This window comes from Marinomonas atlantica (genome assembly GCF_001639725.1).
Classification (GTDB): domain Bacteria; phylum Pseudomonadota; class Gammaproteobacteria; order Pseudomonadales; family Marinomonadaceae; genus Marinomonas; species Marinomonas atlantica.
Window position 1 is genome coordinate 115,344 of the sequence record NZ_LTAW01000006.1, and the last position, 195,745, is coordinate 311,088.

At 44.5% G+C, this 195,745-nt stretch carries 177 protein-coding genes, 1 tRNA gene and 3 pseudogenes (1 of these 181 running past the window's edge); 63 read left to right on the forward strand and 118 right to left on the reverse strand.

Translation table 11 applies throughout. The annotated features are described in order from the left end of the window. Together AYW75_RS12255 and AYW75_RS12260 are read left to right on the forward strand one after the other, a co-directional pair. Nucleotides 1-814: the 3' portion of a glucosaminidase domain-containing protein gene (locus AYW75_RS12255; RefSeq protein WP_067099832.1), read on the forward strand. The gene continues 92 nt to the left of window position 1, outside the view; only the last 814 of its 906 coding nucleotides appear in the window; its start codon lies beyond the left edge, outside the window; its stop codon occupies nucleotides 812-814. A 152-nt stretch (nucleotides 815-966) separates the two neighbouring features. Further along, entirely contained in the window at nucleotides 967-2,883 is a 1,917-nt protein-coding gene (locus AYW75_RS12260) for a beta-ketoacyl synthase (protein ID WP_067099834.1), read from the forward strand. A 22-nt stretch (nucleotides 2,884-2,905) separates the two neighbouring features. Here the strand turns inward: AYW75_RS12260 and AYW75_RS12265 are convergent, their stop codons facing one another. Continuing rightward, nucleotides 2,906-3,796: a LysR family transcriptional regulator gene (locus AYW75_RS12265; protein WP_067099835.1), complete on the reverse strand. Its 891-nt coding sequence runs from the start codon at nucleotides 3,794-3,796 to the stop codon at nucleotides 2,906-2,908. 145 nt (nucleotides 3,797-3,941) lie between these two features. On the opposite strand from AYW75_RS12265, the gene AYW75_RS12270 reads away from it, so the two are divergent. Both AYW75_RS12270 and AYW75_RS12275 read left to right on the forward strand, forming a co-directional pair. Then, nucleotides 3,942-4,484: a YceI family protein gene (locus tag AYW75_RS12270; protein ID WP_067099837.1), complete on the forward strand. Its 543-nt coding sequence runs from the start codon at nucleotides 3,942-3,944 to the stop codon at nucleotides 4,482-4,484. 12 nt (nucleotides 4,485-4,496) lie between these two features. Beyond that, nucleotides 4,497-5,345, forward strand: a complete 849-nt coding sequence (locus AYW75_RS12275) for a hypothetical protein (protein WP_067099839.1) — start codon at nucleotides 4,497-4,499, stop codon at nucleotides 5,343-5,345. A 25-nt stretch (nucleotides 5,346-5,370) separates the two neighbouring features. On the opposite strand, the gene AYW75_RS12280 is transcribed toward AYW75_RS12275, so the two are convergent. From AYW75_RS12280 to AYW75_RS12295, 4 genes are all read right to left on the reverse strand, one after another. Beyond that, nucleotides 5,371-5,751 carry a hypothetical protein gene (locus tag AYW75_RS12280; RefSeq protein WP_197478949.1) on the reverse strand — a complete coding sequence of 127 codons (381 nt, stop codon included), beginning with the start codon at nucleotides 5,749-5,751 and terminating at the stop codon, nucleotides 5,371-5,373. A 59-nt stretch (nucleotides 5,752-5,810) separates the two neighbouring features. Beyond that, the gene (locus AYW75_RS12285; RefSeq protein ID WP_231886205.1) at nucleotides 5,811-6,701 is read right to left on the reverse strand and encodes a sugar nucleotide-binding protein; all 891 of its coding nucleotides are present in this window, start codon (nucleotides 6,699-6,701) and stop codon (nucleotides 5,811-5,813) included. 4 nt (nucleotides 6,702-6,705) lie between these two features. Further along, nucleotides 6,706-7,476 (reverse strand): TatD family hydrolase, encoded by a 771-nt coding sequence (locus AYW75_RS12290; protein WP_067099842.1) that lies wholly within the window; start codon nucleotides 7,474-7,476, stop codon nucleotides 6,706-6,708. 112 nt (nucleotides 7,477-7,588) lie between these two features. Continuing rightward, nucleotides 7,589-9,142, reverse strand: coding sequence for a phosphoenolpyruvate carboxykinase (locus tag AYW75_RS12295; protein WP_067099844.1), 1,554 nt, complete (start codon nucleotides 9,140-9,142; stop codon nucleotides 7,589-7,591). A 498-nt stretch (nucleotides 9,143-9,640) separates the two neighbouring features. Here AYW75_RS12295 and gndA point away from each other — a divergent pair, with 498 nt between their 5' ends. Continuing rightward, the gene (gndA, locus tag AYW75_RS12300) at nucleotides 9,641-11,167 is read left to right on the forward strand and encodes an NADP-dependent phosphogluconate dehydrogenase (RefSeq protein ID WP_067099846.1); all 1,527 of its coding nucleotides are present in this window, start codon (nucleotides 9,641-9,643) and stop codon (nucleotides 11,165-11,167) included. Between the two features lie 97 nt (nucleotides 11,168-11,264). Here gndA and AYW75_RS12305 read toward each other — a convergent pair whose 3' ends face one another. Beyond that, nucleotides 11,265-11,993 (reverse strand): RNA methyltransferase, encoded by a 729-nt coding sequence (locus AYW75_RS12305; RefSeq protein WP_067099848.1) that lies wholly within the window; start codon nucleotides 11,991-11,993, stop codon nucleotides 11,265-11,267. Nucleotides 11,994-12,243: 250 nt separating this feature from the next. On the opposite strand from AYW75_RS12305, the gene AYW75_RS12310 reads away from it, so the two are divergent. Continuing rightward, complete coding sequence (locus tag AYW75_RS12310; protein WP_067099850.1) at nucleotides 12,244-13,035, forward strand: inositol monophosphatase family protein; 792 nt, start codon at nucleotides 12,244-12,246, stop codon at nucleotides 13,033-13,035. Nucleotides 13,036-13,100: 65 nt separating this feature from the next. On the opposite strand, the gene galU is transcribed toward AYW75_RS12310, so the two are convergent. The 5 genes from galU to betI all read right to left on the reverse strand — a co-directional run bounded on the left by galU (nucleotide 13,101) and on the right by betI (nucleotide 18,639). Continuing rightward, nucleotides 13,101-13,931 carry a UTP--glucose-1-phosphate uridylyltransferase GalU gene (galU, locus tag AYW75_RS12315; RefSeq protein ID WP_067099852.1) on the reverse strand — a complete coding sequence of 277 codons (831 nt, stop codon included), beginning with the start codon at nucleotides 13,929-13,931 and terminating at the stop codon, nucleotides 13,101-13,103. 974 nt (nucleotides 13,932-14,905) lie between these two features. Continuing rightward, nucleotides 14,906-16,087: a choline ABC transporter ATP-binding protein gene (choV, locus tag AYW75_RS12320; RefSeq protein WP_067099854.1), complete on the reverse strand. Its 1,182-nt coding sequence runs from the start codon at nucleotides 16,085-16,087 to the stop codon at nucleotides 14,906-14,908. A 3-nt stretch (nucleotides 16,088-16,090) separates the two neighbouring features. Continuing rightward, nucleotides 16,091-16,936, reverse strand: coding sequence for a choline ABC transporter permease subunit (gene choW / locus AYW75_RS12325; protein ID WP_067099856.1), 846 nt, complete (start codon nucleotides 16,934-16,936; stop codon nucleotides 16,091-16,093). 85 nt (nucleotides 16,937-17,021) lie between these two features. Then, on the reverse strand, nucleotides 17,022-17,951 hold the full coding sequence (locus AYW75_RS12330) for a choline ABC transporter substrate-binding protein (RefSeq protein ID WP_067099858.1): 930 nt from the start codon (nucleotides 17,949-17,951) through the stop codon (nucleotides 17,022-17,024). Nucleotides 17,952-18,054: 103 nt separating this feature from the next. Beyond that, the gene (gene betI / locus AYW75_RS12335; RefSeq protein WP_067099860.1) at nucleotides 18,055-18,639 is read right to left on the reverse strand and encodes a transcriptional regulator BetI; all 585 of its coding nucleotides are present in this window, start codon (nucleotides 18,637-18,639) and stop codon (nucleotides 18,055-18,057) included. A gap of 327 nt (nucleotides 18,640-18,966) precedes the next feature. Here betI and AYW75_RS12340 point away from each other — a divergent pair, with 327 nt between their 5' ends. The 5 genes from AYW75_RS12340 to AYW75_RS12360 are packed head-to-tail and all read left to right on the forward strand — an operon-like array spanning nucleotide 18,967 to nucleotide 23,168. Continuing rightward, entirely contained in the window at nucleotides 18,967-20,112 is a 1,146-nt protein-coding gene (locus AYW75_RS12340) for a MalY/PatB family protein (protein WP_067099862.1), read from the forward strand. Nucleotides 20,113-20,168: 56 nt separating this feature from the next. Then, complete coding sequence (locus AYW75_RS12345) at nucleotides 20,169-20,558, forward strand: hypothetical protein (protein ID WP_067099864.1); 390 nt, start codon at nucleotides 20,169-20,171, stop codon at nucleotides 20,556-20,558. Between the two features lie 46 nt (nucleotides 20,559-20,604). Then, complete coding sequence (locus tag AYW75_RS12350) at nucleotides 20,605-21,402, forward strand: sterol desaturase family protein (protein ID WP_067099866.1); 798 nt, start codon at nucleotides 20,605-20,607, stop codon at nucleotides 21,400-21,402. Between the two features lie 9 nt (nucleotides 21,403-21,411). Next, on the forward strand, nucleotides 21,412-22,071 hold the full coding sequence (locus tag AYW75_RS12355) for a YceH family protein (RefSeq protein ID WP_067099867.1): 660 nt from the start codon (nucleotides 21,412-21,414) through the stop codon (nucleotides 22,069-22,071). A 44-nt stretch (nucleotides 22,072-22,115) separates the two neighbouring features. Next, complete coding sequence (locus AYW75_RS12360; RefSeq protein WP_067099869.1) at nucleotides 22,116-23,168, forward strand: Gfo/Idh/MocA family protein; 1,053 nt, start codon at nucleotides 22,116-22,118, stop codon at nucleotides 23,166-23,168. Nucleotides 23,169-23,189: 21 nt separating this feature from the next. Here the strand turns inward: AYW75_RS12360 and AYW75_RS12365 are convergent, their stop codons facing one another. After that, the gene (locus tag AYW75_RS12365) at nucleotides 23,190-24,116 is read right to left on the reverse strand and encodes an AEC family transporter (RefSeq protein WP_067099871.1); all 927 of its coding nucleotides are present in this window, start codon (nucleotides 24,114-24,116) and stop codon (nucleotides 23,190-23,192) included. 122 nt (nucleotides 24,117-24,238) lie between these two features. Between AYW75_RS12365 and AYW75_RS12370 the strand changes: the two genes are divergently transcribed. Then, nucleotides 24,239-24,934, forward strand: coding sequence for a pirin family protein (locus AYW75_RS12370; protein ID WP_067099873.1), 696 nt, complete (start codon nucleotides 24,239-24,241; stop codon nucleotides 24,932-24,934). On the opposite strand, the gene AYW75_RS12375 is transcribed toward AYW75_RS12370, so the two are convergent. Beyond that, complete coding sequence (locus AYW75_RS12375; protein ID WP_067099875.1) at nucleotides 24,931-27,312, reverse strand: EAL domain-containing protein; 2,382 nt, start codon at nucleotides 27,310-27,312, stop codon at nucleotides 24,931-24,933. The two genes, AYW75_RS12370 and AYW75_RS12375, sit on opposite strands and share 4 nt — an antisense overlap. Before the next feature lie 265 nt (nucleotides 27,313-27,577). On the opposite strand from AYW75_RS12375, the gene AYW75_RS12380 reads away from it, so the two are divergent. Continuing rightward, on the forward strand, nucleotides 27,578-28,336 hold the full coding sequence (locus AYW75_RS12380) for an EAL domain-containing protein (RefSeq protein ID WP_067099876.1): 759 nt from the start codon (nucleotides 27,578-27,580) through the stop codon (nucleotides 28,334-28,336). Between the two features lie 61 nt (nucleotides 28,337-28,397). Here AYW75_RS12380 and trbK read toward each other — a convergent pair whose 3' ends face one another. Then, nucleotides 28,398-28,592: an entry exclusion lipoprotein TrbK gene (trbK, locus tag AYW75_RS12385; protein ID WP_067099878.1), complete on the reverse strand. Its 195-nt coding sequence runs from the start codon at nucleotides 28,590-28,592 to the stop codon at nucleotides 28,398-28,400. Between the two features lie 175 nt (nucleotides 28,593-28,767). Next, nucleotides 28,768-29,829 (reverse strand): methyltransferase, encoded by a 1,062-nt coding sequence (locus AYW75_RS12390; RefSeq protein WP_231886206.1) that lies wholly within the window; start codon nucleotides 29,827-29,829, stop codon nucleotides 28,768-28,770. A gap of 272 nt (nucleotides 29,830-30,101) precedes the next feature. Here AYW75_RS12390 and AYW75_RS12395 point away from each other — a divergent pair, with 272 nt between their 5' ends. Next, nucleotides 30,102-31,298, forward strand: a complete 1,197-nt coding sequence (locus tag AYW75_RS12395; RefSeq protein ID WP_067099881.1) for an amino acid aminotransferase — start codon at nucleotides 30,102-30,104, stop codon at nucleotides 31,296-31,298. A 53-nt stretch (nucleotides 31,299-31,351) separates the two neighbouring features. On the opposite strand, the gene AYW75_RS12400 is transcribed toward AYW75_RS12395, so the two are convergent. The 8 genes from AYW75_RS12400 to AYW75_RS12435 form a co-directional block, all read right to left on the reverse strand. After that, nucleotides 31,352-31,960, reverse strand: a complete 609-nt coding sequence (locus AYW75_RS12400) for a UPF0149 family protein (RefSeq protein ID WP_067099883.1) — start codon at nucleotides 31,958-31,960, stop codon at nucleotides 31,352-31,354. Between the two features lie 118 nt (nucleotides 31,961-32,078). After that, nucleotides 32,079-32,762, reverse strand: coding sequence for an OmpA family protein (locus AYW75_RS12405; RefSeq protein WP_067099885.1), 684 nt, complete (start codon nucleotides 32,760-32,762; stop codon nucleotides 32,079-32,081). A gap of 268 nt (nucleotides 32,763-33,030) precedes the next feature. Further along, nucleotides 33,031-34,929: a DNA topoisomerase IV subunit B gene (parE, locus tag AYW75_RS12410; protein WP_067099887.1), complete on the reverse strand. Its 1,899-nt coding sequence runs from the start codon at nucleotides 34,927-34,929 to the stop codon at nucleotides 33,031-33,033. Between the two features lie 102 nt (nucleotides 34,930-35,031). Beyond that, nucleotides 35,032-35,622, reverse strand: coding sequence for a YqiA/YcfP family alpha/beta fold hydrolase (locus tag AYW75_RS12415; RefSeq protein ID WP_067099889.1), 591 nt, complete (start codon nucleotides 35,620-35,622; stop codon nucleotides 35,032-35,034). A 9-nt stretch (nucleotides 35,623-35,631) separates the two neighbouring features. Then, the gene (locus AYW75_RS12420) at nucleotides 35,632-36,084 is read right to left on the reverse strand and encodes a DUF1249 domain-containing protein (protein WP_067099890.1); all 453 of its coding nucleotides are present in this window, start codon (nucleotides 36,082-36,084) and stop codon (nucleotides 35,632-35,634) included. 23 nt (nucleotides 36,085-36,107) lie between these two features. Beyond that, nucleotides 36,108-37,064 carry an acetyltransferase gene (locus AYW75_RS12425; RefSeq protein WP_197478950.1) on the reverse strand — a complete coding sequence of 319 codons (957 nt, stop codon included), beginning with the start codon at nucleotides 37,062-37,064 and terminating at the stop codon, nucleotides 36,108-36,110. 4 nt (nucleotides 37,065-37,068) lie between these two features. After that, nucleotides 37,069-37,695: an NUDIX domain-containing protein gene (locus AYW75_RS12430; protein ID WP_067099894.1), complete on the reverse strand. Its 627-nt coding sequence runs from the start codon at nucleotides 37,693-37,695 to the stop codon at nucleotides 37,069-37,071. Next, the gene (locus AYW75_RS12435; RefSeq protein WP_067099895.1) at nucleotides 37,692-38,489 is read right to left on the reverse strand and encodes an energy-coupling factor ABC transporter permease; all 798 of its coding nucleotides are present in this window, start codon (nucleotides 38,487-38,489) and stop codon (nucleotides 37,692-37,694) included. The genes AYW75_RS12430 and AYW75_RS12435 overlap by 4 nt, the downstream gene beginning before the upstream one ends. Nucleotides 38,490-38,548: 59 nt before the next feature. On the opposite strand from AYW75_RS12435, the gene AYW75_RS12440 reads away from it, so the two are divergent. From AYW75_RS12440 to pseF, 5 genes are read left to right on the forward strand one after another with little or no spacing between them, the layout of a single operon-like run. Then, nucleotides 38,549-39,115, forward strand: coding sequence for a DNA-3-methyladenine glycosylase I (locus AYW75_RS12440; RefSeq protein WP_067099897.1), 567 nt, complete (start codon nucleotides 38,549-38,551; stop codon nucleotides 39,113-39,115). An 8-nt stretch (nucleotides 39,116-39,123) separates the two neighbouring features. Beyond that, nucleotides 39,124-39,690, forward strand: coding sequence for an adenylyl-sulfate kinase (gene cysC / locus AYW75_RS12445; RefSeq protein WP_067099899.1), 567 nt, complete (start codon nucleotides 39,124-39,126; stop codon nucleotides 39,688-39,690). Next, complete coding sequence (pseB, locus tag AYW75_RS12450) at nucleotides 39,683-40,675, forward strand: UDP-N-acetylglucosamine 4,6-dehydratase (inverting) (protein ID WP_067031037.1); 993 nt, start codon at nucleotides 39,683-39,685, stop codon at nucleotides 40,673-40,675. The genes cysC and pseB overlap by 8 nt, the downstream gene beginning before the upstream one ends. Beyond that, entirely contained in the window at nucleotides 40,668-41,843 is a 1,176-nt protein-coding gene (pseC, locus tag AYW75_RS12455; RefSeq protein WP_331709527.1) for a UDP-4-amino-4,6-dideoxy-N-acetyl-beta-L-altrosamine transaminase, read from the forward strand. The genes pseB and pseC overlap by 8 nt, the downstream gene beginning before the upstream one ends. Next, nucleotides 41,840-42,520 (forward strand): pseudaminic acid cytidylyltransferase, encoded by a 681-nt coding sequence (pseF, locus tag AYW75_RS12460; RefSeq protein WP_067099901.1) that lies wholly within the window; start codon nucleotides 41,840-41,842, stop codon nucleotides 42,518-42,520. The genes pseC and pseF overlap by 4 nt, the downstream gene beginning before the upstream one ends. A 12-nt stretch (nucleotides 42,521-42,532) precedes the next feature. Here pseF and AYW75_RS12465 read toward each other — a convergent pair whose 3' ends face one another. Genes AYW75_RS12465 through AYW75_RS12475 form a run of 3 tightly spaced genes read right to left on the reverse strand, consistent with a single transcriptional unit; the run spans nucleotide 42,533 to nucleotide 45,756 of the window. After that, nucleotides 42,533-43,528 carry a GHMP family kinase ATP-binding protein gene (locus AYW75_RS12465; RefSeq protein ID WP_067099903.1) on the reverse strand — a complete coding sequence of 332 codons (996 nt, stop codon included), beginning with the start codon at nucleotides 43,526-43,528 and terminating at the stop codon, nucleotides 42,533-42,535. Beyond that, nucleotides 43,525-44,241: a sugar phosphate nucleotidyltransferase gene (locus AYW75_RS12470; protein ID WP_067099905.1), complete on the reverse strand. Its 717-nt coding sequence runs from the start codon at nucleotides 44,239-44,241 to the stop codon at nucleotides 43,525-43,527. The genes AYW75_RS12465 and AYW75_RS12470 overlap by 4 nt, the downstream gene beginning before the upstream one ends. Then, nucleotides 44,242-45,756 carry a B12-binding domain-containing radical SAM protein gene (locus AYW75_RS12475; RefSeq protein WP_197478951.1) on the reverse strand — a complete coding sequence of 505 codons (1,515 nt, stop codon included), beginning with the start codon at nucleotides 45,754-45,756 and terminating at the stop codon, nucleotides 44,242-44,244. 212 nt (nucleotides 45,757-45,968) lie between these two features. Between AYW75_RS12475 and AYW75_RS12480 the strand changes: the two genes are divergently transcribed. Genes AYW75_RS12480 through AYW75_RS12505 form a run of 6 tightly spaced genes read left to right on the forward strand, consistent with a single transcriptional unit; the run spans nucleotide 45,969 to nucleotide 52,789 of the window. Continuing rightward, nucleotides 45,969-47,615 carry a sulfotransferase domain-containing protein gene (locus AYW75_RS12480; protein ID WP_067099906.1) on the forward strand — a complete coding sequence of 549 codons (1,647 nt, stop codon included), beginning with the start codon at nucleotides 45,969-45,971 and terminating at the stop codon, nucleotides 47,613-47,615. Next, on the forward strand, nucleotides 47,612-48,526 hold the full coding sequence (locus AYW75_RS12485) for a CgeB family protein (protein WP_067099908.1): 915 nt from the start codon (nucleotides 47,612-47,614) through the stop codon (nucleotides 48,524-48,526). Before AYW75_RS12480 ends, AYW75_RS12485 begins: the two co-directional genes overlap by 4 nt. A 13-nt stretch (nucleotides 48,527-48,539) precedes the next feature. Next, nucleotides 48,540-49,436 carry a hypothetical protein gene (locus AYW75_RS12490; protein ID WP_067099909.1) on the forward strand — a complete coding sequence of 299 codons (897 nt, stop codon included), beginning with the start codon at nucleotides 48,540-48,542 and terminating at the stop codon, nucleotides 49,434-49,436. Continuing rightward, entirely contained in the window at nucleotides 49,424-50,338 is a 915-nt protein-coding gene (locus AYW75_RS12495; RefSeq protein WP_067099911.1) for a hypothetical protein, read from the forward strand. The genes AYW75_RS12490 and AYW75_RS12495 overlap by 13 nt, the downstream gene beginning before the upstream one ends. Further along, nucleotides 50,332-51,861: a sulfotransferase domain-containing protein gene (locus AYW75_RS12500; RefSeq protein WP_067099913.1), complete on the forward strand. Its 1,530-nt coding sequence runs from the start codon at nucleotides 50,332-50,334 to the stop codon at nucleotides 51,859-51,861. Before AYW75_RS12495 ends, AYW75_RS12500 begins: the two co-directional genes overlap by 7 nt. Nucleotides 51,862-51,883: 22 nt before the next feature. Next, on the forward strand, nucleotides 51,884-52,789 hold the full coding sequence (locus AYW75_RS12505; protein ID WP_067099915.1) for a hypothetical protein: 906 nt from the start codon (nucleotides 51,884-51,886) through the stop codon (nucleotides 52,787-52,789). Between the two features lie 68 nt (nucleotides 52,790-52,857). Here the strand turns inward: AYW75_RS12505 and AYW75_RS12510 are convergent, their stop codons facing one another. From AYW75_RS12510 to AYW75_RS12700, 38 genes are all read right to left on the reverse strand, one after another. Beyond that, nucleotides 52,858-53,529, reverse strand: a complete 672-nt coding sequence (locus tag AYW75_RS12510; protein WP_067099917.1) for a class I SAM-dependent methyltransferase — start codon at nucleotides 53,527-53,529, stop codon at nucleotides 52,858-52,860. 14 nt (nucleotides 53,530-53,543) lie between these two features. Then, nucleotides 53,544-53,942, reverse strand: coding sequence for a hypothetical protein (locus tag AYW75_RS12515; protein ID WP_067099918.1), 399 nt, complete (start codon nucleotides 53,940-53,942; stop codon nucleotides 53,544-53,546). 3 nt (nucleotides 53,943-53,945) lie between these two features. Next, on the reverse strand, nucleotides 53,946-54,902 hold the full coding sequence (locus tag AYW75_RS12520) for a radical SAM/SPASM domain-containing protein (protein WP_067099920.1): 957 nt from the start codon (nucleotides 54,900-54,902) through the stop codon (nucleotides 53,946-53,948). 19 nt (nucleotides 54,903-54,921) lie between these two features. Next, nucleotides 54,922-56,235 (reverse strand): glycosyltransferase family protein, encoded by a 1,314-nt coding sequence (locus tag AYW75_RS12525; RefSeq protein WP_067099922.1) that lies wholly within the window; start codon nucleotides 56,233-56,235, stop codon nucleotides 54,922-54,924. Then, nucleotides 56,219-57,175, reverse strand: coding sequence for a GDP-L-fucose synthase family protein (locus tag AYW75_RS12530; RefSeq protein WP_082856509.1), 957 nt, complete (start codon nucleotides 57,173-57,175; stop codon nucleotides 56,219-56,221). The genes AYW75_RS12525 and AYW75_RS12530 overlap by 17 nt, the downstream gene beginning before the upstream one ends. Next, nucleotides 57,175-58,113, reverse strand: a complete 939-nt coding sequence (locus AYW75_RS12535) for an NAD-dependent epimerase/dehydratase family protein (protein WP_067099924.1) — start codon at nucleotides 58,111-58,113, stop codon at nucleotides 57,175-57,177. The genes AYW75_RS12530 and AYW75_RS12535 overlap by 1 nt, the downstream gene beginning before the upstream one ends. A gap of 2 nt (nucleotides 58,114-58,115) precedes the next feature. Then, nucleotides 58,116-59,291 carry a DegT/DnrJ/EryC1/StrS family aminotransferase gene (locus AYW75_RS12540; RefSeq protein WP_067099926.1) on the reverse strand — a complete coding sequence of 392 codons (1,176 nt, stop codon included), beginning with the start codon at nucleotides 59,289-59,291 and terminating at the stop codon, nucleotides 58,116-58,118. Beyond that, nucleotides 59,291-60,355, reverse strand: a complete 1,065-nt coding sequence (locus AYW75_RS12545) for an alpha-ketoacid dehydrogenase subunit beta (RefSeq protein WP_067099928.1) — start codon at nucleotides 60,353-60,355, stop codon at nucleotides 59,291-59,293. Before AYW75_RS12545 ends, AYW75_RS12540 begins: the two co-directional genes overlap by 1 nt. After that, nucleotides 60,342-61,292, reverse strand: coding sequence for a thiamine pyrophosphate-dependent dehydrogenase E1 component subunit alpha (locus AYW75_RS12550; protein WP_067099930.1), 951 nt, complete (start codon nucleotides 61,290-61,292; stop codon nucleotides 60,342-60,344). The genes AYW75_RS12545 and AYW75_RS12550 overlap by 14 nt, the downstream gene beginning before the upstream one ends. 57 nt (nucleotides 61,293-61,349) lie before the next feature. Then, nucleotides 61,350-62,471, reverse strand: a complete 1,122-nt coding sequence (locus AYW75_RS12555) for an acyl-CoA reductase (RefSeq protein ID WP_067099932.1) — start codon at nucleotides 62,469-62,471, stop codon at nucleotides 61,350-61,352. After that, nucleotides 62,461-63,525: a LuxE/PaaK family acyltransferase gene (locus AYW75_RS12560; protein WP_067099933.1), complete on the reverse strand. Its 1,065-nt coding sequence runs from the start codon at nucleotides 63,523-63,525 to the stop codon at nucleotides 62,461-62,463. The genes AYW75_RS12555 and AYW75_RS12560 overlap by 11 nt, the downstream gene beginning before the upstream one ends. Next, entirely contained in the window at nucleotides 63,522-64,868 is a 1,347-nt protein-coding gene (locus tag AYW75_RS12565; protein WP_082856510.1) for an AMP-binding protein, read from the reverse strand. Before AYW75_RS12565 ends, AYW75_RS12560 begins: the two co-directional genes overlap by 4 nt. Before the next feature lie 9 nt (nucleotides 64,869-64,877). Continuing rightward, nucleotides 64,878-65,642 carry an SDR family NAD(P)-dependent oxidoreductase gene (locus AYW75_RS12570; RefSeq protein ID WP_067099935.1) on the reverse strand — a complete coding sequence of 255 codons (765 nt, stop codon included), beginning with the start codon at nucleotides 65,640-65,642 and terminating at the stop codon, nucleotides 64,878-64,880. Between the two features lie 22 nt (nucleotides 65,643-65,664). Beyond that, a complete protein-coding gene (locus AYW75_RS12575; protein WP_067099937.1) occupies nucleotides 65,665-65,904 on the reverse strand; it encodes an acyl carrier protein in 240 nt (79 codons plus the stop codon). 49 nt (nucleotides 65,905-65,953) lie between these two features. Beyond that, nucleotides 65,954-66,484, reverse strand: coding sequence for a GNAT family N-acetyltransferase (locus AYW75_RS12580; RefSeq protein WP_067099938.1), 531 nt, complete (start codon nucleotides 66,482-66,484; stop codon nucleotides 65,954-65,956). Nucleotides 66,485-66,501: 17 nt separating this feature from the next. Continuing rightward, nucleotides 66,502-67,497: a PseG/SpsG family protein gene (locus AYW75_RS12585; protein WP_067099940.1), complete on the reverse strand. Its 996-nt coding sequence runs from the start codon at nucleotides 67,495-67,497 to the stop codon at nucleotides 66,502-66,504. After that, nucleotides 67,479-68,501, reverse strand: a complete 1,023-nt coding sequence (pseI, locus tag AYW75_RS12590; protein ID WP_067099942.1) for a pseudaminic acid synthase — start codon at nucleotides 68,499-68,501, stop codon at nucleotides 67,479-67,481. The genes AYW75_RS12585 and pseI overlap by 19 nt, the downstream gene beginning before the upstream one ends. After that, nucleotides 68,498-70,561, reverse strand: coding sequence for a motility associated factor glycosyltransferase family protein (locus AYW75_RS12595; protein ID WP_067099944.1), 2,064 nt, complete (start codon nucleotides 70,559-70,561; stop codon nucleotides 68,498-68,500). The genes pseI and AYW75_RS12595 overlap by 4 nt, the downstream gene beginning before the upstream one ends. A 29-nt stretch (nucleotides 70,562-70,590) precedes the next feature. After that, nucleotides 70,591-70,896 carry a hypothetical protein gene (locus AYW75_RS12600; RefSeq protein ID WP_067099946.1) on the reverse strand — a complete coding sequence of 102 codons (306 nt, stop codon included), beginning with the start codon at nucleotides 70,894-70,896 and terminating at the stop codon, nucleotides 70,591-70,593. Beyond that, on the reverse strand, nucleotides 70,896-71,309 hold the full coding sequence (gene fliS, locus AYW75_RS12605; RefSeq protein WP_067099948.1) for a flagellar export chaperone FliS: 414 nt from the start codon (nucleotides 71,307-71,309) through the stop codon (nucleotides 70,896-70,898). The genes AYW75_RS12600 and fliS overlap by 1 nt, the downstream gene beginning before the upstream one ends. 9 nt (nucleotides 71,310-71,318) lie before the next feature. After that, nucleotides 71,319-72,719 carry a flagellar filament capping protein FliD gene (gene fliD / locus AYW75_RS12610; protein ID WP_067099950.1) on the reverse strand — a complete coding sequence of 467 codons (1,401 nt, stop codon included), beginning with the start codon at nucleotides 72,717-72,719 and terminating at the stop codon, nucleotides 71,319-71,321. Nucleotides 72,720-72,756: 37 nt separating this feature from the next. Then, on the reverse strand, nucleotides 72,757-73,200 hold the full coding sequence (locus tag AYW75_RS12615) for a flagellar protein FlaG (protein ID WP_067099952.1): 444 nt from the start codon (nucleotides 73,198-73,200) through the stop codon (nucleotides 72,757-72,759). A gap of 60 nt (nucleotides 73,201-73,260) precedes the next feature. Further along, nucleotides 73,261-74,076, reverse strand: coding sequence for a flagellin N-terminal helical domain-containing protein (locus tag AYW75_RS12620; protein WP_067099954.1), 816 nt, complete (start codon nucleotides 74,074-74,076; stop codon nucleotides 73,261-73,263). A gap of 482 nt (nucleotides 74,077-74,558) precedes the next feature. Continuing rightward, nucleotides 74,559-75,377, reverse strand: coding sequence for a flagellin N-terminal helical domain-containing protein (locus AYW75_RS12630; RefSeq protein WP_067099958.1), 819 nt, complete (start codon nucleotides 75,375-75,377; stop codon nucleotides 74,559-74,561). A 207-nt stretch (nucleotides 75,378-75,584) separates the two neighbouring features. Continuing rightward, nucleotides 75,585-77,108, reverse strand: coding sequence for an HD-GYP domain-containing protein (locus AYW75_RS12635; protein ID WP_067099960.1), 1,524 nt, complete (start codon nucleotides 77,106-77,108; stop codon nucleotides 75,585-75,587). A 16-nt stretch (nucleotides 77,109-77,124) separates the two neighbouring features. Further along, nucleotides 77,125-78,342, reverse strand: a complete 1,218-nt coding sequence (gene flgL / locus AYW75_RS12640) for a flagellar hook-associated protein FlgL (RefSeq protein ID WP_067099962.1) — start codon at nucleotides 78,340-78,342, stop codon at nucleotides 77,125-77,127. Nucleotides 78,343-78,349: 7 nt separating this feature from the next. Then, the gene (gene flgK, locus AYW75_RS12645; protein ID WP_067099964.1) at nucleotides 78,350-80,326 is read right to left on the reverse strand and encodes a flagellar hook-associated protein FlgK; all 1,977 of its coding nucleotides are present in this window, start codon (nucleotides 80,324-80,326) and stop codon (nucleotides 78,350-78,352) included. A gap of 133 nt (nucleotides 80,327-80,459) precedes the next feature. Beyond that, a complete protein-coding gene (gene flgJ / locus AYW75_RS12650; RefSeq protein ID WP_067099966.1) occupies nucleotides 80,460-81,419 on the reverse strand; it encodes a flagellar assembly peptidoglycan hydrolase FlgJ in 960 nt (319 codons plus the stop codon). Between the two features lie 10 nt (nucleotides 81,420-81,429). After that, nucleotides 81,430-82,518 (reverse strand): flagellar basal body P-ring protein FlgI, encoded by a 1,089-nt coding sequence (locus AYW75_RS12655; protein WP_067099967.1) that lies wholly within the window; start codon nucleotides 82,516-82,518, stop codon nucleotides 81,430-81,432. 19 nt (nucleotides 82,519-82,537) lie between these two features. Then, nucleotides 82,538-83,197 (reverse strand): flagellar basal body L-ring protein FlgH, encoded by a 660-nt coding sequence (gene flgH / locus AYW75_RS12660; RefSeq protein ID WP_067099969.1) that lies wholly within the window; start codon nucleotides 83,195-83,197, stop codon nucleotides 82,538-82,540. A gap of 12 nt (nucleotides 83,198-83,209) precedes the next feature. Continuing rightward, a complete protein-coding gene (flgG, locus tag AYW75_RS12665) occupies nucleotides 83,210-83,995 on the reverse strand; it encodes a flagellar basal-body rod protein FlgG (protein ID WP_067099971.1) in 786 nt (261 codons plus the stop codon). Between the two features lie 35 nt (nucleotides 83,996-84,030). Further along, nucleotides 84,031-84,771, reverse strand: coding sequence for a flagellar basal-body rod protein FlgF (gene flgF / locus AYW75_RS12670; RefSeq protein WP_067099972.1), 741 nt, complete (start codon nucleotides 84,769-84,771; stop codon nucleotides 84,031-84,033). A 138-nt stretch (nucleotides 84,772-84,909) separates the two neighbouring features. Further along, entirely contained in the window at nucleotides 84,910-86,604 is a 1,695-nt protein-coding gene (locus tag AYW75_RS12675) for a flagellar hook-basal body complex protein (protein ID WP_067099976.1), read from the reverse strand. A gap of 14 nt (nucleotides 86,605-86,618) precedes the next feature. Continuing rightward, nucleotides 86,619-87,320: a flagellar hook assembly protein FlgD gene (locus AYW75_RS12680; RefSeq protein ID WP_067099977.1), complete on the reverse strand. Its 702-nt coding sequence runs from the start codon at nucleotides 87,318-87,320 to the stop codon at nucleotides 86,619-86,621. Between the two features lie 11 nt (nucleotides 87,321-87,331). Further along, nucleotides 87,332-87,784, reverse strand: coding sequence for a flagellar basal body rod protein FlgC (gene flgC, locus AYW75_RS12685; RefSeq protein ID WP_067099979.1), 453 nt, complete (start codon nucleotides 87,782-87,784; stop codon nucleotides 87,332-87,334). 2 nt (nucleotides 87,785-87,786) lie between these two features. Further along, nucleotides 87,787-88,182, reverse strand: coding sequence for a flagellar basal body rod protein FlgB (gene flgB, locus AYW75_RS12690; RefSeq protein WP_067099981.1), 396 nt, complete (start codon nucleotides 88,180-88,182; stop codon nucleotides 87,787-87,789). A 189-nt stretch (nucleotides 88,183-88,371) separates the two neighbouring features. Further along, nucleotides 88,372-89,205 carry a CheR family methyltransferase gene (locus tag AYW75_RS12695; protein WP_067099982.1) on the reverse strand — a complete coding sequence of 278 codons (834 nt, stop codon included), beginning with the start codon at nucleotides 89,203-89,205 and terminating at the stop codon, nucleotides 88,372-88,374. Nucleotides 89,206-89,249: 44 nt separating this feature from the next. Then, on the reverse strand, nucleotides 89,250-90,182 hold the full coding sequence (locus AYW75_RS12700; RefSeq protein ID WP_067099984.1) for a chemotaxis protein CheV: 933 nt from the start codon (nucleotides 90,180-90,182) through the stop codon (nucleotides 89,250-89,252). 126 nt (nucleotides 90,183-90,308) lie between these two features. Between AYW75_RS12700 and flgA the strand changes: the two genes are divergently transcribed. The 4 genes from flgA to AYW75_RS12720 all read left to right on the forward strand — a co-directional run bounded on the left by flgA (nucleotide 90,309) and on the right by AYW75_RS12720 (nucleotide 92,087). Beyond that, entirely contained in the window at nucleotides 90,309-90,998 is a 690-nt protein-coding gene (gene flgA / locus AYW75_RS12705) for a flagellar basal body P-ring formation chaperone FlgA (protein WP_067099986.1), read from the forward strand. A gap of 111 nt (nucleotides 90,999-91,109) precedes the next feature. Beyond that, nucleotides 91,110-91,421, forward strand: a complete 312-nt coding sequence (flgM, locus tag AYW75_RS12710; protein ID WP_067099987.1) for a flagellar biosynthesis anti-sigma factor FlgM — start codon at nucleotides 91,110-91,112, stop codon at nucleotides 91,419-91,421. 18 nt (nucleotides 91,422-91,439) lie between these two features. Then, nucleotides 91,440-91,916, forward strand: coding sequence for a flagella synthesis protein FlgN (locus tag AYW75_RS12715; protein WP_067099989.1), 477 nt, complete (start codon nucleotides 91,440-91,442; stop codon nucleotides 91,914-91,916). Nucleotides 91,917-92,011: 95 nt separating this feature from the next. Further along, nucleotides 92,012-92,087: transfer RNA gene (locus tag AYW75_RS12720), tRNA-Arg, on the forward strand. Nucleotides 92,088-92,102: 15 nt separating this feature from the next. Here the strand turns inward: AYW75_RS12720 and AYW75_RS19025 are convergent. Further along, nucleotides 92,103-92,429 (reverse strand): annotated as a pseudogene (locus tag AYW75_RS19025) (methyl-accepting chemotaxis protein); the annotation flags it as partial. A 204-nt stretch (nucleotides 92,430-92,633) separates the two neighbouring features. After that, a pseudogene (locus AYW75_RS19030) lies at nucleotides 92,634-93,407 on the reverse strand (PAS domain-containing protein); the annotation flags it as partial. Between the two features lie 282 nt (nucleotides 93,408-93,689). On the opposite strand from AYW75_RS19030, the gene AYW75_RS12730 reads away from it, so the two are divergent. Further along, a complete protein-coding gene (locus tag AYW75_RS12730) occupies nucleotides 93,690-94,907 on the forward strand; it encodes a TIGR03862 family flavoprotein (RefSeq protein WP_067099990.1) in 1,218 nt (405 codons plus the stop codon). 13 nt (nucleotides 94,908-94,920) lie between these two features. Here the strand turns inward: AYW75_RS12730 and AYW75_RS12735 are convergent, their stop codons facing one another. From AYW75_RS12735 to AYW75_RS12810, 16 genes are all read right to left on the reverse strand, one after another. Continuing rightward, nucleotides 94,921-95,841 (reverse strand): LysR family transcriptional regulator, encoded by a 921-nt coding sequence (locus AYW75_RS12735; protein ID WP_067099992.1) that lies wholly within the window; start codon nucleotides 95,839-95,841, stop codon nucleotides 94,921-94,923. Continuing rightward, a complete protein-coding gene (locus AYW75_RS12740; protein WP_067099994.1) occupies nucleotides 95,832-96,848 on the reverse strand; it encodes an ABC transporter ATP-binding protein in 1,017 nt (338 codons plus the stop codon). The genes AYW75_RS12735 and AYW75_RS12740 overlap by 10 nt, the downstream gene beginning before the upstream one ends. Next, nucleotides 96,841-97,845 carry an ABC transporter ATP-binding protein gene (locus AYW75_RS12745; protein ID WP_067099996.1) on the reverse strand — a complete coding sequence of 335 codons (1,005 nt, stop codon included), beginning with the start codon at nucleotides 97,843-97,845 and terminating at the stop codon, nucleotides 96,841-96,843. The genes AYW75_RS12740 and AYW75_RS12745 overlap by 8 nt, the downstream gene beginning before the upstream one ends. Before the next feature lie 2 nt (nucleotides 97,846-97,847). Further along, on the reverse strand, nucleotides 97,848-98,792 hold the full coding sequence (locus tag AYW75_RS12750) for an ABC transporter permease (protein WP_067099998.1): 945 nt from the start codon (nucleotides 98,790-98,792) through the stop codon (nucleotides 97,848-97,850). Continuing rightward, nucleotides 98,792-99,769: an ABC transporter permease gene (locus AYW75_RS12755; protein ID WP_067100000.1), complete on the reverse strand. Its 978-nt coding sequence runs from the start codon at nucleotides 99,767-99,769 to the stop codon at nucleotides 98,792-98,794. The genes AYW75_RS12750 and AYW75_RS12755 overlap by 1 nt, the downstream gene beginning before the upstream one ends. A gap of 44 nt (nucleotides 99,770-99,813) precedes the next feature. Next, nucleotides 99,814-101,343, reverse strand: a complete 1,530-nt coding sequence (locus AYW75_RS12760; protein WP_067100002.1) for an ABC transporter substrate-binding protein — start codon at nucleotides 101,341-101,343, stop codon at nucleotides 99,814-99,816. Nucleotides 101,344-101,520: 177 nt separating this feature from the next. Continuing rightward, complete coding sequence (locus tag AYW75_RS12765) at nucleotides 101,521-102,522, reverse strand: peptide ABC transporter ATP-binding protein (RefSeq protein WP_067100003.1); 1,002 nt, start codon at nucleotides 102,520-102,522, stop codon at nucleotides 101,521-101,523. Next, nucleotides 102,519-103,487 carry a dipeptide ABC transporter ATP-binding protein gene (gene dppD, locus AYW75_RS12770; protein WP_067100005.1) on the reverse strand — a complete coding sequence of 323 codons (969 nt, stop codon included), beginning with the start codon at nucleotides 103,485-103,487 and terminating at the stop codon, nucleotides 102,519-102,521. Before dppD ends, AYW75_RS12765 begins: the two co-directional genes overlap by 4 nt. 8 nt (nucleotides 103,488-103,495) lie before the next feature. Next, nucleotides 103,496-104,386: a dipeptide ABC transporter permease DppC gene (dppC, locus tag AYW75_RS12775; protein ID WP_067100007.1), complete on the reverse strand. Its 891-nt coding sequence runs from the start codon at nucleotides 104,384-104,386 to the stop codon at nucleotides 103,496-103,498. A gap of 13 nt (nucleotides 104,387-104,399) precedes the next feature. After that, nucleotides 104,400-105,410, reverse strand: coding sequence for an ABC transporter permease subunit (locus AYW75_RS12780; protein ID WP_067100009.1), 1,011 nt, complete (start codon nucleotides 105,408-105,410; stop codon nucleotides 104,400-104,402). 124 nt (nucleotides 105,411-105,534) lie between these two features. Beyond that, a complete protein-coding gene (locus tag AYW75_RS12785) occupies nucleotides 105,535-107,133 on the reverse strand; it encodes an ABC transporter substrate-binding protein (protein WP_067100010.1) in 1,599 nt (532 codons plus the stop codon). 389 nt (nucleotides 107,134-107,522) lie between these two features. Next, nucleotides 107,523-108,173, reverse strand: coding sequence for a response regulator transcription factor (locus AYW75_RS12790; RefSeq protein WP_067100014.1), 651 nt, complete (start codon nucleotides 108,171-108,173; stop codon nucleotides 107,523-107,525). 2 nt (nucleotides 108,174-108,175) lie between these two features. Next, complete coding sequence (locus AYW75_RS12795) at nucleotides 108,176-109,519, reverse strand: cache domain-containing protein (protein ID WP_231886208.1); 1,344 nt, start codon at nucleotides 109,517-109,519, stop codon at nucleotides 108,176-108,178. 125 nt (nucleotides 109,520-109,644) lie between these two features. Then, nucleotides 109,645-110,934: a TRAP transporter large permease gene (locus AYW75_RS12800; RefSeq protein ID WP_067100016.1), complete on the reverse strand. Its 1,290-nt coding sequence runs from the start codon at nucleotides 110,932-110,934 to the stop codon at nucleotides 109,645-109,647. A 19-nt stretch (nucleotides 110,935-110,953) separates the two neighbouring features. Then, the gene (locus AYW75_RS12805) at nucleotides 110,954-111,493 is read right to left on the reverse strand and encodes a TRAP transporter small permease subunit (protein ID WP_067100018.1); all 540 of its coding nucleotides are present in this window, start codon (nucleotides 111,491-111,493) and stop codon (nucleotides 110,954-110,956) included. Nucleotides 111,494-111,599: 106 nt separating this feature from the next. Further along, entirely contained in the window at nucleotides 111,600-112,691 is a 1,092-nt protein-coding gene (locus AYW75_RS12810; protein WP_067100021.1) for a TRAP transporter substrate-binding protein, read from the reverse strand. 509 nt (nucleotides 112,692-113,200) lie between these two features. On the opposite strand from AYW75_RS12810, the gene AYW75_RS12815 reads away from it, so the two are divergent. After that, nucleotides 113,201-113,650 (forward strand): c-type cytochrome, encoded by a 450-nt coding sequence (locus AYW75_RS12815; protein ID WP_231886209.1) that lies wholly within the window; start codon nucleotides 113,201-113,203, stop codon nucleotides 113,648-113,650. Nucleotides 113,651-113,716: 66 nt separating this feature from the next. On the opposite strand, the gene rep is transcribed toward AYW75_RS12815, so the two are convergent. The 3 genes from rep to AYW75_RS12830 all read right to left on the reverse strand — a co-directional run bounded on the left by rep (nucleotide 113,717) and on the right by AYW75_RS12830 (nucleotide 118,353). Then, the gene (gene rep / locus AYW75_RS12820) at nucleotides 113,717-115,765 is read right to left on the reverse strand and encodes a DNA helicase Rep (protein WP_067100023.1); all 2,049 of its coding nucleotides are present in this window, start codon (nucleotides 115,763-115,765) and stop codon (nucleotides 113,717-113,719) included. An 84-nt stretch (nucleotides 115,766-115,849) separates the two neighbouring features. Continuing rightward, nucleotides 115,850-117,295, reverse strand: coding sequence for an ArnT family glycosyltransferase (locus AYW75_RS12825; RefSeq protein ID WP_231886210.1), 1,446 nt, complete (start codon nucleotides 117,293-117,295; stop codon nucleotides 115,850-115,852). Beyond that, nucleotides 117,292-118,353 carry a glycosyltransferase family 2 protein gene (locus AYW75_RS12830; RefSeq protein WP_082856513.1) on the reverse strand — a complete coding sequence of 354 codons (1,062 nt, stop codon included), beginning with the start codon at nucleotides 118,351-118,353 and terminating at the stop codon, nucleotides 117,292-117,294. The genes AYW75_RS12825 and AYW75_RS12830 overlap by 4 nt, the downstream gene beginning before the upstream one ends. Nucleotides 118,354-118,488: 135 nt before the next feature. Between AYW75_RS12830 and AYW75_RS12835 the strand changes: the two genes are divergently transcribed. Continuing rightward, nucleotides 118,489-119,184, forward strand: a complete 696-nt coding sequence (locus AYW75_RS12835; protein ID WP_067100025.1) for a response regulator transcription factor — start codon at nucleotides 118,489-118,491, stop codon at nucleotides 119,182-119,184. After that, nucleotides 119,165-120,436, forward strand: a complete 1,272-nt coding sequence (locus tag AYW75_RS12840; protein WP_067100027.1) for a sensor histidine kinase — start codon at nucleotides 119,165-119,167, stop codon at nucleotides 120,434-120,436. The genes AYW75_RS12835 and AYW75_RS12840 overlap by 20 nt, the downstream gene beginning before the upstream one ends. Nucleotides 120,437-120,477: 41 nt before the next feature. Here AYW75_RS12840 and AYW75_RS12845 read toward each other — a convergent pair whose 3' ends face one another. Then, nucleotides 120,478-121,392 carry a bile acid:sodium symporter family protein gene (locus AYW75_RS12845; protein WP_067100029.1) on the reverse strand — a complete coding sequence of 305 codons (915 nt, stop codon included), beginning with the start codon at nucleotides 121,390-121,392 and terminating at the stop codon, nucleotides 120,478-120,480. Nucleotides 121,393-121,699: 307 nt separating this feature from the next. On the opposite strand from AYW75_RS12845, the gene AYW75_RS12850 reads away from it, so the two are divergent. Genes AYW75_RS12850 through fecE form a run of 4 tightly spaced genes read left to right on the forward strand, consistent with a single transcriptional unit; the run spans nucleotide 121,700 to nucleotide 125,335 of the window. After that, on the forward strand, nucleotides 121,700-122,596 hold the full coding sequence (locus AYW75_RS12850) for a Fe(3+) dicitrate ABC transporter substrate-binding protein (protein WP_067100031.1): 897 nt from the start codon (nucleotides 121,700-121,702) through the stop codon (nucleotides 122,594-122,596). Between the two features lie 8 nt (nucleotides 122,597-122,604). After that, nucleotides 122,605-123,606, forward strand: a complete 1,002-nt coding sequence (locus AYW75_RS12855) for an iron chelate uptake ABC transporter family permease subunit (protein WP_067100033.1) — start codon at nucleotides 122,605-122,607, stop codon at nucleotides 123,604-123,606. After that, nucleotides 123,603-124,562 (forward strand): Fe(3+) dicitrate ABC transporter permease subunit FecD, encoded by a 960-nt coding sequence (gene fecD / locus AYW75_RS12860; protein WP_067100035.1) that lies wholly within the window; start codon nucleotides 123,603-123,605, stop codon nucleotides 124,560-124,562. The genes AYW75_RS12855 and fecD overlap by 4 nt, the downstream gene beginning before the upstream one ends. 2 nt (nucleotides 124,563-124,564) lie before the next feature. Next, nucleotides 124,565-125,335, forward strand: coding sequence for a Fe(3+) dicitrate ABC transporter ATP-binding protein FecE (gene fecE, locus AYW75_RS12865; RefSeq protein ID WP_067100036.1), 771 nt, complete (start codon nucleotides 124,565-124,567; stop codon nucleotides 125,333-125,335). Between the two features lie 69 nt (nucleotides 125,336-125,404). Here fecE and AYW75_RS12870 read toward each other — a convergent pair whose 3' ends face one another. Beyond that, nucleotides 125,405-126,922, reverse strand: coding sequence for a YifB family Mg chelatase-like AAA ATPase (locus tag AYW75_RS12870; protein WP_067100038.1), 1,518 nt, complete (start codon nucleotides 126,920-126,922; stop codon nucleotides 125,405-125,407). A 68-nt stretch (nucleotides 126,923-126,990) separates the two neighbouring features. Between AYW75_RS12870 and AYW75_RS12875 the strand changes: the two genes are divergently transcribed. Next, entirely contained in the window at nucleotides 126,991-127,206 is a 216-nt protein-coding gene (locus AYW75_RS12875; protein WP_067100039.1) for a TIGR02450 family Trp-rich protein, read from the forward strand. 12 nt (nucleotides 127,207-127,218) lie between these two features. On the opposite strand, the gene AYW75_RS12880 is transcribed toward AYW75_RS12875, so the two are convergent. Beyond that, nucleotides 127,219-127,464 carry an accessory factor UbiK family protein gene (locus tag AYW75_RS12880; protein ID WP_082856514.1) on the reverse strand — a complete coding sequence of 82 codons (246 nt, stop codon included), beginning with the start codon at nucleotides 127,462-127,464 and terminating at the stop codon, nucleotides 127,219-127,221. Nucleotides 127,465-127,922: 458 nt separating this feature from the next. Between AYW75_RS12880 and glnK the strand changes: the two genes are divergently transcribed. The 4 genes from glnK (at nucleotide 127,923) to radA (ending at nucleotide 132,712) form a co-directional block, all read left to right on the forward strand. Next, the gene (glnK, locus tag AYW75_RS12890) at nucleotides 127,923-128,261 is read left to right on the forward strand and encodes a P-II family nitrogen regulator (protein WP_067031261.1); all 339 of its coding nucleotides are present in this window, start codon (nucleotides 127,923-127,925) and stop codon (nucleotides 128,259-128,261) included. 39 nt (nucleotides 128,262-128,300) lie between these two features. Further along, nucleotides 128,301-129,563: an ammonium transporter gene (locus tag AYW75_RS12895; RefSeq protein ID WP_067100045.1), complete on the forward strand. Its 1,263-nt coding sequence runs from the start codon at nucleotides 128,301-128,303 to the stop codon at nucleotides 129,561-129,563. A gap of 139 nt (nucleotides 129,564-129,702) precedes the next feature. After that, the gene (locus AYW75_RS12900; protein WP_067100047.1) at nucleotides 129,703-131,247 is read left to right on the forward strand and encodes a carbon-nitrogen hydrolase family protein; all 1,545 of its coding nucleotides are present in this window, start codon (nucleotides 129,703-129,705) and stop codon (nucleotides 131,245-131,247) included. Between the two features lie 79 nt (nucleotides 131,248-131,326). After that, nucleotides 131,327-132,712, forward strand: coding sequence for a DNA repair protein RadA (gene radA / locus AYW75_RS12905; RefSeq protein ID WP_067100049.1), 1,386 nt, complete (start codon nucleotides 131,327-131,329; stop codon nucleotides 132,710-132,712). Here radA and AYW75_RS12910 read toward each other — a convergent pair. Both AYW75_RS12910 and AYW75_RS12915 read right to left on the reverse strand, forming a co-directional pair. After that, nucleotides 132,709-133,002 carry a DUF1289 domain-containing protein gene (locus tag AYW75_RS12910; protein ID WP_067100051.1) on the reverse strand — a complete coding sequence of 98 codons (294 nt, stop codon included), beginning with the start codon at nucleotides 133,000-133,002 and terminating at the stop codon, nucleotides 132,709-132,711. The two genes, radA and AYW75_RS12910, sit on opposite strands and share 4 nt — an antisense overlap. Before the next feature lie 18 nt (nucleotides 133,003-133,020). Then, entirely contained in the window at nucleotides 133,021-133,626 is a 606-nt protein-coding gene (locus tag AYW75_RS12915; protein WP_067100053.1) for an alpha/beta hydrolase, read from the reverse strand. Nucleotides 133,627-133,818: 192 nt separating this feature from the next. On the opposite strand from AYW75_RS12915, the gene AYW75_RS12920 reads away from it, so the two are divergent. The 4 genes from AYW75_RS12920 (at nucleotide 133,819) to AYW75_RS12935 (ending at nucleotide 140,282) form a co-directional block, all read left to right on the forward strand. Further along, the gene (locus tag AYW75_RS12920; protein ID WP_067100055.1) at nucleotides 133,819-134,868 is read left to right on the forward strand and encodes a GGDEF domain-containing protein; all 1,050 of its coding nucleotides are present in this window, start codon (nucleotides 133,819-133,821) and stop codon (nucleotides 134,866-134,868) included. 200 nt (nucleotides 134,869-135,068) lie between these two features. Next, nucleotides 135,069-136,175 carry an efflux RND transporter periplasmic adaptor subunit gene (locus AYW75_RS12925; RefSeq protein WP_067100056.1) on the forward strand — a complete coding sequence of 369 codons (1,107 nt, stop codon included), beginning with the start codon at nucleotides 135,069-135,071 and terminating at the stop codon, nucleotides 136,173-136,175. A gap of 1 nt (nucleotide 136,176) precedes the next feature. Beyond that, nucleotides 136,177-139,251 carry an efflux RND transporter permease subunit gene (locus tag AYW75_RS12930; RefSeq protein ID WP_067100058.1) on the forward strand — a complete coding sequence of 1,025 codons (3,075 nt, stop codon included), beginning with the start codon at nucleotides 136,177-136,179 and terminating at the stop codon, nucleotides 139,249-139,251. Between the two features lie 44 nt (nucleotides 139,252-139,295). Further along, nucleotides 139,296-140,282 carry a LysR family transcriptional regulator gene (locus AYW75_RS12935; RefSeq protein WP_231886211.1) on the forward strand — a complete coding sequence of 329 codons (987 nt, stop codon included), beginning with the start codon at nucleotides 139,296-139,298 and terminating at the stop codon, nucleotides 140,280-140,282. 62 nt (nucleotides 140,283-140,344) lie between these two features. Here the strand turns inward: AYW75_RS12935 and AYW75_RS12940 are convergent, their stop codons facing one another. After that, nucleotides 140,345-140,572 carry a DUF1653 domain-containing protein gene (locus AYW75_RS12940; RefSeq protein ID WP_067100065.1) on the reverse strand — a complete coding sequence of 76 codons (228 nt, stop codon included), beginning with the start codon at nucleotides 140,570-140,572 and terminating at the stop codon, nucleotides 140,345-140,347. Between the two features lie 134 nt (nucleotides 140,573-140,706). On the opposite strand from AYW75_RS12940, the gene AYW75_RS12945 reads away from it, so the two are divergent. The 4 genes from AYW75_RS12945 to astB are packed head-to-tail and all read left to right on the forward strand — an operon-like array spanning nucleotide 140,707 to nucleotide 145,684. Next, nucleotides 140,707-141,720 carry an arginine N-succinyltransferase gene (locus tag AYW75_RS12945; RefSeq protein WP_067100067.1) on the forward strand — a complete coding sequence of 338 codons (1,014 nt, stop codon included), beginning with the start codon at nucleotides 140,707-140,709 and terminating at the stop codon, nucleotides 141,718-141,720. Nucleotides 141,721-141,772: 52 nt separating this feature from the next. Then, nucleotides 141,773-142,816, forward strand: coding sequence for an arginine N-succinyltransferase (gene astA / locus AYW75_RS12950; RefSeq protein WP_067100069.1), 1,044 nt, complete (start codon nucleotides 141,773-141,775; stop codon nucleotides 142,814-142,816). Nucleotides 142,817-142,830: 14 nt separating this feature from the next. Then, nucleotides 142,831-144,303, forward strand: a complete 1,473-nt coding sequence (astD, locus tag AYW75_RS12955; protein ID WP_067100071.1) for a succinylglutamate-semialdehyde dehydrogenase — start codon at nucleotides 142,831-142,833, stop codon at nucleotides 144,301-144,303. Between the two features lie 31 nt (nucleotides 144,304-144,334). Further along, complete coding sequence (gene astB / locus AYW75_RS12960; protein WP_067100073.1) at nucleotides 144,335-145,684, forward strand: N-succinylarginine dihydrolase; 1,350 nt, start codon at nucleotides 144,335-144,337, stop codon at nucleotides 145,682-145,684. A gap of 90 nt (nucleotides 145,685-145,774) precedes the next feature. On the opposite strand, the gene AYW75_RS12965 is transcribed toward astB, so the two are convergent. The 6 genes from AYW75_RS12965 to cbiB form a co-directional block, all read right to left on the reverse strand. Beyond that, entirely contained in the window at nucleotides 145,775-146,107 is a 333-nt protein-coding gene (locus AYW75_RS12965) for a DUF1904 family protein (protein WP_067100075.1), read from the reverse strand. Between the two features lie 38 nt (nucleotides 146,108-146,145). Next, nucleotides 146,146-146,547, reverse strand: a complete 402-nt coding sequence (locus tag AYW75_RS12970; RefSeq protein ID WP_067100077.1) for a DUF2914 domain-containing protein — start codon at nucleotides 146,545-146,547, stop codon at nucleotides 146,146-146,148. A 183-nt stretch (nucleotides 146,548-146,730) separates the two neighbouring features. Continuing rightward, the gene (gpt, locus tag AYW75_RS12975; RefSeq protein ID WP_067031315.1) at nucleotides 146,731-147,228 is read right to left on the reverse strand and encodes a xanthine phosphoribosyltransferase; all 498 of its coding nucleotides are present in this window, start codon (nucleotides 147,226-147,228) and stop codon (nucleotides 146,731-146,733) included. A 143-nt stretch (nucleotides 147,229-147,371) separates the two neighbouring features. Continuing rightward, on the reverse strand, nucleotides 147,372-147,893 hold the full coding sequence (gene cobU, locus AYW75_RS12980) for a bifunctional adenosylcobinamide kinase/adenosylcobinamide-phosphate guanylyltransferase (RefSeq protein ID WP_067100079.1): 522 nt from the start codon (nucleotides 147,891-147,893) through the stop codon (nucleotides 147,372-147,374). Continuing rightward, nucleotides 147,890-148,930: an aminotransferase class I/II-fold pyridoxal phosphate-dependent enzyme gene (locus AYW75_RS12985; RefSeq protein WP_067100081.1), complete on the reverse strand. Its 1,041-nt coding sequence runs from the start codon at nucleotides 148,928-148,930 to the stop codon at nucleotides 147,890-147,892. Before AYW75_RS12985 ends, cobU begins: the two co-directional genes overlap by 4 nt. Nucleotides 148,931-148,934: 4 nt before the next feature. Continuing rightward, nucleotides 148,935-149,885: an adenosylcobinamide-phosphate synthase CbiB gene (gene cbiB / locus AYW75_RS12990; RefSeq protein ID WP_082856515.1), complete on the reverse strand. Its 951-nt coding sequence runs from the start codon at nucleotides 149,883-149,885 to the stop codon at nucleotides 148,935-148,937. A 101-nt stretch (nucleotides 149,886-149,986) separates the two neighbouring features. Here cbiB and AYW75_RS12995 point away from each other — a divergent pair, with 101 nt between their 5' ends. Continuing rightward, nucleotides 149,987-151,471, forward strand: a complete 1,485-nt coding sequence (locus AYW75_RS12995; RefSeq protein ID WP_067100083.1) for a cobyric acid synthase — start codon at nucleotides 149,987-149,989, stop codon at nucleotides 151,469-151,471. Between the two features lie 54 nt (nucleotides 151,472-151,525). Here AYW75_RS12995 and AYW75_RS13000 read toward each other — a convergent pair whose 3' ends face one another. Beyond that, nucleotides 151,526-152,908, reverse strand: coding sequence for an MATE family efflux transporter (locus tag AYW75_RS13000; protein ID WP_067100085.1), 1,383 nt, complete (start codon nucleotides 152,906-152,908; stop codon nucleotides 151,526-151,528). Between the two features lie 175 nt (nucleotides 152,909-153,083). On the opposite strand from AYW75_RS13000, the gene AYW75_RS13005 reads away from it, so the two are divergent. Continuing rightward, on the forward strand, nucleotides 153,084-153,995 hold the full coding sequence (locus AYW75_RS13005) for a lysine exporter LysO family protein (RefSeq protein ID WP_067100088.1): 912 nt from the start codon (nucleotides 153,084-153,086) through the stop codon (nucleotides 153,993-153,995). On the opposite strand, the gene AYW75_RS13010 is transcribed toward AYW75_RS13005, so the two are convergent. The 5 genes from AYW75_RS13010 to ppx all read right to left on the reverse strand — a co-directional run bounded on the left by AYW75_RS13010 (nucleotide 153,982) and on the right by ppx (nucleotide 158,742). Beyond that, nucleotides 153,982-154,296 (reverse strand): nucleotidyltransferase domain-containing protein, encoded by a 315-nt coding sequence (locus tag AYW75_RS13010; protein ID WP_067100090.1) that lies wholly within the window; start codon nucleotides 154,294-154,296, stop codon nucleotides 153,982-153,984. The genes AYW75_RS13005 and AYW75_RS13010 overlap by 14 nt on opposite strands. Then, entirely contained in the window at nucleotides 154,289-154,723 is a 435-nt protein-coding gene (locus AYW75_RS13015) for a nucleotidyltransferase substrate binding protein (RefSeq protein ID WP_067100091.1), read from the reverse strand. Before AYW75_RS13015 ends, AYW75_RS13010 begins: the two co-directional genes overlap by 8 nt. A gap of 138 nt (nucleotides 154,724-154,861) precedes the next feature. Then, on the reverse strand, nucleotides 154,862-155,119 hold the full coding sequence (locus AYW75_RS13020; RefSeq protein ID WP_067100093.1) for a YfcL family protein: 258 nt from the start codon (nucleotides 155,117-155,119) through the stop codon (nucleotides 154,862-154,864). A gap of 77 nt (nucleotides 155,120-155,196) precedes the next feature. Then, nucleotides 155,197-156,675, reverse strand: a complete 1,479-nt coding sequence (gene mqo, locus AYW75_RS13025; protein WP_067100100.1) for a malate dehydrogenase (quinone) — start codon at nucleotides 156,673-156,675, stop codon at nucleotides 155,197-155,199. Between the two features lie 546 nt (nucleotides 156,676-157,221). Continuing rightward, nucleotides 157,222-158,742, reverse strand: coding sequence for an exopolyphosphatase (ppx, locus tag AYW75_RS13030; RefSeq protein ID WP_067100102.1), 1,521 nt, complete (start codon nucleotides 158,740-158,742; stop codon nucleotides 157,222-157,224). 456 nt (nucleotides 158,743-159,198) lie between these two features. Here ppx and rho point away from each other — a divergent pair, with 456 nt between their 5' ends. Both rho and AYW75_RS13040 read left to right on the forward strand, forming a co-directional pair. After that, nucleotides 159,199-160,464: a transcription termination factor Rho gene (gene rho / locus AYW75_RS13035; protein WP_067100104.1), complete on the forward strand. Its 1,266-nt coding sequence runs from the start codon at nucleotides 159,199-159,201 to the stop codon at nucleotides 160,462-160,464. 174 nt (nucleotides 160,465-160,638) lie between these two features. Beyond that, a complete protein-coding gene (locus AYW75_RS13040) occupies nucleotides 160,639-161,355 on the forward strand; it encodes an NAD(P)H-flavin reductase (RefSeq protein WP_067100105.1) in 717 nt (238 codons plus the stop codon). A 71-nt stretch (nucleotides 161,356-161,426) separates the two neighbouring features. Here the strand turns inward: AYW75_RS13040 and AYW75_RS13045 are convergent, their stop codons facing one another. The 5 genes from AYW75_RS13045 to AYW75_RS13065 form a co-directional block, all read right to left on the reverse strand. Continuing rightward, nucleotides 161,427-162,968, reverse strand: a complete 1,542-nt coding sequence (locus tag AYW75_RS13045) for a M10 family metallopeptidase C-terminal domain-containing protein (protein WP_067100107.1) — start codon at nucleotides 162,966-162,968, stop codon at nucleotides 161,427-161,429. Nucleotides 162,969-163,114: 146 nt separating this feature from the next. Further along, the gene (ppk1, locus tag AYW75_RS13050) at nucleotides 163,115-165,367 is read right to left on the reverse strand and encodes a polyphosphate kinase 1 (RefSeq protein WP_197478953.1); all 2,253 of its coding nucleotides are present in this window, start codon (nucleotides 165,365-165,367) and stop codon (nucleotides 163,115-163,117) included. A gap of 153 nt (nucleotides 165,368-165,520) precedes the next feature. After that, a complete protein-coding gene (hemB, locus tag AYW75_RS13055; RefSeq protein ID WP_067100108.1) occupies nucleotides 165,521-166,510 on the reverse strand; it encodes a porphobilinogen synthase in 990 nt (329 codons plus the stop codon). A gap of 281 nt (nucleotides 166,511-166,791) precedes the next feature. Continuing rightward, nucleotides 166,792-168,408 carry a methyl-accepting chemotaxis protein gene (locus AYW75_RS13060; RefSeq protein ID WP_067100110.1) on the reverse strand — a complete coding sequence of 539 codons (1,617 nt, stop codon included), beginning with the start codon at nucleotides 168,406-168,408 and terminating at the stop codon, nucleotides 166,792-166,794. A gap of 228 nt (nucleotides 168,409-168,636) precedes the next feature. Beyond that, on the reverse strand, nucleotides 168,637-170,559 hold the full coding sequence (locus tag AYW75_RS13065) for an ATP-binding cassette domain-containing protein (protein ID WP_067100112.1): 1,923 nt from the start codon (nucleotides 170,557-170,559) through the stop codon (nucleotides 168,637-168,639). Nucleotides 170,560-170,729: 170 nt separating this feature from the next. Here AYW75_RS13065 and hslO point away from each other — a divergent pair, with 170 nt between their 5' ends. Next, a complete protein-coding gene (gene hslO, locus AYW75_RS13070; RefSeq protein ID WP_082856516.1) occupies nucleotides 170,730-171,599 on the forward strand; it encodes an Hsp33 family molecular chaperone HslO in 870 nt (289 codons plus the stop codon). Between the two features lie 53 nt (nucleotides 171,600-171,652). On the opposite strand, the gene AYW75_RS13075 is transcribed toward hslO, so the two are convergent. Then, nucleotides 171,653-173,671, reverse strand: coding sequence for a GGDEF domain-containing phosphodiesterase (locus AYW75_RS13075; RefSeq protein WP_067100114.1), 2,019 nt, complete (start codon nucleotides 173,669-173,671; stop codon nucleotides 171,653-171,655). Nucleotides 173,672-174,178: 507 nt separating this feature from the next. Here AYW75_RS13075 and AYW75_RS13080 point away from each other — a divergent pair. Both AYW75_RS13080 and AYW75_RS19035 read left to right on the forward strand, forming a co-directional pair. Further along, a complete protein-coding gene (locus tag AYW75_RS13080; RefSeq protein WP_067100116.1) occupies nucleotides 174,179-174,868 on the forward strand; it encodes an FKBP-type peptidyl-prolyl cis-trans isomerase in 690 nt (229 codons plus the stop codon). Nucleotides 174,869-175,112: 244 nt separating this feature from the next. After that, nucleotides 175,113-175,229 (forward strand): annotated as a pseudogene (locus AYW75_RS19035) (hypothetical protein); the annotation flags it as partial. Nucleotides 175,230-175,253: 24 nt separating this feature from the next. Here AYW75_RS19035 and AYW75_RS13085 read toward each other — a convergent pair. From AYW75_RS13085 to AYW75_RS13120, 8 genes are all read right to left on the reverse strand, one after another. Further along, entirely contained in the window at nucleotides 175,254-176,480 is a 1,227-nt protein-coding gene (locus tag AYW75_RS13085; protein ID WP_067100118.1) for an O-antigen ligase family protein, read from the reverse strand. Nucleotides 176,481-176,516: 36 nt separating this feature from the next. Continuing rightward, on the reverse strand, nucleotides 176,517-177,842 hold the full coding sequence (locus AYW75_RS13090; RefSeq protein WP_082856517.1) for an exopolysaccharide biosynthesis polyprenyl glycosylphosphotransferase: 1,326 nt from the start codon (nucleotides 177,840-177,842) through the stop codon (nucleotides 176,517-176,519). A gap of 52 nt (nucleotides 177,843-177,894) precedes the next feature. Next, complete coding sequence (locus tag AYW75_RS13095) at nucleotides 177,895-178,791, reverse strand: glycosyltransferase (protein WP_067100119.1); 897 nt, start codon at nucleotides 178,789-178,791, stop codon at nucleotides 177,895-177,897. Beyond that, on the reverse strand, nucleotides 178,788-179,675 hold the full coding sequence (rfbD, locus tag AYW75_RS13100) for a dTDP-4-dehydrorhamnose reductase (RefSeq protein WP_067100121.1): 888 nt from the start codon (nucleotides 179,673-179,675) through the stop codon (nucleotides 178,788-178,790). Before rfbD ends, AYW75_RS13095 begins: the two co-directional genes overlap by 4 nt. Before the next feature lie 3 nt (nucleotides 179,676-179,678). Next, nucleotides 179,679-180,218 (reverse strand): dTDP-4-dehydrorhamnose 3,5-epimerase, encoded by a 540-nt coding sequence (rfbC, locus tag AYW75_RS13105; protein ID WP_067100122.1) that lies wholly within the window; start codon nucleotides 180,216-180,218, stop codon nucleotides 179,679-179,681. A 23-nt stretch (nucleotides 180,219-180,241) separates the two neighbouring features. Continuing rightward, the gene (gene rfbA, locus AYW75_RS13110; RefSeq protein ID WP_067100124.1) at nucleotides 180,242-181,123 is read right to left on the reverse strand and encodes a glucose-1-phosphate thymidylyltransferase RfbA; all 882 of its coding nucleotides are present in this window, start codon (nucleotides 181,121-181,123) and stop codon (nucleotides 180,242-180,244) included. A gap of 10 nt (nucleotides 181,124-181,133) precedes the next feature. Continuing rightward, nucleotides 181,134-182,210 (reverse strand): dTDP-glucose 4,6-dehydratase, encoded by a 1,077-nt coding sequence (gene rfbB, locus AYW75_RS13115; RefSeq protein WP_067100125.1) that lies wholly within the window; start codon nucleotides 182,208-182,210, stop codon nucleotides 181,134-181,136. Between the two features lie 62 nt (nucleotides 182,211-182,272). After that, nucleotides 182,273-182,842, reverse strand: a complete 570-nt coding sequence (locus AYW75_RS13120) for a hypothetical protein (RefSeq protein WP_067100126.1) — start codon at nucleotides 182,840-182,842, stop codon at nucleotides 182,273-182,275. A 465-nt stretch (nucleotides 182,843-183,307) separates the two neighbouring features. Between AYW75_RS13120 and AYW75_RS13125 the strand changes: the two genes are divergently transcribed. From AYW75_RS13125 to AYW75_RS13135, 3 genes are read left to right on the forward strand one after another with little or no spacing between them, the layout of a single operon-like run. After that, a complete protein-coding gene (locus AYW75_RS13125) occupies nucleotides 183,308-185,002 on the forward strand; it encodes a type I secretion system permease/ATPase (RefSeq protein WP_231886212.1) in 1,695 nt (564 codons plus the stop codon). A 47-nt stretch (nucleotides 185,003-185,049) separates the two neighbouring features. Further along, nucleotides 185,050-186,489 carry an HlyD family type I secretion periplasmic adaptor subunit gene (locus tag AYW75_RS13130; RefSeq protein ID WP_082856519.1) on the forward strand — a complete coding sequence of 480 codons (1,440 nt, stop codon included), beginning with the start codon at nucleotides 185,050-185,052 and terminating at the stop codon, nucleotides 186,487-186,489. After that, entirely contained in the window at nucleotides 186,490-187,857 is a 1,368-nt protein-coding gene (locus tag AYW75_RS13135; RefSeq protein ID WP_067100128.1) for a TolC family protein, read from the forward strand. A gap of 71 nt (nucleotides 187,858-187,928) precedes the next feature. On the opposite strand, the gene AYW75_RS13140 is transcribed toward AYW75_RS13135, so the two are convergent. Continuing rightward, a complete protein-coding gene (locus AYW75_RS13140; RefSeq protein ID WP_067100130.1) occupies nucleotides 187,929-188,732 on the reverse strand; it encodes a SapC family protein in 804 nt (267 codons plus the stop codon). A gap of 180 nt (nucleotides 188,733-188,912) precedes the next feature. Here AYW75_RS13140 and AYW75_RS13145 point away from each other — a divergent pair, with 180 nt between their 5' ends. The 3 genes from AYW75_RS13145 to AYW75_RS13155 all read left to right on the forward strand — a co-directional run. Continuing rightward, nucleotides 188,913-190,025 (forward strand): acyltransferase family protein, encoded by a 1,113-nt coding sequence (locus AYW75_RS13145; RefSeq protein ID WP_067100131.1) that lies wholly within the window; start codon nucleotides 188,913-188,915, stop codon nucleotides 190,023-190,025. Nucleotides 190,026-190,164: 139 nt separating this feature from the next. Next, nucleotides 190,165-191,301 (forward strand): TIGR03032 family protein, encoded by a 1,137-nt coding sequence (locus tag AYW75_RS13150; protein ID WP_082856521.1) that lies wholly within the window; start codon nucleotides 190,165-190,167, stop codon nucleotides 191,299-191,301. 47 nt (nucleotides 191,302-191,348) lie between these two features. Then, on the forward strand, nucleotides 191,349-195,745 hold a 4,397-nt coding region (locus AYW75_RS13155), incomplete at its 3' end, for a DUF4347 domain-containing protein (protein ID WP_156490854.1).

A 195,745-nucleotide genomic window follows, 5' to 3' on the forward strand; every position in this document is an offset into this window, starting at 1 on the left:
AAAAGCTCAGATCACAGAAAAAGTCCAAACGAAAAAAGAAAAGGAAGAAGTTAAACCAAATAAAAGTGCTCGCGATGCTACTGTTACGAAGGAAGAGGAAGCGTATTTCCAAAGCCATCCAATTGATAGTAGCAAACCAAATTTTGCTGCAATGAGCGATATTCAAGAACGTAAAGCAGCATTCTTCGACTACCTGTTACCATTCGTTGAAGAAAAGAATACATTACTACTGGAAGACCGAGCGCGTATTCAAGCCATTCTTGCGAACGAAGAACCACCAACCCGTGAAGATAAAACTTGGCTCGCGGCTTTACGCAAGATCCATAAACTGAGCAAAGTCGGTGTTTATACACATCAAGACATTACGACTATGCTTCGCTATGTCGATGTCATTCCTGCTTCATTGGTGCTTGCACAAGCGGCTAATGAATCAGCATGGGGTACTTCCCGTTTTGCTGTTCAAGGTAACAATTATTTTGGCCAATGGTGCTTTACTCGCGGCTGTGGTTTAGTGCCTAACGCTCGTGGTGAAGACAAAGATCATGAAGTACGCAAATTCAGCGATGCACGAGAGTCCGTTTTTGCTTATATTGACAACTTGAACAGTAATTCTGCTTACAAAGAGCTACGCAGTATCCGCGCTCAACTTCGCGAGAACGGCAGCACTATTACCGGTCTCGCATTGGTTCATGGATTAGAGAAATACTCTCAACGTGGGCAAGATTACATCGATGAAATTGAAAGCCTAATTGACTATAACGAGTTATGGCGGTTTAACGTTCACACAGACTCTGCGACCTATAACAACGAGTAAATAAATCAAGAAAAGAGTGATTTACACTCTTTTTCTGCTTTGAACACAGTGTTTTACAAGAAATTTCATCTGCGCTAGGGTGGCGGTCAAACGCCCCCATCCTTTACAATAGCACTCGTTAATATCCAAAATTATAAATCGAGGACATTCCTTTGGCCCGTTTACCTGTTATTGTTGGCTTTGGCGGAATCAATTCGGCTGGACGTACATCTTTTCATCAAGCGTATCGCCGAATTATTTTTGATCTACTCCCCCAAACCATTCAGCAGGAGGTTCTTTTAGACCTCGCCACCATCACCAACATTGCTGAATATCAAAATGGGGCTTGGCTAACGCATGATGGTGAAGCACTTGATGCTGAAACTCTAATCGATACATTTGGTGAAGAGATTCTAGCACGCACTCTGATTCGTCGAATCCACCCTAGTTTATTTGATGTAGACAACGTAATCATCCATAAAAACTCTGCACTCTCGTCCGTTGTTGAAGGTGAGAAACTAAGCTTTAGTGTCAAAACACGCTCTCTACCAGACAATATCCCGGCTAACTGGCAAGTTAAAGAGCTCTCTAACACACACAGTGAAATCACGGTTGACGGCATCTTAGAGACCTTTATTAAGGACTCTAAGTCCTTATCCGTTAAAGCAGCTGGGCAATTACCCACAGGGTTTGACCCATCTAAGCTTTACCAAAGCCGAAATCACCCACGTGGTTTGCAGATGACCGTCTACGGTGCTTCCGATGCTATTTTGAGCAGCGGCTTGGACTGGGATAAAGTACGCAACTTAGTGGCTCCAGACCAGATCGCCGTGTACGCTGCCAATTCAATCGGCCAAATGGACGATTTAGGTTTTGGCGGGATGCTGAAATCTGCGCTTATGGGTAAGCGTACAACGTCTAAGCATTTGCCCTTAGGTTACGCGCAAATGCCGGCAGACTTTGTTAATGCTTACATTTTAGGCTCGGTTGGCAATGTCGGCACCTCAATCGGCGCCTGCGCAACGTATTTTTTCAACTTAGAGCGTGCCATTGAGCAAATCAAAGCTGGGAAAGTACGTATTGCTATGGTGGGTGGCAGTGATGCGCCAATCACTCCGGAAATCATCGAAGGTTTCCGTACTATGGGTGCTTTAGCAGAAGACACTGCCTTACTTGCTTTGGATCAACTAGAAAATCAGAAAGAACCTGATCATACACGTAGTTGTCGTCCATTTTCTCAAAACTGTGGCTTTACCATTGGCGAATCTAGCCAATGGACTCTGTTAATGGATGACGAGCTCGCTCTAGAAATTGGCGCAACAATACACGGTGCAATCCCAGCAGTATACGCCTATGCTGACGGCTATAAAAAATCCATTTCTGCACCGGGTGTCGGTAATTACCTCACCATGAGCAAAGCAATGGCTTACCTGAAAAACCTCATTGGCTCAGAAGGTCTTACTGACCGGACATTTATTCAGGCTCATGGTACCAGCACACCTCAAAACCGTGTTACTGAATCACATGTTCTTAGCAAAGCTGCTACTAGTTTTGGGGCAACAGAGATACCTGTGACAGCAATGAAAGCCTATCTAGGTCATTCACAAGGTACAGCTGGTGGCGACCAACTGCACCTTTCTTTAGGTGTTTGGCAACATGGTATTTTACCCGGTATCGTGACATCTAATGCCGTCGCTGACGATGTTTATACTGGCGGTTTAAAATTCCAATTGAAACATGAAGAATATGGGAAAGAGCACTTTGATGCTGCACTATTGAACTCTAAGGGGTTCGGCGGAAATAACGCCACAGCAGTCTTACTTGCACCCCACAAAGTGATGGAAATGCTGTCGAAGCGCTACTCTAGCGAGCAAATCGCCGCTTACCTAGAGAAAAATGCCGATGTCAAAGAGGCGGCCAATGTTTATAATGACGCCATGATCCGTGGTGAGGTTGAGCCTATATATCGCTTTGGCTTCAATGTCTTAGGTGGTGAAGAACTGGATATCACAGACACTCAAATCAATCTACCTGGCTATCATATGCCTGTGGACCTGACTATTGCCAATGAGTTTGATGATCTGGTGTAACGTAAAATCACTGCAATCTCCCTTACTCAGGGGATTGCAGTTTCTCGACTAGAAAATCAATCAGTAAGCGGACCTTTTTAGGTAATAACTTACGTTGTGCGAAGATTGCATAAAATTGGCCTGAGTAAGTCTCATAGTTTTGTAGCAGAGGCACAAGCTGCCCGCTTTTAATGTATTTTTCTACTAAGAAACCTGGTTGAATTATAATACCTGTTCCGGCCACTGCTAAGCGTGTAAGTGCCCCGCCATTGTTAGCCATAATAGAGCCATTGATCGGCAGGTCATACTCTTCATCATTACTCTTAAAATACCAGCGCCCTGGATTTGGTGCATTAGTGTACTGCAGACAATTATGGACTTTTAAATCTACTGGGTGCTCAGGCGTACCATTCAGTTTGAGATACTCTGGTGATGCACACACGTAACCACGCAATGCACATAAAGGACGTGCGATAAATTGATCACCACCCAAATCCCCTCCCCGCACTGCCAAATCAACCCCTGACTCTGTTAGATCAACTCGCTTATCACTAAAATCTATTTCGAGCGTTATCTCAGGATACAAAGCAGAAAAGTCACTGAGGATCGGCACCACATGCGTTAAACCAAAATCCATTGGAACACTCATTCGAAGGTGTCCTTTAGGTTTATGTGATAAATCCCCCAACTCCCCTTCCGCCTCTTCGATGGCTTCGAGTATGGCGACACAATGCTGATAATAAAGCTTACCCGCGTGGGTAACACTGATATTTCGAGTATTGCGGTGCAATAGCTTTGAGCCCAAATCTTCTTCAAGAGCATTAATATAACGAGTGACCATAGGGCGTGAAATATCGAGTGACTCACTTGCCAATTTAAAGCTTTCTGCCTCATACACTCGACAGTAGACTTTCATCGCTTGCAGCTTATCCAATTAACTTCCTCTTACTGCGAAAAGTTCCGACCTTATTATTCTGTTTTATGAAACAGTGAATTGTTTTTACGGGTAATTATGTATTCTTAGAACACGATTATACTAGTAGCCAACATTAATAACAGAGTCTTTTTTGGAGGCATCAATGAAAGCTTTACTAATAACGTCAGCAGCCGTACTAGTTTCTACTAGTGCATTTTCAGCTGATTACCAAGTCGATCCTGCACACTCTTTCGTCACCTTTGAAGTAGGGCATTTAGGCGTGAGCACCACAGTGGGTCGCTTTAATGAGTTCGAGGGCACATTCTCATTAGCGGATAACGGGGAATCAGGCAACTCAGAGTTCACCATTCAAGCAAACAGTGTTGATACCAACCATGAAGCTCGTGACAAGCACCTTCGCAGCCCTGATTTCTTGGATGTAAAACAGTTCCCAACCATCACTTTTAAAAGCACATCATTTGATGGTGAAGAACTTAAAGGTAATCTAACTCTTCACGGTGTCACAAAGCCGGTAACTTTTGAAGTTGAGAAAATTGGTGAAGGCGATGATCCTTGGGGTGGGTACCGCGCAGGCTTTGAAGCAAGCACTACCCTAAAACGCAGTGATTTTGGCGTATCGTACTTCATCCCTGGTGTAACGGACGAGACAGAATTAGACATCTTTATCGAAGGTATTCGCCAGTAATTAGGAGTTATTATGTACGAGGAGGCAGGTAACTCAAACCTACTTATGCTACTCAACACCGCGGTTTATCCATTTCTGGCTGCTGCGGCTATTACTGTACTTGGCAAATTCAGCAGACGCATTAGCCTTCTAGGCTTAGCTGCTGGCTTTCTCGTTGCATTAAGCCTGATTCATTCAGGCTTAAACCTCCCTCCGAGCAAAGCACTGGACTTCCTGACAATCAGTGTATTATTAGGCTTATTGATTAGCTACTTTCGCCAAGCGAAGATCGGCTTCAAGGCCCGAAACAGCATCACTTTTGTTGCCTTGTTTGTCAGTTTTTACTGTTTGCTAAACCCAGTATTAAAGCATCAAGGTCAGCCATTAAGCTTCGCTTGGGCCGCTATCAGCGCGCTGCTTGTGCTGTTTGTATTCGGACTGCAAAAGCACACGTCTGACACAAAACATTCTCACGCCGCCATGACGTCTCTTGCTATCATTGCAGGTACAACGGCGCCAGTTGTTTCGATTGGTGGTAGCCTATTGATTGGTCAGCTATTAGGGGGCTTTGCGGCGAGTGTAGTGGGCTTTGTACTGATTCAGAAGTTTATCGTTAAGCAGTCTAGCTTACCGGGATTACTGATTGGCTCATTCATTTTGTCCGGCTTATTAGCTCAAGCTCATATATTAGCTGACTTGCCACTGTGGACGATGCTGATTGCCTATTTTGCTTTATTAACCAACATAGCCAGCAACTTACTAATAAAAGAAGACGGCTCAGCATGGTCGACTGTTATCTCTATTATTCCGCAAACTGTGATCAGCGTCGCTATTGCTGGTCTGTCACTTTGGTCAATTTGGCCTGAAAGTAGCCTATATTAGGCTACTTTTATGATCTGTCACTCTACTAACCCTTGAAAATTGAACGATTGGATCGCCAAAAAGGCAGTATAAAAGCAGCGATTAAGCAGCTAATTAAACCAAACGACAGTAGATACCCCACACTCATATCAGAAAAACTTACAAATAATCCGACAAAGAAGATATTAGGTAGTACAACAAACAACCAACTACTGATTGTTAAGACTAACCTTTCAAAGCTAGAACGTAGATTCGTTTTTGCCAACAACCAAGCACTAAAGTAAGTATACACAAACAACGCAATACAAAAACCAAACATAGTTTCTGCTGACATGCCCTCCAAGCTACTACCTTCTACTGCATGTTTAATGTCTGCCGGTGCAGCTGAATACCATATTGCGCCAGCCAACAACTGTATAACATACACTAAAAAAATCGCCTTGAAGTTCACTTTAAACACACCCCGATCTTTCTTAACCTACTCCATCAAGCTGATGGAAAACGGTGAAGCTCTTTGATTAAAGCTCTTAGCACTGGGCGCCAAGAACGCTGTTTTATGCCATAGTGACCAAAAATCTTACGACACGACAATGACTGCCGTTTAATGTCCGTCGCCATTTCTAGAGCACTCGCTGTATCCCCCATGTTTTCAAGTACTGCTTGGGCCTTGTCATCAAACTGACTGGCTGTGGTCAAAACCGCTTCCACTAATCCCATCCAGCTGATCTCTTCAGAACAACAATAGTGATACACCCCTGTATTCAGAGCTCCGTAATGACGCTGCTTAACAATTGAAAGCAATACTCGCGCCACATCTGACACAGGTGTTGGACAGCCAATTGCCGTATCATGGAACTCAATAGAGGCGCCGGAGCGTACTAAATTAATCGTATTTGCAATAAAATCATCTTGAGCTCCGCTAAACAGCCATCCAGTCCGCAGAACGATGTGACGCTCTGATGCCAACACTTTCTGCTCTGCACTAATTAACCTTTTTGCGAAGCGACTGCGAGCATCTGGTTCATCTGTTTCTAAGTAAGAAGACTCTTTCTCTCCCAAAAATACCTGAACACCACTCAACATATAAAATAGCGGACAAGTTTCATTACTTAGCAATGCATCCAGCTGTCCTAAATACACGTCATAATCATTCTGTGATGCACTTCGAAGTGAGTGTGCATCAATGATGGCATCACAAAAGTTATCATCCAATACACTAGAAGAAGACAATCGATTGATCACTTCATGACAAGGTATTTCCAGCCAATCAAAGTCAAAATCATTATCGTAATAATTTCGAATCGCTCGGCCTAGCTCTGTATCACTACCAAGCAATACCACACGCATAGGCGCATTAATATTTTCAGGAGTTGTCAATTTGTTATACCTTATTCCAATTTGGCAAAACTCTTTGTAGGTTTGCACTGGTGAAGCGAGCAATATCCGCTACACTTTGCTGACGCAATTCAGCAACGACTCGTACGATATCAACCACTCGTAACGGTGTATTCACTTGCCCTTGATAACCACTTACGGGCATATCTGGAGAATCAGTCTCCAATACAAAATCTTCATCCGCTAAAGCCTGCAGGACTTTTCGAGCTTTTTGAGCCCTTGGATAAGTCACTGTGCCACCAATCCCAAGCACAAAGCCCAATTCTATAAATCTTTTGGCTTGCTCTAAGCTACCATTAAAAGCATGCACAATACCTCCTTGGCTAAAACGAGTCTGACGTAGCACTTTTAATAGATCGTCCTCGCTCTTTCGTGCGTGCAAAATAACAGGAAGATGGTGACTTTGGGCCATATTCAGCTGAGCTAACAATACCTCATACTGCAAATCATAGTCTGGCATTCTAGGCCACTTATCTAAACCAATCTCGCCAACAGCCACTACTTTATGGCTCGATAAGGCGGTTTCAAGCTGTTTTAAGTGCTCATGCTCAAATTTATCTAAAAAATAAGGGTGTAAGCCCAACGCCACGCTTATTTCAGAGTGTTGTTTTGCTAAATCCACGATACCAGCCCATGATCTAGCGGTGGTACTTGGCACTATAAAATGCTCGACCCCCGCTGATCGACTGTCTGCCAGTAGTGCAGACAAATCCTTAAAAACAGCAAAATCGAGATGGCAATGTGTATCAATTAACATGCACAGAGATTACATCAACACATCACAAGTCTCTAGCAGGAACAGCGGTAGGATTGTAAAAAAGCCGCGCAGATAGCGCGGCTTTTTCGTAAAGCTAAAGTAAGATGAGATTTTACAATTTTGGACCTGCGTTTATGATCTCTTCTGATACCGTCTCAAACTTCTTAAAGTTTTCAACGAACTGAGAGATAAGGCCTTTTGCATGCTCATCATAAGACGCTTTGTCTTCCCAAGTGTCGCGAGGGTTCAACAATACAGAATCTACACCTTCAACATGTGTTGGAATATCAACATTCAACTGATCTAGATGCTTTGTTTCCACATCGACTAAAGCACCTGACTGGATCGCAGCAATCACTGCACGCGTTGTAGGAATACTGAATCGCTTACCGCCTTTACCGTGAGCGCCACCAGTCCAACCTGTATTTACTAGGTATACTTTACTGCCGAATTGCTCAATACGTTTCATCAAAAGGTCTGCATAAACATCTGCTGAACGAGGGAAGAATGGCGCACCAAAGCACGTTGAAAACGTTGACTTGATACCACTACCTGCGCCCATTTCCGTTGAGCCTACTAACGCTGTGTAACCACTTAGGAAGTGGTACGCTGCCGCTTGCTTGCTTAGTACAGATACTGGAGGTAACACACCTGTTAAATCACATGTTAGGAAAATTACCGCATTTGGTTCACCTGCGCGGTTATGCTCAGAGCGCTTATCGACACTTGTCAGTGGGTAACCAGCACGGCCATTTTGGGTAAGTGAAGTATCTGAGTAATCAGCCTCACGAGACTCATTCATCACAACGTTTTCTAGAATCGTTCCAAACTTGATCGCTTTCCAGATAACGGGTTCATTTTTCTCTGAAAGGTCGATCGTTTTCGCGTAACAGCCGCCTTCAATATTGAAAACCGTACCTACACCCCAACCATGCTCATCATCACCAATAAGGAAACGTGATTCATCAGCAGACAATGTCGTTTTACCCGTACCAGACAGGCCGAAAAATAGTGTCACATCGCCATCAGAGCCAACGTTCGCCGCACAGTGCATTGGCAACACATCGTGAGCAGGCAATAGGTAGTTCTGAACCGAGAACATTGCTTTCTTCATTTCTCCGGCATAGCGCATGCCAGCGATTAGAACTTTACGCTCTTTAAAGTTAAGAATGACACAACCATCAGAATTCGTACCATCGCGCTCAGGCTGGCATTCAAACGTTGGTACGTTCAAGATTTGCCATTCGCCCTTATCAGATGGGTTGTATGATTCTGGGTTAATAAACAAGTTACGACCAAACAAATGCTGCCAAGCTGTTTCTGTACGCATTTGAACTGGAATGTAGTAATCATCACCCGCCCCTACATGAACATCAGATAGGTAGGATTTCTTAGCGTTTAAATACGCCTCAACACGATCCCATAAAGGTGCAAACTTTTCTTCAGGAAATGGGCGGTTAACGGCTCCCCAGTGGATCGTTTCTTTTGTTGTATCTTCTTCTACTATAAAGCGATCCATTGGAGAACGACCGGTACGAGCACCTGTCTCGACTACCAGCGCGCCGGTATCTGCCAGAACACCTTCACCATCTACAAGCGCATTTTCAACGAGCTGTGCAGTATTCAAATTACGCAGAATCATTTGGTCGTTAGTTCTGTTGTTCATCTTGCTAAAGTCCTCTGGAACAAAACGGTTACATTATGTTTTTTAAAATTATTATTTGGGGTTAAATCTATAGTAACAAATCAATCTAAAAAAAAATATTGATATAACAAAGTGTTATTTTATTTCAGAAAACCTTTAACGAATTACGCACAAGCAATTGATTAATAACAACTTAATAGAGAAAACTGTTGATTCCGAATATTGTACATACTGTAAAAAACCTATATTTATGAAAAAAAATTACAGTAGCGTTTTTTTATTACGCTTATTGATAGCGTATAACCACAAGCCCCATATTTTTATGCTTTTTTAGAAGTAACCACTATTTCGTCATTATTACTCGAAATTGCGCTTATTCTCGGCTAAAATGCCCGCCATAATTATTAACTTCCACAATAATTCAACTTTTAACCTGCCCATCAGTCGGCTGGATAGCCCCAGTTCATGGTAGGATTCTTTCTAACCTTCCCCGTTCGAAACAAAGGTAGACCTAAAGCTATGCAAAACGTGAATCAGAGCTGCGACATCGGATTCGTTGGCCTAGGAGTAATGGGCAAAAACTTAGCCCTAAATCTGGCTGACCACGGTTATCGCGTTGCGGGTTTTGATCTCGACACAGATAAAGTGAACGACGTTTTAAACACTGAAGCAAAAGAACGTCCGAACTCCATCGATGAAGCGAGAATCATTGGTTGTGACAACATTAAGCAAATGCTCGATATGCTAGTGAGTCCACGAGTCATCGTAGTGTTGGTTCCTGCGGGTGATCCTGTTGATGCAGTTTGCCAAAGTTTAATAGATGCAGGCCTAAGCCCTGAAGACATTGTTGTTGACTGTGGCAACAGCCAGTGGACAGACACCATTCGCCGAGAAAGTGATTACAAAGACAAATTCAAATTTTTTGGTACGGCCGTATCAGGTGGCGAAGTAGGTGCTCGATTTGGTCCTTCTTTAATGCCTGGCGGCGACGCGGACTCATGGAAATACCTACAACCAATGTGGGAAGCTGTTGCAGCCAAAGTTGATGAGAACGGTAAACCAATTGAATCACGCACACCAGGACAGCCAGTGAAAGAAGGCGAACCATGTACCGCTTATCTTGGGCCAAATGGTGCTGGCCACTTCGTAAAAATGGTTCACAACGGTATCGAATATGCCGATATGCAGCTTATTTGTGAAGCTTACCATTTGCTACGCTCACTTTTAGGCTATGAGCCTGCTGAAATCGGTAAACTGTTTGAGAAATGGAACCAAGGCATCCTTAATAGCTACCTTGTCGAAATATCTGCCGACATTTTGCAACAGTATGATGAGAAAACAGGCGCCCCACTTGTCGATATGATCCTAGACAGTGCCGGTCAAAAAGGCACAGGTCGCTGGACATCGATTAGCGCAACGCAAATGGGCGTTCCCGCCGGCATTATTAGCGAATCAGTGTATGCGCGAGCGTTAAGCACACTAACTGCTGAACGTGAAAAAGCAGCGGGCTTCTTAATCGCCGATGTCGAAACGTCTGAGATTGACGCTGAAGCGGTAGAAGAAGCGATTGAAAATGCTCTGTACTGCGCAAAAATTTGTGCTTACGCACAAGGCTTCCAAATCATGCGTGCAGCACAAACAGAGTACGACTGGACACTCAACTTCACCGGTATCGCTAAGATCTGGCGTGGTGGCTGCATCATTCGCGCATCCTTCCTTCAAAAGATTGCCGATGCATTTGAAAAGAATCACGACCTTGAAAACTTATTGCTAGATGGCTATTTCGCGGATGCGATGGCAGAAAAGCAAAAAGGATTACGTGATGCTGTTGTACTGGCTGCTCAATCCGGCATTCCGACACCTTCTTTCTATTCCGCTCTGGCGTATTTTGATGGCTATCGTTCAGAAGTACTCCCCGCTAACTTATTACAAGCTCAGCGCGACTACTTTGGCGCTCACACTTATGAGCGCATTGATGCCGCCCCTGGCGAGAAGTTTCATACTCATTGGCAGCAAGAAGGTCGTCCAGAGACCAAAGTTAAGTAAGCAAACATGTAACTCTCAAACAAAAAGCCCGCTTAGTTTCTACTAAGCGGGCTTTTTTCTGCTTTAACTCAGCCTTAAAAACTTATTTCGCATACGATTAATCGCTTTTAGTGCACTGCTTTTCAACCGCAGTCAACATTCCACGCAGCATACCCACTTCTTGCTGATCAAGCTGAGATCGTTGATATAAGCGTCGGAATCGTGTCATCACTTGTCTTGGGGCTTTAGGGTCTAAAAACTCGATATCTCCCAGCACTTTCTCCAAATGCGTAAGCATATAATCTAACTGTTCTGAAGTCGCTGCTGGCACGTCCCACTTGCTTTCAACGATCGGCCCGCCTTGTAAGCTCAGAGCTTTCATACGAAGTTCATAGGCTATCACCTGAACCGCTGCACCTAAATTAAGGGAGCTAAACTCTTCTACCGAAGGGATATGAACATGGTAGTGACAACGCTGAAGCTCTTCATTCGTCAGACCGCGGTCTTCTCGGCCAAAAACAAACGCTGTTTTTAACGTATCTCCGTAGACCAACTCCGCCGCTTGACGAGGATCCACCAACGTTACTGGGATATGACGTTCGCGAGCACTGGTACCAATGACTAACTGACAGTCTGCCAACGCTTCTTCTAAAGTGGCAACAACCTTGGCATTGTCCAAAATATCAGACGCGCCCGACGCCCGACTAAAGGCTTCATCATGGGGAAACAATTTAGGTTCCACTAAGACCAATTCGCTGAGCCCCATATTTTTCATTGCGCGTGCCGCGCCACCAATATTACCGGGGTGAGAAGTGTTCACGAGAACAATTTTAATGTTTTGCTGCATATCTAAGTTATACCAATGGTCAGTGGAGCAATAAGACTTTAATGGTATCAGAGAATTCACTACAACCCAGCATTTGAACAGAATTTAACCATTATTTAACTAGATTAGTACGAGTAATTGGGCTAGAATTCGCGCCCACAGAAACGCTGCACGAACAGTATTTAGCATCGTTCACGCTCTTTAAAACTTTAACCGCAACGAACTGTCCAAAAGACAGTTGCTGCCCTATTGATTCAATCATTGGTATCCCATGCAACCACGAATTAATGTCGCTCTTAAAGCGGCTCGCGCTGCCGCAGACTTCATCATCCACGCGCAAGAAAAGCTATTGTTCGATAAAGAGCAAGGCTCAAACGCAACAGAAGTGTACAGCAATGTCTGTACTGGCGCTGAAAAAACCATCATCCATCATTTAGCGAAAGCTTACCCTGAAGACACGATCAGCACACGCCTTCAAGGCACAGTGCAAGAAGGTAAAGAAGGTGAGTGGGTCATTGATGCAATTCAAGGTCAGCACTTGTTCACACGTAGTCTTTCAGGCTTTGCAATGACAGTTAGTTACCTAGTTGCGGGTAAAGTTGAGCATGCACTGCTAATCAATCCTTCTACGCGTGACGAGTTCTACGCGAGTAAAGGCCGTGGTGCTTACCTAAACAATTCTCGTATGCGTACAGGTGTTTCACGCTCCCTTGAAAACACAACGCTTGGTACTCAATTCCCTAGCACAGAAACTACTATTGCTTTTGCAGCAGGCCAATTCAAAGTACTTGAAGAAATAGCTGGCAAAGGTGCGCGAGTGGTTATGCAAGACTGCCCTGCATTAATGCTAGCAAACGTGGCTGCGGGTCGCTTAGACGCCGCTTGGGGACTGGACTTACGTGACTGGGAAGTACAAGCACCGCTATTTATCGCTAAAGAAGCAGGCTGTCTATTCTCAGGTTTTGACGGCTCTCCAAGCTATGAGTCTGGTCATGTATTGTGTGCCAACCCACGTCTGTTCAAATACCTACTACCAACTTTGAATAAACAGCTAGGTGCTTAATCGCCTTTAGACACTAAAAAGCCAGCTCAATGAGCTGGCTTTTTTATAAGTAAAATAAACACAGCTTATTTCGCCTTATAGATATTTTCGTAACAGTAATTAGTCGCTTCAACGAAGCCATCAACGCTACCACAGTCAAAACGTCGACCTTTGAACTTATACGCTAAAACGCAGCCTTCTTGAGCTTGGCGTAAAATCGCATCCGTGATTTGCACTTCTCCATTTGCCCCTGGTGGTGTTTCTCGGATTTTATCAAAGATATCCGGTGTTAAAATATAGCGACCAATAATCGCGAGATTCGATGGAGCCTCTTCTTTACTTGGTTTTTCAACCATGTCAGTCACGCGAAATAAGCCTTCACTCATCGATTCACCAGCGATCACACCGTACTTGTGCACCTCGTCTTCTGGCACTTCTTGAATAGCAACGATTGAACAACGGAACTGCTTATGCAGCTTAACCATTTGCGCCATCACGCCGTCGTATTCGCCACCAAAGCATAAGTCATCCGCCAATACGACACCAAAAGCCTCATCACCAACCAAAGACTCTCCAGTAAGAATCGCATGGCCTAGGCCTTTCATCTCATGCTGACGAATAAAAGAAAAGTTTACCGTATCGATTAAATGTCTTATGCCTGTTAAGTACTCTTCTTTTGCTGTCCCTGCAATTTGATGCTCAACTTCATAGCTAATATCAAAATGATCGGCAATTGCACGCTTACCACGACCTGTGACAAACGTAATGTTTTCCAACCCAGCTTCAACGGCTTCTTCTACACCATACTGCACGAGCGGCTTATTGACGACTGGTAGCATTTCTTTTGGCATCGATTTAGTTGCTGGTAGGAAACGCGTACCATAGCCCGCAACCGGAAACAAACATTTACGAATCATAATTATTCCTTATAAAACAGAAAGATGGGCTGCCGAAATCTAACCGCATGGCCAGCCTCATTAAAGTAACACCGTTCGAGTGACACTTTGAATAACCTTAATTAAATGCTTTAACTCATGACTATCTAACTCATACCATCACCAAAGAAAAAGCATTTTAAATTGTTGATTATGACAAAGAGAATTAGCTGACGACTCGAAAGCTCCTCTTTAATTTGTACACAATAAGTCTAAGCACAGACTGTGCCAGACTTTAACATCACCACAAAGCCATAATTGTTGAGCATACTCTCTTCTCTATCTAACCTATAAGCACCTCTATTGATAACAATGCCATAGTGCTAACTCTAAGTACCATAGAGAAACGGCTCTAATAATCCATCCTTAAGCAAAAACATACTCTAGATATATGCTACCAAACTCGTAAAAAGTATAAGTCGATCTCGAGCGACAAGCGCACCAAAATAGAGCAAAAATATTTTAATCTTATGGAACACCTAGTAATTTAGTAAGACGGAAGCCTATGCTGCCATCAAAAATCTATCACTACTTGACCTATAAGGAAGCAATAATCATACACTTTAAATCGACTTGGTTAACAGTGAAGCCATATAACGTTCATTAGCTTTACAACGGGTTGACTAAAATATGAAGTGAGATTGTTTCGGTAGAAATTGATGGGCAGTTTTTTGAAGGCAAAAATATTTCAAGTTAATAGAACGTGAAATTCAGTTAAAATATTTCACCTTAAATACCCACAAAGTGACACAAGCTAGATTGTTCGATGTACTAGTAAATATAGTTAACACCGAAATAACGTTGGACCTAATAAAGTATAAGTGGATCCATCAAAACAAAGAAATACCCCTTCCCCTACAGAATTTAGCTAAACAAAGCGTCACGTTTGCTTTATTAGGCTAGATACTCTTTGTCCTGATTTCACCAAAACCATTTTGATTTTATAGAGCTAATAACTAAGACGCTCGGCTGAAGTGTTTACCAAGCAGTGCATGATAGAACTGATGATCACCCAACACACCGACACACTGACCATTCTCTTGCAAGACGATCGGTTGCTTAGTCTGGTAGCGAATTTCTACCGCATCGCGCATGGAAATATCGACTGGCACAACAACGATCGTATTTTCAGGCATATTCTCTATGTCCATACTGTCATCCCATTTACTGAGTGCAATGTTCTGACCATGAGACAAGGCTTCTTTTAAAACGCCTGCTTGTATATTAAGAGAAAGATGCTCACTCACATGATACAAGTCATCTAGCTGCGCCACTTGATCCAGTGGGGTCATCAATGCATTACCGCGAAGAACATTGAGTGGATTCGTATGCGCTACGAACTTTTCTACGTATTCCGTAGCTGGGTTCAAAACAATCTGTTCAGGCACATCTTCTTGAATGATTCGAGCGGACTCCATAATGGCAATTTTAGAGCCGATTTTTAAAGCTTCATCCAAATCATGGCTTACAAAAATGATGGTTTTCTTTAAGCGCTTTTGCAGTTCAATCAATTCATCTTGCAATTGCGAGCGAATCAGAGGGTCCAAGGCAGAGAACGGCTCATCCATTAATAAAATGTCTGAATCCATAACAAACGCCCGAGCCAAGCCTACTCGCTGACGCATACCACCTGAGAGTTCATCTGGCTTCTTATCGCGCCAGTCATAAAGGCCTACCATCTTCAGCTGTTTATTGGCACGCTCTTCGCGTTCTTTTTTGCCCATGCCTTGCATCTCTAAACCAAATGCCACGTTTTCAAGCACGGTCATCCAAGGCATTAAAGCAAAGCTTTGGAATACCATTGAAACTCGGTTAGTACGCATATGACGCAGTGTGTTTTCATCACATTTCGCCATATCAATCATACGCTCACCGTCTTTCACTAAGCAGCGACCTCTGGCTACTTTATTCAAGCCGTTTACAGCACGTAGTAAGGTTGATTTACCTGAGCCGGAAAGCCCCATCAGAACACAAATTTCACCCTCTTCAACAGAAATCGTAGCATCTTGTACACCGATAACATCACCAGTCCGCGCTAAAATTTCAGCACGACTCATTCCTTTATCAAGCAGTCGTAATGATTCAAGCTTCTGATTACCAAAAACGATGTCTAAATTTTCAATTTGAACCATTGGCATAACTTAGCCCTCCGCTTTTGAAGATGGTGTTTTACAGATACGATCGAGCATGATGGCCACTAGTACAATCGCCACACCTGCTTCAAAGCCTTGAGAAATGTTTACTGTATTCAATGCACGTATAACCGGTTTACCAAGACCATCAGCGCCTACTAATGCAGCGATGACCACCATAGATAAAGACAGCATAATACATTGCGTGACACCGGCCATGATGCTTGGCATCGCCGCTGGTAATTCAACTTTGTACAACAGTTTTGCTTTCGTGCAGCCAAAGGCTAGACCGGCTTCGCGTAGTTCATTTGGCACTTTACTGATACCAAGGTAAGTCAGACGAATTGGCGCGGCAATGGCGAATATAATGGTTGATATCAGCCCTGGGACATAACCTAGACCAAATAGAATCAAGGTTGGAATCAAGTACACAAATGTTGGAATCGTCTGCATTAGATCCAAAATCGGACGCAGCACTGTGTACAACATTGGACGGTGAGCAGCCGCAATACCAATCGGTACACCGACTAATACACTGATTGTCGTGGCTGTAATGACCAAGACGAGCGTTTGCAACGTTTCTTGCCAGTAGCCAAGGTTCATAATCAACATAAATGACGCGGCAACGAATATCATGATGCCAAGACTACGATGTAACCACCAAACTAGGGCTAACACACAGGCCACGACAGCAAATGGGTTCATCCATTCTAGGCCATCCACCATGCTAAAAATCAGGGTTTCTAAAGTAACGGAAATAAAATCAAAAAAGAAAGAAGCGACATCAATCAACCAATTTACAAAGGTCTCCATGGTATCGCCGAGTGGAAGCTTGTGTTCTGTTAGCCAATTCATATGAGGGTCTCCAAACAACTTACATCTAGCAGTAGACGCCGCTCAACACGGCGTCTACTTGATCATTTAAACGAAAATTGCTTCGTTATAGACCCAGAGAGCTTTTTACAGCTGCGACGCCATCACCACCAGACGTTGTTTGCACACCGTCTAACCATGTATCTAATACGGCTGGATTCGCTTTTAGCCATTTTTGTGCGGCGATTTCAGGTTTATCACCATCATCCAGAATCGCACCCATTACCTCATTCTCCATTTGAAGAGAGAAATTAAGGTTAGTCAGTAACGTACCTACGTTTGGACACTCTTGAAGGTAGCCTTTACGTACGTTGGTGTGTACGTTAGCGCCGCCGTAGTTTGGTCCAAAGAAGTCATCGCCGCCTTCTAAATAAGCCATATCAAAGTTAGCGTTCATTGGATGTGGTTCCCAACCTAGGAAGACAATCCATTTATCACGGCGAGCATTACGACTCACCTGAGAAAGCATGCCAGCTTCACTCGACTCAACAAGCTGGAAGTCGCCCATGCCGAAAGCATTTTGGTCAATCATATCTTGGATTAGGCGGTTACCATCGTTGCCTGGCTCAATACCGTAAATACGGCCGCTGAACTCACGTGCGTGTTTCGCGATATCAGCAAAGCTTTTAACGCCACCATCATAAGCGGCTTGGCTCACTGCTAGCGTGTATTTCGCACCGGTTAAGTTTGGCCCTAAATCTTCAACCGTACCCGCTTTGAGGTACGGCGCGATATCCGCTTCCATCGTTGGCATCCAATTGCCTAGAAAAACATCGATATCGTCATTGGCAAGAGACGTGTACGTAACCGGTACAGATAGAAGTTGTGTCTTAGTTGAGTAACCTAAACCTTCTAATACTGTCGAAGTGATCGCAGTCGTGGCTGTGATATCTGTCCAACCTACATCTGAGAAACGAACGGTAGAACAGTCCGCAGCAGCAAATGTAGATGCACCCGCGATGCATACAGCAAGTGTAGTGTGTTTCAAATTCAACATAATCTATCTCCTATGGATACATTGTTAGAGTGCAGCAAAAGCCCCTCTAAATTTAAAAATTGGTTCACACGCTACCAAGTCCCCATCCTTGGAGGGTTACTCATTACGGCTGCTTCAAAACCAGTGAAATGTATTCATTGATTCTGTCAGCTGCATGCTGATTGTCTATGCCGCCGGCTAGAGAGCCGCGTAGCCACATACCATCAATCATCGCAGCCACCGTGAAGGCAATCTCTCGTGCACGCTCTTTTTCAAAGCGTTCACGAAATACAACCACCAAGCAACTCAGTAAGCGACGTGAATATACTTTCTGTAATCTATACAACGCTGGCTTGTGCATGGCCGATGCCCAAAATCCCATCCACGTTTTAACCACTTGCGGTCGTGTCTGAGATTGGCTAATACTGGCTCTTACAATCGCCATCGCCTTTTCGAAGATATCGCCATCACGAGTAAGGTATAACTCGCTGTGCAGCACTTCAAAAAACTCTTTAATTAGGCTACGCATCGTAGCTTCGAGCAAACCATCTTTCCCACCGAAATAGTGATTGATGATGGCTGGTGAAACACCTGCCTTTTTGCTGATTACGCTAACCGTCGCGCCAGGAAAACCATGTTTATCAATAGCTGTAATGGTTGCTTCAATAAGTTGCGGTTTTCTAATTTCTGGCATTCCAACTTTTGGCATTTGAATCCCTTTTTGTTAAACAACCATTTAATAAAAACTATAGTAGTCACTTTGCTCAGGAATGGTCAACCCTTAATAGCTCTAAATAGTTCATGTTGCGCTTGCACAATAGCTGCTAAGTCTTGAATCACAAGGCATTGCGCCCGAAAAAAAAATTTAACTTTTTTCCTTGACCCTTATCAAGGTCAGCGCAATGCTTGAAATTCAACAGTACAATTTATCCAAAAACGTCATAAACAACCTATTTAGTGTTTCTACTTCTTTGAGTTATGGCACTATGAAATTAAATACTAGATGAATAACCCATATACCACACAAGGAGTTTATATGAGTCAGGAGCCTCAGTTCGATGAAATTATCGACAGAAAGAATCATAACAGTGACAAATGGACTAAATATTCTTCTGACGTTATTCCTATGTGGATCGCTGACATGGATTTCGATGCACCTAGCTGCGTAAAGGATGCATTAGCTAAGCGAGTTCAAGAAGGAGTCTTTGGCTATACCTATGCCCCAAAATCACTCAGCCAAGCCATTCTAGATCACTGTGTAAAACACTATGATTGGCAACCATCAGCTGCACACTTAATACATTTACCTGGACTCGTATGTGCACTGCATTTGTGCGTTAGAGCGCTAACCGAGGAAGGTGACCGGATCATTGTGCCTAGCCCAGTGTATTATCACCTCACCAAAGCACCAGAAATGTCTGAACGATCGCTAGACAAAATACCTTTTGTACTCAAAGGAAATCGCTGGTCTGTCGACTTGGGGAGTTTGGAAGAATCATGCAAAAAAGCAGACGCAAAGATGCTGCTTTTATGTAATCCTCATAATCCTGGCGCCACGGTTTACACAAAGGATGAGCTGATTGCGATTCATTCAATCGCTCAACGCCATGATTTATTAGTAGTTTCTGACGAAATCCATTGTGATTTAATCTTATCGGATGCGAAGCACATCCCGTTTGCTAGCTTGAACGAAGACGCAGCACAACGCAGTGTAATCTTAATGGCTCCATCAAAAACGTTTAACATCGCAGGGCTTTGCTATGCCTTCGCCGTTATTGCCAACCCAACTCTGCGACAGCGCTTCAAAAAAGCGCGTGAAGCGCTGATTCCTGCACCAAACTTGTTAGCCTTGGTTGCAGCCGAAGCCGCCTATAAGGACGGCCAAACTTGGCACGAAGCCTTATTAAGCTATTTAAAAGGTAATCGCGACTATCTGCAAGAAAGGATTCAAGGCAGCCGAATCAAAATGGCAGATCATGACGCGACCTATTTAGCATGGCTTGACGTACGCGAATATGACCTTGAAGACCCACATAATTTCTTTTTAAAAGCGGGTGTTGGTATTTCTGATGGATCAGGGTTTGGCGCACCGGGCTTTATTCGCCTAAACTTTGGTTGTTCAAGATCACAATTAGAACAAGCCATGAACCGTATTTTGATTGCTTTAGAATCTGTGTCGTAACCTCTATAAATCAGTCGTCAACGTACGCCATGACCTTTATCATGTAGGAGGTTCGTATGTTGACGACCTTAAAGGAACGCGCATTAGAAAGTCTTAGTCAAACACCATCACTTGAAGTAAGCACGCATTTAGACACACTAAGTGAATTAATTTTTGCCATTGCACCGACTGCAACAATACTCTCAGAGAAAGGTTTTGAAGTGTTTTATCTTTTGGAGGACTGGGCTTTTGCTCTGGTTCCCCACCAACATAATCTCAGCCTTTACCATGCTAGCGACTTAGACATATCCAGCTTTTGTGAACGCTTAAAGAACGTCCACCTTGGTGATCATTGCATCTTGTTTGATGATTTAGACAACGTAAACTTGAATGTTCTAGTGGAACTTTTAGCGTTGTTGAAGGTCGACATGGTAAGAAAACATCAACTAGATCAAGCACTCCATTAATAAAAGTAGTGTAGACTAGCCCTATCGACCGTGATGACGGATAGGCATGATTGATTACCAACTGCGTATATTGTTATTTCTACTGTTTGTCTCAGCACTCCTGAGCTGGCAGTATTTTGTGCCTCGTAAAGCCTTATCCCTATGGCGAATACGCTGGCGACACAACCTAGGGCTGCTGCTTGTAGACGCCCTGCTTGTTCGTTTGTTTCAACCACTGCTGCTAGTTGGCATTGCTTTTTTACCCGCTGCCGCTTTCGCCCCCCTTCAATACCTCCCTAGTAGCCTCTGTTTCATCGCATCGCTTGTTCTTTTAGACCTTTTAATTTATTGGCAACATCGTTTGTTCCATTATGTACCTTGGTTATGGTGTTTGCATCGAGTGCATCACAGCGACCCTGAGCTGGACACAACGTCCGCAGTTCGCTTTCATCCCTTAGAAATAGCGCTTTCGTTAGTCATTAAAGCACTCGCAGTTTGGCTGTTTGGTATTTCTGCCGCCGCCATATTAGTGTTTGATATTCTTTTAAACAGCTTGGCGATGTTCAACCATACCAATGTTCGTTTGGGTAACAGACTAGAGCCCTTGGTAAGAAGCCTTATTGTAACCCCTGACATGCACCGTATTCATCACTCTCGTATCCCTCAAGAAGCCAATAGTAATTTCGGCTTTTGTTTAAGTATTTGGGACCGTTTTTTTAAAAGTTATACCGCACATAGCCAATCTGGAGATCATCACCTCAACATTGGGTTACCTCAAACCGCACGCTACGCTCCAGCCACCTTTATAGAATTGCTTAAAATGCCCTTTTCCTTAAATATTAGAGAAAAGGACAATCCGCCATAGGAGATTGAAATGTCGTATTACACATTAAGCGCTAAGGAAGCCCGTATTATTGGTTGTCTGATCGAAAAATCCATTGTTACACCCGATCACTACCCCATGAGTATTAATGCGCTAACTAATGCCTGCAATCAAAAGTCCAGCCGAGATCCTGTGCTGGAATACACCGACTTTGAAGTACAAGACGGCATTGATGGTCTCGTCGAAAGAAGCTTAGTCACAGAAATCTTTCATCACGGCAGTCGTGTCCCAAAGTATCAACATCGATTCTGTAACACAGAATTTTCTGATTTACAGTTTGATGCCGGAGAAACAGCCATCATTTGCTTGCTGTTGCTACGCGGGCCACAAACACCTGGAGAACTTCGCTCTCGAAGTGGACGCTTACATACGTTCAAAGGTGTACCAGATGTAGAGCAAGCTTTAGTAAGCCTTAAAGAGAAAACTAGTGGTCCTTTTGTTGAGCTGTTACCTAGAGAGCCAGGCAAACGAGATGCTCGCTACCAAGAACTATTCTGCAGTCAAAGCAACATCACTGAAACTAATGCCACAGACTCTTTTGAAATGAACGCGCCACAAAGTGACTTACAAGATAGAATAGATGCGTTAGAACAAACTGTCGCCGATTTATCCGAACGACTCGCTGCGTTAGAAGCTCAGACTGAACTATAATGCACTATTACTTTTCACTCACTTATTCCACTTAGGAGCCTCCCATGAATGAAGTACGCTGGGGAATTATCGGAACCGGAGTCATTGCGCAGTCTTTTGCAGCAGACTTTGAGTACGCTAAAACAGGTACCCTGCGCGCCGTTGCTTCGCGCTCGAAAGAGGCCGCTGACGCATTTTCGGAGCGCTATAACATTGAGCTGTCCATGGTGGATTACTACTCTTTGATTAATAGTCATGAAGTCGATGTTATTTACATCGGTGTGCCTAATCACCTGCATTATGAGCTTACCAAAGCGTGTATCCTAGCAGGCAAACATGTTTTGTGCGAAAAGCCATTTGCTCTTAATCAAACACAAGCAGCTGAGCTGTTTGAGCTGGCTAAAAAGCATAATGTCTTTGTCATGGAAGCCATGTGGACACGTTTTAACCCGACCATTGATCAAGCACTTGAATGGGTTGAAGAAGGTGAAATTGGCCCACTACAAAGCATTCAAGCCAGCTTCTGTTTTGTTGGCTCTAAAGACCCTGAAAACCGACTGCTGAATCGTGAATTAGGCGGCGGTGCGTTATTGGATGTGGGTATTTACCCTATCTTTCTGGCGCAACTGTTCTTTGGTAAGCCTGATTTTATTCAGAATCAAGCATTGGTTGGAGACACAGATGTGGATGTGTTTGAGCAATTACTACTCGGCTGGGACTCAGGCCAGCTGGCTGCGCTCGAATCATCGATCATTAGCCAACAGCCAAATCGTGCAGTATTGTCTGGCAGCGATGGCTACATTGAGTTTGGCAACAACTGGTACGAAACTAAATCGCTCACTTTGGTAAAACATGACGGTGCAGAGCGCTCTGTAGAGTTCGACTTTCCAGGGATGGGATATCAATTCGAAGTGGAAGAGGTAAACCGCTGTATTGAAGAGGGATTAAACCAAAGCCCAAATCACAGCTGGCAGGACACTCTAGATTTACTTGCGAGCATGGACGAAATTCGTGAAGATATTGGCGTCTTTTACCCAAATGAGCCAGAGCCATGTGACTGTGACCATGATCACGACATCGAAGAGCATCATCATGAACATGGCCACCACAAACACTAATCGTCACTTTGTTTGTGAGCCTTAGCCCAACAAACGATGGGCTAAGGCTATGCTTAATGGCACTGTTACCAACGACATGGCCGTTTGCAGAGTAATAAAGGCAGCCATTCGGTCTGCATCCCCCCCCAATTGTTTTGCTAACGCATAAGCAGATGTCGCCGTTGGCACGATGCCAAATAACAATGCGACGTAGGCTGGCAAGCCACTGATTCCCAGCCACCAACACATCACCAATACCACCCCAGGAAAGATTAAGAAACGGCCTAATGCCGATAACCAAAACGTCATACCTACGGCTTTAATCGTAGTTAATCTTACCCCTGCCCCTACTGCTAGTAGAACTAATGGAAGTGTGGCCTGCGCCAACATTTGCGCCATATCTGATGCAACAGGAATCGGTGTCAGCCCTAAAGCATTTAAACCAAGCCCTAACACAATGGCCATAATGAGTGGGTTCTTAAGCAACTCCTTCGAGATAAGCTTAATCAATGACTGCTGACGTTGACCATGCATAGACACCATACTGACAACTAAAAACACATTTACGGATGGAATCAATACGGCCGCACCTAATGCAGCAAATACCAAACCTTCAGCGCCATACACTCTTTCTGCCAATGCTAACGTGATAAACGTATTGAATCGCACTGCCGCTTGCAGCATCGATGTCGCTGTTGGATTAGGTACCTGTAGTAGGCGGGCCAAGAGCATAATAATCGCTGCCGTCACCAGCAATGCACTGACCAACACTAGGCCGTAACGCCCCAGCATTGGGTTAGAAAAATCGATCACACTGGTTTTAGAAAACAATAAGGCAGGGAATAAACACCAATAAACTAATTTATCTACACCTTGCCAAAAACCATCAAATGGAAAACGTTGACGCTGCAGTAATACGCCCATCACCAACAGTAAGAAAACAGGCAAAATTGCCTCAAATAACGCCATCAGGACCTCTTAACATCTATTAAACTGATAAAATCTCTCTAAATATTGCATTTTAAATTTATTTTTTCGATAGATAGACTACTACTATATGCCCTCATGAGCTTCAAGATAAGGAGTCTATTATGATTACTGTGCGCCCAGCTAGTGAACGAGGCCAAGCCAATTTTGGTTGGCTGAACAGTTTCCACACTTTCTCTTTTGGTCACTATTATGATCCAAATCAAATGGGGTTTTCATCGTTGAGAGTCATTAACGACGATACAGTTGAACCTAACATGGGCTTTGAAAGGCATGGACACAAAGATATGGAAATCATCAGTTTAGTCACTCAAGGTACGATTGCTCACAAAGACAGTACCGGCAATATTCGGGAGCTACCTACTGGAGAGTTTCAGTTAATGTCTGCGGGATCAGGCATCTACCACAGTGAGTTTAACGCTTCGCGCACAGAAGATCTGAAATTTCTTCAAATTTGGATTCAACCCAATTCATTTGGAGGCAAGCCAAGCTATCAGCAAAAAGGCTTTGGTGAGTCAGAGGGCTTTACCGCCATTATCTCGCCAGATGGCGATCATGGTACCTTACAAATCAAGCAGGATATGTCACTGGTTCAATTGGTGCTGGAGACATCCGAAGAAGCCTATTGGCCAACCGTCAAAGGCCGTCGATACTATGTTCATGTTGTGGAAGGTCAAGCACGAATTAAGAATGATCTACTGTTGCGTCAAGGAGACGGCGCTAAAATAGAGCAATTGAATGATATTCACTTTTTAAAACACTCTAATCGATTTAAAGCCATTATATTTGATTTGCCTTAGTACTGAATAAAAGAAGGTTGCGTTAGTAGGTTTTCCACTTGCTCATCAGTGAGTGGTTTCGCAAATAGATAACCTTGCCCTAAGTCGCACCCAAATTCACGTAGAATCGCAGCCTGCTCGGTGGTTTCGATACCCTCTGCAACCACCTTAATTTTAAGTTTATGAGCCATGGTAATGATCGCTTCACATAGGTCCTTTTCCATACCTTCTTGAGCCATATCCTGTACAAATGAGCGGTCAATTTTAATGTAATCAATATCAAGGCGATTTAAATAAGCCAGCGCAGAGTAGCCTGTTCCAAAATCGTCTAGAGCAACATTGATACCCTCATCACGAAATGCCAACAGCTGCTCAGACACAGACTGAGTATGATGCATGAGCATATTTTCTGTAATTTCTAAACTCACAGCTTCACCAGGAACGCCGACTTGATGTAAATAGCCAAACCACTGGCTAATGTGATTATCTGGAGAGGTGATTTGAAACGGCGAAATATTCACACTGACCATCAAGGATGGTGAATATTGCGCTCGCCAAAGCGCTAGCTTTTTAACCGACTCTTTAAATACGAAATCACCAATCTCTGAAATTAATCCAGATTCTTCGGCAATCGGAATAAAATAGTCCGGAGGGATCAAGCCTCGTATTGGGTGCTGCCACCTTACAAGGGCCTCAAACTTAATGACCTCTTGGCTGTGTAAATCTAAGATAGGCTGATACATCACAAAGAGCTCATTACGAACCATCGCTTGTCGCATATCTGCAATGAGTGTCTGACGTTCAATGGCTTTTTCATACAAGTCTGACGTAAAAAAACGGCATCGATTACGTCCGGACTCTTTTGCAGCATACATTGCCTCATCGGCAAACTGCAGTAAAGACTCAGGCTTAGTACTGTCTTCGGGGGCCACCGTAATCCCAATACTCGCCGATATATAAACTTCATCTTCATAAAGTATGTACGGCATTGAAATTGCTTTCAGTATGACTTTTGCTAGAGTTTCTAGGTTATCTTTGGTGATGTAAGAAGGAATCAATATTGTAAATTCGTCACCGCCAATACGGGCAAGTTCACATCCTTCCAACATGCAAGACTTCAAGCGTTTGGAAACTTCCCTTAATAAGTGATCTCCCCATTGATGCCCATATAGATCGTTTACGTCTTTGAAGTGATCTAAGTCTAAATACATCAGTGCGAACGGCTCATTTTGTCGTTTAGCGACTTGAGACATCTGCTGTAAACGAGCCTTAAACGCACGCCGATTACCCAAATCCGTTAGAGGGTCCTGATTCGCCTGCTTAGCCACTTCTTCACGAGCTTCATAGCTCTCTTTAAGTGCTGCATCCAAACGCCTATTCGTCTTTGATACATACAACACAATAATCAACAAAACTAAAAAAATACTGATCGAGACCGAAGTCACTAAAATTATTTCACGCCAATTCTTCTTAGCCTCATAACGATACAGCACCGCATTTAAATCAACGGGGTCATTTAACTTATTCAGTCGTTCGTAAATATCTAAAACAGATGCCCAGCGTGCTTCATTAAGATGACCAATTTCAATGATATCAGGTTGTATAAGTTCGAAAACTTGTTGTGCTTCGAACTCTAAAAGCGCCCGACTGTAGTCGCTTGCATAAATGGTCATAATCCACTGAATGACAATATCAGGGTACTTGAGTGCGTATTGCCAACCCTTCAAACTGGCTTCTCGAAAAGCTCGAACGCGATCAGGCCGCAACGACACTTCCTCGTCTGAAGTAAATAGATTGTCACCCGAAAAATCGATACCTACGCTGCGCGGCGAAAATACGCGATAAGGTATGCTTTGTTTTGCCAGTAAATAGGGCACATGGATGCTACTTGCACTCATGATATCCACATTGTTATTGATAAGATCTTTGACGTCGTGGGTATGACGCATGAAATTTAAGTTATATAACTTAACGCCTTCCTGCTCCAGATACAGTAATAGTTCATTGGAAGCAGCATCTAGCATCACGCGTTTGTTCACCCAATCTTCAAAGCTTAGAATATGATCACTGGAAATAAAAATCATTGGCGAATGTTGAAAAATTACGGCCAGAATTTGAAATGGTCGCCCACGGCTTCGCTCGATGAGAATCGAGCTGTCACCAACACCATAGTCCGCCTTTCCTGTGGCCACTTCACTGTACACATTCGTAATCGCGTTACCTGGAATCACATCCACATCTAAGCCTGCATCGCGATAGTAGCCAAGTTGCTGAGCGGCGTAATAACCAGCAAATGCAAAACTGTGCTCTCGCTTTAATTGAAGACGCACATTTTCATTGACCGAAAAAACTAAGCCACTCATCAATGACAAAAGTAAAAACAAGACCGTTTTAATCAAAAGGACTCCAAAAGGCCACCAAATCTGGGTGACTCTCAGCATAGCGTTCTAAAAACACGCCAGTAAGATGACAGACTTACATTTCAATTCAAAAACCTAAGATTAGAACGAACTTCTAACACTCTCTACCCCTATTCCACATTTACTAACGTTAAACGTACAAATAGACACATGAGTTACAATCAATAAATAAAATTTGCTTCACATCACTTGTATTCAAAAACATAAAAGATATGCTTTAAGACTTAAAACATAGGGATAAAAAATGCAACCGATTGATTTTAAAGACTTAGGCTGCCAAGAATGCGCACAAGGCTGCGATTTAGGTTTTGATTTCAGCATGGCGTTGCAACCTATTGTTGATGTTGCAACTCGTACTATTTTCGCGCAAGAAGCACTCGCTCGAGGGTTTAATGGGGAAGGGGCAAGAGAAGTATTTAAACACGTAAATGATACTAATCTATATCGTTTTGATCAAAGCTGCCGAGTCAAAGCCATTCGCTTGGCGGCACAGCTTAACGTGGACTCCTATTTGAGCATCAACTTTTTACCCAATGCCATCTATCGTCCTGAGCTTTGTATTCGAACGACCTTGGCTGCGGCTGAAGCATACGCCTTTGATAAAACCAAAATTATTTTTGAGTTCACTGAAAATGAGCGCATTGTCGATCAAAAGCACCTAATTAACATTATCAGCCACTATGAGAAAATTGGTTTTCAAACAGCCATCGATGATTTTGGTTCAGGTTATAACGGCTTAGCCCAACTGGCGGATTTGAAGACACAAATAACCAAAATTGATATGGAATTAATTCGTGATATTGATAAAGATCCTGCTCGTGAAATCATCGTGCGAAACATGGTTAAGATGTTGACAGAGTTAGGCCAAAGAATCATCGCTGAAGGGATTGAAACAGACGCAGAGTACCGAGTTCTTCGTGATATGGGCATCACCTTATACCAAGGTTTTTACTTCGCCAAACCTGCTTTCGAGTCTTTAGCTGATGTGTACTGGCCGGACTAAAACGCCTGAATTCAATTAGCGAAACAGGCGCTTTTAAACACAATCATCGAAACAAGTTCTATCAGCTATTTAGTTTATAAATACCTTCACGCTGACATTCACCAGACAGTTGCCACATCATGTGCTCATCTGTCATTTGACGTAAGTTTTCTGTTTTACAATTCTCAACATTCGCTTCAAATGCATTTTCAGAATCAGGCGATAGAATCACTAAAAATGCAACCGCTAACACGCCTGCCATATATAAATACTTCATAGCTCCATTCCCTTCACATACAGCGTTTTTAAACAATAAAACTCTTTAGAAACAAGCAAACCGTAGCTAAATATTATTTAGCACTCACTTATTTATAATCCACTCTTTCTAGGTCGAAATCAATGAATGAAAACTGTTTTTGTTTAAAAAGGATGTAAGGAACCTTACTCAAAACTTAAAGTGATGCTCGTACTAAAAGGTTTCTTGGCGTCAATGCTTTATCACAAAATTTTTCGATCGTGACATGATAACCTGATTCTTGCAGTTTAAGTGCCCTATCTAAAACTAACCACAGTTCCAAAGGACGTCGAAAATATTGGCTCACAGCTTCCACTTTTTGCACGTGTTCACTGCGCAAATAGCCTAATGCTTCAAAACCATCAAAAGGTATCTCTGATACATACGTTTGTAGTGCTTTCTGCTCTGCAGCCCACAGCGAAAACACCTCAAATCCTTCAGTTAATAACGATTTAGAGCACGATGGAATTGTAAGGTAACAGTCATTTTCCGTTACCTTACGCTGCCAGCTATCAAACCCTAAACGATAGGCTAACTCTATTCTTTTCAACCGTTGTTCACGTCGCCCCGCGGTAGACACTTGTTTCACAGCCAATGTTAAATTCTCTTGGCTAAGCTGTATCCGCGCCTGCTGCCCTAGCTTTGATAAGGGCTGATACTGCGCATACTGAGTCAAGTGATAACAACATGGAGAAATCGCCAAGTAAGCGAGCCCCTCCTCAATCGCTTGCTCTATTAGTGTGGTATGCAAATCGCCGCAAGCATGGAGTGCAACAGCGCTCTTCGCGCTTTTAAGCGCTGCTTTTCCCTCTCCTTTTAATACGTCTACTTGAGTGAAATGCTGCGATAATTGACGCTGCTCTGCTTCTTTCTGGCCCGCTTCACAGAGCTCAGCCTGCCACTCTACACTGTGTATCGACACATCATGCTGATAAGCCAGCAACTTACCTAAATGCCCCTTTCCAGCACACCACTCCAAGACTGGAGAGAGTGGCTCAATACAGTTAGAAAAAGCGGCTATCTGCTCCCATTTTCGGCCTTTAATACCAGCGCTGAAATAGTTGGGCGGCAAAGATAAATCAACATAAGACAACGCCTCCCATTCAAATATAAAAGGTTCAAACCCTTTTATATGATCGTATAAAGCTTGTTCAACAGTGGACTCAGTTGGACAATTTCTCTGCTGACTTAGCCAACTACACAGATTTGGCTCAGCCATCTGCCAAGGCCAATTTATGGAGTGGAAACTGGATACATTCCATAAATGCCTATGTTGAAACAGCCATAAATCCAGCGATTGAAATAACTCGCGATAATGGGAAGGATGAGAAAGCAATTTTGAAGTGTTCAATATTTTGTACAGTTTACCAAGAGTTTGCATTTATTAGCACATAAGTGAATTGTATTTTAGCGTCAAACGGGCAGAATATGGCAATCATTTCAGTCCCTAATCACGTGAACTTTACGAAACCAGTAAGGAAAGCACTCATTATGTTCAAACACCTAAAAGCCGTACCTGGCGACCCATTATTGGCGCTGATCGTTGCGCATCAACAAGATACAAACCCTAAAAAAATTGATTTAGGTGTGGGCGTATACAAAGACGATTTTGGTCGAACCCCTATCTTGGAGTCTGTGAAGAAAGCAGAAGCACTAATGGTATCGAACGAAGAAACTAAGTCTTACCTAGGTGTTTACGGCGATGCGAACTTCGCTCCGCTTATTCAAACACTATTGCTTGGCAATGACAGCGACATCATTAAGCAAAAGCGTATTCAGTCCTCTCAAACACCTGGCGGTACTGGCGCTCTAAAAGTTGCAGCCGACTTTATTAGCGCAAACCTTAAAGGTGCTCGCCTATTTGTTAGCGACCCAACATGGGGTAATCATGTCTCGATCTTTAATTCTGCAGGTGTTGAGGTCATTGATTACCCTTACTACGATGCACAAACTAACGATGTACGCTTTGATGACATGATGGCGTTTTTGAACGCTGAAATGAAAGAAGGCGATGTGCTATTACTGCATGCTTGCTGTCATAACCCAACGGGGGTCGACCTTAAAATTGAGCACTGGCAGGCACTCACAGATTTCGTCAATACACGTCATGTATTACCACTGGTGGATGCGGCTTACCAAGGATTCGGTGACGGTTTAGATGAAGATATGGCAGGCTTGCGTCACATGGCTGAGCGCGTGCCAAATATGCTCATCGCAAACTCATTTTCTAAGAACTTCGGTATCTATCGCGACCGCTGTGGCGGTCTTAGCGTAATTGCCGAAAGCAGTGAAGAAGCCAGCAACGCTTTCTCTATTATTGGTCAAGCTATTCGCGCAAACTACTCAATGCCACCGGCACACGGTGCGACAGTCGTTTACACGATTATGAATAGCCCTGAATTGCATGCTCTTTGGGAGCAAGAAGTAACGCAAATGCGTAATCGCATTAATGGCTTACGTGGTCAGCTTGTTGAAAAACTGGCTGCATCAGGTGTCAGTAAAGACTTCAGCTTTATTGCCAAACAACGCGGCATGTTCTCTTACTCGGGCTTAACACTTGAGCAAGTGCGAAAACTGCGTTCAGACTACTCTATCTACATCGCCGATACTGGTCGTATGAGTGTAGCAGGCGTAAGTGATAGCAATATTGACTACTTATGCGAATCGATTGCTAGCGTCGTTGGCTAGGATATCTTCTAAATTGTCATAAAAAAGGGCCCCTAAACAGTGGCCCTTTTTAGTTAATGGAGAATACGCGATGAGCCATCACTGACTTGAGAAATTTGTATCTCAGGGTGGTTGTGTTGCGCTAACCTCATAATAGAAGGCTCTAAACTTTCACGCCAAAAAGTGACTTCGGCATCACTCATTGCATTCAACTTTTCCCAACCGCCTGGTGTACCGAACAAACGTACACTTGCAAGGACATCATCAAGAAAATCACGATCCCCAGAGTGATTAATACCTGTCAAACGAGCTCCTCTCATAAATCCAGCACACCAATCATCAATGATCACTGTCACATGACCTTGCTGATCATCATGCTCTAAATACACAGGACTTAAGGTGCTGTTAAATAAGCCATCAATAGCTTCTAAGTGCAGCAGCATAACGAGTCCGTAAAACTCGTCCTCTTCATCTTGCTCATTCCATTTAGGCTGATCTTCTTGTGATCCCCATATTGCTGGAAACCAATCCGCTGGCGCCAATAAATCTTTACTACAGCCAATAGCGGTTACAAAACCGTCCAGCTCAGATACGGTGATAATTGCACGCTCCGAGCCATAATTCTGCAGGTAGTAATCTAAGCGCTCGTACATTGCCTCAACCGGCAAGGAATCATCTTGCATGGTACGTCTCTATTTTTTGAGTTCAGGCACTAATTGTAATCGTTTTTAAAGGATTACGCAGGGGAAGCGTCTATGTCAGCCGCTAGAAATGCGGCTGACATAGGGAAATAAAGGTCAATTAGTTACCTTTTGGATAGATACTGATCTCAACACGACGATTACATTGACGGCCTTGGCTCGTCGAGTTATCACAGACTGGGGAACTTTCGCCCATTCCCATCGTCGATAAACGATTTGACGCAACATTCTGGCCCATTAAGTAACTACGTACTGAGTCCGCACGCTTTAAGGAAAGTGTCTTGTTGTACTCTTCACTGCCTGTGCTGTCAGTGTGACCAGTGATCATCAACACTGTATCAGGATATTCAACCAGTATGCGTGCTACACCATTTAGCGTTTTATAAATAGACGAATCTAGCATGGAAGAGTCTGAGCCAAAGCCGATACCATTTTCCATCACCAATACCAATTGGTCTTGACCCACACGACGAACCTGAACGCCTGAATTACGTAACTCTTCACGCAGCTCAGCTTCTTGACGATCAAAGTAGTTACCCACACCGGCACCTACTGCACCACCAGCAACCGCACCAGCCAGCGCACGGTTTCGTCTCTCTTTTGCATTGTCCCCAGATGCTAATCCGGCAATTACACCAGATACAGCACCAATGATTGCACCTTTAGATGTTGAATTCATTTCAGTCTCGCCAGTCGTTGCGTTTTCACGTTGTGTAGTCGTTTGACAACCACTCAACACGGCAGCGATTGATAAAATAGCGATTGAGCTTTTAAGCTTAAACATAATTGTTCCTATCTTGTTGTTGTGAACATCCACTGATAAATTAGAAAACTAACTTGCTAGTATAGATTTGGAAAAGTAGAACAAAAGCATTCTGAGTCAGTTTGACGGGTATTTTTTATATCCATTAGAATTCTTTACACATTACCGCATACTATTATTTTCGATTTTGTTGCCGTAGTTACGATTGTATGGAGACAAAGGCAAGTTATAGCGCTATACACTACAGTTTAAAAAACATAAAAAAACAGCGCCTGAGCGCTGTTTTATATTAATCCACTATGGCGAGATTGCCGTAAGTTTCTAGCCAAGATTTTCGGTCACTGGCTCGTTTCTTCGACAGTAACTTGTCTAATACTTCATCAGTAGACAGCGGATCTTCCATCGTAAGCTGAATTAAACGGCGAGTATCGGGTGCCATGGTCGTTTCACGTAACTGAGAAGGATTCATCTCACCCAAACCTTTGAATCGCTGTACATTAGGCGTACCACGCTTATTTTCAGCTTCAAGCTTATGAAGGATGATGTCTTTTTCTTCATCATCTAGAGCGTAGTGTACTTCTTTGCCCATATCGATACGATACAAAGGTGGCATCGCTACAAACACATGACCCTGTTTAACCAATGCAGAGAAATGCTTCACAAATAAGGCGCACAACAGTGTCGCAATATGCAAACCATCCGAGTCCGCATCGGCTAAGATGCAAACTTTACCGTAGCGTAGTCCAGACAAATCATCCTCTGCCGGGTCCACACCAAGCGCCACGGAGATATCATGAATTTCCTGAGACGCTAACACTTGGCTTGAATCCACTTCCCAAGAATTTAAGATCTTACCTCGTAACGGCATAATCGCCTGAAAATCTTTGTCACGAGCTTGTTTTGCAGAACCGCCTGCCGAGTCACCCTCTACTAAAAAAAGCTCACTAGTTCGACCATCTTGTCCGGCACAGTCGGCTAATTTACCAGGTAAAGCAGGCCCTTGCGTGACTTTTTTACGCACAACTTTCTTGCTCGCTCGCAGACGTTTCTGCGCGCTGGAAATTATCAGTTCAGCGATTTTCGTACCGTCTTCAACGTGTTTATTAAGCCACAAGCTAAAGGCATCTTTTACCGTGGCAGATATAAACGCAACGATTTGTCGAGAAGACAAGCGCTCTTTGGTTTGACCGGAGAATTGAGGCTCCTGTAATTTGGCTGACAGAACATAACTACAGCGGTCCCAGACATCTTCCGCCGTCAGCTTAACGCCACGGGGCAACAAGCTGTGAAAATCACAGAACTCACGAATCCCTTCTAACAGCCCTGTGCGTAGACCATTTACATGGGTACCGCCTTGCGCTGTAGGAATCAAGTTGACATAGCTCTCTGTGACTAGCTCCCCACCTTCTGGCAGCCATTGAACGGCCCAATCAACCCCTTGCGTAATTTCAGTTTGCCCGCCCATGAAGGGCTCTTCTGGTAATAGATCAAAGCCAGCGTTGGCTTGTAGCAAGTAGTCTTTTAAACCGTCTTCAAAAAACCACTCTTCGCGCTCTTCGCCGGCGCCACTTTGATCAATAAAAATGACATGTAAACCCGAGCACAACACGGCTTTGGCTTTTAAGAGGTGCTTAAGGCGAGACAACGAATATTTACCGCTGTCGAAATATTTTGGATCTGCGGAAAACTTGACGGTGGTACCAGAGTTTTTCTTGCCTACCGTGCCTACTTCAGCCAACTCAGAGACTTTATGCCCATCAGCAAAGCCAATATGATATTGCACGCCCGCACGCTTAACCCACACTTCAAGTGAGGTCGACAGTGCGTTTACAACGCTCACACCAACGCCGTGTAGCCCCCCTGAAAACTGGTAGTTATCGCCCGAAAACTTACCACCAGCATGAAGCTTTGTAAGGATTAATTCAACACCCGATACCCCTTCTTCAGGATGAATATCCACCGGCATACCACGGCCGTTGTCTTCGACGCTAACAGAGTTGTCTTTATGCAATGTCACGGTGATGCGGTCAGCATGACCAGCAATCGCTTCATCGACAGAGTTGTCGATGACTTCTTGAGCCAAGTGATTGGGACGTGTGGTTTCGGTATACATCCCTGGGCGCTTCTGTACAGGCTCTAGCCCGCTGAGAACTTCAATGGATCCAGCATTATATTCTTTTGCAGACATCGGTACTTCCAGTTTCGGGGCGGCAAGCCGCCAGATAAAGCAATATTGAAGAGAGTCTATAACGAGGGAGAAATGGAGGCAAATGCCTTAAAAAACCATCCGTTAAAATTCGTTCTGAAATCCCACAAAGCGCAAGATATCATCAATGAACCGTTCAAATCCGATAAAGCTGTGATTACCACCCGTTTCACAAGTAACTCGCTGCACATCGGCAAATCGCTCTAGTGCAGCTTTGTAGTTCAAGACTTCATCTTGCTCTTGCAACATGAGCCATACTTTTTGGGGATGATAATCTGAGCGAACAAGACGCTCCAACTCTTCAATATGATCCTCAGCTAACTCATAGGTCTCGTTGGTATAAGGGTTAATTTGCTCACCAAGATAATCGCGCAGCAATACGGGAGCCTCAACGGCAGGGTTGACGAGCACCGCATGAAGATCGTATTTAATACTCAAGTAGGTACTGTAAAACCCACCTAAAGAGCTTCCTACCAATGCCACCTGATGGCCCTTTCCATGCAGCTCTTCAATGATGTCTTCCAATAACTGGATCGCCTTTGCGGGCTGCCAAGGTAAGCGAGGGCAGAAGAAGTACTCCTCTAGCCCTAGGTACTGCATACGCGCTTTTAATTGTTGCGATTTAAACGATAACTCGGAACTATTAAAGCCATGTACGTAGAGTAAAGTAAGCATAAAAAAGTGTTAGGCAAACTGAAAATCTGGTAGTTCGTAGAAACGATGGCCGTGTTTAAGGCACAACTCTAGAAAATCCGCTAACTGCTGATTTAAACGAAATTTCTCATCTCGGTGATGCATATCATTGTTAGGATAAGGATAAGCGCCTTTGTAGTGTCGATGCCCATCGGTAATCTCTGCTATGCCAACATCGTGATACAAACGAATCGTCATCACGAGTTCACTGCTAAAAGGCAGTTTAATCGCGATTTCTGGAGCAAAGGTGAGTTTTAATTGGGCGGTATAACGGCTCTCCTCTACTAACTCAAGGGACAAACGGCTTTGCTGCCCAGCAGTATGAATAGTGAAGTGCCAAGCCGTATCGTCTTCATAGCCACGTACGAGCTTGCCTAAGCGACGGTAATTTAACTCGCCTAGCATTTGTAGCTGTACTAAATTTGGAACGTATGGTTGTGGCATGATGTTTTCTCGAATTAACCGTTTTAATAATTTTGTAGACCATTTCCCTTCTTAGTGGATCCATTTTCCTGAATTTCAACATTAGACCAGTGTAGTACATCCGTCGACATGGATCGATCTTTGTCAGTCCAATACTGGTTAAACCAATCGTAGAAGGCTTGTTTTTCTACCTGATCATTCATATTTTTGAACGAGTCAGGCAGTCTAACTGAACGAGCCTTTACCTGAACTGTCGAAACTTGACCACACAACAAATACCAAAATGAATTGCGATCGTCACCATAAACGATATTCAAGTCTGTGACTTCATGAAAGCACCCCGGCATTGTTTTCAATACCCGAAATATACCGCCTGCTTTTGGGCATAATAGGTGTTTATAAGGTGAGGCTTGCTGGCGATGTTTACGAGCACTGAACCTCGTCCCTTCAGCAAAGGTCATGATCGTACTTGGCTGCGACTTTAATGGCTGACAAGCCTCTTCTGTCGCACGGACATCGTGTAATGCTAAATCAGGGTGCTTTGCAATGTTTGCTTTGCTATACCGCTTTACTTGTGGAAAACCCATTATCTTGGTCGCCGAGCCAACGAGAGGCAACCACGCCAAGCTATCTTTCATAAAAATACGCGGCATTGGCATGCGCCCTTGGACCTGCATCAAAACAACAAATGCGTCCACCCAAGAACGATGATTGGCAATCACTAGATGCCAAGTATCGGGTCGTTTTATAAGCTGTTGGTCCAATTTCCAATGCATCCCTAGCATATACCGGAACCACCACTCACATCCTTTTACCCAAGCTCGATAACAGTTTTCACAGGCTACTTTAGATCGTTCTGATGGACCGTTTAGGAGTATTTGCAACAGCGCAATAAAATGAATGATCACACCCCAGAGGAGTATATTCAAACATAAGAATATAAATGACAGCAGCCCGATTAAGGGCCGTGTAAACGCCCACGGAAGTAATTTCGTTAACACGCGTCTAATTACCGGTTAACCAAGTTTGTTTTAGCTTGTGTCCATTAAGCGCAAACCATTGAAGCCCCATAATAGCACTCGCATTAACGATTTCTTGCTCCAGCAGAGGTAATACATCGTCTACATCGAACAAGTGCAACTTGATGTCTTCGTGCTCTTCGTCCAGCCCTTGCGTCGCATCAAGGTCAACCTTCGATGCATCTATTTCACCTGCGTACATACGCAAATGCTCAACAAGCCCCCCAGGAGAAGGCACAAAGCGCATCATATATTCCAATCGTTTGACTTCCACACCCGCCTCCTCAAAGGATTCACGGCGTACAACCTCTTCATCAGACTCACCCGGCTCAACCATCCCCGCAACAAGCTCCAGTAGCCACGGCGACTCATGCTCAGGCAAACAGGGGCGAAATTGCTCAATTAGCAATAACTTATCCAGTTTAGGGTCAAACAAAAGCACACAGATAGCATCGGCACGCACCATCATTTCTCGGGTCATTGTCTCGGACCATTCCCCATTGAATTTACGGTGACGCAACACGCGCTTGTGCATCTTAAAAAAGCCATCGTAGACAACTTCATCTTTCTCAATGTCCACATCACTTTGTTGATACGTAGGAATATATTTCATGGCTCTTTGTCCTTGTCATACCACTCTTTTGGTGGTCGATAACGGCTGTCATCTTGTTCTTCAGGCGCTTCTGTTTGATCTAAATCGAGCGCAGGTTCTATGTATTCATCTAATATCATGTCACGTTTAGACTCTTTGAAATAGCGAGCCTCATTAAACGTAGTCACCACATGGGGGTACAGTATGGTCGTGGCGGAAATAAACATACCATTCACAACGGCTTCGGGAAAAACAAAAATGGGTAAGTAACCTAAGTACTCTTCGGCGCTTAGTTTTAATTCAAATTCACCAAACAGCTTTAACGCTACAACCGCTACCAGTGATGATACCGTCGTACTAACAACACAGCCAAAGAACCCCGCCCCTAAGATAAACACAAATGGATTGGACGGTTTGAAACGCTCAATAAAACAATGCATCCACCACGTAAGCGCCACGGGGATGGTCACATTGAACATAAGGTTTACGCCGTAAACTGGCCATTGGTTCAGTGCCCAAAACAAGTCGACGCTTTGCGCCACAATACCCGCGACAATGGCTAACGGCCAACCGAAAAACAAGGTTATCGTCGTCATTCCAATAAAGTGGATGATCACGCCCACATTTAAATCAACGCTCATTTGCCACAGCAAAACTAAAGCAACGACAGCCCCTAAAAAACGGTTCTGCAACCTGCCATCATGCAGCAATGTTGACCATGGAACAGAGACAAACGCTCGCCCTACTATTAAGATGGCAAACAACCAACACACCCATTCAAAACCTTGGCTAAATAGCTGACTAGTGAAGTTCATTTGCACTCCCTCGTAATTGGTAATAAAGTCGTACCTAAATGGAAAAGGCGAATAAAATCATGGCTGAACAGCGTTGCGACTGGTGTCTGGGCTCTGCTGAATACGTAACCTATCATGATCAAGAATGGGGCAAACCTGTCTTTGATGATCAAACCTTATTTGAGTTCATTGTACTGGAAAGTGCGCAAGCGGGTTTAAGCTGGATCACGATTTTGCGAAAACGTGAAGGCTATCGGCAAGCATTTCACGACTTCGATACTATTAAAGTGGCAGCCATGAATGCCGATGACATAGAAAATCTGGTACAAGACCCAAGCATTGTCAGACACCGAGGCAAAATCGCAGCGACCATTTCTAACGCTCAGTGCTTTTTAAAGATCGCCGCCGAATATGGTTCGTTTTCAGACTATTACTGGTCCTTTGTGAATCATCAGCCAATAATTAATCAGCCAACTAATCTAGCCGACGTCCCTGCAGTGACGCCATTAGCAGAGCAGATCTCAAAAGATATGAAAAAACGCGGTTTTAAGTTTTTCGGTCCGACGATTTGCTACGCTTTTATGCAGGCCACAGGCATGGTCGATGACCATTTAATAGACTGTATTGCGAAACCTTCACTGAAATAGGATATTCAATGACTCATACTGGCGCTATATTTTGGTTTACAGGTCTGAGTGGCTCAGGCAAAACGACGCTTGCCACGGCCATCGCTAACCTATTGCAGGCCCAAAACTATAAAGTGTATTTGCTGGATGGTGATGTGTTACGCACAGGACTATGCAGTGATTTGCAATTTAGCGATGACGACCGCACCGAAAATATACGTCGCGCCGGAGAAGTCGCCAAACTTTTCATGAAGGAAGGCTATCTAGTCCTGTGTACGTTTATCTCTCCCTTTATTTCTGATCGAGATATTATCAGAGCTAATTGCCCACTTGATAAATTTCACGAAATCTACGTCAGCACTCCAATCGAAGAATGCGAGCGCAGGGATCCGAAGGGCTTATATGCCAAAGCAAGGCAAGGTATCATTCCCAACTTTACAGGCATAGATTCCCCTTACGAAAGTGCTGTCAAACCAGACTTTGAAATAGACACGACACGTCTTTCCATTGATGAGGCCTCTTTAAAATTCATTAATCATTTCGAATTGATCATCGCAGATCGGGATAGCCATAACTTGAGAAAAGACTATGTTTAATAATAAAAGTATTTTAATCACTGGTGGTACTGGATCGTTCGGCAAAAAGTATGTTGAAACATTGCTCAAACGTTACCAACCAGCCCGTCTGATTATTTTCTCTCGCGATGAGTTGAAACAATACGAGATGGCGCAGGAATTCGATGCCCCCTGCATGCGTTATTTTATCGGTGATGTACGTGATAAAGACCGCCTGACACAAGCGATGCGTGACGTAGATTATGTCATTCACGCGGCGGCTTTAAAGCAAGTTCCGGCCGCGGAATACAACCCAATGGAATGCATCAAAACCAATATCCATGGGGCTGAAAATGTTATCTCTGCGGCCATTGCCAATGACGTTAAAAAAGTGATTGCGCTGTCTACAGATAAAGCCGCCGCCCCAATTAATTTATATGGTGCTACCAAACTTGCGTCAGATAAGTTATTCGTTGCTGCGAACAATACCGTTGGTAAAGGTCCAACGCGCTTTTCTGTGGTGCGCTACGGCAATGTTGTTGGGTCACGCGGCTCTGTTGTCCCCCTCTTTCAAAAGAAATTAGCAGAAGGCGCAACCACTATTCCGATTACCCACCCTGATATGACACGCTTCTGGATTACCTTACAAATGGGTGTGGACTTTGTTTTGAAAAACTTTGAACGCATGCATGGTGGCGAGATTTTTGTGCCGAAAATCCCATCGGTTCGCGTTATAGATTTAGCAGAAGCTTACGCTCCAGGCATTCCAACGGAAGACATTGGTATCCGTCCAGGTGAAAAACTACATGAAGTCATGTGCCCAACGGATGATTCGTATCACACGTTTGAATACCATGATCATTTTGTCATCGCTCCCAGTATCAAGTTTTACCGAGACGATTTGAAATACGACGAAAACCGTTTAGGAGAAAGCGCCACGTTGGTTGAAGCAGGATTCGAATACCAATCCGGCAGTAACCCAGACTTTTTGTCGGTTGAGCAAATTTTAGAGTTTGAACGTGGCTAACTTTATTCCGTATGGGCGGCAGTCTATTTCAGTGGCTGATGTCGAGGCAGTGTGCGAAGCCTTAACGTCAGATTTTTTGACCCAAGGGCCGATCGTTGGGCAATTTGAACAAGCCGTTGCTCAGCTAAGCGGTTGCCAATTTGGCGTGGCCGCCAACAGCGCCACGTCAGCCCTGCATGTAGCGTGTCTTGCTCTTGGTGTAGGCTCAGAAGACATCGTCTGGACCACGCCCAATACATTTATAGCGAGCGCTAACTGCGCTGTTTATTGTGGTGCAAAGGTCGATTTTGTGGATATTGATCCGCAAACTTATAATCTTTGTACGGTTCAACTTGCTGAAAAACTGATGCGAGCAAAAACCGAAAATCGCTTACCAAAAGTGGTTATCCCTGTTCATTTTGCCGGCCACCCTTGTGATATGCGTGCCATTTATGAGCTCTCTAAGCACTATGGTTTTTCGGTAATTGAAGACGCGTCCCATGCAATTGGAGCTAAATACAAAGGCACGCCTGTCGGCAATCGTTATTCAGACATCTGCATCTTTAGTTTTCATCCAGTAAAAGTAATGACCTCTGCTGAAGGCGGTATGGCCGTCACCAACAACGAAGCGCTTGCTGACCACATGCGACTGTTAATCAATCAAGGGATAACGAAAAATAAGCGCGACTTCGACACGCGCGCTCCCGGTGATTGGTATTATGAGCAGCAGACTCTAGGCTTTAATTACCGCATGACAGAACTGCAAGCGGCTTTGGGATTATCGCAACTCAATCGTTTAGACAGCTTTATTAAACGTCGAAGAGAGTTAGTACAACGCTACTATCAACTGTTAAGCGGTTTGCCTATTCAATTACCCGGTGAAGCGGACTACGCTTTTTCAAGCTGGCACTTGTTCCCCATCGTATTAAATGAAGCCTTAACGGAACAGCGTCCCGCTATTTTTCAGTACTTACGCGAGCATAATATTGGGACTCAAGTTCATTATATACCCGTGCATATCCAGCCGTTTTATAAGCAAATGGGCTTCTCTTGGGGGCAGTTTCCAGTTGCAGAAGAGTACTACGCACGCACATTGAGCTTGCCATTATTTCCTGAGCTAAGCGATACCGATCAAGAATACGTTGTGCAAACACTCAAAGATGCAATCGATAAGGCGTTTATCTTATGAGTTTAGGGAACATCGCAGTGATTCCAGCACGCGGAGGCTCCCAAAGAATTCCGCGTAAGAACATCAAACAACTTAACGGTAAGCCTCTGATAGCTTACTCGATCGAAGCTGCTTTAAAAACGAAGCTGTTTGATCACATCATTGTGTCAACCGACGATGCTGAAATTGCTCAGGTAGCGCAAGAATGGGGAGCAGAAACACCGTTTACACGGCCCGATGAACTCGCCGACCATTTCACTGGCACCACGCCTGTCATGCAACATGCTTTGCGGTCGCTCATGGATCAAGGCGCTCAAATAGATAAAGCATGTTTGATCTATGCAACGTGTCCGCTGCTAACTGCCGAGGATATTCATCAAGGCTATCTCGCTCTCGAGAAAACGCCTTTAAGCTTTTCCGCGACAACCTTTGATTTTCCCGTTCAAAGGGCTTTGTGCGTACGAGAAGGTAAACTGCAACCCATGTACCCCGAGTACATTGGTAAACGTTCTCAAGATTTAGAAGAAGCCATCCACGATGCTGGGCAATTCTACTGGGGTAAACTAGAACAATGGCTTACTAACCCAGCGATGTTTTCTGAGTTAGCGACCCCCATCATGCTGCCGCGACACCGTGTACAGGATTTGGATACCGAAGAAGATTGGCTGCGCTTGCAGCAGCTGGTGTCTACGGTTTAGGTTGATCGTAAGTTAATATTCATAGTGCTCATAAGACACGATCTTACTTCCTTCGCTACCGATATTACAGCGTACATGAATGAGCTTCTGCAGCGCAGCGCGAATCGCCTCATGGCTTTCTGGCGGTGCAAAAAACATCATAAAACCACCGCCACCAGCACCTAACAGCTTACCACCCCATGCCCCTGCATTGATGCCAGCCTGATAAATGTCATCGATGGCAGGCGTTGAAATACCGTCAGCTAGCTCTCGTTTCAAATGCCATGCTTGATCAAGCATAGCGCCGATTTGAGCAAACTCAGGAGCGCTCGACTGCAGCACCGTGCGCGCTTCTAAAGCCATTTGTTGTAGCGTATGTAGCTGCTGGCGTTTTTTACTGACATTTTCGATTTGTTTCACGGCAATGGTTTCCGCGATGCGGGTGAACCCCGTAAAAAACAACAAAATATGATCATTCAGTTGGGAATGGTTGCCGGGGCGCATAATCAATTTGTTGATATCTACTCGGCCATTTTGTTGAAACTCGATAAAATTAGTGCCGCCGTGCGCCGCCCAAATTTGATCTTGAGAACCAACCTTCTCCTTAATTACCTCTTGCTCAATACGAATAGCTTCCATACCTAAATAATGAGCACTAGAAATTTTTCCCTCTAAGCCACGTAGAGCATTTACTAATCCCACGGTAAAAGCAGAGCTTGAACCAAGCCCTGAGCGCGCCGGCAAATCACTAAAATGGTGCACCTCAACGCCGTAATCGATTGGATGCTCCGTCATCACTGCTCTAACCGCAGGATGATCGATTTCAGAGACATCACTGACGTTCTCAATTTTTGAGTAAACGATACGATGTTTGTGTTCAAAAAATGGCGGAAGCTTACGCACACTTAAATAGCAGTATTTATCAATGGTAGTGCCAAGCACTGCACCACCATTTTCTAGATACCAAGCGGGGTAGTCAGTGCCGCCACCAAACAAAGATACGCGAAAAGGCGTTCGAGTAATGATCATAAAGCATCCTTAAACAAAGTCTGGGCCGCTTGATAGCTCTTTGGTGTACCAAAGTCCAAAAACGATTGGCCCATGCATACACAGGTTAACGGCTGCGGCAAAGATGCCATGAGAAAATCTTTTTCTAGTGATGTGATCTGGCTGTTTCTTAAACTCGCTAAGTTGTCACCAGAGAAATAATACCAGCCTGCGTTAATTTCTCCTGGACCCGCTTGCGAGTCTTTTTCCAAAAACTCAACCAGCTGATCCGTAGAGTCTTTAAGTATTCGACCGTAGCGTCCGGCGTCGACTACGGAAGTGGTTAATATGGCAGAATAAGTATCCGCTTGCGCGATAAACTCAGCAACTGAAAAGTCTACAAAGGTATCACCATTGCACACTAGCACTGACTCTCGCTGCGCCAGCATAGGATGCTTCAGCGCCTCAACCAAAGCGCCACCTGTGCCCAGTTGTTGCTGTTCCACTTGCCATGAAAACGACATTTCAATTAAACATGACTCCAACCAATCTATCACTTGGTTAGCTTTGTAACCTAGGCAAAAATGCATTTCCTCAATGCCCTGTCGCTGCGCCCAAGTAATCAGATGATACAAGTAAGGGTATTGTCCTATAGGCGCGAGGATTTTAGGTTTGTCCGCCACCACAGAACGTAAACGAGTCCCTAAGCCGCCAGCTAAAACAATGAGTGGCGGAATTTTAACCGACGCTACCACTCAACTCTTCTCCACAGCAGGAATCGTCATAGCCGCATCATCTATTAGTTTACGTGACAAACGCGTACTCGCCATTTTTTCAATATGCTGGCGCGTGTCCTTGCCGAACTTTTGCTCAACAAACGCTAGATAGGGTTCATGATCAAAGTAACGATGAAAGGCATCATCTCGAAACGCCAGCACTTCTCTGGCAGAGATGTAATTGGTCGGCAGTGGTAAACAGTCATAGCTGTGCTGGGAAAAACCAGACCAAGTTTCAGGTAACTGCCATCCATGCTGTTTAGCTTGAACATAGAGTTGCGAGCCAGGATAAGCCATGGCTGAATAGAAGTTAATGAACTCGCACTGTAACTCTAGCGCAAGATCTAACGTGGCTTGCATAGCCGCTTGATCATCATCAGGAAGACCAAAGATAAAGTTCCCCATGACATTAATATCAGCATTTTGAATCGATTTAACAATCGATCGAATATCATCCTGTGAAAAAGACTTTTCGGCGCCGTCGCGCACCACTTCGCTCCCTGATTCAATACCCAACGCTAACCAACGAATACCGGCTTTGCGCAACAGCGGCAAAGTCTCATCTTTAACAGTATCTACTCGCGCATAAGCCCAAATATTAAGCTCATTGGCAAAAGGTAATGCGGCTAATCCTTCACATATCGCCACATAATGACGCTTTTTCAAGACAAACATTTCATCGATGATTTTAAAGGTTTTGACCCCATAGGTCTCATAGAGGTGGCGCACTTCGGCAACGACATTTTCAGGTGAGCGAGTACGATAACGATTGCTATCAAATGGTGCATTAATACAGCAAAACACACATTTATACGGGCAACCTAAGGTTGTATAAATCGACGCATATGGCCGCCTCGATTCAAGTTCACCAAAGCATTGCCAGTTGTGAGCACGGTACTTTTCCATTGGCAACAGATGCCAAACATTGCCATGCAAATCCGCATCAAGATCTTCGGAAATAGGCGCCTTTGGATTAAATACCACACCGCCGTCAGACCGTCTTACTAGCCCACGCACGGCTTCCAATTCACATTCGCCTTGCAATGCTTGCCACAACTCATGGCTGGTCAATGTGCCTTCGCCCTGACACACATAATCAGCTTGAGTCTTGTCTAGCGTTTCGCTGGGTAACGCAGATACGTGTCCACCCACCAATAATACCGGTGTATCAGGAGACACCAACTTGATTTCGTCAATAAGCGCTGATGCACCGACCATGGTCTGCGTCGAAGCCGAAGGCTGATGACCAAAGGCAACCACGATCACTAAACCAGGAGAACTAGAGACAATGCTCTGAGCGGCACGCTCAGCCCCTAGCCCCTCAGCTTCGGTATCTAAAATCGACAAGGGTACTTGACGATCCTGTAGATAGCCGGAGATCAAACGCACCCACAATGGCGGCTCAATAGCAGTTAACTCATTCCCTAAGGATTGATAGATTTGGTCTCTACCACCTGGGTTGACGACTAAAACACCACCTCGTTTCATATGCATATCACTCTCTATCGTAGTTGCGTCAAATAAAGCCTAGCAAGGATATCGGCTACCATTCGATATTCTTTACCAACATAAAAAAATATCTTTTCTAAATCAATTATATAGAATTAAACTCTCGACGATGCTACACACATAGGTCGGTTTTGAATTAACTTTCTAAAACCTCGTACGATAACACTATATCGCTGTTTAGTTTTAAGGATTTCGACATGCAACACCCCCGTGCTAATACCGTCATCAGTCTTCAACGCACCGGTTTTTCCCTCATGCTGTCGATTTTGAATGAAATATTGAGACGCAAACAGCCAATCCGCTCTGACTCTGATAACCAGCAACACCTTATTCAAGCTCTGCCTTTTTTGAGCCACCAAACCAACCTAAAATACAAACAGTTTTTTGCTCAAAGGAGCTTGGCGGATAGGCTTCTATTCAATGGCGAGTTTCAATTACTCGTTGGCGGCCCAAAATGGGTTGACCCTAAATATCCTGATGATATTTTTGTGCGCAAGTATTTCGGTGTAAAGGATTTAGGCGACTTTTTAATGGTGGTTCGCTACCCTAAAATATTGTTCGACTATTATCCTATTATGCACTCTACCAAAGGTCCTGCGGACTGGCTCGCAAGTTACGGTATCGACGGGTGCAACTGGCTCACCTCGTATCGTAATCCAATGGATGTATTCAATTCAGCTGCACACTCTATTAATGCTTTAACTAGTGAATATATTCAATGCCATTTAAAACACGAAGACGAAACTTCAATTCGTGCCGAGATCGGCTTGAGCAAGCTATCAGATCCCAAAGTATGTAAAGGGCTGTTGAAATATCAGATTGATTATTGGCGTGACTACTTCCCGATTGCTAAGCACTTTCAGTATTACCGTTGGGAAGATCTCATTCTAAACCCCGCTAGTACTATTCAAGAGTTAGCGAATATGGTCGGAGTCACGTTGACAGAAGAGGAAGCTATCTCAATTTGGAAGCCGCGAGACCATCGCAATCTACTCAACCACCACTCACACAACTTCCGTATCAACAAAGGCATTGTGAATGACTGGAAAAATAGCGTAATCCCAGAGCACATTGAGCTATTCAAAGAGCTTGGCGGTGAAGATATTTTCAAACAACTCGGTTATGACTGGCCTAAATTCGACCAGCCTCTAAATGAGTATCAACGCTTGATTCAGCAATACTGGCATTCGGACGCTCCCTATCTTATAGAAGACAAAAACTTAGCTGGATTCGCCTTTAATAAATCCAATATTGATGCCAGTGATTACAGCTTCGAGTCTTTTGCGGAGATGGGCCGCGTTAGTATTGAGCGGAGTGACTTAAAGGATCAAGCTCTTCTTATGCAGTTCCATGAATATGCAGCAGACATTAATGAGCAGCTTGTACAGGTTATCGAGCAACTTGCTACGGCTTCCTCTGATCATGCCTGTGAGTCCATTCTGCGCAAAGAATACGGCGAGCAATCTACCACTAATTTCCTTAGCGTCCTGAGACACTCACCGCACGAATTAGAAGCGAATATCGAAGATTACTTAAACGCACACCCAGATAGACCATTCACTATTTGGGGAATGGGTAGCGATTTTAATCGCTGGATCAAACATTCAGACAAAGCAAAGTCTCTTATCGCTCGACACAACCTTTCTTTGGCAGACCGTGCTCGGGCAGGGGAAAGCCTATATGGAAAAGCAATCTTGTCTCCCGATGAAGCACTGTCACTCACTGAGAGTGCTGTGCTGCCTTTCGTATTTGGCTATGAGACCCGCCATGCCATTTTGCAACAATGCCAACGTTTTAACGTGCCATTTATTGATTTACATACTTGCCTTAAGGATCGCTCATGATTTACCTAGTATACGGACAACACTACCGCGATAAACGCATTCCCGAATGCTACTTTTTACTTCAGCACACCTTATTGCACGCTGGCGTTAGTGCCGCTCTCTCATCAGACATGGTTATGGGCGCCAAAAATATCATGGTCGAGGGGTTTACCGATGAAAACATCGAGACTTTGACACCTCTACTACAAGATACAAACACTGAGTTATATCTTATTGCCACTGAGTTTCTGACGGGGGACTCTTTTAATCAGTTTGAGCGCGACGAAAACAATAAAAGTCATTACGAAATCCCAGAATATTGGCAGAATCGTTATGATAACTTTTGCCGCGTTATTGAGTTCTGCTCCGGGATCATGCACCTCTCAGAACAGCAAGTCGGCGTGTATCAAGCTCAGTTTCCCGATATACCTGTTGCCTACTTGCCGCACAGCTATATTCCATCCATGGCTATGCCGTTTCCTTGCCCACCAGAAAAAGATATTGATGTCGTTTTTACTGGTGTACTCACGCGTTACCGATTAGAAATACTGGAACAGCTTGAAGCAGCTGGGCTGGTAGTCGAAAAATGCACGACCACGACACCCGCCTACATTCGAGAAGACTTAACACGGCGAGCCAAAGTCGCCTTAAATCTTAAGCAAAAGGCCAGCTGGTTGCATCCGTCGAATTCACGTATGCATTTTCATCTACTGAATCAATCTTGTATGGTTACTGAGGAAACTCCAATCAAGTGTGATTTATCATCCCTTATCATCGAGACTCCGCTACAAGACTTACTCACAACAGTACAAGAGTTAATTCAATCTGAGCGTTATATTACTATCGCTCAAGAACAACACACTGCTTTTAAACAGCAATGCCACGTAGATCAGAACGCCGGGGCTGTTCTAGCGTTCTTTAATTTCGCTTAAATAGGATGACATCATGACTAAAGATTTTTGTGTTACAGCAAACGGACCCGCTGCCACTCGTTGGTTTAGCTTCGTTTTAGCAAGCCACTCGGAGGTTTATGTCACCCACGGTAGCTATCCATTAGACTCCGTTATCGAGGGCTCATACGACGATGAAAAAGCCATGTTACAAGCTCCGATTAATTCTGACGCTGTCACCCGTGGGCGCTTAGCGGAGCGTTTTATTAAAACCACTCCATTAGATGAGCTTTACGATGAATTTCGTACACGCTTCCCGAACTATACAACTTATGGCTGCGTTCATAGTTTTGTGCTGCACGAACTTTTTAATAAGCCAGAGCTTTACAACTTGAACCTCACGTTACGCAACTTAATTCGCAACCCGATCAACTATATTGCCTCACATACTAAGCTAGTGGTCGACGCTCAATCCTTTTCCGAGGAATTACACGAGCACTACTCACGTTTTTATGAAAAACAGTTTTTAACTGACTACCCGCAGTTTTTGCAACATTTCCCGGAGTTTGATACAGATAATATTGAACTGATCGGGCATGTATTAAGCTGCTATACCATCAAACGCCAGCAAGCGGATTTAAATCAATTTGATGGCAAGGTAGACAATATCTTGATGGAAAAACTGGTCAGCGATGTTGACTACCTCCAAGATGCTTGCGAAAAAGTGACTGGGCTGTCTTACTCCGTCGAGCAACTTACCCCTTTCATTACCGGTGGTGCGTTAAACTCCCATCGCAAGAAAGGACCTTCCTCTGCCCAAACAACTTATGCCTCCTGGAGCCCACTACAAAAATCCATCTTCAATTACCTACTGGATGAAAAGGATTTGATGATCTATCAAGCCAATGGCTACGATCTTAGCTTTGTGGAACGAGAACCATGCAACGCATAAAACTCGTCTATGGTAATCATTGGAACTTTGGCATCAATGTAGGCGATACTTTCCTATTAATTAAGCAAGCCCTAGAAAGTCAAGGCTTGCTTGCGGATATTGAAAAAGAGCCCAGTCCCGATCATATGAACATCGTCATGGAGAACTTCAACGATGAATACGTTGAAAAAATGCGGCAGATCTCTGAACAAGGTGGCCGTTTTATCCTAATCGGCACCGAGTTTCTCACAGGTAACACCTTTAATAACTTTAAGTTTGAAGGAGATACCTCCTATTACTTTGACAACGATTACTGGGCCAACCGATATCGGTGCTTTCTGGCGGCGACTGAGTTTGCTCAAGCAGTTTGGCATTTTAGTGACATTGCGGTAGATGATTTTTCCGCCCAGTTAGCACTTCCCGTGCTCTACTTTCCTCATCACTACGTGCCAGGATTCAAGCAAGTTCAACACCGTTCTGACGAAGAGAAAGACATCGATTTTCTGTTCACGGGTGCCAAAACAGACTACCGCTTAGAGCTGCTTGAACAGCTATCTGGTAAAGGCTATAAGGTTGAAGTCGTACATGCCTTAACCGCGCCGTTTCATCGCAATGACTTGATTGCTCGCACAAAAATTGCTTTAAATCTAAAGCAATTTCAGCAGTGGCCCTACCCTTCTCAGTCTCGTTTCTTCTATCATATCATCAACAACTCCCTGATGATTACGGAACCGACTGAAGTCATCGCTGACATTCAAGAATATGTTCTTACTGGGACAGGTGACTTTATCCAGTACTGTGAAAACGAGTTGGCAAAAGGTCATTTTAACGCACGCGCGCAGGCCAATAGCACCCGCTTTGCAGCAGAGCGACCGATGAAAAACAGCATAGCAACGATTCTAACAGCGAGCGGCTTATGTTAAACCAACCTATTGTGCTATCCGGTCAGCCACGCTCCGGCTATGCCCTGACCAACAATATCATTCACAAAATCAAACTCTGTGCTGGACAGTTAAACGATGATAGTCAACGCCAAACAGCGCAGGCTATCACTCGCGACCCCTCCCTTCATCTGGTGGATGTGTACCGTAGTGCCTTGCTATCTACCGGATATGATCTAAACCAAGTAATCATCAATGGAGAGTTCCATAGTTTGTTTGGTGGGCCAAAATGGTTTGATGAAGACGGGCATTACTATGTGCGCAAATACATCGGTGTGGTCGGCAAAGGAGATTTACTGATCAACCACCGTATTCCATCGTTGATTGCACACTATTACGATACCCTGCACTCCCATGAATACCCACAAATCATGTTGTCTCTGGCCCCCGATGCCCATCATATTGCCTCCATTCGAAATCCACTGGATATGATGAACTCTGCCAATCACTCCATCAATGCCCTGAGCAGTGAATATATACAGCGCAACCCGAGTCTTGGCCAAGAAACGACCATTCGTGATCAAATTGCTCTATCCAAGTTTTCGGACCTACGCCTATGTGATGGCCTGATTCAACATCAAAAACGTTACTGGTCGGAATTTCTCTCAGTACAAGACCAGTTTTATCAAGTCATATGGGAGGACTTGATTCGATTTCCACTGGAAACCATACAGAAGCTGTGTGACGCCTTAGACATTCCTCTTAATCAAACTCAAATCCGTGCTATTTGGCATTCAATGGATCATAAGAACACCTTGCTGTACCACTTACATAACTTTCGGGAAAACAAGGGTATTGTGGGTGATTGGCAAAATAATCTGGTCAACGAGCATATCGACTTGTTCAAAGCAGCAGGATTCGATGAGACTCTAGCGGCACTTGGGTACCCACAACTGACCTATTTTAAGGAAAGTGAGTATAACGATCGACAGCAAGCCATTGCTGCCAATCTTCGTGCGGGCATGATTCCTAGTATTGAGGATGACACCCTAGCAACCTTTGCTTTTAATAAGTCGAATATTGATACCAGCCAGTACGACTTTTATAGAGGTAAATGGCAGGGAAATACCTGTATTGAGAGAGCCACCTTCACTGACTCGGCATTGTTTGAGCAGCTGGTATCACAGAGCGAGGAACGCATTGAGCTTGCCTACAAAAAATGTGCTCAGACTGACACATGGCAAACCGGCTTTTCCCAGAATTTTATCGAACAGCTACAATGCACCATTCACTCTGGTAAGCCAGTGGCACTTTGGGGCATTTCCTACGATTTTGAAAGACTTATCGATCAACTGCCGTCCGGTATGTTAGCCGCAGAGAATGTCGCCCTATTCGATCAACTGGAAGCAGGGTTGATGATTGGCAGCAAATCCATAGAGTCATCCAACAAGTTGCCACAGTTTGAAGGCCAGGTATTTGCTGTACCGACCCAACCGGGGGCAAAGGCGAGTATGCTGCGTTTTGCAGAACGCCAGCATTTTGATCATCGTTTGACTCTCAATTAATATTCTTTTGGACCAAAATATTATGACAACTACCGACATCGATACCCGAGCCCGTTTCAGCGTTGTCAGTTATGGCTATTCAGCAAGCCGCTGGATGGCGTTTACTCTGGCTAGCCAGCCGGAGGTGTTTGTCGCTCACGGTACCTACGCTTTAGACTCCATTATGGAAGGCGATGCCGAGGCAGAGCGCAATCAAGGGAAAGCCGGAGATCGACTCGACTCGCTGACTCGTGGCCGAACGGATTTGCAACTAAAAAACTACACCCTGACCGAACTCTATCGCCTGTACCAGCAGGATTATCCGCAAAAAAAGGCCTACGGTAACGTCCATACGTTTGTGCCGCGTGAGCTTTTCTATAAACCAGACTTTGATCACATGGCTCCCAAGGTTTTTCATTTAGTCAGAGAGCCATTTGCTTTTATCACTAGCCACACCAGTGGAGTGAAACAAGCGGAGGCCGTACCCGAGCTAAAAGCTCATTATCAACGTTTTTTTGACCTGTTTTGTGAGCGTTTCCCACATATTCGTGAATGCAATTGGTTTGATCCAATTTCACTCGAGCAAAAAGCGTTTCTAGTGAGCTGTTACACCTTGTTCAATCTTGCGCAAGATATCCGCCGCTATGGCAAGCAAATGACGACGGTAAGAATGGAAGAACTGACCAGCGACTCTAGGGCTCTAGCAGATGCATGTGAACGGATAACTGGCTTAAACTATGATCAAACGGCACTCGAAGCGTTTATCCATGCGGGCGCTCTGAATCTGCATCGTAAGCAGCGAGACACCGAACTTTGCGCTTACGATACATGGCAGACTTGGCAGCAAGAGGCTTTTCGGTGGGTACTAAGCCAAGAGCTTTATAACTATCTTGGTGATCTAGGATACCCTCTACCTGACTTAAAGTTTCGTTACTTGGTGTTTGACTAAGCGACGATACCCCTCAGCTATACGCGAGAATTTGAATAAGTTAATCTCTCGTATGTAGCTGAGACTTATTAAACAATATAATAGCTAATACCTACATCCAGTGATTTATGAATGTGCTCGAATTTATATTTTTTTCCATCTATTTTACCGTTTGATAAATCGTCTACTAAACCTGCTACCTCCCTTTCACCTTCAAAATCACAGATTGTATCGTGAAAGATTACCATACCACCTTTTCTAACTAGATGATGGTACATACGCCAGTCTGATTCAACAATATTTCGAGAGTGGTGACCATCGATAAAAATAGCATCGCACTGAACAACATTACGACATAAGTCTAAATAAACATCATGATCCGTAGAGGCACCTATATAAAAAAAGCTGTTTCCCTTTTCCCCATTTTGCTGTTCTTCAATATGACGATCCACTACATGAGATCTCATCTCAACGGTATGAACTTCTGAAAATAGTTGTTTCAAAATTCTGTGCGTGCCACCGACTTCGCCAAAACCAATCTCAACAATTTTTTTGTCAAGCTTTAACTCCAAAATTCGCTCAACTAGACCTAAAATTTCATCCCTAACTTGTTGAATAGGGTTTGTACTTGATTGATTAGAGTGATATGCAATACGTTCTTCTCGTGTTGAATTTGGGTCTACATAACCACCTTTTGCCCATGGGTGATTATACACCCACTCGTCTAAATCTTGTGCGATAGTTTCGATATCTTGTGCCATAAATCTAACCCCTATTAAATATTTTTTATTGCAATACTATTATCGTCACCTAGCATAGCTTTTATTTTTTCTTGGTAGTTTTTTACAAGCCAAACCTGCCAATCATCCCTTTCAGAAAAAATCTCCCATAATTCATCTTCAGTGGAATGATTTTTATATTGTTTAGCTGCTAAATACTCAGTAAATAGCAAACCACTAATTCTATCTTCCTCAGACCAATGGTTCACATAATCAATCCATTTAGCCTGATCCTCAGATTCCAAAGGTATTACTGGATACTTTTTTTCGGCTTTAATTGAAAACTTCGCACAAGCTTTTTCAATATTTTCATATTCACTATCAATAACATACCAAAATGACCGCTCGACTTTAAGCGTTCCATCAATTTCCGAAGGACAAATATTTTCGTTCATAGCTTACCAATACTCCACATTCCATTCGCTCATTTGAGGGTACTTATCAGCGTCTTTTTCGAATCGGTAACGATACTGTCTTAGAGCAATTCCTGTTTTTTCATAATATTGCTCGAAAACGACAGGGTTGTAATTCTCAGAATCACACATACACTTTCTATTCATACAAGGTAATGGACCTTCATTAAGCGCGAAGTCAACCTTATCAAGAACATTCCCAAGCTTTATTTTCTTCGGCATACCACAGGAATATACGTCACCATTTTTAATATCTATAAACACAGATTTAAAACCAGCATTGCATAAGCCAGGTTTTATTGCATTTATCCAAAATTCATATTCATGTCGAGAAAAGCTTAGGTCTTTCAGTATACTTTTCTGTTTATCTGTATAGGCGTAGGGGTATTCCTGCCCTTGAAAAGAGCCAATAAAACCATTAATGGCAATAGGGATATTTAAATCAGATAATGAATCATATATAGATGGCAAGATGTAAACCAATGGAGGGTAAGCCACTAAAACAATTGATACTGGCATTAATCCGTTCAAGTATCTAATAGTTCGCTCCCATTCCTCAACATTTTTAATCTCAGTGGGATGATATGATACGGTCAAAGCAACTTTTTCTAGGTTAAACCCTTCGAAAAATTTTTCATATTGTTTAATCGTAAACCCTAAATTCGTAATCAGATTAACGCCTTCAACATTTTCTTGATTAGATAACCACCTTGCATCTTCCACAAGATCCTTACTAACAAAAAACTCACCCGCGGGCCCTAATCTAACATTTATCTTTCTATCAAGTGTGACCAAGTTCTCGAGAATTTTTCTATGATTTTCTCTATACGGCCACTTATACCTTACATTGTCTGCACCAACATCAGCAGTACAATAAGGACAATGAAAATTACACTGTCTAAAGTAATTAGGAAATCGGACCATTAATGTTTCATTATTCATACATCACCTTATTTCCCCTTTATAAAAATTTTGAGCTAAGTAGCCGCTTAACCCATTCAATATATTCGTGACCATTTTCAATCAGACTAGTTTGTACTGTAGCTTCCTCGAATATAGAATCAATGCTGCTAAATAAATCATTGACAATTGAGAAGTATTTAATCTGTTGATAACCAGAAAAGACTAAACCCGTTTCTCTATTCGCCTGCTCCATCAGGAAACAACCACACTGCAAGGCCTCTCTCACTTTCCCTTTACACTGTTCTCGAAATGAGTAGGTTTGAGTGTTGACTACAATTTTCGTGCGTCTTAATAACGCGGCGTACTCCGCTGTGGGCAGTGGATTGCGATTTTCACCCGATACACCTCCGATATGATGAAAGCGGTCGCCATAGTGCTCTTTTAGTAAATCTATCCAATAACCTCTTTCGCCCACTCGACTGCCGAAAATAGCAATATCGATATCTTTCTCGATTGCCGGATCATAATAAAACAAACTGGGATCAAACCAAGTGGGGTGAAAGATCACTCGTTCAGGATTGGGATGGCGGTCATAGGGCGGCATTTGTTTATGCATTCGTTCGAGTCGTGTGCCATTAGAATTTTCAATGACAAGATCGGCGTAGCGTAGCACCTGACGCTCGTATTCGAGATAACCTGAGTCTGTGTTTTCCTCATCATAATCCCACCAGATGGTTAAAATCTTAAGATCTGGAAGTTGCTGCTTTAATCTTAGAAAGAATTCTGCCGACAGGTTCTCTTTTACATGGGTAGGCGTATGCACTAACAACTTCGGCTGAAACGCGAGCACACGCTGCTCCAGTTCTTGCGCCCAAACATCGAGCCGTACTGACATATAGTCATCACCATAGAGGCGGTGACACTCAATGTCAGGCAACAATACCGTTAGCTCCGACAAGATATTGGCTTCATAAGCACGGCTAGAAATGATCGTGTGCTGAGCATATTTAGGAATGTCTTTTGGCTCGATAATAGGCAGAGACTTTAGTGTTGTTCCCCATAAGTCTGAATTTTTATCGACGATGGCAACCACATTCAGTATTGCTAGCTGGGGCCAATACTGTGTGGTGTGAGCTCCGGCGCCGTACACCACGACTGGCGCATCTCCGATTCGGGCTTTCGCCTGCTCAACAGAAGCACTAATGAGCTCCAAGCTATCGGTTTCGTCCCAGCCAAAATCATAGGTTTGCGTCTCTCCTATCAAGCCAGACTGAACCATAGGCTCACGCACTTCAAGCTTGCCAGCGGAGTCGTCATAGCACTTTGATTCGAAGCGATGGATCGCAAAAAAGGTTTTAGGTTGCTGCAACATAATCAAGATAATACCGATAAGTCTGCTTTAGACCGTCATTAAAAGAAGTCTCTGGACGCCAGTTATAGGCAAAACAGCGCTCGCTATCTAGCGCTTTATGGGGCATGCCATCGGGCTTATTAGTATCCCAATTGAGTGCACCTTGGTAGCCAACGATGTTGGCAATGGTTTCGCCCAATTCGCGTATGGAGATAGATTGTCCGCCCGCCAAGTTGATAGCTTCAGTACCTTGGTAATGCTCGACAAAATGCAGCATGCCTTGAGCTGCGTCCTCGATATAGAGAAACTCACGCGTTGGCGAGCCCGTTCCCCATAGTGTCACTTCAGCTAAATCATTCTGTTTCGCTTGGTGGAAGCGATTGATCAGCGCCGGAATCACATGACCGCGCTCATCATCAAAATGATCACCTGGGCCATATAAACTGGTCGGTACTAAAGTGAAAAAGCCTTTTCCATGCTGCGACGCATAATATTGAGTCAGGCGCATGGCTGCTAATTTGGCCGTAGCATAGGCTTCGTTGGTTGGCTCAAATGGCCCCGTTAGCAAGCTGTCTTCTCGCAAAGGTTGCTCTGCTTCACGGGGATAATAACAGTTGGATGCTAAGTTCATTAGACGGGTAGCGCCGTGCTCTGCGGAAGCGCGGATCACATTACTAGCGATCATCAAATTGTCATAGAGAAAATCGACTGGCAGGGTTCGATTAGCTTCGATGCCGCCCACTTTTGCTGCCGCCAGTAACACCACATCTGGTTTGTGATCTGCGATAAATTCATGGGTACGTTTTTGATCGCGTAAATCCAGCTCAGCTTTGCTTGCCGTGATGGTTGTGACATCACGCTCAGACAAGGCGCGCACCAAGGCTTTTCCTACCAGCCCAGTATCACCGGCCACGTAAATACGTTTGCCGGTGAGGTCAAAATGCTTATCTTCAACCATCATTAGACATTCGAAAATTTTGCATTAGAGATCATACGGTAACCTTTGATCAGCTCCGCAATGCCCTGATCCAATGAGTGATCTGGCATGTATCCCGTCGCTTCAATCTTGTCGTTTGAAACAATGTAATCACGTTTATCAGGATCTTCACCAATAGGTGCTTCTAAGAATGTAAAACCAGGTACTTGCTGTTGAATGCGTCGGCACAGCTCCATTTTCGACAAGTTCGCATCCGATAGACCGACGTTGTAGGCTTCGCCGTGCATGGTGTCAAAATTCTCAAGACCATGTACAAAGGCTTTTGCCACATCGCGGATATGAATGTAGTTACGCTTAAAGTGCGACTCAAACAATACTAATGCACGGTCTTTCACTGCGCGGTAGACAAAGTCGTTAACCAATAAATCCAAACGCATACGTGCGGAAAAACCAAATACAGTTGCTAGACGAAAGCTAATCGCTGAGCCATGCTCTAATACTGCTTGTTCCGCTTCTACTTTGGATTTGCCATATAAACTAATTGGCCGTAGTGGTGATTCTTCAGTACAAAATTTACCTGATTCTCCAATGCCGTAGCCGCTATTGGTAATCGGCATTAGGATTCGCTGATCTTTACTGAGTAGTTTCGTCAACATCACCACGGCATCACGGTTTGTGGTCACAGTACCAATTTGATCACGGTCACATAACGGAGCACCGACCAGCGCCGCTAATGGCACGACCACATCGGCATCTTTCGCCAAACGCTTCATGGTAGCTTCATCTCGAGCATCACCGCGCTCAACATTAAAATTGGGGTGCGCAACCACTGCGTTTAAAGAGTCTTGGCCAAACATAAAGTTATCTAACACGGTCACTTTATGACCCAACTCCAGAAACTTAGGCACCATTGTGGTACCTAAGTAACCCGCGCCACCCGTGACTAAAATATGTTGTGACATGCTTATAACTCCTTCGCAGCGTTGTCGAGAACGTCTTTTAATAAATGTAATTCTTTACTCAGATCAAATGCGTGGTTGCCCACAAAAAAGCCGTAGTCGTGTGCGATATGGGCATTCACAACCGGAGTCGCTTCCGAATAATCGTAATACTTGATGACATCGTGTTTTAGGAAGCTACCACCCGTAATGATACGGAAGCCAATTTTCGCTTCGGTCAACGCCGCAAAAATCGCTTTACGGTCTAAATTCATTTCTGGATTCAGAATAATAGTAAAGCAGAAACAAGAGCTCTTGCCGTTCTCTGTTTGAATAATGAAGCGCTCATCATTGCCAAACAGCTCTTGAAACAAGGCCCAGTTCTTCCGTCGCTCTTCAGTGAACGCTGGAAGCTTCTTCAACTGCTCCAGACCCGCTGCGGCGTTTAACTCAGTTGGACGAACGTTGTAACCAGGCAAAATAAAGCGGTAAGCTTCAAACAAGTCTTCGCCTTTACGATCATATAACAGCGAATCTTCGGGCAAGTCACGTGTCCAGCCGTGGGCACGTAGGCAACGACAAAGCTGATACAGCTCTTCGTCGTCCGTTAGAATCATGCCGCCTTCCATCGTCGAAATATGATGGGAGAAGAAAAAACTAAAAGTGTTTAAGTCGCCATAAGTACCCGCTTTTTTACCGTGTAGCTCCGCATCCATGGATTCACAGTTATCTTCCATGAAGTACAGATTATGACGATCTGCTACATCACGCATCACATCTAACGCTGCTGGATTACCCAAGATGCTAACGCCCAAGATCATTTTTGTCCCAGGTGTAATCGCTGCTTCAATCAAAGCGGGATCCATATTCAAGCTTTCTAGCGCGATATCAACAAAACGAACTTTAAGCCCATACTGTTGTAGCGGATGATAAGTCGTTGCCCAACTTAGCGCAGGTACGAGAACTTCGTCACCACGCTGTAGCGGGTTATCTTTTTTGAAAAATAACGCAGCAATGGCAATTAAGTTAGCAGACGAGCCAGAGTTCACCATAATGCCGTATTGTTTGTTGTGATAGGCAGCAAACTTTTGTTCAAACTCGGCAACGCGAGGCCCCATGGTAAAGAAGCCTGAATCCATAACGGTTTGCAGGGCATCTAGCTCTTCCTGCCCCCAAGTCGGAGCCGCTAAATCGTATGACATTAAAAAGGTCCCTTAAATTGAGTTTGATAAGCCAATTGGCACTGATCATCAGCAGGTACCCAGTCTTGCTTACCTGAAGCAAGTTGGTAAGCCGTGATCGCTATCGTTTTTGGATTTGGGTAGAAGGCATCTTCTAGTGAAGGTGTTGTGGGGCAGGTGGTAGGAGCAAAGCCCATACGCTTAACGGCAGGTTTTACCGAGATATTTTCACTCTCAGCCACACGCGCCACGATTTCTGCCGAAAAGCCGCAGTTTAACCACGCGTTATCCACTACCAATAGCTTGCCTGTTTTAGCGACAGACGCCTCAATGGTGTCGAAGTCCAACGGTGAGATCGTAACCGGATCGATCACTTCCGCCTCAATGCCTTGTTCTGCTAGCAACTCAGCGGCACGCATAGCTTCCATCACCATATTGGAAACGCCGACAATGGTAATGTCATTACCTTCACGCAACACACGAGCTTTGCCAAACTCTACTGTATAAGGCTCCTCTGGCACATATGCTTCCGTACCGTACAGTAGACGATGCTCCATGATGAGCACTGGATTATTATCGCGAACTGCCTGCATCGTTAAGCCTTTGGCATCATAAGCGTTAGATGGTGCCACAACCTTCATGCCAGGAACATGAGCAAACATGGAGTGTAGACCTTGTGAATGTTGCGCGCCCTGCCCCCATGATTTACCAATCATGGTTCGGATCACTAATGGCACTTGTACGGTACCGCCATACATGTAATGGCTTTTCGCAGCAATGTTCACCAGCTGATTCATACACAGCATTAAGAAATCCATGCGGATGTGTACATGTATTGGACGTTGGCCTGCCATCGCGGCACCAATGGCTACCCCCGTCATCGCATCTTCTGACAATGGTGTGGTGAATACTCGCTCAGGGCCAAACTTTTCAACAAGGCCTTTTGTGGAGCCTTGAATGCCACGATGGTCATCAATGTCCAAGCCCATCATAAAGACACTACTGTCTGCATCCATGGCTTGCTCTGCGCCCTCGCGCAGTGCGTCAAAATACTTGAGTAAACGTGAGGTGTTAGGCGTAGACATAATTGTATAATTCCTCAGGTGCAGGGAATGGACTCTGTTCGGCAAACTCGACAGCAGCCTGAATTCTAGCTTCAACATCTTGATCAATCTGAGCTTTTTCTTTTGCATCAAGACTTTGACCAAGGGCCACATAAACGTCTTTAGCACGCCACTGCTCACCTTCTTCGAGACTACGATAGCCTTGATCGTAATCTTCACAAGGCCCTACATGTTCGTACCAACGATGGGTATGACACTCGATAAAGGCAGGGCCTGCCCCTGAACGCATGTCATCGATAACCTTACCTACATGCTCGTGAATAGCTAAAACATTGGGCTCTAAAAAGCGTGTAGCCGGAATACCATAGGTGGCAATACGTTCCGTTAACGTATCGGCGGCCCAACGTTTATAGAGCGGCTCATGAATAGCAAGTCGGTTATTTTCTACAACAAATAAAATCGGCAACTTGTGTAATGCGGCAAAGTTTATACTTTCGCTAAAGCAACCCTCTTCAGTTGAACCGTCCCCCATAAAAGCCACCACTACATCGTTGCGGCGCTGCTGCTTGATCGCGAGTGCGTGACCGACTGCAACAGGAATCCCAGTGCCTACTACAGCAGACATACCGATAACACCTTTACTGGCCTCAACTAAGTGCATAGAGCCAGCTCGGCCTTGTGCGCACCCTGTCTTTTTACCATAAAGCTCTGCCATCATGCTGTTTAAATCACCACCCTTGGCGAGATACACCCCATGACCGCGGTAAGTGCCTGCGGCGTAATCCGTCTCACGCAAGTGATCAATGACCGCTGCAGCAATGTATTCTTGACCTATCGCTAAATGAACAGGGCTTTTAATTTTATCCGAGGGATAGATTTCAGAGATGACTTCTTCCGCTCTACGAACCAGAGCAATGGAGGCATAAAGTCGTGCTTCCAATGATGAATACTCGGTCATGATTAACCTCTTTATCGTGTCATAACCAACGTAACGGCCTGACTTTATGTTTCTAAATTAAAGACGTACTTTTTTGCTTAAAATAGTCGTCAAATCAATACCATCCCACACTTTATCAAAGTTTAAAACACGACCCATTTGCGCGAATTGACGTACATTTGAGCGTGTCACCACAGTGACTTTTGCCGTTTGATCGAGCCCAAAGGCAGCGACGGATTGAATATGATCCGGCAGTTGTGTGGCTATCATTGCCAGATCACTAAATTGACTTTGGCCAACCACGCCCCTTAGGTGCTGCTCGCCTCCCAAAACAGTAGCAGAATCAATCACCTTGATATTATCATGAAACACCTCAGTGCCACCCAGCGCACAGAGGTATTGGCTGGCAACTAAGCGCTCATTCGCTGGGAAAACGTCCCCCAAACAGGCATCAACCGCTTGCCAAAAACGCTGTTGCAGTGCATCATCGGTTTGATACCAAAACACCCACTTAGGGGAGGCACACGCTTGTTGTTGGTAAGTACTTACATCTCGCGCAAAACCTTCGGCTAACTTAGGGATTTTGGCGTTGTCAGCTTCGGTTAAATGCAAAATACTCACAGAGTAACGATCGGGAAACACCCACTCTTGCGTTTGGGCTAGCAGCGGGATTTGTCGAATAGACTCAATACTTTGATCACTGCCCCAGAGCATTCGTAGCTGACACCAATGACTCAGCTTTAATGTCCAATCGGAACGCTTGTCATAGCTGATAAACGCTTGTTCAGAGAGCCCAGCTGTTTGGACATCCAATGATTCCAACAAGGTAAACAAAGCCTGCTGATCGTCGGTCAGCTGCTCGCTAACTCGCACCACTGTTTGATTCCCCATTAGGTAAGATAAGGCCCAGCTGTAGGCAAATAGACCCTCAACATTGGAAGGCGACACAATAAATACGCGTCCTACCGGTGCTAGTATTACTTTGTCATCTTTGGCGTATTCTTGCTGCCATTGACGTAGTTGCGACTCGCGCAACCAAAAGCCTAACGCTATTAAGGTAGCACTGTAATGCCCCGATAATAATGCTTCTGACAGTCGTACTAAAAACTGAACGCGTTTCTCACTAAAGGGCATTATCTGGGTACGAGACCACTGCAAATAGTCTGGACTTCCTGCCCAAAGCTGTATATTAGAAGACATCGCTACAACCTCGCACTTCGGTTTTTGGCAAACGCCCTAACACTTCAAAGTAACGTCCTTTGCGTCCGCAAGGGCAATCGTCTTCTCCCAATAGTCGCCCAAGGTCTTCCGTTAAGATAGAGTGGCCTGGATAGCTTTTCGGGATAAAGGACAGCACTTGTATTAAACCGCTTTTGCCGATTTTTTTTACTTCCAACGTCTCTTGATCACGAATAATCACGTCGGCATAACTTGGCGCATGTAGATGGCCTTGTTCGCACTCGACAAACACACTGCCGATCTGCTCGACCATACCGTAGAAATTATGAATCGCTACGTCCTTACCCAACACCTGTCGCACGGTTGTTTTAAACGTGTCATTGGAAACGGCTCGATCTTGAAGCTTCTTCCAACCTCCGGAATGAAACATCAATGCCTGTGACAGTTGATCTATACGACCAGACGCCTTTAATGGCTGAATAAAGTGTTGCCATACCATAAAGGTAAAACCAAAGATCAAAACGGGTTCGCTGGAATATTTAGCGATGAAATCATCAATCGCTTGCCAATTGGGTGTCATATCCGCATTCAGAGCATAGGTATGGTCACGCCCAAAGAAAGACAGACCTTGAACCCCTGCACCACGGGCTGAAAAGCCTTCTCGGTTTGAGGTTAAACCATCATGATCAATAATCAGCATTGGGCGACGCGCTTTACCAGTAAAAGACGACAATAACGAGACTAACACTTTGGACTGTAGTGCAGCCGTATCACGGTCGAGTACGATTTGCGATTTCACTTGGGAGGTGGTGCCCGATGAAGTGAGTGTTTTGAATACATCTTCAGGTTGAGTACTACTCAGACGTAACATTTTGAATAAGCGCGCGGCCACCAACGGCACCGCATCTAACGACTCAGCAACGCCCGCTTGTTGACCTTGGCCAGCGAGTAGGTTGGCGTAAGGCTGGCAACTAGCCTGATGATGCAGTGTCAGACGGTTCAATTCATCCAGCAACCAAGCCTGCTTATCCTCTTTGGCAAGGCCAAAGACCTCAAGGGATTTCCAATCACTCATCGCAACCCCGCTTCGTGTTTTAGTAAACGGTAATCCACCTTGCCATTATTGGTATGCGGAATGCTGTCGAGCAAAATTAGTTGATAAAACGCTGGATGCACACTGATCTCTTGTAGATAAGCGACGATTGTAGATTGATGCTGACAGTTAGCATAAGCGATCACTAATTTGTCTTCTTGCCCTAAACAAGCATTTTCGGTCACCCCGCGCTCTTTGAACGTTTCTTCTAGGTGCGCAAGACTGATGCGCTTACCCTGCATCTTAATAAAGCGGCTTTTACGCCCCGTGATATAGAAGTAACCATCGCCATCCCGTTTCGCTAAATCGCCGGTGTAAAGTGTTTGCACGCCCTGACCTAAGTTCAACTCTACCCGCGAACTAGCGTATCCCATCATGACATTCTCGCCCTGATAGACCAGCTCACCTTCTAGCTCTGGTTCAGTGATTTTACCGCCATTTTCATCAACCAAGGTCAGTTTTCCCCCTGGCACAGATATACCGATGGAGCCAATTTTCTCTAACAAATGCGCCGCAGGTAAATAGGAAATACGCGGAGCCGCTTCGGTTTGTCCGTACATGACATAAAAGCGCTGACCATTAGCTTGGCAATGCTCAGCAAAGGCTTTTAAGACATCGTTGCGCAGCTTACCACCAGCTTGGGTAAAGACCTTAAGCGCTGGCAGCGACATATTGAAAAAGCGTAAACGCTGCAAGGTTTCAAAATGAAAGGGCACACCGGACAAAGAAGTGACAGCCTGCTCTTTCATCAGTGTCCAAAAGGCTTTGTCTGTAATGCTTGTCTGAGTGATCACTAAGCTCGCCCCTACCCATAGGTAGGAATTCAGAATAGACAAACCAAACGAATAGGTTAACGGTAACAACGTGATGGAACGTGCGGTGTTATCAAGCTCTAAATATTCCACAATGGCGGCGGTGTTAGCATCTAAATTTTGCGCCGATAATCGCACCATTTTTGGTGAACCAGTACTGCCAGAGGTGGACAGTAACAGACGCAAATCGTCATGCGTTTTCTGCCCTACACTTAATGGCGTCAGCGCTGAGGCCTGATTGCTGTGTAACAGGAAATTGGGCTGATACTCCATGTAAAGCTCAAGCTGAGTGATATCGCTTAACAAGATCATGGGCGCTCTCGCCATCAGACACGCCAGATAATCGATGATGGAGGCGACACTATTCTCCATCACCAAGGCGACTAGCTGATGGGCAGCTAATTGACTCGCCATCTGCTCAGCTTGCTGAACCAATTGCCCATAAGACACGGTTTGCTCAGCATCAACTAGCGCAATACCCGTGTGCTGTTTGATTCGTTCGATAAGCTGCATCGTGAGTCCTTAGGGCAACTGCAAGCCGCCATCTACTGCGAGAGTCTGACCTGTCATAAAGCCCGCTTGATCGCTGAGTAAAAACGCCAATACCTTAGCAACATCTTCTGGCTGACCTAGGCGTTTCAGTACCGTCGATTGCGCAATCTCGTTACGTTTTTCATCATGAAGCTCGGCAATTAATGGTGTATCAATCACACCCGGTGCAACGGCATTCACGCGAATACCATATTGGCCTAGTTCTTTGGCGAGGGATCTAGCCATCCCCTCAATCGCCGCTTTTGCAGACGCATAAGCCACCTGCCCAACGCTGCCCTGTTGTGCAACCACCGAGGACAACAACGTGATACTCCCCTGCTGTTCACGCATCATCAGTTTTGAAGACCACTGACTGAGTAAAAAAGTCCCAGTGACATGCTCGTTCAGCATCTGCTGCAGCGCTGCGGTATTGGTGAAATGAAATGGCTGGGTAATCATAGAGCCTGCGCAATGGGCCAGTCCGTATAAACTCAACTCGTTGTCACGCAGATAGCCATTTAATGTTTTAAAAGCAACTTTTAAGGCCGCTTCATCGGTCACATCAAATGGTAACGCTAAACCACCAATCGACTCCGCTAGTGCTTTGCAGCTTGCCTCGCTACGACTGTTCACTACAACCAAGTAACCCAGCTCTGCTAGCTGTTGCGCCAGTGCCATACCAATGCCACTGGTGGCCCCTGTAATTAGAACGGCTTTGTTGGCTTGCTGTGATGGGTTATAGCTAGCTGGCTGCATTATCTGACCTTAGTTTGTATGTTTAAAATACAACATCGTGTTTTGTCAAAATCTCTTTGGCAATGCCTACCGAGCTCATCTCAATGATGTCATCCATATCCAGCATGACATCAAACTCTTTTTCTAACGCGGCAACCAATACCATATGCGCCACTGAGTCCCATTGAGGAATGGTGTTGTATTCCAGCCCGTCCACCACTTGGCTTGCCTCGATATTTAAACTACTCGCAAACGTTGCGACCAAGCGATCAGTATTTGTCATTTTAATCTATACCTATTGTTCTAACGGTTACGCCACGACACTCGATTGTTTACGAGAACCGCGACAACATCGGCAATAAACGCTCTCTTGCTTGCTCGAACTCGTGTTGCGTTTTGCTTAGAAACACCCAGTTTTCATTTTGCTCAACCACTCGATAACCCAAGCTTTCATTGAATCGCAATGCCGCTTGGTTATAGGGTGCAACTTGTGCATCAATACTTGAAATCGGTAACTGTTCAAAACACCATTCACTCAAACCTACTCCCACACAAATCGCGAGCATACTGCCACGGTATTTTTCATGGCCTATGTATAACCCAGTGCTTGCACTGTCTGGCTCATCTAACGATGTATTCGCATAACCAATCAATTGATCACGAAACCACAGCGCAAAATGGTAGCGATTGGTTTGTGTAGATAAACGCTCAAACCATGCCTGCTGTTGCTCGACAGAGATTTCGCTCTGATCAACCATCATTAAGCGAATATCCTCACGATTGCGCCACTGACGTAATTGCTCAATATCGTCATGCTCAATGGCTCGAAACTCAATTTGGTAGCGCTTAAATATCACTGTCATAGTGCTCCAGCAAGGTTTCATTCTTTTATCAAACGAGACGCCAACACGGCTTCAACCACACGTTGCGCGCCTTGTCCGTCAATACAGCGCTCAGCTAACTGAATGCATTCTGCTAAATCGCTCTGCCAAGTTCTTATCACATCATCTACCACTTGATCGATCAAAACCTGTCGTTCATTTGGTAAGCAATCAACAAAATTTGTCGCCGAGCACCAACCTAATAAAGCATGCTCATCAAGTGCATTTTTTTGGTTCTCTGCCACTTGAATAAAATGCGTTGGTACCCCCATACAAGCCAGCTCGAACAAGGTGCCGCCTGCTGCTGAAATGGCATAACGACTACGCGCCATCAGCTCAGACACTTGGTTTACACCAATCTGGCATTCCATATGATGTTGACGGCAATAATCCTGTATTTCTTTAGCATCCTGTACGCCTGAGCCTACCATAATCAGCAAAAAATCAGTAGGAAAGCCTTTTTTAAACAATGACTTAATAAAGGGTAATGTCAATTCAAGAGGGTCAGTACCACCAAAAGTGAGCAACAGTTTTTGCCGCCCTATTGGATTTACTATTCGACACTTAGAAAATTGTGGTCGCAGTAGAGCATATTGCCCTCCAGTTAAAGGAAACTGAACTGTTTCTGAGTATCGCAAAGAGAGAGGGTTTAGTAGCCAGCGACAGTTAAAATCACCACGATTATTATTGTCGTCCAGCACTAAAAGATTTGGGTTAAACTCAAAGAGTTCATTAATCGCTGACACATCGTAGCCATAGTGATCTACCACTAAAATATCTGCACGCGAAGCGAGATCAAGCCACTCTGATTCATGATCAAATAGGACGTCGCCAGCCTTTGCAAACGCTGAGCAAGAGGCATGAACCACGAACGTAACAACGGCGCCTTGCTGCCTAAATTCGTGAGCAAGCACGTCACTGCGTACACGATGCCCCATACCAATCTGTACAGAGGCATCGGCACGAATGATAACGTTTAATTGAGTAGATCCCATGATAAGGGCTGCCCTAACTGAACATTTGATGAGAGCGTCTTACCCAGTACATTATTCCAATGTTTTGGTGCCAGCCCTAACGAGGGGCGAATAATTTTAATATGTTCTGGCTGAAGGACTGTACCAGCAGAAAGATCTTGAGCAAGATAAATCGATCGTCGGTATTTTTTGGCTTTTTGTTCTGCATCTGAGCCACCGTACATAATAGAACCAATGGCCGTATAAGCTTGCTGACAAGCTTCCACCAGCGCCGCCATTTCACCGGGTTCCATAGAAAACTCTGCATCTACGCCGCCTGCTGAGCGATCTAACACAAAGTGCTTTTCAATGACTGTCGCTCCAAACGCAATCGAAGCAACAGACGCCCCAATACCACGGGTATGGTCTGACAACCCTACTCGACAATCAAAGCGCTCAGCTAGATCAGGAATCGTCGCTAAGTTGGAGTCTGCCATATCGGCAGGATAGGTACTGGTACATTTTAATAACACTAACTCAGCATCACTGATATGTCGAAAAGCAGAGACAGCGTCTTGAATTTCTTCAAGCGTTGCCATACCTGTCGACATTATGGTTGGTTTACCCGTCTCAGCAATCTTCTGAATGAGTGGAATATCCGTCAGTTCAAACGAAGCCACTTTATAAAGTGGAACATTCAGACTTTCCAGAAACTCAACCGCACTCGCATCAAAAGGTGAGCTAAAGGCTATCAGACCGAGTGAAGTTGCGTACTCAAATAGAGGCTTATGCCATTCCCATGGTGTGCAGGCTTTATCGTACAAATCATAAAGATTTTGCCCTTGCCACAAGCTATCCGCCTCACCAATCATAAACTCTTCGTTACGCACATTCAGCGTCATGGTATCTGCGGTATAGGTTTGCAGCTTTATCGCATCCACGCCTGCTTCCGCAGCCGCTTTAACCATAGCCTTAGCTGTATCAAAATCTTGGTCGTGATTGCCAGATAACTCGGCAATGATAAAGTTATACTTTAGAAAACTCATGCATTATATCTCGACATCAGGAAATCATCTCCTTCATCAAAAAAGCGTTTAAGGTCCGTAAAGCTCTTAAGTATTTCCTGCAAGAATTCACACCAAATATCGTACATTTCTGTAGCGTCGTGCAGCACGTCACTTGAAAACTTGTTTTGAAAAACAAACATAGATAAATACGAAGCAAAATAAGTATAAGAACCAATAACCAGTTCAAAAACTTCAGGAAACTGACCATTATAACAGTCACCAATCCTTCTATTATAACCCTCTAGCTTTTTCATAATATCAGAACGACTTTCTACATCACTCCAACCAGACATCATAAAACCAGCCAAGCCTTCTAGCTCATCTTTTACAAGTAAAAACTCTCTCTCAGCATCTTTAAATGAAGCTTCAATAAAATAAGATTCAAAAAGGTATTCCACAACAAAGGACTTATCAACCTTTCCTAAGTAAGGTATAAAATCATCTTCAAACAAAGGTAAAGCACCTTTAATATTTGCACCATCTGACATATTAAAACATGAAAACAATTTATCCCTATCGTATGATTCCTTAATACTCTCCTCTAAAAACAACCTTGAGTTATTAAATATATAGTCAGAATAAACAGTGCCACCAAAATTACCTTCATTTTCAGATAACTTTGCACCTTTATAATGTAATAACGTTGTTGATTTCCCGTCTTTATAATAACCACTATGAATAGAGTGATGTTTATCGCCAGATTTAAAACCGCAATCCACACCTAAAAGATAAATATTCCTGAATTTAAATGAGGTAAAGTAAGCAAGCGCGGTATTTGCAACAATAGGACCGGAGTTCATTAGAAGCGGGGGGGTTACACCAAGTTTATTAGCTAATTTCTGAATTAAAGTTGAAGACGCCTCACCTGGCTTTAACGCTACACCAACTTTATTAAATAATTTGTAAAAATCAGGGTGCATTAAATTCACTGTCAAAGCAGCAACATCTCTCAAGTAGCTTTCTGGCAGAGGCTCTAGCTTATCAACCGTTAAACGCATACGTTCAACATCCACGTGAAAGTCTGGTTTAATACCGAGTCTATGCAATGTATTGGTGGTGGTACCACAAGAGACAAGAATTACTGAGTCTTTATGCTGTTTAATAAATTCAATATTCTGATCCAAAGATGGACCGTTCGCCAATATAAAGATGGGGATGTCTACCATGTTTCTAGGTAACTTACCTGAATTACCCAAAAATAAGTTTTTAACATTGGGGCCTTCCAATGAATGAGTGATCCCCATCATCGCATCATCAAAAAAACCCCAACCAAATACTTGCTTTGCATAGTTATCAGAAAATATTTTCGCTGCTTTCTTCATCATTTTAAAAGGTCGCGAAAAATAAAAATAAGTAATTGGCGCTAAAAATAAACCATTAGTATAAATATATGAAAAGTACTGACTTATAAAGTCATTTTCATCAATTCCTACCGACATGTGTAAAACGCCATTTTCTTTCTCGATTTTTTCAAATATTTCTAACCATTCGACAGTAAAAAGCGAGTAGTAAAAAAAATCAAAATCTGGCTCATATATATATAATGTTCCAATTTTATAAGATTGATTAAGAAAATAAAGACTGTACCCAAAATCTAGACCAAACATCAGCATAGAAGGAACATACTCAGGTAAGTCCTCTTGTTTTTCATAAGCATCTTTCTGTAAAAATGCATCTAATCGACGCATATAATGCTCATGACGAGTTAGGCCTCTACCACCTTTTATATTAAGGCTCGTCCTATGAGGGGCTTGTGTATAATCCCTTACTTTTTCGATAGTAGAATCTAGAGGAGGCTTATCAAACAAGAATGTCTCATGTTCTTCATCAAAGATATTAAGACCGCCATCCTCATCTAAAAATATAGAATTCCTTTTAGGTACATAAGAAATTATTTGATCATAAATATCTGGATAGTACTTATTAAATGCTTGAATATTTTTTACATATCTATCAGAAAAAACATCATCTTTAAGCTTTAGCCTTTCAACACCATTATGGTATCGCTGCAGAATACTTTCAGATTTAGAAGAACACATTTACAACCACCCTTTATTAAACAGGAACACTACAGCTTATCTACATCTGAATAGCTTTTCGATATTTTACGTTTTTTATTCAATTGCGATTGGTTGTCTTTTATTTTAGCACGATAGCTAGAAACAAAGCCTTCCGATTTACGAATTAGAAAGTATAATTTCTGCAGTTGGCTTTGATTATCTTCAAGGAAGCGACGATTTAGATCATTACTAATAAGTTTAGTGACATCTTCATTAAGCAATACGATAGATTCTAGATCCTCAGTTTGTAGAGCGCCTTCAAGCTTAGATACTAGCTCGAGCAAATTTGGATCGGGCTGTTTTTCTTCGGACATCAGTAACTAACTTGCGCTGCAGCTTGCTTATCCACATCACTGATCTGATCCCAAGCACCTTTTATCTCTAGCATTAGCCCCATGACTTCATCAATTTTTGAAGCATCCATATTTACACTTGCTTCATGCACACGCTCAATCATGTAGATATACAAATCACTTAAGTTATCAACAAGCTCAGGGTTCGAGTCTCTATCTAGAGCATCTCTGAGAGCATTTATAATCTCAACAACACGCGTCAAAGTAATGGATTTGGCCTGTAAATCTTTACGCTCAATCATCCCTTTACCTAACGCAAGTCGCTCTAACGCTCCCTGCATTAATAACTGAATTACACGATGTGGATCAGCACCCGCTAAATCAGATTTTAGAGAATCTTTTTTATATGCATTAATACCTTTATTAGCGTACATAGTGACACCTTATCCGTTATTATTACTTAAGCTACTCAGCTGAGACATCAAGTAGTTACCATTGGAGTTCATACTTGCTAAAAGAGAATCCAATTGAGTAAATTGGTCGCGAAGCCTTTGTTCGTATTGTTCCATACGATATTCGTAATTTTCGAGTTGGCCTTCTGTGTCACTTACAGATTCGTTGGTTGAATCAACAATAGTGTTGATTAGGCCACCAGAACCAGTAAAGTTATCTAAATACTGATCCATTATGTTACCAAGGCCTGCATCTCCAGAGAACAAGGTGGCTACATCATCATAGCTGCCACTCATAGCATCTGAAAACTTAGTTGAATCAAGAGACAGATTACCTGTCTTATCATCCATTTCAATACCGATATCAAATATACTGCTTAAAGTGCCTGCTCCGGTAAATTCCGTCATTAAGTCTGAGTTCAGAGAGGATTCTATATTTCGAATCATGCTGCTACCGTTCAACGATTCACCAGCTTTTGTTTGCTTGTCAAACACACTTAATAATGAATTGTATGAACTTACGAAATTCTCCAACGTCTCCTGAACGGCATCTACGTCGAAACCTATTTCCGCTTTAGCTGTTTCAGGGTTACCGCCTGAGTCCAAGGCAGAAACTGCAAGTACTTCAATTTCCAAACCAGAAACAGCACTGTCAAACTTATTACTATCACTGCGTATAGTAATGCCATCAACATCTATAATCGCATCTTTCGCTTCATTACCTGCAGCAATAGAAAGCCCGCCAGCACCACCACCAGCTGCAACTGATGCCACACTGTCTAATGAAGCATCCCCACTTTGAACGACAAGATCATTACCAGCACCTGATACTTCAGATGTCAGAGATAAGTAAACGTTACCACTACCGTCATCTACTAGGTTTGCTGAGACACCAAAATTATCACTTGCATCATTGATCTGGTTACGAAGCTCTTCAAGAGTAGCGCCAGCTGCAACATTTATTGAAAAAGTTTCACTACCTGCTGTATAGGTCAACTCTCCGCCAGAAGCTGACACTTCATCACTGGCACTGGAAAATAGCCCCTGCGCTGAAACGCTTCGACTACCTTGGGACAACTGCTCTACCGATATATTGTATGAACCGTTTGAAGCATCGCTGTCCGCCGTTACTGAGACAATATCGCCTGATGAAGGCTGCTCCATCGTTGCAGTACGGCCATTAAATAAGCTGACATCATTTAAACTTGATACTGACTCTTGAAATTTCTCCATTGCAGAACGCACAGCACCGTACGAAGATACTTCAGATTTGTAATCGCTTATTTTGTCATTGTACGAGGCCACTCTAGAGTCGCGCTGCACACTAACCATATTTCTTACTAACGACTCTAGATCTAAACCAGAACCAACACCTAATGATGTAACAGACATATTACCTACCCCTCTCTACCAAATAGAAAGTAAGAGCTTACACTTCACTATTGATGAGATTGCCTTTCAAATCGTTTAGCTCACCAAAGATATCATCAAGTCTTTTAGACATTTCAAGAAACTCTTCGGATGGGATTTGTCGTACAATATCACCTGTATTTTGATCTATAACTTTGACGATGTTATTTTCTCCATCGTCAGTTTTCTCGAACGATATACCAACACTAAGTTGACGCATTTTGATGTTAACATCCTCAACGTCATTGTCGTCAACACTTAGAACTTGGCCTTTTTGCTGATCATTTAACTCACCGTTATTCTGATGCGATGCATTATTCATATTATTGCTTTCGGCAGTCGGCTCCACAACTTTAGCATTTTTCTGAAAAGCATCTAGTGACTCGCGCTCAGCAACCTGAGTCGTCTGACCTGTTTGGGGTTGAGTTAACGATAATTTTGAAAAATCAGAACTAATAGACATGGGTTTTCTCCCAAAATAAAAAAGCTGGAGTAATACTCCAGCTTTTTAGTATTACTAATATTAACCTAGTAAGGATAGCGCAGTTTGGGGACGTTGGTTAGCCTGAGCAAGAATTGATGAGCTTGCTTGCTGCAAAATTTGTGCGCTTGTTAACTTCGCAGTTTCTTGAGCAAAGTCTGTATCACGAATTCGCGAGCGAGCAGCAGATACGTTTTCAGAAATATTACTCAAGTTACTGATAGTTGAACTGAAACGGTTTTGGACTGCACCAAGCTCCGCACGAGTACTGTCAACAGTCTTAATCATACTACTCACATCAGAAATCAGCTGTTGAGCATTAGCAGCTGTCGATACTGATGGTGTACCCACACCTAGAGTCGACATATTCATCTGTGTAATATTAAAACTGATTGTTTGTTGAGCGTCCGCACCAACTTGGAATGAACCACCATAGTTACCATCTAGAAGTTTTTGTCCACCGAAAGTTGTGGTAGAAGAAATACGATCAATTTCAGATGCTAACTGTACGATCTCTTCTTGAAGAGCTACACGGTCTTGATCAGTGTTAGAACCGTTGGCAGACTGAACAGCTAATGTTCGCATACGCTGCAGCATGTTAGTTGTTTCGTCCATCGCACCTTCTGCTGTTTGAGCCAAAGAGATGCCATCGTTCGCATTACGTACTGCTTGGTTTAGCCCGTTTATTTGAGACGTAAGACGGTTTGATATTTGCAGACCAGCTGCGTCATCTGCCGCTGAGTTGATACGCATACCAGAAGACAAACGTTGATAAGCCGTATCAAGCTGACTACCAGTTTTCATCATCTGATTCTGAGCATTCAGAGAAGATGTATTAGTATTTACATATAAAGCCATAATAGCCTCCTAGTTTCGCCATTTAGGCCTGCCGCCAAGCAGAACCCTGTATCGGTGTAGGGTCGCCAAACCCACTAACACCTTAAACCTCTTGTAATCGTTAACGGCCCAATCAAAAATAGCTTTAGCTTTTTTTTGATTTTTTTTTCCGCTTTCGGCAAAAAACAGCCACCATTACGGCAAACCACTGATGTTATTATGTTTTTATTCTAAAATTTTTTTCTGAAATAGCACTGTAAATTCGATATTCAAAGCATTCGATCCAAACAAAACCATTTGGCACACCCTTTGCTTTAATCATTATGGAAACTCGCCAAGTTTCCATAAAAAAAGCCAAGTGCGCTAACACTTGGCTCAAAATCACTTCTAGGAGAAAGAAGCGAAACGTTTCGGATACCTTCGCCAAAACCTCTTACCTCCGGTATTCGAAATTTGCTTCGTATCACGAGCGGCCTGATCAGCCGCTCTTTTTTTAACTATTATTAACCCCCAAGTAGAGACAAGGCGGTTTGCGGACGCTGGTTAGCCTGAGCAAGAATAGTAGAGCTTGCTTGTTGTAAAATTTGTGCACTTGTTAGCTTCGCAGTCTCAACAGCAAAGTCTGTGTCACGAATTCGCGAGCGAGCAGCGGATACATTCTCAGAGATATTACTTAAGTTATTAATAGTTGAGCTAAAACGGTTCTGAACCGCACCCAGCTCCGCACGCGTACTATCAACTGTCTTAATCATACTGCTCACATCTGAAATCAACTGCTGAGCACCCGCTGCAGTCGATACAGATGGTGAGGCCACACCTAGAGTTGACATATTCATCTGAGCAATATTAAAACTAATGGTTTGGTCAGCATCAGCACCAACCTGAAATGAACCGCCGTAGTTACCATCTAGTAGTTTTTGACCACCAAAAGTAGTTGTAGAAGAAATACGGTCTACCTCAGTAGCAAGTTGTGCAATCTCTTGCTGAAGAGCCACGCGGTCTTCATCAGTGTTAGAGCCGTTCGCAGATTGAATTGCTAAAGTACGCATACGCTGAAGAATATTAGTTGTTTCATCCATCGCACCTTCAGCCGTCTGTGCTAGAGAGATACCATCATTTGCATTACGTACTGCTTGGTTAAGACCATTAATTTGAGATGTCAAACGGTTTGAGATTTGTAGACCAGCAGCATCATCTGCCGCAGAGTTGATACGCATACCAGAGGACAAGCGCTGGTAAGCCGTATCAAGCTGACTACCAGTCTTAGTCATTTGGTTTTGAGCATTAAGCGATGAGACGTTTGTATTTACGTATAAAGCCATAATGAAGTTCTCCTAAAAATGTAAAAAAATATCTGCAACCATTTGATTTAATTAATTATTTGGCTGCTTATTGCATATAATTGTTATCGTCAACTTTGAAAAAACCTTTAACTTTTTTTTTAATTTTTTTTCAGTTCAGACAATCGATTTGAATATGCTTTGTTGTGATTACATTTACGGTTAGAAAAGCAAAACCTTTAGAAAAAATTAGCTAATATGATCAATAAATCGCAAACCATAGGATGAGGGTGACACAATCTTAGCTATGCGAGTATTTCCACTCTTATCTAAGATCATATCTGCAGGGGAAATAAATGCTTTAGAAGACAAGCTGAACACCTGTCTTAAAAGAGAAGGCTGCAACCTAGTGTTAAGAGTTAAAACAAACGCTAAACGGCCATTACTCAACTCTACACAGGAACCTACAGGGACAACACCAAGACTCTCTACAAATATAGACAAGAGCTTTTTATCAAATGCCAAACCAGACTCTTTATTCATTTTACTTAGAGCTTCAGTAGGCGTAAGCGCTTTTTTATGAGACTGTTCAGATGTTAGCGAATCATAGGCATCAACTATTGCGCCAATTTTGCCATATATAGAAATTTCTTTATCTATTTTTCCTTGAGGATAACCTGAGCCATCTATACGCTCATGATGCTCCCATAACATCTGATACACCATTTTCGGTACATTCTCGCCAGCAGCCAAAATAACCTCTCCAAAATGCAAATGCTTACGGGTTAACTGGAATTCAGCATCCGTTAGTTTTCCTGGCTTCTTTGCTATGATCTCAGGCAATTTGAAACGCCCTAAATCAAAAACAAGCGCCCCCAGCGTGATCACATTCACATAACGTAGATCCAATTGCAGGCTTTTTGCCAAGTGACACGCTAATATTGCACACGCAACACTGTGTTGAGCAGTATATTCTTCCGTATTTTGAATATGACGAACCGCCAAAATTGAGTGGGGATTACGGTCGTAAGATTGACTTAGCTTGGTACAATATTCTTCAAGAGAATTTACTGCAAGAGGTGCCCCATTAAACACACTTTTTACCTGTTCGGTAACCAGCTCAACACCTTGCGACATTAAGCTCAACGCAGTCCGTATTTCTTTGGCGAAAGGAACTGGCTCAGTACTGAGTCGCTTACCAGATAAAACCGAAGACTCGGTAACCCTTTCTTTAGGTTTTTGTAAGGTTCCATTAGAAGCCAACGAAGAGTTATTGCCAACAGTGGTTTTTCCTTCCTTGTAACTCAATACGTAATCTCTAGTATTATCGTTAAGTATTTGACGGAAGTATTGGTAGAGGCTTCGTCCTTTAGTAGTCAGTTCTCGAGGTATTCTTGAAAAGTCTGCCCCTTTCAATCTGCGAACACTCACTACAGATTTACCAAGCACCAGTGAATTACATATCAATATTAGCTTATCTTCAGCCTCATACCGACGCTCATATTCACTTGTGGTAATGGGGCTCTCTTGAAAATTTGGGTCATAAGCAAGCAAACTACCGTCTAAGATCGATTCAAGCTCAGACAGCACCACTTGGCGAATAACAACACTGACAATATGGTGTTTTCTACCATGCTGCTTTATGAGGTTAGCAACACGAGACGTTTTTAAAACACGACTTCGTAACCCTAAAACATCAATAAGTTCAAAAACATTAAAATAACCAAAGTCGACATTCACGCCAAATAAGCTTAAAACATCAAACTTCGCCATTATATCCCCTTATCCATTAAAGCGAGTTAAACAGTGATAACGAACTGATACGCTGAAATAGCAACTGAGATACCTGTAAAGCCGACTCACTCAATTGCAGCTCAGTTGATGCTTTAAATACATCTAAGCCACCAACATTTTCTTGCGCTAATTGATTGAAAATTTTCTTTGACGCACTGTACTCAGTACGATTATCAATCGTGTTGATACGCGCCCCTACTGATGAGGAAGCAGTGGCGATATTAGTCTGTGTATTTTCAATACTAGTAAACGCATCCAATCGCGCTTCGTTTTTTTGTTGCGGCGTTAAACTAGGATCGCGCAAGGCATCGATAGCCGATTGAATTTGATTGATCACATTATCTCGCGCAGGCTGATCAAAACTGAAATTTGCAGTGCTACCTATAGGGCCTGTCAAAGTAAACTCCATACCATTAAACGTAACAGGCTCGCCTTGTTGAACTGTACCTGATGCTAAGACCGCACCCGAGCTATCTCTAAACTCAAATTGATCTGGAGCAATCGTAGCCAACTGAAAATCATTGGGTGAAGGTGTCACGCCTAATGAAGGATTTATAAATCGGCTATCCAAGAAAGAATCATAGGCACCTTGATCACTCACTCTTGATGAAAAATTCGCTGCCCCACCAGTAACAGAGAAAGTATTTCTAGTCCAAGCATCCTGAAAGACTTTCTTGCCCGAATCATTCGTTGCAATAGAAACACCATCTCCTATTTGGGCACTTTTCTGTGCTTCATTACCTGTATATTGATAAAATCCGTTAGAATCCTTTACAAAGGCCGGTGAATTAGCATTTGTGCCAGCAAAAATATATTTACCGTTTGAATCTTGAGAATTCATTAAATCAGCCACCGAGGCTAACAAATTCTCCATTTCACCTGCTAAGGTATCCAAATCAATTTGGGAGTTTGCACCATTTTGACTTTGAATCATCCGCCTATTAATTTCATCAAGCGTAGTATTCATGCTCTGTAAAGCAACTGACTCATACTCCAAGGCATTAGTAGCCAAGGTCATGTTCTCTTCATATTGCTCAAGTAACTTAGTATCCGCATCATATCGAAGTAATTGACCAGCCCCGTTCGGGTCATCACTGGGACGAACAATATCCGACTGCTCGGCAATTTTCTCCTGAACTTTTAAATAACGTTCATTTGCCTTCGACATGGAAAGTTCGGATTGGTTGAAAATTAAGTTTGTAGTGACTCGCATAATTTACCTACCTCAGCGCACTAATAAGCGTTGAAAATGTACTTTGAGCGGCTGTTAATACTTGAGCGGATGCGGTATAAGACTGCTGATATCGCAACAAATTTACGGCTTCTTCGTCCAAACTTACTGCAGACACTTGATCTCGTGCTGCGACCGATTGATTCATCACAATTTCACTCGAATTCACATTCGTTTCTAACGAGGCCGTTAAGCTACCTACTTCAGTGACCAAAGAAGAAAAGGCTGCAGAATAAGATCGCGTTCCACCAACCGTAGACTCATTCTGTAAATTGGCCAATATCAATCCATTGTAATTATCAGAATTGCCATTTGCATTAAATCCAATTAAAAAACTATCACCTGGTTTAGGTGGGCCATCTAGATTAATATCAAACCCTGCTCCCGCCGCTAGCCCAAGCTCCTCTAAAATATCAGTATAGTCTGTCAACGCTTGCGGGCCGGCTAAAATGTTAGCGGGTGAATTACCATCAAAGACAGTCACCTCTCCGTTTTCGTCAAATGACAAAGCCTGAGGTGAAAAATTATACAAGCCGCCACTTTGCGTAAAAGCCGAAGCGGATGGATCAGTACTTGTTATTGATGAAATACTAATGGATGCTTCTGATAAGTTTTGATCGCCTCGAGATACAGTAATCGGCGCGGCTAACGCTAGATCATCCCCAGTGCGAGCACTTAAACGTAATGATGAAGCGGCCTCTTTCGTCGGAATAAACTGAAATCTATCATCAGATGCATAATTTGCCGGTGTGTTGACTTGGATATCAATGCCGAACTCGGGTACGGTAACGTAGTCCCCCAATGCTGCACCAGAAATATCAATAGCATCCGACTCTCGAGAAATACGCCCTTCTGGATCATACGTCACAACTTTAAACTCAGTAGCTGAGTTCATCACCACCTCATAGGTATCTGTCGTGATTTCACTCGAAGCACCTGGCGTCACTCTAACGGCAATACTAGCTGATGAATCGTCATTATTTGGATTGTTGACGGTTTCAATAGGGGTTGTTGAAAATAAATTAATGCCGTAATCACCATTCGAGTCTAAGCCCAACTGGTTTTGCTGATTCATTGTGTCAGCCAACACCAATGCTTGCTGACCTAACATGCGTTCAGCCGTGTTAACAAACTCATTCCTAAACGCAATTAATCCTCCCATTGAACCACCAAGCTCATCAGTCGGTATACCAACTTCATAGCGACCAAAGCTTAGCTCAACTCCTACTTGGGCATCAGGATTTTTAGGGTCTGTTGTTAACCCTAATGAGTTGTTATTTCCTTGTAAAACCAAGGGCTGACCGGAGGACAGATTGACAGTCATCAGCTTGTTATCATCGTATTTCACTTTTACATCGAGAAAACCAGAGAGCTCTTTAACCAACTGCTCTTGCTGGTCACGCAATTCATTAGCTGAATTTTGTGTCGTTGTTTCTAGCTTGAATATTTGTTTATTTAAGGACCCAATTTGTTCAGTTATGTTGTTAATACTTTCGACATTAGTTGAAATTTCATCACCCGCTAATTCACGCTGATCTGAGACATAACCCGATAACTCATTATATTGAGCAACAAGCTCCCGAAAACTTGAAAAAGCATGCGCCCGTGCTGCACTGTCCGTTGGGTCACTATTAACATTTTGTAACGAGCTGAAAGCATTGTCTAAATAGTTGCTGATCGACACACTTTCTTCACCTACAACAGCATCAAAAGACGACATCATAGAACGATAGCTTTCGTAGTAACTATGATTAGAGGTATCGTTCCACACCTGCTGGTTGATGTAATGATTTACAATACGATCGGTATCTTGAATCAATACACCGCCGCCTGAACGACTCACCGTTGCAGTATTTTGGCGACTGTATCCTTCTGTATCCACGTTTGCGGTATTTTGACCCGTCGTCGAAATACGTGCTGTACTCGACTGCAAACCGGACAAACCAATGGAATATAGACTAGACATGCTAACAACCTCTCAGATACATAAACGCAAGTGCGTATACTTCTATATCGACAGTTGATGCAATTACTTTACCAGATTTGAATTTAATCTTAGAGGAATTGATAATTTTCGATAAACCAAACCCAAGTAACTGTTATAAAAGGGTTTTAAACCACTTACTCGATAAAATACTTGAAATTTTATCGGCATAATTCGGGTCAGTGGCATAGCCACCTTTTTGCAGGAAAGCGGCAAACATTGCCGCATCATCCCCAGCTTGCAGGGCATTTTGATAGCGTTCACTGGTTTGCAAAAAATTGGCATAATCATCAAAACTCTGCTCGAAAGAATCATAGGCGCGAAATGCTGCTCTTTCTTTCTGGGCAACACCATCACGAAACTCAAGCGTATTTACTGTTGCTCGATCGCCGGACCAACGCTGGTCAGCTTTAATACCAAATAAGTTATAGCTAGGGCTACCATCAAACTTTGCAATTGGGTGCTTACCCCAGCCCGTCTCTAACGCAGCTTGAGCCAATATAGCTTTTGGATCTACCCCTAACTTCTCCCCAGCTTTTTGCGCATGAGGCCAAAGTACCTGAACAAAATTATCAGGTGAATCAAACACCACCTCCTTGGCAGAAAGTGGTTCTGCAGAGGAGCCAGGAGCCTGAACGGCCACGGCAAAATCTTCGGCTGCTTTTTTGGCAACAGCCTGAATCCTCTCTGTATCCAGAGTTGATAAGTTGCGCAAAAAGTGAGTTTCTGAATCAGAGCTTTCAGGAAAATCAGGTGTGCTAGCACCAGACCCTTTTCCTTGCAGCTGCCGAATTAAAGACTCAGATAAACCAATACCTCCAGCACTTGCTAAAGACTGAGCCATCTGAGTATGCATCATCTCGGTATATTGCTTGGTCTGAGTGCTATCAAATAAGCCTCCGCCAATATTTTCATTAGCTTCACGCATATTCTTAAACATCATATTAATAAAGATCGATTCGAATTCTTGAGCAACTTTTTTCAGTGCCGCATCTGGGTCTTGTTGCGCTTGGTGCTTCAAACTTGCAAGAGAGTTAAAGTCTGCAAAAAAAGCATTATTATCAATTCGACTCATTAGAATCCCCTTAGATCACCACAAGATCAGCATTAAGTGCACCAGCCTGCTTTAGCCCTTCTAAAATAGCCATCACATCCCCTGGCGCAGCGCCCACTTGGTTAACGGCTCTCACAATATCATTTAAAGAAGCACCTTGAGTGAATACAAACATATGGCCACTCTCTTCATCGGTTTCAATCTCTTGACGGGGAGCAAGCTCTTGTCCAGCACCAGGCAAAATACCAGGCTGCCCTATTTCAGGGTTAGACTTAATTGTGACGGTAAGACTGCCATGGGTGACTGCCGCAGGCGAAACCGTGACATCTTGACCGATAATGATGGTGCCAGTACGCGAGTTGACGACGATTTTTGCCCGCTCACGACCAAGCTCTACTTCAAGGTTTTCTAGAATAGATAAAAAAGTGACTCGCTGAGAAGGATCTCGTGGCGCTGTAACACGGATAGAAGTGGCATCCAAGGACTGAGCTACACCTGGCCCCAAAAGACCATTAATTTTATCAGCAACTTGCTTGGCTGTTGTAAAATCAGGACGATTCAAATTGAACGTCAACGTATCGCCTCGATTAAAACTGTTAGCAACCGCTTTCTCTACACTGGCACCATTCGGTATACGTGCTACCGTTGGCGTCGCAATTGACTGACGGGATCCATCTGCTCCACCAGTACCAAGACCACCGACCACAAGGTTACCTTGAGCAATCGCATAAACTTGACCATCTGCACCCTTCAGTGCGGATAATAGTAGTGTTCCACCTCGCAATGAGCTGGCATTACCTAAAGAAGAAACCGTCACATCAATCGACTGGCCGGGCTTAGAAAATGGTGGCAGAGTTGCCGTCAATGAAACGGCGGCCACATTATCGGAGTCTGTGTCCGCCCCATCCGGAAGATTAATACCAAACTGATTTAGCATACTAATGAAGCTTTGATTGGTAAAATCAGTATCGTCGCCCGTACCATTCAAACCGATCACAAGACCATAACCAAACAATTGGTTTTCACGAACACCTGCCACACTGGCAATGTCTTTAAGGCGCTCGGCCATTGCCTCGCCCGTAAAGAGCATCAATAAAAGCGTTAAACAAAAGGTCTTCATGTTCTCGTTCTCTTTATGTTTAGAAAGGCCACCAACTTGTATTAACAGCCCTTGTTAACCAGCCCTGTTCACTACCGGACGCTAATTCACCAGTACCGGAGTATGCAATGCGGGCATCCGCCAACCGAGTTGATTGCACGGTGTTGTCAGAGCTTATATCTTCCTCTCGGACAAGACCAGATAAACGAATGTATTCTTGACCACGATTCAAGGTGATCCACTTCTCACCTCTTACCGCTAGTAATCCATTTGGGTAAACCTCATAAACTGTGACAGTAATACTACCGGATAAACTATTACTTTGATTGGCATTAGCATTGCCTGAGAAATCACTGTTCATGCCAGGTAAGCTTGTATCCAAACCGATTGGTAATCCTAAAATGGTAGGGTTCTGTATCGTCGCAGAAGATGATTTTGATACTGATGCAGCATTCGTTTTTGTAGAACTGGTGCTTTCAGACAAGCTGACCGTCAAAATATCCCCCACTTGACGTGCTTTTTTATCACCAAAAAACACATCCCCCATACCTGCTTGGTAAATCCCACCATCACTCGTTTGAGTATACTGAATTGTCGGCTGAATAACGGGAGCATAGTAAGGATCATCAGATACTGGCGCAGGTTCCACCGCTGCACACCCCACCAACACCAATGGAAATAACGCAAACAAGTAACGCATCGGATTAAACCCCTACAACTGTTGATTAACGAAGCTGAGCATACCATCTGCTGCTGAAATCACTTTCGAATTCATTTCGTAAGCACGCTGAGTAGTAATCATATTAACCAACTCTTCAATCGAGTTCACGTTAGAAGACTCAAGCATGCCTTGACTAATTGCTCCCAACCCATTCTCTCCTGGGACACCCACAATTGGCGCTCCACTTGCTGTGGTTTCACCATAGAGGTTACTACCTAAAAAAGTCAGGCCAGTTGGATTAATAAAGTTTGCTGTATTTAACGCACCAACCTCTTCTGTGTCGGTTTGTCCTGCTCGTAAAACAGATACAACCCCGTCTTCACCAATCGTAATCTCAACTACATCAGGATCAATAGTAATGCCAGGTTGAACTAACAAACCGCTTGAATCAACAATTTCACCATTACTGTTCAACTGAAATTGACCATCTCGCGTATAAGCCATAGTTCCATCAGGCTGTAAGACCTGAAAAAAGCCTGCACCTTGAATCGCCACGTCAAGCTGACGGTCTGTAATATTGTAATCGCCTTCCTCAAAGTTCTTTTGCGTTCCCGTCACACGTACACCGGCCCCCATCTGCAATCCTGATGGCAACTCTGTGTTTTGTGAAGATAACCCACCAGGCGCTCTCAATGTTTGATACATAAGGTTTTCAAATACCGCACGATCTTTTTTAAACGCCGTTGTCGATACGTTAGCTAGGTTGTTGGAAATCGTAGACAATTGTTTGTCCATCGCTGACAAACCCGTTTTGGCAACCCATAGCGCTGAATGCATTGTGTGCTCCTTATCTTTTTAGAATCGCTAGCTTATTAGCTACGCTCAAGAATTCGTGCCGATGCATTTTCATTCTCACGCACCGTATTCATAACCTTGATATTCATTTCAAAACGGCGAGACAACTCCATAATACTGGTCATTTCTTCAACGGCATTTACATTACTGCCCTCTAAAAAACCCGAAAGAACCTGAACATTATTACTTGCCAACAACGCTTCACCGTTTTTTGTGCGAACCAAACCATCTTCACCTTTAGTAAGTGACTCTGGATCCGCTGAAACCAACTTCAAGCGATTTAATGCCGTTATTTGAGTACCGTTACCGCCCTGAGGAATAATAGAAATTGTGCCATCTTCACTGATAGAAAGATCATCAAGTGGAGGTAAAAATATCGGTCCAGCTGCTCCCAAGACAGGCAAACCTGCCCCAGTTACTAATTGCCCTGAAACGGTAAGCTGTAGATCACCAGCTCGGGTATAAACCTCTTGTCCAGTCGCATCTAACGCTGCAATAAAACCATCCCCCTGTACAGCTACGTCCATTGCTCGGCCTGTCTGCTGCAAGACTCCCATATCGAAATTTGTTCCTGGGTTTTCAGTCATGGCATACACTCGTGAAGGATGAAAATCACCATTCACTTGCATAGAACGCGCTTGCTCAAAGTCAGAGCGAAAGCCGGTTGTAGAGACATTTGCTAAGTTGTTGGCATGAATGGCTTGAGCATTCATTACTTGGGTGCCACCACTCATTGCTAAATACAGTGCTCTATCCATACCCTACCCTCACTCTTCAAACTGCGCTTAAATTCGCTTATAGGGAATGTGTAACAAATTACGTGCCAAGTTCACAAAAGAAAGCAACAGACACAAAAAAGCCCAGCATAGGCTGGGCTTTCACATCATTAAAACCGATTAACGTAAGTTGATAATCGTCTGTGTCACTGTATTTTCGGTCTCTAACGTCTTAGAGTTCGCCTGATAGTTACGCTGCGCTTCAATCAAGGCAACCAACTCTTCAGTGATATCCACATTAGATTCTTCTAACGCACCACCTTGAACGCTACCAAAAGTACCAGTATTAGGCTTGCCGACATTTGCCGCCCCAGAGTCAGAACTTGCCACCCATGCCGTATCACCCGCTGGCGTTAAACCATCTACGTTATCAAAGTTCGCCAAGGCGATTTGACCAAGTACCGCAGTTTGCTGGTTAGTATAGCTGGCAATCAGGAAACCATCTTCATCAAAGCTAACTCCCTGCAGCTCACCCGCAGAGAAACCATCTTGGCTAAATACATCGGAACTTGATAGAGCATACTGAGTCGACTCACCCAAACTAATATCTAGCTCAGCAAAAGGATCGGTTGGATCCCAGCCTGTGATACTTAGCTGAGTTGGACTTGGTACAGAATACGGTGCATAACCTATGTACGAGCCGGTAATGTTACCCTGAGCATCAAACTGCACAACAGTATCCTCAGTTAAAAAGGGCTTATCTTGACCAGTAGCAGCATCAAAATAAGTGGATTCACCATCTACTGTTACTTTCATTTCCCAAGTATTATTTTCGCCTTGCTTGATGAAATAATAACCAATAGTGTGCTCCTCACCCAAGGCATCATAGACCGTATTAGTATTACCGTAGGTATAAGACGATGGGTCAGCAGGATCAAACGAAGGACGAACAAAATTGTCTGCATCAGTAAAATCTGCCACAGCCAAGACACCATTTGCCAAAGGCAAATTATCTCCTGAAGGAAAGGTACCATTAATAAGCTGAATATCCGTCGGCGCACCAGGCGGCACAATATCCCCACTTACGGGCTCAGTAGCACCCGTATAAATAGGGTCAAACGCCGTGCCAGATACTGACCCATCAGCATCATCAAAGGTAACAAAAGTATCACCTAACCAGTCAGCCCCTGTATCATCAACCAGCTCACCATCTACCGTCGCATAAACCTGATACGTATTCGGAGTCTCTGCTTTAGCATAAAAGTAGGTTGCCACATGCTGAACGCCACCTGAGTCGGTCACGTTCTGCGTTTGTGTAAAGGTATAAGTATCTGGATCACCAGGATCAAAAGTCGATGAAATATACGGTGGCACATCATCTAGTCGAGAGTCTAAGTTCGATTCGATCGTAAGCGCCGTACTCGCCTCAGGTGCAATACGCTCCGTTGGGACTACAAGATCTTCAAGACTACCACCAATAATACCATCAACAGCGTTATAGCCCTGCACATTGGCACCATCATTCGTCACCAAGTAGCCTTCTTCATTTAACTTGAAGTCGCCAGCACGCGTGTACGCTTGCGTACCACCCACATCCAAAACAAAGAAACCTGTTCCATCAACCGCTAAGTCTAGGTTGTTATCCGTATAAGAAATATTACCCGATGAAAACTCTTGTGCAATATTATTTACAGCCACACCACTACCAATAGTGTTGCTGCTACCAGCACCAATGACATTAGTGTTGTACAAGTCACCAAACTCTACACGTGATTTTTTAAAGCCTGTTGTATCAGAGTTGGCAATGTTGTTACCCGTAGTGCTGAGAAAGTCAGCGGACGCTTTGATACCTGAAAGTGCTGTATTAAAACCCATAATTAATTCCTCAGCTAACCAATAATTTCAAGCTCGGAGCTCAGTTTAAGACTGCCGACACCTTGAACATTAAGTGTAGTACCTTGCTCACCATTAATCGTAACGCTATTAATGCGAGCAGGTAATTCTGTATCTAACATTGTTACTTCGCCATCTGCATTGCGCGAAGTCACTTTAAAGCTGTATTCACCACTTGGCACGGCTTCACCAGCGTCGTTCGTACCATCCCAAGCAAACTCTTCCTTGAGCAAATCAATGCTCTTTACGGTCTGACCTGCTGAGTCAGTCACTTCCAGTGTATTTTTCAACGCATCATCCGGAAAGGATGTGCGCATCTGAACCGCACTACCCTCTGTAATAATAGCCGAACTTTGAGGTGCAAACACAGATTTCCCAACCAGTGTAGAAGCTGTTAACGCCTGGTTTGACATCAGTGCTTCCGTCATATTGGACATTTCCGATGCCATACTGGTCAAACGCTCTAACGAGCTAAACTCAGCCATCTGAGACACCATATCCCCAGTTTCTTGGGGCTGGGTTGGGTCTTGGTTTTTTAGCTGCTCGATGTACAGTTGTAAAAAAACATCTTGATTACCAATCCCTTCGGAACTTTCAGTGCTCGTCGCACTGGTAATACCGTTTTTTGCTTTTGCTTGCTCGGTGCCATATTGAGAAATAAGACCCGACAGAGCAGAATTCGCATTAATATCAGACATCATTCACCCCCTTAGGATTGACCTAAGGTCAACATTCTCTGCATCATGCTTTTAGCAGAGTTCATAATTTCAACGTTGGTTTGAAACGAGCGCGATGCAGACATCATATCGGCCATTTCTTCTACTGGATTTACATTTGGATAGAAGACATAACCCTCTTCGTTTGCCATCGGACTATTAGGCTCATAACGAGGCTGAAGAGGGGCATCTGACTCTACGATTCCAGACACTTGAACTCCCATACCAGAAGCACCTTCCATCACATCATCAGAGGCATTCCAACCGCGATTACGCATTTCTTGAGTCATCATTTGCTCAAACACTGGCTTGCGCGCACGATAGGTTTGATCAGCTGAGCTTGCCACACTGTCGGCATTGGCAATGTTCGATGCCACAGTATTCAACCTGACAGTTTGTGCACTCATGGCTGATCCGGAAATGGCAAAAATATTATTCAATGACATTATTATTGTCCTCCAGTCAGCGCTTTCTTCATGCCGCTGATTTTTCTATCCAAAAACATGAAACTTGTATCGAATTGCAATGAATTCTGAGCAAACTCAGATTGTTCTCGCTGCATGTCTACTGTATTGCCATCTAGTGATGGCTGACTTGGATTGCGATATAAGAGTTCATCAGTGCTAGACAAAGAGCTTTGACCCGCAATGTGCTGATCGTCGTTACCCGACAACGAAATACGGTTTCTTTCAGATGACAACATTGACTCAAACGACATATCACGTGCTTTGTAATGTGGCGTATCTGAGTTTGCAATATTGTTGGCCAGTACAGATGCACGTGCTGTACGAAACAGCAACATTTGATCGTGCCCAGCAAACGCATCTTTGAAAGAAATCGCCATATAAACTCCGCAAAAGACAACTCAAAATTCTTATTACTCAATTAGAAAGCAAATAAGATGCCAACAAAAAAACTCCATGCTTTTCATATAGATAACCTAGAAAAAAACAAAAAGTGGCAATAGGCGGCAAACAAAAAAACGGCAACTTAATATAAGTTGCCGTTTTCTAAAAGCAGATAAAATTGGAGATCACTTTGCGCGGTAAACAATACCGGGATGACACTGAACAATTTCAAACATAGAAGACAGGCCACTTAATGCTTCAGACCCACCAAGGAAAAGATATCCTCCTGGGTTTAGCGCTGCATGCATACGCTTTAAGATATCAAGCTTGGTGTCGGCAGTGAAATAAATAAGCACATTGCGGCAAAATATCACATCAAATTTACCCAACGAAGAGAAAGAGTCAATTAAGTTAAGATGACGAAAATCCACTCGTGAAGCAATGTTTGGCTTTACCTTCCACGTTGTATCACTCAATTTATCAAAATAACGCTTCTGGTTTTCAGGGCTCAAACCACGAGCAATTGCTAAACTATCGTATTCGGCTTGCTTAGCGTGCTTGAGAATATTGGTACAAATATCCGTCGCAACAATACGCTCGCCAGCCTTAAGCAAGCCAGGTTTGGACTGTTTAAGCTCTTCTAATATCATACTAATAGAATACGGCTCTTGGCCCGTTGAGGAAGCCGCAGACCAAATTTTTACCGGACGCTTGTCAAACTGAGGCAAAATAATGTCTTTTAGTATTTTGAAAGGGTGTGCGTCTCGAAACCATAACGTCTCGTTAGTAGTCATCGCATTGATCACTTCTTCTCGAAGTTTCGATGTTCGACCACCTCGCGATAAAGCATCAACAAGCTCTTCAATTTTAGAAAATTTTTCACGCTCCAACAGCTTACCTAAGCGGCTAGCCACTAAGTACTGTTTGTTATCACTTAGCGATATGCCACTCTCTTTCTCTAGGTATTTACGAAAACGATCGTATCCTTGAGGCGAGATAGTATTCGAACTACTCAGCATTCATGCTCCTTAATAGCAAGTCACCAAACTGCACGCTGCTTTATTTAAGCTTCTTCTTTCGCCGCAACGGTTTCAATGGCAATACGCGCAAGTTCATCGGGTTGGAACTTGGCCAAGAAACCATCTGCTCCGACCTTTTTAACCATTGCTTCGTTAAACACACCACTTAATGAGGTATGTAAAAGAATAAACAAATCTTGAAGACGGCTATCATTTCGAATCGCCGTTGTCAGTGTATAACCATCCATTTCCGGCATTTCAATATCCGAAATAACCATCGAAAAGTGCTCGGTTACATCGACACCATCTCCAACTAGGTTTTTCAAATAGTCAAAAGCCTCTTTACCATCACAAAGAACGGTAGTAGCAAAACCGACCTGCTCCATACAACGCTTAATTTGCTTACGTGCCACAGAAGAGTCGTCGACGATTAGAATATGATGTTCTTTAGCATTTTCTTGAACATCGTCGGTCACAATACCAGTTGAAATGTCTTGACGAGTCGGCGCTACTTCGGAAAGAATCTGCTCAACATCGATAATCTCAACCATTTCTTTATCAACCTGACAAACAGCCGTCAAATAGTTGTCGTTAGACAAACCTTTTGGTGGTGGCTGAATATCACTCCAATTCATGTTCACAATACGCTCAACACCACGGACCAAGAACCCTTGAATTCGACGATTGTATTCAGTAATGATTACAAAGCAGTTCTGGATGTTCTCAATTGGACTAGCACCTGTTGCTAGGCCTAAATCGAGAATTGGAATGGTGCCACCACGAATATGTGCAACACCTCTAACAACAGGACTGCTGTGCGGCATCGTTGTTAGTTTTGGACACTGCAATACTTCCTTCACTTTAAAGACGTTGATACCGTAAATCTGCTTGCCGTTCAATCGGAAAAGCAAAAGTTCTAGACGGTTTTCCCCGACGAGTTGGGTACGTTGGTTTACGCTCTCGAGAACTCCGGCCATAAAGCCTCCTAAAATATACGCTCAAATATGAAGGGAGAAACCCTATTGTTATGAAAAACCTTCATCAAATGATAGAGTGATTTTGTAATTTTTACTAACCCTTGTCGACATCCTTGGAGATTTACGATGGGTCGCGTCAAGCTTCTGACCATATTACTCTTTTTTCATGCTGCTTGGAGTAGTGCGTCACAAATAGACACTCAAATAGAACAATTCATCGCACAGGTTGAACACAAAAGGTTACAAAGCACCTATCCTAGTGCCCGAATCCACATTCAGGTTCAAAATAAAGTCGCATTAAATTACCTACCTGAATGTAACCATGACATTCATATTGAGAACCAACGGCCAGATGCAGTCAGCCGAACAACCTATTCAATCAGTTGTAAGACACCAACTTGGAAATCGTATGTGCCTGTCGAGCAAAGTATTTTCATAGAAGGCATCAAGGCAACATCACCTATTGCACGAGGTGAGCGTATCAATCAACAAAACACAGGCATCGGTGAAGTGGAACTGTCATCACTTCGCGGCCACCTTTATACTGGTACTAACCCACCCTACGGGTTAATAGCTTCACGAAATATACGCATCAATAACTTCATTACAGATCACGTTACAGAACAGCCAGATTTAATTAAAAAAGGCAGTAACGTGTTAATAACGGCTCAAAGCAACAGTATTGTTGTAAGAATGAATGGTGTGGCATTAGAAGATGGCATAAAAGGCCAACAAATACGCGTGAAAAATACCAGTTCTGGTCGAATTATATACGGAAAAGTTGTCAGTGACGCTGAGGTTTTAGTAAACTATTAGGTAATAGCGACTTGCTATCTTCGGTTGAAGAAAATAGTTCAAATAAGATCTAAAGTTTGAACGCAGTTGACCGATAACTGAGTTAGCGGACTAAATCTGGAGGTAAGCAACATGGCAATTAATATTTCTGGTGTAGGTACACAACCTTCCCTATCGACCAACAAAAATGAGCGTCTTCAAAAAGAAGAAGCTACTCACTCATCACAGACTTCAAATGTAAACAGCAATGAAGCTCTATCTGATGATACGGTTCAGTTAAGCAGCGTAGCGCAATCATTACAGGTCAAAGGCTCTGATGCCGAGGCAAATGTAGATATGGATAAAGTTGAACAAATCAAGCAAGCCATTGCCGCTGGTGAGTACAAAATCGATACAGAAAAATTAGCTAGCAATATGCTATCCATGGATGCTTTATTTAGCTAATAATGGGCTGAATTTTTTATGATCCCGCTTGCTCCCCTGCTTACTCAAATCAAAGAAAACCTCGAACAGCTGTCCGAGGTTTTATTGCGTGAACGTTCCGCACTAGCAACCGCTACGCCAGATGATATTCTTCAACTTGCTTCAGAAAAGAAAACTCTGCTCGACAACATCGACACAGCAAATGCAAAGCGTCGAAGTATGTTAATTAAATTTGGCATTATTGATAATAAAAACCCTTCCGATACACAGTTTCTGTCTTGGCTAGACGATCAACCTAACATGGGCGATATAAAAACCTTAGTAGAAGTATGCAATACGCTTCTAGACCAATGCAAACGTGAAAATAATACCAATGCCCGAATTTTAGCCACGCTACAAAAACGAAATAAAACCTTGTTCGAGATGCTTCAAGGCCATAATCGCAAAAACAAAGTCTACACCTCAAATGGCAATACACGCCCTGTCAGCAGTAAGCACACCATTGGTCGTGCGTAACACACTAACTCTGGATTAAAATCCCATAAAAAACAGCAAGCTAGATGACGCCTAGTGTTGGTATATGAGGATCAAATTGCTATAATCCGCAACATGTCCCCATAGGTAAACAGGATATACCTGCTGCCTCCTAAGCGGCTATTCCAGGTTCGAGTCCTGGTGGGGACACCATTATCTAGCTTTTCTCTATGGACGCATCGCTTCTACCATTTGTACAAACTGCTCGACACCATCTTTAACTTCTTCTAATCCTTGCGAAACATTGTTAATGCTTTCTTCTCCATGAGTAGCAATACCGGATACTGAGGCCAATGATGCATCAATACGTTTAATCAATTCATGGTTCAGCTCTACAACTCTTGATATCTCAGAAGTAGCGTCAGAACTATTACTGGCTAGCTGACGCACTTCATCAGCAACAACAGAAAAGCCTCTTCCAGCCTCACCAGCGCGAGCCGCTTAAATGGCCGCATTTAATGCCAATAAATTGGTTTGATCTGCAATAGACCGAATTGTGACAACAATATCTGAAATATTTTTAAATTGAGCCATTAATTCATTGCCCACATTAGTGGCTTCTGCGACTTGTTTTGCAATGCTTTGAGAAATTCCAACTGCCTCACTTAGCACCTGAACAGCATTGGTTGTAATTTGGCTGGTTTGCTCTGAAGTGGCTGCAGCCATATCGACCGCATTTAAAGTAAGGGATACACGTTCAGTAATGTCTGAAGAAAATTTAATGACTTGGACTACGTTACCGTGTTCATCAAGTATAGGATTGTAAGTGGCTTCTACCCAAACAACGTCACCAGTTTTATTAAATCTTTTAAATCGGCCAATTCTTGATTCGCCGTTCGATAGTGCTGTCCAGAAATTTGAGTTATTACGATAGAATTCCTCATCACAGAATATACGATGATGCTGACCTTGAATCTCATGCTTTGCATAGCCCATAACATCTAGAAAGTTTTGATTTGCATCGATAATTGTGCCATCAGGTTCAAACTTAATAACCGCTTGAGAACGATCTAATGCCTCAAGAATGGCTTCTTTATCATTCAACTCAATTTCTGTTTTGGTAACGTCATTACATATTTTAATGACTCCAGTAACTTGACCCGAATCATCTTTAACTGGGAAGTAGTTCGCTTCAAGGTATAAGGTTTTGCCATTCTTATGAATTCGCGGAAACTTGCCCGAAATAGTTTTACCAGAGGCTAAATCAGACCAGAAACGTTTGTACTCTTCAGAATTTACATAATTAAATGAACAAAATACTTTATGATGCTTTCCAACAATTTCCTCTAAGGAATAACCTACAGCCTCAAGAAAAATATCGTTAGCATTGAGAATATTGCCATTTGCGTCAAAATTAATAAAAGCAGTATTAGCTCGAATTGCTCTTAGCTCATTTCGGCATTCCCCCGACTCTTTATACTGCTCTAGGGCAACTTTCTCTGCCGTTTTTTTTCGATCTTTAGAAAAAAACATAAACTAACTCCCTAGGTCTTATTTTCCATTTTTTAGCAACTCAACTTTTTTATAACAGCGCATGAACAATAAAACTATCAGCCCACTTTAAATGCAAACTTGAGAAAATAGTGCACTTTTTGTGTACGTTATAATTAATTCATCAGCCGAATAAACTGTTATATGAAACAATAATAAAATCCTATCCCCGTCACTTAACTTATCTTATGCGACCCATAGGGTGGCAGTTTCAACGAAATTCGCTATTATGCCGCCTTTGATTTTTAAGATAGAGATCACTCAGTGAAGCAAGTCATCATCATTGGCGCAGGCCCAGCAGGTTTAATGGCTGCAGAAGTTATTCAAGCTGCAGGTCACCAAGTTCATATTTACGATGCTATGCCCAGTGCCTGCCGTAAATTTTTACTTGCCGGCATTGGTGGAATGAACATTACCCACTCTGAGCCTTTTGAAGACTTTATTACGCGCTACTATGAGAAATCACAGTGGCTTGAATCCTCTATAAACGCCTTTAATGCCGATACACTGCGCCAATGGATTCATGACCTAGGTATTGAAACATTTGTCGGTACTTCTGGACGCGTCTTTCCTGAAAAAATGAAAGCGGCCCCTCTCCTGCGCAATTGGCTAAAACGCCTAAAAGAGGCAGGAGTAGAATTTCATATGCGTCATAAGTTGATCGAACTAGATGGCCTTAATGCTACGTTTAATTATGAAGGGCTTGATAAGACCAAAAGTGCAGATGCGATTCTATTGGCCATGGGGGGAGCCAGTTGGCCAAAGCTTGGCTCAGATGGCAAGTGGGCGAGCGTATTATCTCGTCAAGGGGTAGATATTACGCCACTAGAAAGCACCAACTGTGGTTTTTACAGCCGTTGGAGCGAGCACTTACAAACAAATTTAGCGGGCGCTCCGCTGAAAGGTGTTAGCTTTACGATGGCATTGCCAAACGGCCAAACTATGACTCAAAAGGGTGAGTGCATCGTCACACGCGATGGTATGGAAGGTAGCTTAATCTATGCGTTTTCAAAGTATCTACGTGACGCTATCAATCTACGCGGCGAAGGTCATCTGAGTATCAACTTATTGCCAGATTTGACCCATGAACAGCTTGAACAAAAACTCAGTAATACCAAGCCCAAAGAGTCGCTAGCAAAATATCTGAAGCGAACAATTAAGCTCGACAGCATTAAATCGGCTCTGCTTTATGAAACCTACAGAAAAGAAGATTTCGATACCCCAGTGAAATTAGCGCGTTGCTTACAAGCTATTCCAGTTTCGTTTTATAAAACCAAACCCATTGATGAAGTTATATCTACTGCGGGTGGTGTCAGCCAAAATAGTGTTAACCAATATTTCATGATCAAACGTCTACCAGGCGTATTTTGCGCAGGCGAAATGCTGGATTGGGAAGCACCAACAGGTGGTTATCTACTGACAGCGTGCTTTGCGACAGGGCGACGTGCCGGCGAAGGCGTTTGTCGATTACTTGCTGAGTAGGCTCTAGCTTGCACTACAGCGATTGGTTGATTAACGATTGCCAAAATTGCGTCAGATTGGGGTTGTGGTTGGCACGTGCACGATACAAACGAATCTCTAATGGCACGTTCCAATTTACCGTACCAGCCAATGCCAGCGAACCGTAATTAAGAGAATCCGCCACCAAACGTTTTGGTAGCCAACCAATGCCGAAGCCCTCTTTGACCATCGCCTTAATACTGGCAGCATGAAGGTTACTTGCCAGTATCTGCAACTGCGGTACATCATGCTGTCGCTGAAGATGATGCTGAACAGCAGGCGCTAAAAACGTCATATCATCATAAGCAATGTAAGGAATTGGCTGTTTTCGCGTTCCTGGCAGTTCAAAAATGGGTTGGTTTTGCTTATCTGTCGCCACACACGGAACTAAAATCTCCCGGTCAATGGTGATGTATTCAAAGCGTTCTTCGTCCAATTCCTTTAAAAAACCAATCGCAGGATGCCAGAAACACAGCATCACATCACTCTCATTCGCCGTCATCGAGTTAATAAAATCAGCACCCGCCCACGCACTCGACTTCATATTCACATCAATACTGATCCCTAAGGATTCTCCCAACGGCTCTACAAATTCTCGGTAATAACCCAGAAATAACGATTGTGTTGTAACAAACCGTATTTGTGATTTTTCTTGTTCTTTGATTTCAAGACAGCGTGTTTTCGTATCTCTAAGCTGTCGAGTAATCAGTTCAGCACTTTGTAAAAAGATCTCGCCTGCTGGCGTTAATGACAAAGGCAAGGTGTTGCGATCCACCAATGTGACCTTCATTTCCTCTTCAAGCAACTTAATGCGACGACTAAAGGTAGGCTGGGTTACATTCTGCTCATCCGCGGCACGGGAAAAGTGACGCGTTCTTGCCAAGGCGATAAAGTCTTCAAGCCATCTTATTTCCATGCACGCCCCTCCTCTACCGCATGACACGCCACTTGGCTGCCATCCGTTTGTAATTGCATGAGAGGAATTTGTTCATAGCAGCGTTGGTTTACCAAAGGGCAGCGACCACAAAAGCTACAACCAGTCGGCTTTTCTAACGGTGTCGGCACTTCACCAGAAAGGTGAATCGGCTCTAAGGCTAAATTATCTAAACGCGGAATCGAAGACAACAGCGCTTGAGTATAAGGATGCTTGGGAGAACTAAACAGTTGTTGACGCGTCGCGACTTCACACACACGCCCTAAATACATGACCGCGACACGCGTTGCGAAATGCTCGACCACCGCTAAATCATGGGTGATAAACAAATACGTCAAGCCCAGCGCTTGCTGTTTATCCATCATAAGGTTTAACACTTGCGCTTGAACGGACACATCCAGCGCAGCCAAAGGCTCATCGGCAACAATCAGATCCGGCTCCACAGACAAAGCACGCGCGATGGAAATACGCTGTCGCTGTCCTCCAGAAAACTCATGTGGATAGCGATCTTCTGCGTCACTGCTTAGCCCTACCGATAGCAAAAGCTCTTCAATGAAAGCATCTACTTGTTGGCGATTCCAACCTGTATGGTGCAACACAATCGCTTCGCGAAGAATTTGATACACCGTCATCCTAGGATTTAGCGAGGCATACGGGTTTTGAAACACCATTTGAATTTTTTGCCGATACGGCATGCGCTGCCGATCACTGAGATCATCAATACGTTCGCCTAAATACGCAATCTGTCCATGATCAGGACGCTCTAAGCCCATTAGCAAACGCGCTAAGGTCGACTTTCCGCATCCTGTTTCACCGACAACACACAAGGTTTCTCCCCGTTCAATGGTCAAATCAACGCCATTAATGGCAAAAACTTGATCCGATTTAACCGTTTGCGTTCGAGCACTTAACCAACTCGCCCAGCGCCACCCATTGCGACTCCGAAACGCTTTTTCTACGCCTTGTATCGACATCAAAGGCTTAGTCATCAGCATCTTCCTCACTGAGAGGCTCAAACGCTTGTAGCATATCTTCAATCGCATAGCATGCAACCGTCGACACACCGCTAAAAATAAAATCAGGCGGTTGTATTCGACATTTATCCTCAGCGTACGGACAGCGAGGGTGAAAAGCACAGCCTCTAGGCTGATCATTCAGCGGCGGCATATTGCCTTGTATCTGGTTTAAACGCTGACCTGGCAAAGCCATTTGCGGTAAAGCATTGAGCAGCCCCTGCGTATAAGGATGCTGCGGATCATTAATAATTTCCAGCGTTGGCCCTTGCTCAACGATGCGACCTGCATACATCACTAAAGTGCGCTCAGCAATGCGTGACACCACACCAAAATCATGGGTAATTAAGATCAACGCAACGCCATTGTCCGCACAAATCTGTTTTAACAGCTGCAGGATTTCCGCTTGAATGGTCACGTCTAAAGCCGTAGTCGGTTCGTCCGCAATAATGATTTCAGGGGCAAGTAACAACGCAATCGCAATGATCACACGCTGCCGCATTCCTCCTGATAATTCATGGGGATACTGATCAAAACGCTGCGCAGGAGCCGCTATACGAACATGAGCGAGTTTTTCGATGGCCAATTTTTTCGCATCGTTGTAGTTTATCCGCGTGTGGCTACGAATCGCTTCCACCATTTGATCACCCACGCTTAACACAGGATTCAGGGTCACCATAGGGTCCTGAAAAATCATCGCAATTTTCTTGCCACGAATCTCTTGCCATTGCTTAGAGCTCAGTCTTGTCAGTTCTCGATCATCTAACTTAATACTGCCCTCAGCAATGAAACCAGGTTTCATGAGTAAGTTGACAATAGCGTAACCTAAGAGAGATTTTCCCGCCCCTGACTCTCCGACAATGGCCAACCGCTCACCACGCTCTAAACTCAAGCTGACATTGTGCAATGCAACTAAATCTTCATGACGCTGCTTGAATTTGACAGACAATCCATTTATCGATAACAAGCTCATCTCTAGCCCCTTGTGACTTGTGGGTTAAGATGATCTCGCAACCAGTCGCCTAATAAATTCATCACAAAAATCATTAGGATAAGCGTTACACTCGGAAACACTGAAATCCACCAAGCACCCGAGAATAAGTAATTGAAACCAGATGAAATCAGCGCGCCCAAAGACGGCTGGTTAGGTGGCATCCCCAAACCAAGAAAAGACAGCGCTGCTTCAGCCACAATCGCATTGGCAATCTGAATGGTTAAAATAACTAAGATCGGAGACACGGTATTCGGTAGAAGATGACGCAGCATAATGCGCGCTTTGCTTACCCCTAAAATACGCGCAGCATCGATGTATTCTTTTTCCTTTTCCGCAAACACACAGGCACGCACGGTACGAGCAAAGATCGGCCATTCCGCCACCCCTAACACGATAATTAGCATTAGCATCGCCAATTGCTGGTACGCGGCATGACCAAACAACGTTTGGAAAACGGCCAATACAACAATCGCCACCATCATAGTAGAAAAGGACAACTGAATATCCGCTACACGCATCAGAAAAGCGTCTAAGCGCCCACCTATATAGCCCGATAACAAGCCTATTCCCACACCTAGGAATACTTGAATCAACACCGCACATACACCAATGGTGAGCGATAAGCGCGTGCCATGTAAAATGACCGATAGCAAGTCTCTTCCTTGCGTGTCAGTACCCAGTAAAAAGCGCGTATCCCCGGTTTGCCAAGCAGGTGCCAATTCTGCATTTTCCAAGTTCATGAATTCAGTGCTGTTCACATCATAAGGTGCAAGCAGCGGTGCCAATAACGCCACTAAGCAATAGAACGCAAATATCAGTAAGGCAAACAGCGCCAACTTGTCTCCACGCATGGCAACTAAGACGTGACGCAGCCGAGTAACTCGTTCACTGCCGCCTTCAACAGGAGGCCGATGTAAGACATTCATCAGCTGTACCCCGGAATACGAACGCGAGGATTCACAAGACTGTATACAACATCAACCAAGGTATTGGTTACCACAAAGATCACACCTACAAAAATCAGGTACGTTGATATAAGCGGCACATCGACTCGTGTTACCGCATCCATAAACAAAAGCCCCATCCCCGGCCATTGAAAAATACTTTCTGTCAAAATGGTGTACGCCACTAAGGTCCCTAATTGAATGCCACCAACGGTGATCACGGGCAACATGGTATTTTTCAGTGCATGAATAAAATAGATACGTGGTGCGGAAATGCCCTTAGCCCACGCATAACGAATGTAATCACTTTGCAGAACATCCATCATTTCAGCGCGAATCAAACGAATAAAAATAGGTGTCAATACAAACGCTAACGACAAACTGGGTAATAGCAGATGCTGCAACCCATCACGATTGAACAGGCCAGATTGCCATAGACCAAACACCGACGTGGTTTCACCACGTCCAAAACTTGGCAGTAACCCCCACTCTATGGCAAAAAAGTACATCAGAAAAACCGCAACGATGAAAATCGGCACAGAAAGGCCTAACGTGCTGAACAGTAAAACCGCTCGCGATAGGATGTTTTTGGGATGAATGGCAGCAAATACGCCTAAAGGGATCGCTAACAAAACGACCAACACCAAGGCCGCAAAAGACAGCTCTAATGTCGCGGGTAAGCGGCTAGCAATAACATCAATGGTGGGTTCTTTATAATAATAGGAAGTCCCCAGATCCCCTTGAATCGCACGTCCTAGAAAACGCCCATACTGGATCAACATCGGATCGTTCAGTCCCAGCTCTTGTTGCAAGGCTTCGCGCTGCTCCAATGTGACGGACAGACCAACCATCTGACGCACAGGGTCGCCCATTTTGTCTTGGATCATAAAGCTGACAAAACTAATGATCAGCAAGACAAACATTGCCTGCAATAGTCGCCGCCCGATAAAACTTAACATCCGTAATTGCTCTCTTCTTATGACCCGCTGTTACGATACCGTCGCTAGGGCGCGCTCACGTGTAAATCGCCCCAATAAGGGAAATTTAAAAAGTTTACCACGCTCTCTAGATCCACATGCTGTTTTGACGCCCAAATAATCGGCTGCCAATACAGTGGAATCACCCAAGCCTTATCAACGGCTCGCATTTCAATACCACGAAGTAATGCAACGCGCTGCGCGACATCCATTTCTTGATTCGCCAACATGATGGCGTCATCAAGCTTACGATCACACACTCTTCCCGCGTTATAAGCCCCCATACCGGTGTCTGCATCACGACATGCGAGAACGAACTCATAAATATTGTTGGAATCAAAGGTATCCGATTGCCAGCCCAGCATCATAATGTCAGCAGCTTGTTGATCAAAAAACTGAAAATATTGCGCTTTAGGAAAGGTTTTCAAATCCACTTGAATGTTGATCTTGGCTAACATTGCTGAGGCCGCTAATGCCACTCGTTCATCGCTCATATATCGATTGTTAGGCGCCATCATGGTGACACGAAAGCCGTCTTGATAACCGGCTTCTTTCATTAATTCACGTGCCTGCTCTAAATCACTTTGAGGTACTAAATTATTCACATGTCCCCAGAATGCAGACGAACTCAACTGGCCAGCGGGCTCGCCATAGCCTCGAAGGATTTTTTCTACGATCAATGCTTGGTTAACCGCCAGATTCATCGCTCGACGTACGCGAATATCTTGAAACTCCTCCCGTCTCGCTTGATTCATCTGCAGCATCACAATACGTGTGCCGGTGAGTGCCAGTAACTTAACGTTTGGGGTACGCTGAACACGTGCGATATCAATGGGTGCCACCGGCGAAATGACATCGACGTCACCCGTTAATAACGCGGCCAGTCTGGTCGAATCCGAACGAATCGGTAGTAGCTCCAGCTGCTCAACATTCCCCACTGACTGTGTGTCCCAATAATCAGGATTTCGAATCAATGTTAGCCGTTGTCCCACAACACGGTCGTGGACAGTAAAGGGACCACTGCCAGAAACATTGGTTGAAGCAAACGTCTGCCCAAACTTCACGATCTCCGAGCGCCCTTCGTAAAACGTTTTATCGATAACAAACACGTAGGCCAAAATATTCAATAACAGGGGATAAGCATGGTTTGTGTGAATATCAACGGTATAATCGTCGATTTTGTCCACATTTCGCACAACATTAAATAAAGCTTTGAAGTCTATCGAACTTTTTAAGCGCTCAATTGTGAATAAAACATCTTCTGCTGTAAGGGGGTTACCGGTATGGAAACGCACGTCTTGACGTAAATGAAGACGCAACGTCCGCTCATCTTTTAGTTCCCAGGACACCGCTAGTCTAGGTTCGAAGGTACCATCTTGACGCCATCTAACAAGTGGATCAAATACCGCATGAGAATATTGAATACCCCCTTCTGAAAGTTGCTCATGAGGGTCTAAAGAGATGGGATCAGCATCCAATGCAACACGAAGATCCACAGCCAAGCACACCATTGAGCTTAGTCCTAAACATAATAGTATGAGTAAGCGTCGTAGCATTCGTGTTCCTATGGCATGGGTGGTCTGCTATTCGTGCGTATTAGAATAGCGCTCACCTCTTTATTGATCGTTAATTTTTGACCACTCGGTCATTGAAGCAGTATAGAAAAGAGTTGGCTCTGCGCCTAGTAAGGAATCAAACAATGACTTAATCAGCACTGCTTGATTCCTCATGCTTTACGCTGCACCAGAGAAATTTTCTAAACGCTCTTCCTCTACCGCATGACAAGCAATCAAATGCGCATCAGCATTATTGCGCAACGCAGGGGTTTCTTTGCGGCAGCGCTCGTTTGCGTATTGGCACCGACCATGAAAGGCACATCCGCTCGGTGGGTTCAATGGTGAGGGTAATTCCCCTTGCAGTTTGATGCGTTGACGACGTTTATCACTGGAAAGCTGCGGCGTACTGGACAACAGCGCTTGAGTATAAGGGTGCTTAGGATTAGTAAAGACGTCTTCACTTTTACCGTGTTCGACGACTTTACCAAGATACATCACCATCACTTCATCGGCGATGTGCTCGACGACTGAAAGATCATGAGAAATAAACACATAGCTCAAACCAAACTCTTGCTGTAGATCCATCATCAAATTCAGCACCTGCGCTTGCACCGATACATCCAAAGCCGAAACTGGTTCGTCTGCAACAATGATTTCAGGGTCCAGCATCAAACCACGAGCAATCGCAATACGCTGTCGCTGACCGCCAGAAAACATATGGGGATAGCGATCATAATGCTCGGTTTTCAAGCCCACTTTTGCCATCATAGCCAAGGCTTTTGCTTTGCGCTCGGCTTTATTTAGTTGAGTATTGATCACCAATGGCTCTTCTAGGATTGAACCAATTTTCTTACGTGGATTCAGCGAGCCATACGGGTTTTGAAAGATGATTTGAATTTTCTGACGCAGCTCTTTTTGCTGCTCTTTGGAAAGCGACAGCAGATCCTCGCCAAGAAAATTCAACTGACCTTCGGTCGGTGTTTCAATCATGGTCAACATTCGCCCTAGAGTGGACTTACCACAACCTGACTCCCCCACGACAGCTAGGGTTTTACCTCTGTCCAAAGTAAAGCTTACGCCATCTACCGCCTTAACTGTCGCCTCTGGCTTGAATAAACCTTGTTTGACGTGATAATGCTGCTTCAAGTTATGGGCATTTAACACTAATTCTTGGCTCATGCGGCAGGTCTCCCCATTGTGTCTAACGGTGTATGGCATTTCACTTGACGCTCCAGCGGACCTTGGTTGTCCGGCACCACATTTCGACAATGGTCTGTTGCGTAAGGACAACGAGGGCTTAACAAGCACCCTTTTGGTCGATCATATTGCCCTGGAACTACGCCAGGCAACGCCTCAAGGCGCGCTTTGCCAGCAGCCGACTCAGGTAGAGATGCCAACAAAGCCTGCGTATAAGGGTGCTTAGGTGTCGAAAACACCTCACTGGCTGGACCACTTTCTACAATCTGACCGGCATACATCACAATAACCCGGTGAGCCACTTCAGCGACCAATGCTAAGTCATGTGTAATCAGCACTAGTCCCATCTGTTTTTGCTTTTGTAAATCAATCAGCAAGTCAATAATTTGTGCTTGAATGGTCACGTCTAATGCCGTGGTCGGCTCATCGGCAATCAGCAATTTAGGGTTACAACCAATCGCAATCGCGATCATCACTCGCTGACTCATACCGCCCGATAACTGATGAGGATACGCACTGAGTCGAGACTCTGGCGCCGGAATCCCCACCAAATTGAGCAGCTCAATAGCACGCGTTTTAAGCTCTTTTTTAGTACCGCCTTGATGAGTTTTTAACGCTTCAATAATCTGGTAACCCACGGTGTAGCAAGGATTTAAACTGGTCATTGGGTCTTGGAAAATCATCGCGATATCCGAGCCGGTAATCTTGCGACGTTGCGTTTCTGGCATAGACAGTAAATCTTGTTCCATAAAGCTCAGCTCATCGGCCGACACTTTACCGGGATAATCAATTAACCCCATCAAAGACAATGAACTGACACTTTTACCAGAGCCGGATTCACCAACAATGCCCAGAACCTCACCTTCGTTCACGGTATAACTGATCTGATCCACTGCACGAAACTGACCAAACGTGACTGATAAATTTTCTAACTTAAGTAATGACATTTGGGCTCCTACTGCTTCAATTTCGGATCAAGGGCATCACGCAGGCCGTCACCCATAAGATTAAACGCCAGCACCGTTAACAAGATCATCAGACCAGGAAAGGTCACAACCCACCAAGCACGCTGTACGAATTGCAAAGCATCCGCCAACATACTGCCCCACTCCGGCGTCGGGGGTTGTGCACCTAAACCAAGGAAGCCTAAAGCGGCCATATCCAAAATAGCCGTCGAGAAGCCCAGTGTCGCTTGCACGATCAACGGCGCGACACAGTTGGGTAAAATACAAACAAACATTAGTCGTAATGGGCTCGCGCCAATGACTCTTGATGAGGTTACATAATCGCGCGACATTTCTGCCATGGTTGCCGCACGTGTGAGGCGAACATAATGCGGTAGTGAGACAATCGAAATGGCTAACGCCGCATTCACAATACTGGGGCCTAAGATGGCCACAATCGCGATGGCTAACAACAAACTTGGCATTGCCAACATAATGTCTACAACACGCATAATGATCGTATCGACAACGCCTTTGCAGTAGCCCGCCACCAAACCCATCAAGATGCCAATCATCAAAGACGCGGTCACAGCGACTAAACCAACCGAGAGCGACAAACGTGCGCCATGAATAATCCGAGACAGAATATCACGCCCAACATCGTCCGTACCGAGGAAGTACGCCCAATTACCACCGTCCATCCAAGCCGGTGGTAACAACAAAGCATCACGGGCTTGATCTGACGGAGAATGCGGCGCAACAATGTCCGCAAACAGCGCCATAAAACATACGATTAGAATGAATACTAGGCCTGTAACAGCGCCTTTATTGCCTTTAAAATAATGCCAAAACTCTTGCAGTGGTGTTCTTGGCACAGGTGCCTGTAACGTTTCAGTTGTCATAATTGCACCCTCCTTATCGGCTGTGTCGTATACGTGGATTAACAATACCGTAAGCAACATCGACCAATAGGTTGACCACGATTATGATGCTCGCGACGATCAAAATACCGCCTTGTACCACTGGGTAATCACGGCGTCCGATAGACTCGATTAGCCACTTCCCAATGCCCGGCCATGCAAATACGGTTTCTGTTAAGATCGCGCCTGATAACAAGATACCGACCTGTAAACCAATCACGGTAATCACGGGGATGAGCGCATTGCGTAACGCATGAATGATGATCACGCGCCAAGGGGCAATGCCTTTGGCACGCGCGGTGCGAATGTAATCCTCACTCAACACCTCTAGCATTGAAGAGCGTGTCATTCGAGCAATTACCGCCATGGGAATGGTGCCCAATACAATACTTGGCAGAATCAAGTGTGAAATAGCTGAAGACAAGGCTCCGACTTCGCCCGATAAAATAGAGTCAATCAACATAAAGCCGGTCACATCATCGATCCAATACACCACATCAATGCGTCCAGATACTGGTGTCCATCCTAAGTTCACCGAGAAGATCAACATCAACAACAGAGCCCACCAGAAAATCGGCATCGAATAACCGGTTAGGGAAAAAGTCATGACCGAGTGATCAAACAAAGTACCACGTTTTACGGCAGCGATGATGCCTGCCGGTAGACCGATAAAAATGGCAAACATAGCGGCACAAAACGCCAACTCAATGGTTGCCGGGAAGAGTGTCAAAAACTCACTAAGGACGGGTTCTTTGGTTACGAGTGAATTACCGAGGTCACCCTGTAGTACACCGCTTACGTAATTAAAGTACTGCACATAAAGTGGTTGATCAAAACCAAGTTGTGCACTGAGTTCAGCATGACGCTCTGCACTGACGCCGCGCTCACCAGCCATAACCTCAATCGGGTCACCGGGAATCAAACGAATCAGTGTAAACGTCAGCAAAGTGATCCCGATAAACGTCGGAATCACTAAACTTAATCGTCGAAAAATAAACTGGAACATAAGTGACTAGCTCTCTAGTTAGATATGAACGGCGCAGGCCTTTTAGGCCTGCCCGATCAACAGGACTTGCATTCGCTTCCACGCTATACAAACCCTGTTTTGAGCGCATCGCGCCTATAGATAATTACTTCTCAAGACTTACGTTGTAGAAGTAATGACCACCTAATGGGTCAATTTTGTAGCCTTTTACTTCGTTACGAATAGGCTCGTACACCACAGAATGGGCCACAGTTACCCAAGGTGCTTCGCGCTTAAATACCTGCTGCGCTTCTTCGTAATACTTAGTTCGCTCGGCTTTGTCAGACGTTTGCTTGGCATCCAACAAAAGATTATCAAATTCTTCGTCACACCATTGCGCACGGTTTGACCCACCTACCGCATCACATCCAAGCAACACATATAGGAAGTTATCTGGGTCACCGTTATCACCCGTCCAACCTAGCAACACTGTATCGTGCTCACCTTTCTTAGAACGGTTTAGATATTCACCCCATTCATACGAGACAATCTCAGCATCAACGCCAACTTTCTTCCAATCTTCTTGAATGATCTCTGCCATACGACGGGCGTTTGGATTATAAGGACGCTGCACAGGCATGGCCCAAATATTGGTTTTAAAGCCATCTTCATAGCCCGCTTCTTTTAACAACGCTTTGGCTTTTACCGGATCGTATGAGTAGTCTTTAACATTATCGTTGTAAGACCACATTGTTGGTGGGATTGGGTTTTTAGCCACTTTGCCTGCGCCTTGGAACACCGCATCAATAATGGCGTCTTTGTTGGTCGCAAGACTCAAGGCTTGACGAACTTTGGTGTCCGTAAACGGTGCTTTTTGCGTATTAAACGCTAGGTAACCTACGTTTAGACCTTCTTGATGCATCAGGTTGATGTCACTGTCTGCTTCCATTTGTTCAAGGTCAGCAGGATTCGGGTACGGCATCACATGACATTCACCGGCTTTCAGTTTGGCATAACGCACCGAGGCATCCGGGGTAATCGAGAACACAAGACGATCAATCTCGGCACGGCCTTTCCAGTAATCATCAAACGCGGTGTAACGAATCAAAGAGTCTTTTTGGTATTGAACCTTCTGGAATGGCCCCGTACCCACTGGGTTAATATCCAACTGCTCAGGCGTACCTTTGTCCATCAAATAGTCCGCTTGCTCGGCTGAGAAAACCGAAGCGAAGTCCATTGCTAAATTGGCAACAAACGGTGCTTCTGGCTGGTTCAACACAAACTTCACGGTGTAATCGTCGACTTTAACAATGTCTTTGATTAAGTCAGGCATTCCCATGCCATTAAAGTATTCGTATGAACCACCTGATACGCTGTGGTAAGGATGGTTTTTGTCCCACTGACGAGCAAAGGTAAAAATCACATCGTCCGCGTTAAAGTCGCGGCTTGGTTTAAAGTCTTTAGCGCTATGGAATTTCACGCCTTTACGCAAATGGAAAGTGTATTCAAGGCCATCCTCGGACACATCATAGCTTTCTGCTAAGCCAGGCTCAGTTTCTGTGGTTCCCAACTTGAATTCAACAAGACGATTAAACATATTTTTTGAACTGGCATCGAAGGTCGTGCCGGCTGTGTAAAATGATGGGTTGAAGCCTTCCGGACTACCTTCGGAACAATAAACCAGTGTTGAAGCAGCCTGAGCAGACGTCGATATCGCGCCCGCAGCCATCAAAGCAAGAGGTAAAGCGGCTAACCGTTTTTTCATCGTAACTCTCCATTTAGCGTAATTATTTTCACTCATTTTGAGCATGTCATCGGTGTAATCTGGACACACAAAGTGAAGCGTTTCTTTTGTGAAGATGTAGGTTGGGGAGACTGGCTATGCGGTTTAAAAGCGGCCCCGTTCAAAGGCTCTTTCGAACGAGGCGGCGACTCCTCTTCCTTGAGGCCCCCTACACGTTTAAGCAAACTCTGTAAAAAGTGCGCAAAAACAGCGTAACTGAAGAGTACTGAACGGTGTTTAATTGACCAATCGAAATAACGACATGCTCTATACACTATATGTATAGAGCTTACAGAAATGAAAAAAAGAACATAAAAATCATAAGGTTAATAAAATTAAAACGAAGTATTTTTTAATCGATGTGATAAAAGTTAAATCATACCTTTCTCTATAGCGTATTTTGTAAGGCCTGCTGTAGTTTGAATTTTTAATTTTGTCTTTAAATTATAACGGTGTGTTTCTACTGTTCGGACGCTGATGTTAAGTCGTCTAGCGACCTCTTTATTCGCATAGCCAGAAGCTAACTCCACTAGGACATCGGTTTCGCGCTTGGTCAACTCTTCGCTGGATTCAAGGGCTTCTGACTCCGGTGAGGTGAACAGTGATTTAGAAGCGCCTGCACTAAAGTAGGTTCCTCCCTGATGTACAGTATCAATCGCAGTAATCAGCTCAGTGACAGAAACATCTTTCAGAACATAACCACTTGCTCCGGAATGTACTAAAGGCAGAATATACTCACGATCGTTATGCATACTCAGCATTAAAACTTTTACATTTGGCTGCTCAGCATGAAAACGTTTGGCTGCTTCAAGCCCTCCTAGAACAGGCATTGATACGTCCATTAATACAACATCGGGCAATAGATCATGTGCCTTCGTCAAGGCTTCTTCACCGTTATTAGCCATACCGACTATTTGAATGTTTGACTCTAGCGCCAAGCGTGCCATCAAACCATCTAGCACGAGCAAATGGTCATCCACTAAAAGCACTTTGATGACAGGTTTATTCGTTGAAGTCGTCATGGTTATTTATCTACCGCTGCTAGATTTACTGGAATACTCGCCATTACTTTTGTGCCTTCCCCCATTATAGAATGAAGCTCAAATACACCTTCCACCAATTCCAAGCGCTCACGCATATTGATTAAGCCGATCCCATTCTGGCTTTCTTCTTGATTAAAACCATAACCATCATCGTAGCACTTAAATTGTAAATGCCCTTTTTTGATCGAGATTTTCAAGGACACATGAGTTGCCTTCGCATGCTTCTCAATGTTGCTTAAACACTCTTGAGTAATACGGTACAACGTGATTTCGACTTCTTCAGGCAGCTTGTCTAAATTGGGAGTTGCTTCGTATTCAGTGGAGATATTAGTTCGCTCTGAGAATTGTTCCAACAACCCTTTTAAGGCTGTCTGCAACCCTAAATCATCCAACAGTGTTGGACGTAAGTTATGCGAAATTAAGCGAACTTCTTGTATGGTTTGATCAATAACACGCTCTGCTTCGACCAAGTCTTGTTCGATGGTTTCCACTTGCACGCCTTTTTTCAGCTTATTGGTTACCAGTTCCACTCGAAACTTACTCGATACAAGCAACTGATTAATGCCATCATGCAATTCACGAGAAAACTGCCGGCGCTCACTAATTTGCATGCGAATGAAGCGTTTAATCAAAGATTTAAGACGCGCATCTGCTAAGCGATGTTCATGTAAATTAATAAATAATCCTAACAACACAACCAACAAAACAGTGAAACCTAAAATAAATAACACTGTGAATAAGCTATTGGTTATATTCTGATTAATCTTGCTTTGCGTGGTTTTTAGATCCTGGTATATATCATCAAAATACAGCCCAGTTCCCATCATCCAGTTCCAGCGTTCAATCAAAACAACATAACTCATTTTGTCTTCTTGCTGCATCAATGGCGGCTTTTCCCAGATGTAACGGTGAAAACCTCCACCAGAGTTGGCAGCTTCTAGTAGTCCTTGTATCAAGTAGTTACCTTCTCGATCTTGAAAATCAAGCAAGTTTTGGTCGACGAAATCTGGTTGGGTTGGATGGACGAGATTAACCCCCTCCTGCGTGTAAGCAAAAAAATAGCCATCCTCGCTGTAGTTTAATTGGGTCAGTATTTCTCGAACACGATACTGTGCTTCCATGTCACTTATATCTGGATTATTTAAGGTCGGACGCAGAGCAGACATAGCGATTTCCACATGGTCTTTAAGCGCTTGTTTGCGCGTTTCTACCATACGCTGCTCGTACACGGCCAACTCTTGGTGCGTTAAAGAACGCGCGTAGGTTAGCCCTAAGTAAGTAATAACCGCAGTAACGCCAAGTAAGGGCAGTACGGTTAACATCATAATCTTGCTTTTAAGATTCACAAGGAAGCCCATTTGTTATTATTTTTTGTGCTTTAGAGCAACATTTAATAAGGGAGAACACTGTTCTCCCTTATTATCTTTCTATGCCTTTTATTGCTTTGGGATTAACCCATACCATAAAACTCTGGCATGATTAGTATGCTTACTAATACTAAAACCTGGATCAGAATGAAAGGAATAACACCTCGATAGATATCCATCGTACGCACAGACGACGGCGCCACACCCTTTAGATAAAATAAACTAAAACCAAATGGTGGCGTCAAGAAAGAAGTCTGTAGATTCATGGCAATTAGAATAGCAAACCAAACCATGTTAATACCAAGCGCTTCAGCAACAGGCGCTAGAATTGGCACAATGATAAAGGCAATCTCAACAAAATCGATAAAAAAGCCAAGCACCATAATGGCCAGCATAGATAGAATTATGAAGCCCCATTTTTCACCTGGAAGACTTAACAAAACCTCCTCTACAATGTAATCACCGCCCGTATAACTAAAGGCCATAGAGAATGCTGTTGCACCCATCAAAATGGCAAATACCATAGCCGTGACTTTTACTGTTTCTAACGCACTGTCATAGACCATCTTCCAGCTGAACTGACGATAAATAAGTGCCAAAAAGACAGCACCAACACCACCCAAGGCTGACGATTCAGTCGGTGTCGCAATCCCTGAAAAGATCGACCCCAAAACAATCAACACCAAAGCCAATGGCGGTACAATGGCTTTCAGTGCATCACGAATCTGCTGTGAGCGCGTTCCTAGAGACTCATCATAGGGTATAGCGGGCGCCATCTCAGGTTTAAGCCAAGTCACAATAACAATAAAGATAATGTAGCAAGCAATTAAAATAAAACCGGGGCCCAGTGCTGCATGAAATAGATCACCCACGGGAATACCTAAGACATCCCCCAAAATAATTAAAATAATAGATGGCGGAATGATTTGTCCTAGCGTCCCTGAAGCACAAATGGTGCCGCATGCCAGTGACTTGCTGTATTTGTATTTCATCATAACAGGCAGCGAGATCAGTCCCATAGCAACCACGCTGGCCCCTACCACACCAGTTGAGGCCGCTAACAAAGCCCCTACTAGAATCGTCGAAATAGCTAAGCCACCTCGCACACTACCGAAGAGCTTCCCCATGGCTTCAAGTAATTGCTCTGCTAAACGCGTTTTTTGAAGCACAATGCCCATAAAAATAAACAGGGGCACAGCCATCATTACCGTATTTTCCATATAACTTTGTATACGAAACGGCATAAACGCAAACATATCCCAACCTTCTGCGAATACGCCGAAAATCAGAGCAACACCACCAAATGTAAAAGCGACAGGAAAGCCGAATAACAGCATGCCTAACGCCACAAAAAACATAATAATACCGATCATAATATAGCCTGCTTAAGTTCTAATGCTGAGGTGACTGCTCGTCAAAGCCTTTGTCTGACGTACCACGTATCGCGTTCACACACCTTAAGATCATGCCAACACCACTCACCGCCATAGAAAAGAAAGCAACGGGAATGACAGACTTAATAATCCAACGAGCAGGCAGGCCACCAGGGTCACCACTGGTTTCACCTAATTCATAAGCTTCTTTAGCAAAATCAATACCATACCAGCCAACCAGTAGCGTAAATGGCATAAGAAAGATGAGCGTTCCAATCAGGTCGATCCATGCTTTATTACGAATGGACAATCGCTCATAGAATAAATCTACTCGCACATGACCACCGGTTTGCAGACCAAATGGAATACCTAAAAGGAAAATAGCAGAGTACAGATGCCACTCAAGCTCCTGCATCCCAATGGAGACATCATTAAACGCATAGCGCATAAGAACGTCGTAGAAAACGTTAATCAGTAGCAAAATCAGGAGAAGTGCTGAAATTTTGCCCAGCAATAGAGAGTAACGCCCTAATGTCTTTTCAAGTTGAACCAAAAACATAGAAAGAGCCTCGGAATAGACACAAAATAGCGAAGAAAGAATGGACGCTGCTCTAAACTATTAGAGCAGCGTTGTTAGATATGACCTATTAATCGAAACAAACAGATTAGTCGGCAAGGTTATCCAAGCTGTCTAAATAGGCGCGATCAGAAATATTGGTCCAAACACGGACTTTTTCCATGTACTCAGCTTGAGAATCAAGAATCTCTTTCGCTAATGGATCTTCTGCTGCCTTTTCAGCCAATAAAGACTCATTGGCGTCATACATAGCTTTCATAACACTGCTAGGAAATGATTTAACTTCGATATTTGGAAACTCTTGCTTCATCTTCGCCCAGTTTTCAGCACTTTCATGGTACGACTGGATATACATGTCGTAAGACGACAGTTTCATAGATGTGCGCAAGATCGTACGTAGATCATCCGGCAACTTCTTCCAAGTTCGCTCATTGACTAGGAATTGCAGCTCGGTAGCTGGTTCATGCCACCCAGTGTAGTAGTAAGGTGCAATTTTGTGGAAACCCATGCGTAGATCAAGAGAAGGGCCAACCCATTCTAAAGCATCAATAGTGCGTCGCTCTAAGGCTGTAAACAATTCACCTGAAGGAATGTTGGTTGGTTTCGCCCCTAGCTTAGCCATGACTTCTCCCGCGAATCCGGGAATCCGCATTTTAAGGCCTTTCAAATCTTCCACGGAGTTGATCTCTTTCTGAAACCATCCCCCCATCTGATTACCCGTGTTACCACCTGGGAAAGAACGTAAGCCAAACTTGCTGTAAACCTTATCTGATAATGCCTGTCCACCGCCGTAATAGAACCAACCATATTGTTCTGGTGTCGTCATACCAAATGGCATAGTCGTGAAATACAGAGTATTAGGGACTTTACCTTTCCAGTAATAAGACGCTGAATGACCTAAATCGTATTGACCAGAACGCACCATATCAAATACACCAAACGGTGCTTTATGTTTGTTTGCAGAGTCAATTGTGATTTTAAGTCGACCGTCTGACATTTCTTCTGCCAGACGCGCCATCTCACGAGGTGCGTCACCAAATATTGGGAAGTTGGCGTTCCAAGTTTCCGCCATTTTTAAGCGATATACTTTGCCATCAGCTGCCATCGTGTACGATGCAGAAAGGCTTGTCATAGTGATTGCAGCGACTGCCACAACTTTCGATAGGTTTTGCAATTTCATTGTTATTTTCCTGCCTGTGGTTATTTTTATGGCACTGTGCTTAAGCACTTTTTTTATAGTGTCTGAAAAACAACCAACAGCTCTATTCGTATAAATACCTACCCTCTAAGTATTACTACTTAAAAACCAACAGTTGAGACATTCTAAGAAACATCTGAGCTGATAATTAAAAACAACAAAAAATCACTAAAACCCTGATTTAAAATGATTTATTTTAGGAGAAATAACTTAATCTGAAGAATTATCAGAATAAATAAGAGAGAATATTTAATCAGGAAATTTTATATTTACGACTCCTCAAAGCAGGGCACGGCTTCTAAATCATTTATAGATAGCACTACTCACCAAGCTACTGCAGCCCAATCTAATCAATAAACCCCACCATTTTTTGACCTAGAGCGGTGTTTGTCCAATTTTCGTGCTAATTTGGTTTCGACAAAAAACAGGGCTGGTTATACTGCGCCACTGAAACATCTCAACTGGCCTATTTTGGATCGAGGAAAATCATAGTGAGTTCGCTGATCAAAACTTTTAGTCGCAAACTGTTCACTCTAATGAGTATCGCTGGTGTTGCCGCGTTGATGAGTTCAACAGTGAACGCAATCGGACAAAGCCCTGAAGACATTGCGGCTCGCGTTGCACCTATTGGAAGCGTGTGTATCTCTGGCGAGGAGTGTGAAGTATCATCTGCTGCCGCTTTAGCTGCCAACGAAGGCCCTCGTTCAGGAGAAGCCGTTTACAACCAATTTTGTACTGCATGTCACTCTGTGGGCGTGGCGGGTGCACCGAAGTTTGGCAATGCTGGTGATTGGGCACCGCGTGTTGCAAAAGGCTTTGATTCAATGATGAGTAATGCCATCAATGGTATCAAAGCCATGCCACCTCGAGGTACGTGTACCACATGTACAGATGATGAGATCCAAGGTGCGATTGAGTACATGGTCGACAACAGCCAATAAGTCTGCGGTTTAATACGAAAAATGGAGGCCGTGGCCTCCATTTTTATGTGAGCGTATCAAATACTTCTATGAATTAAGCATGGCTTTCAGTGCTGACAACGAGGCTTTACCCTGCTCTTTCTTCTGGGCGGCACTTTCATCGCCTCGACCTTCCCAAACTAAATCTTCCTCTGGTAGCTCATCCAAGAAACGGCTAGGTAAACAATCTATTTCTTCACCATATTGACGACGTTTAGATGCCATGGTGATACACAAGCTACTTTTGGCGCGCGTAATTCCCACATACGCCAAACGACGCTCTTCTTCAATATCATCGTTTTCTATGCTATTGCGATGTGGCAGTAGCTCTTCTTCGCAACCTATCAAAAACACGTGTGGGTACTCCAAGCCTTTAGACGCATGCAGCGTCAGTAACTGAACTTTGTCTTCGTCCTCTTCCTCCTCTTGACGTTCCAGCATATCAATAAGCAGTAGCTTGGAAATGGCATGATCCAGACCGGCATCTTCGTCTTCTTCCCAAGCAGACTCCATCATGCGCTGAATCGATTCGATTAAGAAACGTACGTTTTCAATACGGCGCTCTGCGGCTTTCGGCGACCCCGCTTGTTCCTGCAACCAACCAAAGTAATCCATATCATGAATCATTTGCTCTATGACAGGGACTGGCGAGCCTTTATGCAAACTCTGACGTAAGCGTTGAATCCAAGAATCAAACTCCCTTAAGCTGCGCAATGGATTCCCTGTCACGGTTTCATCTAGCGCTTTATCACCCGCCGCCTCAAACAAGCTCACATGCAATTGATTGGCGAGATTTCCCACTTTCTCGAGCGTGGCAGGTCCGATTTCTCGGCGTGGCAAATTGATCACACGTAAAAACGCATTGTCATCGGCAGGGTTCACCAACAAACGCAGATAGCCCATTAAATCTTTAATCTCTGCACGAGAAAAAAACGACGTACCGCCGTTCATTTTATAAGGAATACGATACGCCTGCAGTTTGATTTCCAGAAGTCGGGCTTGATGATTGCCTCGATAGAGAATGGCAAAATCTTTGTAGGGAATATTGTGGCGTAAATGACGCGACTGTATCTCCGCGGCCACACGCTCAGACTCCGAGTCTTCATTGCGCGTTACCATCACCCGAATGGGATCTCCAATCCCCAGGTCGGACCAAAGAGCCTTGTCATACACGTGAGGATTATTGGCGATCAAGGTATTGGCCGCTTTCAAGATGGTTCGCGTAGAGCGGTAGTTCTGCTCCAGCTTAACCAGTTTCAAGTTCGGATAATCGATTGATAATTGCTCTAGATTTTCTGGACGAGCACCACGCCATGCATAGATCGACTGATCATCGTCCCCTACTAACGTAAAACAACGACGAAAACCCGCCAACTGACGAATCATTTCGTATTGGCTGGCGTTGGTATCTTGACACTCATCAACCAACAAATAGCGCACTTTTTTCTGCCATTTATCACGCAAAGGCTCGTCTGAAATCAGTAAACTGACTGGCAGTAAAATCAGATCATCAAAGTCCACCGCATTGTAAGCGCGAATGTAGCGTTGGTACTGACCATACACTTGTGCCGCCAATTGAAGCTCTTCAGTGTCGGCTTGGGTAAGGGCTTCTTGCGGTGGGATCAGATCATTCTTCCAATTGGAAATCGTATGCTGACAATAGTTTGCCGCATCCAATTGACCGTTGAACTCTTTATCGAGAATTTCTTTAACCAGTGCCAAGGCATCTTGCGCATCAAACAGCGTAAAACCTTCTTTAAGTCCTGCCTTTCGATACTCCTTGCGCAGAATATTCAGACCTAGGTTATGGAAGGTTGAAATACTGAGGCCTCGACTTTCCTCTTTACTCAACATACTCACAACTCGCTCTTTCATTTCGCGCGCGGCTTTATTGGTAAAAGTTACCGCCACGATGCTGTTGGCTTTGAAGCCACACGTCTGAATCAAATAGGCGATTTTGGTGGTGATTACGCTGGTTTTACCTGAGCCAGCCCCGGCTAGCACCAACAGTGGCCCATCAATTTGCTTAACTGCCTCGAGCTGGCGCTCATTTAAGGTTCGCATGCGTTGGCTGATTGAAGGAAGAGACTGACTCATGAGTGGACACCAGTAATTCGTAAATAGGTGGCTATTCTACACCAGTCAGTTCTTTCGCATCATACTATCTGTTAATCGATCCGGTTAATTCATATCAAAGTGACCCGCTAGGCTTGGATGACTCAAGCGAGAGCATTCGAATAATATTCGTCCCGAAGGTGAATCAAAGTCTTGATTGCAACTCAATTTTTGTTGATGAACAAAGTCGTTCAGCTCACCTTTTTTACCGATCAAATAAAAGTGTGATAGATCTGCTAGCACCTTACTATCGGTAAGAATCTTAGCCTGTCCATGACTGTAAAATTGTCCAGAGAAAGGTCTTTCTTTCAAATAGTAAACAGGGTCTTCATCGTTGATCTGATCAAACACAATCCGATCGCTACGCGTATCGGCTTTCCCCATGTTTAAAACCAACATCATAATCATCAACAACACAGGTAAAATCATAGCCACACCGGAAAACCACTTGGTATCACGCTTCTGAATAAATACTGCGATCAGTAGTGCCAAAGCGGGCACGCCGGGTAAAACATAAGCAGGTAAAATATTTCCGGCCATGGTGAACAGCAACAGTGGCGAGAGCAACCATAACAATAAAAAGCTTAACAACCCTTTTTGCTGATACTCAAAAGTGCTTATTTGAGCACGTCGGCGCCATGCCAACACAGGAAGCACAATGGACCAAGGGAATGCGGCTTGCAGCCAATACAACCAAATCATTCCGCGCGGACGGTCGTGCGCAGAGCCGTATAGGTCCCCTTGCCAACCACTGACGACAAAGCGTTTAAAATGCTCACCAATTAGGAAATAATCCAAGAATCCTGGGGTCGCAGCTTCTGCCATCAAATACCATGGCAAAGCGATCGCCAGCATCAATATACAGCCTGTTACAATAGGAAAGCGCTGCCAAAGTTCTTTCCAAGCACCGATCACACCATGTTGCCACATCAACCAAGGCATCACCGTCATACCCATTAAGACCAACACCAAAGGTCCCTTCGCCAGCAAACCACACGCGAGCCCGATAAAGCTAACATAGCCCCACCAACGACTGTTCGGACTGTCTTGCAACCACGCTAAATAAAAACCAATCATGGCAATCGTGAGCGATAAAGTCAGCGCCATGTCCGTCATCACAGCCCCTGCAGCAATGGCAAAAATACCACAAGTAGCCAACACGACGGCCGCAATAAGTGAATTAATGCCTAAGCGACGAGCAACCCAAGCGATCAACAAAATCGTTGCCACACCCGCCAACCAATGCGGGGCACGTACAGCAAACTCATTCAAACCAAACAGTTTAATGCCGTAGGCGCTCATCCATGTGAATAACGGCGGTTTTCCCCAGAATGGCACACCGTAATCAAATTGCGGAGTTAACCAGTTGCCAGTTTCAACCATGAGCCGCGCCATTTCACCATAACGTGCTTCTGTTGTGTCCATTAATGGATACGTCGCAAGGGAAATCAGGCGCAGCAATAATGCAAAGATCAGTAACAGCCACAAATGGTTTCGGCGTAGGCTCATCATGATACTTTCTCCATCAAGGAGACAGACGCGTCTTCTACAACCTTAGTCGCCGCAACAGGCTTTTGTTCATGTATGGACTGAATTAGATACAAAGGTCTTTGCTTTACCTCCACAAAGATGCGACCTACGTACTCTCCCAGCAAGCCGATCGATAAAAGCTGCACGCCAGCTAGACCAAGCATCACCACCATCATTGAGGGATAACCGCTGACCGGTTCGCCAAACATAAGTGTTTTAGCGATAATCCACAGACCAAAGCCAAACGACACCAGAGCACAGCCGCCGCCAACAAATGTCGCTAGGCGAAGAGGTCTGACGGAGAAAGAAGTCAGCCCGTCCATAGCCAATCCTAGTAGCTTAAAATAGTTCCATTTTGTTTCACCACAAAAGCGCGCATCACGCTCAAACATCAGCGTTGTTTGTGTAAACCCTGGCCAACTGAATAACCCTTTCATGTAACGATTACGTTCAGGCAAGGCGTTGATATGGCCCACAACCCGAGCGCTTAACAGTCGAAAATCTCCCACGTTTTCCGGAATGTCGAGCGCTGCTAATTGATTCAGCAGTTTATAAAACATCGCTGCAGAAAAACGCTTAAGCCAGCTTTCACCTTGTCGTGAACTGCGCTTCATATTCACGACATCAGCACCATTGCGCCACGCCTGTAACATATCAGGGATCAACTCTGGCGGGTCTTGCAGGTCAGCGTCGATTAAAATAACGGCTTGGCCTTTGGCCTGTTCTAATCCTGCGCACATAGCAAACTCTTTACCAAAGTTACGGCTTAAAGCGATGCAACGTACAGAGCTAGTGGTTGATGGAAAGCTTTGTGCCATCAGCAAGCTACTATCACGGCTGCCATCGTCCACATATAAAACTTCGCAGTGCTCAGGCAAAGCATCCAGCACCTTCGTTAAGCGGCGATGGAACTCGGGCAACACCTGTTGCTCATTATAAAACGGTACAATGACCGATAAAATTGGAGCAGAATGACGTATTGGGTGTGATGAGCGCTCACCTTCACTAACGTAATTCACCGTTTTTTCAATCACTGACATGGGCTTAGCCTGCTTTACTCTTTGATAATGCACACAGTGTATGAGGGGCGCTGTGAAGAACGTGTCATTGACGTTTTTTTCACGCTTTTTCAGCGATAATGATGTAATGGCATGAGCATAAATGAGGTTACTACTGTGCAACGAGTACTACTGATTGAAGACAATCGAGACATAGCAGGTATGCTGTTTGATTTCTTTGAATACAATAATATGGAACTCGATTACGCCGACAATGGCGAGCTGGGCCTAAAGCTTGCGTTAGAAAATACCTTTGACATTATTTTGCTCGACCTAATGCTTCCAAGGCTTGATGGCGTGACAATTTGCCAAAAACTGCGCAATGCAGGTATTAGTACCCCTATTTTGATGCTAACAGCGCTCGACAGTCGCGAAGATGAACTGCGCGGGCTCGATGTCGGCGCGGATGATTACCTAACCAAACCATTCGATTTAGATATTTTGTACGCGCGCGTGCAAGCATTAATCAGACGCCACTCAGGACATGTCTCGACCAGTGTTCTTCGCTATGGCGATATCAGTATCCATTTGAAAAGCGGTAAGGCTTATCGGCAAGAGAAGCTTCTTGCACTCACCCCTTCAACCTTTACCATTTTAAAAATGCTCGTGTCTCAAGCACCAAACTTAGTGACTAAAGAAGACATTGCCTATCAATTGTGGCAAGACGAAAAGCCCAATAATGATGTTTTGCGCAGTCACATTTATCAACTTCGTAGCCAGCTAGATAAGCCATTTGAAAGCAATATACTAAAAACACAGCCAAAAATTGGCTTCTATCTAGAGGTCAACTCTGATGACAGCACTGTTTCGTAACGCGAAAAGTATGACTTCACGTCTGGCACTTTTTTTTACCTCGGTTGCCATCATCATCGGGATTTTCTGTTTGATATTAATCAGCGCAGTATTGGCCTGGTCTGAAGATCGCGTGGGAGAGCGACGCATTATGGTTGATAAACGAGAAGCCATTCAGTTTTTCATTTCCCATCCCAGTGCAACCTCTATTCAACTAGACCCGCTCACCATTGCATACAGCGGTTTGCATACAGTGCCTGAGGCTATCCAAGCTTACCTTTCAGAACATACCTCTTTTCTCGGAGAAGTCGGATACGGCGAAGACTCAAGAATGCTGTACATGACAAATTACATTCAAAATGGCGAGGATAAACGCTTGGTATTAGTATCTCGCATCGACGAGATTGAGATTACTTATCAGGAATATATCAATGTGATGGCGATCGTTCTCGGCTTAGTAGCAGTACTCATTGTGTGTTTTACTGCTTTGTTAACGCGACTGTCTAAAAGCCTAATCACGCCAATCACTCAGCTCTGTTCTCAACTTGAACAACATCAGGGAGATACAAAACGGGTTTTCAAAGTAACCAAAGAATCGGCCCAAGAATTTCAAACACTGGCAGAGACATTGAATCAATATCGTTCAGATATCGATTCTCTGGTAAAACGAGAACAGGCCTTTGCACGCTACGCGAGCCATGAATTACGCACGCCGTTAACCATTATGAAAGGCTCAAGCAGTTTACTTGCGCGAGAAGCCAATAGCCCTTTTTCAAAACGTCAATTGGCACGTATTCAAAGTGCTACCGAGGACATGCTCACCATGGTTGATGCGCTGCTCAGCTTAGTGCGTTATGAGAAAAGTGCCCAAAACACGCCCTTGAACTCTGTTTCAGAAACCGACCTACAAACCATTATTGATAAGAACAAAGCTCAGGCCGAGGCCAAACAGCTCTGCCTAGAGTCGAACGTGACCGGATCGCCAGTCATTCAAGCCTCTCATGCGGTATTAGATATTGTCGTCGGCAACCTTATCCGCAACAGTATCGCCGCATCCAATACTGGCAGCATTCATATCTATATGACCGAACACTGCATCAAGGTATGCGACGAAGGTGAAGGCTTTAACCCTTTAAAAGAAAGTACTGGGCACGGCTTAGGGCTGTTGATCGTACAAGATCTTTGTCAACGCTATGGCTGGCAATTCTCGATTCAAAATCAGAGTAAGGTTGGCTGTGAAGCAACGGTCATGTTTAATACGCCTGAAAAATAAGCAGAATCCTCTGCCTACTTTTACAGGACATTGAAAACAGTTTATTTAGTCGCTTCTTTGATCGGCTTTTTGCTCCAGTAACTGGCCAATAACGACCCTGAAATATTATGCCATACACTGAATATAGAGCCTGGTAAGGCCGCCGCAGGTGTAAAGAATTTAACCGCCAACGCTGATGCCAAGCCTGAATTTTGTAAACCGACTTCAAAGGCGATGGTTCGACAAACTTTTTTATCGAACCCTAACCATGCAGTGACCCAATAACCCAAAATTAGACCGGTTACATTATGCAAGATCACCGCGACAGCAACCAATGCGCCCACTGAGGCAATTTTGCCAGCACTCAATGCCACTACAATGGCAATAATAAAGACGATGGCAAACATAGAAACATACTTGAGAGCGGGTTCAATTCGACATACTAAGCCATGGGCTAACGTATTAAGTAATACTCCGATAGCAACCGGTACCAACACAATTTTCACCAAACTAAGCAACATTGAACTGACTGGAACATCCACAGAGGTACCGATCATCCAAGCCACCAGTAAGGGCGTGAACACAACTCCCAGCAGTGTTGAAATAGCCGTCATGGAAATAGATAAAGCCGTATCTCCTTTTGCTAAATAACACATCACATTAGATGAGGTGCCACCCGCTACACTGCCCACCAGCAGCATGCCTACCGTTAATTCACTGTCAAAACCAAACAGTGTTGCGATCAGCAATGCCGTAATTGGCATCACCAAAAACTGTAATAGTACGCCCACTCCTATCGCTTTAATGTTTTTTCCTACGGCTTTGAAGTCTTTTGAGCTCAGTGTTAACCCCATTGCTAACATGATGACCATCAGCAACGGCAAAATATAACTTTTGAAATCGACAAACAATGTTGGCTGTAAGTACGCCATTACCGATAACAACAGCGCCCATAGTGGGAAAAGCTGAATAACCATGAATACACTCCTAGGTATTTTTTATTAGATTCATAACGTGCTGAGCCCACTTAACATAATTCCGTGATGCGATAAAAACGTCATTTCAGTAGAGAACCACAGAGCGCAGAATGTATAGAGACACTTTTGCAATGTCTATCCCTTCATAACCATTTATTCCCTCTTATATTTAAAAGTTTGCACCGATACACACACGCTTTTGAGATTTTTCCTGCTTAGCACGATCGAAACTGAAACAGGATTAGCTTTCAAATACACTTGATAAGCATTATCATTATTGAAAACATTTAATAAAGACTTATTTGCTATGCTTTTACCTGCTTTTAAACACCTAACCACCATGCTGTGTATGTTGATCTTAATGTCGTCTGCTTATGCTGTAACAGTACAAGACAGTAAAGGCACGTTCACTTTAGATCACACTCCCCAACGTATTGTTGTTCTAGAGTTTTCCTTTGCCGATGCGCTGGCGTCGGTCGGTGTCGCTCCTATTGGGATTGCCGACGATAAAGATAAAAGTCGCGTTTTACCTGCGGTTCAAGAGGTTATTGGTGACTGGCAGTCGGTTGGTACTCGATCTCAACCCAGCCTTGAAGTCATCGCTTCTTTAAAACCTGATCTCATCATCGCCGATATTTCCCGTCATGAATCTGTTTATTACGATTTACAAAAGATCGCGCCGACACTGATTTTACCCTCTCGTCGCGAAACCTATTCTGACAATTTAAAAGCGGCCAGCATTATTGCCAAAGTCGTGGGTAAAGAACAGGAGATGACGGATCGTTTGGTCCAACATCAGCAATATATGGACAGCATCGCGCAGCAGTTACCCGATCACGCCATATTACAATTTGGCGTTGCGCGAGCCGATGCACTGTTTCTTCATACGGATGATTCCTATACCGGTGGTGTCATTCAAGCATTAGGAATGCAAACCCCCATCTCTGAACGCGACGATTCTGCGTATCGTCAAACCAGCTTAGAACAGCTGGTCGCTTTAAACCCTGAATATTTAATTGTTGGACACTATGCCAACCCCAGTATTGTCGATAACTGGAGCAACGAGCCACTTTGGACCGTTCTAACGGCCGTTCAAAATAATCATGTCTATCGCGTTGACCCTAATATTTGGTCTCGCTGCCGTGGCATTTTAGCCGCCGAACACATAGCAAACGATCTACTTCAAATCTTCTCTGAGCAATAGTCCTAAACATGTCTCGCCTCTTTCGGTCAGTCAGCCTTGGTCTGTTTCTGTGTCTAGGATTGCTGCTAATCAGCTGGTGGAATCTATTTGCTTGGTCGGTTGTGCCCGTTAGTGGCGCAGATGTTTTGCATGCGTTCACAAGCTTTAATGACCAGACCATAGCCCATCGCATTGTGCTGGATTTACGTTTACCGCGTTTGCTTACCGCGTTGTTAGTGGGCGCTTGCTTGGCCTCTGCTGGGGCGATTATGCAGGGGCTCACACGTAATCCGCTGGCAGCGCCATCGGTATTAGGCGTTAACGCAGGTGCCGCGCTGGGCATGGCGCTGGTGTCGACACTGCCTTTTCTATATGGAGCACTCAGTACCTCTATTGCCGCCATGTTGGGTGGCGGCGTTGCTTGGCTGCTGGTGATGCTTCTAGGCAGTACCTGGCGTGTCGGTGCGAATGAACACGGTCGTTTGGTGTTAGCTGGCGTGGCTATTTCAGCCTTGTGCGCCGCGTTAACAAAAGCCGTTGTCATCATGGAAGAAGATCAAGCCGCAGGGGTAATGACTTGGTTAGCGGGCAGCCTAGCCGACGCGCGTTGGCAAACATGGCAAGCCTTTTGGCCTGTCGCTTTAATCAGTCTTATCGGCGCGCTACTGATCGCACCGTCGCTGAATGTATTACAACTCGGTGAAGATAATGCACGCAATCTAGGCATCAATTTGTTGCGCAGCAAATTGCTCGGCAGTCTGCTAGTACTTATGTTAGTCGGCGCTGCCATCAGCGCCGTCGGCAGTATCGGCTTTGTCGGATTGATTGTGCCTCATATTGCGCGATTAATGTTTGGCCAAGATTTTCGTTTGTGCCTACCTGTTGCCATGATCATCGGTGCGCTCTTAGTGACGTTGGCAGACACCTTAAGTCGTGCTGTTACTTATCCTATGGAAACCCCTGCGGGTGCCATTTTGGCATTGATCGGGGCGCCTTTCTTTATTTATCTGGTTCGAAAACGCACCTTATGACTGCGCAACGTTTTTTCCCATTCGCTCTGCTTATGTTGTTTGCTTTGAGCCTCGCCAACCTTCTGTTTGGTGCCGTTTCGCTCTCTCTTCATGATATTTGGCAAGGCTTGTTTGTTGGTTCTGAACAGCACTTCACAGTGTACGAGTACCGCTTACCGCGTATTTTTTTAGCAATTTTGGTCGGTGCAGGACTTGCGCTGTCCGGCGCATTAGTACAAGGCGTGATTCGCAATCCACTGGCTTCCCCCGATGTGCTTGGCGTCAGCCACGGCGCAGGTCTAGCGGCGGTCTTTTACATGACTTATTTCAGTGGCGCATCCACTGAATGGTTACCAGAAGTCGCTTTAGCGGGTGGCATCTGTGCTGCATTAGTGTTGTGGTATTTATGTGGTACTCACAGCAGCGCCATCAAACTGGCCATAACAGGTGTCGCGCTGGCCGCTTTTTGGGCCAGCTGTATCGACTTTTTGATGCTGACAAAGCCGCTAGAAATTAACAATGCCTTACTCTGGTTAACAGGCAGTTTGTGGGGACGCAGCTGGCCTCAGCTACAAGCCTTACTCCCTTGGTTTGTACTCGTGCCGTTCGCCCTAGGTCTGAGTAAGTATTTAAATGTGCTCGATCTGGGTGATGACAGCGCCAACAGTCTAGGCGTGTCGCCACAATCTGTGCGTTTGTTATCGTTGGCAATCGCCGTCGCATTAACCGCCGCTTGTGTCTCAGTATGCGGACCAATTGGCTTTTTAGGTTTAGTTGCTCCCCATTTAACGCGCAAACTCGTGGGCGGTCGTCACCAATCATTGTTACCTGCCTCTATGCTAACAGGCGCCTGCTTACTTTTAGCCGCAGACCTAGCGGCGCGTACGCTAGCTCCACCGATTGAATTACCGGCCGGCATCTTAACCGCCATTATTGGCGCTCCGTATTTCCTATGGCTATTGTTGAGGATGAAATAACGATGTCCCTAAGCGCTCACCAACTGAGTGTTGGCTATCATGGTCACACCATTGTGAAAAAGATGGACCTAACCCTACCCGATGGCCGTTTTATTGCTTTATTAGGTCCCAATGGCTGCGGCAAGTCGACCTTATTGAAGTGCTTTGCACGCATCTTACCGGCGATGTCTGGAGAAGCGCATTGGCAAGGACAAAACCTGCACCATTATCCATCTAAACAACTCGCTAAAGAACTCGCGTTGTTGCCACAAACACAACCGATCCCCGAAGGCATTAAAGTAAAAGATCTCGTGGCGTATGGCCGCAGTCCCTATACTGGTTTTTGGGGCAAACTCAGCACTCAGGATCATCAGATTGTTGAGCAAATGATGAAGCAAACAGGTACTTACGAGCTGCGTGACCAACTGGTCAGCGAATTATCCGGCGGCCAGCGTCAACGTGTATGGCTGGCAATGGTATTGGCGCAAGACACGCCCTACCTACTGCTAGATGAACCCACGACGTATATGGACATCAACCACCAAGTGGAATTGATGCATCAGCTGCAAGCGCTCAACAAACAAGGTAAAACCATCATTACGGTGCTGCACGATATCAACCAAGCAGCACGTTATTGCGATCATCTCGTTGTGATGAAAGCCGGTGAGCTGAAATACCAAGGTTCACCGGAGGACGTATTAACCTCAACAATGCTTAAAGAGGTTTTCTCCCTTAACGCGCAAATTCATCGCGATCCCGTTTCTGGCACCCCCATGTGTGTCGTGGAGGACTAATATTTCGCTTTTTAATCCTCATCTGACTCGCAGCGTAAGATGTAAATCCCGCGCTGCGGTTTATTCAACTCATCCGCCCCCGACGACGGTCGCGAGCATTTTTTCCATTTTGCGGTAACTTAAAGACTCCATAAGATGCTTTCGTGCAACATCAACACTCTCCAAATCCGCTAACGTCAAGGCGACTCGCAATACTCGATGATAAGCCCTTGCTGATAACTTTAAGCGCTCTAACGCTTGTTGCATAAACAGCTTATCCGATTCACTCAAGGCACAAATACGCTCCAGTTCACGACCACTTAATTGAGCATTTTGCACGCCTTGCCGCGCTCGTTGACGTGCAACGGCGGCTTCAACCCGTTGGCGTACCGCTGAGCTAGCCTCACCCATTTCACTTTGGTTCACCAAGACATCTGTTGGTAACGGCGGCACTTCGACGTGTAAATCAATGCGATCTAAAAAAGGGGCGGAGAGTTTACGCAGGTATTTCTGACTGGCACTGGATTGGTAATAGTCTTGTCCACCACTGTAAGCTTCATTGCTTGCATTCATTGCGGCCACAAGCTGAAAACGTGCGGGATAACTGACTTGGCCACGAGCACGGGATAAATGAATTTCACCATTTTCTAATGGCTCCCGCAGCACCTCTAGCACCTTACGGTCGAATTCCGGTAGCTCGTCTAAGAACAATACACCCCGATGACTTAACGAGGCTTCTCCCGGTTTCGGAATGGACCCACCGCCGACCAACGCCGCAGCTGAACTCGAATGGTGCGGACTGCGAAAAGGGCGCTCTGACCAATGCCAATCCGTGCCCATCTTACGACCTGAAACAGACTGTACCGCAGCGACTTCTAGCGCTTCGGGTTCAGTCATGCGTGGCATAATACCGGGTAAACGAGAGGCCAGCATGGTTTTCCCCGTACCCGGTGGCCCTACAAACAATAGATTGTGTCCACCCGCTGCAGCAATTTCTAGAGCTCTTCGAGCTTGATATTGACCTTTGACATCCACCATATCTCGATGTCCAATCACGCCTTCTGCTGATACTTCCTCAGTCTCACAGCGTTGTAGAGTAGCCTGCTTCATCAGTGCCGCGGTCACTTGCGTAAGATGATGAGCAAAAAAGACCTCATGATCGACTAATCCCGCTTCATTACGGTTATCCGCGGGCACAATCATTTTCCGTTGCGCCTCTTTAGCCGCCATCGCCGAGGGCAAGACACCGGGGATACCACGTAAATCACCAGATAGAGCCAGTTCTCCGACAAACTCAGTATCCCGTAGCTCTATTTCTCCGAGTTGTCCCGATGCCAATAAGATGCTGATAGCTATCGCCAAATCATAGCGACCACCCTCTTTAGGCAAATCGGCGGGTGCTAAATTGATAGTAATACGACGAAGAGGAAATTCGAACTTGCTGTTAATAATCGCGCTACGCACACGATCTTTGGCTTCTCGCACAGCGGCTTCCGGCAATCCGACGATATTTAACGATGGCAGACCATTGGAAATATGCGTTTCTACGGTCACAAGCGGGGCCGATACGCCCACGCGGGCACGGCTATAGATTGTTGCTAGGCTCATAATCACTCCTTGATATGCCCAGTACATCCAACTTCTAATCTCACACGTATCTATGTGAGGAGGTACTTATGACCAAAAAGTTGAACCCTAATAAATTGTTGCTCTCAAAATGGACATCCACTGTTCCAAAAAATAAAGAAAAGCATTTTATCGTTACCCGCCTCGATCGAGATGAAGACGAGGTGGTAATCGATATCATCCTTGAAGCAGTGTACACCAAGAATACTTACCAACTACCTTGGCAAGCATTGCTTGATGATCTCTGGCAACAAGGCTGGCACTAAATTTCTGACAGACTACTTGTCCTCAGATTGCTCTAACTCGGCGAGGCGAGCTTCCAGTTGCGCCAGTTTCTCACGGTACTTTTGTAACATTGCTGCTTGTACTTCAAACTCTTCACGACTGACTAAATCCATTTTAGTCAGTGTGCTTTTTGCGACTTGCTGAAGTTGAAGTTGAATCTCTTCAGTCGGAAGCTTACCCAATGTACCAGCCGCTTGTTCTAGACCAGAACCCAACTGTTTAATAAATTGATCAATCATGACGTCCTCTCTCATTTAGAGTGTTTTCAACATTATAAAATGCCAACCACCTTCCTGTCTTTACACATTTCCATGAATAGTTAGATCTGTCATTTGCGTTGTTAAAGTGCACTTAAAATAGTGATCGAACAGTTTCTGTTCGTCATTTTCATGAAAACGCCCAGCATTAGGGCGGTAAATTCTACTGATTTCCTCAATAAAACAACCAAATAGTTCTTTTAGCGCGCTAAAAAACTGTTTCCGACAGAACAGTGCACCATGATAACGCATGGTTATGTGCTTACTGTACCAACAACCAAACATTGAAAATGAGTAAGTATTTGCACGTTTCTGCTCTACCCCTTATCAGATAAGGGTTTGCGAGCTTTTCTTTACACAACTTTAAAGCTGGCACACATATTGAATATATCCAGTTACCTGCGATACGACATCAGACTTAATTTAAGGAGACTGTGGGTATGAAGCTTATCACTGCCATCATCAAGCCATTCAAACTGGATGATGTTCGCGAAGCACTTTCTGAAATCGGTGTACAAGGTATTACCGTGACAGAAGTTAAAGGCTTCGGACGTCAAAAAGGTCACACTGAACTATACCGCGGTGCGGAATACGTTGTGGACTTTCTTCCAAAAGTAAAAATTGAGCTAGCCATTGCTAAAGACATGGCCGACCAAGTAGTAGAAGCCATCTCCAATGCTGCCAACACTGGCAAAATCGGTGACGGTAAAATCTTCATCGTTAATCTTGAGCAAGCGGTTCGTATTCGTACCGGCGAGACTGGGGAAGACGCAGTGTAATCACTGCCAGAATCTTACAAGCCTTTAGGGGGGCGAAACATGCAAGATCAAATTTTTCACTTACAATATGCCATGGACACCTTTTATTTCTTGGTGTGTGGCGCACTGGTTATGTGGATGGCTGCCGGCTTCGCAATGTTGGAAGCAGGTCTCGTTCGATCCAAAAACACCACAGAAATCTTAACTAAGAACGTCGCACTATTTGCGATCTCTTGTATCATGTACTTGGTATGCGGTTACGCCATCATGTACGGCGGCACTTGGTTCTTATCAGGTATTCAAGACGTAGATGTAACGTCTACATTGACAGACTTCGCAGGCCGAGAAGGTGGCTTCGAAGGCGGTTCTATTTACTCCGGCGCATCTGACTTTTTCTTCCAAGTCGTATTCGTTGCAACAGCAATGTCTATTGTTTCTGGTGCGGTCGCTGAGCGCATGAAACTATGGGCTTTCTTAACGTTCGCAGTGGTTATGACAGGTGTCATCTACCCACTTGAAGGTTCTTGGACTTGGGGTGGCGCTGATGTATTCGGCATGTTCAACCTAGGTGATATGGGCTTCTCTGACTTTGCCGGCTCAGGCATTGTACACATGGCTGGTGCAGCCGCTGCACTAGCAGGTGTTCTAGTATTGGGTGCTCGTAAAGGCAAATACGGTCCAAACGGTGAAGTTCGTGCTATCCCAGGTGCCAATCTACCTCTAGCAACATTAGGTACTTTCATTCTTTGGATGGGTTGGTTCGGTTTCAACGGTGGTTCCGTACTGAAACTTGGCGATATTGCTAACGCTAACTCAGTTGCCATGGTATTCCTAAATACGAATGCTGCTGCAGCGGGTGGTGCAGTTGGTGCACTTATTCTAGCTCGTATTTTGTTCGGCAAGGCCGACCTTACAATGCTTTTAAACGGTGCGCTTGCAGGCCTAGTTGCGATTACAGCTGAGCCATCTACACCTTCCGCTTTGGGTGCAACATTGATCGGTGCTGTGGGTGGTCTGATTGTTGTGGTCTCAATCCTGATGCTAGATAAGCTGAAGATTGATGATCCAGTGGGTGCTATCTCTGTTCACGGCGTAGTCGGTCTTTGGGGTCTTCTAGCTGTGCCACTTACAAACGATGGCGCCTCATTCGGCGGCCAAATTGCTGGTGCACTGACGATCTTTGTATGGGTATTTGGTTCAAGCCTAGTCGTTTGGTTGGTAATCAAAGCCATCATGGGTGTACGTGTTACTGAAGAAGAAGAATACGAGGGTGTTGATATCTCTGAATGTGGTATGGAAGCTTACCCAGAGTTTAAAAAATAATTCCTAGCAATTATTACCTGTGTTTGAAAAACCCTCGCTTAGGCGGGGGTTTTTCATCTCTGGCATTTAACTATTCCTGCAATTTTGTTATCAAAGTCGTTATAGTCGTAGTATTGATAGAACCTATTTTGGAGACTGTATGCTAGAAGATCTACATTTGAAGATCCGCAACTTAACCTTGGAAGATTACCCTCAAGTAAAAGCACTCATGGATCGTGTCTACCATGATATTGGTGGTTCATGGCCAATGCATACTATTAGTAAGCTTATCAAGGACTTACCGGATGGTCAGATCTGTCTTGTTGACCACGATAAAATTGTGGGCATGGCTCTATCCGTAAAAGTAAATTATCAACGTTTTAGTAACCCACATACTTATGATGACCTAGTCGATCAGCGTGAACGCATTCATCATGATAATGAAGGCGATGCATTGTATGGCTTAGACGTTTTAATCGACCCAGACTACCGTGGTTACCGATTAGGCCGCCGCTTATACGAAGCGCGTAAAGAGCTGTGCCGTCAAGAAAACTTAATAGCCATTCTTGCCGGAGGACGTATTCCGAATTACTACCAACATTCGGATGAAATGACGCCAGCAGAATATTTAGAAGCCGTGGACAAACGCAAAATCTACGACCCTATTTTGACGTTCCAGCTTTCCAATGACTTCCAAGTCACACGTCTATTGACCAAATACCTTCCTGAAGACGAAAAGTCTCGCGGCTACGCCACCTTGCTTGAGTGGAAAAACATCTTCTACGAGCCAGAAAAAAATACTGTGCTGGAGTATCGTAAAACTCAAGTGCGTATCGGTGCAGTACAGTGGCAAATGCGTGAAGTCGAAAGTGTCGAAGAGCTACTTAAGCAAGTTGAGTATTTCATTGATGCCTTGTCGAGTTACAAAAGTGACTTTGCCCTCTTCCCGGAATTTTTCAACGCGCCATTAATGGGCTTGGCTCCAGACCAAACCAACCAAATGGAAGCCATTCGTTTCTTAGCGTCTTTCACAGAACGCTTTGTCAGCGAAATGTCTCAGTTAGCCATCAGTTATAATATCAACGTCATCACCGGCTCTATGCCGTTGGTGGAAGACGATATTATGTATAACATCAGTTACTTATGTCGTCGTGACGGTACCATTGAAGAACAACGCAAGATTCATATCACGCCGCATGAGCGTCGTGACTGGGTCATTGAAGGCGGTTACGAAGTCCGTACCTTTGACACGGATGCCGGCCGTATCGGTATCTTGATTTGTTACGATGTCGAATTCCCAGAGTTAGCACGTCACCTTGCTTCGCAAGATATGGACATTTTGTTTGTTCCGTTCTGGACAGATACCAAAAATGGCTATTTACGCGTACGCAGCTGTGCTCAAGCGCGCGCCATAGAAAACGAATGTTATGTTGTAATTTGTGGTAGCTGTGGCAACTTGCCACAAGTAGAAAACTTAGACGTACAGTACTCTCAAGCCGCGGTCTTCTCACCATCAGACTTCTCATTCCCGCACGATGCCGTGATGGCAGAGACAACACCGAACACAGAAATGCTGATGTTCTCAGATTTGGACTTAGACAAGCTAAAACTGGTTCGTAGCGAAGGCTCGGTGAATAACTTAAAAGACCGTCGTCTAGACCTATACAACATCGATTGGAAAACCAATACGCCTAGCACAGTATGATAATATGCTAGCTATTAAGTAAACTTTCAAACGGCCGCTGAAGCAATTCACGGCCGTTTTTACGGATAGGAAAACAAACATGGCCAAAGCGAAAACCGCATTTGTCTGCAATGAATGTGGTGCGGACTATTCTAAATGGCAAGGACAATGCCAAGCCTGTGGTGCCTGGAACAGCCTACAAGAATTCAAAGTCAGTGCCAGCAAAACCCCTGCCCGCATCGCTGCGGGTCAAGACTCAGGGCGCAAAGGCTACGCCGGTGCCACAACAGGCATCCAAGACCTATCCGAAGTTGACCTTGGCGATGTGCCGCGCTTTAGCTCTGGTGCTAGTGAATTTGACCGTGTACTGGGCGGCGGCTTAGTCCCCGGTGGTGTGGTCTTGATTGGTGGTCACCCTGGTGCAGGTAAAAGTACCCTGCTACTACAAACTATGTGTTGGTTAGCGCAACAACAAAGCGCCATGTACGTCACTGGTGAAGAATCCTTACAACAAGTGGCTATGCGCGCTCAGCGTTTAGGGTTGCCCACTAAAAACCTAAAAATGCTGTCTGAAACCAACGTCGAAGGCATTCTGTCCGTCGCTGATCAAGTGAAACCAAGAGTCATGGTAATTGACTCCATTCAAGTCATGCATCTAGACGGTATCGAATCGGCCCCAGGGAGTGTTTCTCAAGTTCGTGAAAGTGCGGCAGTTTTAACTCGTTTTGCAAAACAAACGCAAACCTGTGTTTTGCTGGTAGGCCACGTGACCAAAGACGGTACTTTAGCGGGCCCAAAAGTGCTGGAGCATATGGTGGACTGCTCAGTATTATTAGAAGGGACCGAAGATTCCCGCTTTCGTACGTTACGCGGTATGAAGAACCGTTTTGGTGCCGTCAATGAACTGGGCGTTTTCGCTATGTTAGAAAACGGCTTACGGGAAGTAAAAAACCCAAGTTCGATTTTCTTAAACCGCTCCAACCATCCGGCTGCTGGCAGCTTAGTGATGGTGGTTTGGGAAGGCACACGCCCCCTGCTGGTCGAATTGCAAGCCTTAGTAGATGACTCTGCATTAGGTAATCCTCGACGGGTAACCGTAGGTTTCGACCACAATCGCTTATCGATGCTGTTGGCGGTATTGCATAAACATGGCGGTTTAATGACGGCCGATCAAGATGTGTATTTAAACGTTGTTGGCGGTGTCAAAGTGCTGGAAACCTCGGCTGACCTAGCGGCAATCGCCGCTGTCGTGTCCAGCTTTCGAGATCAGGTACTACCACATGATTTGGTCGTGCTAGGCGAGGTCGGATTATCGGGAGAAATTCGTCCTGTTCCATCAGGACAAGAACGTATTAGCGAGGCGGCTAAACACGGTTTTAAACGGGCTATTGTGCCAAAATCAAACTGCCCTAAAAAGCCAATTGACGGCATGACGGTTATCGGTGTGGAACGTTTATCGGAAGCTTTAGAAGCGATTTTTGGTTAGTCCTGCGAGCTGACAGGGGTGGCGAAGAGGTCTTGTATGTCTTCGCCCTCCATGCCATAGGGCAAGTCTTTATCATTTATACTGTTTAAGCGCTCTTGCTTGGCCTTAATAATCCGCTGCCAACGACTGCGACATAACTGAATAACCTGCCGCTTTTGCACATCGTTGAATTCATGCCAATGAAAACGTTCTTCTCGACTGCGCAGGCACCCTTTACAGTACCCTTTAGAGCTACTTTGGCAGATTTCGCGACACGGGCTTTCGATATGAAATAACTCTATCTGCTCCATCCTCACTCCTCTGCTAAGTTACTCGGTTAATAAACGATAATCGTAGATCTCTTCCGGTGATAAGTAGTAAATCCGCTCGGCTGGCGCGGCGTCCAGCGTAAACCAGTAAAAACGTTCCGGCACACCCATTTCAAGGTAAAAGTTAACATAACTCGCATGTACAGGGTCGGATAAATCAATTTCATCGCCCCAATTCTGAGTATCGCGCCACGAATGTACGCCGACCCCTGCACCCGCACCAATGGTTCGTTGTACACCGCCCAAAAATAAATCGACCCCGCCGGACAACACATAACCTGTCTTCGCAATATGCGTATTTAAGCCTAAATGTCGAATAAATCTAGCAGCTTCCATCGTCGCTGCTTGATCCGTTGAGCCAGGTACATCAACCAAGACTAAATCCGTCACATTAGGATGTTCACTCAACGCAGACTTTAGCTGACTGGGTAAGGAACTGCTCAGTAACCCGGACAAATAAGCGACATCCTCCTCAACATAGATCGCCATAGCTTCTGTAGACGATGCGTTGATTCTGGTATTTGACGTTGGTGAAGAACTACACCCTGCTAACGTTAGCAGCACTAACCAAGCCCCATAGAAAGACCATTTATCCACTACTATCATGATCGCCTCATATTTTTAACGCTATAATTTTAAGATTACTGTTTGCTGTGTATCTGTTTCTGCATCTATCTTTACACAACCGCACATAAGTCATGCCATTCTATTCAATTCTGCCACAGTGGTTCTGTCAGCAAACTGCTAAGGTCTATACTCAGTTAAGTAAAGCTTAACCTCCCTTTAAAGAATGGATCTATGGCTGATTTTTTTATTATTACAAAGGCACTAAAAGACTTGTACAACAATAGTCAACGGCTTGTAGATAATGAGTCTTCGACGTTACAACTAATTAATGTTAACGGCTTAATCGCTCATTTATGCTTCATTATATTATTTATTCTGATCGACATTAAGTGGTTAGCGATATTCAATGTGGTCAGTGTGATGCTTTGGTGTGTGTCTATTTTCTGTACAATTAAAGGTCGCTACCGTTTCAGCATTTTATTGATTGCTTGTGAAATTTCTGCCCATGCTTTTGCTGCAACCACTACAATGGGACTAGCGTCTGGTTTCCAGCTATACCTTTGGCCAGCCGTATTGCTCATGTGTATCCTGCCTGCTAGATACCACAGAAGTGCTATGGCCTGTCTAACTTTGATCATTGCCCCTCTACTTTTACTTAATATCTTTGCTCCATTTGAAAAAGAAGCCTACCAAGACACTTACAGTTGGTTATATGTTTTTAATTTGATCAGCGCCAGCTTACCTTTTATATTTACCGCGATTGTAGTTCGGATGATTTTTGTTAGCCATTTACAAAGAATGGAATATCGTGCTTATAACGACGAACTAACGCAGCTCGTCAATCGTCGTCGAGGTTATGAAATACTCAACATTGCAGCCAGCAAAAATCAGTCTATCTATATTGCCCTAGGGGACATTGATTACTTTAAACGTATCAATGACTCTCTGGGTCATCTAAAAGGTGACGAAGTACTCCAAGGGGTTGCTCGACTTTTTAGTCAATACTCCGAGGGCAAGGGGACATGCTGCCGCTGGGGCGGTGAGGAATTCTTGTTTATATTCATTGATCAACCTTACCCTGATGTTCTCTCTACCATGGAACGGCTATGCCAAGATGTCCCATTAAAAATTCAAGTAGACGGGCTGGACTCTCCCATTACTTGTAGCTTCGGTCTGATTAAACTAGACAAACAAGAATGTCTAGAAGATGCACTATCGGAAGTCGATAAACTACTGTATCAAGCTAAAAATACTGGCCGTTCTAAGGTAGTTCATAAATAGCAACCAAAGACGATTACACAGTCAACAAATCCTTTCAATCGATTCAACATTACTCAGCAATTATAATCACATTCACTATCATAAACACTAAGATATTACCCAAAAGAATATCTAGCATAGCAATCTGTAAATTTATAACTAGGCTAGTTAGATATAAAATCGAGTTATTCTTATCTAATTTTGATTCTCATGGAGGGTTCATGGTTCGTCCATTCAAGGGTTTAAAGCCACTTATTTTTGCCATTACAGCAACGGCCGCACTTGCCGGTTGTTCATCAGAAGAAGCCACTGAAACGAAAGAAAAAATCATTCGTCCAGTCAAACTCTTTACCGTCGATGCAACGGATATCATCAGTATTCGTCATTTCCCAGCAGAACTGAAAGCCAGTGATGAAGCAAATTTAGCCTTTCGTGTCGGTGGGCAGGTCACCAAGCTAGATGTCAAAGAAGGTCAACGCGTCAAACGAGGACAGCTGTTAGCATCCTTAGACCCAACTGATTATGAGCTTCAAGTTGAACTATCTGAGGCCAACTACAAACTCGCCAAAGCGCAATTTGATCGTATTAAAACCATGCTCTCCAGTAACGCAACGACCAAAGCTCAATTTGACGAAGCAAAAGCCACGTTAGACCAAACAGCAAACGCGCTTGAGAGCGCTAAAAATCAGCTGAGCTACAGTGTATTAAAAGCACCTTATGACGGTGTCATCGCGTCCTTAAGCATAGATAACTACGAGTACGTTGGCGCCACTCAAACTATTCTTCATATCCAAAATATTGAGCAAATGGATGTGGAGTTCCAGATACCTGAAAGACTGGTGGCCAATATCCAAAAAGTTGCCTTGCAGTATCACCCTAAGGTCACTATAGATGCAGTGCCAAGCGAGGTCTTTGAAGGGGTTTACAAAGAACACCGTACAACGCCCGATGTCACGACTAAATCCTACGATGCAACGATTTCATTGATCGATACCGAGCACACTGGCATCAACTTATTACCTGGTATGACTGCCACCGTCGACTTAGACATCAGTAAAATAAGCGGCAAACCGACCCATATAACCGTGCCCATTGAGTCAGTGATGCGCCAACTTAAAGACAGCGGAGATAGTGAAAGTGTTGTTTGGATTTATGATGCCAAGCAAGGCACCGTCACACCACGCCCTGTTCAACTGGGCAATATGACCAATAACAGCATCGAAATTACTGATGGTTTAAAGCCTGGAGAACAAGTCGTTGCGGCTGGTGTACACGATCTGACACCTAACCTTGAAGTTCGCCCTTGGACACGTGAGGGAGGAATCTAAGTTGAATATTGCCGGTTATTTTATCGAACGAAAAGTTTCAAGTTGGCTAGTCACGCTGATTCTACTCATCGGCGGTGCCATGGCTTTCACGAATCTTGGGCAATTGGAAGATCCAGAATTCACCATTAAAGATGCCCTAGTGATTACTCAATATCCGGGCGCCAGCCCTGAACAGGTCGAAGAAGAGGTTACCTACCCGATCGAGCTCCAACTGCAGAATCTACCCTATGTAGACGAGATTCGGTCTACCTCAAAAGATGGCTATTCGAAAGTTCAAGTAACGATCAAGGACACCTACCGCGCCCAAGAGTTAAAGCAAATCTGGGACGAGTTGCGTAAGAAAATCCGTGACATGCAAGGGCAGTTTCCAGCTGGTGTTTCATCACCAATCGTAGTCGACGACTTCGGTGACGTATATGGCATCATGCTCGCTGTTCACGGTGAAGGTTACCCTTACAAAGACCTTGAGAACTACGTTGACTATGTTAAACGCGAACTCGTATTGGTCGATGGCGTTGCGAAAGTGGAAGTTGCTGCAGAACAGGCTGAGCAAGTGACCATTGAAATTTCTCGCTCTAAACTTGCAACCATGGGTGTCTCTCCTACTCAACTACAAAGTTTGTTAGCTAACCAGAATGTCGTCTCAAACGCAGGTAAGGTTCAGGTAGGTTCGGATTACATCCGTATTAGTCCGACAGGCGAATTTAATGATATTTCAGAGTTAGAGAATTTAACTATTGGCACCCCTGGTGACGGTAATTTAATTCGCTTAAGTGACGTGGCATCCGTCAAACGCGAATACCAAGATCCACAAACACATTTGGTGAATTTTAACGGTGCCAGCTCCCTTCTTTTAGGCATTTCGTTCGCCAATAACGTCAACGTAGTAGAAGTTGGCGAACGCATTGAGAACCGTTTAGCAGACATAGAGTACCAACAGCCTGTCGGCATTAATATGGATACGGTCTACTTCCAATCCAAAGAAGTTGCCAACTCCGTGACCAGCTTTTTATCCAACCTAGCAGCAGCGGTTGGCATAGTTATTTTAGTATTGCTGGTCTTTATGGGCGTTCGCTCAGGTATTTTGATCGGCTTGATTCTACTTTTAACAATCCTTGGCACCTTTATTGTCATGGATTACTTTAATATCAACTTACAACGCATCTCTCTCGGTGGGTTAATCATCTCATTAGGGATGCTGGTTGATAACGCCATTGTAGTAACCGAAGGCATCCTGATTGGTCTACACCGTGGTCAAAGTAAATTCGAAGCCGCCTCTAGCGTCGTAAAACAAACCAAATGGCCATTATTGGGTGCAACCGTCATTGCCGTCACCGCCTTTGCCCCCATTGGCTTGTCTCCGGATTCTGTGGGTGAATTTGTCGGCTCTTTATTCTTTGTACTGCTTATTTCCCTAATGCTCAGCTGGGTCACAGCGATTACATTAACGCCTTTCTTCTGTGATTTATTCTTTAAAGAAAGCAAACAAGGTAACGATGCCAAAGAAGAGCAAGACCCATACAAAGGTTTTCTATTTGTTTGGTATAAATGGTTACTTGATAAAGCCATGCATTTCCGTTGGATGACAGTCATCAGTTTAGTGGGCGCTTTGGTTGTGTCTGGTTGGGCTTTCCAGTTTGTAAAACAGGCATTCTTCCCACCGTCTACAACACCGATGTTCTATCTTGATATTAATATGCCAGAAGGCACACATATCAATGCCACATACGACAAAGTAAACGAAATCGAACAAGAGCTGTTGGGTGATGATCGTATCGAATTTGTGACCAGTACCACTGGTCAAGGTGCTCTGCGCTTTATGCTGACATATGAAGCGAAACAAACCGATACCAGCTATGCTCAGTTTATTGTTCGAACCAAAACTGGCGACGACATTCCATCCTTGATGGAAGAAATCTATCAGATGATGTCTGAGAAATATCCAGACGTGGAATTTAAGTTACAGCGACTGCAATTAGGGCCGTCGACCGGTGCTAAAATTGAAGCGCGCTTTAGCGGACCTGACCCTAAAGTGTTACGTCAACTGAGCCAGCAAGTGCAAGACATCTATCGTGCAGATGGCGGTTTAGAGAGCATTAAAGATGACTGGCGCCAGCCAGTAAAAGTCTTGCGCCCCATCTTTAACGATGCTCAAGCACGACGTTTAGGTATCAATAAGAGTGATTTGGACGAAGTCTTGCTGACTAACTTTACGGGCTCTGAAATCGGAACCTATCGCGATGGCACAGATTTATTGCCAATCATTCAGACCGTGCCTGAGAATGAGCGCGTGTCGATTGACCAGGTTCGTGATTTACAAATCTACAGCCCAGCCAGTGGTGCATACATTTCCGTTTCGAACTTAGTCGATGGTTTTGAAACCGTTTGGGAAGACCCGATCATTGAGCGCCGAGATCGTAAACGTACGATTACCGTTAAAGCAGACCCTCTAATTTTAGGTGATGAAACGGCAATGGCAGTGTTCAGCCGTATCCGTGAAAGTGTCGAAAATATTGCACTTCCACCCGGATATAGCATGGAATGGGGGGGAGAATATGAAAGTAGTACGGATGCTCAAGCAAACATCTTTACTTCGCTTCCCATGGGCTACCTATTCATGTTTATCATTACAATCTTATTGTTTAACTCTGTGCGCGTGCCATTAGTTATCTGGTTCTGCGTTCCGTTAGCACTTATCGGTGTGTCTTCTGGATTGCTGATAATGAATGCTGCATTTAGCTTCATGGCCCTGCTTGGCTTCCTAAGCCTGTCCGGCATGATCGTGAAAAACGGTATTGTTTTGGCCGACCAAATCAACTACGAGCTCGCACAAGGAACGGAAACCTACGAGGCGATATTCAAATCAGCGGTCAGTCGTGTACGCCCAGTGTGCATGGCAGCCATTACCACGATCCTTGGTATGGTACCGCTGTTATACGATGCATTTTTCGAAGGTATGGCAGTTGTTATCGCGTTTGGTCTAGGCTTTGCGACGATTCTTACTCTGATTGCTGTACCTGTCTTTTATGCCATTTTGCATCGTGTGAAGTATCGTAAAATGAGCGATTTTAACTGATAAATCGTGCACAAATACCTCGACCCAATAGGGGTCGAGGTAAAATGGATAGAACTATGCAAATAGATGATTTACTGAAACTCGACATCAAATTACTGGTGTCTTTTGAAATCATATTGGAAGAATGCAGCGTTTCTCGTGCAGCGGAACGTTTAGGGGTCACTCAACCGGCTCTGAGCAAATCATTACAACGCCTACGTGATCTCTTCAAGGACCCACTATTTACGCGCCAAGCTTACGGCTTGAGCCCTACGTCACGAGCGTATGAATTGCATGAGCAAATCACGCCGATTCTTGGCTCAATGTCGAACTTATTGCAACCAAGCCATTTCGACCAAAGCACATTAAAGCGCCGTTTTAGCATTAAAGCTGACGAGGAGCTATTGCTGACGTTTATCGAACCGCTACTGGCACTGTTGCATTATCAAGCCCCTAATATTCGTCTCACCAGCAGCAGCTGGAGTGACAATGGCTACGATGATCTTATCAATGGAGTAGATCTCGGTATTGTTAACGCCGAGTCGACGCCCAATAATATTCGCAGTAAAATGGTTGGCTGCATGGATGCTTGCGTGATTTTAAGTGAAGCGCATCCGCTTTACTTTCAAGACGAAATCACTCTTAAAGAGCTGCTTGCGCACAAAACAGTGGTCTTTAATATCCGTAATTTCCAGAGCGCAACCACCAGCGTTACTATCGAAAAGCTGGAGCAACTTGGCTATGTAATTGAACCAAAAATTGAGACCGACAGCATTGCAGTCACCATAGAAGCGGTGAAACGCGGTATGGCTCTGATTGGCACAACACAACTAGGAGAATTGTTCAGCAACATTTCTTCCTGTCGAGAAAATTATACGTCGATAAAAGTCCTACCTTTACCGGCTGATGCCGTGGAAGCTGATCCTTACAGCGGTCGTCACCCTGTGCAAATTTGTTGGCATGAGCGCTATGATAAAGACCCTGCTCACCGTTGGTTCCGTGAGCAAATCATCAATTTCATGCAATCTTCACCTTGGGTATTCAACGAATAATACCGGGCTATAAACGAAAACATCAAAAGGGCTGCTTTATGTGGCCCTTTTGATGTTTTTTTCTAAATTTGAGCTCGGATCCAATCAAATCTTGGGATCGTTTCACCTTCAATTTCAACACTCTCTAAAAACATACTCTTTGGTCGCGCCCACCAACCTCGATCTCCATATAGAGCTTGATATACCACGAGCTCCTCCTCCGTCTCACTGTGTCGCGCCACACGCTCTACCCAATACTCGGCTCCTTTGTAATGACGGTACACACCCGGTTTGATCGTTGTCTTTTTCATGATTTACCTAAATTCGACTCGAAATGTCTCAGTTTTTGAATGGTAGGTCGCAATTACGAAACTTCGTATCTGTTACCTTTGACCACCTTTAACGATAATAAATCCATTGTCCGCTTATACAAAAGGAGCGTCTAGTGTATTTAGTTCGACCAGCAGATTTTCCAGATTTACCCGCGCTAGAACGCTTAGCCCGCGATGCGGGTATAGGTATCACCAACTTCCCGGCCAATCGCGAACGGCTCAACGATAAAATAGCAGCGTCACGTCGCTCGTTTAATACTGACGTCGTTCAACCTGGTAGCGAGTTTTATTTGTTTGTTATGGAGCAACAAGACACTCATGAAATCGTAGGAACATGCTCCATCGATGCCATGGTTGGCGTAGACGCACCCTTCTACAGTTATCGTATTGATGAGGTTGTACACGCCTCACCACAATTACAGATCCATAATCGCGTTCCCGCGTTACATTTATGTCACGATTACAGCGGCACGACGCGCTTAAACTCTTTAGTACTAGATCGTAAACATCAAACCGATGAAAACTTTGCCTTACTTTCACGTGCGCGCTTACTGTTCATTGCTCATCATCCAGATCGTTTTACCCCCAAGCTTTTTGCCGAGATTCGCGGCGAAAGCGATCACAAGGGCTACTCGCCTTTTTGGGAAGCACTGGGGCGTCATTTTTTTAGTATGGACTTTAAAAAAGCCGATTATTTATCGGGCATTAGTAACAAACATTTTATTGCCGAGCTTATGCCCCGTTATCCGATCTATGTCCCTACGTTGCCCGAAGATGCGCAGGATTGTATTGGTGTCATCCATGAAGGATCTGAAAAAATCGCCAATATTCTTTTAGACGAAGGCTTTGCCTTTCGTGATTACGTCGACATATTCGATGCAGGGCCCAGCATTGAGGCCAGAGCACAAGATATTCGTACCATCGCCAATCAACACCATGGTAAAGCACTCTTCGATGCTCAATTAGAGCAGACTGAAGCCTACCTTATTGCCGCAGGCCATTTGGAAGATTTTCGTGTTGCCTGCGCACCAGGTCAAGCTCAAGTAGCGGGCTTGGTACTCCACAATGACCTACAAGAACGTCTAAGAATTCATTCCGGTAGTCTCATTCAGTGGTCTAAACTTTAAATAATAGAGGCGTAACAGCGCCCTGTAAGCAGTATTAAGAGGAACACCGCTTATGATGGTTATTCGAACAATTAAGCCCGACGATTTAGAAGAACTCTACCGTTTGGCCGCTCTCACAGGTGTTGGCTTCACATCTCTGGTCGCCGATGAAGACGTACTCAAACGTAAAATTGATCTATCCGTGCACTCTTTTGCGAAAGAAACCATTGAGGCGCCTACCGAAGAGTCGTACTTATTTGTATTGGAAGATACTGACACAGGCACCATCGTTGGCACATCCGGGTTGCTCGCTGCGGTAGGACTAGACGAACCTTTCTACAGTTACCACTTAGGCACCATTACGCACTCCTCTCGCGAGCTAGGCATTCATAACATGCACCCAACGTTAATTTTAAATAACGACTATACTGGCTTCAGTGAGGTATGTACCTTGTTCTTGCAAGACGACTACCGTCACTCGCGTAATGGACAACTATTGTCTAAATGCCGCTTTATGTTTCTCGCACAATTTCCAGAACGCTTCACGGAAAAAATCTTTGCAGAAATGCGTGGCGTATGCGACGAAAACGGCCGCTCTCCATTATGGGAAAGCTTGGGGCGCCAATTCTTTTCCATCGATTTTGAACGCGCGGATGAACTGACTGCACAAGGCAATAAACAATTTATCGCCGAGTTGATGCCCAACAACCCTGTTTACGTAAACCTGCTGCCACCTGATGCGCGTGAGGTACTTGGGCAAGTTCATACCAACACCGCACCCGCACGTCGGCTGCTAGAGCAGGAAGGTTTTCGTTTTGAAAACTACGTCGATATTTTCGACGGGGGCCCAACGCTAGAAGCACGTGTAGAAGACCTGCGGGCCGTACGTGATAGCCGCTTAGTCTTAGCCACCATTGGTCAGCCTAAAAATAGCGGCGAAGGCCTTCACTATTTAGTTTCCAATGCCAAGTTGGATAACTTTCGCTGCATTCTGATTCAACGCGCAACACCGCCAGGAAGCGGCTTAGTGCTTAGCCAAGAAGAAGCCGATGCGCTGCTCATCTCTCACAAAGAGCCGATTCGTTTAGTCGAATTGCTGCCCCATACACGCCATTGAACGAAGGAGTTTTTATGAAACAACAACTGTATATTAATCAAGCATGGCTTGAGGGAAGCGGCCCAATGTTTCAATCCATCGACCCTGCTGATGGCAGTATTGTATGGCACGGCAACAGCGCATCGTCTGAACAAGTTGATCAGGCCATTGAAAGTGCTCGCGAAGCGTTTCCTGCATGGGCGAATCGTCCACTAGAGGAACGTTTAGCTATTATTGATCGCTTCGCAGAACTGGTAAAAGAGCACACTGAAGACATTGCCACACTGATCAGTCGTGAAACGGGTAAGCCTATTTGGGAGACTCGTACAGAAGTTGCCGCCATGATTGGCAAAGTCGGCATATCCAAACAAGCTTACAATGAACGAACCGGCACAAAGTCGAATGATATGCCCGGTGCAAAAGCCGTATTACGCCATCGCCCACACGGCGTTGTCGCCGTATTCGGCCCCTATAATTTCCCAGCGCACTTACCCAATGGCCATATTGTACCGGCCTTAATTGCAGGCAATACGCTAGTCTTTAAGCCCAGTGAACTGGCCCCTGCCGTCTCTGATTTCGTGTTTCAACTTTGGCAAAAAGCGGGCATTCCTGCAGGCGTGTTAAACCTTGTCCAAGGTGAGCGTGACACCGGTGTTGCACTGGCAAATCACGATGGCATTGATGGTTTATTCTTTACGGGCAGCCCGGATGTAGGGCATGTTCTGCACAAACAATTCTCAGGCCACCCAGGGAAAATATTAGCCCTAGAAATGGGCGGCAATAACCCACTATTGGTGTCTGAAAAAACTCAAGATGTTCGTGCCGTTGTCTATGAAATTATACAATCCGCTTTCTTGTCGGCGGGCCAGCGTTGTACCTGCGCACGTCGTTTATTACTGCCAACAGGCTCCCATGGGGACGCTATTTTAAACGCACTAAAAGAGGCTACGCTGGCGCTTAACGTCGATCGTTTTGATGCAGATCCTCAACCATTTATGGGCCCTGTCGTATCTGCCAAAGCAGCAGATATTTTATTTGAAAACTACCTTAAGTTGACGACGTTGGGCGCTAAACCACTGGTACCTATGACACGTGGCGAGAGCCATACCGGCTTTGTCACACCAGGGATTATTGATGCCACTGAAATACTCGAACAACTACCTGACCTTGAATATTTTGGTCCACTATTGACGGTCATTCGTTACGACGATTTAGAACAAGCAATGACGATTGCCAACCATACCCGTTTTGGTCTGTCGGCTGGTATTTTGTCTGACGATCGCAGAGAATATGAGTGGTTTTTACAACATTCCCGTGCTGGCATTATTAATTGGAACCGTCAAACAACAGGTGCGTCCAGTGCCGCACCTTTTGGTGGCACTGGAGCAAGTGGTAATCACAGAGCAAGCGCTTACTACGCGGCAGACTATTGCGCCTACCCTGTCGCAAGCATTGAAGTGGACGCTTTGCAGGTGCCGGAAACTTTACCTAACGGTCTCACTCTGTAATCTTATTTTCCAGTCATTCTGAGGTGTCATAATGCATTCTGCTATTGAAGCAAATTTTGATGGTCTGGTCGGCCCAACCCATAATTACAGCGGTTTATCGTTCGGCAATGTCGCCTCACAAGTTAATACCGCAAAACCCTCCAATCCGAAAGCTGCGGCCAAGCAAGGCCTAGTAAAAATGAAAGCGTTGGCCGATATGGGGTTTGTACAAGGCGTACTCGCTCCCCACGAGCGTCCACACATTCCGACACTTCGCTCATTAGGTTTTAGTGGAACGGATCAACAAGTGTTAGCCGCTGCTGCAAAGAACGCACCTAAACTGTTAGCCGCTGTTAGCTCAGCCTCTTGTATGTGGACAGCCAATGCCGCCACGGTCTCACCCAGTGCCGATACAAAAGATGGCCGAGTACATTTCACCCCGGCTAACTTAGTGAACAAGTTTCACCGTTCAATCGAACACGTCACAACCGGTGAGATTTTAAAAGCAACGTTTCCTGATCAGCGTTACTTTGCTCACCATCCAGCCCTGCCAAGTGTCGAGCACTTCGGCGATGAGGGTGCAGCTAACCATACTCGTTTCTGCTCAAGCTATAACGAGGCGGGTGTCGAGTTATTTGTCTATGGTATGTCAGCGTTTAATACTGCCATGACAAGGCCACAGCAATTCCCTGCTCGGCATACGCTAGAAGCCTCTCAAGCGATCGCCCGGCGTCATGGGCTATCGGAGCAAAGGGCTGTCTTTGTGCAACAAAACCCAAAGGCTATTGATGCGGGGGTGTTCCACAACGATGTGATAGCAGTGGGTAATGGAAACGTTCATTTTTACCATGAACACGCGTTTCTAGACTCAGAGCAAATGAAAGCAGATTTACAGCTCGCTTGGGGCGATCGAACAGCTCCGTTTTATTTTGTGGAAGTACCTAATAGTGCGGTATCGGTAGCAGACTGCGTACAGTCGTATTTATTTAATAGCCAACTGCTCAGCCAACCAAACGGTGATATGACATTGGTGGTGCCGAGTGAATGCCAAGAGAACGAGAACGTTTGGGCTTATTTAACGAATTTGCTAACGCAAAATACGCCCATCAAAGCTGTGAAAGTATTCGATTTAAAACAGAGCATGAGTAATGGTGGTGGCCCCGCCTGCCTGCGTTTACGTGTTGCATTAAGCCAACAGGAGCTGGCCGCGGTAAACCCTGCCACGATCATGAATGATCAGCTGTTCGCAACGCTCAATACGTGGGTCGATCAGCATTACCGTGATCAGCTGATCGAAGCGGATCTGGCTGATCCAAATCTGTTATTGGAATCTCGCCAAGCACTGGACGAACTGACCCAGATCTTAAAACTCGGCAGTCTTTATGACTTTCAAAAAGCTTGACGTTCACAACGCCTATACTTGCGTCACAAAAAAGCCCGCTGGTTTCATTATGAAATCAGCGGGCTTTCGTTTAAAAGTAAGGCAAGTCGTTTAGAAATGCTCACCATTCTCGAAATAGTCACTGCCTTTAAGGTCTTGGAACAAGGTGGTAATGTCTTGTCCAGCCTCTATCAGAGGTCGCACTAGGTCATCAATGGCCTGTGCTACTTTGGCTTTCACTTCTGGGCCCCGGTCAAACCAAAGAATCTCAATAAACGGATAGGCAGGTGAGGCGCCACCAACGGCCAAATACAATGATGACTGATATTCTAGTGTGAAATGAAAATTAGGGGTGTCCGTTAAGTCAGCAAGTGTTTCGACCAACGTATCTGAAATAGACTCTAAATCTTCAAAAGGTAAACCGCGTACGCGAATGTGAGGCATTTAAATCAACCTATCGATATGAATGAATTTTCAGAATGTTACCACTCATCCACATAATCAAACGAGCGGGTTTCAAGGACAATGCCATCTTTCACAATATCAACGCTCCACGTGCCATCGAACCCTGGCATCAAACGCTTACTCGACCACACTCGCCAACGATCACCACCGATATCAAACGGGATTTCAGCTTGGACTTGACCATCAAGCTTCCAAACATGAACCACTTGGCTACCTTGCATATCACGTAAGTCAGTGTAGAAGTAGACCCGTTGAATTTCGCCATATTCTACTTTAACAACTTCCGCCAATTCATCAATCGGCTCTCTATCCAAAACTTCAGAAGCGAATTGCGCGCGCGCAACCGTGCCTTCTGCTAAAGCAAAGGAAGAGAAAAAAGTGAAACATAGCAGTAAGGCGCGGATAAACGTATGGTGCATAATGATTCCTACACTAACTTGGTAATAGAAACCCTTTATCGTTAGGGCAACGCTTCAAGCTCTATTAATTTAGCTCAAATTTCGCACAAACACGCATTTTTTTCTGTAGCAAATTGCAACGTATTGAACGGGGCAGCAAGTGTATACAAGCTTCCCCCTCTAACTCAAAGCAATTTACACAACTTAGCCTTTTTGACGATCGGCCAAAGGTGTCGAAAAGGTATACTCCATATCCCAAGGAAAACGAATCCACGTGTCTTGGCTAACTTCTGTCACAAACGTATCCACTAAAGGCTTACCCGCTGGCTTGGCATAGACCGTAGCAAAATGTGCTTTCGGCAATAATTTACGAATTTCACGGGCCGTTTTACCCGTATCCACAAGGTCATCGATCAGAATATAACCTTCACCGTCACCTTCAACACCTTTCAAAATTCGTAAATCACCCTGTACGTTGGCAGTGCCACCTTCATCATTTGAATCATAGCTGACCACACAGATGGTATCGATCAGGCGTATGTCCATTTCTCGACATAGAATGGCCGCAGGCACTAAACCGCCTCGGGTAATCGCAATGATCCCTTTCCAAGGGCCTTGCTCCAGTAAGCGCCAAGACAACGCTCGCGCATCACGATGCAGTTCGTGCCAAGAGACCGGAAAGTCTTTTGAATAAGGGTTCATTTTTTGCTCCTAAGCTTGTTATTCCAGTTACATCCCCTTTAAAGGAGACTCAACCACCACCAGACAGTTATAAGTCGCGCATTTTAGACCAAACGGTTAAAGTTTTTCCATAAAATTGTCAGTTATTAATCAGAGTACTCCAACTAATTGGCTTTCAATGTCATTGGCAACCCAGCCGTCACTAAAGTGACGTTATCGCACAGTTTGGCCAACTTTTGATTTAACACTCCTATTTCATCCCCATAACGACGCGCCAAAGCATTCATCGGCATAATGCCCAACCCTACTTCGGCACTGACTAAAATGATGGGTAAAGGATAACGAGCTAAGGTTGCTAAAAACTTATCTCGCTCTTTCGTCAGTTGCTCTTCATCTTCTGCACACAATAAATTTGTCAGCCAAAGCGAGCAACATTCCACAATGACGGCCGCATTAGGTTGCTGCTTAGCGATATGTTCAAGTGTTGCTGCAAGCTGGATCGGCTCTTCGACGGTTAACCAATGCTGAGGCCGATACTCGCGATGCTGAGCAACACGTTCCGCCATGCCTTCATCCCACACCTGAGAAGTAGCGACATAGACTATCTCGGAACCTTGCTCAGCAATCCAGCGTTCAGCAAACTGACTTTTGCCGCTGCGAACACCCCCTAAGACTAAGTGCTTCATCCCAACTCCTTTAATTGATGACCTTGCAATAATCTGACCAGCCCAGCATTTAAACGCTGCATTTCATGCCCTGCTGGTAATGACACTCTGACCCAACCTTGCCCCAATCGAATGTGGATGCCAACGCTATGAAGCGCCTGAAATGCTTTGTCTGCCTGAGCTTCGTCTAACATCCATGTGTAGAAAAGTGGCGTGTATTGAATCGCTTGTGAATCAAACAGGGTATTAAGCTTGGGGACAATGGTTGCCATAAAATGCTCATGACGCTCTGCTAGCGATTCAAGCGCTTCTGCTTGCCAAGCCTTATCATTGAGCGCTGTGGCGACTAAATGCACGGCTGGGGTCGCGACCGGCCATGGCCCAATAAGAGAGCGAGCCGCGGCTTTATATTGAGACTCGCCAAATAACAACCCCACGCGTGCTCCCGCAAGACCAAAAAACTTGCCCACTGAGCGCAAGACAAAACACCCTCTAGGCAACGGCTGATTCAACCAGCTGCGCTCAGGTGTGGCATCTAAAAAGGCCTCATCCAGCACTAGGCAACGCTGCGAGTTGATTAACAACGTTTGAAGTTTTTGGGACTCATCGTCGCTAAGATATTCCGCAGTCGGGTTATTCGGCTGTACCACCACCGCGATGTCCCAAGCCGTCGACAAAAGCTCACCGACCGTTTGGTACTCAAGCACGTCATAACCCCATTTACGCCAGCAATACGCATGTTCTTGATAACCAATTTTAGGCACCATTACGGTACTACCAGCACTCTTTTTCTGTAACAGTGGCGGTAAGATTTCAATAAACTGCTGTGTGCCAGCACCAATAGCAAGAGGAGCCTGACCAAAGTACTCAGTCGCCGCTTCTTCAAGTACAAATTGATCCGGTAACTTATGCCATAATTTGCTACTCAGCTCTGGAATCGGCCAAGGTTCACGATTACAGGCCGACGATAAATCCAACCAATGCTGCGCACCATGTTCTAAACGTTGCCACGCTTCTAAATCCCCGCCGTGTTTAGGCGGCATTAAATCCAAATTCATAAAATCACATCACTAAGACAATCAATAAGGCCCACAACATGACGCCTCTGTCGACCAAACGCACCGCTTGATCCAAATCGTTTACCACTGGCTCAGGCCCCTCGCCTAAAACCGGTCGTACTTGAACGACACCAAAATACACCGCCGAGCCACCCAACGATACTTGCAGCGCTCCAGCACCTGCAGCCATAACAGGGCCAGCATTCGGGCTTTTCCAGCCTCGACCTTGATGCCAAGCGCAATACAGTGCACGTTTTACATTACCTAGTGCAGCATAGGTCAGCACTACAAGTCGCGCTGGCACGGAATTTAACACGTCATCAACACGCGCCGCACACCAGCCAAAATGCAACAGCTGTGGTGTTTTATAACCCCACATGGCGTCTAAGGTATTGGATAAGCGATACAACAAAGCACCAAATGGACCAAGCAGCATAAACCAAAAAATCGGCGCAAAAATCGCATCACTGCCATTTTCTAGTACAGACTCCATACTCGCCTTGGCTATTTGCGTTTCATTCAGTTCAGAGGTATCTCGGCTTACAATTCGTCCAACAGCCGCACGCGCGGCAGGTAAATCTTGCTCGTGTAATGGCTTTGCGATCGCGATCGCATGTTCACGCAAACTTTGCCAACCGATCGTGAAATACAGCAATACCGTACCAGCGATCCACTCCAACCAATTAGGCAGCATCCATAAAAGTAACGTTAACACCATTAACCATGGCAGAACGGCAATACTCCACGCGATCAGGCCATGTAGGCGTTGTAGCAGTTTGCTGGCGCCAACAGGCAGCTGCCAGGCTAAGCGACAGCGATCAACCCATTGACCAAACCAAATCAGAGGATGCCAAGACTGGGGCTCACCCAGCCAGCGATCCAACAGTAATGCAGCGATCACTGCCAATGCTGTACTGGAAAACGTGTTTAATACAGCATCAAAAAGAAAATCCATCAGGTTATCCGCCACAGTATTCAATTAACTTTCATTCAGTAAAACCAACGCTTATGCGTTAAAATCCCTTCCATTGTAATCAATCAAGCGGACAAACCCACATGCGTTTTTTTAATCTTATGGTGCAGGGCACTACTTCAGATGCAGGAAAAAGCACCTTAGTCACCGCCCTATGCCGACTTATGAAAGAACGCGGCCTAAATGTGGCACCGTTTAAGCCTCAGAACATGGCTCTCAACAGCGCTGTTACCGCCGATGGCAAAGAAATTGGCCGCGCACAAGCCGTACAAGCTTACGCTGCGGGTCTTGAACCCGATGTGCACATGAATCCGATTTTGCTCAAACCCAATACCGATGTCGGCGCTCAGGTCATTGTGCAAGGTCATTCGGTGGGCAATATGAATGCGGTTGGCTATCATGAGTACAAAACCATCGCCATGAACGCAGCGCTGGACTCTTATCAACACTTAGCCAAGCAATACGACTGTGTCCTAATCGAAGGCGCAGGCAGCCCAGCCGAGATCAACCTACGCGCCCGCGATATTGCCAATATGGGCTTTGCTGAAAGCATCGATTGTCCAGTTATTATCATTGCTGATATCGACAAAGGCGGTGTCTTTGCTCATCTAGTCGGCACATTAGATTTGCTATCTCAGAGCGAACAAGACCGTGTCATTGGCTTTGTCATTAACCGCTTTCGAGGTGATATTGCCTTGCTGCAATCGGGCCTTGATTGGCTCGAAGAGCGCACGGGTAAACCCGTACTGGGTGTACTGCCTTATCTAATGGGTTTTCACTTAGAATCAGAAGACGCCGTTGCTAGCAGCCCAGTCAAAGCAACCGAAGACACTAAGCTGAAAGTCGTGATTCCGATTCTGCCACGCACCAGTAACCATACGGATTGGGACGCGCTACGCTTACACCCTAATGTTCAAGTCACGTTAGTGGGCAAAAACATGGCGATCCCCCCTGCGGATCTCGTCATTCTTCCAGGCAGTAAAAGTGTTCAAAGCGACCTCGATTTTTTACGGCAGCAAGGCTGGGAAGACTATCTTGCGCGACATTTACGCTACGGTGGAAAATTGCTGGGCATCTGCGGTGGCTTCCAAATGCTGGGCGACACCTTAGAAGACCCACTCGGCATGGAAAACGCCGAACCCAGAAATACCTCAGGACTCGGCTACGTGCCAATGCGCACCGAACTGAAAGAAGGCAAACAGCTAAAACAACGCACTGGCCATCTTGCATTCGCCAACAACGCTACGCTCAAAGGCTATGAGATTCATAGCGGTATTTCGGAATTCAACCAGCCGGTACAACACTTCGCTGACCTAGAAAATGGCGAAGAAGAAGGCTATCTATCAAAAGATAACCAAATAATTGGAACGTACTTACACGGACTGTTCGATGATAAAAATGCACTCAAAGCCCTACTCGACTGGGCTGGCGCGATAGACAGCCAAGACTTCGACTACGAAGCTTACCGCGAACAAGAAGTCGCGCGGCTAGCCAAAAGCTGCGATGAACACATCGATATAGACCAACTGATAGAAAACTGCCGAGCCTTTAAACTCGCTAGCACGTAGATTATATGTGTGTTTAGTCGCAGATTTTATCTGCGATCTCGGTGTCTAGAAGCGTTAAGCCACTTCCTCAGGATGCGGCAGTTTCTTATTGCGGAATTTCTTCAGCGTCAGGCGATAACGTGCGGTTAAAATAGTTGCCAAGATTAGCAGACCAAAACCCAGTCCTACATACAGTCCGCGGACATGTAGCGTCTCGGCCCACGGGCTATAATGAGATAACCAATAGCCCAATGGAATACTCAAACCGAACAGGGATATGGCCATGGCGATCATGCTTGAGCGGGTATCGCGGAAACCGCGCAACGCTCCTGTAAACACGGTTTGCACCATGTCGGGTAATTGATACGAAGATGAGATTAACAGAATGCCTGCCGCCATGGCCGCCACCACTTCGTTAGAGCTGAACAGTAAAGGAATCTGTTCATGTAACGCTTGGGTTAGCGTAAAGCAAATGGCCACATAACCCGCCCCCAATGACAAAATAATACGAATGCGGCGCTGCACTTCTTCAATGCCATCCGTTGCCATCGCTTTCGCGACCACAATTGCAGTAACAGCGCTCATGGCCATTAATGGAGTAAACAGAATCGTTGAGTAAGACATCACGATTTGCCCAGCCCCCAACGCCAAGTCACCAAACGCTGACGTCAGCCAAGTTAGAGATGAAAACAAACCGATTTCAAACGCAAAAGCAAAACCTGCGGGCATACCAACACCAAATAAGATGCCGAAGTGACGCACGTAATACCAATCAATGCGATTGAACAATGTATCAGGGTTTACTTTAAGATCGTAAAGCACAAATACGATCAGAGAGAGCCAAACCGAAGACGCCGAAGCAATCGCTGCACCACTGGCACCCATTTCAGGAAAGCCAAGTTTTCCGTATATCAATACATAGTTAAAAATGATATTCAAAATCAGGCTAAGCGTAGCCACTAACAATGGCACTCGTGGTTTGCCTGCTGCTTCAAATAAGTTTTTATAAGACGTCATCAAGGCCAGCGCCATAAACGTTGGTGAAAACAGGTACAGATATTGTGCCGCAACGCGCTGGGTTTCAGGCTCGCTGGCCATCATTTTAGCCGCCATTGGCAGCACGGTAATACTCATTAATGCGCCAATCAGTCCAAGAATGATCGACAGGCCAAACGCTTGAGACATATAGACATTGACCAGTAAACGCTGACGCCCATGCAAGTGACGCGTGATCAACGGTGTTAAGCCAAACGTCACGCCGATCATAAAGCAGGCTACGGGACTCCAGAGACTAGAGGCCAAGCCAACCGCCGCTAAATGCAGCGAATCATAGTGTCCTAGCATCATTGTATCCACAATACTGATGGACAATTCCAGCGTCATCGTCAGGATCATTGGAAAGAGCAAATGCAAAATTTCACTCAAGGACGGATAACGTTTAGCAAAGCGTTTAAACATGATGTTAGCTACTGTGAAAAGTATTCAAATTAAGGTGCGGCGAATTTATCACCAAGTGGTCAATTTTGCACGATAACACGATATAATTGCACCGACTGTGTGCTTTTCAGTCTCTGCATTAGCGCTTATCACCTTACTTATAAATTCTCATCAAAGCCTTTAGGATCAATGGATTATGACCATTTTATCAACACTTGGGCCACTTCTGGCTGCTCTTTTAGCCGGCTATTGGATAAATCTACGCCCAATCACACCTGAGCGTGTTGCAAAAGGCCTTTCTCAGCTCACCTACATCATCCTAGGTTTGATTGGTTACAGTATCGGTGCTTTGGATAATCTAGCCAGTAAAATTGTCATCGCTGGCTATCAAGCCATTGTTTTATTTATCGCTATTTCAGTGTTGCCTTTATTAGCATTGTGGATAAGCGGCCGAGTTTTCCACGCTGGGGCAAGTAAAGTCGAGCATGTGGATAATAATTCATCAACAAGACATGCGCTGGTCGATGCTGCCAAAACATTGGGCTGGGTTTTAGTTGGTGTACTCGCTGGCTGGAGTTTAAAAAGCTGGATTCCAAGCGTCGATGAGCTGGTGACTTGGTTACTCTATTTACTGCTATTTTTAGTTGGTTGCCAATTACGTCAAGGCAACTTCCGTCTGCGTAAACTGTTTCTAAATACTCAAGGAGTCGCGATTGCCTTGACCACCGTAGCAGCCACTTTGATTGCAGGTTCGATAGCAGGCTCTTTTTTAGGGTTAGAATGGAATAAAAGCTTAGCGGTTGTTTCTGGGTTTGGCTGGTACAGTTTGTCAGGCATTCTGATCAGTGGCTTAGGCGATCCCGTCCTAGGTACAACGGCTTTCTTACTCGACCTTGGACGTGAAATCGTCGCCTTGATGCTGATCCCGATGTTCGCACGACTCAACAGTCATTTATCTGTGGGCTATTCGGGCGCGACTGCCATGGATTTCACCCTACCACTACTCGGTAAAATACATGGCGCTGAAATCGTCCCCGTGTGTATTGCCAGCGGTTTTATTATGAGTGTGTTAGTGCCGATATTGATTCCTCTATTTATGGGGATGTAGCTGGATAAATGGGCTTCCCAATGCGTTGAATATGATCGATAAGTGCATCGTTTTCGATATGAGAAAATATTGAAAGGTCAATCTGATAGGGTAACAACAAGTCATCCAATTCAGTTTCTATACGATTAAATAAAGTCCAATCAATGTTACCTAAAATCGTCATATCAATATCGGAGGAAGCTCGAAAGTTACCTTTGACTCGCGAACCGTAGACTAAAACTTGGGTAACTTCAGGGAAACGCTCAAAAACGGAACGAAGCAATTCAACATCAGAGGGCGCTAAGCCAAATAGCTCAGACATTAAAACCTTCCAGTTCTTCGTCAGCTTTATCTTGGAAGGTCACAACAAACTCGGCAAACAAAAGCGCGTAGCTTGATCGTAAGTTTTCAATAATTTGATTCGCGGTTGCTTCGTTATAAGTATGCACTGTTCTATTGAGGTCTTGGAGCATTGCAAGCCAAGCATGACCATCAGAGATCAACTCACGCTTATACCCTTCTCGAATCGCATCACGAGAACCAGAAATAGTTTCAGCGCCTTGCCATACAAGGTAATCACGCAACACATTCCAAGCAAGCTCATAAGTAAACTCAAACGCTTGTATCGACCCCTGCTTTTCAATGTTACTGAGTTCACGTTCGGCCATAAGCTGAAGTGCTTCTTGTAATTGAGCATACGCTTTTTTGAAATACTCAAAGCGCTGTAACCAACGAATATCTTGGGTCATAGAAAACTCACACGAGAAAAAGGTATAAACAGAGTCTATCGAATAAACAAATTTCGTTCGAGCTTATGACAGCACGATTAATACAAATCGCAGATACAACCAGCTCTTACGGGCGTACTGTCTTAGCGACATCGGCTTTTACTGGATCTGCTGCCATAGGGATAGAATATTCGCTTGATCGTGCTCTGATACACTTTCCGCATTTAACGTGTCTTTCAACTCTTGCTCAAAGTAAGCATCAAATGCCGCTTCACCATCGCCTTCTACAGCACTGTGTAAGCCTAATAAGCCTAATAAATAGGCGCAGTAAAAAAGCTGGTCACCATCATTCGCTTGATGTTCAAGTTCACGAAGTTCATCACATAACGCATCAGAACGCTCTGCATAAGTTGTCATAATTTGCCTCTAGCTCAATATAAGAAAAGCCGAGCTCACTGACGTGAGATCGGCTTTATTTTTTTCTGTGGTTTAGACTACGGCTTTAACTTGAGCGTCTCAAGTGTGTGCGCACGAATGTCCAACAATAGGTCAGTGTTTTCCACTAAAGATTGTCCGTATGACGGCACCATTTCTTTCATTTTCGCTTGCCACTCAGGTGACTTAATACGCTCATAGAAACTACGTTCTAGAATGTTTATCATCGTATGAACCGTTGTTGAGGCGCCCGGCGAAGCTCCAAGCAAAGCAGCAATGGAACCGTCTTCGGATACAATTGCTTCGGTACCGAACTCCAGTTTACCAGCACCATCTGGACCTTTCTTAATGATCTGTACGCGCTGTCCAGCGTAAGCAAGCGACCAATCTTTGTCTTGCGCATCCGGGAAGAAGTCACGCAAAGAGTCGCAACGGTCTTTGTGCGTCTGACGAACTTCGCTGATCAGGTATTTGGTCAGATCCATATTGTTCTTACCAACACTTAGCATGTTGCAAAGGTTGTCTGCTCGAACACTTTTCACCAAGTCCAACACTGAGCCTTTTTTCAAAAACTTTGTTGTAAAGCCTGCAAAGGGACCAAATAAAATGGCTTTCTTACCATCGATAATACGAGTGTCCAAGTGAGGGACTGACATCGGCGGTGCTCCAATAGGCGCTGCGCCATACACCTTCGCGTAGTGCTGCTCCACCAATTCTGGTTTTTCACATACCAGCCACTGACCACTTACGGGGAACCCCCCATAACCTTTGCCTTCTTTAATGTCCGCTTTCTGAAGTAGCGGCAAAGCTCCACCACCGGCACCTAGAAACACAAATTTTGCATGGATGTCTCGACGTTGACCATTTTGGTCAATCGACACCTTCCAAGTTCCATCTGACTGCTGGGATAAATCTTCGACCTCTGCACTTAGCTCTAAGTTAAAGCCTTCTTGTTGTTCAAGGAACTTAGCCATATTACGCGCGATTGCACCAAAGTTCACATCTGAACCATGCTCAATACGTGTTGCTGCTAATGGCTCATCACCTTGACGGTTCTGCATGATCAACGGCATCCATTTGGTAATGGTTGCGCGATCTTCTGAGTACTGCATTTCACGAAATGCAGGGTGAGCACTCATGGCTTCATAGCGTGCTTTGAGTTTTTGAACGTTATCCGCTCCCCACACGAAACTTTTGTGCGGGACACGGTTAATGAATTCAGAGGGTTCTGGTAATAAGCCTTGCTCAACTAAATAAGACCAAAATTGTAAGCTCACTTCAAAAGCAGCATTAATATCAACCGCTTTGTCGATATTAACTGTGCCATCAGAATTTTCTGAAGTGTAATTCAGCTCGCAATAGGCCGCATGACCTGTGCCAGCATTATTCCAACCATCGGTACTTTCCTGTGCCACTTTGTCCAAACGCTCGACCATTGTAATAGAAAGTGAAGGGTCAAGCTGTTTTAGAATCATTCCAAGAGTAGTGCTCATGGCACCACCACCAACAAGTAGTACGTCTACCATGTTTGAGATCATATGAGTTCGCCGTATCATAGCCAGTTGTAGTTTGAGAGTAATTCAGGAAAAGGGCTCTTGACCATCAATAAGGGAAGGTGCGAATACGAATTAAAGCAGACACATTCGGACTTTCCCTCTGCAATCTGGGTAAAGATTATTGCGCTTCCTAATTACTCTCCTAAGAACGCTGTTCATTTGAAAAATACTTCAATAGAACCAAAACGATCAACCTTGCAAGGGTTTTGAGCAGGTATGTCGCAGATTATACGGATTTTGACGCTAATGTCTTGATACCTTGGTATTAGTTTAGTAATCCTTAGCATGAAAATTCACAACCATTCGTGAATAACCATGATAATTTAAGTCTATGTTTTTATTATCAATTAATGATAGATATAGAAAACTACGCATAACGAAAGAATGAAAAATTCGATAGCTTTATAAACTTACGAAATAACCGCTATCAGTAACGATCCCAACTAAAACCCTAAGCATATGCTCGATAAACAAAAAAGCCCTTTTTGAGAGCAATCAAAAAGGGCTACCTATCCTTACTATTGCAGACTATTTAAAGGTAAACACATACCCCGACACCGCTAAGTAGTCCGCTTCACTTTGTAGATTGGCAAATGTTAAAGGTCGGCCATCTAACCAACCAGGTAGAAATTCAGCATGCAGCGACTTATCTTGCGCTTTAAGGGTAAAGATCGGCATGTCACCTTCCTTACGATCAATATGAAGCAAGATAGCCAAGCGTAATAGAATCGCTAAACGATCTAAATCTTGTTGATCACTTTTAGTAAAACGGTAATCCAATGCTTGAGTGAACTTACGACGATGACGCAATACCAAAGAGGCTAAGGCTTTCTGCTCTTGTTGAGAGAAGCCCGGCATATCGGACTCACTAATAATGTACGCGCCATGCTTATGGTAACGACTGTGAGAGATGCCTAATCCGCATTCGTGCAGCAAGCTCGACCATCGTAAAATATCTTCACTGGATAAAGAGGCTAGCCCCCAATCATCTTTCACCTGTGCAAGCATAGACAAAGAGGTATGCGTCACGAGCTTAGATTGCTCCATATCAATATGGTACTGATTGAGCATGTAATTAACGGTACGTTCACGAATATCTGTATCCGCATAACGTCCCATAATGTCGTACAGAACACCTTCTCTCAATGCGCCAGCCGAAAAGTCCATTTGCTTAATGCCGAAGCATTCAAACACAGCTGTCAATATCGCAATCCCGGCTGCAATGGTGGTTTTGCGCTCAGGTTTCAAGCCAAGTAAATTAACATTGTCCGCATGGCCTGCTTCAAACAGAGCTTTCTGAATTTGTTTGAGTACCTTAAGGGTAATACCTTTTTTGCTCCAGCCATTTTCAACGGCAATGTTGTAAGCCGCTTTAATCGTGCCGGAAGAGCCAATGGCAACGTCCCAGTTTTCTTCTAAATAATCATCTTGGATACTTAACAACTCAAGGCGCGCTGCGGTAACCGCTTTTTGGAAGTTCGATTTGGTGATGGCGCCATCAGGGAAAAAGCGTTGGCGATAACTCACACAGCCCATGTGCAAACTTTCCGTTAAAATCGGCTCTTGCTGCTTACCGATAATGAACTCTGTTGACCCTCCACCAATATCGACCACAATACGCTTTTGGTCACCATGGTCCATGGTCCGCGCTACGCCCATATAAATCAGGCGGGCCTCTTCTCGTCCAGCAATAATCTCAACCGGATGACTGATCACATCCATGGCTTTGGAAATAAAGTCGTAACGGTTCTTCGCAGCACGTAAAGCGTTTGTGCCAACGATACGCACGGAACCCAGTGGCAAATCATCAATTACTTGTGCAAATTGTGCGATACAATCAATGCCTCGCTGCTGGGAGGCTTCGTCTAGCGTGTCGTCTTCCTGTAGACCAGCAGCCAGCTGCACTTTGTCGCCATACTGGCCTGTAATGCGCAGCTGCCCATGTGTCACCTGTGCAACAACCATGTGAAAACTGTTTGATCCCAGATCTATTGCTGCAATTTTTTCGAATGGAAAATCATGCGATTGTTGCACTAAAAGTGATTGCATCCATCAACGCCTTTTCGAGATTACAAAGAATGACCGAAGATTAACTCGTTTGCCCCTTGCTGTCATGGTCAAATTCCAAGGACTTTTTTGATCTTGGCGGGACCTTAAAGTATGACTTTTACCAAATTCGGTCAAAAAACTCACAAAAAAGACGTTATTAAGCCTTTTTTACTATGGACCTATGGAATTACTCGCACTATAGTAAAGCTGTCTTATGGATTGTGCGGTTATCTATAACCAATTGACCGACCTTAGACTCCAATCAAGTAATACACGCTGTTCGACCTCGCCCATCGCGATATGATTGAACTCAAGCCATGGTTATGCCCGTAGCCGGTATTCTGTGTCGAAAAGCATTTTTACATTAAAACTTCCGACATTGATTTATAGCTGTATTTTTACATCACTATGGTCCCGTCATTTATTCTCTTAATGAGCTAACAACTTTATTCGTTTATGAACCTTACCGAACTAAAAAAGAAATCAGTCCCTGAACTACTAGATATCGCCGCGGAAATGGGGTTAGACAACCTTGCCCGCTCCCGAAAACAAGATGTTATCTTCGCGATTCTGAAACGCCATGCGAAAAGTGGCGAAGATATCTACGGCGATGGCATCCTTGAGATTCTGCAAGACGGCTTTGGCTTCTTACGCTCTCCTGATAGCTCATACCTAGCGGGTCCCGACGACATCTATGTATCACCTAGTCAGATTCGTCGTTTCAACCTTCGCACAGGCGATACCGTCGCTGGCAAGATTCGTCCACCAAAAGATGGCGAGCGTTACTTTGCTCTGCTGAAAGTGAACGAAATCAACTTTGATAAGCCAGACAGTGTCCGCAACAAGATTTTGTTTGAAAACTTAACACCTCTATTCCCTGATGACCGCTTACTGATGGAAGCGGGCAACGGTTCGACCGAAGACGTTACGTCTCGTATCATCGATCTGGTTGCACCAATGGGTAAAGGTCAGCGCGCGCTCATCGTATCACCGCCAAAAGCGGGTAAAACATTTATGTTGCAGAACATCGCAAACGCGATCACACGCAACAACCCAGAGTGTCACATGATCGTACTGCTGATTGATGAACGCCCTGAGGAAGTAACCGAAATGTCGCGAACTGTTCGTGGTGAAGTGGTTGCCTCAACGTTTGACGAGCCACCAGCACGTCACGTTCAAGTGGCCGAAATGGTCATTGAAAAAGCCAAACGCCTTGTTGAACATAAAAAAGACGTAGTGATCCTACTGGATTCTATTACGCGTCTGGCGCGCGCTTACAACACAGTCGTTCCGTCTTCGGGTAAAGTCTTGACTGGTGGTGTTGATGCAAACGCACTAGAACGTCCTAAGCGTTTCTTTGGTGCTGCACGTAACATCGAAGAAGGTGGCAGCTTGACGATTATCGCAACGGCTTTGGTCGATACCGGCTCTAAAATGGACGAAGTTATTTTCGAAGAATTTAAAGGTACAGGTAACTCTGAATTGCATCTTGATCGTAAGATTGCTGAAAAACGCACCTTCCCTGCTATCAACATCCGTCGCTCTGGTACCCGTCGTGAAGACCTACTAACGACCGAAGATGAACTGCAACGTATGTGGATCTTGCGTAAGCTTCTCAACCCAATGGAAGATGTGTCAGCCACTGAGTTCCTAATCGATCGACTTAAAGTTACTAAGACAAACGATGACTTCTTCGAGTCAATGAAAGGTAAGAACAAGTAACAGTTGTAGACGATCACTCTGCAATAAAGCCACTTCCTCACTTTATATGTGAAAGTGGCTTTTTTTTATTTGGAAAGCATCGATATAATGGCGCGATACGCCACGCTATTTAAGCGATATATTAAAAATAGCTGCTTCAAGCAGCAGGCACGAGAACACAACGGAGTCATCTAGGTGAAAGACGTCAACGCTAAAGTTATTCGAGTCGATTCACTTAATAGCACAGTATTTAAAGTGGATTTGGAAGTCAGTGATACGGCATTCATTGCAGGGCAATATCTAATGATCGCCTTACCAAGCGGTGAAAAAGTACCCTACTCAATTGGCAGCGCGCCATTCGAGCTTCCTGTTCTAACGCTGTATATATTAGTGTCAGACGAAGCCTCTTTGGCTTCTAAAGTAATCGAACACATTCAGCAAAATGAATCCATCGACCTTATTCTTCCTGGCGGCGATGCTCATATTGAGCAAATCCCAAGCGACCTTACCGACCCACTACTTTTAATTGCAGGTGGAACAGGATTCGCTCAGATGAAAAGTATCTTTGATGATTTGCTTCATAAGGGCTATAAGAAACCAGTGCACTTCTACTGGGGGCTGCGAACTTCTGCTGACACATTTGTGATGGATTGGATCAACAACCATCAGTCGCCAGATAACTTCCATATTCACGTTATTGTCAATGAAGGCAGTAATGATTGGGATGGGCGAACCGGCTGGCTTTATGAAGCCGTTATAGAAGATCATTTAGAACTAACCAATAGTCATGCCTTCATTAGTGGTTCCGTTGGTATGGTTTACGGTACGCTGGATCAACTTGAAGCAAAAGGCATCCAAGAAGGCAATTGCCACTCAGATGTGTTTGCATACGCGCCACGACCTAAGGCGTAATAACTGATCAAGCCTTGATTTAGAAAGCATGTCTTTGACATGCTTTTTTTCTGTATAGAGAAGTGCAAGCATTAGGCAATGGATTCAAACGTATCTGAATATTGAATCAACTCAACCCCAACTAACGTTGCAGCGAAATTCGTTGCAACAATATGGTATCCATCACTATCCACAAACCGTTTTACATCATTAAACACTTCAGGGATAAATACCGTGTCGTTGCCAACACCTCCATCTACCCGATCATAACCACCCGCCCCAAGATAAATAGCATCATCTCCAGCGCCAGCAAAAATAATGTTATCAACTTCGTTATCCGTAATTATGTCATTCCCTATACCCGCTACAACATTTTCAATCACTACACCAAAGGCGATACCTAAATTGTTATGGTTCAAAAACGCACTTTCTTCAAGCGATACAATAAAATCTTGAATAAACGAAACTTGATCAGACGACCCAAGTTTTGCTTTAGCAGCAACTTCTACAGCTTCTTCATAAGGTGTTCTTTTTGAAATTGATGACAGGGTATAGTCATTTAAATTGACCACACTGGCATATCGGGCGTTGCTGACATCCAGAGTATCCACGCCACCGGCATCCCAAATCGTAAAGTAATGACCTGAGACACCGACAAATGAGCGATTATCTTCATTGTACACATAAACATTATCACTATTGTTCGTAGACATATCCGCGCCATACATAGCTTGTAATGCAGCCACATCAATAATTCCTAAACCCATTCGATAGGCATCAACGGTATAAGTAGAGTAACGAGATCCAGTGCTTTCTGCCTCTACTTCATAGCCACCTACAAGGGTGTAACTCATCGCACTGTAGTAGGTATTATCTACCTCTGAATTCAATACCACGCCATCAAAAGTGTGCTCTAAGCCCATCGCATGCCCCAGCTCATGAGCCATGGTATACACTCCATAACCTCCTTCACTGTAGTAATATTTATTACCACCAGCCTGGTTAAGAAAAATATCCCCACCAATCCCTGCACCTGGGAAATAGGCAAACGCTTCAGCAGAGGTATGAGAGATAGCCGCCACCTGGATATCAGAGTTTGATTCACTGAGCGATTTAACTGCATCTAAGCTCACAAACTGGTTTTGACTACTTACAATATCGTTAAAATAACTTTGCTCGAGCGCTGTCAATGCTCGCCAATCTCTTGATGTATTGAAGCTTCCAGTGTGGGTAGAGGGAACCGTCGAAGGGAAGTTATATGTCAGCGAACCGTTAGACCAAGCTTCTTCACTAAGAACGGCCGGTACATATTTGTTTGTATTTAATGCAATAGCAGAAACCGTGCTCAAGGTAATACTTTTTTCAGATAAGGTTTGCGTTACATTCGGTGAGTGAATGATGTTTGATATAGGTGCATCACCTGAGGCATCAAACCCCAGCGCCGCAAAAAATGCTTTGACCTGCTCAGTGCTCGCCCCCTTTCCGTATAACTCTGCAATCATAGAAAAGCTAATTCCATAAGCACCCGTTACATCATAAATTATTTTTGGCGAAGCAAGGTTCGCATATATAAAATCTCGTCCTTGAGTAAACGTAACGCCATAACTAGACAATAGATCCGTTACATTACTCATAACGCCCCCTATAAAGTTTGTTATTACAATATTAGATAAATAATAGGTGAACTTAAGGCAACTATGACAGTTGTAAATGAAAATTTTCACTACCAAGTGCTATAAAAATAGTCTTGGTAGTGAAATGAAATTAGAGGGAGATTAGGTTAACGTGCGTTATCCGCTAAATCATTCATCAAAGCACGTTGTGCCGTGCGGTACTCGCCTTTACGTGGCTTAGCCAGCTGGTAGGAGCCATCGCTTTGAAGCAGCCAGCTTTGCGTATTATCTTTCAAGTAATACTCCAGCTCTTTCTTCACACGACGCGATAACTTGTAGTCTTGGATCGGGAACGCGACTTCAACACGGTTATTCAAGTTACGATCCATGCCGTCGGCACTGGATAAATACACCATCGGCACACGATTATTATAGAAGTAGTAAACACGCGTATGCTCAAGGAAACGCCCGATAATACTGCGTACACGAATGTTAGACGATACGCCTTTAATGCCCGGACGTAGCGTACAAATCCCGCGTACGATCAAATCGATCTTCACACCCGCTTGAGAGGCTTTGTACAATGCCTGAACCAAACGCTGCTCTGTGAGTGAGTTCACCTTAATAATGATCCGTGCAGGTTCACCAGCGCGGGCATTGTCTGCTTCTTGAGCAATCATATCCAACAACCGATCGCGCAATGTAAACGGCGCGTGCAATAGCTTCTTCACTTTCAGCTCTTTGCTCATGCCTGTTAGTTGCTGGAAGACACGGTGAACATCATCGCCAATTTCTTTATCACATGTTAAGAAACTGTAATCAGTATACAAGCGTGCATTGCCTGCATGGTAGTTACCGGTACCAAGATGCACATAGCGGGTTAGGTCTGGCCCTTCACGACGCACAATCAAGATCATCTTGGCATGAGTTTTATGACGAACGACGCCGTATACAACGATCGCCCCAGCATCCTGCAGACGACTGGCTAAGGCTAAGTTCTCCGCTTCATCAAAACGCGCACGCAACTCGATAACAACCGTTACCTCTTTTCCATTACGGGCAGCTTCCACCAACGCGTTGGCAATCGGCGAGCGCGCTCCTGTGCGGTAAAGTGTTTGACGGATGGCAATCACATGTGGATCTTTGGCCGCTTCACTGAGCATATCGACAACCGGAGAAAAACTCTCAAACGGGTGCATCAACAGGTAGTCTCGTTGGCGTACCGCCTCAAAGATACCACCAGATTTTGCCAGTTTATTGGGTAAGCCCGGTGAAAATGGAGGGTACATCAAATCAGATCGATCCACTAACTCCAACACAGCCATCAATCGACTCAAGTTCACTGGGCCATCAATGCAATATAAATCTTGCTCGGCTAGGTCAAACTGCGCCAACAAAGTATCGACAATGTGCGCTGGGCAATTATCAGCGATTTCTAAACGTACTGAGCTACCGTAATGACGACTTTGTAATTCTGTACGCAAAGCACCAGCCAAATCCAAACCAATGTCGTCAGAATCTACTTCCAAATCGGCATTACGCGTTAAGCGAAACTGGAAACAGCCTTTTACCGTCATACCAGGAAACAACTGATCGGCATGGGCATGAATAATCGACGATAGGAAGACCATGTTATCGCCCCCCTCACAAACGTCGTCAGGTAATTTAACCAAGCGAGGTAAAGAGCTTGGAGCCGGCACAATAGCCAAACCATTCTCACGGCCAAACGCATCACGGCCCTCTAGCTCAACCACAAAGTTAAAGGTTTTGTTGGCCAAGCGAGGAAATGGGTGAGCTGGGTCAAGTCCTACCGGACTGATGATGGGCAATACATTGTCACGGAAATAGCGTTTTACCCAAGCCGCTTGCTTTTCGGTCCATATAGAACGACGAATAAAGCGAATATTTTCTTCTGCTAGCTTAGGAAAAATAATGTCGTTCAAAATGCGATACTGGCGACGCACTAACTTGTGTGCATGATCACTGATCAATTGCAACACTTTGCGTGGGTGCATACCATCAGGTCCGTTTTTCTCACGACCGTATTCGATCTGACTTTTTAGACCTGCCACACGAATTTCAAAGAACTCATCCATGTTTGAACTGAAGATACACAGGAACATCAAACGATTCAGTACTGGATGGTTCTCATCCATAGCTTGCTCTAGTACACGCGCATTGAACTGTAGATGACTAAGCTCACGGTTAAAGAACAGCTCTGGATCCGACAAATCAATGTCTTCCGGTAAGCGCTGCTCAATGGCTAAACGGCTTGGATCAATAGGCTGCTCAGGAATCGGCTCAAGCACCAATTCCTCAGCAATCTCTTCGATCGACTTGGCTTCGTTTTGTACAGCATCCTCGTTTGTTTTAGCTGAGGATTGAGCCACTTCATTTTCTTTTTCAGGCTGTTCAGACATTGCGTGTCAGCTCCAATAGCGTGCCATCATTATGTTCCATGTTGATCTAACTAAGCAGTAAGACCAACTTTAAAATTACACTAACGCAACCCTAGGGTCACGGCTTCCTCGATGAATAATCAACATCTAAACACGAAAAATAATGAAGCCGTTTTAGCCCTTTAATAAACGGGCAGCGTCTTTTGCAAAGTAAGTTAAAATACCATCCGCACCTGCACGCTTAAATGCCAACAAAGATTCCATCATTACTTGGTCTTTGTCGAGCCAACCATTTTCAAAAGCGGCCATCTGCATCGCGTACTCACCACTCACTTGGTACGCATAGGTCGGTACACCCAATTCTGACTTTACGCGACGTACAACGTCTAGATAAGGCATACCAGGTTTCACCATCACCATATCTGCCCCCTCCTCCAAATCCAGCAAGACTTCACGAATCGCTTCATCGGTATTAGCTGGGTCCATTTGATAGGTGAATTTATTGCCTTTCCCTAGATTGCCTGATGAACCTACTGCATCACGAAAAGGGCCATAGTAAGCAGACGCGTATTTCGCCGAGTACGCCATAATGCGAGTATTAATAAAGCCCTCTAACTCCAAGGTTTCACGAATCGCACCAATACGGCCATCCATCATGTCAGACGGCGCTACAACCTGAGCACCCGCTTGCGCATGAGACAATGCTTGCTTCACCAGTACATCGACCGTAATGTCATTCAACACGTAGCCGTCATCATCGATGATGCCGTCTTGTCCATGAGTGGTAAACGGATCCAACGCCACGTCGGTCATCACACCCAACTCAGGGAAGTTTTCTCGCAACATACGAATAGCGCGTTGAGCCAGTCCGTCTGGATTATAGGCTTCCTCAGCCATCAGCGACTTATTGCCACTTGCCAGCACCGGAAATAGCGCCACCATAGGAATGCCCAGCGCGACTAGCTCGGCCGCTTCTTCTTTCAGCAAGTCTAGCGTCACACGAGTCACACCCGGCATAGAGGGTACGGTTTCACGCGTATTCTGCCCTTCGATCACAAACATAGGGTAAATAAGATCATCTGCGCTTAGACGGTGCTCACGCATCAAACGGCGAGAAAAATCATCTTTACGCATACGGCGCATACGTGCAAACGGAAAGGTCATGTACCAACTCCTTACTATATGGGGTGTAAACTATAAATAAATTGTGACAATTACATTACAGAGAAGAAAATTGCCTAATAAAACAAGGGAAGCACGTTAGTAATGACTCTCCCCTTTAGCGAATACTGTCATTCTAGAATAAAACGAAAGAGGAGGTATTGATATCATTCAGCAAATTTATAGAAAAAGCATTGTGTTGCCAGATAAATAAAAAGACCACGAATGTTCTTTACATTAGTGGTCTTAAATAAACGTATAGCTTAAGGATCAATAATTTGGATTTAAACCTTAAACTGGCTAGTTAACTTATTAAGAGACTCAGCCAGTTGCGCGAGCTCTTGACTTGACTGACTGCTTTTATTGGCTGCTTCTGCAGTCGAATTAGCAAGACCGCTAATCGCAACCAACCCTTCGTCTACGGTGTTGGAGACAATCGCTTGTTCTTCTGCAGCCGATGCTATGGCCGTATTTTGCTCATTAATTTTTGTAACGGAGGATCGAATAGCTTCCAGCGCCTCACCAGCACGATGAGCAATATTCAATGTTTCTTTCGCTTGTTCATAACTGGTACGAATAGAGCTAACTGTACTGCCTGTGTCTTTTTGCACCGAGCCAATCATGCTTTCAATTTCTATTGTCGATTCATGAGTACGGTGAGCCAAACCACGTACTTCGTCTGCAACCACAGCAAAACCACGACCACTTTCTCCGGCACGCGCAGCCTCAATTGCGGCATTAAGCGCTAATAAATTAGTTTGCTCGGCAATATCACGAATCACATCCAGCACTTTGCCAATATTAGACACCTGTTGCTCTAATGACGTAACCCCTGACATGGTGCCATCAAGTTCAGTCAATAAACCATTAATTGTATCAATAGTATTTGATACTTCTTGGTTCCCTACCTCTGAGCGCTCATTCGCATTTTGCGATTCTTCTGACGTTGCTACAGCATTACGAGCCACTTCATCGACAGCAGATGACAACTGAGTCACGGATGAAACAGCTTGCTCTAGTTGAACATTTTGATCGTAAATTGCTTGAGTCGATAGTTCTGTAACACTGCTTAAGTCTTCAGAGGTTGAAGCGAGCTGACGAGCTGAGGCCTGAATATCATTTATGGTCTTCCTCAGATTAGATTGCATCACAGATATCGCTTGTATCATCTGCGCGGCTTCGTCTTTCCCTTGATCCGAAAACTCACGACTAAGGTCGCCGCTGGCCATAGCCTCTGCTGCTCCTATCGCAACTTGAAGAGGCTTAACAAGACTACGGGTAAATAGATAAGAAAACAGGGCAACCAACACCAATGCACAAGCAATTGCAGAATACATAATAACCATAGTGTCTGTTTCAGCTTGGTCTACCGCATTGTCACTGTCGGTAATACGTTGGGTTTGGAAGGCTACCAATGCTTCAATTGAACGAACCAGTTTACTACCAACAGACTTGGCCTGTTCCTGCAGTGGCAGACTGCCTTCCAAGTCGTCAGCGATCACAAAATCAATAATCCTAGATTGAATTGATTGATACTGCGCGAACTCATCGGCTATCTCTTGTAAAAGCTGCTCAGCCTCCTCAGCACGTGCCATGCCACGCATTTTTTCCAGTTCGGCTTTGAAATGTTCTCCTGCGGCAACAACACGAAGACGACCTTGACTAGATGTATCTGGTGACAAAATCGTTTTTACTACTTCGAAACGCAATTCATAAAGTGCAGCAGTCAAATTCTTTGAATACATTAACGCTGGCACTCGATGCTCTGTTACAACATCAAATTCATCGGAGAGATTAGACACTCGATTAATAGAAAAAAAGCCAATGGCTAATACAAGCAATCCAACAATTGCAAAAGCAAGCGTAGAGCGTGCCCCAATAGTTACTGAACGTATACCCATAGTCGTTATTACTCCTTAATAACAAACAATGATTAAATCAGCTATCAGAGGAAAACTGACAGGTAACTTACAAAAAAACCAATCAAACTAAAGGCGAATTAAAACGACACATCCATGTATATTCATCACATAAAAGATATAATATTTTCTTATATTGAGACATATTTGATAACTTTATGATTGCAAAGATTTAAATAGCAATATCTTTATCTCAATCACTCAATAAAATCAGGACAACTCCGCCTGTTCAAGCTCATCTTGAGCCTCAAACCACGCCTCTTCTGCATCTTCTAGCGTCTTCTTCCATTTCGCTTCATCGGCTAATAGACTTTGCAATTTGTCCTTATTGGCTATGTCATACAAGTCGTTGTCAGACATGGCTTCGCTGATGTTCGAAAGGTGTGTTTGGGCAGTTTGCATGGTTTTCTCATGCTTCTCGATCAACTTACGCAAAGGGCGAAGCTTTTCACGTTGCTCAGCGGCTTTGCGACGCTCTTCTTTACGGTCTACTTTTTCAACTTTTACGTCATTGCCGCCTGCAGCACGCTCCGCCTGATTCGCTTGCTGCTGTCTGGCTTGCAGCCATTGATGATACGCATGCAAGTCACCATCAAACGCTTCGATCTGATGATCGGCGACCAAGAAGAACTCATCAACGGTACTGTTTAACAAGTGACGATCATGGGATACTACAAGGATCGCACCCTCAAATTCTTGCAAAGCCTCCGTCAGTGCTTGACGCATCTCTAAGTCTAAATGGTTAGTTGGCTCATCAAGCACCAAAAGGTTCGGTTTGCGCCACGCAATCAAAGACAAAGCCAAGCGGGCTTTCTCACCGCCGGAAAAACCTTTCACTGCTCGTAGCGCATCGTCGCCATTAAAACCAAAGCCACCAAGATACTTACGTACATCCGCTTCCAGTGCCGTCGGAGTAATACGTTGAATGTGTAAAACCGGAGACGCTTCTAAGTCCAACGCGCTCAACTGATGTTGGGAGAAATAGCCTACCTTGGTATTTTCACCATAAACACGCTCACCTGATAACACATCCAACTCTTCTACTAAGGATTTAATCAGCGTCGATTTACCCGCGCCATTAGGACCTAATAGACCAATGCGCTGACCATCACGTACAGAGAAATTCGACTCGCCCAACTGCACTCTCGGCGTTCCATCTTCCAATACATAACCCAAGTCCGCTTGAATCAAACTGACCAATTGTGGCGAGGTTTTATCAGCCATCGGAATGGAAAATTGAAATTGAGAGTCAATGTGAGCAGGCCCGATACTTTCCATCTTTTCCAGCATTTTTAGACGACTTTGGGCTTGTTTTGCTTTCGTCGCTTTATAGCGGAAGCGATCTACATACTCTTGTAAATGGGCACGTTTACGTTGTTGTTGTTCAAACATGGATTGCTGTTGCGCTAAATGCTCGGCACGCTGACGTTCGTAATTACTGTAGTTACCTTTATACAGATTCAGCTTTTTTTGAAAGAGGTGAACAATATGACTACAAATACCATCAAGAAAATCACGGTCGTGGGAGATCAATAACAACGTACCAGCGTAGGAGCGTAGCCAGTTTTCGAGCCACATCACCGCATCCAAATCTAAGTGGTTGGTCGGTTCGTCCAAAAGCAAAATATCAGATGGACACATCAACGCCCGTGCAAGGTTTAAACGAATGCGCCAACCACCCGAGAAATCCGCCACTTTTTTACTCATGTCGGCCATTTTGAAACCTAGACCTTGGAGCAGCATTTCACCGCGCGCCTGTGCAGTATAACCCTGTACGTTTTCGTATTCGCTTAACCAGTGAGCATGGGCATGATCATCGCCACTGCTTTGCGCCACTTCAATTTTCGCTTCGATCACACGCAACTGATCGTCACCATCAAGACAGTATTCCAACGCTGTACGGTCAACGTCTTCCACTTCCTGCGCCATAAACGCAATACGACGCTGGCCAGGTAAAATGACCTCGCCAGTATCCGCATGTAACAAACCACGCACTAAGGCAAACAAAGACGATTTACCCGCGCCATTTGCCCCGATCAAACCCACCTTTTGACCTTCAAAAATGGTCATATCGGCCTGTTCAAGCAAAAACTGCGTACCGCGTTGCAAACTGACTTGGGAAAACTGGATCATGAATACGTCTCTGAGTGATTTAGCAAAGCACGCATTTTAGAGGATTATAAAAGACCAAGCGAGCCTCTTTGAGATTGCCCCTTTAAACCTCATTTAGCGCCCTCACATAAGGTGCAAAATAGGCCATTGCGTTTTAAAATGTATGCATACTTAATTTAACGGTGATTCTTGTGAACAACATCAATGAAATCCAACGCTTCTCCTTCGATAACACCAATGTTCGAGGCGAGCGCGTACTGCTAACCGATGCTTACCAAAACATCATTTCTCGTAAAAGTTACCCAAAGTCACTTGAAAAACTCCTAGGCGAGTTTGTTGCTGCCATTGCGCTATTGCGTGACATCGTCAAAATTGATGGCGTGCTGTCAATCCAATGTAAAGGCGAAGGTCAGTTAAAAACGTTAATGGCTGAGTGTGACGAACAACAAAACTTGCGTGCCATTGCCCAATGGGATGAAGAACAAGCGTTTCCAGAACAGGCATCACTGAAAGAACTGCTTGCGAACGGTTATCTTGTCATCACCATCGAGCCACGCCAAGGTAATCGTTACCAAGGCATCGTCGAAATCGTCGGTGATAGCTTGGCCCAGTGCTTAGAGCAATACTTCTTCCAATCAGAGCAACTACCCAGTCGTGTTTGGTTAGCCGCTGATGGTGCGCAAGCAGCCGGGCTTTTCTTACAACGCCTACCCGCAGAACAAGCAAAAGATGGCGATGAAGATGCATGGGAACGTTTCGTTCACTTAGCGACCACAGTAAAAGATGAAGAGTTGCTAACCTTAGACACAACAGAGCTTTTACACCGCCTGTACCACGAAGAAGAACTGCGCATGTACGATTCTAAAACCATGCAATTTGGTTGTTCATGCTCACGCCAACGTACGTTTGATGCCATTGCCTCTATGGGAGCGGAAGAAATTCGCCAAATCATTAGCGAAGAAGGCTCGATCAAAGCAGAGTGTCAGTTCTGTGCAGAAGTCTATGAGTTTCATAAAGAAGATTTAGACAGCGCATTAGGCGACCAAGCGCAAACACACTAATACGAAGTGAGTGAGCACCATTGCTTTTATGGTGCTCATAAACCTCAAGCCGTTTACACTTTGGTGGGCTTATGCGCAGCCAAGGCATTCTCTAAGCTAGTAGGCTTCGAAAATAAGAAACCTTGGAAGCAATGACAGCCCAACGTTCGTAAGTAGTCCAACTGCTCCAATGTCTCAACACCCTCTGCCACAAGCTTGTAATCCAAAGCTTGTGCGATATTAACCATTGACTCGACCACGACACGTGCTTTGGGGTCTTCTAAACGATTCACAAAGCTGCGATCTATTTTAATCTCATCAACAGATAAGCGCTGCAAATGCGCGAACGACGTATAGCCTGTGCCAAAGTCATCGAGCGACACTGAGCACCCTAACGCCCGTAACTGTTCCAATACTTCTACTTTCGCTTCATCCATGTGCACAAAAAAGGTTTCTGTCACCTCAAAACAAATACTAGAGGCAGACACACCTGCACTGCGCAAAGCGGCATCAATACGCTGTGCGAATTCGCTGTCGAGCAGCTCTTGCGCTGAGATGTTAATGGATAAAACAAAACCATCAGGCAATTTGTGTTGCTTAATCGCTGTCAGTGCTTTGCGCAGCACTAGCATATCGATCTCTTGAATCAGATTGGCCTTTTCAGCAACGGGAATATACACCTCTGGAGACAATTGTTTTAAGCTTTCGGAATTAGAGCGCAGTAAGGCTTCTGCACCGATTACTAGGTCGCGCCTGGCATCGTACAGCGGCATAAAGACCAAATAAAAGTCGTCTTCTGCAATGCAACGACGTATGGCCTGTTCCACCGATGCTTTGCGTTGCAGTGGTTCATCCAATTCCGACGTATAACGCTTAGCAAACACATTTCTATCTTTCGGCTGGTCCAGAACAAAGCGACCTTTTTCCAGTACGGCATCCAGTTTCTTGGGAATCGATGACTCCACCACCACACTCGCCATCACATCCAGTTTAAGATGGCCAACCCCCTCCATCTCAACACCTTCCTTGAAAATCCGTTCCAGTAGCTGCTCACGCGCTAATATCCCTGTAGGACAAAACAGAGCAAACTCTGTCTCGCTAAGACGAACCAAACTGACCGACTGAGACTGAAAAACAGACAGCAAGCGCTGTTTGGTTTTAATCAGCAGCTGATTAAAGACTTTTTCACCAAAATGACGCTCTAAAATGGCTGCATTATCAAATCGCAGAATATACAAAGCGCCGCCTGCTTCCGGCGCTAAACCACGCATATAGTCTCTTAAACCTTGCTCATTCAAAAGTTCTGTCGAATGATCATACAATGCCACGCGCCGCATTCGCTGTAAGGTTCCGTGACCTCGCCAAGAGAAGTGGAGCAGGCTTCCTACCCCCACCATTAGCCAAAAGGTAATCAACCAATTATTCAACGACAACGGGTCAACAAGATAACCATCTACTTTTAATTCAGACACCGTAAATTGATAGTCGCCTTCATACTTGAGAGGGCTATCATTCAATAAGATATGCACACTTTCAACTTGGCTAAAATCTTTTTTGGCGTCTTCAAAACTGATGTTGTAAGCATCCTGCCACCAACTGGCGACGTCAAAACGCTCTAGCGGGATATCAAACGTGCCGCTGCCAATCCGTGTTGAGTGAAACTTTAAATTTGAATCAGTCAATGCTTGATCGGCCGAATCTTTAAACATACTCACAATGTTGACTTGCAATCTTCCATCAAAACGCTCGGGGGCCGTCAGCATCTGTGCCGCAATTGCCATACGATCAATTTTATCAAAAGAGAATAGATTACCTTGGGCATCCTTGGGCAAATGCACCCGAACACCGCAAGTATAAGAAGGCTGAACTTCTGATAAACGACAGCGAACAAGCAACTGGCCATCATTATTTTCTGGCCGCAGCTCGGTAGTTTGAATAGCTTGTATGTTGATCCCTTCTAAATCAAACAAATCCACTTGATAATGGTTAAACGAGGTACGAGCCCATAAAAACACTAACGCACTGATAATACCGATCGAGATAAACAACTGACGGTAAATAGAAGGACTCTGAGACAATCCGTTTCGAGACATAATATCCTTACAGCATTATTAGTATTATGGACTCTTCATAGTAGCCACAAAAAGGCATTTCGACTTAACCTAATCCGACAAAAACCACCGCTTTTTGACTTAGATCTTTATTTAAAACGATACATTTTTAATAATGCACGCTAACTCATAAACAATAGTAATACTTACTGATTTGGAGCGATCACAGATTTCGCAAAAATCGTCAACCACGCGTAAAGGGTCTTGTTGCAGCCAAAAACGAGGCATACATTCATTTAACGCTTTGTGCTTCGCGTATCTCTTTGAGTATTAACTAGGTGTACAGGTGAAGGGGTCACTATAGTGAAGCGTTATACATAATTGGTGCAGGACAGCCTTATTATGTTAAAAATGAAAGCTCGGTTTGATTTGCTAAGCACAAAGCGTTTTTATCTACTATCTGACAAATTTTGCTCGCGTGCTTGAAATACACAGGTCGCACCCCAACCAAGTTCTTTATCAGAACCTTAACTAACGGAATATTTTCACATGAAAAAAACATTAGTCGCAGCACTGGTTGTCTCTTCAGTTTCACTCGCGAACGCTGCAGACGTCGAGCTTGATAGCAAAGAACAGAAACTGGGTTACTCAATCGGTACAATGTTTGGCAGCCGCATGGCAAATGACTTCGAAGGCATGGACTTAGAATCCTTCAAAGCAGGCTTTGAAGACTCTTTCAATGATGTTGAACCTCAAATGTCTATGGAAGATGTTCAAGCAACAATTCAGGCTTTCCAGCAACAACAAATGGAAAAAGCACAACGTGAACAGGCTAAAATGGCAGAAGCAGCACAATCGACTTCGCAGGCTTGGTTAGCTGAAAAAGCGGAACAAGACGGCGTGATGACGACAGACTCAGGTCTAATGTACAAAGTCATCGAACAAGGCGATGGTGCTAAACCAGCCGAAACAGATACTGTTAAAGTGAATTACGAAGGCAAATTGGTTGATGGCACTGTCTTCGATAGCTCTTATGAGCGTGGCGAGCCTATTTCTTTCCCACTAAATCAAGTGATTCCTGGCTGGACAGAAGGTGTACAACTGATGCCTGTTGGCTCTAAGTACACATTCTATATTCCTTCTGATTTAGCGTACGGCCCAGGCGGAACAGGCCCAATCCCGCCACATTCAGCACTTGAGTTTACAGTAGAACTGCTGGACATCGAAAGCGCTGAGTAAATCGAGACTTTACTCGCTTAAGCAAATTGAAACGCCCTCCAAACTAGGGCGTTTTTTTGTGTTAAGACCTTGCCCGTTATAGCAAAATTCGTCCATGCTTATACCTGTAATCCTCGGTAGCGGTAAACGGAACACACGTAGCCACGACAATAAATACAGGGCTGGGGCAACAACTCCACTGTGCCATTATCCAGCGCACAAAAATTGGCTCACCCCATGTTATTGAAGCTATGAAAACAGATATACACTTGATGGTGTTCGTGTTTGTCTCAGTAATCAGGCCATTGTTCACTTACGGGCATCAGGTAATGCCCCTGAGCTAAGAGTTTACACAGAAGACAACTCGCCTCAAGCAGCCTAACTTTTATGCCAAGAGCTTGTTAAGCTACTTCAACGATTTCTGCCAACGTAAGGCCGCCCAGAAAAAGATTATCGGAAAAACATACATCATCACACCGATATTGTGACTGAACATAGACTGGGTCAAAGCAAAATCCATATAGCACATAGGCACTAATGCCCCCGCAATGGCATAAGGCTTAATCTCCCAGTTATCGCGGTACTGTTTAACAGACGCCATAAAGAGTCTCAATGGTACTAGATAGACAATCATTAGACACATCAGCCCGACCAAGCCATGAAAGCCAAGTGCCGTAAGATATTCATTGTGTAAGTGATCAAACTTAGCTGCTTGTGGGTGAATCAATCCTTGATTCGCCAGTTCATTACGTATTTCACGACTGCCGTACTGCCCTTCTCCAAATACTGGCGACTCGGCCGCCAAATAGAACGATGAGCGCCACATGTCAAAGCGCAATCCAATCGAAGTATAACTGTCCCCTGACTGATATTTTTCAATATCAGTCAGTGCTGCGCCAAGCCGCTGCTGAATACCCGTTTGTGGAGTCGCAATAACACCGATTAAAAATACAATCGCACCAAATAAGCCAGTCAGCATCAACTTTTTATTAAACAGATCGCGACTTTGCCATAACAAGAATCCGCCAATCAATGGGGCCGCTACCCAGCCACCTCGCGACCCAGATAAAAAAGACGCTGCAACTCCCGAGAATACGGCGATCGCACTGATCAGCGCCCACGCCCACTGTTTTTTATGATAGAAATACATCAAAGCCGCACAGCTCATAAAGCCCAGCATCATAGCCGTATCGCCAAACATAATGGCATTTTCGCCGCCCTGCGCGCGCGGCAAGCCTAAATAGAAGCGATCATATATAGCAACACCTAAACTGGAAATAGCACCCATTGCAACGCCATAGAACAACATCGGTTGCTTTGGTGGCATCAGTTTCAGAAGCATAAACAGAACAGGAAGACATAATAAGAATCGTGAGGGACGATCTAATTCACGTGTATGCCAACCGTCTAAATAGACGAAATAACACATCGCTAGTGCATACCCAGAAAAGGCGATAACGAGCACATAATCTTTCTTAGCGAGTTTTAGCGCGGCTGCTTTCTGCTTTATAAGGACAAAAAAAGATATCAAAAACAACATCGCCGCAGGGACAGAGTAGCCACCTGCCACACTTAAGTTAAGCGCTAGAAGCACACCCGCTGAACACCAAGCCAACAAGCTTATCAATAACACATCTACATCCCACTTGAACAACAACTGAAGGTGCTACTAATGGCCTTTTCTGCCTAGCACCACAACCACAGTACGCAAAATCGTTTCGAGCTCTAACCACACACTCCAATGCTTAATGTAATACAGATCATACATAAGCTTTTGACGGGCATCTTCTAAATTAGATCCGTATGGATAGCACACTTGCGCCCATCCTGATATTCCAGGCCGCACAAGGTGACGCTCATGATAGTAAGGAATTTCCTTTTCATAATCTTCAACAAGGATATCCCACTCTGTCCGAGGTCCTACCAAGTGCATTTCGCCTCGCGCCACATTCCACAGCTGGGGCAGTTCATCTATCCGAAACTTACGCATCACATTGCCAAAAGGGAAAATACGAGGGTCTTCTTTTTGAGTATATGGGTCAAAATGCGCATTTTCATGCATACTACGAAACTTTAATGCAACAAAGTTTTTACCGCCTAACCCAACTCGACACTGCCGAAATAAAATACTACCCGGAGATTGTGTACGTATTTTAAGGATCGCATAAATAATAAGCGGCGAACATATCAGCCCTATACTCAAAACAGCTAAGCAATCAATCGTACGTTTAAATAGATAGTTTTTAAGATTGTAAGGGCGGACTTTCTCAAGGTAACTCAAATCCTCACCATCATAAGGGATATAACATTTGCGTAGAAATGCCTCCATAAATCGATGTAAAACGATTAAGCGAATCCCTTTTAAATCAAGATGTGTTAACTCTTTAATCAACTTATTTGTTGCTGGTGCTTCCAAATTAAGCAATAAGTAATCCGGAGACAGTTTCAAGATATGGTGTTCAATATCATCGCTTTCATTCAAGCTAAAATACGTCAACTCAATGCCTTGAAACTCCAACATCGCGTACTCTAACTCATTGAATTCATAATGCCGCCCTAACACAGCCACTTGAATTTTTGCTTGCGAGAACCCTCTTGAATAACGCTGAATCATCACTTTCGTGAACATCACTAAGAAAGGCGTGATCACAACCCAAGCGGATACGATCCAACGATCAAATTGTAAATTTGATAAATAGAAAAACAGCAACACCAACAAAAAGAACACGTTTAAAAACCATGTCTTGAACGTCACTTCTAGCTTCTTCGCAAACGCTCTTTCGTTGTAACGGCTGTAGCCGCCTTGAATACCAATGCATGTGGCAAAAAACACACCACTTAACGCAGCCATCCAATGGTATTCACTTTCCCAATCACCTGATCCAAACATGCTAAACAGTACAGACAGTAAAGCACCTGGTAATAACAAATCCACAAATGCATAAGAGAAAGGCACTCTACGATCTTGATATCGTTTCACTGAACTTTTTTTCATCAACAATCTAAGTACCTATTCAACATGACACAGCCAACTTCAATAATCTCAACTAATAGATACACAATAAAAACATGACGAGCAACGCAAAGCGATCTCTCGGTCTACGTCGACACTGTAGGGCATTACTCAACCGAAAACCAAATGATTGCAATTTAGGGGTAAGCTCTGGCGCAACTAATGCACAGATTTCTTCAATTTGCCCTCGGTAATATTTGCTCGCAACTTGCTTTAAGCGCTTTTTATACGCGGAAATCCCTTCATTCACCCCTACCTGATTAGCCGCATGCTGCCGATAATGCAGGGTACTTTGTTCATCAATGAACCAAGCAATACCTTGCTGACGACAGTAGGCATATATCAACCAATCATGTAATGCGACCTTATTCAAATGCTCACGCCGCTCACGTAAAAATCTCTGTAATGGCTGTGCCACGGATTGATCCAGTACATAAGTACAGCCAGGCCCTGCCGCTTCAAAAAAATGATCATAACGCCTCTGGGGATAAGACTTTTTGACCAATTGTCGCCGACCATCTGGCCAAAAAGCCATAACATTCGAAGAATACACCAGACATAAGCCATCACGAATACATTGACAAGCATGCTCTAATTTAGTGTCTAACCAAATATCATCTTGATCAGCAAGCGAAATAGCATCAAATTTAGAAAAGTCGACATCTGTGAGCAAACGAAAAAAATTTGCCCCAGCACCACCAAAGCGTTCGCCATAAGGCAAAAGGTGTACATTTTCATGGGTATTAGCTAAGTTCTGACACCACGCCAGCGTACCATCCTCAATACCGCTTTCGGAGCAGGCGTCTACGCTAATAAAAAGTGTGACCGACACATTTCGCTGTAACAAAATGCTATCTACTTGTTCAGCAATCCAACGAATACCTTGATAAGCTGCGAGCAACACAGCGACGTTAGGCAACGTTACCATCATTGGACTTCTTTCTTCAAAATCTCAAGCGTTTTATCCAGCGCACTTAGCCAATGACAACCCGATACACCTAAGTTAGTCAGTGTCGCCATATCCAATACGGAGTATTCAGGCCGCTTAGCCGACGTTGGGTACTGTGCAGAACTGATCGCTGTCAACTGAGGCGGAGTTTGAATTAAACCAAACTGCTCTGCTTTAGCAAAAATGGTACGAGCAAAACCGTGCCAACTAGTCGGCAAATCACCACAATAATGATGCATCCCCCATGCCAGCTCGCCGGTTTGTTGATATTGATCGCAAAGCTGCAAAATTGCCTGTGCTAAATCGCCTGCATAAGTCGGGCATCCATACTGGTCAGCCACAACGCTGAGTGAATCACGCTGATTCGCTAAGCGAACCATAGTTTTGACAAAGTTGTTGCCGTATTCGCTAAATACCCACGCCGTCCTCAATACAATGTACTGAGTACACACTTGCGCAAGACGCTTTTCTCCAGCTAACTTAGAGGCTCCGTAGACCCCTTGTGGCGCAGTTGGATCACTAGGCTTATATGGTTCAACGCTATCGCCATCAAAGACATAATCGGTAGACACATGAATCACCGGAATGCCAAGCTGTTGCGCAGCTTGCGCAAGATTCTCTACACCCAACTCATTGACAGCATACGCCTTATCAGGCTCATCTTCTGCTTTATCTACTGCCGTATAAGCAGCCGCATTCACAATAATATCTGGTTTGACTTCTGTGACCACAGATAACACCTGATCCGTCTGCGAGATGTCTAAATCATCCGAGCCGTAGCTTATCAAGTCATGTTTAGAGGCTAAGCAAACATCTTGCAAGCAACGCCCTAGCTGACCATTTTTCCCAGTTAGAAAAATACGCATCAATCAATTCCCAAGCTGTTCAAGAGTCAGTCCAAGCTCGTCCTTGGCGGATAAAATCGGTTCGATTCCGTTTGGCCATTCGATTCCGACACTGGCATCGTTCCATATTAAGCAGCCTTCATCACTCGGATCATAATAGTCCGTGCACTTGTACTCAAAGTCTGCAATGTCCGACAAAACAACAAAGCCATGGGCCAAACCCGGTGGCACCCAAAACTGACGTTTATTGTCTTCACTCAACAACACGCCAGCCCATTGTCCATAGGTAGGAGAATCAGGACGAATATCCACAGCTACATCAAATACTTCACCACGAACAACACGTACTAACTTGCCTTGTGGCTTACTTTTCTGAAAATGTAAACCACGTAAAACGTTCTTGCCTGAGCGGGAATGATTGTCTTGTACAAATGGCAAATCAATACCTGCCATTTCCTGATAACGTTCTGCTTGAAAGGTTTCAAGGAAAAAACCACGCTCGTCACCAAAGATCTTTGGCTCAATAATCACAACATCTGCGATGTTTGTTTTAATCACATTCATACTGTATTGGGTCCTAATAAAGCTTACTGATAACCATCAGCGACTTTAAGAAGATACTGTCCGTATCCTGTTTTCTTTAACGCATTACCCGCGCTCAGCAAGTGCGCTTGGCTAATCCAATTCTGTCGAAAAGCAATCTCCTCCAGACACGCAATTTTCAGCCCTTGGCGATGCTCAACCGTTTGCACAAACTGTCCAGCTTCCAGCAACGAATCATGCGTTCCTGTATCCAGCCAAGCAAAACCACGCCCCAACAAAGAAGTATGCAAATCTCCACGCTTTAAATACGCTAAATTAATGTCTGTGATTTCCAATTCACCACGCACAGAAGGCTGAATATTCTTGGCAATTTCAACCACATCATTATCGTAAAAATACAGTCCTGTGACAGCATAATTAGAACGCGGATTTTCCGGCTTTTCTTCTATACTAATGGCCTTACCATGCTCATCAAACTCCACCACACCAAAGCGTTCAGGGTCCATAACATGGTAGCCGAATACCGTAGCGCCCGATGTTTGTGCGGCAGACTGCTTTAATTTATCCGAGAAATGCTGACCAAAGAAGATATTGTCGCCCAATACCAACGCAACGTTATCGTCGCCAATAAACTCTTCGCCGATAATAAACGCTTGCGCTAACCCATCAGGAGAAGGCTGAACAGCATAGGTCAACTCAACACCAAAGTAGCGACCGTCACCTAATAGCTTTTTAAAGCTTGCTTGATCTTCAGGCGTCGTAATAATCAAAATTTCACGAATACCTGCCAGCATCAAAACCGACAACGGATAATAAATCATCGGTTTATCGTAAATCGGCATCAGCTGCTTTGACATACCTAACGTCAGGGGATGCAAACGAGTACCACTGCCGCCCGCTAAAATAATACCTTTACGCTTTGCCATGCTGTTCACCTTATTCACCTAAACGATCAAGCTTGTAATCGCCGTTTAGTACACGTTGCCACCAAGACTCGTTTGCTAAATACCACAGTACCGTTTTACGCATGCCCGAGGTAAAGGTTTCTTCGGGCTTCCAGCCTAAATCATCGGCAATTTTACTGGCATCAATAGCGTAGCGTACATCGTGCCCAGGACGGTCTTTCACATAGGTAATCAAGTCGCAATAAGCCGTTACACCATTAGGCTTGTTGGGCACTAACTCTTCTAATAAGTCACAGAGCGTATGGACCACTTCGATATTACGCTTTTCATTATGACCACCAATGTTATAGGTTTCTCCTACTTCACCTTCCGTAACCACCTTCACCAAAGCACGTGCATGATCTTCAACATAGAGCCAATCACGTATCTGAGAACCGTCACCATAGACAGGTAACGCTTTACCCGATAACGCATTCAAAATCATGTGTGGGATCAATTTTTCAGGGAAGTGGTAAGGGCCGTAATTATTAGAGCAATTTGTCACAATCGTAGGAAAACCGTAGGTACGTAACCACGCGCGAACAAGATGGTCTGAACTAGCTTTACTCGCCGAGTATGGCGAACTTGGCGCATAGGCAGTAGTTTCCGTGAACATAGGTAAATCACCGTCCACCTCATCAGGGTGTGGTAAATCGCCGTACACTTCATCGGTTGAAATATGATGAAAACGAAATATTTGCTGCTTGTCGGCACTTAAACCCGACCAGTAACGTCGAGCTGCTTCAAGCAGCATATAAGTACCAACAATATTGGTTTGTATAAAGTCACCTGGCCCATCAATAGAGCGATCAACATGGCTTTCAGCCGCCAAGTGCATCACAGCATCAGGTTGGTGCTGATTAAACACTTTATCTAATGCTACGCCATCACAAATATCCACCTGCTCAAACGCATAACGAGCCTCAGTTAGCTCAACTGGGATCGAATCTAAATTACCTGCATAAGTCAGTTTATCCAGATTGACTACTTCATGATCCGTATCTTGTAGTACATGGCGTACTACCGCACTGCCTATGAATCCAGCACCGCCAGTAATTAATATTTTCATACCATTCTCTTTAAACAATAAAGAACAAATAGCTCTTTATAATGTAACCCTTATCTTTTGCACTAATGCAAAAACCTAACACTTTCATCAGGTTGCACTATTGATTCCGTTTGCAACCAATTTGGCCACTCAAAAGGCCACTCAGATTCTTTCAATGCTTGTCTTTGCGCAATTAAAAAGTGCCCTGTTTCTAATGCTGACATGGAAAGTACATAAACATGCTCACTGCGCTCTGAAACAAGCTGAATACGAATTTTTTGTTCTGCCATACTAAGATTTGCAGTAGTGCACAACCATGTTTCTGGTACCCATTTAACAGCTGGATCAACATCAGAAGGCTCAGAATCCGCAGTCACCATATTAGTAACCACACTTTTAACCGGTTCATATTGGGGAACAATCACAGGTTCAGCGACCGACTCAGACATAGACTGGCGAATAAAATCCCCTGCTTGAGGAGAGCCTACACCCGAATCTATCAGCCACTTTATCAAGGCAGGTGTTAAGCGCTTCCATAATCGCTGCGATAGCCACAGACTGTGTGCGCAATCGCCTGATCTACAACGCATTTCCAAACGATCTTCAGTAGTTGAATAACTCATAGAAATAGTTTGAACTAGATGCTCTATCATGGTTAATACATCTTCTAAACCCCAACAGGGGTAACAATAAAAAATTTAGGAGCGTATGTCATAGGCTACTGATGGAAACAACATGGAAGAATACAACAGGCAGCTTTATCAAAAATTAAGGACTATTTTGAACTCATCATCACCCGTAAAAACACACATTTCATGTTTATAAATAGCTACAGCATTTTGCGCTAATCTAGCATAAAACATGGCATTTTGCAGATCGCACTTATTTTGAACTTGGTATTGTGAATAAAAATCACAAAGCAGCATAATAACGCCCCTCATTGTTCATTAAAGTGAGTAGAATCACATGCACTACGAGCAACTTTGTTAACCTACGCTAACTTACTGGGGTTGTAATTTGAGCAAGTGCACGCATTAACCCAGCTCCAGTAACATATTTCTTGTAACTTTAAATCCATTACGACATAGAAGACCGAAATTTTTATGAAGAACTCAAACATGGCAGATGATTTAGGGAGTGCGCTTAAAGCGAGTAAACGTGGTTTTATAGCCGCGGGCTTCTTTAGTTTATTCATCAACATCTTGATGCTTACTGCACCCTTCTACATGCTCCAAGTTTACGATCGAGTAGTCGCTTCTCGAAGCTTAGAAACTCTTCTGTTTTTAACCATCATCATGGTCTTTCTATTTGCTGTACTCGGGGTTTTGGAATGGGTTCGATCACGCATATTAGTCCGTGTGTCTAACCAGATCGACCAATTCCTAAGCCATCGCGTATATGGTGCTATGTTTAAAGCTGGCGTAAAAATGCCAAATCAGCGCACCGCTCAACCACTTAGCGATTTAACCAGTATTCGTCAATTTCTGACGGGGAATGGCTTATTTGCATTTTTTGACGCTCCATGGTTTCCAATCTACATAGGCATCCTGTTCCTATTCCACCCAGCTTTTGGTTGGTTCGCGCTGGGAGCAGGCGCCATTTTATTTGCTATCGCCATTCTTAACGAAAAATTCACCAAGAAAGCGTTAACCGAAGCCAATGGTGAAAACCTAAAAGCACAGAACTTAGCCTCAAGTAACCTTCGCAACTCTGAAGTCCTTCATGCTATGGGGATGTTGCCTGGCATCATGGGGCGCTGGAGCAAACAACATAAATCGTTCTTAAATAAACAAACAGAAGCCAGTGATAAAGCAGGGGTTTTCTCTAATTTATCAAAAGTACTGCGTATGATTTTTCAATCAGCGATTCTAGGTCTTGGTGCTTACTATGTTGTTATCAACGAAATGTCACCTGGCATGATGATCGCTGGCTCAATCTTGATGGGGCGAGCATTGGCACCGCTTGATTTATTGATTAACAGTTGGTCCGGTTTTAACAATGCTCGTACAGCACGTACCCGTTTAACTGAGCTGTTAAATGCTTTCCCACAAGAAGATCGCAACATGAGTCTTCCTAAACCGGAAGGTCAACTGGATGCCATCAACCTATTTGTTGGGCCACCAAACTCACGCACGCCTACATTAAAAGGCGTGAACTTCAAAGTTCAACCGGGCGACTTGGTTGGCATTATTGGCCCAAGTGCAGCAGGTAAATCGACCCTTGCAAAAGCGATCTTAGGCATCTGGCCAACCATGAACGGTACTCTGCGTATCGACAGTGCCGAGGTGCAACATTATAACCGTGATGAGATTGGTCCATACATTGGCTACCTACCGCAAGACATCGAACTGTTTGATGGCACGGTGAGTGAAAACATAGCCCGTTTCAGTAATTTAGATGCAAGCCAAGTGGTGTCTGCAGCGAAAAAGGCTGGCGTGCATGAAATGATCCTACAATTACCTGATGCTTACGATACTCGTATTGGTGTCGATTCAGGTGCCCTATCTGGTGGCCAACGTCAACGTATTGGATTAGCTCGCGCACTCTACGGTTCCCCGAAGGTAGTGGTATTAGATGAACCAAACTCAAACCTAGATGAACAAGGTGAAAGAGCCCTTGGCGAAACCATGCAAATACTAAAAGATGAACAGGTAACAACGTTTGTTATCAGTCACCGTACATCGATTCTAAAAAGCATCGATAAGCTTATGGTTCTTAAAGAAGGTCAAATGCAAATGTTTGGGCCTAAAGAAGAGGTGATGCAAAAACTGGCGCAACAAAAAGCCAGTGAGCAAACCGCGCTTCGAGCATAAGCAACGTATTAAACGACTATTTAGCCAAGATTCTGAGACAATTAGACATGACACAGCACACAGATAAAGACAGCGAGAATAAGCCTCAAGCGCTCGCCAAAATAGAAACTGTCAAAAAGCCAGCTTCCGAAGTAAACCGAGAAAAGCCAAGCCGCAACGAGCCAAGCCAGCCTGTAACTGACGACGTTCAAATCGATACTAACGATCGCCGCTACGTAAAATTTGGCCTGATTTTCTTGTTGATTACATTAGGCACATTCACGTTGTGGGGAACAACTGCCCCTCTTAACAGTGCCTTAATTGCGCCTGGTGAAGTGGTCGTAGACAGCTATCGTAAAACGATCCAACACTACGAAGGCGGCATTGTAGAGAAGATTTATGTACGCAATGGCGATTACGTAAAAACTGGAGCACCATTAATCAAACTGGAAAACACACAATTTCAAGCTCAGCTTGAAAGTAGCTACAAACGCCTGCAAATTGCTAAAGCTGAACTTGAGCGTCTAGAAGCAGAGCAGAATCTAAGTGATGACTTAACGTTCTCTCAAGCACTTCAAGATGCTGCCAAAGGCGATCAAGATGTCGCCAGTGCGTTAAAGCAGCAAGGTGCTTTGCTGAATGCTCGTATTTCAGCCTACCGACAAGAAGCGGACTCACTTGAAACACGCCTTGAACAAACAGATGAGCAAGTAAAAGGCTTAAATGCCCAAATTTCTGGTCTGGAGCAACAACTAGAGCTTTTAAATGAAGAAGAGCAAGCCTACACCACGCTATACAATGAAGGCTTAGGTGACAATAACCGCGCACGTGAACTGAACCGTTCTATTATCTCGACACAAAACGAGATCAATAAAATTAAATCAGATATCGCTCGCCTCAAAATTCAGAAAACCGAAACTCAATTTCAAATCGCCACACGCAAGCAAGACTTCTTAAAAGACGTAGGCGATCGAGTTAAACAGACGCAAGCCAGCTATTTCGACATCCAAGAGAAATACCAAGTTGCTCAAGACCGTGTAGAGCGCTCGATTATTCGTGCTCCAGAAGATGGCACTATTGTAGACATGAAAGTACATACTGTTGGCAGCGTGGCAAATTCAGGTCGCCCGTTAATGGACCTAGTACCGCTTGAAGACAACTTCGTGATCGAAAGTCGTGTAATGACCAATGACATCAACGACGTTCATATTGGCCAGTTTGCAGACATACGCTTTTCTGCCTTCAACTCTCGCGTCACCAAGGTTATTCAAGGCGAAGTAGTGAATGTTTCTGCTGACCGTTTACAACCAGAACAGCAAAATCAGCCGCCCTACTATTTAGCACGTTTAAAAATTACGGATAAAGGCCGTGAAGATATGAACGAAGACATGCGCTTAATACCCGGCATGCCTGCAGAAGTCATGATTCGCCGTGGTGAGCGCACACTGTTCAGCTACTTAATGAAACCTCTAACAGACAGCTTTGCTCGCAGTTTAACGGAGAAATAAATGCCGACACACTTTAAGCAACATCTGATTGCATTATTGATTGGCGCCAGCGTTTCCTCGGCCCTATGGGCAGAGGAAACGGTCGAACCAAACTCTACTATGGCTCCAACCTTTGGTTTCTCAGGCGCCTTACAACTTGCAAAACAGAACGATCCTGAATTGAAATATGCCTACCACAATTTCAAAGCAGAGCAAGAAGTCGATGATATTAGCCGCGCTAATTTACTTCCAAATGTAAGCTTTACATCGACTTATCGCTACTCTGATAACGATGACAGTGACACCAGAAGAGAACTTTCAAAAGAGCAACAAAAGGACTATTCCTTCCAACTAAATGCTCAGCAGAGTCTAATAAACGTAAGTGCTTGGAAGGCGTACAGTAGCTCTAAAGAAAGCGTACGTCAGTCAAGTTTCGCTTACACCCGTGCTGAACAAGAACTTATTTATCGTGTCAGCGAAGCTTATTTAAAAACCCTTCAAGCCGCTCAGCGCGTTTACATCACCCAAGAAAAGCTCGAATCATTACAGCTTAAGCTTGATCAAACTGAGCGGATGAACGAGTTAGGTGTAGGTGACCGACTCAATGCTTTAAGCGCACGCTCAAGTCGCGATGTAGCAAAAAGTGACCTCTTGCAAGCAAAAAGCAAATTAGACGATGCGCAAACTGGGTTGGAAAACATCACAGGACAGCCCATTGAGTTACCTGAAAACTGGGTGAAAAACAGCCATTTAGTACAGCCAAACCTCATTACTGGTGAGCAGCAAGAATGGCTTAAGCGAGTATCCGATAACGCACAGGTCTTAGCGGAACAATCGAACGTTCGAGCAAAAGAGCTAGAAGCCCAAGCCTCTTCTGCTCGGCACTTACCAACATTGAACTTTTCATTAAGCTACCTAGATCAATATTCAGATAACCCAACGGATGTAAACACACGCTATGTTGCTGCCTTAAATCTTGAGGTGCCGATCTACTCAGGAGGCAAAGCCTCTGCGCAAGCACGTCAAGCGGAAGCCAGCTATAATGCAGCACAGGTACGTTATAGAAAGACGCTTTCGGACAAGCAACAATCCATCAAACTGGCTTATTCCCAGCTTGGCTCTTTTCATGAGCGCTTAGAAGCCATTGAAGAGTCACGTAAATCCAGTCAAGCCTACTTAGATGCTGCAGAGCGTCAAGCCGACCTCAGTTTAGGCAGCCAAGTAGACGTACTAGAAGCGCGTACCAACCTATACGATGTGCGTTTAGAGTTCGCTAAAACACTCATGGATTACGTGCTAGCAGACCTCAATCTATTATTGGAAACAGGTCAGCTAAACGATACTACTGTCGCGCGTTTTGATAAAATTTTTGACGCCAACACACTGTAAAAAATCGTATTAAATACATAAAAAACGGCTTATTGAGCATTCAATAAGCCGTTTTTTAATATCTGTGATGATTAGAACGAAAAGACATCACTATCAGAATCGCCATCGAACAGCTTATCCAGATCAATTTCTTCTGGCGCAGCCTGTTGTTGCGTCTGTTGCTTGAATTGAACATAGCGAGTTTGTAAGTCTTTCAAGCGCGCCAGTGAGAACAACTGTGCATAGGCAATGGCAAGCGCCCCACTTTTTGCTAATTCACTTAACTCAGTTTCAGGCAACTCTTGTAGCGCTTTCTCGTTAATTCGATACAGCCCAGCTAACTTACGAACATCTTCATCATCAGGGCCATACTTCAATTCAATAGGCCACTCTTCAACTAGATTTTTTTCTACCAGTTGCGCTACTAATTGATCAGTTTGTTGCTGCTGTAGTAATCGCTGCTGCATAAACTCAATCAAAGGTTTCAAGCTATCACTTGGCTGTCCATCATCAGACAATACCACTTGATCCTCAGACTCAGCTGACTCATGGAAAAATTCCGAATCTACATCAACCGCCAACACATGACCGCCTTCCGTATTTTGCATCATATTAAACGGATAGCTTCGATACACCGCAGGCACATAAGGCACCATCCATTTGCTTTGAAAGTTCACAAACAAGTTTGTTTCACTTTCAAAAGACATCAAGACATTTAGACGGTAAGCACCACCCTCAATCGGAGCAAAAGCAAATGGGTAGTACGCCATAGCATGGCCCATTTCAGCAATAAGCAAAGGGGCAATAGCATCTGTCTTAGCTTGTGGATAGCCCGTTGGTGATACCCAACCAGCGTTAGCGTGTTTTTCTTTACTGAGCGCGTGCCAATTCGACATGTTGTGAAACTCCTTGGAAAGGCAAAAAAATATTTTCCTATTATGCCGTGAACACCGCGCTGCTACAAACCAAGCGCACCCCATAACACAACAACAAGCACTTGAAGTTTAAGATTTTTTCACTGTTCCGGAATTCCCTTTGATACACTCAGTTATTTATACCATTGCAAGGACTTGTGATTGAACTCATTACCTTTAGCATCACCAGCCATTTCACAAAAACTTTCCGTGGCTGCTGACAATACAGACAATAATTTACACCTCATACGTATTCTGTGTGCTTGGGGAGTGCTCTTCGCTCACAGCTATGTATTGACAGGAATGGCGCACGATATCACAGATCCATTTGAGCGCTTTTTGAATATTGGAATGGGGACTTTTTTCGTAGTCGTATTCTTCGCCATCAGCGGTTTTCTAATACAGCGTAGCCTACTACGTAGTAGCAGCCTTTCGTCTTACTTTCAAGCACGAGCACTGCGCTTATTGCCAGCCTTATTCATTACCTTGCTATTAACAGTATTTGCATTAGGGCCACTCACTAGCACTCTCTCAGTATCAGACTATTTTACTCAACCTCTGACTTGGCAATATTTCTATAACCTAAACTTACTCGACATACACACGCAATTCATACTACCCGCTGTGTTTACTCAAAACATTTATCCAAACACCGTTAATGGCTCCATTTGGACACTGCCATTTGAAACATGGATGTATGTAATGACAGTCGTATTTTACTGCTTACAGCAAATCATTCTTTCAAAATGGACCCATTTTAAACCTGTATTAAGTGGCTTATCGTTAGTCTGTGTGAGCCTGTTTATACTTGTCGCTGGTTACTACTTTCAGACCGAAAGCAAACAACAGCACTATGATATTTTATTATTTGTCAGTACCTTCTTTATAGGCGCAAATGCCTATAACTTCAGAACTAAGATTCAGCTTAATTGGTGGACCATGTGCTTACTGCTAGCAGGGATACCATGGTTAAAAGACAGCATATTGGCTGCCCTCTATTTGCCAATTACCATTTGCTACACCGTACTGGTACTGGCATACCTCCCCCAAGGTTGGATTAGAAAGTACAATGCACTCGGGGATTATTCATATGGTCTTTATATTTATGCATTTCCCGTTCAACAAAGCTTAGCACACTGGTTTGCAATGGATTTTCTAACCATGGTTATCGCCACTACCGCCATAACACTACCACTCGCAATCCTTTCGTGGCACTTTATTGAAGCGCCTGCATTAAAACTAAAAAAGAACCGTCGTGCATTAAAACCAACCTGATTGATGATATAGACAACCGCACTTTTTATAATCTTGGCCAATTGATCAAACAAACCTTGTGCTAAGTTATTGCATAGTAATGATAAAAAGTGGTCCAATCGTACAACTTTTTTATTATTAATACACATATCGAAATTATATGTCTGAAAAATCAATCAATGACTGGAACCAGTCAGATATGGAACGTCGTGGATTTGATGCTGAAGGAAAGCGCAAACAAGGCGTTTCCGGAGCGCCTGAGTTTATCCCTTCCCCCGGTTTTGCCAATTGGCTTCAAGAGAGCCAAGGTTCATTAATTGCTTCGACCTATCAATCAGGGCGAATACTGTTTTTGGGCACAACACCTACTGGGCAGTTTTACACGCTGGATCGTGCTGTCGGCACGGCTATGGGCTTAGCGGTTGATCAAGATAAGCTCTGGGTCGGTACGCGCGAGCAAATTTGGCGCTTTAGCAATACTGGTCCGCTAGAGTTTAAAGAAACGCAATTTAGCGCTAACTATATGCCGCGCACCTGTCATATGGTGGGCAACAGTAACACTCACGATGTACTGGCGGATGTGAGCTTTCGGGGCCAACACTACGACTTTCTTTATGCCAATACCCAATACAGCTGTATTGCTGCCATTGATCCACATTATTCCTTCAAGCCGATTTGGACGCCAGACTTTATCTCTGAATTGGTACCAGAAGACCGCTGTCATCTAAACGGCATTGGCGCACGAGATGGCGAGTTACGTTACGCCAGCTTCTGTGGCCGTACCGATGCTCCCTTGCTTTGGAAAGAGCACCAAACCGGTACTGGCTTTATTATGGATCTCGCCACCGAGAAAGTGGTGTGTAAAGGCTTATCAATGCCCCATTCACCGCGCTGGCACGATGGCAAGCTTTGGATCCTTAACTCGGGCGAAGGTGAGTTTGGCTATGTGGATTTTGATACTAAATCCTTTGTATCCGTTGCCAAATGCGCAGGCTTTGCCCGCGGTCTCACCTTCGTCGGAGACCTTGCTGTCGTTGGTTTATCCTGCCTGCGTCCGAAAAAGGGCATAATGCCCGGTATTAATCTGCAAGCCAATTTAGAAGCACGTAAAGTACTGCAACGCTGCGGCTTACAGCTTTTCAACTATAAAACCGGCAAGTTAGAGCATTGGCTCACCATCGAAGGCCCTGTGTCTGAGCTTTACGATGTGGTGTTTTTAGCCAATCAGCCTGCACCCTATAGCCCTGGCTTTAAAGAGCCTGAGCTGCATCAACGCATTATGAACCTGCCAAATTAGTCCCCACTTGGGCTAAATATTTTCAAATTATTATTTAGAGCAACATTATGAGCGTCCAAACCCCTGTAACCGAAGTGATCGTCGTTGACCCAAGTGTGTCAGACTATAAAACCCTGATTGCAGGGGTTAATCCAGATACCCCTGTGATTCTCTTGCCAGAATCAGGTGATGGCCTCACCAACCTTGCTGAAGCCTTAGCGGGTTACAGTAATTTATCCGCGGTTCACCTTGTTTCGCACGGGGGTAATGGCAAATTATTTCTAGGGGATAATCCGATTAATTCGGATAGCCTAACAAACAGCGCTGAGGCACTGGCCAGTATCGGCAATGTGTTTGACGAAGGCGCAGACCTAATGATTTACGGCTGTACTGTGGCAGGTAATGAAGCCGGCCAAGCCTTTGTTGACCAACTGGCGAGCAGACTTAATGTGGATGTGGCCGCATCAAACGACCGTACTGGTCCTACTGATCTAGGCGGCGACTGGGACCTAGAATACAACAATGGCGAAATTGAAAGCGTACTGCCTTTTACTGTGGCAGGAATGCAAGATATCGATCACTGTCTGGGGTGTACGTCTCAGGGTTCCTTACCTGGAGGGGAATATCCTTGCCTAAATGATGGAAGAGGTGATAGTGGCGGTAGCAACCCTCCTCCATCTAATAACACCCCGACAGGTATCGCATTAACCAGTAATACTGTAGGCCAAAGTGCTGGAGAAAACGGTACTGTAGGTGCTTTGTCTACAACAGACGCAGATGTCAGCGACTCCCACACTTACACTTTATCCTCTGGATCGGGCGATACAAATAACGCGCTATTCAATGTCAGTGGCAATACTCTTAGAACTAACGATGCAAGTGCGTTGTCAGCTGGCAATTACAGTATTCGTATCCAGACCAACGATAATAATGGCGGAACTTATCAAGAGAGCTTTACAATCAACGTCACCGATGACGTCGCGCCAACCGTGACTACAGGTAATATCAGCATTAGCGGCGGTTCTGGCACCAATGGTGACTTTATTATCGGCGATACTGTTACAGCCAAATGGGATAACACGGGGAATGGTGATAATAACAGCGATACTATTTCTTCTGTGTCAGTTAACTTTGCCGCATTTGGCGGTGGAAATGACATTGCAGCAACCAATAGTGACCATACTTGGACAGCAAGCTATACCATCCAGTCTGGAAACATAAATAGAGCGACAGCTGAAGTCGTCATAACGGCTACAGACGATCACAGCAACCAAAAAGCAACGACAAGTGCAAATGGGTCAATAGTCGATAACCAAGCCCCATCTGCGCCGTCCACACCAGATCTTTCTGCAGCATCGGATAAAGGTTCATCCTCTTCGGATAACAAAACCAGCGACGACACACCAACACTAGAGGGTACAGCAGAAGCCAACGCAACGGTGACACTATACGATTCTGATGGTACGACGCCGTTAGGCTCAACAACAGCCAATGGTAGCGGTAACTGGTCAATTACCTCATCCGAGTTAACCGATGGCAGCCATACACTGTCCGCAAAAGTAACAGACTCTGCGGGCAATATCTCAATTGCCTCATCAACATTAACCGTTACAGTAGACACAGAACTGCCCACCATCTCCAGCGTTTCTATCCCTGCCAGTAGTATGGCCATCGGGGATGCGGTGAGCGTTTCGATTACCGCCAGTGAGGCAGGTCTAACATTAGACTCAGGCTCGGTAAATGACGTAAACGTCACAGGGTTCACAGACAATGGAAGCGGTCACTATACGGCTACGTATACCGTCGTTGCAGGCCATACAGACCGAGCAGCTGGGGATGATATCCCTGTTAGTTTTGTATTGTCCGACTCTGCAGGTAATGCTTCTGCTACTTACACCACGGCCATTAGCCAAGCAGGCGATACCATTGACGCCAATGTACCGACAATCTCTGGCGCTATTTCACCATCGATTGCAACGGTCACAGATACACAAGTCGGCAGCAATAGCTTTACCCTAACGGTCAACTTTAATGAAGCGATGGATACCAATACAGATCCAACACTATCCTTCCCAACGACCAATGAAAATCCGTTAACGAATACATTAACCTTTGCATCCGGTGAATGGTCTGACAACGATACCTACGTTGCTACTTACAACGTGGCCGATGCCAATGAGGTCATTCGTCATATTGATGTGCAAACCTCAGGCGCAAAAGATGCAGCAGGCAATACCCTTGCCACCGTGACACAAAATGATATTTTCAGTGTTATTACAGCCCCTGCACCAACGATCACCAACATTGCCTCCACCACTGCGAACGGTACATACAAAGTCAGTGATACGGTCAATGTCACCGTGACCTTTGATAAAGCTGTCACATTCACAGCAAACACTGGCACGTTCCAAGCGACCTTGTCTAATGGTCAAACAGTTACTCTTAGTAGCAGTAGCAATACGACATTTAATGGCACTTACACCATTAGCGAAGGCAACACCGACAGCTCTGATTTAAACGTCAGTAGCCTTGCGTTAACCAATGATGCCACCCTAGAAGCGGAAAGTGATAACGTCCCAGCTGTCTTTACATTACCTAGTGGCAATAATCTAGCGGACAACAGTACTATTGTTGTTGATGCCAACACGCCTGTGAATTCCACTCCAGACCTTGCCGATGCATCGGATACGGGGTCAAGCAATACCGATAATCTGACGAATAATTCTACGGCAACTATTACAGGCAGTGGTACCGAAGCTGGTGCAAGCGTATCCGTTCGAGTGGCTAGCACTGAGGTGGGGACGACAACCGTTGATGGATCCGGCAACTGGACCTACACCTTTCAGACAGATGAGCTTAGCTCCGGTGCAAACACTGTTGATACCATTATTACGGACATTGCAGGCAACATAAGCACAGATTCTGCCGATCTCACGATTACGCTGGACACTTTGGCCCCAAGCGCTGTCAATGACACAACGGCGACCATCGGAGAAGACGACGGCAATACAACGCTTAGCGCACTAAACAGCAGTGGCAGCACCCTTCAGGCTAATGACACAGATACCAGTAGCACCGCACCCGTTACAGCTGTTGCAGGCAAATCCAGTAATGTCGGTCAGTCGGTTGCGGGCAGCAACGGGGGATTATTCAAGGTTAACGCTAATGGTAGCGTCAGCTTCGACCCGAATGATGAGTTTGAAAGTCTTGCTGCAAACACTACTAAGACCTCTAGTGTGACAGTCACCGTCCAAGATGACGCCGGCAATACCAGTGACTCCACATTAACTGTGACGGTCAACGGTGCTAATGACGCTCCCACCGCAGCAGACACCACCGAATCTGTTTCCTTCAATGGGAGCTATACTTTCACCGCTGCTGATTTTGGATTTAGCGATGTAGACAGTGACGATACGCTGGATCATATCACCATCAAAGCCCTACCAACGGAAGGTATATTAAAGCTTGAAGGCACTGAAATTAAGGCGACAGGGACCGATATACAAGCAAGCAATATTGGCAATCTGACATTTACCCCAGATAGCGGTGGCACAGGTGCCGATTACGCCAGCTTCACGTTTACTGTGAGTGATGGCACAAACGATTCGGTTACAGCGAATACCGTTACTCTGAATGTGGGTAACCCGCCTGCTCCTTCTACACCTACTCAATCCACAGAAGTAGACGGCGCCACGGTCACACAGTCCACACAAACCAATGCTCAAGGCCAAACCATCGAAACTGTCACTGTGGCTCCGGTATCAAGCAATCGCCAAGACAGTAATAGCAATACGCCCGATGCCGATGTGCCCTTGCACTTTGCCAACAACAATGCTGACCAAATTGTCACCACTCTGAGTTTGCCAACAGGCATAGGAGCCACGGCTCGCTCAAATGCCACAGCCAGCACTCAGAACCAGCGCGATACCCTGATATCGTTAATTGATGAAAGCGCTGCCGGTGAAGATGATTTAAACGACATGGAAAACTCAGGTAGCAACTTCCTTAATAACATAGGTAATGCTGACAACCTTTGGGTTAACCAAGTTACATTGACATCAGACAGCTCAACAGCTTCTGCAACGCCTATTCGCATCACAGGTTCCGATTCCAGCAATAACCAAGAAGCCTTGGTGATTGATACACGTGCCCTACCAACAGGAACCATCATTGATTTGGATGACATTGAGTTTGCTGTAATCGTCGGCAACAACGTCACCATTCGAGGGGGTGGTGGCGCTAACATCGTTTATGCGGGCGCAAACGCTCAAAACATCGTCCTAGGTGAAGACGATGACGAGCTGCATGGTGGCGCGGGGGATGACACCGTCGGCTCGAAAGGCGGCGATGACAAACTGTATGGTGACAGTGGCAACGATTTAGTGATTGGTGGTACAGGAAACGATACGCTTTACGGCGGCACAGGGAACGATGTCCTTCAGGGCGCACAAAGCTCTCAAGGTCA

What these genes read in the sequence shown, in the direction of transcription:
- AYW75_RS12270 (WP_067099837.1), top strand. Translation starts at nt 3,942, where the DNA reads ATGAAAGCTTTACTAATAACGTCAGCAGCCGTACTAGTTTCTACTAGT.
- AYW75_RS12275 (WP_067099839.1), top strand. Translation starts at nt 4,497, where the DNA reads ATGTACGAGGAGGCAGGTAACTCAAACCTACTTATGCTACTCAACACC.
- AYW75_RS12290 (WP_067099842.1), bottom strand. Translation starts at nt 7,476, where the DNA reads ATGTTAATTGATACACATTGCCATCTCGATTTTGCTGTTTTTAAGGAT.
- AYW75_RS12295 (WP_067099844.1), bottom strand. Translation starts at nt 9,142, where the DNA reads ATGAACAACAGAACTAACGACCAAATGATTCTGCGTAATTTGAATACT.
- gndA (WP_067099846.1), top strand. Translation starts at nt 9,641, where the DNA reads ATGCAAAACGTGAATCAGAGCTGCGACATCGGATTCGTTGGCCTAGGA.
- AYW75_RS12305 (WP_067099848.1), bottom strand. Translation starts at nt 11,993, where the DNA reads ATGCAGCAAAACATTAAAATTGTTCTCGTGAACACTTCTCACCCCGGT.
- AYW75_RS12310 (WP_067099850.1), top strand. Translation starts at nt 12,244, where the DNA reads ATGCAACCACGAATTAATGTCGCTCTTAAAGCGGCTCGCGCTGCCGCA.
- galU (WP_067099852.1), bottom strand. Translation starts at nt 13,931, where the DNA reads ATGATTCGTAAATGTTTGTTTCCGGTTGCGGGCTATGGTACGCGTTTC.
- choV (WP_067099854.1), bottom strand. Translation starts at nt 16,087, where the DNA reads ATGCCAATGGTTCAAATTGAAAATTTAGACATCGTTTTTGGTAATCAG.
- choW (WP_067099856.1), bottom strand. Translation starts at nt 16,936, where the DNA reads ATGAATTGGCTAACAGAACACAAGCTTCCACTCGGCGATACCATGGAG.
- AYW75_RS12330 (WP_067099858.1), bottom strand. Translation starts at nt 17,951, where the DNA reads ATGTTGAATTTGAAACACACTACACTTGCTGTATGCATCGCGGGTGCA.
- betI (WP_067099860.1), bottom strand. Translation starts at nt 18,639, where the DNA reads ATGCCAAAAGTTGGAATGCCAGAAATTAGAAAACCGCAACTTATTGAA.
- AYW75_RS12340 (WP_067099862.1), top strand. Translation starts at nt 18,967, where the DNA reads ATGAGTCAGGAGCCTCAGTTCGATGAAATTATCGACAGAAAGAATCAT.
- AYW75_RS12345 (WP_067099864.1), top strand. Translation starts at nt 20,169, where the DNA reads ATGTTGACGACCTTAAAGGAACGCGCATTAGAAAGTCTTAGTCAAACA.
- AYW75_RS12350 (WP_067099866.1), top strand. Translation starts at nt 20,605, where the DNA reads ATGATTGATTACCAACTGCGTATATTGTTATTTCTACTGTTTGTCTCA.
- AYW75_RS12355 (WP_067099867.1), top strand. Translation starts at nt 21,412, where the DNA reads ATGTCGTATTACACATTAAGCGCTAAGGAAGCCCGTATTATTGGTTGT.
- AYW75_RS12360 (WP_067099869.1), top strand. Translation starts at nt 22,116, where the DNA reads ATGAATGAAGTACGCTGGGGAATTATCGGAACCGGAGTCATTGCGCAG.
- AYW75_RS12365 (WP_067099871.1), bottom strand. Translation starts at nt 24,116, where the DNA reads ATGGCGTTATTTGAGGCAATTTTGCCTGTTTTCTTACTGTTGGTGATG.
- AYW75_RS12370 (WP_067099873.1), top strand. Translation starts at nt 24,239, where the DNA reads ATGATTACTGTGCGCCCAGCTAGTGAACGAGGCCAAGCCAATTTTGGT.
- AYW75_RS12380 (WP_067099876.1), top strand. Translation starts at nt 27,578, where the DNA reads ATGCAACCGATTGATTTTAAAGACTTAGGCTGCCAAGAATGCGCACAA.
- trbK (WP_067099878.1), bottom strand. Translation starts at nt 28,592, where the DNA reads ATGAAGTATTTATATATGGCAGGCGTGTTAGCGGTTGCATTTTTAGTG.
- AYW75_RS12390 (WP_231886206.1), bottom strand. Translation starts at nt 29,829, where the DNA reads ATGGCTGAGCCAAATCTGTGTAGTTGGCTAAGTCAGCAGAGAAATTGT.
- AYW75_RS12395 (WP_067099881.1), top strand. Translation starts at nt 30,102, where the DNA reads ATGTTCAAACACCTAAAAGCCGTACCTGGCGACCCATTATTGGCGCTG.
- AYW75_RS12400 (WP_067099883.1), bottom strand. Translation starts at nt 31,960, where the DNA reads ATGCAAGATGATTCCTTGCCGGTTGAGGCAATGTACGAGCGCTTAGAT.
- AYW75_RS12405 (WP_067099885.1), bottom strand. Translation starts at nt 32,762, where the DNA reads ATGTTTAAGCTTAAAAGCTCAATCGCTATTTTATCAATCGCTGCCGTG.
- parE (WP_067099887.1), bottom strand. Translation starts at nt 34,929, where the DNA reads ATGTCTGCAAAAGAATATAATGCTGGATCCATTGAAGTTCTCAGCGGG.
- AYW75_RS12415 (WP_067099889.1), bottom strand. Translation starts at nt 35,622, where the DNA reads ATGCTTACTTTACTCTACGTACATGGCTTTAATAGTTCCGAGTTATCG.
- AYW75_RS12420 (WP_067099890.1), bottom strand. Translation starts at nt 36,084, where the DNA reads ATGCCACAACCATACGTTCCAAATTTAGTACAGCTACAAATGCTAGGC.
- AYW75_RS12430 (WP_067099894.1), bottom strand. Translation starts at nt 37,695, where the DNA reads ATGAAATATATTCCTACGTATCAACAAAGTGATGTGGACATTGAGAAA.
- AYW75_RS12435 (WP_067099895.1), bottom strand. Translation starts at nt 38,489, where the DNA reads ATGAACTTCACTAGTCAGCTATTTAGCCAAGGTTTTGAATGGGTGTGT.
- AYW75_RS12440 (WP_067099897.1), top strand. Translation starts at nt 38,549, where the DNA reads ATGGCTGAACAGCGTTGCGACTGGTGTCTGGGCTCTGCTGAATACGTA.
- cysC (WP_067099899.1), top strand. Translation starts at nt 39,124, where the DNA reads ATGACTCATACTGGCGCTATATTTTGGTTTACAGGTCTGAGTGGCTCA.
- pseB (WP_067031037.1), top strand. Translation starts at nt 39,683, where the DNA reads ATGTTTAATAATAAAAGTATTTTAATCACTGGTGGTACTGGATCGTTC.
- pseF (WP_067099901.1), top strand. Translation starts at nt 41,840, where the DNA reads ATGAGTTTAGGGAACATCGCAGTGATTCCAGCACGCGGAGGCTCCCAA.
- AYW75_RS12465 (WP_067099903.1), bottom strand. Translation starts at nt 43,528, where the DNA reads ATGATCATTACTCGAACGCCTTTTCGCGTATCTTTGTTTGGTGGCGGC.
- AYW75_RS12475 (WP_197478951.1), bottom strand. Translation starts at nt 45,756, where the DNA reads ATGCATATGAAACGAGGTGGTGTTTTAGTCGTCAACCCAGGTGGTAGA.
- AYW75_RS12480 (WP_067099906.1), top strand. Translation starts at nt 45,969, where the DNA reads ATGCAACACCCCCGTGCTAATACCGTCATCAGTCTTCAACGCACCGGT.
- AYW75_RS12485 (WP_067099908.1), top strand. Translation starts at nt 47,612, where the DNA reads ATGATTTACCTAGTATACGGACAACACTACCGCGATAAACGCATTCCC.
- AYW75_RS12490 (WP_067099909.1), top strand. Translation starts at nt 48,540, where the DNA reads ATGACTAAAGATTTTTGTGTTACAGCAAACGGACCCGCTGCCACTCGT.
- AYW75_RS12495 (WP_067099911.1), top strand. Translation starts at nt 49,424, where the DNA reads ATGCAACGCATAAAACTCGTCTATGGTAATCATTGGAACTTTGGCATC.
- AYW75_RS12500 (WP_067099913.1), top strand. Translation starts at nt 50,332, where the DNA reads ATGTTAAACCAACCTATTGTGCTATCCGGTCAGCCACGCTCCGGCTAT.
- AYW75_RS12505 (WP_067099915.1), top strand. Translation starts at nt 51,884, where the DNA reads ATGACAACTACCGACATCGATACCCGAGCCCGTTTCAGCGTTGTCAGT.
- AYW75_RS12510 (WP_067099917.1), bottom strand. Translation starts at nt 53,529, where the DNA reads ATGGCACAAGATATCGAAACTATCGCACAAGATTTAGACGAGTGGGTG.
- AYW75_RS12515 (WP_067099918.1), bottom strand. Translation starts at nt 53,942, where the DNA reads ATGAACGAAAATATTTGTCCTTCGGAAATTGATGGAACGCTTAAAGTC.
- AYW75_RS12520 (WP_067099920.1), bottom strand. Translation starts at nt 54,902, where the DNA reads ATGAATAATGAAACATTAATGGTCCGATTTCCTAATTACTTTAGACAG.
- AYW75_RS12525 (WP_067099922.1), bottom strand. Translation starts at nt 56,235, where the DNA reads ATGTTGCAGCAACCTAAAACCTTTTTTGCGATCCATCGCTTCGAATCA.
- AYW75_RS12530 (WP_082856509.1), bottom strand. Translation starts at nt 57,175, where the DNA reads ATGATGGTTGAAGATAAGCATTTTGACCTCACCGGCAAACGTATTTAC.
- AYW75_RS12535 (WP_067099924.1), bottom strand. Translation starts at nt 58,113, where the DNA reads ATGTCACAACATATTTTAGTCACGGGTGGCGCGGGTTACTTAGGTACC.
- AYW75_RS12540 (WP_067099926.1), bottom strand. Translation starts at nt 59,291, where the DNA reads ATGTCATACGATTTAGCGGCTCCGACTTGGGGGCAGGAAGAGCTAGAT.
- AYW75_RS12545 (WP_067099928.1), bottom strand. Translation starts at nt 60,355, where the DNA reads ATGTCTACGCCTAACACCTCACGTTTACTCAAGTATTTTGACGCACTG.
- AYW75_RS12550 (WP_067099930.1), bottom strand. Translation starts at nt 61,292, where the DNA reads ATGACCGAGTATTCATCATTGGAAGCACGACTTTATGCCTCCATTGCT.
- AYW75_RS12555 (WP_067099932.1), bottom strand. Translation starts at nt 62,471, where the DNA reads ATGTCTTCTAATATACAGCTTTGGGCAGGAAGTCCAGACTATTTGCAG.
- AYW75_RS12560 (WP_067099933.1), bottom strand. Translation starts at nt 63,525, where the DNA reads ATGAGTGATTGGAAATCCCTTGAGGTCTTTGGCCTTGCCAAAGAGGAT.
- AYW75_RS12565 (WP_082856510.1), bottom strand. Translation starts at nt 64,868, where the DNA reads ATGCAGCTTATCGAACGAATCAAACAGCACACGGGTATTGCGCTAGTT.
- AYW75_RS12570 (WP_067099935.1), bottom strand. Translation starts at nt 65,642, where the DNA reads ATGCAGCCAGCTAGCTATAACCCATCACAGCAAGCCAACAAAGCCGTT.
- AYW75_RS12575 (WP_067099937.1), bottom strand. Translation starts at nt 65,904, where the DNA reads ATGACAAATACTGATCGCTTGGTCGCAACGTTTGCGAGTAGTTTAAAT.
- AYW75_RS12580 (WP_067099938.1), bottom strand. Translation starts at nt 66,484, where the DNA reads ATGACAGTGATATTTAAGCGCTACCAAATTGAGTTTCGAGCCATTGAG.
- AYW75_RS12585 (WP_067099940.1), bottom strand. Translation starts at nt 67,497, where the DNA reads ATGGGATCTACTCAATTAAACGTTATCATTCGTGCCGATGCCTCTGTA.
- pseI (WP_067099942.1), bottom strand. Translation starts at nt 68,501, where the DNA reads ATGAGTTTTCTAAAGTATAACTTTATCATTGCCGAGTTATCTGGCAAT.
- AYW75_RS12595 (WP_067099944.1), bottom strand. Translation starts at nt 70,561, where the DNA reads ATGTGTTCTTCTAAATCTGAAAGTATTCTGCAGCGATACCATAATGGT.
- AYW75_RS12600 (WP_067099946.1), bottom strand. Translation starts at nt 70,896, where the DNA reads ATGTCCGAAGAAAAACAGCCCGATCCAAATTTGCTCGAGCTAGTATCT.
- fliS (WP_067099948.1), bottom strand. Translation starts at nt 71,309, where the DNA reads ATGTACGCTAATAAAGGTATTAATGCATATAAAAAAGATTCTCTAAAA.
- fliD (WP_067099950.1), bottom strand. Translation starts at nt 72,719, where the DNA reads ATGTCTGTTACATCATTAGGTGTTGGTTCTGGTTTAGATCTAGAGTCG.
- AYW75_RS12615 (WP_067099952.1), bottom strand. Translation starts at nt 73,200, where the DNA reads ATGTCTATTAGTTCTGATTTTTCAAAATTATCGTTAACTCAACCCCAA.
- AYW75_RS12620 (WP_067099954.1), bottom strand. Translation starts at nt 74,076, where the DNA reads ATGGCTTTATATGTAAATACTAATACATCTTCTCTGAATGCTCAGAAT.
- AYW75_RS12630 (WP_067099958.1), bottom strand. Translation starts at nt 75,377, where the DNA reads ATGGCTTTATACGTAAATACAAACGTCTCATCGCTTAATGCTCAAAAC.
- AYW75_RS12635 (WP_067099960.1), bottom strand. Translation starts at nt 77,108, where the DNA reads ATGGCGAAGTTTGATGTTTTAAGCTTATTTGGCGTGAATGTCGACTTT.
- flgL (WP_067099962.1), bottom strand. Translation starts at nt 78,342, where the DNA reads ATGCGAGTCACTACAAACTTAATTTTCAACCAATCCGAACTTTCCATG.
- flgK (WP_067099964.1), bottom strand. Translation starts at nt 80,326, where the DNA reads ATGTCTAGTCTATATTCCATTGGTTTGTCCGGTTTGCAGTCGAGTACA.
- flgJ (WP_067099966.1), bottom strand. Translation starts at nt 81,419, where the DNA reads ATGAGTCGAATTGATAATAATGCTTTTTTTGCAGACTTTAACTCTCTT.
- AYW75_RS12655 (WP_067099967.1), bottom strand. Translation starts at nt 82,518, where the DNA reads ATGAAGACCTTTTGTTTAACGCTTTTATTGATGCTCTTTACGGGCGAG.
- flgH (WP_067099969.1), bottom strand. Translation starts at nt 83,197, where the DNA reads ATGCGTTACTTGTTTGCGTTATTTCCATTGGTGTTGGTGGGGTGTGCA.
- flgG (WP_067099971.1), bottom strand. Translation starts at nt 83,995, where the DNA reads ATGCATTCAGCGCTATGGGTTGCCAAAACGGGTTTGTCAGCGATGGAC.
- flgF (WP_067099972.1), bottom strand. Translation starts at nt 84,771, where the DNA reads ATGGATAGAGCACTGTATTTAGCAATGAGTGGTGGCACCCAAGTAATG.
- AYW75_RS12675 (WP_067099976.1), bottom strand. Translation starts at nt 86,604, where the DNA reads ATGGGTTTTAATACAGCACTTTCAGGTATCAAAGCGTCCGCTGACTTT.
- AYW75_RS12680 (WP_067099977.1), bottom strand. Translation starts at nt 87,320, where the DNA reads ATGTCTGATATTAATGCGAATTCTGCTCTGTCGGGTCTTATTTCTCAA.
- flgC (WP_067099979.1), bottom strand. Translation starts at nt 87,784, where the DNA reads ATGTCATTGAATAATATTTTTGCCATTTCCGGATCAGCCATGAGTGCA.
- flgB (WP_067099981.1), bottom strand. Translation starts at nt 88,182, where the DNA reads ATGGCGATTTCTTTCAAAGATGCGTTTGCTGGGCACGATCAAATGTTG.
- AYW75_RS12695 (WP_067099982.1), bottom strand. Translation starts at nt 89,205, where the DNA reads ATGCTGAGTAGTTCGAATACTATCTCGCCTCAAGGATACGATCGTTTT.
- AYW75_RS12700 (WP_067099984.1), bottom strand. Translation starts at nt 90,182, where the DNA reads ATGGCCGGAGTTCTCGAGAGCGTAAACCAACGTACCCAACTCGTCGGG.
- flgA (WP_067099986.1), top strand. Translation starts at nt 90,309, where the DNA reads ATGGGTCGCGTCAAGCTTCTGACCATATTACTCTTTTTTCATGCTGCT.
- flgM (WP_067099987.1), top strand. Translation starts at nt 91,110, where the DNA reads ATGGCAATTAATATTTCTGGTGTAGGTACACAACCTTCCCTATCGACC.
- AYW75_RS12715 (WP_067099989.1), top strand. Translation starts at nt 91,440, where the DNA reads ATGATCCCGCTTGCTCCCCTGCTTACTCAAATCAAAGAAAACCTCGAA.
- AYW75_RS12735 (WP_067099992.1), bottom strand. Translation starts at nt 95,841, where the DNA reads ATGGAAATAAGATGGCTTGAAGACTTTATCGCCTTGGCAAGAACGCGT.
- AYW75_RS12740 (WP_067099994.1), bottom strand. Translation starts at nt 96,848, where the DNA reads ATGACTAAGCCTTTGATGTCGATACAAGGCGTAGAAAAAGCGTTTCGG.
- AYW75_RS12745 (WP_067099996.1), bottom strand. Translation starts at nt 97,845, where the DNA reads ATGAGCTTGTTATCGATAAATGGATTGTCTGTCAAATTCAAGCAGCGT.
- AYW75_RS12750 (WP_067099998.1), bottom strand. Translation starts at nt 98,792, where the DNA reads ATGAATGTCTTACATCGGCCTCCTGTTGAAGGCGGCAGTGAACGAGTT.
- AYW75_RS12755 (WP_067100000.1), bottom strand. Translation starts at nt 99,769, where the DNA reads ATGTTAAGTTTTATCGGGCGGCGACTATTGCAGGCAATGTTTGTCTTG.
- AYW75_RS12760 (WP_067100002.1), bottom strand. Translation starts at nt 101,343, where the DNA reads ATGCTACGACGCTTACTCATACTATTATGTTTAGGACTAAGCTCAATG.
- AYW75_RS12765 (WP_067100003.1), bottom strand. Translation starts at nt 102,522, where the DNA reads ATGAGCCAAGAATTAGTGTTAAATGCCCATAACTTGAAGCAGCATTAT.
- dppD (WP_067100005.1), bottom strand. Translation starts at nt 103,487, where the DNA reads ATGTCATTACTTAAGTTAGAAAATTTATCAGTCACGTTTGGTCAGTTT.
- dppC (WP_067100007.1), bottom strand. Translation starts at nt 104,386, where the DNA reads ATGACAACTGAAACGTTACAGGCACCTGTGCCAAGAACACCACTGCAA.
- AYW75_RS12780 (WP_067100009.1), bottom strand. Translation starts at nt 105,410, where the DNA reads ATGTTCCAGTTTATTTTTCGACGATTAAGTTTAGTGATTCCGACGTTT.
- AYW75_RS12785 (WP_067100010.1), bottom strand. Translation starts at nt 107,133, where the DNA reads ATGAAAAAACGGTTAGCCGCTTTACCTCTTGCTTTGATGGCTGCGGGC.
- AYW75_RS12790 (WP_067100014.1), bottom strand. Translation starts at nt 108,173, where the DNA reads ATGACGACTTCAACGAATAAACCTGTCATCAAAGTGCTTTTAGTGGAT.
- AYW75_RS12795 (WP_231886208.1), bottom strand. Translation starts at nt 109,519, where the DNA reads ATGATGTTAACCGTACTGCCCTTACTTGGCGTTACTGCGGTTATTACT.
- AYW75_RS12800 (WP_067100016.1), bottom strand. Translation starts at nt 110,934, where the DNA reads ATGATCGGTATTATTATGTTTTTTGTGGCGTTAGGCATGCTGTTATTC.
- AYW75_RS12805 (WP_067100018.1), bottom strand. Translation starts at nt 111,493, where the DNA reads ATGTTTTTGGTTCAACTTGAAAAGACATTAGGGCGTTACTCTCTATTG.
- AYW75_RS12810 (WP_067100021.1), bottom strand. Translation starts at nt 112,691, where the DNA reads ATGAAATTGCAAAACCTATCGAAAGTTGTGGCAGTCGCTGCAATCACT.
- rep (WP_067100023.1), bottom strand. Translation starts at nt 115,765, where the DNA reads ATGAGTCAGTCTCTTCCTTCAATCAGCCAACGCATGCGAACCTTAAAT.
- AYW75_RS12825 (WP_231886210.1), bottom strand. Translation starts at nt 117,295, where the DNA reads ATGATGAGCCTACGCCGAAACCATTTGTGGCTGTTACTGATCTTTGCA.
- AYW75_RS12830 (WP_082856513.1), bottom strand. Translation starts at nt 118,353, where the DNA reads ATGTCAGTGATTGAAAAAACGGTGAATTACGTTAGTGAAGGTGAGCGC.
- AYW75_RS12840 (WP_067100027.1), top strand. Translation starts at nt 119,165, where the DNA reads ATGACAGCACTGTTTCGTAACGCGAAAAGTATGACTTCACGTCTGGCA.
- AYW75_RS12845 (WP_067100029.1), bottom strand. Translation starts at nt 121,392, where the DNA reads ATGGTTATTCAGCTTTTCCCACTATGGGCGCTGTTGTTATCGGTAATG.
- AYW75_RS12850 (WP_067100031.1), top strand. Translation starts at nt 121,700, where the DNA reads ATGCTTTTACCTGCTTTTAAACACCTAACCACCATGCTGTGTATGTTG.
- AYW75_RS12855 (WP_067100033.1), top strand. Translation starts at nt 122,605, where the DNA reads ATGTCTCGCCTCTTTCGGTCAGTCAGCCTTGGTCTGTTTCTGTGTCTA.
- fecD (WP_067100035.1), top strand. Translation starts at nt 123,603, where the DNA reads ATGACTGCGCAACGTTTTTTCCCATTCGCTCTGCTTATGTTGTTTGCT.
- fecE (WP_067100036.1), top strand. Translation starts at nt 124,565, where the DNA reads ATGTCCCTAAGCGCTCACCAACTGAGTGTTGGCTATCATGGTCACACC.
- AYW75_RS12870 (WP_067100038.1), bottom strand. Translation starts at nt 126,922, where the DNA reads ATGAGCCTAGCAACAATCTATAGCCGTGCCCGCGTGGGCGTATCGGCC.
- AYW75_RS12875 (WP_067100039.1), top strand. Translation starts at nt 126,991, where the DNA reads ATGACCAAAAAGTTGAACCCTAATAAATTGTTGCTCTCAAAATGGACA.
- AYW75_RS12880 (WP_082856514.1), bottom strand. Translation starts at nt 127,464, where the DNA reads ATGATTGATCAATTTATTAAACAGTTGGGTTCTGGTCTAGAACAAGCG.
- glnK (WP_067031261.1), top strand. Translation starts at nt 127,923, where the DNA reads ATGAAGCTTATCACTGCCATCATCAAGCCATTCAAACTGGATGATGTT.
- AYW75_RS12895 (WP_067100045.1), top strand. Translation starts at nt 128,301, where the DNA reads ATGCAAGATCAAATTTTTCACTTACAATATGCCATGGACACCTTTTAT.
- AYW75_RS12900 (WP_067100047.1), top strand. Translation starts at nt 129,703, where the DNA reads ATGCTAGAAGATCTACATTTGAAGATCCGCAACTTAACCTTGGAAGAT.
- radA (WP_067100049.1), top strand. Translation starts at nt 131,327, where the DNA reads ATGGCCAAAGCGAAAACCGCATTTGTCTGCAATGAATGTGGTGCGGAC.
- AYW75_RS12910 (WP_067100051.1), bottom strand. Translation starts at nt 133,002, where the DNA reads ATGGAGCAGATAGAGTTATTTCATATCGAAAGCCCGTGTCGCGAAATC.
- AYW75_RS12915 (WP_067100053.1), bottom strand. Translation starts at nt 133,626, where the DNA reads ATGATAGTAGTGGATAAATGGTCTTTCTATGGGGCTTGGTTAGTGCTG.
- AYW75_RS12920 (WP_067100055.1), top strand. Translation starts at nt 133,819, where the DNA reads ATGGCTGATTTTTTTATTATTACAAAGGCACTAAAAGACTTGTACAAC.
- AYW75_RS12925 (WP_067100056.1), top strand. Translation starts at nt 135,069, where the DNA reads ATGGTTCGTCCATTCAAGGGTTTAAAGCCACTTATTTTTGCCATTACA.
- AYW75_RS12935 (WP_231886211.1), top strand. Translation starts at nt 139,296, where the DNA reads ATGGATAGAACTATGCAAATAGATGATTTACTGAAACTCGACATCAAA.
- AYW75_RS12940 (WP_067100065.1), bottom strand. Translation starts at nt 140,572, where the DNA reads ATGAAAAAGACAACGATCAAACCGGGTGTGTACCGTCATTACAAAGGA.
- astA (WP_067100069.1), top strand. Translation starts at nt 141,773, where the DNA reads ATGATGGTTATTCGAACAATTAAGCCCGACGATTTAGAAGAACTCTAC.
- astD (WP_067100071.1), top strand. Translation starts at nt 142,831, where the DNA reads ATGAAACAACAACTGTATATTAATCAAGCATGGCTTGAGGGAAGCGGC.
- astB (WP_067100073.1), top strand. Translation starts at nt 144,335, where the DNA reads ATGCATTCTGCTATTGAAGCAAATTTTGATGGTCTGGTCGGCCCAACC.
- AYW75_RS12965 (WP_067100075.1), bottom strand. Translation starts at nt 146,107, where the DNA reads ATGCCTCACATTCGCGTACGCGGTTTACCTTTTGAAGATTTAGAGTCT.
- AYW75_RS12970 (WP_067100077.1), bottom strand. Translation starts at nt 146,547, where the DNA reads ATGCACCATACGTTTATCCGCGCCTTACTGCTATGTTTCACTTTTTTC.
- gpt (WP_067031315.1), bottom strand. Translation starts at nt 147,228, where the DNA reads ATGAACCCTTATTCAAAAGACTTTCCGGTCTCTTGGCACGAACTGCAT.
- cobU (WP_067100079.1), bottom strand. Translation starts at nt 147,893, where the DNA reads ATGAAGCACTTAGTCTTAGGGGGTGTTCGCAGCGGCAAAAGTCAGTTT.
- AYW75_RS12985 (WP_067100081.1), bottom strand. Translation starts at nt 148,930, where the DNA reads ATGAATTTGGATTTAATGCCGCCTAAACACGGCGGGGATTTAGAAGCG.
- cbiB (WP_082856515.1), bottom strand. Translation starts at nt 149,885, where the DNA reads ATGGATTTTCTTTTTGATGCTGTATTAAACACGTTTTCCAGTACAGCA.
- AYW75_RS12995 (WP_067100083.1), top strand. Translation starts at nt 149,987, where the DNA reads ATGCGTTTTTTTAATCTTATGGTGCAGGGCACTACTTCAGATGCAGGA.
- AYW75_RS13000 (WP_067100085.1), bottom strand. Translation starts at nt 152,908, where the DNA reads ATGTTTAAACGCTTTGCTAAACGTTATCCGTCCTTGAGTGAAATTTTG.
- AYW75_RS13005 (WP_067100088.1), top strand. Translation starts at nt 153,084, where the DNA reads ATGACCATTTTATCAACACTTGGGCCACTTCTGGCTGCTCTTTTAGCC.
- AYW75_RS13010 (WP_067100090.1), bottom strand. Translation starts at nt 154,296, where the DNA reads ATGTCTGAGCTATTTGGCTTAGCGCCCTCTGATGTTGAATTGCTTCGT.
- AYW75_RS13015 (WP_067100091.1), bottom strand. Translation starts at nt 154,723, where the DNA reads ATGACCCAAGATATTCGTTGGTTACAGCGCTTTGAGTATTTCAAAAAA.
- AYW75_RS13020 (WP_067100093.1), bottom strand. Translation starts at nt 155,119, where the DNA reads ATGACAACTTATGCAGAGCGTTCTGATGCGTTATGTGATGAACTTCGT.
- mqo (WP_067100100.1), bottom strand. Translation starts at nt 156,675, where the DNA reads ATGATCTCAAACATGGTAGACGTACTACTTGTTGGTGGTGGTGCCATG.
- ppx (WP_067100102.1), bottom strand. Translation starts at nt 158,742, where the DNA reads ATGCAATCACTTTTAGTGCAACAATCGCATGATTTTCCATTCGAAAAA.
- rho (WP_067100104.1), top strand. Translation starts at nt 159,199, where the DNA reads ATGAACCTTACCGAACTAAAAAAGAAATCAGTCCCTGAACTACTAGAT.
- AYW75_RS13045 (WP_067100107.1), bottom strand. Translation starts at nt 162,968, where the DNA reads ATGAGTAATGTAACGGATCTATTGTCTAGTTATGGCGTTACGTTTACT.
- ppk1 (WP_197478953.1), bottom strand. Translation starts at nt 165,367, where the DNA reads ATGTCTGAACAGCCTGAAAAAGAAAATGAAGTGGCTCAATCCTCAGCT.
- hemB (WP_067100108.1), bottom strand. Translation starts at nt 166,510, where the DNA reads ATGACCTTTCCGTTTGCACGTATGCGCCGTATGCGTAAAGATGATTTT.
- AYW75_RS13060 (WP_067100110.1), bottom strand. Translation starts at nt 168,408, where the DNA reads ATGGGTATACGTTCAGTAACTATTGGGGCACGCTCTACGCTTGCTTTT.
- AYW75_RS13065 (WP_067100112.1), bottom strand. Translation starts at nt 170,559, where the DNA reads ATGATCCAGTTTTCCCAAGTCAGTTTGCAACGCGGTACGCAGTTTTTG.
- AYW75_RS13075 (WP_067100114.1), bottom strand. Translation starts at nt 173,671, where the DNA reads ATGTCTCGAAACGGATTGTCTCAGAGTCCTTCTATTTACCGTCAGTTG.
- AYW75_RS13080 (WP_067100116.1), top strand. Translation starts at nt 174,179, where the DNA reads ATGAAAAAAACATTAGTCGCAGCACTGGTTGTCTCTTCAGTTTCACTC.
- AYW75_RS13090 (WP_082856517.1), bottom strand. Translation starts at nt 177,842, where the DNA reads ATGAAAAAAAGTTCAGTGAAACGATATCAAGATCGTAGAGTGCCTTTC.
- AYW75_RS13095 (WP_067100119.1), bottom strand. Translation starts at nt 178,791, where the DNA reads ATGATGGTAACGTTGCCTAACGTCGCTGTGTTGCTCGCAGCTTATCAA.
- rfbD (WP_067100121.1), bottom strand. Translation starts at nt 179,675, where the DNA reads ATGCGTATTTTTCTAACTGGGAAAAATGGTCAGCTAGGGCGTTGCTTG.
- rfbC (WP_067100122.1), bottom strand. Translation starts at nt 180,218, where the DNA reads ATGAATGTGATTAAAACAAACATCGCAGATGTTGTGATTATTGAGCCA.
- rfbA (WP_067100124.1), bottom strand. Translation starts at nt 181,123, where the DNA reads ATGGCAAAGCGTAAAGGTATTATTTTAGCGGGCGGCAGTGGTACTCGT.
- rfbB (WP_067100125.1), bottom strand. Translation starts at nt 182,210, where the DNA reads ATGAAAATATTAATTACTGGCGGTGCTGGATTCATAGGCAGTGCGGTA.
- AYW75_RS13120 (WP_067100126.1), bottom strand. Translation starts at nt 182,842, where the DNA reads ATGATAGAGCATCTAGTTCAAACTATTTCTATGAGTTATTCAACTACT.
- AYW75_RS13125 (WP_231886212.1), top strand. Translation starts at nt 183,308, where the DNA reads ATGGCAGATGATTTAGGGAGTGCGCTTAAAGCGAGTAAACGTGGTTTT.
- AYW75_RS13130 (WP_082856519.1), top strand. Translation starts at nt 185,050, where the DNA reads ATGACACAGCACACAGATAAAGACAGCGAGAATAAGCCTCAAGCGCTC.
- AYW75_RS13135 (WP_067100128.1), top strand. Translation starts at nt 186,490, where the DNA reads ATGCCGACACACTTTAAGCAACATCTGATTGCATTATTGATTGGCGCC.
- AYW75_RS13140 (WP_067100130.1), bottom strand. Translation starts at nt 188,732, where the DNA reads ATGTCGAATTGGCACGCGCTCAGTAAAGAAAAACACGCTAACGCTGGT.
- AYW75_RS13150 (WP_082856521.1), top strand. Translation starts at nt 190,165, where the DNA reads ATGTCTGAAAAATCAATCAATGACTGGAACCAGTCAGATATGGAACGT.